Source organism: Chryseobacterium sp. SIMBA_038 (assembly GCF_046535115.1).
GTDB lineage: Bacteria > Bacteroidota > Bacteroidia > Flavobacteriales > Weeksellaceae > Chryseobacterium.
The window spans coordinates 57,672-288,357 of record NZ_JAWRXH010000001.1 but is presented as its reverse complement, the minus strand read 5'-3'; the positions used below and the strand labels follow the sequence as shown (position 1 = coordinate 288,357).

The 230,686-nt window shown below is 34.1% G+C and carries 205 protein-coding genes and 1 tRNA gene (2 of these 206 only partly in view); 111 read left to right on the top strand and 95 right to left on the bottom strand.

From position 1 onward, the window contains the following. The 3 genes from SB689_RS01280 to SB689_RS01270 all read left to right on the top strand — a co-directional run. A protein-coding gene (locus SB689_RS01280; protein ID WP_410690284.1) for an NUDIX hydrolase crosses the window boundary here: on the top strand, positions 1–326 show its 3' end. 469 nt of this gene lie to the left of the window's left edge; only the last 326 of its 795 coding nucleotides appear in the window; its start codon lies off the left edge, out of view; it ends in the stop codon at positions 324–326. A 112-nt stretch (positions 327–438) separates the two neighbouring features. Beyond that, entirely contained in the window at positions 439–1,617 is a 1,179-nt protein-coding gene (locus SB689_RS01275) for an acyl-CoA dehydrogenase family protein (protein WP_410690282.1), read from the top strand. A gap of 163 nt (positions 1,618–1,780) precedes the next feature. Then, entirely contained in the window at positions 1,781–3,724 is a 1,944-nt protein-coding gene (locus SB689_RS01270; RefSeq protein ID WP_410690281.1) for a T9SS type A sorting domain-containing protein, read from the top strand. A gap of 70 nt (positions 3,725–3,794) precedes the next feature. On the opposite strand, the gene SB689_RS01265 is transcribed toward SB689_RS01270, so the two are convergent. From SB689_RS01265 to SB689_RS01245, 5 genes are all read right to left on the bottom strand, one after another. Next, positions 3,795–6,488: a PD-(D/E)XK nuclease family protein gene (locus tag SB689_RS01265; RefSeq protein ID WP_410690280.1), complete on the bottom strand. Its 2,694-nt coding sequence runs from the start codon at positions 6,486–6,488 to the stop codon at positions 3,795–3,797. Beyond that, complete coding sequence (locus tag SB689_RS01260; RefSeq protein WP_410690279.1) at positions 6,485–7,021, bottom strand: DUF922 domain-containing protein; 537 nt, start codon at positions 7,019–7,021, stop codon at positions 6,485–6,487. The genes SB689_RS01265 and SB689_RS01260 overlap by 4 nt, the downstream gene beginning before the upstream one ends. A gap of 3 nt (positions 7,022–7,024) precedes the next feature. Further along, positions 7,025–7,432, bottom strand: coding sequence for a hypothetical protein (locus tag SB689_RS01255; RefSeq protein ID WP_410690278.1), 408 nt, complete (start codon positions 7,430–7,432; stop codon positions 7,025–7,027). A gap of 64 nt (positions 7,433–7,496) precedes the next feature. Next, on the bottom strand, positions 7,497–8,132 hold the full coding sequence (gene rsmG / locus SB689_RS01250) for a 16S rRNA (guanine(527)-N(7))-methyltransferase RsmG (RefSeq protein WP_410690277.1): 636 nt from the start codon (positions 8,130–8,132) through the stop codon (positions 7,497–7,499). Between the two features lie 74 nt (positions 8,133–8,206). After that, the gene (locus SB689_RS01245) at positions 8,207–9,544 is read right to left on the bottom strand and encodes a M28 family metallopeptidase (protein ID WP_410690275.1); all 1,338 of its coding nucleotides are present in this window, start codon (positions 9,542–9,544) and stop codon (positions 8,207–8,209) included. Between the two features lie 127 nt (positions 9,545–9,671). Here SB689_RS01245 and SB689_RS01240 point away from each other — a divergent pair, with 127 nt between their 5' ends. The 5 genes from SB689_RS01240 to SB689_RS01220 all read left to right on the top strand — a co-directional run bounded on the left by SB689_RS01240 (position 9,672) and on the right by SB689_RS01220 (position 15,286). Then, positions 9,672–10,865, top strand: a complete 1,194-nt coding sequence (locus tag SB689_RS01240) for a pyridoxal phosphate-dependent aminotransferase (protein ID WP_410690274.1) — start codon at positions 9,672–9,674, stop codon at positions 10,863–10,865. Positions 10,866–10,901: 36 nt separating this feature from the next. Continuing rightward, positions 10,902–13,841, top strand: coding sequence for an insulinase family protein (locus tag SB689_RS01235; RefSeq protein WP_410690272.1), 2,940 nt, complete (start codon positions 10,902–10,904; stop codon positions 13,839–13,841). Between the two features lie 149 nt (positions 13,842–13,990). Then, entirely contained in the window at positions 13,991–14,623 is a 633-nt protein-coding gene (locus SB689_RS01230) for a peroxiredoxin (RefSeq protein WP_410690271.1), read from the top strand. A gap of 106 nt (positions 14,624–14,729) precedes the next feature. Then, positions 14,730–15,038, top strand: a complete 309-nt coding sequence (locus SB689_RS01225) for a thioredoxin family protein (RefSeq protein ID WP_066758846.1) — start codon at positions 14,730–14,732, stop codon at positions 15,036–15,038. Next, entirely contained in the window at positions 15,038–15,286 is a 249-nt protein-coding gene (locus SB689_RS01220; protein ID WP_027375263.1) for a DUF6952 family protein, read from the top strand. The genes SB689_RS01225 and SB689_RS01220 overlap by 1 nt, the downstream gene beginning before the upstream one ends. A gap of 172 nt (positions 15,287–15,458) precedes the next feature. Here SB689_RS01220 and SB689_RS01215 read toward each other — a convergent pair whose 3' ends face one another. The 3 genes from SB689_RS01215 to SB689_RS01205 are packed head-to-tail and all read right to left on the bottom strand — an operon-like array spanning position 15,459 to position 17,708. Then, the gene (locus SB689_RS01215; protein WP_410690270.1) at positions 15,459–16,145 is read right to left on the bottom strand and encodes a Bax inhibitor-1 family protein; all 687 of its coding nucleotides are present in this window, start codon (positions 16,143–16,145) and stop codon (positions 15,459–15,461) included. A 37-nt stretch (positions 16,146–16,182) separates the two neighbouring features. Next, entirely contained in the window at positions 16,183–16,629 is a 447-nt protein-coding gene (locus SB689_RS01210) for a peptidylprolyl isomerase (protein WP_410690269.1), read from the bottom strand. A gap of 44 nt (positions 16,630–16,673) precedes the next feature. Continuing rightward, entirely contained in the window at positions 16,674–17,708 is a 1,035-nt protein-coding gene (locus SB689_RS01205) for an acyl-CoA reductase (RefSeq protein ID WP_410690267.1), read from the bottom strand. Between the two features lie 59 nt (positions 17,709–17,767). Between SB689_RS01205 and SB689_RS01200 the strand changes: the two genes are divergently transcribed. From SB689_RS01200 to SB689_RS01175, 6 genes are all read left to right on the top strand, one after another. Continuing rightward, complete coding sequence (locus SB689_RS01200; protein WP_054508722.1) at positions 17,768–18,118, top strand: 4Fe-4S binding protein; 351 nt, start codon at positions 17,768–17,770, stop codon at positions 18,116–18,118. 123 nt (positions 18,119–18,241) lie between these two features. Further along, positions 18,242–19,306, top strand: a complete 1,065-nt coding sequence (gene serC, locus SB689_RS01195) for a 3-phosphoserine/phosphohydroxythreonine transaminase (protein ID WP_410690266.1) — start codon at positions 18,242–18,244, stop codon at positions 19,304–19,306. Positions 19,307–19,363: 57 nt separating this feature from the next. Further along, complete coding sequence (locus SB689_RS01190; protein WP_410690265.1) at positions 19,364–20,329, top strand: D-2-hydroxyacid dehydrogenase; 966 nt, start codon at positions 19,364–19,366, stop codon at positions 20,327–20,329. Between the two features lie 3 nt (positions 20,330–20,332). Continuing rightward, positions 20,333–21,577, top strand: coding sequence for a DUF1015 domain-containing protein (locus tag SB689_RS01185; RefSeq protein WP_066758860.1), 1,245 nt, complete (start codon positions 20,333–20,335; stop codon positions 21,575–21,577). A 57-nt stretch (positions 21,578–21,634) separates the two neighbouring features. Continuing rightward, complete coding sequence (locus SB689_RS01180; protein WP_410690264.1) at positions 21,635–23,041, top strand: M28 family peptidase; 1,407 nt, start codon at positions 21,635–21,637, stop codon at positions 23,039–23,041. Between the two features lies 1 nt (position 23,042). After that, positions 23,043–24,401, top strand: coding sequence for a M20/M25/M40 family metallo-hydrolase (locus SB689_RS01175; RefSeq protein WP_410690263.1), 1,359 nt, complete (start codon positions 23,043–23,045; stop codon positions 24,399–24,401). A 40-nt stretch (positions 24,402–24,441) separates the two neighbouring features. Here the strand turns inward: SB689_RS01175 and SB689_RS01170 are convergent, their stop codons facing one another. Continuing rightward, positions 24,442–24,933, bottom strand: coding sequence for a hypothetical protein (locus tag SB689_RS01170; RefSeq protein WP_410690262.1), 492 nt, complete (start codon positions 24,931–24,933; stop codon positions 24,442–24,444). Between the two features lie 332 nt (positions 24,934–25,265). Here SB689_RS01170 and SB689_RS01165 point away from each other — a divergent pair, with 332 nt between their 5' ends. Further along, positions 25,266–26,003 (top strand): DUF6261 family protein, encoded by a 738-nt coding sequence (locus SB689_RS01165; RefSeq protein ID WP_410690261.1) that lies wholly within the window; start codon positions 25,266–25,268, stop codon positions 26,001–26,003. 314 nt (positions 26,004–26,317) lie between these two features. Here the strand turns inward: SB689_RS01165 and SB689_RS01160 are convergent, their stop codons facing one another. The 6 genes from SB689_RS01160 to SB689_RS01135 all read right to left on the bottom strand — a co-directional run bounded on the left by SB689_RS01160 (position 26,318) and on the right by SB689_RS01135 (position 32,771). Then, positions 26,318–27,094 (bottom strand): hypothetical protein, encoded by a 777-nt coding sequence (locus tag SB689_RS01160; RefSeq protein ID WP_410690260.1) that lies wholly within the window; start codon positions 27,092–27,094, stop codon positions 26,318–26,320. Between the two features lie 12 nt (positions 27,095–27,106). After that, positions 27,107–28,270 carry an aspartyl protease family protein gene (locus SB689_RS01155; protein ID WP_410690259.1) on the bottom strand — a complete coding sequence of 388 codons (1,164 nt, stop codon included), beginning with the start codon at positions 28,268–28,270 and terminating at the stop codon, positions 27,107–27,109. Between the two features lie 80 nt (positions 28,271–28,350). Then, complete coding sequence (locus SB689_RS01150) at positions 28,351–29,826, bottom strand: hypothetical protein (RefSeq protein ID WP_410690258.1); 1,476 nt, start codon at positions 29,824–29,826, stop codon at positions 28,351–28,353. A gap of 156 nt (positions 29,827–29,982) precedes the next feature. Then, a complete protein-coding gene (locus SB689_RS01145; RefSeq protein WP_410691276.1) occupies positions 29,983–31,020 on the bottom strand; it encodes a peptidylprolyl isomerase in 1,038 nt (345 codons plus the stop codon). Positions 31,021–31,097: 77 nt separating this feature from the next. Then, the gene (locus tag SB689_RS01140; RefSeq protein WP_410690257.1) at positions 31,098–31,607 is read right to left on the bottom strand and encodes an FKBP-type peptidyl-prolyl cis-trans isomerase; all 510 of its coding nucleotides are present in this window, start codon (positions 31,605–31,607) and stop codon (positions 31,098–31,100) included. A gap of 90 nt (positions 31,608–31,697) precedes the next feature. Next, positions 31,698–32,771 carry a branched-chain amino acid aminotransferase gene (locus SB689_RS01135; protein WP_066758892.1) on the bottom strand — a complete coding sequence of 358 codons (1,074 nt, stop codon included), beginning with the start codon at positions 32,769–32,771 and terminating at the stop codon, positions 31,698–31,700. A gap of 84 nt (positions 32,772–32,855) precedes the next feature. Between SB689_RS01135 and mnmD the strand changes: the two genes are divergently transcribed. After that, positions 32,856–33,530 (top strand): tRNA (5-methylaminomethyl-2-thiouridine)(34)-methyltransferase MnmD, encoded by a 675-nt coding sequence (gene mnmD, locus SB689_RS01130; protein ID WP_410690256.1) that lies wholly within the window; start codon positions 32,856–32,858, stop codon positions 33,528–33,530. Between the two features lie 137 nt (positions 33,531–33,667). Beyond that, the gene (locus tag SB689_RS01125; RefSeq protein WP_410690255.1) at positions 33,668–34,084 is read left to right on the top strand and encodes an NUDIX domain-containing protein; all 417 of its coding nucleotides are present in this window, start codon (positions 33,668–33,670) and stop codon (positions 34,082–34,084) included. A gap of 34 nt (positions 34,085–34,118) precedes the next feature. Here the strand turns inward: SB689_RS01125 and SB689_RS01120 are convergent, their stop codons facing one another. Next, positions 34,119–34,823 (bottom strand): DUF4294 domain-containing protein, encoded by a 705-nt coding sequence (locus SB689_RS01120; RefSeq protein ID WP_410690253.1) that lies wholly within the window; start codon positions 34,821–34,823, stop codon positions 34,119–34,121. A gap of 51 nt (positions 34,824–34,874) precedes the next feature. Between SB689_RS01120 and SB689_RS01115 the strand changes: the two genes are divergently transcribed. Both SB689_RS01115 and rpe read left to right on the top strand, forming a co-directional pair. Further along, on the top strand, positions 34,875–35,948 hold the full coding sequence (locus tag SB689_RS01115) for a M42 family peptidase (protein WP_066758898.1): 1,074 nt from the start codon (positions 34,875–34,877) through the stop codon (positions 35,946–35,948). An 84-nt stretch (positions 35,949–36,032) separates the two neighbouring features. Continuing rightward, on the top strand, positions 36,033–36,683 hold the full coding sequence (gene rpe / locus SB689_RS01110) for a ribulose-phosphate 3-epimerase (RefSeq protein WP_066758901.1): 651 nt from the start codon (positions 36,033–36,035) through the stop codon (positions 36,681–36,683). 229 nt (positions 36,684–36,912) lie between these two features. Here the strand turns inward: rpe and SB689_RS01105 are convergent, their stop codons facing one another. Next, positions 36,913–37,398 carry a DUF1772 domain-containing protein gene (locus tag SB689_RS01105; protein ID WP_410690252.1) on the bottom strand — a complete coding sequence of 162 codons (486 nt, stop codon included), beginning with the start codon at positions 37,396–37,398 and terminating at the stop codon, positions 36,913–36,915. Between the two features lie 193 nt (positions 37,399–37,591). Between SB689_RS01105 and SB689_RS01100 the strand changes: the two genes are divergently transcribed. Beyond that, positions 37,592–39,430 (top strand): alpha-L-fucosidase, encoded by a 1,839-nt coding sequence (locus SB689_RS01100; RefSeq protein ID WP_410690251.1) that lies wholly within the window; start codon positions 37,592–37,594, stop codon positions 39,428–39,430. A gap of 90 nt (positions 39,431–39,520) precedes the next feature. Here the strand turns inward: SB689_RS01100 and SB689_RS01095 are convergent, their stop codons facing one another. The 8 genes from SB689_RS01095 to SB689_RS01060 all read right to left on the bottom strand — a co-directional run bounded on the left by SB689_RS01095 (position 39,521) and on the right by SB689_RS01060 (position 47,583). After that, the gene (locus SB689_RS01095; protein ID WP_066758910.1) at positions 39,521–39,937 is read right to left on the bottom strand and encodes a nucleoside-diphosphate kinase; all 417 of its coding nucleotides are present in this window, start codon (positions 39,935–39,937) and stop codon (positions 39,521–39,523) included. A gap of 313 nt (positions 39,938–40,250) precedes the next feature. Then, positions 40,251–41,177, bottom strand: a complete 927-nt coding sequence (rsgA, locus tag SB689_RS01090) for a ribosome small subunit-dependent GTPase A (RefSeq protein WP_410690250.1) — start codon at positions 41,175–41,177, stop codon at positions 40,251–40,253. 125 nt (positions 41,178–41,302) lie between these two features. After that, positions 41,303–42,385 (bottom strand): chorismate mutase, encoded by a 1,083-nt coding sequence (locus SB689_RS01085; RefSeq protein WP_410690249.1) that lies wholly within the window; start codon positions 42,383–42,385, stop codon positions 41,303–41,305. A gap of 409 nt (positions 42,386–42,794) precedes the next feature. Next, complete coding sequence (locus tag SB689_RS01080) at positions 42,795–43,325, bottom strand: hypothetical protein (RefSeq protein ID WP_228394328.1); 531 nt, start codon at positions 43,323–43,325, stop codon at positions 42,795–42,797. A gap of 86 nt (positions 43,326–43,411) precedes the next feature. After that, positions 43,412–44,497, bottom strand: coding sequence for a DNA polymerase III subunit gamma/tau (dnaX, locus tag SB689_RS01075; RefSeq protein WP_072406777.1), 1,086 nt, complete (start codon positions 44,495–44,497; stop codon positions 43,412–43,414). A 97-nt stretch (positions 44,498–44,594) separates the two neighbouring features. Continuing rightward, positions 44,595–45,224, bottom strand: coding sequence for a TetR/AcrR family transcriptional regulator (locus tag SB689_RS01070; protein WP_072406779.1), 630 nt, complete (start codon positions 45,222–45,224; stop codon positions 44,595–44,597). A 15-nt stretch (positions 45,225–45,239) separates the two neighbouring features. Further along, the gene (locus SB689_RS01065; RefSeq protein WP_410690248.1) at positions 45,240–46,496 is read right to left on the bottom strand and encodes an aminotransferase class I/II-fold pyridoxal phosphate-dependent enzyme; all 1,257 of its coding nucleotides are present in this window, start codon (positions 46,494–46,496) and stop codon (positions 45,240–45,242) included. Positions 46,497–46,839: 343 nt separating this feature from the next. Continuing rightward, positions 46,840–47,583 (bottom strand): response regulator transcription factor, encoded by a 744-nt coding sequence (locus SB689_RS01060; protein ID WP_410690247.1) that lies wholly within the window; start codon positions 47,581–47,583, stop codon positions 46,840–46,842. Between the two features lie 94 nt (positions 47,584–47,677). Between SB689_RS01060 and SB689_RS01055 the strand changes: the two genes are divergently transcribed. Further along, positions 47,678–48,325, top strand: a complete 648-nt coding sequence (locus SB689_RS01055) for a DUF1349 domain-containing protein (protein WP_410690246.1) — start codon at positions 47,678–47,680, stop codon at positions 48,323–48,325. A 194-nt stretch (positions 48,326–48,519) separates the two neighbouring features. Here SB689_RS01055 and SB689_RS01050 read toward each other — a convergent pair whose 3' ends face one another. From SB689_RS01050 to SB689_RS01035, 4 genes are all read right to left on the bottom strand, one after another. Then, on the bottom strand, positions 48,520–50,382 hold the full coding sequence (locus SB689_RS01050) for a hypothetical protein (RefSeq protein ID WP_410690245.1): 1,863 nt from the start codon (positions 50,380–50,382) through the stop codon (positions 48,520–48,522). A 316-nt stretch (positions 50,383–50,698) separates the two neighbouring features. Next, on the bottom strand, positions 50,699–51,568 hold the full coding sequence (locus SB689_RS01045; protein ID WP_410690243.1) for a LysR substrate-binding domain-containing protein: 870 nt from the start codon (positions 51,566–51,568) through the stop codon (positions 50,699–50,701). Between the two features lie 63 nt (positions 51,569–51,631). After that, positions 51,632–51,841: a hypothetical protein gene (locus tag SB689_RS01040; protein WP_410690242.1), complete on the bottom strand. Its 210-nt coding sequence runs from the start codon at positions 51,839–51,841 to the stop codon at positions 51,632–51,634. 171 nt (positions 51,842–52,012) lie between these two features. Beyond that, positions 52,013–52,222, bottom strand: coding sequence for a hypothetical protein (locus SB689_RS01035; RefSeq protein ID WP_410690241.1), 210 nt, complete (start codon positions 52,220–52,222; stop codon positions 52,013–52,015). A 536-nt stretch (positions 52,223–52,758) separates the two neighbouring features. On the opposite strand from SB689_RS01035, the gene SB689_RS01030 reads away from it, so the two are divergent. Further along, positions 52,759–53,091, top strand: coding sequence for a hypothetical protein (locus SB689_RS01030; RefSeq protein ID WP_410690240.1), 333 nt, complete (start codon positions 52,759–52,761; stop codon positions 53,089–53,091). A 3-nt stretch (positions 53,092–53,094) separates the two neighbouring features. On the opposite strand, the gene SB689_RS01025 is transcribed toward SB689_RS01030, so the two are convergent. Then, complete coding sequence (locus tag SB689_RS01025; protein WP_410690239.1) at positions 53,095–54,672, bottom strand: Na+/H+ antiporter; 1,578 nt, start codon at positions 54,670–54,672, stop codon at positions 53,095–53,097. A 223-nt stretch (positions 54,673–54,895) separates the two neighbouring features. After that, complete coding sequence (locus SB689_RS01020) at positions 54,896–55,744, bottom strand: hypothetical protein (RefSeq protein WP_410690238.1); 849 nt, start codon at positions 55,742–55,744, stop codon at positions 54,896–54,898. Between the two features lie 287 nt (positions 55,745–56,031). Between SB689_RS01020 and SB689_RS01015 the strand changes: the two genes are divergently transcribed. The 3 genes from SB689_RS01015 to SB689_RS01005 all read left to right on the top strand — a co-directional run bounded on the left by SB689_RS01015 (position 56,032) and on the right by SB689_RS01005 (position 58,951). Continuing rightward, positions 56,032–57,003, top strand: a complete 972-nt coding sequence (locus tag SB689_RS01015; protein WP_410690237.1) for a helix-turn-helix domain-containing protein — start codon at positions 56,032–56,034, stop codon at positions 57,001–57,003. A 131-nt stretch (positions 57,004–57,134) separates the two neighbouring features. Then, complete coding sequence (locus SB689_RS01010; RefSeq protein ID WP_410690236.1) at positions 57,135–58,322, top strand: MFS transporter; 1,188 nt, start codon at positions 57,135–57,137, stop codon at positions 58,320–58,322. A gap of 212 nt (positions 58,323–58,534) precedes the next feature. Beyond that, positions 58,535–58,951: a hypothetical protein gene (locus SB689_RS01005; protein WP_410690235.1), complete on the top strand. Its 417-nt coding sequence runs from the start codon at positions 58,535–58,537 to the stop codon at positions 58,949–58,951. 66 nt (positions 58,952–59,017) lie between these two features. On the opposite strand, the gene SB689_RS01000 is transcribed toward SB689_RS01005, so the two are convergent. Beyond that, the gene (locus SB689_RS01000; RefSeq protein WP_410690234.1) at positions 59,018–60,742 is read right to left on the bottom strand and encodes a DUF4041 domain-containing protein; all 1,725 of its coding nucleotides are present in this window, start codon (positions 60,740–60,742) and stop codon (positions 59,018–59,020) included. 264 nt (positions 60,743–61,006) lie between these two features. On the opposite strand from SB689_RS01000, the gene SB689_RS00995 reads away from it, so the two are divergent. Beyond that, positions 61,007–61,753, top strand: a complete 747-nt coding sequence (locus SB689_RS00995; RefSeq protein ID WP_410690233.1) for a ThiF family adenylyltransferase — start codon at positions 61,007–61,009, stop codon at positions 61,751–61,753. Positions 61,754–61,777: 24 nt separating this feature from the next. Here SB689_RS00995 and SB689_RS00990 read toward each other — a convergent pair whose 3' ends face one another. Continuing rightward, positions 61,778–62,536: a response regulator transcription factor gene (locus tag SB689_RS00990; protein WP_410690232.1), complete on the bottom strand. Its 759-nt coding sequence runs from the start codon at positions 62,534–62,536 to the stop codon at positions 61,778–61,780. Between the two features lie 126 nt (positions 62,537–62,662). Between SB689_RS00990 and SB689_RS00985 the strand changes: the two genes are divergently transcribed. From SB689_RS00985 to SB689_RS00885, 21 genes are all read left to right on the top strand, one after another. After that, positions 62,663–63,295, top strand: a complete 633-nt coding sequence (locus SB689_RS00985; RefSeq protein WP_410690231.1) for a hypothetical protein — start codon at positions 62,663–62,665, stop codon at positions 63,293–63,295. Positions 63,296–63,400: 105 nt separating this feature from the next. Continuing rightward, entirely contained in the window at positions 63,401–64,876 is a 1,476-nt protein-coding gene (locus SB689_RS00980) for a hypothetical protein (RefSeq protein WP_410690230.1), read from the top strand. Positions 64,877–64,982: 106 nt separating this feature from the next. Then, entirely contained in the window at positions 64,983–65,282 is a 300-nt protein-coding gene (locus SB689_RS00975; RefSeq protein WP_410690229.1) for a hypothetical protein, read from the top strand. An 8-nt stretch (positions 65,283–65,290) separates the two neighbouring features. Continuing rightward, positions 65,291–65,599: a hypothetical protein gene (locus SB689_RS00970; RefSeq protein WP_410690228.1), complete on the top strand. Its 309-nt coding sequence runs from the start codon at positions 65,291–65,293 to the stop codon at positions 65,597–65,599. Positions 65,600–65,606: 7 nt separating this feature from the next. Further along, entirely contained in the window at positions 65,607–65,900 is a 294-nt protein-coding gene (locus tag SB689_RS00965) for a hypothetical protein (protein WP_410690227.1), read from the top strand. 13 nt (positions 65,901–65,913) lie between these two features. Beyond that, a complete protein-coding gene (locus tag SB689_RS00960; RefSeq protein ID WP_410690226.1) occupies positions 65,914–66,207 on the top strand; it encodes a hypothetical protein in 294 nt (97 codons plus the stop codon). A gap of 21 nt (positions 66,208–66,228) precedes the next feature. Continuing rightward, positions 66,229–66,525 carry a hypothetical protein gene (locus SB689_RS00955; protein WP_410690225.1) on the top strand — a complete coding sequence of 99 codons (297 nt, stop codon included), beginning with the start codon at positions 66,229–66,231 and terminating at the stop codon, positions 66,523–66,525. 16 nt (positions 66,526–66,541) lie between these two features. Continuing rightward, complete coding sequence (locus SB689_RS00950) at positions 66,542–66,841, top strand: hypothetical protein (protein WP_410690224.1); 300 nt, start codon at positions 66,542–66,544, stop codon at positions 66,839–66,841. A gap of 23 nt (positions 66,842–66,864) precedes the next feature. Next, on the top strand, positions 66,865–67,152 hold the full coding sequence (locus SB689_RS00945; protein WP_410690223.1) for a hypothetical protein: 288 nt from the start codon (positions 66,865–66,867) through the stop codon (positions 67,150–67,152). Between the two features lie 20 nt (positions 67,153–67,172). Continuing rightward, positions 67,173–67,484: a hypothetical protein gene (locus SB689_RS00940; RefSeq protein WP_410690222.1), complete on the top strand. Its 312-nt coding sequence runs from the start codon at positions 67,173–67,175 to the stop codon at positions 67,482–67,484. Positions 67,485–67,505: 21 nt separating this feature from the next. After that, positions 67,506–67,808, top strand: a complete 303-nt coding sequence (locus SB689_RS00935) for a hypothetical protein (protein WP_410690221.1) — start codon at positions 67,506–67,508, stop codon at positions 67,806–67,808. A 22-nt stretch (positions 67,809–67,830) separates the two neighbouring features. Then, positions 67,831–68,130 carry a hypothetical protein gene (locus tag SB689_RS00930; RefSeq protein ID WP_410690220.1) on the top strand — a complete coding sequence of 100 codons (300 nt, stop codon included), beginning with the start codon at positions 67,831–67,833 and terminating at the stop codon, positions 68,128–68,130. Positions 68,131–68,151: 21 nt separating this feature from the next. Next, on the top strand, positions 68,152–68,451 hold the full coding sequence (locus tag SB689_RS00925) for a hypothetical protein (protein WP_410690219.1): 300 nt from the start codon (positions 68,152–68,154) through the stop codon (positions 68,449–68,451). Between the two features lie 20 nt (positions 68,452–68,471). After that, positions 68,472–68,762, top strand: a complete 291-nt coding sequence (locus SB689_RS00920; protein WP_410690218.1) for a hypothetical protein — start codon at positions 68,472–68,474, stop codon at positions 68,760–68,762. Between the two features lie 66 nt (positions 68,763–68,828). Beyond that, entirely contained in the window at positions 68,829–69,134 is a 306-nt protein-coding gene (locus tag SB689_RS00915; protein ID WP_410690217.1) for a hypothetical protein, read from the top strand. Between the two features lie 8 nt (positions 69,135–69,142). After that, a complete protein-coding gene (locus SB689_RS00910; protein WP_410690216.1) occupies positions 69,143–69,529 on the top strand; it encodes a hypothetical protein in 387 nt (128 codons plus the stop codon). A gap of 4 nt (positions 69,530–69,533) precedes the next feature. Continuing rightward, positions 69,534–69,893, top strand: coding sequence for a thiol-disulfide oxidoreductase DCC family protein (locus tag SB689_RS00905; RefSeq protein ID WP_410690215.1), 360 nt, complete (start codon positions 69,534–69,536; stop codon positions 69,891–69,893). 30 nt (positions 69,894–69,923) lie between these two features. After that, complete coding sequence (locus SB689_RS00900; protein WP_410690214.1) at positions 69,924–70,565, top strand: hypothetical protein; 642 nt, start codon at positions 69,924–69,926, stop codon at positions 70,563–70,565. Beyond that, a complete protein-coding gene (locus tag SB689_RS00895; protein ID WP_410690213.1) occupies positions 70,540–71,472 on the top strand; it encodes an HTTM domain-containing protein in 933 nt (310 codons plus the stop codon). The genes SB689_RS00900 and SB689_RS00895 overlap by 26 nt, the downstream gene beginning before the upstream one ends. Positions 71,473–71,479: 7 nt before the next feature. Beyond that, positions 71,480–73,621, top strand: a complete 2,142-nt coding sequence (locus SB689_RS00890) for an outer membrane beta-barrel protein (RefSeq protein ID WP_410690212.1) — start codon at positions 71,480–71,482, stop codon at positions 73,619–73,621. A 231-nt stretch (positions 73,622–73,852) separates the two neighbouring features. Next, positions 73,853–76,249 carry a hypothetical protein gene (locus SB689_RS00885; RefSeq protein ID WP_410690211.1) on the top strand — a complete coding sequence of 799 codons (2,397 nt, stop codon included), beginning with the start codon at positions 73,853–73,855 and terminating at the stop codon, positions 76,247–76,249. Between the two features lie 85 nt (positions 76,250–76,334). On the opposite strand, the gene SB689_RS00880 is transcribed toward SB689_RS00885, so the two are convergent. The 3 genes from SB689_RS00880 to SB689_RS00870 all read right to left on the bottom strand — a co-directional run bounded on the left by SB689_RS00880 (position 76,335) and on the right by SB689_RS00870 (position 78,886). Further along, a complete protein-coding gene (locus SB689_RS00880) occupies positions 76,335–76,745 on the bottom strand; it encodes a hypothetical protein (RefSeq protein WP_410690210.1) in 411 nt (136 codons plus the stop codon). Between the two features lie 13 nt (positions 76,746–76,758). Continuing rightward, on the bottom strand, positions 76,759–77,469 hold the full coding sequence (locus SB689_RS00875; RefSeq protein WP_410690209.1) for a hypothetical protein: 711 nt from the start codon (positions 77,467–77,469) through the stop codon (positions 76,759–76,761). A gap of 610 nt (positions 77,470–78,079) precedes the next feature. Further along, positions 78,080–78,886, bottom strand: coding sequence for an oxidoreductase (locus SB689_RS00870; protein ID WP_410691275.1), 807 nt, complete (start codon positions 78,884–78,886; stop codon positions 78,080–78,082). Positions 78,887–79,049: 163 nt separating this feature from the next. Here SB689_RS00870 and SB689_RS00865 point away from each other — a divergent pair, with 163 nt between their 5' ends. The 3 genes from SB689_RS00865 to SB689_RS00855 all read left to right on the top strand — a co-directional run bounded on the left by SB689_RS00865 (position 79,050) and on the right by SB689_RS00855 (position 83,293). Beyond that, a complete protein-coding gene (locus SB689_RS00865; RefSeq protein WP_410690208.1) occupies positions 79,050–79,484 on the top strand; it encodes a winged helix-turn-helix transcriptional regulator in 435 nt (144 codons plus the stop codon). Positions 79,485–79,571: 87 nt separating this feature from the next. Further along, entirely contained in the window at positions 79,572–80,177 is a 606-nt protein-coding gene (locus SB689_RS00860; RefSeq protein ID WP_410690207.1) for a DNA-3-methyladenine glycosylase, read from the top strand. Positions 80,178–80,401: 224 nt separating this feature from the next. Beyond that, positions 80,402–83,293, top strand: a complete 2,892-nt coding sequence (locus SB689_RS00855; protein ID WP_410690206.1) for an AsmA-like C-terminal region-containing protein — start codon at positions 80,402–80,404, stop codon at positions 83,291–83,293. 251 nt (positions 83,294–83,544) lie between these two features. On the opposite strand, the gene SB689_RS00850 is transcribed toward SB689_RS00855, so the two are convergent. From SB689_RS00850 to SB689_RS00840, 3 genes are all read right to left on the bottom strand, one after another. Continuing rightward, positions 83,545–84,156 carry a hypothetical protein gene (locus SB689_RS00850; protein ID WP_410690205.1) on the bottom strand — a complete coding sequence of 204 codons (612 nt, stop codon included), beginning with the start codon at positions 84,154–84,156 and terminating at the stop codon, positions 83,545–83,547. Positions 84,157–84,334: 178 nt separating this feature from the next. After that, entirely contained in the window at positions 84,335–86,479 is a 2,145-nt protein-coding gene (locus tag SB689_RS00845) for a catalase (protein ID WP_410690204.1), read from the bottom strand. A 448-nt stretch (positions 86,480–86,927) separates the two neighbouring features. Beyond that, the gene (locus SB689_RS00840) at positions 86,928–87,506 is read right to left on the bottom strand and encodes a DUF892 family protein (protein WP_410690203.1); all 579 of its coding nucleotides are present in this window, start codon (positions 87,504–87,506) and stop codon (positions 86,928–86,930) included. Positions 87,507–87,691: 185 nt separating this feature from the next. Here SB689_RS00840 and SB689_RS00835 point away from each other — a divergent pair, with 185 nt between their 5' ends. From SB689_RS00835 to SB689_RS00780, 12 genes are all read left to right on the top strand, one after another. Then, entirely contained in the window at positions 87,692–89,191 is a 1,500-nt protein-coding gene (locus SB689_RS00835) for a serine hydrolase (protein ID WP_410690202.1), read from the top strand. A gap of 72 nt (positions 89,192–89,263) precedes the next feature. Continuing rightward, on the top strand, positions 89,264–90,388 hold the full coding sequence (locus SB689_RS00830) for a helix-turn-helix domain-containing protein (protein ID WP_410690201.1): 1,125 nt from the start codon (positions 89,264–89,266) through the stop codon (positions 90,386–90,388). Between the two features lie 159 nt (positions 90,389–90,547). Beyond that, the gene (locus SB689_RS00825) at positions 90,548–91,483 is read left to right on the top strand and encodes an alpha/beta fold hydrolase (protein WP_410690200.1); all 936 of its coding nucleotides are present in this window, start codon (positions 90,548–90,550) and stop codon (positions 91,481–91,483) included. 32 nt (positions 91,484–91,515) lie between these two features. Further along, positions 91,516–92,562, top strand: a complete 1,047-nt coding sequence (locus SB689_RS00820; RefSeq protein ID WP_410690199.1) for a serine hydrolase domain-containing protein — start codon at positions 91,516–91,518, stop codon at positions 92,560–92,562. 133 nt (positions 92,563–92,695) lie between these two features. Beyond that, positions 92,696–92,875, top strand: coding sequence for a hypothetical protein (locus SB689_RS00815; protein WP_410690198.1), 180 nt, complete (start codon positions 92,696–92,698; stop codon positions 92,873–92,875). 71 nt (positions 92,876–92,946) lie between these two features. Next, positions 92,947–93,183, top strand: a complete 237-nt coding sequence (locus SB689_RS00810) for a hypothetical protein (protein WP_410690197.1) — start codon at positions 92,947–92,949, stop codon at positions 93,181–93,183. Positions 93,184–93,430: 247 nt separating this feature from the next. After that, positions 93,431–94,906 carry a response regulator gene (locus tag SB689_RS00805; protein WP_410690196.1) on the top strand — a complete coding sequence of 492 codons (1,476 nt, stop codon included), beginning with the start codon at positions 93,431–93,433 and terminating at the stop codon, positions 94,904–94,906. Between the two features lie 5 nt (positions 94,907–94,911). Beyond that, complete coding sequence (locus SB689_RS00800; protein WP_410690195.1) at positions 94,912–98,520, top strand: response regulator; 3,609 nt, start codon at positions 94,912–94,914, stop codon at positions 98,518–98,520. Positions 98,521–98,535: 15 nt separating this feature from the next. After that, complete coding sequence (locus tag SB689_RS00795) at positions 98,536–98,901, top strand: response regulator (protein WP_410690194.1); 366 nt, start codon at positions 98,536–98,538, stop codon at positions 98,899–98,901. Then, positions 98,902–99,732: a CheR family methyltransferase gene (locus SB689_RS00790; RefSeq protein ID WP_410690193.1), complete on the top strand. Its 831-nt coding sequence runs from the start codon at positions 98,902–98,904 to the stop codon at positions 99,730–99,732. Positions 99,733–99,743: 11 nt separating this feature from the next. After that, on the top strand, positions 99,744–100,310 hold the full coding sequence (locus SB689_RS00785; RefSeq protein WP_410690192.1) for a chemotaxis protein CheB: 567 nt from the start codon (positions 99,744–99,746) through the stop codon (positions 100,308–100,310). Positions 100,311–100,349: 39 nt separating this feature from the next. After that, positions 100,350–100,712 (top strand): response regulator, encoded by a 363-nt coding sequence (locus SB689_RS00780; RefSeq protein ID WP_410690191.1) that lies wholly within the window; start codon positions 100,350–100,352, stop codon positions 100,710–100,712. A gap of 87 nt (positions 100,713–100,799) precedes the next feature. Here the strand turns inward: SB689_RS00780 and SB689_RS00775 are convergent, their stop codons facing one another. The 20 genes from SB689_RS00775 to egtD all read right to left on the bottom strand — a co-directional run bounded on the left by SB689_RS00775 (position 100,800) and on the right by egtD (position 125,159). Beyond that, entirely contained in the window at positions 100,800–101,093 is a 294-nt protein-coding gene (locus tag SB689_RS00775) for a hypothetical protein (RefSeq protein WP_410690190.1), read from the bottom strand. Between the two features lie 339 nt (positions 101,094–101,432). Beyond that, positions 101,433–102,854 (bottom strand): efflux transporter outer membrane subunit, encoded by a 1,422-nt coding sequence (locus SB689_RS00770; RefSeq protein WP_410690189.1) that lies wholly within the window; start codon positions 102,852–102,854, stop codon positions 101,433–101,435. Further along, entirely contained in the window at positions 102,841–105,996 is a 3,156-nt protein-coding gene (locus SB689_RS00765) for an efflux RND transporter permease subunit (RefSeq protein WP_410690188.1), read from the bottom strand. Before SB689_RS00765 ends, SB689_RS00770 begins: the two co-directional genes overlap by 14 nt. A 3-nt stretch (positions 105,997–105,999) precedes the next feature. Then, complete coding sequence (locus tag SB689_RS00760) at positions 106,000–107,151, bottom strand: efflux RND transporter periplasmic adaptor subunit (RefSeq protein WP_410690187.1); 1,152 nt, start codon at positions 107,149–107,151, stop codon at positions 106,000–106,002. A 312-nt stretch (positions 107,152–107,463) separates the two neighbouring features. Further along, positions 107,464–108,759 (bottom strand): cryptochrome/photolyase family protein, encoded by a 1,296-nt coding sequence (locus SB689_RS00755; RefSeq protein ID WP_410690186.1) that lies wholly within the window; start codon positions 108,757–108,759, stop codon positions 107,464–107,466. Beyond that, on the bottom strand, positions 108,746–109,438 hold the full coding sequence (locus SB689_RS00750; protein ID WP_410690185.1) for a lycopene cyclase domain-containing protein: 693 nt from the start codon (positions 109,436–109,438) through the stop codon (positions 108,746–108,748). The genes SB689_RS00755 and SB689_RS00750 overlap by 14 nt, the downstream gene beginning before the upstream one ends. Positions 109,439–109,594: 156 nt before the next feature. After that, positions 109,595–110,050, bottom strand: a complete 456-nt coding sequence (locus SB689_RS00745; protein ID WP_410690184.1) for a beta-carotene hydroxylase — start codon at positions 110,048–110,050, stop codon at positions 109,595–109,597. Between the two features lie 197 nt (positions 110,051–110,247). Beyond that, on the bottom strand, positions 110,248–110,712 hold the full coding sequence (locus SB689_RS00740) for an SRPBCC family protein (protein WP_410690183.1): 465 nt from the start codon (positions 110,710–110,712) through the stop codon (positions 110,248–110,250). 9 nt (positions 110,713–110,721) lie between these two features. Further along, positions 110,722–111,558 (bottom strand): phytoene/squalene synthase family protein, encoded by an 837-nt coding sequence (locus SB689_RS00735; protein WP_410690182.1) that lies wholly within the window; start codon positions 111,556–111,558, stop codon positions 110,722–110,724. Positions 111,559–111,560: 2 nt separating this feature from the next. Next, positions 111,561–113,033: a phytoene desaturase family protein gene (locus SB689_RS00730; protein ID WP_410690181.1), complete on the bottom strand. Its 1,473-nt coding sequence runs from the start codon at positions 113,031–113,033 to the stop codon at positions 111,561–111,563. Positions 113,034–113,035: 2 nt separating this feature from the next. Continuing rightward, positions 113,036–113,710, bottom strand: coding sequence for a MarR family winged helix-turn-helix transcriptional regulator (locus tag SB689_RS00725; protein ID WP_410690180.1), 675 nt, complete (start codon positions 113,708–113,710; stop codon positions 113,036–113,038). 630 nt (positions 113,711–114,340) lie between these two features. Beyond that, positions 114,341–114,994 (bottom strand): LuxR C-terminal-related transcriptional regulator, encoded by a 654-nt coding sequence (locus SB689_RS00720; protein WP_410690179.1) that lies wholly within the window; start codon positions 114,992–114,994, stop codon positions 114,341–114,343. After that, a complete protein-coding gene (locus SB689_RS00715) occupies positions 114,978–116,711 on the bottom strand; it encodes a sensor histidine kinase (protein WP_410690178.1) in 1,734 nt (577 codons plus the stop codon). Before SB689_RS00715 ends, SB689_RS00720 begins: the two co-directional genes overlap by 17 nt. Positions 116,712–116,923: 212 nt before the next feature. Further along, positions 116,924–117,241 (bottom strand): hypothetical protein, encoded by a 318-nt coding sequence (locus SB689_RS00710; RefSeq protein ID WP_157886084.1) that lies wholly within the window; start codon positions 117,239–117,241, stop codon positions 116,924–116,926. 84 nt (positions 117,242–117,325) lie between these two features. After that, complete coding sequence (locus tag SB689_RS00705; protein ID WP_410690177.1) at positions 117,326–118,465, bottom strand: 1-acyl-sn-glycerol-3-phosphate acyltransferase; 1,140 nt, start codon at positions 118,463–118,465, stop codon at positions 117,326–117,328. Positions 118,466–118,800: 335 nt separating this feature from the next. Beyond that, entirely contained in the window at positions 118,801–120,237 is a 1,437-nt protein-coding gene (locus tag SB689_RS00700; RefSeq protein ID WP_410690176.1) for a serine hydrolase, read from the bottom strand. Positions 120,238–120,493: 256 nt separating this feature from the next. Further along, positions 120,494–122,059, bottom strand: coding sequence for an ABC transporter permease/substrate-binding protein (locus tag SB689_RS00695; RefSeq protein WP_410690175.1), 1,566 nt, complete (start codon positions 122,057–122,059; stop codon positions 120,494–120,496). Next, complete coding sequence (locus SB689_RS00690; protein WP_410690174.1) at positions 122,056–122,973, bottom strand: ABC transporter ATP-binding protein; 918 nt, start codon at positions 122,971–122,973, stop codon at positions 122,056–122,058. Before SB689_RS00690 ends, SB689_RS00695 begins: the two co-directional genes overlap by 4 nt. A gap of 9 nt (positions 122,974–122,982) precedes the next feature. Continuing rightward, entirely contained in the window at positions 122,983–124,155 is a 1,173-nt protein-coding gene (gene egtB / locus SB689_RS00685; RefSeq protein ID WP_410690173.1) for an ergothioneine biosynthesis protein EgtB, read from the bottom strand. A gap of 20 nt (positions 124,156–124,175) precedes the next feature. Next, positions 124,176–125,159, bottom strand: a complete 984-nt coding sequence (egtD, locus tag SB689_RS00680) for an L-histidine N(alpha)-methyltransferase (RefSeq protein WP_410690172.1) — start codon at positions 125,157–125,159, stop codon at positions 124,176–124,178. Between the two features lie 931 nt (positions 125,160–126,090). Here egtD and SB689_RS00675 point away from each other — a divergent pair. The 8 genes from SB689_RS00675 to SB689_RS00640 all read left to right on the top strand — a co-directional run bounded on the left by SB689_RS00675 (position 126,091) and on the right by SB689_RS00640 (position 143,959). Next, complete coding sequence (locus SB689_RS00675) at positions 126,091–133,080, top strand: SDR family NAD(P)-dependent oxidoreductase (RefSeq protein WP_410690170.1); 6,990 nt, start codon at positions 126,091–126,093, stop codon at positions 133,078–133,080. A 20-nt stretch (positions 133,081–133,100) separates the two neighbouring features. After that, on the top strand, positions 133,101–137,336 hold the full coding sequence (locus SB689_RS00670; RefSeq protein WP_410690169.1) for a beta-ketoacyl synthase N-terminal-like domain-containing protein: 4,236 nt from the start codon (positions 133,101–133,103) through the stop codon (positions 137,334–137,336). After that, complete coding sequence (locus SB689_RS00665; protein WP_410690168.1) at positions 137,324–137,623, top strand: acyl carrier protein; 300 nt, start codon at positions 137,324–137,326, stop codon at positions 137,621–137,623. Before SB689_RS00670 ends, SB689_RS00665 begins: the two co-directional genes overlap by 13 nt. Continuing rightward, positions 137,614–138,405, top strand: coding sequence for an alpha/beta fold hydrolase (locus SB689_RS00660; protein WP_410690167.1), 792 nt, complete (start codon positions 137,614–137,616; stop codon positions 138,403–138,405). Before SB689_RS00665 ends, SB689_RS00660 begins: the two co-directional genes overlap by 10 nt. Continuing rightward, positions 138,398–140,794 (top strand): glycosyltransferase, encoded by a 2,397-nt coding sequence (locus SB689_RS00655; RefSeq protein WP_410690166.1) that lies wholly within the window; start codon positions 138,398–138,400, stop codon positions 140,792–140,794. Before SB689_RS00660 ends, SB689_RS00655 begins: the two co-directional genes overlap by 8 nt. A gap of 92 nt (positions 140,795–140,886) precedes the next feature. Next, positions 140,887–142,152, top strand: coding sequence for a condensation domain-containing protein (locus tag SB689_RS00650; RefSeq protein WP_410690164.1), 1,266 nt, complete (start codon positions 140,887–140,889; stop codon positions 142,150–142,152). Continuing rightward, the gene (locus tag SB689_RS00645; RefSeq protein ID WP_410690163.1) at positions 142,149–143,396 is read left to right on the top strand and encodes a condensation domain-containing protein; all 1,248 of its coding nucleotides are present in this window, start codon (positions 142,149–142,151) and stop codon (positions 143,394–143,396) included. Before SB689_RS00650 ends, SB689_RS00645 begins: the two co-directional genes overlap by 4 nt. Further along, complete coding sequence (locus SB689_RS00640; RefSeq protein ID WP_410690162.1) at positions 143,393–143,959, top strand: hypothetical protein; 567 nt, start codon at positions 143,393–143,395, stop codon at positions 143,957–143,959. Before SB689_RS00645 ends, SB689_RS00640 begins: the two co-directional genes overlap by 4 nt. Before the next feature lie 46 nt (positions 143,960–144,005). Here SB689_RS00640 and SB689_RS00635 read toward each other — a convergent pair whose 3' ends face one another. Next, on the bottom strand, positions 144,006–144,278 hold the full coding sequence (locus tag SB689_RS00635; RefSeq protein ID WP_410690161.1) for a bacteriocin-like protein: 273 nt from the start codon (positions 144,276–144,278) through the stop codon (positions 144,006–144,008). A gap of 500 nt (positions 144,279–144,778) precedes the next feature. On the opposite strand from SB689_RS00635, the gene SB689_RS00630 reads away from it, so the two are divergent. The 27 genes from SB689_RS00630 to SB689_RS00500 all read left to right on the top strand — a co-directional run bounded on the left by SB689_RS00630 (position 144,779) and on the right by SB689_RS00500 (position 170,529). Then, positions 144,779–145,252, top strand: a complete 474-nt coding sequence (locus SB689_RS00630) for a Dps family protein (protein ID WP_410690160.1) — start codon at positions 144,779–144,781, stop codon at positions 145,250–145,252. A 66-nt stretch (positions 145,253–145,318) separates the two neighbouring features. Further along, positions 145,319–146,014: a LytR/AlgR family response regulator transcription factor gene (locus tag SB689_RS00625; protein WP_410690159.1), complete on the top strand. Its 696-nt coding sequence runs from the start codon at positions 145,319–145,321 to the stop codon at positions 146,012–146,014. A gap of 96 nt (positions 146,015–146,110) precedes the next feature. Beyond that, the gene (locus SB689_RS00620; RefSeq protein WP_410690158.1) at positions 146,111–148,297 is read left to right on the top strand and encodes an ATP-binding protein; all 2,187 of its coding nucleotides are present in this window, start codon (positions 146,111–146,113) and stop codon (positions 148,295–148,297) included. A gap of 336 nt (positions 148,298–148,633) precedes the next feature. After that, positions 148,634–149,191, top strand: coding sequence for a hypothetical protein (locus SB689_RS00615; protein WP_410690157.1), 558 nt, complete (start codon positions 148,634–148,636; stop codon positions 149,189–149,191). A gap of 52 nt (positions 149,192–149,243) precedes the next feature. Then, positions 149,244–149,702, top strand: a complete 459-nt coding sequence (locus SB689_RS00610) for a lipocalin-like domain-containing protein (RefSeq protein WP_410690156.1) — start codon at positions 149,244–149,246, stop codon at positions 149,700–149,702. Positions 149,703–149,726: 24 nt separating this feature from the next. After that, positions 149,727–150,401, top strand: coding sequence for a YoaK family protein (locus SB689_RS00605; protein ID WP_410690155.1), 675 nt, complete (start codon positions 149,727–149,729; stop codon positions 150,399–150,401). A gap of 360 nt (positions 150,402–150,761) precedes the next feature. Beyond that, positions 150,762–151,808 carry a cupin domain-containing protein gene (locus SB689_RS00600; RefSeq protein ID WP_410690154.1) on the top strand — a complete coding sequence of 349 codons (1,047 nt, stop codon included), beginning with the start codon at positions 150,762–150,764 and terminating at the stop codon, positions 151,806–151,808. Positions 151,809–151,834: 26 nt separating this feature from the next. Then, complete coding sequence (locus SB689_RS00595; protein ID WP_410690153.1) at positions 151,835–152,545, top strand: YoaK family protein; 711 nt, start codon at positions 151,835–151,837, stop codon at positions 152,543–152,545. 4 nt (positions 152,546–152,549) lie between these two features. After that, entirely contained in the window at positions 152,550–153,011 is a 462-nt protein-coding gene (locus SB689_RS00590) for a redoxin domain-containing protein (protein WP_410690152.1), read from the top strand. Positions 153,012–153,013: 2 nt separating this feature from the next. Continuing rightward, positions 153,014–153,532, top strand: a complete 519-nt coding sequence (locus SB689_RS00585) for a DsbA family protein (protein WP_066759062.1) — start codon at positions 153,014–153,016, stop codon at positions 153,530–153,532. A gap of 261 nt (positions 153,533–153,793) precedes the next feature. Beyond that, the gene (locus tag SB689_RS00580; protein WP_410690151.1) at positions 153,794–154,615 is read left to right on the top strand and encodes an alpha/beta fold hydrolase; all 822 of its coding nucleotides are present in this window, start codon (positions 153,794–153,796) and stop codon (positions 154,613–154,615) included. A gap of 282 nt (positions 154,616–154,897) precedes the next feature. Next, positions 154,898–155,272 carry a hypothetical protein gene (locus tag SB689_RS00575; protein WP_410690150.1) on the top strand — a complete coding sequence of 125 codons (375 nt, stop codon included), beginning with the start codon at positions 154,898–154,900 and terminating at the stop codon, positions 155,270–155,272. Positions 155,273–155,283: 11 nt separating this feature from the next. Further along, positions 155,284–155,805, top strand: a complete 522-nt coding sequence (locus SB689_RS00570) for a hypothetical protein (protein WP_410690149.1) — start codon at positions 155,284–155,286, stop codon at positions 155,803–155,805. Between the two features lie 5 nt (positions 155,806–155,810). Beyond that, positions 155,811–156,314: a hypothetical protein gene (locus SB689_RS00565; RefSeq protein WP_410690148.1), complete on the top strand. Its 504-nt coding sequence runs from the start codon at positions 155,811–155,813 to the stop codon at positions 156,312–156,314. Positions 156,315–156,852: 538 nt separating this feature from the next. Beyond that, complete coding sequence (locus SB689_RS00560; RefSeq protein WP_410690147.1) at positions 156,853–159,507, top strand: sigma 54-interacting transcriptional regulator; 2,655 nt, start codon at positions 156,853–156,855, stop codon at positions 159,505–159,507. Positions 159,508–160,030: 523 nt separating this feature from the next. Beyond that, entirely contained in the window at positions 160,031–160,789 is a 759-nt protein-coding gene (locus SB689_RS00555) for an SDR family oxidoreductase (protein WP_410690146.1), read from the top strand. A gap of 33 nt (positions 160,790–160,822) precedes the next feature. Continuing rightward, positions 160,823–161,701, top strand: a complete 879-nt coding sequence (locus SB689_RS00550; protein ID WP_410690145.1) for a pirin family protein — start codon at positions 160,823–160,825, stop codon at positions 161,699–161,701. 63 nt (positions 161,702–161,764) lie between these two features. After that, a complete protein-coding gene (locus SB689_RS00545) occupies positions 161,765–162,109 on the top strand; it encodes a YciI family protein (protein ID WP_410690144.1) in 345 nt (114 codons plus the stop codon). 82 nt (positions 162,110–162,191) lie between these two features. Beyond that, positions 162,192–162,863 (top strand): succinate dehydrogenase cytochrome b subunit, encoded by a 672-nt coding sequence (locus SB689_RS00540; RefSeq protein WP_410690143.1) that lies wholly within the window; start codon positions 162,192–162,194, stop codon positions 162,861–162,863. Positions 162,864–162,916: 53 nt separating this feature from the next. Further along, complete coding sequence (locus tag SB689_RS00535) at positions 162,917–163,363, top strand: carboxymuconolactone decarboxylase family protein (RefSeq protein WP_410690142.1); 447 nt, start codon at positions 162,917–162,919, stop codon at positions 163,361–163,363. A 15-nt stretch (positions 163,364–163,378) separates the two neighbouring features. Beyond that, positions 163,379–164,386 (top strand): bestrophin family protein, encoded by a 1,008-nt coding sequence (locus SB689_RS00530; RefSeq protein ID WP_410690141.1) that lies wholly within the window; start codon positions 163,379–163,381, stop codon positions 164,384–164,386. An 89-nt stretch (positions 164,387–164,475) separates the two neighbouring features. Then, a complete protein-coding gene (locus SB689_RS00525) occupies positions 164,476–165,384 on the top strand; it encodes an alpha/beta hydrolase (RefSeq protein WP_410690140.1) in 909 nt (302 codons plus the stop codon). Positions 165,385–165,402: 18 nt separating this feature from the next. Further along, positions 165,403–166,332 (top strand): DUF5996 family protein, encoded by a 930-nt coding sequence (locus SB689_RS00520; protein ID WP_410690139.1) that lies wholly within the window; start codon positions 165,403–165,405, stop codon positions 166,330–166,332. Continuing rightward, a complete protein-coding gene (locus SB689_RS00515) occupies positions 166,319–167,647 on the top strand; it encodes an NAD(P)/FAD-dependent oxidoreductase (protein WP_410690138.1) in 1,329 nt (442 codons plus the stop codon). Before SB689_RS00520 ends, SB689_RS00515 begins: the two co-directional genes overlap by 14 nt. A 25-nt stretch (positions 167,648–167,672) precedes the next feature. Beyond that, positions 167,673–167,876 carry a hypothetical protein gene (locus SB689_RS00510; protein WP_410690137.1) on the top strand — a complete coding sequence of 68 codons (204 nt, stop codon included), beginning with the start codon at positions 167,673–167,675 and terminating at the stop codon, positions 167,874–167,876. An 85-nt stretch (positions 167,877–167,961) separates the two neighbouring features. After that, the gene (locus tag SB689_RS00505) at positions 167,962–168,432 is read left to right on the top strand and encodes a DoxX family protein (RefSeq protein ID WP_410690136.1); all 471 of its coding nucleotides are present in this window, start codon (positions 167,962–167,964) and stop codon (positions 168,430–168,432) included. A gap of 1,251 nt (positions 168,433–169,683) precedes the next feature. Next, positions 169,684–170,529 carry a transporter gene (locus SB689_RS00500; protein ID WP_410690135.1) on the top strand — a complete coding sequence of 282 codons (846 nt, stop codon included), beginning with the start codon at positions 169,684–169,686 and terminating at the stop codon, positions 170,527–170,529. Positions 170,530–170,780: 251 nt separating this feature from the next. Here SB689_RS00500 and SB689_RS00495 read toward each other — a convergent pair whose 3' ends face one another. Together SB689_RS00495 and SB689_RS00490 are read right to left on the bottom strand one after the other, a co-directional pair. After that, complete coding sequence (locus SB689_RS00495) at positions 170,781–171,923, bottom strand: DUF6575 domain-containing protein (RefSeq protein ID WP_410690134.1); 1,143 nt, start codon at positions 171,921–171,923, stop codon at positions 170,781–170,783. Continuing rightward, positions 171,916–172,314 carry a hypothetical protein gene (locus tag SB689_RS00490; RefSeq protein ID WP_410690133.1) on the bottom strand — a complete coding sequence of 133 codons (399 nt, stop codon included), beginning with the start codon at positions 172,312–172,314 and terminating at the stop codon, positions 171,916–171,918. Before SB689_RS00490 ends, SB689_RS00495 begins: the two co-directional genes overlap by 8 nt. Positions 172,315–172,521: 207 nt before the next feature. On the opposite strand from SB689_RS00490, the gene SB689_RS00485 reads away from it, so the two are divergent. After that, positions 172,522–172,674, top strand: a complete 153-nt coding sequence (locus tag SB689_RS00485; protein ID WP_410690132.1) for a hypothetical protein — start codon at positions 172,522–172,524, stop codon at positions 172,672–172,674. Between the two features lie 350 nt (positions 172,675–173,024). Here the strand turns inward: SB689_RS00485 and SB689_RS00480 are convergent, their stop codons facing one another. Then, a complete protein-coding gene (locus SB689_RS00480; RefSeq protein ID WP_410690131.1) occupies positions 173,025–173,150 on the bottom strand; it encodes a hypothetical protein in 126 nt (41 codons plus the stop codon). Positions 173,151–173,750: 600 nt separating this feature from the next. Between SB689_RS00480 and SB689_RS00475 the strand changes: the two genes are divergently transcribed. Further along, a complete protein-coding gene (locus tag SB689_RS00475; protein ID WP_410690130.1) occupies positions 173,751–174,662 on the top strand; it encodes a hypothetical protein in 912 nt (303 codons plus the stop codon). A 25-nt stretch (positions 174,663–174,687) separates the two neighbouring features. Here SB689_RS00475 and SB689_RS00470 read toward each other — a convergent pair whose 3' ends face one another. Continuing rightward, positions 174,688–175,191: a hypothetical protein gene (locus SB689_RS00470; protein ID WP_410690129.1), complete on the bottom strand. Its 504-nt coding sequence runs from the start codon at positions 175,189–175,191 to the stop codon at positions 174,688–174,690. Positions 175,192–175,255: 64 nt separating this feature from the next. After that, the gene (locus SB689_RS00465; protein WP_410690128.1) at positions 175,256–176,227 is read right to left on the bottom strand and encodes an IS1595 family transposase; all 972 of its coding nucleotides are present in this window, start codon (positions 176,225–176,227) and stop codon (positions 175,256–175,258) included. Positions 176,228–176,462: 235 nt separating this feature from the next. Between SB689_RS00465 and SB689_RS00460 the strand changes: the two genes are divergently transcribed. The 3 genes from SB689_RS00460 (at position 176,463) to SB689_RS00450 (ending at position 178,291) form a co-directional block, all read left to right on the top strand. Next, positions 176,463–176,828 (top strand): hypothetical protein, encoded by a 366-nt coding sequence (locus tag SB689_RS00460; RefSeq protein ID WP_410690127.1) that lies wholly within the window; start codon positions 176,463–176,465, stop codon positions 176,826–176,828. 84 nt (positions 176,829–176,912) lie between these two features. Next, positions 176,913–177,800, top strand: coding sequence for a helix-turn-helix domain-containing protein (locus SB689_RS00455; RefSeq protein ID WP_410690126.1), 888 nt, complete (start codon positions 176,913–176,915; stop codon positions 177,798–177,800). An 8-nt stretch (positions 177,801–177,808) separates the two neighbouring features. After that, entirely contained in the window at positions 177,809–178,291 is a 483-nt protein-coding gene (locus tag SB689_RS00450) for a nucleoside deaminase (RefSeq protein ID WP_410690125.1), read from the top strand. Positions 178,292–178,355: 64 nt separating this feature from the next. Here the strand turns inward: SB689_RS00450 and SB689_RS00445 are convergent, their stop codons facing one another. Next, on the bottom strand, positions 178,356–179,096 hold the full coding sequence (locus SB689_RS00445; RefSeq protein WP_410690124.1) for an SDR family NAD(P)-dependent oxidoreductase: 741 nt from the start codon (positions 179,094–179,096) through the stop codon (positions 178,356–178,358). A gap of 23 nt (positions 179,097–179,119) precedes the next feature. Further along, positions 179,120–180,103, bottom strand: coding sequence for a quinone oxidoreductase family protein (locus SB689_RS00440; protein ID WP_410690123.1), 984 nt, complete (start codon positions 180,101–180,103; stop codon positions 179,120–179,122). A 158-nt stretch (positions 180,104–180,261) separates the two neighbouring features. On the opposite strand from SB689_RS00440, the gene SB689_RS00435 reads away from it, so the two are divergent. Beyond that, positions 180,262–180,858: a Crp/Fnr family transcriptional regulator gene (locus tag SB689_RS00435; RefSeq protein ID WP_410690121.1), complete on the top strand. Its 597-nt coding sequence runs from the start codon at positions 180,262–180,264 to the stop codon at positions 180,856–180,858. 48 nt (positions 180,859–180,906) lie between these two features. On the opposite strand, the gene SB689_RS00430 is transcribed toward SB689_RS00435, so the two are convergent. The 9 genes from SB689_RS00430 to SB689_RS00390 form a co-directional block, all read right to left on the bottom strand. Further along, positions 180,907–181,563, bottom strand: a complete 657-nt coding sequence (locus tag SB689_RS00430; protein WP_410690120.1) for an NUDIX hydrolase — start codon at positions 181,561–181,563, stop codon at positions 180,907–180,909. A 68-nt stretch (positions 181,564–181,631) separates the two neighbouring features. Beyond that, entirely contained in the window at positions 181,632–182,303 is a 672-nt protein-coding gene (locus SB689_RS00425; RefSeq protein WP_410690119.1) for a DsbA family protein, read from the bottom strand. Positions 182,304–182,416: 113 nt separating this feature from the next. Then, entirely contained in the window at positions 182,417–183,301 is an 885-nt protein-coding gene (locus SB689_RS00420; RefSeq protein WP_410690118.1) for a helix-turn-helix domain-containing protein, read from the bottom strand. A gap of 155 nt (positions 183,302–183,456) precedes the next feature. Further along, positions 183,457–184,260, bottom strand: coding sequence for an NAD(P)H-dependent oxidoreductase (locus SB689_RS00415; protein WP_410690117.1), 804 nt, complete (start codon positions 184,258–184,260; stop codon positions 183,457–183,459). A 325-nt stretch (positions 184,261–184,585) separates the two neighbouring features. Beyond that, positions 184,586–184,670, bottom strand: a tRNA-Ser gene (locus SB689_RS00410). A 166-nt stretch (positions 184,671–184,836) separates the two neighbouring features. Continuing rightward, complete coding sequence (locus tag SB689_RS00405; RefSeq protein ID WP_054510986.1) at positions 184,837–185,031, bottom strand: cold-shock protein; 195 nt, start codon at positions 185,029–185,031, stop codon at positions 184,837–184,839. A gap of 32 nt (positions 185,032–185,063) precedes the next feature. After that, positions 185,064–185,492: a cold-shock protein gene (locus SB689_RS00400; protein WP_410690116.1), complete on the bottom strand. Its 429-nt coding sequence runs from the start codon at positions 185,490–185,492 to the stop codon at positions 185,064–185,066. Between the two features lie 16 nt (positions 185,493–185,508). Beyond that, positions 185,509–186,270, bottom strand: coding sequence for a DEAD/DEAH box helicase (locus tag SB689_RS00395; protein ID WP_410690115.1), 762 nt, complete (start codon positions 186,268–186,270; stop codon positions 185,509–185,511). Positions 186,271–186,777: 507 nt separating this feature from the next. Continuing rightward, positions 186,778–188,280 carry an acyl-CoA dehydrogenase family protein gene (locus tag SB689_RS00390; protein WP_410690114.1) on the bottom strand — a complete coding sequence of 501 codons (1,503 nt, stop codon included), beginning with the start codon at positions 188,278–188,280 and terminating at the stop codon, positions 186,778–186,780. Between the two features lie 536 nt (positions 188,281–188,816). On the opposite strand from SB689_RS00390, the gene SB689_RS00385 reads away from it, so the two are divergent. The 3 genes from SB689_RS00385 (at position 188,817) to SB689_RS00375 (ending at position 193,884) form a co-directional block, all read left to right on the top strand. Next, entirely contained in the window at positions 188,817–189,683 is an 867-nt protein-coding gene (locus SB689_RS00385; RefSeq protein WP_410690113.1) for a DUF1932 domain-containing protein, read from the top strand. Between the two features lie 142 nt (positions 189,684–189,825). After that, positions 189,826–192,636, top strand: a complete 2,811-nt coding sequence (locus SB689_RS00380) for a TonB-dependent receptor (protein ID WP_410690112.1) — start codon at positions 189,826–189,828, stop codon at positions 192,634–192,636. Between the two features lie 222 nt (positions 192,637–192,858). Further along, the gene (locus tag SB689_RS00375; protein WP_410690111.1) at positions 192,859–193,884 is read left to right on the top strand and encodes a phytase; all 1,026 of its coding nucleotides are present in this window, start codon (positions 192,859–192,861) and stop codon (positions 193,882–193,884) included. A gap of 62 nt (positions 193,885–193,946) precedes the next feature. Here the strand turns inward: SB689_RS00375 and SB689_RS00370 are convergent, their stop codons facing one another. Continuing rightward, positions 193,947–194,747: a Cof-type HAD-IIB family hydrolase gene (locus SB689_RS00370; RefSeq protein WP_410690110.1), complete on the bottom strand. Its 801-nt coding sequence runs from the start codon at positions 194,745–194,747 to the stop codon at positions 193,947–193,949. A 294-nt stretch (positions 194,748–195,041) separates the two neighbouring features. Next, positions 195,042–195,914, bottom strand: a complete 873-nt coding sequence (locus tag SB689_RS00365) for an AraC family transcriptional regulator (RefSeq protein ID WP_410690109.1) — start codon at positions 195,912–195,914, stop codon at positions 195,042–195,044. 143 nt (positions 195,915–196,057) lie between these two features. Between SB689_RS00365 and SB689_RS00360 the strand changes: the two genes are divergently transcribed. Next, positions 196,058–196,654, top strand: coding sequence for a hypothetical protein (locus SB689_RS00360; protein WP_410690108.1), 597 nt, complete (start codon positions 196,058–196,060; stop codon positions 196,652–196,654). 119 nt (positions 196,655–196,773) lie between these two features. Here the strand turns inward: SB689_RS00360 and SB689_RS00355 are convergent, their stop codons facing one another. The 17 genes from SB689_RS00355 to SB689_RS00275 form a co-directional block, all read right to left on the bottom strand. Further along, complete coding sequence (locus SB689_RS00355; protein ID WP_410690107.1) at positions 196,774–198,810, bottom strand: alpha-glucuronidase; 2,037 nt, start codon at positions 198,808–198,810, stop codon at positions 196,774–196,776. A 106-nt stretch (positions 198,811–198,916) separates the two neighbouring features. Continuing rightward, a complete protein-coding gene (locus tag SB689_RS00350) occupies positions 198,917–199,894 on the bottom strand; it encodes a glycoside hydrolase family 43 protein (protein ID WP_410690106.1) in 978 nt (325 codons plus the stop codon). Between the two features lie 109 nt (positions 199,895–200,003). Next, positions 200,004–201,119 carry an endo-1,4-beta-xylanase gene (locus tag SB689_RS00345; protein ID WP_410690105.1) on the bottom strand — a complete coding sequence of 372 codons (1,116 nt, stop codon included), beginning with the start codon at positions 201,117–201,119 and terminating at the stop codon, positions 200,004–200,006. A gap of 4 nt (positions 201,120–201,123) precedes the next feature. Further along, the gene (locus SB689_RS00340) at positions 201,124–202,572 is read right to left on the bottom strand and encodes an MFS transporter (RefSeq protein WP_410690104.1); all 1,449 of its coding nucleotides are present in this window, start codon (positions 202,570–202,572) and stop codon (positions 201,124–201,126) included. A gap of 113 nt (positions 202,573–202,685) precedes the next feature. Then, the gene (locus SB689_RS00335; RefSeq protein ID WP_410690103.1) at positions 202,686–204,590 is read right to left on the bottom strand and encodes a sialate O-acetylesterase; all 1,905 of its coding nucleotides are present in this window, start codon (positions 204,588–204,590) and stop codon (positions 202,686–202,688) included. Positions 204,591–204,651: 61 nt separating this feature from the next. Beyond that, entirely contained in the window at positions 204,652–206,361 is a 1,710-nt protein-coding gene (locus tag SB689_RS00330; RefSeq protein ID WP_410690101.1) for a DUF5597 domain-containing protein, read from the bottom strand. Between the two features lie 526 nt (positions 206,362–206,887). Further along, complete coding sequence (locus SB689_RS00325) at positions 206,888–207,940, bottom strand: aldose epimerase family protein (RefSeq protein WP_410690100.1); 1,053 nt, start codon at positions 207,938–207,940, stop codon at positions 206,888–206,890. Positions 207,941–207,988: 48 nt separating this feature from the next. Continuing rightward, a complete protein-coding gene (locus SB689_RS00320; RefSeq protein ID WP_410690099.1) occupies positions 207,989–210,502 on the bottom strand; it encodes a glycosyl hydrolase 115 family protein in 2,514 nt (837 codons plus the stop codon). A gap of 30 nt (positions 210,503–210,532) precedes the next feature. Continuing rightward, positions 210,533–212,221, bottom strand: a complete 1,689-nt coding sequence (locus SB689_RS00315) for a glycoside hydrolase family 43 protein (RefSeq protein WP_410690098.1) — start codon at positions 212,219–212,221, stop codon at positions 210,533–210,535. A 186-nt stretch (positions 212,222–212,407) separates the two neighbouring features. Then, positions 212,408–213,223 carry an SDR family oxidoreductase gene (locus tag SB689_RS00310; RefSeq protein ID WP_410690097.1) on the bottom strand — a complete coding sequence of 272 codons (816 nt, stop codon included), beginning with the start codon at positions 213,221–213,223 and terminating at the stop codon, positions 212,408–212,410. Positions 213,224–213,322: 99 nt separating this feature from the next. After that, on the bottom strand, positions 213,323–214,498 hold the full coding sequence (gene uxuA, locus SB689_RS00305) for a mannonate dehydratase (protein WP_410690096.1): 1,176 nt from the start codon (positions 214,496–214,498) through the stop codon (positions 213,323–213,325). Positions 214,499–214,778: 280 nt separating this feature from the next. Further along, positions 214,779–216,722 (bottom strand): RagB/SusD family nutrient uptake outer membrane protein, encoded by a 1,944-nt coding sequence (locus SB689_RS00300; RefSeq protein ID WP_410690095.1) that lies wholly within the window; start codon positions 216,720–216,722, stop codon positions 214,779–214,781. Positions 216,723–216,733: 11 nt separating this feature from the next. Further along, a complete protein-coding gene (locus SB689_RS00295; protein ID WP_410690094.1) occupies positions 216,734–219,613 on the bottom strand; it encodes a SusC/RagA family TonB-linked outer membrane protein in 2,880 nt (959 codons plus the stop codon). 339 nt (positions 219,614–219,952) lie between these two features. After that, a complete protein-coding gene (gene xylA / locus SB689_RS00290; RefSeq protein WP_410690093.1) occupies positions 219,953–221,281 on the bottom strand; it encodes a xylose isomerase in 1,329 nt (442 codons plus the stop codon). 110 nt (positions 221,282–221,391) lie between these two features. Then, positions 221,392–222,876, bottom strand: a complete 1,485-nt coding sequence (locus SB689_RS00285) for a xylulokinase (protein WP_410690092.1) — start codon at positions 222,874–222,876, stop codon at positions 221,392–221,394. Positions 222,877–222,892: 16 nt separating this feature from the next. Then, positions 222,893–223,618 (bottom strand): NUDIX hydrolase, encoded by a 726-nt coding sequence (locus SB689_RS00280; protein WP_072408487.1) that lies wholly within the window; start codon positions 223,616–223,618, stop codon positions 222,893–222,895. A 546-nt stretch (positions 223,619–224,164) separates the two neighbouring features. Next, a complete protein-coding gene (locus tag SB689_RS00275) occupies positions 224,165–225,355 on the bottom strand; it encodes a glycoside hydrolase family 88 protein (protein WP_410690091.1) in 1,191 nt (396 codons plus the stop codon). Between the two features lie 345 nt (positions 225,356–225,700). Between SB689_RS00275 and SB689_RS00270 the strand changes: the two genes are divergently transcribed. The 4 genes from SB689_RS00270 to SB689_RS00255 form a co-directional block, all read left to right on the top strand. After that, entirely contained in the window at positions 225,701–226,144 is a 444-nt protein-coding gene (locus tag SB689_RS00270) for a sugar dehydrogenase complex small subunit (protein WP_410690090.1), read from the top strand. Next, on the top strand, positions 226,141–228,231 hold the full coding sequence (locus SB689_RS00265) for a GMC oxidoreductase (protein WP_410690089.1): 2,091 nt from the start codon (positions 226,141–226,143) through the stop codon (positions 228,229–228,231). Before SB689_RS00270 ends, SB689_RS00265 begins: the two co-directional genes overlap by 4 nt. A 4-nt stretch (positions 228,232–228,235) precedes the next feature. Continuing rightward, the gene (locus tag SB689_RS00260; protein ID WP_410690088.1) at positions 228,236–229,723 is read left to right on the top strand and encodes a ferritin-like domain-containing protein; all 1,488 of its coding nucleotides are present in this window, start codon (positions 228,236–228,238) and stop codon (positions 229,721–229,723) included. 87 nt (positions 229,724–229,810) lie between these two features. After that, on the top strand, positions 229,811–230,686 hold the 5' portion of the coding sequence (locus SB689_RS00255) for a peroxidase, FMP-type (protein WP_410690087.1). 681 nt of this gene lie beyond the right edge of the window; only the first 876 of its 1,557 coding nucleotides appear in the window; the start codon lies at positions 229,811–229,813; its stop codon lies beyond the right edge, outside the window.

Sequence of the window (230,686 nt, the reverse complement as noted above, 5' to 3'; positions counted from 1 at the left end):
AAATGGCTTTCGATCATGACAGAGTTATAGAAACTGGTTTGGAATATTTAAGAATGAATATTAATACCGAGGTAGCTGCAAGTAACCTTCTTCCCGAAAAATTTACAATGAAAGATCTTCAATCTTTGTATGAAACCATTTTGGGTGAGACATTCAGGAGAAATAATTTTCAGCGAAAAATTTTAAGTTTAAATATTCTTGAAAGATTAGAGAAGCTTTATGACGGTTCTGCCAACAAAGCTCCTTACCTGTACAAATTCAAAGAAAGGATTTACAATCCTACTAATCAGTATCCTATCTCTAATGATGAAGATGAAAAATTGTAATATTCGGGTTCAGAAAATTATTAAATAAATCTGAGAATTTCATTAAAAACTACATTCAAAAAAAATTTCTCAGGAATAGCGAAAAGTCTTATTTTTAGAAAAATTAAATTACATGTCATATTATCCTCTTACAAGCATTCCCGACTATTACGGAATTGATGCTTTACTTACCGAAGAACATAAACTGATTCGTCAATCAATAAGAGACTGGGTTGAAAGTTTTGTAATGCCACAAATTGATAAGGCTGCACAAGATCATACAGACATCCCAGGTTTGATGAGAGAATTAGGGAAAATTGGAGCTTTAGGCCCATATATTCCGGTTGAGTATGGTGGTTCAGGCTTAGATCAGATCTCTTACGGTCTTATCATGCAGGAGTTGGAAAGAGGTGATTCTGCAGTTCGTTCTGCGGCGTCTGTACAGAGTTCTTTGGTGATGTTTCCTATTAACGAATTTGGTTCTGAAGAGCAGAAAAGAAAATATTTACCAAAATTAGCTTCTGGTGAAATGATCGGTTCTTTTGGATTAACAGAGCCTAACCACGGTTCAGATCCGGGGTCTATGGAAACTTATTTTAAAGATATGGGAGATCATTATCTTTTAAATGGAGCTAAAATGTGGATCACAAACTCTCCTTTATGCGACATCGCTGTTATTTGGGCTAAAAATGAAGAAGGAAAAGTTCAGGGACTGATCGTTGAAAGAGGAATGGAAGGTTTCACAACTCCTGAAACACATAATAAATGGAGTTTAAGAGCTTCAAAAACAGGAGAATTGGTATTTAATGATGTTAAGATTCCGAAAGAAAATCTACTTCCAGGAGTTACAGGCTTAAAAGGGCCTTTATCTTGTTTAAATTCAGCAAGATATGGTATTTCTTGGGGTGTAATTGGTGCTGCAATTGATTGCTATTGCACTGCTGTTCAATATTCTAAAGAAAGAAAACAATTCGGAAAGCCAATCGGATCTTATCAACTACAACAGAAAAAATTAGCAGAATTTTTAACTGAAATTACTAAGGCTCAGTTGCTTTGTCTACAGCTAGGAAATCTTAAAAACGATCATAAAGCAAGTCCGGCACAGATCTCAATGGCAAAAAGAAATAACGTGAAAATGGCTATTGACATTGCAAGAGAATCTCGTCAAATCCTTGGCGGAATGGGCATCATGGGCGAATTCCCAATGATGAGACACGCTGCCAATTTAGAATCTGTAATTACTTACGAAGGAACTCACGATGTTCATTTATTAATTACAGGAATGGATATTACAGGTATCAACGCTTTCTAAAAATTAAAAAAAATAGATAAATAAGAGTCTGGTCGATCGATCAGGCTCTTTTATTTTGGACATAATTCATAGAACTTGTATTCAATGAATAATTATTGATTATACAACATACTGCTTGTTTTATTTAAAAAAATTAATTTAACAGGAACTAAAAATATGAATTATGAAAAAAATTAGTATTTTATTTTTGGGGCTATCGGCTCCATTTTACTTTTCACAACAGGCAGGTGATGTTGTCAACTTTGAACAAAAGCTGGATTTAACGCCACAAGGAGCAGTTAATTTCATTGCAAACAGTTTTGGGGAAGAAAGTACACCGGATTTTGTTTCTTATCTTAATGGTTTTAATGTAGGTTTAAAAGCTTACAAAATAACCTATTATACTAAAAATGAAAATAATACACTAGTAAAAGCTACTGGACTTGTAATGTACCCTAATGTTAATTATAAGCTTTCCACGGTAGTTTCTGAACATGGTACAACAGATACAAGAGACAATGTACCTTCTAATTTAAGAGGTACATTGTACGGTGGTTTTGTAGTTGAGCTTTCTTACGCTCTCAACGGATATATTGTCATGGCGCCTGATTATGTAGGGATGGGGAGCGGTGACGGCGTTCATCCATACGTCCATTATCCTACCGAAGCTTCTGCTACGATTGATTTTGTAACGGCAGCCAACAAAGTTTTAACACAATTAAATATAAAACGTTACAACGAATATTTCTTAACCGGTTATTCTCAAGGCGCTCACGCAGCCATGTCGACTTTAAAAAAGTTAAATATTTCAAACCCAACCAACCTGAATTTCAAGTACGCTTACATGGGCGACGGACCTTATGATTTTTCTGGAGTTACTCTTCAAAAAGGAGTGATAGAAAAAGAAATTTATCCGTTTACTGCATTTTTGGCGAATGTTGTAAACACTTGTAATAATACAGGTTATAAAACATACACCAACAATATTTCAGAGGTTATTTCACAGGAATACCTTGCTAAATATAATGAAAATGTTATTCAGGAACATGGCGGACTTCTTTGGGGGCCATTCATTTGGAGAAAATTATTTACCCAAAACTTCATAAATGATGTCACTAATAACAACAATAATAAATTAAGACAATGTCTTAGAGTAAGTGATGTTTACGATTGGTATAACAAAACGCCGATGACTTTGGGACATTCTACGGTAGACCTTGCTATTCATCCCGAAAATACCTCAAAAACCATCGATGTACAGAGAGGTTACTATCCGTGGTGGGATTTGAATAAATACAAATTAGAACCTTTCTATTGGGGACCTTTAGGCCATGCAGGTGGAATTTTACCTTTTGTTTTGGCATCTAATGCAAAGTTTAATACATTAAGAAGTGGCGGACTTTTCAATGAATGGGCATTTTTAACTTCAAAAAATGCTGATAACCAGCCAAAAACAAGTTCACTACTTTCTTCTCAAATAAAACCAGATTTACACGGTATGAAATTGGTTGAAGTTACAGATTTCAATAAAGAAAAATCTGAACGTAAATCAATGGCTAATAACAATCTAAGCACCTTAAAAGATGGAGTTTATTTATTAAAAGTATCTGAAAACAACGAAAATAAATTAATCCCTTATATTAAGAATACACCAACGGAAGTTACTGAAGATGAGATCGTAAAGTCAAATAACAATAATATTTTAAGTTTAAAAATCAATCCGGAAGAATTATCGTTTGTTAATATTTTTGATGAGAATAAAAATTTAGTAAAAACAATATCTCAGGAGCAATATCTTAAAGATGGCGGAATTAATTTAAATGATATTGATAGTCAAAACTATACTTTTGAAATTGTAACTCAATTTTATAATCTTCAATTCAAAAAGCAAGTTGGAGATGTAACATTATCTGACAGTCCGGAAATTTTTACAAAAAACCGCCAAATCATTGTTAAAGCTAAAAATGATTTGAAAAATATCAGTATTTATAGTATTTCGGGAGCTTTAATTTTAAACCAAGAAATCAATCAGTCACAATTTGAATCAAGAAGCTTGGAATCAGGAATTTATGTTGTACAAATCACTCAAAACAATGGAAAGATAACTAATAAAAAAATAAAACTTTAGCATTTAACATTCTCAATAACAGATTTTTATAATTAAATGAATGCACTTCAGAAATGGAGTGCATTTTTATTTAATACGATTTAATATCTTCAATAAAGGTAAGATTTGGATCTAAAATTTCCAGAATTAAACTTTTGATGGATTTCATCGCATCATCTATATTCCCTTTTTCAAATTGCAATGAAACAACGCCTTTTCTCGCTTCAGCAAAGCTCCAGATTCCAGTTTCGATTGGCAATCCCCAGAACTCCGGAAGATTTTGTACCACATACTGGTAGATACACAGCTGTAAAGCCTGTTTTCTTTCACTGTTAAGAAAATATTCATCTACATTATTTTCATCGATTTTTACCGTAAGATTCTTAATTTTCGCTGTCTTATAATCAATGATTCTTAATGTTCCGTTTAGGCGATCGATTCTGTCAATAAATCCAAAGAATGAAATTCGGTCTTTAGTATTTTCATCTAAATAAAAATCTACATTTTCAAACCTTTTTTCGATGTCAAGAATTTCTAATTTATTTCCGTTTTTTACTAATTCTAAATCAACATTCAACACACTTTCAATAACCTTTTTAGCAATTGCCTTATGGATGAAATTCATCCCCTTTTCGTAGAACTCAGGCTGATGTTTAAGCTTTTCAATAGCGACATCAATATATTTATCAACTGCTTTAATTAATTCTTTTAAATCATTTTCCTTTAACACTTTACCCTTTAATACTTCATAAACTTCTTGAAGTGAATAATGAACTAAATTTCCGTAGTTTTTCACGGATAATTCTTCTTCAATTTCATCGGTTTCTGAAGTCTTCAAAATCTTCGAAAGATAAAAATCAATAGGATTATAAAGATAGCTTGTAAGGTGAGAAGCCGATACTTTTTCTTTCCATTTTTCAAGACGTTCCAAGACAATTTCTGTCTTTGGAATTTCGATAGGCTGAGTGGTAATTGGCTCGGAAGAATTCTCAATAATTAGGTGTTCAATATGATGAGAGCTTTCCATTTCAATTTGGGTGATAAATCTACTTTTTTCTCCTGTATTTACCCCTGAACTTAATGCATTAAACAATAAATGGACATTCTTAGAATCCTGTATCAATCGGTAAAAGTGATAGGCATAAATACTGTCATTTTCAAGGAAAGTATGAAGGTCAAAAAATCGTCTGATATCAAAAGGAATATAGGTGTTTTGAGAATTTCCCAACGGTAATTTTCCTTCGTTCACGGAAAGCATGATCACGTTTTCAAAATTCAAAAGACGGGTTTCCAAAAGCCCCATAATTTGTAACCCACGCAAAGGTTCGCCTTGAAAATCAATACTTTCTGTATTCACATGCTGATTGATCAAGATTTCCAATGTTTCCATTTTAATTTGGAAATCATATGGAGCAACCTGATTTTTTATAATTCTGAATGCGTTTTCAAAATGAGAAACGTTTTCATACTGAATATCATCTATTTCCAGCCATTTGATCTGCTTACAAAAGTCGATCAACATATCAAGATAGACATTTGTAGAACCTGCTTTTTGAAGCAAATTAAAATAAGATAGTTCGCTTAAAAGCTCATTCAACAGCTTTCTTGAAATATAAACGATATTCCTCTCCTCTATTTTAGATTTAAATTGAATGATAATCTGCTCATCTTCAACAGATTTCGGGAGTTCTTCAAGGATAGGAAAAATATCTCGGTAATAATAAGAAGATTTGTTCTTTTCCAATTGTTTCTGCAAATAAAACAGTTGCTTTATCGCATTAGAAAACGATAAATTCTTCAAAGGAAAACCCATGGTAATATTAAGGTTTTCAACGGCGTACATTACGTCTAAACTTGCAGGAAGCAAATTTTCATCCAATAGAACGACTGCCGTATTTGAAAAGGTTTTATTTTCAATTTCTTTGAAAATTTCAGGAAGAATCTTTGTTTGGGTAACATTTCCTGAAACTTCGTAAACTTTTATATTTTTGGGTTGATTAAAATCATCTTCAATCCATTGAAAAGCTCTGCTGTCATTGAATTCTTTCCATGTTTTATGGTTTCTCAAAAACTTTCCGGCTTCCTGTCTTTCATCATCAAAATAATAATGATCACCTTGGAAAAAACATTGTCCTTTATCCCATTGTAAAAGACTTCTCACCAATTTTTCTTCAACCGGAGTAAAGGCATTAAATCCACAAAAAACGAATTTGTTAGGTGTATTTTTAGCAAAATCAATGATCTTAGATTTTGCGGTTTCGTGAATCATTCCTGATGTTGCCCAGTTTTTCTTTTGTAGTTTTTGCTTTAAAACAGGAAGAAAAACATTCATGTTTCGCCAGAAATTAAGGAATTTTTTTCTTGGAACATCATCATCTTCTCCAAGATCCTGAGCCCATTCCTTGATTCTTTCTTCATCAAACATATATTGCAAAACTGCCTGATCACTTTCAGAAAATTTCAAAATATCATCCCAATCCTTCAGCAATGTCGGAAACCATTTCAAGAAATCCGCAAAATCATCGTTTGGAATAAGATTAAGACTTTTATAAACATCAAATGCAAAAAGCCAGACAGAAATTCCTTGGATTGGTTGTTTATCGGCAATTTGATCTATTAATTCTTCGATTGTAAAAAAGTTGGGAAGAAATCCCGAATAATTATTTTCCTCTAAAATCTGTCGAATAAAAACGATTGGACGCTTCCCCGGCAAAACAATGTTAAACGCAGAAAGGTCTGTATTTTGAGCTAATAATTCGTTGATTATTTTATTGAGGAATTTCAAGAGGCTTTATAACTTTTTAAATTTTCTAATTCTTCAGAGATTTTTTTGTCGTATTCAGTCTGTTTAGCTTCGTCCATCCCATGCTTTGTGTCTTTATCATACAAAACCTGAAAGTTTCTGTAATCATTTAAAAGCCTGTTGTAGATAGCTTGAAAATTTTTATTGAAATCGCCTGAAGTCTTTATTTTTTCCTGAACCTCTTTTCGAAGTTTTCGGGCAAATACTTCTGCAATGTCAAAATGTTTCTGCTCATGTCCTAAAACATAATCATTGATCTTTTTTACATCTTTCCACGATTTATCTTCGTTAAAAATGGTTTCAATCTTAATTTTTACAGGAGATTTTGGATTTGAAGATTTTACGACAGAATATACCCAGCCGCAGTTTGTATAGGCTACAACATTGGTTCCGCGTTGGTTATTTATATTACTTTTAAAATTGCTCCAATTCAGTTTTAATCCTTCCTGCCAAACTATTTTTTGAGCAAATAAGACATTGGTTATCAATAAACAAACTAAAAAAATCCATTTCATTATTTATTCTACTACAATTGTTTTGGTGATCCAGTTGCTGCCACCATTCCAGAATTTAAAAGTATAGGTCCCAATCTGTTGCGGACTAAAATTAATTTGGCTTGCCCCAACATGATTTCCCTGCACACATGGCCCGTTGCTGATATATTTGTAAGCTGTAATTGTTCTTGTTAAATTGCTGTTGTGAATATAATCATACCCGTAAAACCCTTCACACTGAGATGAATAGATTGAATACGTCTTAATACTTTGCACCGTGAAAACATCCATCGTATCATTAAGAATCTTCACACTGTCGATCTTTATTTTATCGACCGATTCGATGGTTTGATAATCGTCATCATCATTACACGAAGTAAAAAATAACCCTAAAACTATTGCCGAAAATCCAATATTTAAAAGTTTTTTCATAACATTTTACAATTTTTGATTATTATTAAATAAACAGCAAAAATTATTCCCTAATTATAATAAATTAAGAATTAAAATTACCTTTTGATACATAAACCACTCTTTTAGTATCAAAAAATTCTTCATCAAAATAGTTTTTAAGGTTGGAGATCTCACATCTAAGTCCGGCAAGCTCTTCTGCAAGGTCGCCGCCTTTTAAATATAAGATTCCATTGTGTTTTGCGTTGAATTGTTCTTTTTCAAATTTACCTTTCAACCATCTTAAAAATTCGGGCATTTGAGTAACCGCTCGGCTTACTACAAAATGGAATTTTTCTTTTACTTTTTCCGCTCTTCCGTGAATTGCAGTTACGTTTTTCAATCCAACTCCTTCTGCAACAGCATTTACTACACTTATTTTCTTTCCGATAGAATCAACTAAAGTAAACTGTACTTCAGGAAACATAATCGCTAAAGGAATCCCGGGAAAACCGCCTCCTGTTCCGATATCCAAAACTTTGGTTCCGGGAGCAAATTCCATCACTTTTACGATTCCTAAAGAATGTAAAATATGCTTTTCATATAGAGATTCCATATCTTTTCTGGAAATTACGTTGATTTTTTCGTTCCACTCGTTGTAAAGTGCTTCCAATTTTGTGAACTGTTCAATCTGAATTTCTGTAAGATCCGGAAAATATTTTAATAGTAACGATATAGACATGTGAATTATTATATTGCAAAAATATGTTTTATTTCACTTTTATTCAAATTAAATGAATTTTGATCCACCAAAAATCATTTCGCAATGCTCGGAATAACGGGTAAACTCAAATTTCCCGATTGATTAACAGCCTGTACCGCAAAAATATAATTATCCTTAGAAAGCGGAATTTTAATAGAAAGTTCAGTTGTAAATATCTTTTTCTGCCATGTCGGGCTATCCGTTTCTCTTACCAAAACATAATATCCCGCAACAGTCCCGAATTTCGGTTTTTCCCAATGCAAAACGGTAGAATTAGTAAGTTCTTTCACTTCTATTTCTACGCGCTCGGGTTTCGAAGTTGATTTGGCGAGATTAGCAAGTGCAGCAATATTTACGGCAACATTTTTCTTGAGGTAATTGTAATCTATAAATTCCGGAAGATCTCCGTATTTGATATTTTTTTCTGTTCTTACATCCTGATGTTGATGGTCATAATTTTCATAATATTCGGTAAGTCTTACTGAGGGAAATCCATAATTAACGAAGCTGGAATGATCTCCACCACGTAGAAATCTGTCGTTTCTATATATTAATTTCACCTCAATTTTATCTACGTATTTTTCTGCAATTTCTTTTATATAACGAGCCAATTGTCTGGAATCTCCATCATTTTCCAGTCCGATATTTCTTATGCTCATTGCTTTTTTATCTAAATCCATGTAAGGAATTCCCTCACTGAAAACTCTGAGAACGTGATCATTTATTTCACCAGTTTCTCCAGCTTTATTGTTGCCGATCATGTCATTATTTAAAACAGCTTCTATCTGCATATTTTCATTTTTGGCTTTTTCCGCCAATAATTTAGAACCTAACAGCGACTGTTCCTCACCGGAAAACGTAACAAAAATTACAGATGCGGGAAATGAAGATTTACTCAAAATTCTTGTAGCTTCTATAACTGCGCTTACTCCACTGCCATCGTCGTTTGCACCGGGAGCGAAAGAGCTTCTGTCCATTATATTGGTGACACGGGAATCCAGATGTGCGGAAATAAGAAAAATTCTTTTATCATTTGGATCGGTTCCTTTAAGATAAGCAATTGGATTTCCTAAACTAGTTACTTGGTCTACCCTCTTTCCATCAGCCTGAATGTCTTGCTGCTGCATATAAACCTCCATTCTTCCATTGGAGTTTTTTGAATAATCTTTAAATTTTTTCAGCACCCAATTTCTCGCCGCTCCTATTCCTTTACTTTTATCATCAGTTGAGCTTAAAGTGTGTCTGGTATGAAAACCAACCAACTTATTGATGTATGATTTTAAAGAATCAGAATTTACTTCAGAAACATACTTTTTCACTTCATCATCTTTTGGAGGAACCTGTGAATAAATAAAGAAAGGAGCAAATAATAAGAAAAGAGAATATTTCATAACAAATGTGATTTTACGAGAGTATTGTAAATATAAGAAATCTATACTTTGAATTACCATTTTTTTCAGCCAGACATTATTCACGTTAAGTTTTTATTATATATTTGTTACAATACAAAAATACTACATGAGCAAACTTTCAGATAGAGTAACAAGACTAGGCTTTTCTCAAACTTTTGTAATGTCTAACAAAGCAAGAGAAATGAAAGCTAACGGAATAGATGTCATCAGTTTAACATTGGGAGAACCTGATTTCGATGTTCCGGACAATATAAAACAAGCCGCTTTTGATGCAATTAATCAAAACTACAGTCACTACTCTCCCGTTCCGGGATTTTTAGAACTTCGTGAAGCAATTTCTAATAAATTAAAAAGAGATAATAATTTAGACTATAAACCAACACAAATCTGTGTTTCTAATGGTGCTAAACAAGCTATCATTAACGTTTTAGCAGCCATTATCAATGATGGTGATGAAGTTTTACTTCCTGCTCCTTATTGGGTAAGTTATGATGAAATGGTAAAAATGATGGGAGGAAACTCTGTCATGATTGCTACTTCATATGTTAATGATTTTAAAATTACTGCAGAGCAATTAGAAGAAGCAATTACAGAGAAAACTAAGGCTGTTTTATTCAGTTCGCCTTGTAATCCGTCAGGTGGATATTACACATATGACGAATTGAAATCTTTAGCTAAAGTTATTGCTAAATATCCTCAAATCACGGTGATTTCTGACGAGATCTACGAATATATCAATTACGAGACAAAAACGACTTCTATCGCTCAGTTTCCAGAAGTGTATGAGCAAACTGCGGTAATTAATGGTATGTCTAAAGCTTTCGCAATGACAGGTTGGAGAATCGGTTATTCTGCATGTCCGGAATGGCTGGCAAAAGCATGTGAAAAAATTCAGGGACAAATGACGAGCGGTGCGAATACCGTTGCTCAGAGAGCTTCAATTGTTGCTTTACAAACCGATCCTTCTGAATATAAATACATGATCGATGCTTTTAAAATAAGAAGAGACCTTGTGTTTGATCTGATGAAAGAAATTCCAGGTTTTAAAGTTCTTTTGCCTAAAGCTGCATTCTATTTCTTCCCGGATATTTCTCATTACATCGGTAAAACTTTAGATGGAACAGAAATTAAAGATGCTGATGATTTCGCGATGTTTATTTTAGAAAAAGCTCATGTTGGATGTGTTGGCGGAGTTTCATTCGGAAGCCCGGAATGTATACGATTTTCTTATGCAGCTTCGGAGGATGATTTAAGAGAAGCGATGAGAAGAATTAAAGAATTATTAAGCAAATTCAATTAATTAAATCAGATAAAAAACATAACCAATAATAGAAGAATGAATTTTTTCAAAAAAATAACCATTGCCACAAGTATTGCTGCGGCAAGTTTCACAGGATATGCTTTTGGGCAGGATTTCCAGTGGAAAGAAGCCAAATCCAATGGATATTCCTACAAATATGTAACGAATGATCCTACTTCGGCGAGATATTATACACTTAAAAATGGGCTAACGGTCATTTTAAGTCCAACAAATAAAGATCCGAGAATCCAGACTTATATTGCAACAAAAGCAGGAAGCAAAACAGATCCGGCAGATCATACAGGTCTTGCGCATTATCTGGAACATATGCTTTTTAAAGGAACAGATAAATTCGGTTCTAAAGATTGGGCAAAAGAAAAACCTCTTTTAGACAAAATTGATGCGCTTTACGAAAAGTATAATCAAACTAAAGATGAAGCCAAAAGAAAAGAAATTTATAAAGAAATCGACAAAACTTCCGGAGAAGCCGCAAAATTTGCCATCGCTAACGAGTATGACAAATTAATGGCAGATATGGGCGCAGATGGAACCAACGCTTTCACTTCTTTTGAGCAAACTGTTTATACAGAAGATATTCCTTCAAATGTTGTAGATAAATTTTTAACGGTTCAGGCAGAAAGATTCAGACAACCTGTTTTAAGACTTTTCCATACTGAATTGGAGGCTGTTTACGAAGAGAAAAACAGATCTCTTGATGATGATGGCGACAAAGTTTACGATAAAATGTTTGAAAGTCTTTTTCCAAACAACAATTATGGAAAACAGACAACAATTGGAACTATCGAACATTTGAAAAACCCGTCTCTTACAGCGATCAGAGAATATTTCAACAATTATTATGTTCCTAATAATATGGGAATTATTATGTCGGGAGATTTTAATCCTGATGAAATAATTGCAAAAATTGACAAGGCTTTTTCTTATATGAAATCTAAGCCAATCCCAACTTACAATATTGGTCAGGAAAAAGCAATTACGGCTCCGATCACAAAAGAAGTTTTAGGTCCAAATCCTGAAAGTTTGATGATGGGATTCAGATTTCCGGGTGCTACAACGAAAGATGCGAGATTATTAACTCTTGTTGGAAACATGCTTACCAACGGACAGGCAGGATTGATTGATCTTGATCTTGTTAAAAAGCAAAAATTATTGGGAGCTTATGCTTTTCCGTATGTTTTAAAAGATTATTCTGTTCTTTTGTTACAGGGAAAACCTACTGAGGGACAATCTTTGGATGAAGTTAAAAATTTATTGCTTCAGGAAATTGATAAATTAAGAAAAGGTGAATTTTCGGATGACCTTATCCAATCTATTGTCAATAATGAGAAGAAAAGCATCATTCAGAAAGATGAAAAATATTCGTCAAGAGCTGGTATTTTGATGGATGAATTTACGTCTGATATCGATCACAAAACTTCTCTTGAATATGTAGAAGAGATTTCAAAGCTTACCAAGAAAGATATTATGGATTTCGCTTCAAAATATCTTCAGGCTAACAACTATGTTGCTGTTTATAAAAGAAAAGGCGAAGATAAAAGTATCGTAAAAGTTGACAAACCTACCATTACTCCGATTTCTGTAAACAGAGAAGATCAGTCAGAGTTCCTGAAAAAAGTTGAGGAAATGCCGGAAAATGCAATTGCTCCGGTTTGGTTGAATTTTGATAAAGACATCACTAAAAACAAGCTTGGAAATGTAGATGTACTTTCTGTAAAAAATACAGATAATGCGCTTTTCAGATTATATTATCATTTCGATTCCGGAAAATGGAATAACAAAATTCTTCCTTTGGCAGCAGAATATTTACAGTATTTAGGTACAAAAGATAAATCTTCTGAGACAATCAGTAAAGAATTTTACAAATTAGCTTCAAGCTTTAATGTAAGCGCAGGAAATGAAGAAACCTATGTTTCTTTGGAAGGTTTAAATGAAAACTTCGATAAAACAATCGCTTTATTTGAAGATTTAATTAAAAATTCTCAGGCAGATCAAAAAGCATTGGATGCTTATAAAATAAGACTGAAAAAATCCAGAGACAATGCAAAACAGAACAAATCTACCATTATGGCTGGTTTGAGAAGTTACGCACAGTATGGCGCTCAGAATCCTTTCAATAATGTTTTAAGTGATGCTGAATTAGATGCTTTAAAAGCGGAAGATTTAATCAATGTTCTTCATGATTTATTCAATTTCAGGCATAGAGTATTGTATTACGGACCGAAAGCAGGGAATGAAGTTGTTGCTTCTTTAACTCCGGTTCACAAGCTTCCTGCTACATTGAAAGAATTGCCGAAGTCTAAGACTTTTACGCAGGTTCCAACAGATAAAAACAAAGTATTATTTGCTCATTATGATATGGTTCAGGCCGAGATCTTCTGGGTGAGAAATTCTGATCAGTACAATGCTTCTATAACGCCGACTGTAAGTTTATTCAACAACTATTTTGGAGGTGGAATGGGATCTATTGTTTTCCAGACAATCAGAGAATCTAAGGCTTTAGCATATTCTACCTATTCTTATTTCTCTCTTCCGAGCAAAAAAGAAGATAAGGATATCGTTATGGCTTACGTAGGAACGCAGGCTGATAAGTTCAATGATTCTACTCTAGCGATGAATGAACTTCTGACAACACTTCCAAAATCTGATCAATTATTCGAAACAGCGAAAAATGGATTGAAAAAATCTATTGCTTCCGAAAGAATAACTCAGGACGGAATTATCTTCTCTTATTTAAGATCCCAAAAGCTTGGAAATAACTTTGACATGAGAAAGAATGTCTACGATCAGGCTCCGAAATTAGCCTTTACAGACATTAACAGTTTCCACGATAAGGAAATGAAAGGCAAAAACTTCACTTACTGTTTAGTCGCATCGCAAGACAAAGTAAATGAAGCCGATATGAAGAAATTAGGCGAAGTAAAAAAACTTAACTTAAACGAAATATTCGGTTATTAAAATAAATGAAAAAGCTCTGGAAACAGGGCTTTTTTCTTTGTACTACATCAAAAACAATTATAGATTTTATTTATCGAAATCAACTTGTTCGATAGATGAAATACTCTTATCTTTGCCACAGAAAATTTAATTATAAAAACGAGAAAATTATGTCTTTAGTAGGAAAAAAATTCCCGAATGTAGCAATTGATGCAATGTCTGAAATGGGTGATGATCTTAGAATCAACATCTTCGAAGAAACAACTAAAAACCAACAGAAAGTAATTTTATTCTGGTATCCAAAAGATTTCACTTTCGTATGTCCAACTGAGCTTCACGCTTTTCAGGAGGCTTTAGGTGAATTCGAAAAAAGAAACACTAAGGTAATCGGTGCTTCTTGCGACACAAACGAAGTACACTTCGCTTGGTTGAACGTTTCAAAAGATAACGGAGGTATCGAAGGGGTAACTTACCCACTTTTAGCTGATACTCACAGACAATTGGCAAACATGCTGGGAATTGTAGATCAGGATTTCGAATATAACGATGAGGGAGAAGAAGTTTTCACAGGTTCTAACGTAACTTACAGAGCAACTTACCTAATCGACGAAACCGGAAAAGTATTCCATGAGTCTGTAAACGATATGCCTTTAGGAAGAAACGTAAAAGAATATTTAAGATTGATCGATGCTTACACGCACGTTCAGAAGCACGGTGAAGTTTGTCCTGCAAACTGGGAAGAAGGAAAAGATGCAATGAAAGCTGACAGAAATTCAACTGCTGAATATTTATCAAAGAATTAATTTAATGTGTTAATATGGCAATGAGATAGTTTGCTGATGATTCTTAGGAGCATTTTCAAATTATCTCATTCCTTTTTTAATTAAATTATTAATCAACAAATCAATTATGTACACAGAATTAACCGAAGATACGTTACAAAATATCGTAACAGACAATGAAAAAGTAGTTGTTCAATATGGAGCAACATGGTGCGGAAACTGCAGAATCATGAAGCCTAAATTCAAGAAATTAGCTTCTGAAAATGACAGTATTCCTTTCCTTTATGTAGATGCAGAAAAATTACCGGAAAGCAGAAAATTAGCTAAAGTTGACAATTTACCGACTTTCGCGATCTTCAAAAATGGTGAATTGGTAAATCAGGTTCAATCTAATCAAGCTGAAAGTTTAATTAACCTTTTTAATGAATTAGCATAATGAAGTTACCCGTAATAAGACAGTTTTACCAAAATCAAACTCCTGAAAATCTTGAAAAAACATTAGAAGTTTTAGAAAGCTTCAGTGAATTCAGAGGAACAAGCGAAGAAGACTTAAACGTTGCAGGTGAGTTAATTACAAACATCTGTGGAGCACTGGAAGTTCACGCCAACGTACAAAACGGAATGAGCGAAAAAGATGCTTTAAATTCTTTTGCTCAAAAGGTTTTAGGATCGATTGATAAATAAAACTTAAACACTAATACCACAAATATTTCACGAATCTACACAAATAAGCTTATAAAAATTTAGTGTTTATTTGTGATAAAATTAGTGTCATTTGTGTTTAAACCACCAAAAATAAAATCCCGATGAAAAGACATCAGGATTTTTTGGGTTTATAAAATTTCTTTACTTTATATTAGCTTCTTCTGCTCATCAAAATACTCAAGATATACCAGAACAACAACATGATAGAAGCAAAAAGCTGTAACGAAGCTCCAACATACTGATTGGTTGCGTAAGAATCTTTAAGCTTACTTGTCTGATATAAAATTGTTGCAGAAGCCAGAATTACCATTCCTACAGAGAACCAAAGTCCAAGGTTAAAACCGAAAAGCATTCCGCCAACGATCAATCCAAGAGAAATAAATCCACCGATAACAATAATATTTCTTAAAAAAGAAAAGTCTCTTTTAGAAGTAAAAGCTACCGCTGAAATTCCTGCAAACATAGCAACTGTTAATGTCGCTGCTTGGAAAATCACTTGCGCTCCGGAATACACCATCGCAATGTAAATTAACGGCAAGAAAATAACCGCTTCAAGCAAGATATAAAATCCAAGTCCCATATATTGCGTTGATTTACTTTGTGAAAGCGACCATTTTGCAGCTAAAACTGAAGCTAACCAAAACACACCGATAATCAATAGCCAAGCGAATCTTTGCGCGAACATTGCAACGATTAATTGCTCTGGAACCACTTTTAATAAAACGGTTTCAACTCCAATAAATCCAAGAATCGCCAAAGCAACATGCAAATACGTTTTCTTGTAAAAACTGGCCTTTTCTACGTCTGTAGAATTCGCCACTAAAACATCTGTCATCATAGTTTATATTTTTTATTTAAATATAATTAAAAATAAATTATTTTTTGAATGGCTTAACTCCAAGAATCTTACCATTATTTTCAAAAACTGCCGTAATCACTTCTTTTGGTTCAGCAGACTTATCATCAGCGTATTTATATTGAATCATCGGATAACTATTACCGTCTATCAAAGGCTTATAACCTGTTTTAATGATCGTAAGCTTTTTGCTGGTATTGATATCTGCCGACAGTTTTGTAAACACTTTATCGGTAACCACTTGCTTTGCCTTGTCGGAAAGTAAAGCTTCCATTCCTTTTCTGTCAGATGATTTCAGGGCAGTGATAAATTGCAGAAATTTCCCGTTGTATAGATCAATCTGTTTTTTGTTCAGATCTAAAGGAGTTTCTGTCTTTCTATTGTTTTCTACCTTTAAATCAACAACTTCCTGCGAAAAGAAAAGCTGTACAGATAAGATTGAAAGTATTAAAAATATTTTTTTCATTTTAGTAATTTCGGATATAAATTTGCAATTGAAGATACGTAAAATTAAATTAATTCTAAAAATTTCATCGTATCCACATTATCCGCATAAGTATCCAAACCTGGATTTTGCGCTTCTCCAAAACATACAGAATCCAGACCAAGTTCTTCTTTAGCAACAATACATTGAATATCTTCTTCATTTTCAGCAATAAAACTTTTAACTTCATCCAAAGAAGAATATCTGCTGAAATTAATCACAGAAAGCGAACTGAATAATTTATCATCTTCTTTCATCATCACAAAATTATTATCCCAGAATTTATCAAGATTTAAAAGATAAACTGCTCTGTTATATTCATAATTATTCGCATATTTATTATGATTGATAATATCCTGATAGCCTACAAAGCTTTCAAATAATCTGTCAAGCACAAAATCCTGCGGAATTAAAATTCTCGTTACATTTCTGCAACCCAATCCAAAATATTGGAAAATATCATTCGCTAAAAGTTTTAATTCTTCAACAGTTTCGTCACCTTTTAAAATAGCAACTGAAGTTCTGTTTTTACGAATAATATTCAGATGATTTTTAAAATAATATTCTAAATATCTTGCTGTATTATTACTTCCTGTTGCAATCACTGCGTCATAGCTTTCCAACCTTTCAACAAACTCATATTCAACATTATCACTAGAAAATTCTTTCCATTTTTTTAATAAAAACGGAACCATATATCTGTCTTTTGAAGATAATTTAATCACTGGAATATGATTGCTCAACACCACAGAAATCACATCATGCAATCCAACTAAAGGAATATTTCCTGCAAGGATCAATCCTACTCTTTTTGTGATTTTAGAGATAGAATATTGCTTAATCCAATCCTTAATATTTTCTTCCGTCAGCAGATCCGACCATTGTTTTAAAGCAAATTTCTGATTATCAATGGTAAACCACGGGTTTTCCATTTCAGACTTTCTTAACAATAATTCAAAATCAGAATCATTCTCGTTATATTCAGCAATATCTTTTGCTAAAAACTCTTTTATATAATCACTTAGGTTAATAAGTCCTAAAACTTGATTTTCGATATTCATAATTACTGTAAAATTGGGGAATATTTTGTAATTTTGTGCAAATTTAAAAAAAATTAGCGATGGCTATTAAAATAACTGATGAATGCATTAATTGCGGTGCCTGCGAACCAGAGTGTCCCAACAATGCAATATATGAAGGAGCAGTAGACTGGAAAGCTTCCGAGGGTACTGAGCTTAAAGGTACTGTCACATTGCCATCAGGACTTACAGTGGATGCAGATGCACCGCAAGAGCCTGTAAATGATGATGTTTATTTTATTGTAACAGATAAGTGTACAGAATGTAAGGGATTCCATGAAGAACCACAGTGTGCAGCGGTTTGCCCGGTAGATTGCTGTGTTCCTGATGAAGATCATGTAGAATCTGAAGAAGCATTGCTTAACAAGAAAGCATTTTTACACGGTGAATAAAAAACGCCGTCTCAGCCAGTATGAGACGGTTTTTTTAACCAAATATTTCAAAGGATCTAAGTAAAATATTAAAAATGAAACGGTAAGCCCGAAAGTTCTTACCAAAACCAAAAAAATAAAAATATGAGCAAAAAGCACAACTTCAGCGCAGGACCATGTATTTTACCACAAGAGGTATTCGAAAAATCGGCAGAAGCGATTTTAGATTTTAACGGTATTGGTCTTTCTCTTCTTGAGATCTCTCATAGAAGCAAAGATTTCGTTGCAGTAATGGACGAAGCGCGTGCGATTGTAAAAAGATTAATGAATCTTGGGGATGATTATGAAGTTTTATATTTAGGAGGCGGTGCTAGTCTGCAGTTTGCAATGGTTCCTTACAACTTGCTAAAAGTTGGCGGAAAAGCTGCTTATTTAGATACGGGAACTTGGGCTGCAGGAGCAATCAAGGAAGCAAAAAAATTAGGTAATGTGGATGTTGTAGGTTCTTCAAAAGAAGAAAACTATTCTTTCATTCCTAAAGATTATACGATAGGTTCAGAATACGATTATTTCCACTGTACTTCAAACAATACGATTTATGGAACTCAAATGAAATCTTTCCCTGAAGTTGATACTTTGATGGTTTGTGATATGAGTTCTGATATTTTCTCTAGACAATTGGATTTCTCTAAATTTGATCTAATCTATGCCGGAGCTCAAAAAAATATGGGACCTGCAGGAGTTACTTTGATCGTAATTAAAAAGGAAATTCTTGGAAAAACAGGAAGAGAAAATATGTTATCGATTTTAGATTATTCTCAGCATATTTCAAAAGAATCTATGTACAATACTCCACCGGTTTTCCCTGTGTATGCATCTTTATTGACTTTGCAACATCTAGAAAACAACGGAGGAATTGCTGCTGCTGAAGCAAGAAATGAAGCAAAAGCAAAACTTTTATATGACGAAATTGATAGTAATCCGTTATTTGAGACGTTTTGTGTAAAAGAAGACCGTTCTTTGATGAATGTTTCGTTCAAATTGATCGATGACAGCAAAAAAGAAGAATTTGACGCCGCTTGGAAAGCTGCAGGAATCAGCGGACTAAATGGTCACAGAAGTTTAGGTGGTTACAGAGCTAGTTTGTACAATGCTTTACCTATTGAAAGCGTGCAAGTTTTGGTAGATGTAATGAAATCTATAAAATAACTATATTAGGCGACTGAAAAAATTGAAATATTAAAGATTTCAGAAAAATATAAAACCATGAAAGTTTTAGCAAACGACGGAATTTCCGAAGCAGGACGAAAAGCATTGCAAGATGCAGGAATCGAAGTACTTGACAACCGAGTTGCTCAGGATCACGTTATTAATTTCATTAATGAAAATAACGTGGATGTACTTTTGGTAAGAAGCGCAACGAAAGTAAGACAAGATATTATTGATGCCTGCCCGACTCTTAGAATTGTAGGAAGAGGCGGAATCGGTATGGATAATATTGATGTTGACTATGCTAAAACGAAAGGCTTAAAAGTGATCAATACTCCAAATGCATCGTCAAAATCGGTTGCTGAATTGGTTTTTGGACACTTCTTTGCTCTGGCAAGATTCCTTCACGAATCAAACAGACTGATGCCTTTGGAAGGTGAAACGCATTTTAATGCGATGAAAAAATCTTTCAGCAATGCTTATGAACTTTCAGGTAAAACTTTAGGTGTTATAGGTTTTGGAGGTATAGGTCAGGAAGTTGTGAAGATGGGAATTGCTTTAGGAATGAAAATTAAAGTCTTAACAAGAAAGCCTAAAACAAAGGTTCTTACTTTAGACTTTTTTGACGGACAGACTATAAATTTTGAAATCACTTCAACTAATGATTCAGATGAATTCCTTAAAGACGTTGATTTCATTAGCATTAACACTCCAAAAACAAACGAATATATCATAGATACCGCTCAGTTTGAAAAAATGAAAGACGGTGTTTATATTGTCAACACTGCAAGAGGCGGCGTTATTAATGAAGTTACTTTAATTGATTTTATTGAGTCAGGAAAAGTGGCTGGAGCAGCTTTAGACGTTTTTGAAAACGAACCGACTCCGGAACTTCCATTATTAATGAATCCTGCTTTATCCCTTTCTCCACATGTAGGTGGAAATACGGTTGATGCTCAGGAAAAAATCGGATTAGAACTTGCAGAACAAATTATTAAGCTACAAAAAGAAACTATACTATAAAATATGCCTATTTTTAAACCTTTTCGCGGAATAAGACCTCACAAAGACTTTGAGAGTACTTTCCCTACGCATCCTCTTGATAATTTTACTCAGGAAGAGATCGCGGAGAAAGCTCAAGTTGAAAATACTTACATCAATATGATTAAGCCATATGTTGTAAGTAAATCCAAAGATATTGACCGAAATTTAAGGAAGATCCGTTCTACTTTTGAAGAATTAGTGGAAGAGAAAAAACTCGTTCAGGACAGTTCGGCGTATTATCTTTATGAGCAGATCTATCCGAGTAAACAGATTTTCAGAGGTTTGCTGGGTTTGGCAAGTATCGAAGATTTCTGGAGCGGAAAGATCAAAAGGCACGAAAGTACCATTCCTCAGAAAAAGGAAAAACTGGCTCATTATCTTGAAAAAGTAAACTTGCAGGCAGAACCTGTATTGTTGACCTACCCTTCCAATTCAAAGATTGAATTATTAATGAATCATGAGGAAAAGAATGTTCCGATCTTCAATCATGTTGATACAAAAGGGATTAGACATAAAATCTGGAGAATTGATAACCGATTGAAATTACAACAGTTTAAAGAAGTTATTGATCAGATTGATGCATTTTATATTGCGGACGGGCACCACAGAATTGGTTCTACAGCATTGAATGCAAAGTATCATAAAGACAAAAACAAAAGGCACAACGGTACTGAGGCTTATAACTTTGTGTACAGTTTTATAGTTTCCAACCAGTCTATTAAAATTCATGATTATAATAGAATTGTAACTGATCTCAATAATTTAGAAACTGCGGATTTTTTAAAGCAATTAGAAAAATATTTTCTGATTCATGAGAAAGAAGGTACGGCATATTATCCTTCTCAAAAATTCCACATTTCTATGTATTTGGATGGTAAATTCTACTCTCTTCACGTAAAGCATGAGCTTCGTTCTCAGGAGATGTCTCTGGATAATCTGGATCACCATCTTATTGATAAATACATATTTAAGGATATTTTAAAAATTGACGATCCGGACAGTTCAGATAAAATTTCTTATGTAAAAGGAACTTCAAATCTTGAAGGAATCAATCTTTTAAAAGAAAAAATAGACAGCGGAGAAGGAAGAGTCGGATTCGGAATTTTCCCTGTGAGTTTTAATGATATGATCAAAATTTCTGATCTGAAATTAAGCATGCCTCCAAAATGTACATTCATTGAACCTAAATTGGTTACAGCCTTGCTAATGTACGACATGAAACAATAAAATATTCTTATTTTTTTCCTACTTTTATGCACGGAAAAGAAAAGGTAAATAAAAAAAATGAAAAAAATATTCATTATCATACTTCCACTCTTTTTGAGTGGATTTTTATTTTCTCAGAAAAAACCTCAAAAAAAGCCGGTAAAAAAAGGAATCGTCACCAAGATGAACTATCATGATGAGTTTAAGAAAATCTCAGACGAAATCATGACTAATGGTACTGCTTACGAAAACCTTGGTGAATTAACCAAAGGCGTTGGATCTCGTTTCAGTGCAACTCCGGGCTATATGAAAGCTGTGGAATGGGCTGAAAAGAAGTTTAAAGATGCCGGTGTCGAAATGATCTGGAGACAGGAAGTAAAAGTTCCTGTTTGGATACGCGGAAAGGAATCTTTACAAATTAAAGCCAGCAATGGAGATTGGAAAAACATCAAAATGCTATCTTTCGGAAATTCCGAAGGAACAGGCGGAAAAGATCTTACAGCTGAAATTGTTTTAATTAATACCACTTCTGAGCTTAATGCTCTATCAATCGGACAATTAAAAGACAAAATAGTTTTCGTCAATCTTCCGATGGATCCGAAAATCATTAATACAAGTGATTCTTATTTAATTACAGCAAAATCGAAATTAATATCTGCTTCTGTTATTGCAAAAACTGGAGCGAAAGCTTTAATTATAAGATCATTAACAACGGCAACAGACGATACACCGCATGCAAAAATGGTGTATTATGAACCGGAGGACAAAGTTAAAATTCCCGCATTATCAATCGGAGTAAGATCTGCAGATGAACTTGAAAAATTATTAAAAAAACAAAAAGTTACAGCTAAATTAAACATGTCTGCCGAATCAAAAGGTGACACAACCAATCCGAATATCATTGCTGAAATTCAAGGTAAAAAAGATTCTAAAGTTATCGTTTTGGGAGCTCAGTTAGACTCTTGGGATTTCGCCGAAGGTGCTCATGATGATGGAACAGGAGTCGTTCAGTGTATTGAAGTTTTAAGAACTTTAAAAGCACTTGGCATCGAAAATAATCATACCATCAGAGTTGTTTTGTACGCGAATAGTGAAAATGGCGGACAAGGTCGTGACATGTATGCAGCTTACGTTAAAAAGAGAGATGAAAAGCATATTTTTGCTTTAGGAACAGATGCAGGAGGTTATTCTCCGAGAGGTTTTTCATTAGATATGTCTCCTCAGAGAAGAAGGTTAATATTTGACTGGAAAAGCTACTTTCTTCCATACGGCATTTATGATTTTGATCAAACCGATGCCATTCAGGATATTTCTCCTTTGAAAAAACTGGATATTCCTTTGGCTGAAATGGTTGTGGACACTCAAAGATATTTCGATTATCATCATTCGGTTGAAGATACTTATGATAAAGTAAGCAAAAGAGAACTTCTTTTAGGCGCAGTTGCCATGACGCAAATGATTTTTATGATCGATAAAAATTGGTAAAATGAAAAAGATATTAGGAACATCATTATTAGTTCTAAGCTTGACGGTTTTTGGTCAGGTTAAAGAAGATTCAATACAATTCAGTAAAATTTCAGCAGAGATTTTAAATAACGGAAAAGGTTACACAGAATTAAAAGATTTAACTAAAAATATTGGCCACCGTTTAAGCGGTTCCGAAGCTTACGAAAAGTCCGTAAAATGGGCTGAACAGAAACTTAAAGATGCCGGAGCTGATAAAGTCTGGCTTCAGGAAGTAATGATTCCGGTTTGGGAAAGAGGAAAAGAATCTTTACAAATCAAAACCTCCAGCGGATCATGGAAAGGCTTAAAAATGCTTTCTTTAGGAAATTCTGAAGGTACAGGCGGAAAAGATATTTCGGGAGAAATTATCATGGTTAAATCCATGGAAGAATATGAAAAACTTCCTGCCGAAAAAGTAAAAGATAAAATAATTTTCTTCAACTACCCTTTCAGCCAGTCTTTTGTTGAGACTTTCAGAGGATATGGTGATGCCGCAAAATATAGAACAACAGCCGCTTCTTTAACTGCTAAAAAAGGTGGAAAATTCGCGATTATCCGTTCGCTTTCTTCTGCTTTTGATGATTTTCCCCACACGGGAGCTATGCGTTACGAGGATAAAGTCAATAAAATTCCGGCGGTTGCAATTGGAAATACAACGGCAGACGAACTGGAAAATCTATTAAAATCTCAAAAAATCACTGCAAAACTTAATTCTAATTGCGGGATGAAAGGCGAGAAACTCTCCCACTCTGTTATCGGTGAAATCACAGGGAAGAAAGATAAAAGTGTCATCGTTGTTGGCGGACACTTAGATTCTTGGGACGTTGGTGAAGGTGCCCATGACGACGGAGCCGGAATTGTACAGAGTATTGAGGTTTTAAGAACTTTCAAAAAATTAGGAATCAAAAATAATCATACGATACGGGTTGTCTGTTTTGCCAACGAAGAAAACGGTGTAAAAGGCGGAATTCAGTACGGAAAAACAGCAAAAGAAAACAATGAAAAACATCTTTTTGCATTAGAATCTGATGCCGGAGGTTTTACTCCAAGAGGAATCGCCCTTGAAATGGATGATACCAAAAGAAATCAGATCAAAGGCTGGTCAGCTTTATTCTTCCCTTACGGAGTGTATAATTTTGAAGGAAAATACTCAGGGACGGACATCTATCCGCTTCATGATATGGGAGTTCCAACGGCGGAGCTGGTTCCTGATTCTCAAAGGTATTTTGATATTCATCACACCGAAGAAGATACTTTCGAAAAGGTTAACCGACGAGAGTTGCTTTTAGGAGCCGTCGCCATGACGCAGATTATTTATATGATTGATAAGAACTGGTAAAATATAGGAAAACCGCTGATTGGGTCAGCGGTTTTTGTTTTTAATCTCTAATAAATTTTCTATTCTTAAAATTGTACATAAAAGTTTTCCATTGATGGATCAATCCTTCTGATTCCCAATTAGCATCAAACCTCTTCCCATTTTTAGCATATATTGGCATTGATATTTTTGCATGTAACATGGGCAGATTATTCTTTACCATTTCAAAAAAAGCTTTATCTAAATTTGACTTTCTATAATATTGAATTTCAATAACTGTGCGTCCCTTTTTCACTTTAAAAACATAAAAATTAATATCATGAAGATCTGAATGTTCTTTTTCTAAAAATTCAAGAGCATGTTTAAAATTTACAGGAATTTTTTCATCATTAATTATTTTTTTCTCTTTTCTATTACAATCTTTAATATCAACAATATCAGATAAAATAAATGAATAATTAGGAGAAATTTTATTCCAACAATAATCATTAATTAAATTTATTAATGATGATATAGTATCTCTAATATCTAGTTCAAATTTCTTCAGACTCACTTAATTTGTTTTTTACAAAGCTAAAAATAAGTGTCAACATTACACCATAATGCAAATAAATTTAAGTTCAGTCCCTCCCATCGTGGGAATATTCAAACTCAAATAGTTTTAGGTCGTCCCACGATGGGACGACTTAACCATAAATAGATTCTCCTCGTCCCAATGTGGGAAAGTTTAAACTTATATTGATTCAGATTTTCCCATTTCAGGACGAACCTAAATTCAATTCGTATATTAAATTTTTAACTTTTACTTATTAAAGATGATAAATAGAGGGTTTTGGCATAAAAATCGCTGCATCAAGTTCTTAAGACACAAATAAAATTATACACATGATGAAAAAATTATCTCCGGTGGATCTTCAACGGCTCCATCATGCCGAATTCGGGCAGTTTATCGTACGCTTTCTTGAAGACTTCAACAGTTCTTCTCTCGATGCCAATACCGATACTGATTTTAAGAAGATGTTTGATGCTATTCAGACACAAATCCCGATCTACAACAGTTCTTTAGATCAGATAAGAGGAAGTGAAGAAACAACAAAAATTGCAGCCGCAGACGCTGTTCGTGATGCAGATCTTCAAGCATTGAGAGACGCCGTAAGGCCTTACAGAAACGCAAAAACGCAGACCGAAAAAGATGCTTACGTTACAATAAAATTATTATTGAATCAATATAAAAACGTACAGCATGCTTCTTACGAGGAAGAAACCAACAGACTTACGACACTGGTTGGAAAGCTCCTTTCTTCGGAATACAGTTCTGCTGTTTCTTCATTGGGGATTGTAAAATTCACCAATCATTTATCGGATTCCAATGCTACATTTAATACGATCTTTTCTTCCCGGTTTTCAGGAAATTTTCAGAAGCAGAACTTTGATGTTAAAGCTTTAAGAAAAGTTTTAACTCACGATTATAAGCAGATGGCCAACTATATTGTGACATTGGCGAATGTAAAGGAAGATCCGTTCTACACCGACCTGCTGGCAATCCTGAACAACGGAAGAAACTATTTCTCAAAAACAGTTCTTGCCAGAAGAACCGCAAACAAAACAGAAACACAACTTTAAAAATTTATTAATGATGAAAGATTTATTTGAAATGATATTCAGAACACGGGAAGATTCCACCAAAGTACAGGTTTTAAGCATTTTCTTATTGATTGGCTTCGGCCTTTTTTGCCTGTTCATTTTTACGGCAAAAATCCATTTAACCAGCTTACTGGTATATATAACTGCTTTTCTCGCTTACGTAGGTTTTTCCCTGCTATTTATAAGCTCTTTGCTAAGAAATATGAAAAGAAAATAGACACATATTGGACAACAATCTCTACATAAAAAAACCGTCTTTTTAAAAAGGACGGTTTTTTTATGCATTATAATTCCTATTGATAGCTTTCAGCATATTTTCTATTGAAGCCAAATAATCTCTTCGCTCTGATATTTTTCAGGATTGAAAAATTCTTTTCATTTGTTCTTGTAGCAAATCTTATTTTACCTCTGATATCAGAATAATAATCAAAACCATATAGAAAGAATCCTTTCGGAATATCGTATTTAAAAACATGTACTTTCAGAGAATTTTCTTCGGTCCAATCTAGCCAACTTTTCCCTTCACCAGGGTAATAAATTGTTATTTCTTCGAAGTAATTATCTGAAGAATATATATTGAAATAAGTTTGGATAGTTAATCTTTTACTCTTATGAATTTCTCTTATTTCAATTGTATCACAAGCTCTTTCAATAAAATCAGTAGTCTTACCAATTTTTTCTAGAAATAATTTAAAATATTCACAAGAAATTGATCTCACCCTTAACTTCTTAATTATGTAAACTGAAATGTCTACTAATTTATTTATATTTAATGTATTATCTGAATGACCATAGATTGCCATATTCAATACAACTGATAAATCTCTGATATTTATCTTATAATCATTAGGGTTTAGAAAAAAATCAAAAATTCCATTTTTAAAGATATCAGAATTGATTGCGTATTCAACATTTTTATATTCTTGTGATGTTAATTTTTCATGTTTTAATTCTTCAATAATTGCAAGAATATGATTTTTAAATATTTTTTCTTTTAAGAATGATGATGTTTCTTCTTTAATCCAATGGAAACTATATATTAGTTCTATTGCTTTAATAATATTTCTCATAATAAAAACATTTTATTTCAAATACTCATTTTTATCAAGTTTAAAATCAAGGATTTTCCCATCTCTTTTTACCTTGACTTCAATGGTTTTATAATCCTTTTCTACTCTATTGATCATATAGTTACAGGCAGATTCTTTATTTAAATGATCGAGATCAATGGTATTGATACTCAAAATAGAATCACCGATCTGAACGGGCGAACCACTATCTTTAAATACAAAAACCACAACAGGTTTTGCATCTATAAAACGATATCCGAAACCGAAAGATTCCAGTTTTGGAGGATTGTTTTTGATGCGTTTCATGTAGATTTTGTTGTTTTTCCAGTCCATGATGAAAATAAAGTCTTTAAAGAATTCATTTCCGATCAGGCTTGTACTTCCGGTCATCACCAATTCATTCTGAAAAGTTTGGTTTCCTAACGTCATTTCCTCCGTTCTGAAAATATATCCCGGAACCGGTTTCCCTGCTCCAAAAGCTCCGACGGAATTTGTTCCGTACGTTTCAACTGCTTGTTTTACCTTTTTTGAATTATAATTGCTGTCCGATATCTTCAACCTGCCCGTAAATCCTGTATCGAAAGTCAGTTCAATTTTTTTATCTAAAATTTTCGCCAGAACGGTTGGAGTTTTCTGCGTCTTTGCATCAAATGGAATCACCATTTCATAATCTTTCAGATCAAAATTCGCCAGATCTTTTGTCGTTTCAATTGAACTTTCTGAATAATTGATTCTCCAAAACAGTTTTGCCATTTGGTTCGCTCCCAAAATTCCATCAATTTTGAAACAACCTAATTCTGAACCATTTAAGTCCATAACAACAACTCCGATGTTTTTGAAAATCACATTGTCAACCGTCATTTCCGGTAACTGCGTGAAAATCTGTTCCTGTTTGTTTTTCTGTGAATCTTTTACTTTGCTTGAGTGCTTTTTCTCAAGATTCAGTTCGCTGTAGATGGCGTTGGAAATCACAGTCGGCGCACCAGAATCAAACAGAAAATTGTAGATTTTTCCATTGATATTGACCTTTACAAAAGGGAGATCGCTTGTATACGTTAGATTGATCTTCTCAACTGGATTTTTTAATTGTACCTCTCCGTCTTCGAAGAATCTTTTGCCCTGCGCGGAAATGAGGATTGTGAAGAATATTAAAAATAGTTGGAGGATCTTTTGCATTGGGATTATTTTGGGCTAAAGTAGGGAAATTTCTGATTTGAATGGAAATATAAAAAACTTCTTGTAAAGACAGCTAGTTTTTATTTGACATTTGAAGCAGATTGCTTTTTGCCTGCATCTATTAAGATTATATTTCTATTATTGTCTAACTTTAATTCTTTTAAAATCTTATTAATTTTTACAAATTCTTTCTCATCAAAATACAATATTACTTTAATAGAGTCTTTTGTATTATTAGCCTTTTCATAGACTTCAACTTGATTTTCAAGATTTTGCTTTAATTTAGAATTGGAAGCCAATTTAAATTCTATTAAAGTCTTATTTCCTGCACCTTTTGAAATAGCATAATCAACAGGTCCTCTTCCATTATTTGCTTCTCTATTTATATCAAAATCAGATGCAAACCAAGTTAATCTATAAATAATTTGTAAATCTTCTTCTCTTTTTATCGGATACCCATCAACATAAAAAAGTCTATAACCATCATTGTCTTCTATTACATGTTTTAAAAATTCAATTCTCTGTAATGATTCTTCGTAAGAAGATTTTGGAGATATTTTATAGAAATCTGTTGTATCAAAAAGCTTTTCTACAAAAGAAGTTATTTGATTAATAAATATACTTTCAACTTGTTCTACTTTTTGTTTAGAAACATTTTTTGCACCTTCTTTATTCTCTTCTTTTAGCTTTATATACCACTTAATCAAATCAGGATATTTTCGAATTGCTGCTTGAACAGCTTCATTCATTTCTTTTATTGTATTTTTCTTATTTTCGGGGTGCTTAGGGAGTTGTTTCCTAAAATAATTCATTATTTCAACTCTAAGCTGATCGTTTGGTATACCTGAGCAAATACGTGAGAAGTTTCCTCGTAAATCATTACTATTAATCCAATTATCATCTTTAGTCAATAAATCGCGTGGTGTTAATATGACATAATCATTGAAAATATAAGGTAGTGAAAACTCTTTAGGCATCCAGCGCTCAAGCTCGTAGTCAAAATAAACTTTTTCAACATGTACTTTTTTTATTAAAGTTTTATCTAAAGAATTTAAAGCAAATTTTTCAGTATAGCTAAGTAAATAGTCTTTAATCAGATTAGTTGTAAAATCACTAATATTATCTCTACCTACCCCAATTTCAAATAAACCTGCTTTTTCTAAATGTGAGGTTTGTGTTACTCTTTCAATTCCCAAATCATCAAATACAACATGCATTGATGAAGACATTGAGGTTCCAAATTTTTTACCCAAGCCACTTCCATTATTTCCTAATTTACTATACCCTAACCAATTCTGTTTAACTTCAGGAAATAAATACCAAGCTTTAGTTGCTGCTAAATTGATTTGTCCTTCTTCAGACTTATTCTTCAAGAACACTAAATAATTTATAATTGTTCTGTGTAATTCTTGATATTCAGTTTTTTTACTTCCAAACAATAAGAAAGGATCTATAAATAATGGCAAATCATTAATAAGCGATACATTAAAAGCTCCATAATCTTCTAAAACAGTTTTATCCACTCCAAAGAAATCACTAAAATAAATTTTTATCATATCTATATATTTGTTATTAAATTAATTAATTTTTAAGCAATTTTACAAATATAAATAGATAAATTATTACGGATAACCGTAAAAACCCTGAATTTCATATAAAATCAACAAAAAAAGCCATCCTTTCGGACGGCTTTCAATATCATAAAAATTCAATTACTGAACTTTCACAAGCTCAACATCGAAAACTAACCATGCGTTTGGCGGGATCACTCCTCCTGCACCTCTTTCTCCGTAACCCAATGCTGGTGGGATCAATAAAGTAGCAGTTTCACCTTCTTTTAATAATAAGATACCTTCGTCCCATCCTTTAATCACTCTACCCATTCCGATAGGAATTTCGATAGGCTCGTTTCTCTTGAATGAAGAGTCGAACTCAGTTCCATCTACCAATTTTCCAGCGTAGTGTACAGAAATATTGTCACCTGCTTTTGGAGCTTTTCCGGTAGTTGTTTTTGTGATCTTGTAGTATAATCCTGATTCAGTTTTTTGCATTCCTGCCTGTAAATCCTCAACCATTTTCAACTGATTCGCTTTGAATTCCTCTTCTTTTTTCTTTCTGTCAGCTTCTTCTTTTGCGATATAAGCTTTATTATTTTCAGCGATCTTAGCTTTTCCTTCTGTGAAAGTTTTTGCTGCGTCGTAGTTTTTGTACTCATCTCCTTTGCTGAAAATAGATACTTTTTCAAGTACAATATCAGTTTTAGGCTTATCCTGAGCTCCTTTGTCTACATTAGCGATAGCATCAATAACATCGTTACCTTTTACTACTGCTCCGAAGATCGTATGTTTTCCGTCTAACCAAGGTGTAGCTACTTCAGTGATGAAAAACTGAGAACCGTTTGTGTTTGGTCCAGAGTTCGCCATTGATAAAATACCTTTTCCTGTGTGGTGAAGATCGTTTCTTTCGTCTTCGAATTTATATCCAGGATCTCCAGCTCCAGTTCCTTTAGGATCTCCCCCTTGGATCATGAAATCTTTGATTACTCTGTGGAAAATAGTTCCGTCATAGAAAGGAACTCCTTTAGCCTTAGCTTTGTTATCAATTTTACCTTCTGCAAGACCAACAAAGTTAGCCACAGTTACAGGCGATTTTTTGTCTTCAAACTTTACAATAAGGTTCCCTTTCGTTGTTTGAAGATTAGCATAAAGTCCGTCTTTAAGCCCTTCGTAAGTTTCTTTGTCTACGTTCATTTTTTTATAAATTGGTGTACAACTCATCAGCGAAACACTAGCCGCTGCCAGAATTATATTCTTGTTAAACAATTTCATTATAATGCTTTTAATTTTATGATTAATGGGATATCATTATCTATTTTTTTCTCGTCTCCATAGGTTCCATATGCCAGTGCAGACGGCACCAAAAGCGTAACTTCTTCCCCATCATGTATAAAACGCAGTGCATTTTCTACAGCTTTTAATTCATCAAAGTGTCCGAATTTGGCATCTCTTCTTGCAACAGGTTCGTCATAGATCTTTGTATCATCAAAATCATACAGATCATAAGAATAAGAAATAAGGGAATTATCCTGTCTTCTTTCTCTTTGATCAAAACCTTCGGCAGTTACCCAATAATTAAGCTGTGTAGGATAGAATTTTACAGACTGCATCCCAATCCACTGTTTAATCTGGTTTCTTTCTATTGAATTAAGATTTTTCATTCTGTCTTTAGAGACATCAAGATCTTTTTTACTCAAAACCCCGCCCACGGGAGGATGAACCTGTGTATTTCTGTTACAGCTCAGTAAGCCTAATATCGATATGAAGAGAATTTTTTTCATAAACTTTTGCGAAAATACGCATTTCACAGGATATAAAAAACAAAAAAAGCCAAGAATCTCTTGGCTTTTATATAATTTTTCTGTGTTGAATTAAACTGTTTCAAGAACATTTTTCTCAACCACTACTCTCCATCCGAAAGTATCTTCTGCAACGTTCGTCTGAATATTAACTAAATCATTTTTAAGTGTAGCTGCAAAACTTTCATCATCAGAAAGTACAGGTAACTGTAATTTATCACCGTTATACCCTAAAGCTTGGAAAACTGTAGTTACAACCGCAGTTCCAACGCCCCAAACTTCTTTCAATGTTCCGTTCTTCTGAGCTTCTACAACAGCTTTTACAGGAATTGGTTCAACCTTTACTTCAATTCCTCTTTTCTTAGCTAACTGAATAAAACTGTCTCTTGTAACACCATCTAAAATTTTCTCAGAAGTTGGAGGAGTATAAATTGTATCGTTAATTCTAACGAAAACATTCATTGTTCCACTTTCTTCGAAATATTCGTGTGTAGCATCATCAGTCCAGATAATCTGCTCATATCCTTCATCCATTGCCAATTGAGTCGGGTAAAAAGATGCCGCATAGTTTCCTGCTGCTTTAGCAGAACCTACACCACCGCTTGCCGCTCTTGAATAATGGTCTGAAATTTTAACAGAAACCGGCTCTGTATAATAGCTCTTTGCAGGTGTTGCAACGATAGCGAACATATATTTATTAGAAACTCTAGCTTTCAATGCTTCTTCCGTAGCGAAGATCAATGGTCTGATATACAGTGACATTCCCTCTCCAGAAGGAATCCAACCTCTATCCAAATCTACCAATGCCTTTAAACCATCTAGAAACATTTCTTCCGTAACTTCCGGCATTGCAAGACGCGTAGCCGACTTGTTGATACGCTCAAAATTCTTTTCAGGCCTGAAAAGGAAAACCTGCCCGTCTTTGTCTTTATAGGCTTTCATACCCTCAAAACAAGCCTGTCCGTAGTTTACCCCCATCATCGCTGGTGTAAACATTAAAGGACCATAAGGAACTAATTTTACATCCCCCCATTTTCCGTCCTCATACTCACATATTATCATATGATCTATAAAAGTATTTCCGAAAGAAAAATTGTTTGGGTCGAATGTAGAAATTCTGGAGTTTTCAGTTTTTTGAATTATCATTTCTAAAATTTTTTATGATGTTCTACAAATTTAACATAATTTTCTAAATATAAAAATTTTACATTAAATTTGACAAAAAAAAGCTTGAAACGAGAAATTAAGACCACAAATGACGGTAGTAAAACTTTGTTTATCAATGATTTAAATGAAAACTACCACTCACACCACGGAGCACTGCAGGAAGCAGAACACGTGTTTATTAAAAATGGATTAAATTTAATAAATGATTGCGAAATTAATATTTTAGAACTCGGTTTTGGAACAGGTTTGAATGTTTTGGTTACAATTAATGAATATTTAAAAACTGACAAAAATCATATCATCAACTATTTTACCCTTGAAAAGTATCCCATAAATGAATCAGAAATTGAAGATTTAGCCTACTTTGAACATTTTGATAACCCAGAATTCAAAGAAATTTATCAAAAAATTCATCAAGCAGAATGGGGGAAATCGGTTGAAATTATTAATGGATTTAATTTAAAAAAGATTCAATGCGACTTCTTTGACCTGAAAGACATTGAGTTACCTAAAATTAACCTTGTTTATTTCGACTGTTTTGGCGCCAGAGTTCAGCCCGATCTGTGGGAAAAGCCATTATTTGAATTAGTTTCGGATAAAATGAGTATTAACGGCTTATTAACAACCTACTCTTCTAAAGGAAGCGTAAGAAGGATTCTTCAGGAGCTTAATTTTAAAGTTGAGAAGAAACAGGGCCCACCGGGAAAAAGGGAAATGATTAATGCTATTAAATTATAGAGATTAGAGATTAGAAGTTAGAGATTAGTATTTAAATATGGATTAGAGAACTTATTTTGTTTATTAATACTAATTTCTAGTTTCTAACTTCTAACATCTCTATAAAATTCCTAAATTAGCTATACAAATTATTATATATGATAGATAAGATCAACGTCAGAGTTTATGCCTGTGCTGTAAAAGACAAAAAAGTTCTGACACTATTTGAGGAATATGCAGGAGAACCTTTAATGAAATTTCCGGGAGGCGGATTAGAATACGGAGAAGGGCTTATTGAATGTTTACACCGCGAGTTTGATGAAGAGCTTAATGTAAAAATAGAAATCGTAGAACATTTCTACACACAGGAAAATTTTCTAGTTTCGCGTTTCAGAGAGAACGAACAACTTCTTACCATATATTATATAGTAAATATTACCAACGAAGAGGATTTCATCATCCTTGATCCTTGTATTGAAAAAACAGAATGGATCTCTATCGACAGACCGGATAATCCGTTTCCTTTGCCTGTAGATAAAGTAGTGTTCGATAAATTAAAAGAAAAATACCTGTAAAATTTACAGGTATTTTTTTTATTGTTATATTTTGTTATTTCGGGGATTTAAAAGTACTTGCACCAGGATAAGGCTGCAGATAACCAGAATTCCAATTGGATTGCAGAAGAGATTCTAAAAATTCGTCTGTTCTATTTTTACGTGGATTATATCGGTCTTTCAAATCAATATCTGCCATTTTTCCTTTTAAATTCCACCAGAAAGCATTAAACCCTCCTCTTAATTCCTTAATAATTTCAAATACGCTTTTGTCGGTTGCTCTATTCATTAATTTTGCAAAAACCTGACCTTCCGTGGTTGTTAAATCTCTTAATTGCTTTTCATATTGATCAGCCAGCATACTTTGTCTGTCTCTTACATATTTTCTTTTTGCCTTACTGTCCAGATCTGTCATTTCCTTTTGAATATCTCTGTACTGCTGAAGAGCAGTCACAAATAAAGGATAAACTCTGTATAATTTCTTATTAAGGAAATAATAATAATTTTTATCTAGCTGATTATTGAATTTCGGTTTATTCACTAAAACCAGCTCATCCATGGCCACCACAGTTTCTCCGTTGATCTCATAGATTCTGGCTTTTTGGTTTTCATCGTAGTAATATTTGTTGCCAAATTCATCTACTTTCAATAGCTCTTGTGGATATTGGCTTAAAGGCTTTGCAATCACAGAATCCCTTTGTCCGAAAACAGAGATCCCAAAAAAGAAAAGAAAAAGATAAACAATCTTAGTAAAATTCATTATTTTTACACGTATTAGAACAAAAATTAAACGCAAAAATCATTCCTTTTTATGAAATTTGAGAAGAAATCTTTGAAATTTTTAGAAAAATACTTAAATACTTCATCGCCAACAGGATACGAACATAAGGGACAGGAAGTCTGGATGGACTATATCCGACCTTATGTTGACAAAATCGAAGTAGATCATTACGGAACTTGCTATGGGATAATTAATCCCGACGCTCCATTTAAAGTAGTAATTGAAGCGCACGCCGATGAGATCTCATGGTATGTAAATTACATTACAGATGAAGGATTAATCTATGTAATCCGAAATGGAGGCTCAGATCAGACCATTGCACCATCAAAAGTCGTTCACATTCACGGAGAAAACGGAATTGTAAAAGGAGTTTTCGGATGGCCGGCGATTCATACAAGAACCAATCAAAATGAACCAATTCCAAAGATCGAAAATATTTTTATCGACTGTGGAGCAACCACCAAAAAAGAGGTTGAAGAAATGGGAATTTACGTTGGCTGTATGATCACTTACCCAGACGAATTCTTCGAAATGAACGATCGATACTTCGTTTGCAGAGCTTTAGATAACAGAATCGGTGGTTTTATGATCGCGGAAGTGGCAAGACTTTTAAAAGAAAACAAAAAAACGATTCCTTTTGGATTGTATATCACCAATTCCGTTCAGGAAGAAGTTGGATTGTATGGAGCTGATATGATTGCAGATACGATCAAGCCTAATATCGCCATCGTTACAGATGTTACCCACGACACAACGACTCCAATGATCGAAAAGAAAAAAGAAGGCGATCAAAAATGCGGTGATGGGCCTGTAGTTTTCTTTGCTCCAAGCGTACATCACGTGATCAGAGAGTTGATTATTGATACTGCAAAAACGAAGAAAATTCCTTTCCAGAGAGCCGCCGCAAGCAGAGCTACCGGTACTGATACTGATGCTTTTGCGCACTCCAACGGCGGGGTTCCGAGTGCATTAATTTCGTTACCTTTGCGTTACATGCACACGACCGTGGAAATGGTTTCTAAAGAAGACGTAGGAAATGTAATTAAACTGATCTACGAAACGCTTCTAAAGATAACACCGGAAATGAAGTTGAAATATCATTAATTAAAGAAACTAGAAATTAGATTTTAGAAGTTAGTTTTAATCTAACCTCTAATTTCTAACTTCTAAAATCTAAATATAAGTAAAATGAAAACGAAGCTTATTGCTCCTTCCCTTTTATCTGCAGACTTTGGGAATCTGCAAAGAGACATTGAAATGTTAAACAATTCTCAGGCCGACTGGCTACACATTGATGTGATGGACGGAAGGTTTGTACCCAACATTTCATTTGGTTTTCCTGTGATGAAAACTGTTCAACAACATGCCAAGAAATTTGTAGATGTACATTTGATGATCTTAGAACCTGAAAAGTATGTTGAAGAATTCATTAATCACGGTGCTGATCTTATTTCTGTTCATTATGAAGCTTGTACGCATCTTCACAGAACGATTCATCATATTCAGAGTTTGGGAGCGAAAGCTGGGGTTGTTTTGAACCCTTCTACTCCGGTTTTAATGTTGGAAGATATTATCGCTGATGTAGATCTTGTTTTATTAATGAGCGTAAATCCCGGATTTGGCGGACAGAAATTCATTGAAAACACTTACAAGAAAATTGCTGAAACGAAAGATTTAATTTTAAGCAATAACTCAACCGCTCTTATTGAAATTGATGGAGGTGTAAATCTAGACAACGCTTCAAAACTTTTCGAAGCCGGAGCAGATGTCTTAGTTGCCGGAAATGCAGTTTTCTCATCAGAAAGCCCTGAAAGAACCATTGAGCTTTTAAAAATTTAATTATTTTAGCTTTTAAATAAGGAAAAAGGCAGCTTTTGGGCTGCCTTTCTTACTCTGTAATCTGAGCTTATGATGGTTATTAGTTTTCGTTTTTAAAGCTTAGTGTTTAAACTTCCTGTTGTAATTCTGATGTAAAGATCTATATTAATTTCATTAAAAACATCCGTAAAAACACTGAATTTTCGTTAAGTATTTATACTTAATAGAGATTTTAACGAAAGAAAAATTCTTATTCAACTTTATTCCAAACACAGGCGCAAACGACTAAAAGTATGCTGATTACAGAAAAAACAGTTCTTACATTGTTTAAAAAGTTCCATCTGTTTTCAAAATTATCACGCATTTGCCTGATTCCTTCTTTTGTAGAATTTACAATATCAAACTTGTCTAATTGATCATTAAGCGGAACATTTCCAACTATTGTCACTCCAAATACACCGATCAAATAAGCCAATGTAGCCAAAAGAAGCAAAATAAAAACAGGATTTTGCGCGCGATATAAAAAGGTGGAAATCGGAAGTAAAACCGCAGTTCCCATAAAACTCACAAAGAATACAGGATTCAGGATCTCACGGTTGATCGACTGCATTGCTTTTAAATATTCTGTGTCTGATAATTTCCCCAATCCCAATACGACAGAACAGGAATAAGCATAAAAAAGTCCGGCTATCAATGCTGTGAGGACGGCTGTGACAATTAAAAGTATTGTTGTCATTTTCATATATTTAATTTGATGATTTAGTTTTTTGCTGAAACATAAAAATAATACATTAAAAACAATTTTAAGTTTAATAATTTTTAATATTTAATTACAGATTCACAATACTTTCTTATTTCGCGCAATTAATCAGTGATTATAAAGGAATTTTTATCAACTTTTCTTATTTTAGTCCACAAAACAGAGAAAGATGAAAAGTAAAATTACCAGAACATTTTTATTGGGATTAATTTTATCAACCAGCAGTCTTAATGCACAAGATAAAACGCCTGATAATAAAAAAATGAAATGGTTTCAAGATGCCAAACTGGGAATTTTTATTCATTGGGGAATTTATTCCGTTGACGGAATTGCAGAATCATGGTCTTTTTTCAATAATTACATTAATCATGAAAATTATATGAAACAGCTCGACGGATTTTCTGCTTCACAATATAAACCTGATGAATGGGTGAAATTAATTAAAGATTCCGGGGCAAAATATGCTGTCATCACCACAAAACACCACGACGGGGTTTCTCTTTGGGATTCTAAAGCTGAAAAAGCAACCACAATTCCTAAAAACTCTTTGGCTAAAAAAGATGTTTTGGTACCTTTTGTTTCTGAGCTTAAAAAGTCAGGCCTAAAAACAGGACTCTACTACTCTCTTCCCGATTGGAGCCATCCTTATTACGACAATAATACCAGGACAAAAAAACGATACGATATTAAAAATGATCCCAAACGTTGGGCAAATTTTATCAATTATTACCAAAGTCAACTGAATGATCTTTCCAGTCAATTTAAGCCGGATTTATTATGGTTTGATGGTGATTGGGAGCATTCATCGGAAGAATGGCAGGCACCGAAAACATTAGAAAATTTAAGAAAATACAATCCGAATATTATCATTAATTCAAGATTAAATACACACGGAGATTACGAAACTCCCGAGCAGGGAATTCCTGTTATTAATCCTCAAAGTGATTATTGGGAATTGTGCTACACGATGAATGATGCGTGGGGTTATCAGCCTTTTGATAAGAATTATAAAACGCCCAACATGATCGTGAGAACATTGGCAGACGTAATCAGTATGGGCGGAAATTTATTACTTGATATTGGTCCAAAGGCTGACGGAACAATTCCAAGTGAACAAGTTGAAATTTTGAAAAATCTGGCAAGATGGACTTCAAAATATCCTGATGCCATCTACGGAACCAGACACGGAATCCCCTTCGAGAATTATAAAGGAAAATCTGCCATGTCAAAAGACGGGAAAAAATTATTCCTTTATCTGGAAGAAGCGAAAAGTTTCACAAAGGTTTACGGATTATTATCAACGCCAACATCCGTGAAAGTTGTGGGAACGAATCAAAAAGTCAATTTTACAAAAGAAGTAAATCAAACAATAACATTGGATCTTTCGAATGTACAGTTTGACCAAGATGTTACGGTTGTAGAACTTGATTTTCCGGAAATTTTAATTCAAAAAGATATTCAAAAAGATAATCCTTCCATTACTCAAATTTTAGAAACTAAAAATACTAAATTGGCTGCGTATCAAATTGCAGAACAGCTTCATGACGGAAATAATATTTTTAATAAATCAGGATTAACAATTGACGGATTGGATATGAAGTTTCCAAAATCATCAAAAACAAATACTGAAACCATTAATTGGATCAGTAAACATGCAGAAGCTTTATTTGAAACTGAAAAAGGTCTGCCAAACGGACATTATTCTGGCAATAGTGTTCTCTCGAAAGACAAACAGACGATTTTTCTTTTTGTTGAAGGAACTCCAACCGGGCCAATTGCTTTGAAAGGGATAAAAAATGGTATTGCAAGAATCAGGATTGTTGGTGATGGCTCTTTGGTGAATTATAGATCTTACAATAAATTATATTGGAGTGACAAGCCAGGAATCGTTTATATTGACATTCCAAAAGAAAGACTTGACAAAAATATGACAGTAATTGCCGTTTTACTGGACAAACCGATCGAATTATACCGAGAAAAGGTAGGCGCTGTTGAAAATAATCTGTAAAACCTGCCAACAATATGACAGTATGGCGTAAAAAAACAAAAATCCAGAAAAAATTTCTGGATTTTTTATTTTAAATAAGAAAATTCTTATTTAGAAAATCTCTCTTCCAGAAAAATGGAATTGAGCTTCAATAAGAGCGTTCTCGTTAGAATCTGAACCGTGAACAGCATTCTCTCCGATGCTTCTTGCAAACATCTTTCTGATCGTACCTTCCGCAGCTTCAGCCGGGTTTGTAGCTCCGATCAAAGTTCTGAAATCTTCAACAGCGTTATCTTTTTCAAGAACAGCAGCAACGATTGGTCCAGAACTCATGAAATCTACCAATTCTCCGTAGAAAGGTCTTTCAGCGTGAACTTCGTAGAATTTTTTTGCATCAGCAACAGTAAGTTGAGTTAATTTCAAAGCTTTGATTTTAAAACCACCTTCTGCAATTTTACCTAATATAGCACCGATATGTCCGTCTGCAACAGCATCAGGCTTAATCATAGTGAATGTAATGTTAGACATAAATGTATATTTTTTTAATGCCGCGAAATTACGAAAAATATTTTTGATTTTAATTTTAATTTTTTTTAACATAAAAATAACTTTTATTAAGAAATGATGAACAAAAGTTGGCACAGTAATTGTTTATTTTATTCCGATTCTCATGTTTAATTTGAGTTTTCATGGTTATTAGTTTTTACCCAGCCTCGGCTGGGTTTTTTATTGCCTAATATTCCCCAAAAAGATCATCCAACTCAAACATTATTACATAGTTAAACTCCTGTTTAATTATTTTTAAACAGGATATATTATATTTTGTTATTATTAAGTAAATTTATTTTTGAAACAATTCTTCCGCTTCTTCCATCAACTTGATGTAAGTCGAATATCTGGTTTCTTGAATTTCGCCCGTTTCCAATGCGTCAAGAACGGCACATTTTGGCTCATTGATATGCATGCAATTGTGAAATTTGCATTCTTTTCTCTTTCTAAAAATCTCAGGGAAATAATGCTGTACTTCTTCTTTTTCAATATCAATCATTGCAAACTCGCGGACTCCGGGAGTATCAATCACATTTCCACCAAAATTCCAGAAATGCATCTGGGCAAAAGTGGTTGTGTGCTTTCCTTTAAGGTGGGTGTCTGATATTTCAGAAGTTTTGATATTCAAACCTGGCTGTAAAGCATTCACCAAGGTTGATTTTCCACATCCGGAATGGCCGAAGAAAACAGAAGTTCTGTCTTTTAGAAGTTCCTGCAAATCGTTCAAATTTAATTGAGAATAAGAGGATATTTCCAAAGTATTGTATCCGATGTCCTGATAAACAAACTCGATATCTTTTACCAATTCGATTTCAGGTTCATTTAAAACATCCATTTTATTGAACAAAAGTAAAGGCTCGATATTGTATGCTTCACAGCATGCCAAAAATCGGTCTAGGAAACCAAGAGATGTTTCAGGATGTTTTAAGGTAAAAATAAAGCAAGCTACATCGATATTGGAGGCAATAATGTGTGCTTCTTTTGAAAGGTTAACGGATTTTCTGATCAGATAATTTCGTCGTTGTTCTATTTTTGTGATCCAAGCAACATCATCCTGTTCCAACTGAAATTCCACAAAATCTCCTACAGCAAGCGGATTGGTAAGTCTTGTTTTAATTAATTTGAATTTGCCACGAATTCTGGCCTCGAAAATTTTACCAGTTTCCATTTCTAAAACCTGATACCAACTTCCTGTAGATTTAATGATTTTTCCTTTCATATATATTACTGGTTGCAAATATAAGGAATTAGGAAATAGGGCTTAGGGTTTAGGTTTCAGATATTAGAAAAATTTTACGCGATCCTACTAATTCCTGAAACCTAAACCCTAAGCCCTAGATAAAATTACTTTCTGTCAATCATAATGCTGTTCTGCACCTCAATAGATTCTTCGTGAATCGCTTTAAAAACTTTCTCGATAAAATCCTGAGACATACCTGTTTCCCTAGCTTTTTGAGTAGCGTATTCTGTAATCACTTTCCAACGTTCCGGTTGGAAGATAGCGATATCATTCTCCTTTTTAAGCTTACCAATTTTTTCTGAAATTTTCATTCTTTGAGAAAGAAGCTCAATCAATTGGAAATCCAGATCAGAAATCAATGTTCTGTGTCTTCCCATTTCACCGTCAAAACCTGCCAATCCGGAGTTTCTGATTTTTAAATTTCCGATTAATTCAGCTAAAACTTCCGGCGTGATCTGTTGAGATGCATCACTCCAAGCTTCATCAGGATTGCAGTGAGATTCTATGATTGCACCCTGGTAACCAACGTTCATTGCTTCCTGCGTAATATCTGCCAAACCAGTTCTGTTACCACAGATGTGAGAAGGGTCGATCAACATTGGAATATTCGGAAACTGACTTTTGAAGTCTAATGCAATCTGCCAGTTCGGATTGTTTCTGTATTTTGTTTTTTGGTACGTAGAAAAACCTCTGTGTATTGCTCCAAGGTTTTCAATTCCTTGTCCTAAAAGCCTTTCTAAAGCTCCGATCCACAAAGCTAAATCTGGGTTTACAGGGTTTTTAACCAAAACCGTTTTATTCGTTCCTCTCAAAGCCATTGCAATTTCCTGAACGGTAAACGGGTTCACGGTAGAACGCGCTCCGATCCAAAGAATATCAACATCAGCTTCCAATGCAGCGAAAACGTGGTGAGCATTGGCAACTTCTGTAGCAGTTTTGAAACCGTATTCTTCTTTTACTTTCTTTAGCCAGTTTAGCCCGATCACTCCTACTCCTTCAAATCCGTTCGGTTTTGTACGGGGCTTCCAAATTCCTGCACGGAAAATAGGAACCTGCGCACCTGTTTCTTTAATTCTCTTCGCTGTTTCCAACATTTGAGCTTCACTTTCCGCGCTACATGGCCCTGCAATCATCATTGGTTGAGGGAATTCGTTGATCCAGTCGTTTTTTAAGTCACTTAAATTCATATCGTTAATTTATATATTTTTATTTTACTGTTTACATCAATAGGAAAATGATTATAAAATTTAATTTATAATTTCTTTCAAAAAATGCCGTTAAAAAAATTAAGTGGGATTAGGAATTGTGATAGAAAATCAATCTATTCCTTGTATTTTTTTGAGAAAGAAATTTAGTTAGCAATACCAATAAAATCGATAATACGTCCCAAAATTTCTAAGATAGCTAAAAGATAAACCAAAATAACTGCTAAAGAAATCAGCAGTTGCAAAACCAAAAAGGTTTTTAGAATTAGGTTTATGTAAAATTGTTTGTTCCACTTTTAAGTTGTGAATCTTCTATTTTCAGCTATTAAATTTATAATTTGTGTTTGTCAAAAAGTTATTTAAAACAAAATTATTTGACAAATATATAAAATTATGACAAATCAAACTTCATTAAATCATCAAGATCTTTCAGCAAAGGATTTTTCTCAATAAACTTTTCAAATATCTTCTTAGTCGTAACAACCTCAATTTTAAGGCTTTCAAAGTCTCTTTTGTATTCAATTTCAATAGAATAATTATGTACTTTTCTTTTGAAATGATTAAAAAATTCTCCGCTTATTTTATCAAATTCCACTTTTGCAGAGTCTGAAGGATAAGAAACCTGAATATTATGTTCGTCTATTTTAACTAATTTAAAAGCTTTAATAGCATTAAAAACAAATGTATTCTTAGATTGCAATTGTTTCAATAGCAAATTCCATTCCATTTGTAAATCGGTTTCTGTAAAATGGTTTTGTGGAAGGTCTTCAGTTTTTGTTGCAAGTGTACTATCTTCCTTTTTTTCAACCTTCTCTTCTTTATTCATAAAAGAATTGATACTGAAACCGGAAGAAGATCCCTGTTTAGATAAAGGCTTGGAAGTTTTTTTAATAACAATTTCCTGTGGTTCATTAGAAATCACAGGTTTTTCAACCTTTTCTTCTTTTTTTACCTCTATTTTTTGCGGAATTGCTACTTCAATCTTTTCATGAAGGAAGGGCGCTAGTATTAAGAACTTTTTTTTTTAGCAAGGTCAGCATTAGCCGTCAGTGAGGATAATTGCATTAACGCAATTTCTACCGTAAGTCTTGGATTCTTTGAGTTCTTATAATTGATATCGGCATGATTACAAATCTCAATACCATCTATTAACTGTTGAGCGTTCCATTTTTGGCCTTGCTCTACAAATTTGGTTTTTGTTTTCTCTCCTACTTCAATTAAATCAATTGTAGAAGCGTTTTGAGCCATCATTAAATCTCTGAAATGATTTCCTAATCCTGCAATGAAAATATGAGAATCGAAACCTTTTTTTACAATTTCATTAAAAGCAAAAAGTACTTCGGGAATTTTATTTTCTTTGGCAAGATCAACAATATTTAGATATTGATCGTAATCTAAAATATTAAGCACTTCGGCAGCTTTTGCCAGCGTAATATTTTTCTGAGAAAATGTAGATAGTCTGTCGAATATAGAAAGCGCATCTCTTAAAGCCCCATCGGCTTTTTGAGCGATTAAATATAAAGCATCATCTTCATATTGAATATTTTCTTTCTGAGCAATATTTCTAAGGTGCGACTGAATATCTTCAATCACAATTCTTTTGAAATCGTAGATCTGACAACGTGATAAAATCGTTGGGATGATTTTATGCTTTTCTGTGGTTGCCAAAATAAATATTGCATGTGCAGGAGGTTCTTCCAGCGTTTTAAGAAAAGCATTGAAGGCAGCAGAAGACAGCATGTGTACCTCATCGATGATATATACCTTGTATTTACCAACCTGAGGAGCAAAGCGCACCTGATCTATCAACTCTCTGATATCATCAACAGAGTTGTTGGAAGCAGCATCTAGTTCATAAATGTTGTATGCGAAACCATCTTCTGAAACGGAACCGTCTTTTTCGTTGATCTTTCTGGCCAAAATTCTGGCACAAGTCGTTTTACCAACGCCTCGGGGTCCACAAAACAGTAAAGCCTGTGCTAACTGATTTTCTTCAATTGCATGTTCTAAAGTATCCGTAATATGAGATTGCCCAACAACCGTGTCAAACTCTTGTGGGCGATATTTTCTTGCAGATACGATGAAATTTTCCATTGGTCAAAAATAAGAAATATTGTTCTAATTTGAAAATTTAAATTTTCAAAATTTCATGTAAATCTTACTTTTCTACAAATGGAAAACTTCAAACATCTTATTTTTTATCTTCGTAAGCAAAGTCGATCAACTCAACAATAGCTTTTTCAATTTCTGCTCTACCTTCGTCAGTTTTCATATCGATACCACAAAACTTGTTTGCATTGTATCCTGTATAAAGATTTAAGTAATATGCTCCAGAAATAATTAACGCCATAATTGCCCTGTATCTAGTAGCATTTTCTCCAAAGTGAGGGTCTGTAATATGCTGGAATAACATATCTCCCACTTCTTCACGCTGCTCTACTAATTTCCTAAGAATCGGTTTACTTTCTGAAAGCTCCCAAAGAATGATCTTCTGAAGTTCTTTGTTCTTTTTCAAGTTATCAAACTGGTTAAGCAAAGCCATTTTTGACAATTCTTTACCTCCGTCTGAGATATCAACTTCTACATTTTGATTGAATTTCGTCCAATAATCCTGAGATTTGATATACTCATCGATCAACTTATCAGTGCTTCCAAAATATTCATAGATAAGTTTTTTGTCGAAACCTGCAACGGCAGCGATCTTACTTACTTTTAAACCTGAGTAACCTTTTACTCTTAAAATTTTACCAACTGCGGCAAGTAATTTCTGTTTAGTTTTTTCTTTGTCCCTGATGGGACCTTGCACAACTTTTCTGGGCATAATACTAGTATTATTTTATTTTTTTGCAATATGCAATTTTTTGTTTATATCTTCAAACGCATTCAACGTTTTATCAAGATGTTCTCTTTCATGCCTCGCCATTACACTCATTCTGATACGCGCATCTTTTCTAGGAACGGCAGGATATAAAATCGGGTTTGTATAAATCCCTCTTTCAATAAGTAGTCTTCCGACGTCTCCTGTTACATAAGGATCTCCAATTTTTACCGGAACGATCGCAGAGCGCGTAACTCCTGTATCTAATCCTAAATCATCCAACCCTTTTTTGAAATAATTAATATTATCCCAAAGCTTCTGTCTCCAGATAGGCTCTTCATCAATTAATTCAATAGCCTTAATAATTCCTGCAGAAGAAGGCGGTGCCGTTGCAGAAAAAATCTGTTGTTTAGACTGGAATCTTAAAATTGCTGCTATTTTCTTATCTGCAATTACATATCCTCCCAAATTACCGAAAGTCTTACTAAACGTTCCTGTAATAATGTCTACTTTATCCAATAGATCGGCTTCTTCAAGCGTTCCTCTTCCCGTTTCTCCTAAAATTCCTACCCCATGTACATCGTCCACCATTAAAAAAGCATTATACTTTTTTACTAACGCATAAATCTCTTTTACATGCGACGTATCCCCATCTTGTGAATACACTCCATCTATAACTACGAGTTTTGTGCGATAAAGGTTTTCTGAAGTCTTCAAAATGTGTTCCAAAGCTTCTAAATTGTTGTGAGGAAACGTTTTTTTATTTGTGTAAGCACAACCTTCATGCACACTTGCATGTACTGCCATGTCTAAAATAGCGATATCCTCTTTCTGCATTAAGCACTGCAATGTAGCGCTATTAGCCGTATATCCTGTAGTAAAAACTACTGCTTCCTCCTCCTTTCTTCCAAAAAAGGAAGAGATCTTTTTTTCAAGATCATTATGGTAATCGAAATATCCTCCGATAAGCGGTGTAGCACCTGTTCCAGTTCCATATTTCTCAATTCCGTCAATTGCTGCCTGCTTTACTTTCGGATGTTGTGTAAATCCTAAATAATCACTGGAAACAAAACTTACATATTCTCTATCATTATTGGCAATATTTACATGAACTAAAGAGTTAGTTCCTGTTGTATTTTTTAATCTGTAATTCATGTGTCCGTTGGACTTCATGAACTCTAAAAATTCATAAAAAATCTCTGCTCTTTGAGATATATTATAGTCCGGAATATTCTCAAAATCCTTAAATGTGGCTGTTGTAAAGTTAATGTTCATCCTTAATTTTGTTAGCTGTTTAAAGAACAAATATATGATTATTTAACATGGCTGACTTTGAATTTTCAATTAAAATTTATTATGCATATAATATTTCAATCATATGGTTTGAAAATCAACATATTTCACACTTATTAGACCATTTTAATATTTATTAACATATCTAAAAACCTTTTCATTTAAATAAAATTAATGAAAAAAATAACACAAAACCTCATCAAAAACAAAAAAAAATGGCCACTTTCGCAACCATCTCACTTAAATATGAAATATTTAACTATTTACTAGATAACTCCACATTTATTCAACGAAAAAGTCAATTAATAAAAATTTTATTTTAGACTTAATAAAAACTGTCATTAAATGCTTTGATTGAGTTTTTTACATTCAGTTTTTCAAGGATATTTTGGCGGTGACGGCTGACGGTATTTACGCTTATAAAAAGAAATTCTGCAATTTCTTTACTTGTGAAACCTTCGCCTACGAATTTCAAGACTTCCAATTCTCTTTGAGATAAGATATTTTTATAGTTTAATTTATCCTCAACCACCACTTCCCCCTTCGTAGAATTTATAATTAAAAAATCAGAAGGCAAAATAATTGACTGATCCAAAGCAATGCTGTACAGACAAAGTGCAAACCTCAGCTTATTATTGTAAGGCGAATAGGTGTAAAACATACGATGCTGCACAAATCTGTATTCGTCATTTTTATCTTTTATGCGAATTCTGGATACGACATTGTAATTAACGCGGTCTTCAGGTTTAAGCGAATCCATTAATTTAAAAAAGCGTAATTCATGGATGTATTTCTTCAACTTATCATCAGGATGAATTTTTTTTAAGATCTCTTCTTCCCAAATTGAATCTATAATGGCTGGATTTTCCTTAAAATTCAAACCTAATTCCAACGCAGATTTTGAAGTGTAGACGTAGCTTTTATTGGCCTGCATATCACTCAACACCGAAATAACATTTTCAATTTGAGAATACATTGATGCCTGTTGTTTATATATCTCAATATCCAACAGACAATTGCTTCCATTTTTGTTAAGCAGTGTTTTGTTAAGCGTGTCTAAGATCTCCATAAATGGTTATTTATAAGTATTGATGATACTAAGGTAAAATTTTACTTTTGCTAAATTAATACTTTACACTCAGTTATACCGATAAAGAAAGAGAATGAAGAGAATAATTTTAAGTTTCTGTGTGCTTCTGTTGGCTCAGAAAAGTTTTGCTCAGACATTGGAAAAAATGACATGGTTCAACGAACCTGAAAAATGGGAAATTAAAAACAATGCTTTATCAATGTTCATCACTCCTCAAAGTGATTATTGGAGAATTTCACATTATGGATTCACCGTGGATGATGCGCCATTTTATTATACAACTTACGGCGGAGAATTTGAAGCGAAAGTAAAAATTACAGGAAACTATAAGGCAAGATTTGATCAAATGGGATTGATGCTTAGAATTGATAAAGACCATTACATCAAAGCCGGCGTTGAATTTGTGGATGGTAAGTACAACCTCAGTACCGTTGTTACTCATATAACAAGTGACTGGAGCGTGATCACATTAGACAAAACACCTCCCGCAGTCTGGATAAAAGCAGTAAGAAGGCTTGATGCGGTAGAAATTTTTTATTCTTTTGATGATAAAAATTATATCATGATGCGTAATGCTCATTTACAGGATAACACCCCTGTCATGGTTGGTTTAATGGCTGCGTGTCCGGATGGAAATGGATTCAATGCAACTTTTGAAAATTTCAAAGTGAAACATCTTGCAGATGAAAGACGCTTACAATGGCTTGAAAACCATAAATAACGATTGAATTACACTTCAATATACAGTCAATTTTTATTAACCTCTCATTTTTTTGGGAGGTTTTTATTTTTTAAAATTTTAAATAGAAAAAACCGGATAATTGTATCCGGTTTGTATTTGTGTGTTTTAGAATCTGATTGTGTGTTTATCAAGAAACTATTTTGAGGGAAAATAATTTCTTAAAAGCAAAATTATTAGTCAATTCTGGTAAGTGATATTCTGTAAGCTCTGGTAACGTTTCCATTATTTGTAACGTTAATTGTTCCTGCGGAAGGCATTGTAATAGTATAATTAAAGGCATTTGCATTACCTCCATCAGCACACACTGCAACGCTTGACCATGTAACAGCAACTGTGTTTCTTACTGCTTGCGTAAATGTTGGGTGAACTCCACTACTACTTACTAAACCATCCTGTCCATTAAGAGCAAAAAAACTATTTAAACTAACATTATGAACAAGAAAATCAACTGTTGCAATATCGTTACAACCGTTAATTATTAAAACCGTTACTCTATACGCACCTTCCGGCAAGCCAGTAATCAAAGATGCTGAACCACCAGCTGCTACAGTTATTGAATTTGATCTAAACCCTCCATAGGTACTTGATGGCGAACCTTTTACTAAAACACCATTAGGATCAACATAAACGGGTGATATCAAAGTAGCACCTGCAGCTTGGTTAACTGTTCTTACTCTTGTGGTACCGTTTACATCTAAAGTATTTGTTGGCGCGGTATTGTTACCAATCCCAACACTTCCTCCAACAGCACTGATAGTAGCATTTGCTCCAGAAGTGCCAAGGGCTCCACCCAAAAATGCATTCCCGCCTTCGGTTAATATTAAACGACGCACACTGTTGGTACGATCGATAATACTGAATTGAGAAGTAGGTGAAGTTCCTTCAGGATCAAGCCCCCACAAGGAAGTAGCATTACTAAGTCTAACTTCCGCTCCTTCTACATGAAGTTTGGAGGCTGGTGTTGTAGTTCCAACTCCCATATTCCCGTTGGATAGCATAGTAGCTACAGTTGTTAATGTCTGCCCATCACCGTAAGTTCCCACAGAGTTTGATCCTACATTAAACTGCAAACCAGATTCTGCTCCAGAAACGTTAATAGAAGGAATACTTGGAGTAACATTAAACCAAATATTATCCCAACTTCCACTACCCGTAGAGCTTTTCATACCAAAAGTAGTTCCTACGATATCCAGTTTTGCAGCGGGTGCTGTATTGCCAATTCCCACTCTTCCGGTATTGGCGTCTGTAAGATACATAAGCTCATTAGGAGTAATACCAACACTAAAAGATAGATAACGAGGACCTACTGCAGTACCTGTAGAAGTATCCCCAAAATTAATACGAGAAATAGGTCCCGGAAAAATAGATGATGAAGACTTCATATTAATTCCAAAATTATCTGTACGGTTACCGTAACCAAAACCGTCTTGGCCGACATTAATATCTAAAGCATCTTTACTTAAAGCTGTTGTCACTGCAGCATTAAGAAACTGTCCTCCTTCTACATGTAACTTTCTTGTAGGAGCAGCAGTTCCAATGCCTACTCTATCATTCGCGGCATCTATAGAAAAGGTAGCTCCATCTACTGAAAATGCATTTGTTGCACTTGCTGTAAATGCCAAAGTATTGGCAGCCTGAGTTACAATTCTATTCCCATCTAATGCACCGTTAGAGTTATAAATGTTAAGATTAGAAAATATCGCATTACTTGGATTATGCATTTTTACCCATGCCGTACCGTTATAATAATAGTAACCTACAGCATCTATATTGGCAGCAGCTCCTGTTTGCAATCCTGTAGCTGCATCATTTACATAGATTAAAGTAGAAGTAGGAACACCTGTCATAACCTGAGCTCTCTGCCTGTCCACTCTAGGCACAAGCATACCATCTACATTGGTTGCAGGGCCTGTGGCATTTTTAGCGAGAATATCAATAGTAGCAGTTGGTGAAGGTGTATTAATCCCAACCTGAGCGTTAATCTGAATAGCAAAAACTGAAATAGTCATTACAATAGTTAATACTGTTTTTTTCATATGTTACAAGTTTTTTTTGTTTTGGTTTTGTGAAAATACAAATTTTAATTTATAAATTCAACAATAATATTAAAAATTGAATACTATTATTAATCAAATAATCATTTGTTAAGTAAATATTAATAACAATATGATATTTTTAATATATAATGAAGATTTGATTAATTTTTAAAATCTGATCAAGTGTAGATTTGATCTACTTCCTATAAATATTTCACAAAACTATCCAAAAGGTAGTATTAAATATTCATTATATCAATAATTAGTGAATATTTAAACTGACTTTACTCAGGTTAATTTAAAGAGAAAGAATATTTTACTGAGTAACGAGAAAAGTATAAAAAACAGTCATCGCTTTCTTTTCATAAGCATCCTTTAAGGAAATTAGCATTGCAGTACGAATCATATTTTTCCCTTTGATTGGAACAGTAATCAGGTCGTCTTTTTCTGTAACTGTAGTTTGTGCGAGAATGGTAAACCAATTTCCGCTTTTCGTTAACTCAAGCAAAGTTGGAATATCATTAATTTCAATTAAAATATTTGGTGATAAATTGTTGCTTTCAAAGGCTTCTGTTACAAATTTTGTTGTGCTGTAACCTTTTGTTGGTAATGCCAATGGTAAATCTGTAATTTCTTTTAAAGTGATACTCTCTTTATTCTTAAAATCAGATTTTTTTGAAGCTACCAAAGTCATTGGAGAAGTAAAAAGCGGAGTGTAATTGAATATTTTCTCCTTATTCCCTTCAGCAAAAGTAAGGGCAAAATCGAGTTCTAGATGGGTTAATTTTTCAATTAATTCTGAAGTAGTTCCAAAAACGATATTTACCTTCACTCCCGGATATTGCACTGAGAACCTAATGAGTGCTTCGATTAATGTGGAACGCATTCCATAAGTAACTCCGATTGTAAGCTCCCCGGTTTTAAGATCTTTCAAATCTCTTAAAGCCAAAAAACCTTCCTGTGATTTTAGAAGGCTTTTTTCTGCGTATTCTGAGAAAACAGCTCCAGCTTCCGTTAATGTAATTCGTTTCCCTATCCTATTAAATAATGGAATGCCCAATTCATCTTCAAGCTGTTTGATCTGTTGTGAAAGCGTGCTCTGACTTATAAATAAATGATTAGCTGCTTCCGTAAAATTAAGCAGTTCCTTAGCTTTAAGAAAATAACGAATTTGTCTGAGTTCCATAGTTGTAAATCGGTTTTAACAATGAATATTGTCGAAATAACACGTTTTACAAATTTAGAAAATTTAGCAACGATTAAAGCTTTTAAAAATATCTATTTCGGAAGCTTTTCCATCTTTAAATGTAATGGCAAAAATAGTTCTTCTGCCAAACCATGTTTTTTCTAATTCATAAGTCCAGGTTTCATTATTAAAATAATTAAATCCATCTCCTAGTTCTTGCTTGATTTGATTGCGGGATTTACCAACCAAATGGTTGAAATTTTCTTTTTTCATCTTGTGTGTTATAATAATTTTATTGAAAATATTTAAAGTGCAAAACTATCATCAATAATTAATAAAATATCTACTACACCTCTACTCCCTCTTTCGTAAATCAATAAAATATAAGGTAAAAAGAAAATATTTAGTATTGAAAAAATGATTGTTGTGCTTTTTTTGAAAAATTTAGCTTTTACCAAAAACTTTTGACAGTTTTATTTCAGAAACATTTTCATTTTTAAAGGTCAATGAGAGAATAATTTTCCTGAAGAACAAGGCTTTTCCGACTTCATAAGTCCAGATTTCATTATTAAAATAATTAAACCCATGTCCTAGTTCTTGGATAATTTCATTGCGCGATTTACCCAACAAGTGGTTAAAATTTTCTTTTTTCATTTTGTGTGTTTTATTTTTATTATCAAAATAAGTACCAAAATGTTAAAATCTGTATTTATCAGTTGTTACAAGTAATTAATTTAGAGTTAATTAAAATAATATTCTAAAAGATATTTCCACTTTTACCCATATATTTTTAAGTTTTAGTGGCTCCACAGTGATGATTTAATATTAAAAAATATTATTTATCGAATAATAACATCTACATACCACAAAAATGACAACAATAATTAAAGTTTCAGGAAAAATAATACATAAATAAGAGGTTTTATTACAAATTTTCAATATTTTTGAAACAATGTAAGTATTTTGGTTAGGTTTTTGAAGTGAAATATTTTATATAAAATTAAGCTAGTCACTTATTTTTTTAATCATTTAAATATTAATATCATGAAACCTTCGAACTTTACTTCATCACGAAAAAAGATTATTCTGATATTGAAAAAATCATTTTCAATTCCCGTCTGTTGATCTTTTACAGATCCACTAAACGTGTTTTAAAAATATTACAGACTCACTAAAACTCTCACCACATCATGATTTTTGAAAATGAACAACATTCTGTTTTACAGGATACACATAATCTTTCGTTTGTAGCAAACGTTATTAATTTCCATGGAGATAAATCTTTCATTCTAAACTCTTTACATAAAATAAAAAATAATACGATCTGTAAAATCAAACGAAAATTAATCAATAAATATATTAAAGATTACACGCTTCATCTCAATCAATATATTGAAAATGAAGATCTTAATTCAAAGCCGGAAAACTATGAGCTTTCACCAGCTTATGTGAGACAGTCTTATAATAAGGTTGTAAAAGAAAATGAATATTTACAGAGGCTTTTAACGATTATCAATGATTAAAATTTAATGAATCAGAAGTATTCTGGCTTCTTCCAGATCGATTTTCATGAGATATTTTTTGATAACATCTTCATTTACATCGTCATTATGTTTCTGGTCTAGAAGCCATGCTCTCTGTGTGCTTAAAACATCAAGATAAACATCTTTTACCTCTGAAGTTAGTTTTACTTCAGTCTCAACATCCGCTTTTCCTTTCAAATTTTCATGAATTTGTTTTAAAAAAGCACTTCTTCCCAATATTTCGGAGTGATTATTCGTGATATGATCTGCGGTATGTTTTGCAATTTGTCTTTTGATTAAATCTTCTGCTTCTTCATCAGGCAAATAATCATTGAAAGTGGGAAGTTTAATTTTTTTGATCAGATAAGGAAGCGTAAGTCCCTGTACCAAAAGCGTGGTTAAAATAACAATGAAAGTGATAAATAAGATTAAATTTCTCTGCGGAAAAGCAGGTCCACCAGCATATAAATGGGTTGGTATTGACAATGCTGCAGCGAGAGAAACCACTCCGCGCATTCCCGTCCAGCCCAGTACAATTGGAGCTTTCAGTCCCGGACTTCTTGTATCTGCAACGGGAATATAATTTCTGGCAACTAATGTGATCAAGACTGCACCGTAAGCCGATAAAATCCTTACAACAACCAATACTCCTGTTACCATTAATCCATAAATGATAGCATCAGAAAGTCCGACTCCTTCAAGACCTGAAGTAATTTCCGGTAAGGCTAAACCTATTATAAGAAATACCAATCCATTCAAAACAAATGCAAGACTTTCCCAAACATTGAGACCTCGCAAACGAGATGAAGTACTTAAAAAACGATGCCTGTTATTCGATAAAAGTAATCCACCACTTACAACAGCCAAAACTCCCGAGCTGTGAACTTCTTCTGCCGCGATATACATTACATAAGGAGCAACAATGGTTAAAATGGTATCCATATTGGCGTCGGTGGGAAGATATTTATGGCCTTTCATGAAGATAAAGCCGATTAATAATCCGATTCCAATACCTCCGACGAGCATCCAAGAGAAACTTAAAGCTGCATCAGACCAAATAAATTGCCCTGTTGCAACCGCGATCATCGCAAAACGGAAAATTATTAATGAAGAAGCATCATTCAGTAAACTTTCTCCTTCCAAAATGGATGACATTCTTTTTGGGACATTTACAAATTTTAAGATTGCACTTGCACTTACTGCATCTGGTGGAGAAACGATTCCTCCTAATAAGAATCCAAGTGCTAAAGAAAATCCGGGTATAAAATAATTCGCAAAAAATGCTACAGAAATAGCCGTAAGAAAAACCACTACAAAAGCAAAACTGCTTATGATGCGTCTCCATTTCCATAACTCTTTCCATGAAATCGCCCAAGCTGCTTCATATAATAGAGGCGGAAGAAATATTATAAAAATAAGTTCCGGATCAATATGAATCATCGGAATGCCGGGAATAAAACTAATGCCAAGCCCAGCAATTACAAGCAATACAGGATAAGCAACCTTTATTTTATTGGCTAACATAATGAGCAATACAATTGCCACAATAAGGGATAAATAGAATGGAAAATCTTCTATCATTTGTGTATGTTTTTTTATTAATGCAATGATAATGAATTATCACTTTTAATCAAAAAATAGCTCAAACATATTTAGATTTAAAAAGAATTAAAACTTTTCACAAATTTTAAAAATCTATAGTAAAACTTTATAGCAAAAAAAGAGAGGACAAACGCCTCTCAATTTATATAATTTTTCTTGTGTGTTTATAGAATCGAAACCTGTTTAAAATCAATCAAATTAATTAATATAATCTTTGTACTGATAAAAACAGTTCTCTTGTATTGTCAGCTGTACTGGAATCTGATGTTGTATTATTACTTGTTCCTGTTGTAGATTTATTATCCACTCTGAAAGCATAATACACTCTGTACCATCTTGGCTCCGGCTCCTGAATCGTGATGTCAAAAGTTACCGTTTCATTATGAGTTTGTGTAAGATAAACTCCGTCGTCAAATTGTCTGTAAGCTCCCGGTGACAGCTTTATATTTCCATTGTCCGAATCACCTGTGTGGGTAGACATTTCCGAAACCCAGATTTTCATATCAGAAGTTCCGACATTGTAAAGACGTGGATTAAAAGTAGTTGCAGCTCCGGTTCCTGAAGAATTACCGTCAAACTGAGCATCAAGCCTTAAAACACCTCCCAACACAGGAAGGTCTGTAAGATAAGTACTTGCCAGAATATTTATTCCTGAGGTATTTGCGGGAATACTTCCGTGATAATAAACCAGTTCGCCAATCAGAATATCATTATCGTTTCCTCCGAAAGCAAACTTCCAGGTTTCACCGTTGAACATGTAATATCCTGGTTTATCAACCTTTGCTGTTTTTACAGAAGGCGTTCCCACTGCCTGCGTTACATAAACCAATGCTCCGGTCTGATCTGCAAGATAAACCAAATCCTTAGCTTTAAGCTGATCTCCTGTCATTCGGGGAGCGATTACTCCATCTGCCGAAGTTGCCACGTCAGGTTTTCCTATAACGTCTAATGTCGCTTTAGGAGACTCTGTATTGATACCTATTTGAGCGTAAGTTTCCGTTGAAAAAAAACTCAATGCTAAACCTAAAAGAGATAATTTTAATTTCTTCATGTTTTATAATATATTATTTGTGTCTAATTTATAATGAGTACAATTTCAGAGATATCATTTTATTTTATTAACTCTTTTTTATCTTTGTACTAATAAAATTTCTGATTAAGAACTGGTGCAAAGTTATTGGCGTCGATAAATCAAATTTTAAACACATCAATGAAACCCTGAAAATAGCTTACATTATTTATTTCATTTAAAATCAATGATTTAATACAATTAATTCCTAGATTTGACTGATGAAAAAGATAATTATGACTATTATGAAGTAATATTTTAAACAACAAATGATAATTACCGATCCTATAAAACTTCAAAAAATAGAGAAACACAAAAAAGATCTCGTGCATTATTATGTCATCTTAATGTCGGCTGTGCTTTTTGTGTATGCTCTTATTTTTACGTTTCTTATTCCGGATAAAACGATCTCATGGTATCTTTATGGCGGGGCATTTTTTCTGTCATATTCTTATTTTATGATTCGTAAAAATTATTCTATCAATATTCTGGTTCATACGTATATTATTCTTGCGTCTTTATATAATTTCTACATCATGCTTGCCTTTTGGAATAATTCTGTGGCAAGTTTCGTCTGGTTGATGCCTATTCCATTGGCTGCCTATGTGTTTTTTAACCGGAAATATGTGATTATTTACAGTGTATTTATCTTAATTAATATCATTTTAGGCTATTTGATTTCTAAAAATTTTGATTTTAATTTTCAAGAGCATACCAAAGAAGATGTGAAACTGACGGATACTTTTTTGGTGATCTCCAATGTTGCAGTATTCGCGCTGATTATTTATTTTAAAGACAAGATCAGACGAGAAGAAATTTATCATGAGATTGAACAAAAACAACAGTCTGAACCGAGAATAACCGTATCTGTAGAAAAAGATACTGCGTTTGGAGATGAGCTATTTGAGAAAATAGAAAATATGATGACAGAAAAACTGTCTTATAAAGATATTAATTTTAATATCTCAAAACTGTCTACAGAGCTGGAGGTTAACAGCACTTATATCTCAAAAGCGATAAGACAACACGGCTTTCCAAATTTTAATAATTATTTGAATATTCACCGCATCAATTGTGTGAAAAAACTATTGAACGAAAACGATCTTGAAAAAGTAACCTTGATGTACATTTACACGGAGGCCGGATTTTCGAATCAGTCAACATTTAATCGTGTTTTTAAGCAAATTGAAAAAATTACACCTTCGGAATACATCAATACTTTGCAGACGATCAATATTTAATTCTAAATCGGTTTCAGCGATGAATATTATCGAAATAAAGCGTTTTAGAAATTAAAAAAATATCAGGAAATTTACAGATTATAAAACTCATCAAGAATATAGTTCTAGAATGGTTTTAATTCTAAAAAATCATGATCACACCTGAAAAAGCATACAAAAGCAGTAAACGTTTCCGATATATAAAACTTTGTATCTTTCTTTCAGGGCTTTCTGTATTTGCACAGCTTTATCTTTTTCAGCCTTTGTTACCGATGGTTGCAGAGCATTTTCACACGACTGTTGGCGATAGTTCCCTACTCGTTTCGTCCGCTACAATAGGAATGGCTTTGGGTTTATTCTTTTTTACCTTTAAAGCAGACAGTTATTCAAGGAAAAAACTGATGATCTTTTCATTGCTTTCCTCCGCTGTACTGACAATTATTTCAAGTTGGGTTCAAAGTTTACCTTTATTAATCGCAATTGGTGTTTTAAAAGGTTTTGTGATTTCAGGAGTTTCTTCGGTTGCGCTCGCCTATCTGACGGAAGAAGTTGAGCTTTCTGTAGTTGCCTTGGCCATCAGCATGTATCTCAGCGGAAATACCATCGGCGGGATGAGCGGGAGAATTTCAGCGACAATAATCGCCGGAGAATTGGGATGGAGAAATGCCGTTTTGATCATCGGAATTGAAAGTTTGATATTAGGTTTACTCTTTTGGAAATTTTTCCCCGATTCAAAGTTTTTTAATTCTCAAAAAACAGATTATTCTCTGAAATTGAAGCAAATGATGAAGTTTCTTACGGACTCTTATATGCTTCGTCTATACTTAATTGCAGCACTTCTGATGGGAAGTTTTGTGAGCGTTTATAATTATCTTACGTTTCGATTGGAATCTGCACCATTTTCATTAAATCATTTTTGGATTGCTTTTATATTTCTGATGTATACTTTCGGGGTTTTCGGGACGATGATCACAAGCAGGATATCAAAGAAAACAGACCGGAAAAATATTCTGAAAGGCTCTATTCTATTTATGCTTGGCGGAATTTTATTTTTACTTTCTGAAAATATTTATATTGTGATTTTCGGACTTGGATTATTTACGCTTTCGTTTTTTGCGGCGCATACTATGGCAAGTCAGATGACGGCTTTGCGTGCAAAGGAAGGAAAATCTTCTGCAACGTCTATTTACTGGCTTTTTTATTATTTTGGCTCAAGCATTTTGGGAAGTGGTACGGGCTATATCCTCCATGCAACTTCCTGGAAATTCTTTATTTTCTTCCTTATTTTCTCTATTATCATTGCTTTTTCACTCACTATTGATAAAATTTCCCGTCAATAAAGAATATTACATACCACACATATACCACATTATTTGAGTTTAAAAATGACCTCACGTTAATGTAATCAACATATAATTAATTATTTAAGAAAAATATTAATTATTAATTATTAAAAAGATTAAATAAATTTACCGTGTAAGGCATAATATTTGTAAACATAACTGTACCAACACGCACATTCAATATACTTTTAACCTTAACACAAAATATTATGAACGTTGTAGATCTTAAAATTAAAAATTTAGTGGAATACAGAAATCAGATATTTACAATAACTGAGATATTCCAGGATAATGAAAAAGATTATTTTGTAAAAATAGAGAATGATATTCACAGTTTTTCTGTTTCAGCAGAATCTATTACACCTATTCAGATTACTGAAGAATGGTTAGAGAAATTCGGTTTTTCAAGAACATACAGCTCAGAGCAGCGTATCAGATATGAAAGACCGGAAACGTTCATTAAATATGATATCGACCTGAATCCAAGAAAGATCGTAGAAGGTTTAAAAATCTACGGAAATTCTATTAAATGTAAATATATCCATGAGTTCCAGAACATTTTTTCGTGTTTATTCGGAAAAGAACCTGCTCCTGTGAACTATGGCCTATTGAAGACCGAATCTTAGTTTAATATATTATCACAAAAAAATCCACAGCTTTTTAGTTGTGGATTTTTTATGTTTAAGCGAATTTTATTCTTCAACCAAAACTTCTTCATAGCTTACAGGATCAACTTCTTCCTGATACTGTTCCCATTCTGATTCAAGTTGCTTGTTGGTTTGCATTTCTTCTTCCAATTTCAGAGTTTCTCTGTATTGTTTTGCTTCGGCAGCCATTGTCCATTTACAGCCGATTCCGATAGTCTCGATGTAATTCTTAATATCATTGATTCCTAATTTAAAAAACTCTTTTCTAGGATTGATTTTATTAAGTTGACTTTTCATAAACTTCTTATGAAGCTGTCTTTCCAACGTTGGAGCATCATCAGAATAAATCATGGCATGCACATCAAACTCAAACGGAACACTTGCGTCTCCAAGCTCTCTTACTCGATCCAACGGTTCCAAACGTCTTGTCATTCCTATTTTATAAATATCTTCGCCAAATGATCCGATATTTGAAATAATATACACATTCCCCGATCTTGTCTGTTGAGCCATTGAAATTGCTCTCTGGTTTTTCTCTTCAGCCTGCTCAAGCTTATTCTGTAACTCTTCTAACTTTTGTTGGAAAAGCAATTTTTCCTCTTCATTTGCTCTGGAAACCTGAGATTCAGCCTTTTCGATCAGTCTTTTTAAGGTTTGCTCTTCTTTTTCAGCATCTTTTATTGCCTTTTCAAATTCTTTACGAGCTTTTTCTTCTTCTCTTATCTGCTCACGGATCTGCCTTTGTTCTTCCTGCTCCTGCCATCTTAGCTCTTGCGCTACGACAGCCCATTTCAACTCTTCAAGTCTCGCTTCATGATAAACATTGGATATTCTTGCTTTTCTGAATGCTTCTCCATTAAAATTAACCAATTGAAAAGCATCATTTATTTTTTGTTTAAGAATTCCATAATTATCTTTTTTTACGGTAGATAAGATACTTTCTACTTTTCCGTTGTAAGCATCAATTACAAAATCGATGGCGATATTTTTTCTATATTCATCAACATATTCACAAAGACCTGCCTGCCTGTTTGTGATCATTAATTTATTGTTCAAACGAAGTTTTTTAAGATTTTCTCCGGCTTCTTTATGACCGAAATCGTCTGCAAGTTCATCTAATAAAGTATACGTTGGAATGATATATTCATTTCCGTATCCTTTAATTACATTTTTCATGGCTTTAATTCGATCTGCAATAAGATCCGCTTCTCTCAGACTTCGGTAAGCGTCACCTCCTATTGATTCTGCTTTATTTTCTGCATTTTCGATGATTCTTTGAGTTTCTCTTACTGCATTTTCATACAATAATTCCACTTCTCTGGTTCTTTTTTCTGTGTATTCTCTTGTAATTCTACGAGATTCTCTAGATTGTTGCTGAGCTGTATCTAATTCTAACTGTGCTTTTTCTTTTAATTTTATACTGTCTTTTTCAGCTTTCTTTAAAAGATATTCACATTCCACCTGAATATTAAGGATATCCTGATATTTGCTTAAAGCATCGTTATTATTTTTAAGCTGAATATTTTTTTCTTCGACAGATTTTTTATCGATTTGAAGGTTAGATAATTCCGCTCGCAATCTCTGAATTTTGTCATTTAATGATTTTTTATCTGTTTGATGATTGGTTATTTCATTTTTTAACTGATTAATTTCCAAGTTCAAACGAGCAATCTGAGCATCTTTTTTAGTTATTTCTTTCTTAAGATTACCTGATTTAATGAAAGCAAACATCATTAAACAAAAGAAAATAATGATTAGTACAATTCCCATGGTTAGATTATAAATTAGTTTTTAATTATTAGTCATCGCAATAATACTAATAATAATTTGACATTTTTTACGGTTAGCCATAAATTAGAAGCAATGTTCGATTAAAAACCGAACATTTTTTAACGAAATATATTCCCGACAAAACTTAATGAACTTTTTTGTTTTGAATCTTTAAAAATTGTCTGATAATAAGGAAAACTACTACTTTGTGTAGCAGGAAAATACTTTAAATGAAATACTTTTGAAGAAATAAAAAATCATATTATGGAAGAGAGATATTCCAGAAACCGACTTTACATAAATTCGGAGGAACAGGAAATCATTAAAGCCACTCCCATCCTTTTTGCAGGTAGCGGAATCGGAAGCAATATCGCAGAATGCGCCCTGCGAATCGGCTTTGAAAACATTACAGTTGTAGATGGAGATGTTATTGAAGTAACCAATCTGAACAGACAAAATTACACAGAGAAGGAAGTTTCAGAATATAAATCTAAAGCGCTGTATGACCGCCTGAAATCTATCAATCCAAATGCTAATATTAAACATATTCAGGAATTTATAACGTTTGACAATATTGAAGAAATTGTAAATGGACATACAATTGCTGTGAATGCACTCGATTTCACAAGTAATATTCCACTTTTCTTTGATGATTTATGTAAAAAAAGCGGAATTCCGGTTCTTCACCCTTATAATTTGGGCTGGGCAGGTTTAGTTACCGTTATTTCTCCTACAGGCCCTACTTTAAGCAGCATTAGCCATAACGACAGCTTTAACGAACTGAAAATGGTAGAATACGTTGTCGGGTACCTTAGATTCTGGGAAAAACGTAATGAATGGCTGGAAAAGATTATTGAAGATTACAAACAGGAAGAAGGTAACCTTCCTCCACCTCAACTTGCTGTAGGATCTTGGATCGTAGCAGGAATATGTACGAATATCATGTTTAATATCGCAACACAAAAAGAATACAAAAGATTCCCTGAATTTTATCTAAGTTCAGTAATGTAAGACAATTTTCATTGTCTTACATTTTTATAATAATTTGTTATTTTTGGCATAAGCCAGAGCTTCCGTGATGTTATTCACCCCAATTTTCTCGAAAAGCTTTCTTCTGTGAAATTTCACAGTATCCGCAGATACAAATATCTTTCCTGCAATCTCGTTTATTGTAAGCCCGCTGGCATATAAACTTAATATTTCAAGCTCTCTTTGTGAGAGTTTTTTCTTTTCCTCTTTTATCCATCTGTTTTCCGAGAGATCATATTTCCAGATGTCATCAGAGCCTTCTTTATTGATCAAAATATTCCCTGACGAATTGGTAGGAGAAAGTGAAACAATACACATCGCCTTCCAAATTTTCCCATTTCTTGTAAGAAACATCGGCGTAAGTTTATGATTGATTAATATGACATTTTTCTTATCATTTATAATATGAAAATCATAAGAAATTGTATACAGTTTTCTTTCGTTAATAGGTAGTTTTTCGTAAAACTCAAATCCTACATCATTTATTTTAAGTAAAAGCTGTTGATCATCGCTTATTACATTTCTAAAATAGAAAGCATATCCGAGATCTCTTACTTCTTCAGGAGATAATCCACATAAGAATAAAGGATTATCTGAAACATACTCAAATGATTGCTTCTGATAATCAATTATATATAAACTTTGATAAGTTATTCTTGCAAAAGCTTTCACAATTTCTAAGTAATCACCCGTCTGCATAAGATCGATATCTGCATTGCCTTCGATCTCGTTTTTTTCTGTAAAAAACTTTTTTATTTCATCCATAATCCCAGTAAAAAAATTCCACTACCCCAAAGTGTAGTTTTTTATGACTTTTTAACAAATCTACACAAAAGTGTAGCGATTTCCAAAGCGAACAACGATAATTTTAGAAAAAAATTAATCAAAACCATGCACAAATCACAATTTAATCCGATTTACAATAATGAACTTTACAATCTTGCAAAATTTGTTGTTGAAGAAAATTTTAATCACCATAATGCAGATTCTAATGAGGATCTGAGAAACGAAATTACAGCAGTTTATAAAGAGGAAGCTTCTCTTAATGACTCTAAAATTTTCTTCTCAAAAGATTTCAGTAATTCTATTACTGGATCTATAAGAGTTGTACGTTGGAACAAGAAAGACATATTGCCTATCGAGAAATTGTTCAGCATCCACCCTTACCAAGTTATAGAAAATCAAAATATAGATATCTGGCACATCGGAAGGTTTGCAGTAAAAAAAGACAGATCCGGATTTAAAACTTTTAAAGCTTTAATGACCTCAGCAATTAATGAAGTTTGTAAGAATGAAAACTCTGTTGCTTTGGCTGAATGTGATGCAAAACTTTTAAAAACATTAATTCTTTTGGGAATAGAATGTACAACACTTTCCGAGTCTATAGAATATCTGGGATCTGAAACGATTCCTGTACTTATCTCTTATGCAGGATTAAAGTCTTTTCTAGATAAAAATAAAAATTTACTACACGAAGGTTTAACAACTGTACAAAAAGGAGCTATACTGAAGAAAACGGCGTAAAAACTACACCTTTGTGTAGTATCAAACTAAACTATAGTGTAGTGTTTTTATCTCTCGGACTCAGTAATATTGTAATGTAAAACAAGAACAAATAACCAACCAAAAATGAAAACTTCAAAATTATTAATATTTAACAAAAAGAGATTCTTATATATACTTGCTGCTGCTTCACTGGCATCATGCTCAGATAAAAACAATAGCTACGGAATTTTAAACAGCGATAAAAGTATCAATTCTAAAAGTGCTTTTGATTTCATTAAGAAAAATGCTATTTTAAATTTCCATGTGAGTGCGGCGGGAGTTCAGGAGCAGGATTCAAAATTCATCAATGATGAGGATATTCGCGAGAACATTGAGCTTTCTTATGACAGATCTAAAGAAATGATCAACTCTAATGTAATATCAGATTATAGTTTTGTAAATTTTGTTCTTCCTTATAAAGTTAATTTCTCAAATGACTTCAACTGGAGAAAAAACGTTCTTAAAAATTACGAGCTTCCAAAAAACTATAGTTTAACTACTGAGAAATCTGTGATCGAATCTTCGAATTATTTAAACAATAAAATTAAAGGTTTGAATCTTCCTTACTCTGATCCATTTCCACAGGAAGATTATTGGTCGTTCAATGATTTATTAAAAGAAAAGAAAGGTTCTGACATTGCTTTGGTCAATTTATCAACTTTCATCAACAAAGCCAACGGAATACCTGTAACTATAGACTATGCACCGGTTTGGGGAAATGTAGACGGCGGAAAAGCCTGGAACGCATTGGTTCTTAATGATAAAAAATCATTTGCCTTTGCAGGAGGTTCTGATAATATCGGTTCATACAATCCTACAAGAATTATTCAAAGTATAAAGGATACGCTTAACAATACTTACACCGCAACAAAAGTTTACAGAAGAGGTTTTGTACCTGATACAGCTTCAGTTTATTTAAAATATTACAAAACATTGAGCAAACTGGGATTCACTTCAACGTATTCTGATATTGATGTTACGGATCTTTATGCTAAAACTATCAAATATAATGTAAATGGCTTCTATAATGATAAAACCGAGCTTGCCTTGCTTTCTGTTTTCAGTTACAACAAATGGCTTCCGATAGCAGCTATCAGCCCGAAACGTAAGCAAATGGTTTTCGATAAAGTGGGTGTAGGCGCATTATATCTCGTACACACACCGGATAATTCGGGTAAAAAATCTCTGTTCTATGTAGATAAAACCGGAAAACTTCTATTCTTTGATAAAGCTAAAACCTCAGCGATCAATATTACACAGACCGAATCTACAGCTACAAGAATGAAAAATATGGCTGCAAATAACAGAAATGCTTCTAATATGGCTGCATTGGCGCAAAATACAATCAATTCTAAGCTGGAAAACGGAAAATCATATACTTTGTATAAGTTAACCGACAGCAGTTGGGAAAAACAGGAAACTAAGCCTGTTGCCAATAATACATTGTCATTTTCTAGTAAATATCAGGACGGAATTTATCTTGCAGCTCCTGAAAAAGAAGAAAAAATCAACTCCAAAAGACCGTTTATTCTGGTTGGTGGAAAGATAGTCTTCATCTAAAAAAACTACAACTTTTAAAGCAAAACTTCATATTTCTCTTCACATAAATTAGAGAGACAGGGAAAACTTTATCCAAAAACTAATAACCATTTTAAACAATTTATACATGAAAAACTACAAAAAACTTCTCTTGGCAGGTTTTGCGGTTGTACCCCTCGCACTATCTTCTTGGACTTCCGAAGAATTGGGAAATGAGCTTAAAAGCATTGAAAATAATCAAGCTACTACTGTTTCTGATATTGAGATAATAGGCACAGGTTTAGTAAAAACGGATAAAGTAATAAGAGGTCCGAAAGGAGCAACGGTAAAAAATGTCAAAGACGATCTTAACACTAAAGTTGTATCCGCAGACACCCCAACTCCAACCAATCCTTCTTTTGAGGATATCGTAAAAACTTACAAATAATAGAGATTATGAAAAACAACAAAAAACTTTTATTGGCAGGATTTGCAATTGTTCCTTTAGCTCTTTCTTCATGGACTTCTGACGGATCAAAAAATGATCTTGCAAATACTACACATCAGGAAAATAGCAATACATATATTACAGAAGATATGGGTACTGTAATTGTTGGGAAGCTTACAAGAGTTAACACAGACAAACCTGGTCCTTCAATGAGCAGACTAGATATAGAAACTGTAAAAACCAAAATTGTATTTTCAGATGATACACTAACTCCTTCCAACCCTTCTTTTGAGGATATCGTAAAAACTTACAAATAGTAGTCCCATGAAAAACCACAGAAAACTATTATTGGCAGGATTTGCAATTGTTCCTTTAGCCCTTTCTTCATGGACTTCTGAGGAACCTAAAATGAACTATCAAAATACAGATGATCACAGTCAATTATCTTCTATTGAACGAATTGGAACTTTTGATACGCAAGAAGATAATGTTGTACAAAGTAAAAAAAATGCTGTTAAGTTAAATAACTCAGACATTACCATTGACAAAGCTATTGCAACAACAAGAACACTGGAACCTCAGACATCATTTGAAGATATTTTAAAGGATTATCAATAAAAAAGTATTAATCATGAAAAACAACAGAAAACTATTACTGGCAGGTGTTGCGATTGTTCCTTTGGCACTTTCTTCCTGGACTTCTGAAGATCCTGTTTCAAAAATTAGAACTATTGAAAATCAAAATTCAATTTCTTCTATTGACAAGATTGGAGCAACAGATGTTGTTGTAGATGTTTCAGAGAAAAACAAAAAAAATGTTATCGCTTTTATAGATAAAACCGACGCTCCGAGTAAAGTTGTTACAACAACAAAAACACTGGAACCAACCACATCTATAGAAAGTATTGTAAAAGCTTATCAATAATTTAAAACCAAACTAATAACCATGAAAAACTACAAAAAACTTCTCTTGGCAGGTTTTGCAGTTGTGCCCCTCACATTATCTTCTTGGACTTCTGAAGAGCCAAACACTCAATACCAAAACATTGAGAATCAGAATTCAAAGTCTTCTAACGAAATAATTGGTACTACAGATGTTCAGAACGTAATTATTGTTAAAACTAAAACCAGTAAACTCGACAGAACCGATTACGGTCTTAATCCTGACAAAATTGTAACAACAGATAGAACGTTGGATCCTACCATAACATCATTTGATGAGATCGTCAAAGTTTATCAATAAAACTAAATAATTAACCATGAAAAACTACAGAAAACTACTTTTGGCAGCATCTGCAATTGCTCCTTTGGCACTTTCATCATGGACATCGGAAGATCCGGATGCCAATTACAGAAATATTGAAAGCCAAAATGTGAAATCTTCTATCGGAGATATTGGTACCGCAACTGTTTCTAAAAATTTTGTTTTTAGTAAAAAAGTAACAGCTCAACATGATGATGCAATAGTAGGGCCAAGAGATATTGGTGCAAGCTCAAAATTGGCAACCGATCTGGAACCTTCTCTGTCATTTGATGATGTTCTAAAAAATTATAAATAAAAACCTTAAAATAAATATTAACCATGAAAAACTACAAAAAGCTGCTACTCGCGGGTCTTGCAATAGTTCCGCTGGCACTTTCCTCCTGGACCTCAGGAGATCCACCCGATGCCAACTATCAGAAAATCGGGAATTATGATACCAAAACTTCAATCGGAACAATTGGTCAGGCAGATGTATCAGGAGAAATACTGATTACAGACAAACAAAGAGTTACAGAAAGACAATCGCTCCTCAGAACAGGACAAAATCTCATCAAAACTCTGGAACCCGTTCCTACGATTCAGGAAATTGTAAAAAATTATCAATAAAACCTTAAAACAAATAACTTATGCAAAACTACAAAAAGCTATTATTAGCAGGGCTGGCAATTGTTCCATTGGCATTATCTTCTTGGACATCATCGGAAGATCCCACTGCAAAAATGCAAAACATTAAGGATTATCCTTATTCAATGCTTACTTCTAAACAAGAGGAAATGGGAGCCGGATTTTTACAAAGTATTTTCACTGTAAAATCTAAGAAAACAGTAATTAATGTTTCAAACATGGAAACTGTAGAGATCGCTGAATCTAAAGTGAAAAGCACAACGATCGAAAATCCTACTCTTTCAATCGAAAGTATCTTAAACGATTACAAATAATATTTAAAAACAATAAAAATCATGCAAAACTACAGAAAACTATTATTCGCGGGACTGGCGATCGTTCCTCTAGCACTTTCTTCGTGGACTTCTACAGGAAACGATACGAAATACGGAAACGGAGATGCAGGCAAATTGGCAGATTCTTCAATCGAAATCATCGGAGATACAGCTGTAAGCAGCTCTGTGACAGTAAAAACTAAAAAGAAAGTTCTTTCCGTATCTACTATCGAAGAAGTGAGCGTAGCTGAGAAAAAGGCAATCAGCGTATCGTCTATCGACACTACACTTTCTTTCAATGAGATTGTAAACAATTACAAATAACATTTAAAAACAATAAAATATTATGCAAAACTACAAAAAACTATTATTCGCAGGATTAGCGATCGTTCCAATGGCTCTTTCTTCTTGGACTTCTACAGGAAATGACATTAAATACGGAAATGGTGATCAAAACCAAGTTGCTTCTATCGATTTGATCGGTGATACTGCAGCAAGCAGCGTGGTAACTTCTAAAACTAAAAAGCACGTTTTTTCGGTATCAAGTATTGAACAAACAAACGTTGCTGAAACTAAAGTAGCTATCGTTACAACACCAACAAACCCTACTCTTTCTTTTGAAGACATGGTAAAAAATTATAAATAACCATATAAACAATAAAATATTATGCAAAACTACAGAAAATTATTATTCGCAGGATTGGCGATTGTTCCTTTAGCTCTTTCTTCTTGGACTTCTACAGGAAATGATACGAAATACGGAAACGGAGACGCTAGCAAATTAGCAGATTCTTCTATTGAGATCATCGGTGACACCGCTGTAAGCAGCTCTGTAACAGTAAGTACTAAGAAAAAAGTTTTTGCTAAAGAAACAATAGATACTAAAGATGTTGTAAGCGAAAAAGCAATCAGTACTTCTCTTGGAAAGACTATTTCTTTCGATGACGTTATCCAAAATTACAAATAACCATTAAACAATAAATTATTATGCAAAACTACAGAAAACTATTATTCGCAGGATTAGCAATCGTTCCTATGGCTCTTTCTTCTTGGACTTCTACAGGAAATGATACGAAATACGGAAACGGAGATCAGAACCAAGTATCTACTATCAATCTTATTGGTGATACTGCAGCAAGCAGCGTGGTGACTTCTAAAACTAAAAAACATGTTTTTGAAAAATCAAGCATCCAGGAAACGAATGTTGTTGAAACTAAAGTAGCAACATCTCTTGACCCAATCCTTACGTTTGACAAAGCTATCGAAAATTATAAATAATATTATTCAACTCACACATTCAGTTGAAGTTCTCAACTGAATGTGTTTTAAAAAACTTTTAAAACCATGAAAAAATCTATCTTAATCTTACCAATCGCTTTATTAACTACAATCTCTTTATTGTCATTCAACAAATCAGATGATGAAGTACAAACTGTAAAATACGATACAATCGGCAAAACTGCATCAATGGATGACGAATTGGGAGCTTTCATCAAAAGCACAGTGATCACCAACAAAAGCTTCAAGAAAGAATGTTCTGTAGATGTATGCGTAAAGAGAGATGCGGTAAGCATTTTCGAAACTAAAATTGTTTCTGCTATGGAAGAACCAACTTTAGATATCAACAGACTTATTACAAACTATAAATAACTATAGCCATGAAAAGCCTTTATTTTTACCCACTATCAATTATTTGCGGAATCCTTTTCTTTTCCTATTCATTTACAATAGAAAGAGGTAGACATACTTACCGAAACCATTGGAATATTCCGGCTGAAAAAAATCTAAAGATTAAAAATTCTTCAAAAGAAAAATTAGAGGTCGTTTTATATAATCCTTCGCTTACAGATGATCTAACATATATTACAGATAACAACGAGATCAAGAGGCTACCGAAGAATGATTCTATTAAAACGAAGATCAATTTTGCGAATGAATTTTATGTTGTCAATAATTCTGACAAGGAAAGTGTTTTCAAAATAAAAATATTGAACAATAGTGGAAGAATAAAGGCTTTTTTAAAAAAACCAAGTTCCAAAAATTAGCATTATGAAATCACTAGTAGTTTATTATGACGGTTGGTGCCCACGATGTACCAAATTTATGAAAACCGTAAAAAAAATAGATTGGCTGCAGGCAATTGATTTTCATTCTCTCCGGGACAGAGGATCAATGAAAGGGATTGATTTTGCACTGGCCGAAAAACAAATGGCCTCTTATAGCAATTCCTGGGCATACGGTTATGAGTCTATCTTCAGAATATTATCAAGATTACCATTATTATGGCTCTTCTTCCCTGTTCTTTGGCTCATGCAGGTTACGAAAATTGGTCAGGCATTATACATACAGCTTGCTGTAAACAGAAAAATAATACCGATCCACTGTGACGATAATGTCTGTAATATTTAATTATTAATTTTTTGATACAACTAATTTACCATGAAAAACTCAAAACTCTTTTTCATATTCAGTATGGTACACATTGCATTGATACTTATTGTATGTACATCCAGTACCATCGACTCTTATGAAAAATCTACATCTTTTGTGAAAAACTCTTTCACAGACGGATTAAAAGACACTAAAGAAAACATCAGAGAATTCAATTCTCTACCGATCATTCAGGAATACCAGGCTTTTGCAGGAATCAATGCAGGCTATGGATTCTTCGCACCGAACGTTGCAAGTTCTTACATTTTAAAAGTATCAGTTTATGATAAAAATAAAAAACTGGTGAAAGAATCTTATTTCCCGCCATTCAAATCTAAGGAGGGATTAAACAGATACCATACTTTACTAGGATATTTTCAGGACAGATTAACGATCCTTGAAAATAAAATGCAGAAGAAAACATCTACAGATTTTAATGAATCTGATAAATACGGTGAATTCTTAGACATCTTCATCAAAAGTATCGGAAGATATTATTACAAAGATTATGATTCTAACAAATACAACATCTCTTGTACATTATATCTGCACCATCACCCGCTTTTACAAGAAATCACAACAGCTAACAAAACTAAACCAGTACTAATTAAATTACTTGACATCGATGCTAAACCTCTTAAGAAAAACTAGATCACTTCCTGTACAATTTTATCAATTCTTCAATGAATACAGACAGGACGACAAATTGTTCTTTGCATTTTTTAGAATCTCAATGGGATTATTCTTCTTAGTGCACCTTTTGTCAACGCTTACAGATTTTAACTTATTATTTACCAATCAGGGCTTAATTCCCCTGGAAATAATAGAGTTCCTAGGTTCAGACCATATGCCGTCTTTCAATTTTATAATGAAACTTTTCGGCACGATGAATGTTCAGGAAAGCACGGTAGTAATGTCTTATATTATACTTTATATCGTTGCCTGCGTATCTCTGACAGTAGGATTTATGAGCAGAGTATCGGCAGTTATTATTTTAGTTCTTCATTTAATTGTATTTCAGTCTTCAAGTACTTTTATGTACGGAATAGATTTCTTTAAATCGATTGCAATGTTTTATTGCATCCTTTTTCCACTGGGAAGTTTCTATTCTGTTGATTCTAAAATATTTAAAACTAAAGAATTCAACCCTACACCATTCAGGAATTTGTTGAGAATACACTTATGCATTGTTTATTTTACTTCAGGATTAGACAAAGCTTTCGGAATCAATTGGTGGAACGGAGAATCTATCTGGAAAGCACTACATCTGCCAGGATTTCAGTCATATATCTTAGATAATAATTATGACCTATTTGTTCACTTTCCTATCATTCCAACAATCATCGGAATCTCAACCATCGCTGTAGAATTGTTTTACCCATACTTTATGTGGAAAGCAAGCACAAGAAAATACTTTATATGGATGGTAGTATCTCTACACGTAGGAATAATCATCGCAATGAATTTATATTTCTTCGGAGCTTTAATGATCCTTCTCAACCTAAGCGCATTCCTAAACCTTGAGGAATCTACAAAAAAGGTTCCAGTAATAGCATAACAACATTATGAATCATTTTCAAAATAAAACAAGCAGAGCATTAATATTACTATCTTCAACGATAGTAATATTAACCTCCGCTCAACAAAAAGACACGGTAAAAAATGAAAAGAAAATTGAGGAAGTTAAAATCACTCGTTCTGCAGTAAAATTCAAGAACGGAAAAATAATTATTTCAGCAGAAAATACACCGGTAAATGATTCTAAAAACACTTGGGAATTTATAAAAAATTCAGGATATGCAGATGCTTCAGAAGACGGAATGATCAAGATCAAACAAAAATATACAACAGTGTATATTAATGACAGAAAAATTCGTCTTTCCAGCATGGAACTTAAAAGCTACCTTGAATCTATTCCAAGCAAGCTTATCAAAAACATAGAAGTAATCGGCACTCCCGACTCTTCTTATCCGGCAGATGAACAATCAATCATCAAAATAAATTTAATCAGCAGCAGTATTGAAGGTTTAAAACTGGGAATCGGATCAAGCCTAGGTTTCACTAAAAAAATGAACATGGCGGAGAATATCAACGTCAATTTCAAATCAAAAAAATTCGAATTTAACACGCTGATAAGCAGTACTCACACCAACGTTTTAAACACCGTAAACTCACAAAGAGAATACAAAAACAATATCTGGGATATCAACCAGACCTCGGATGTTCAGAGACATTCAAACATCTACTCTTTTTTAGTCAATTATTTTGCTAATAAGAAAAACAAATTCAGTCTATACGCGGAATACAACCCTGCAAACACGACAAGCAAGTTGAATGCAGACAACGGACTTCCAACAAGCGACAGGCTCATCAAAAAAGACTCGATTTTTAAATATAACTCAAATTATGAAGACAGTGGGAGAAGTACGAATCTTCAGGCAAATTATCAGTTTCAAAATGATTCCGCAACCCAAAAACTTAACGTACAATTTGAATATTTAAATACAAATAAAAGAACCAATAACCGTTTCAAAAACCTTTATTATGTACACCCGGAATATGTAGACGGAAACCAGATCGATGATTCTTCTTCAAGAAATATCAACATGATTATTGCCAATGCCAATTATACCCTTCAAACTAAAAAATTAGGTACATGGTCTGTAGGTGGAAGATTATCATACAGTGACATCAATAATCCGATCAACATCACAGTAAATGATATGCTGTCTCAGGAAGCTACACAAAATTACAGTGAAGAACAATATGCCTTATTTTTAGAAGGAAATAAAGAATTCGGAGAAAAAACATATGTAAGGGTTGGGATGAGATATGAAGGAAATGTAACCAATTTCTTTGATAATGATTTAAAATCAAGTTCATTTAAAATTGATGGTTTTTACCCTAATATTTTAGTTCAGCACAATTTTTCGGAGAATTTCCAGACAGAAATGAGCTACAAAAAAACATTGATAAGACCTGATTATTTCTTATTGAACCAATTAAGAAGAAAAAACAGTGACGACAGTACACTTTACACTTCAGGAAATATCAATTTAAGACCTCAGATCGAGCATGAAGTAGATTTTACGATGTATTATAAAAACCAAATGTTATCTGTCGGGATGAATTATTCTCCGAACTACATCAGTACACTGATCGTAAAAAGAGGAGATTATCTTGTTCAGGAATACAATAACTTTAAAATGATGACTTTGTATGCAAGTCTTGCTTTAAATAAAGTATTCAAAGAAAAATATATCGTTAAAAATTACATGAACGTAAATTATTTACCCATCATGGAGTTTGAAGGATTTGAAAAAGGAAAAACCAATTTAGCTTTTAATAACAGAACCGTTTTAGGAGTTATATTTAAGAAAGGATATGCCGCAGAAGCTTCCTATTCGTTTTCCACAGATTTTTATGACGGATTCTTCAAACACGGAAGTACAAATAATTTAAGTTTAACGATTCAGAAGAAAATTCCTCATCTTAACTTAACGACTTATGTGATGTTCACGGATATTTTAAAAGGCCAGAAAAATTATGATCAAGCAATGTACGATGTAACTTACATAAACCAAACTTATAATGATTCACGAGGTATCAGACTCGGTTTATATTGGACTTTTGGAAATCAAAAATTAAAAGAGATCAAAAAAGAAGGATCATTAACGGATGACTTAAAATCCAGAAACAGAAAGTAAATTAGTTGTCTATAAAGAAGGGGCTCGGGTTTTTATAATCTGAGTCTCTTTATTTTTATTAAAAATTGAATCAGAATGCTACAGAATTAACAGCACGGCCAAAATAAAGTGACAAATTTCTTGTTTTCCCGTCTCAAATAGTTAAAATCTCCTTAAATTTTAAAATTACAAGGTAAATATCAATTTTGGTAAGTAATTTAGCATTGCATTAAAGAATGCGCTAATATCTCTATGAAAAATATATTCTTTTTATTGCTTATTTCCGGTATGCAACCTGTACTGTCACAAACCAAACTGGAAAAAGCAATTACCAATCTTGAGAATAATTACGAACAGGAAAAGGTATACTTACTTACCGACAAATCACAATATGCAGCGGGTGATCAAATTTGGTTTAAAAGCTTCGTATTTGATGGTTACAACCGAACAGCATTATCTACCACTCTATTTGTTGAGCTGTACGATTCTGATAAAAAATTAATAGACTGGAAAACCATTCTTCTAACCAACGGTGAAGGCAGCGGAGATTTTAAACTGAAAGCGGATCTTCCGGAGCAGGTTTATTTCGTGAGAGCTTATACGCCTTATATGACCAATTTTAGTGAAGATTTTCAGGTTGTTAAAACTCTGCCAATTTATAATCCCAATTCTGCTGAATCATTAGAGATCTCTAAAAATTCTAATTGGTCTGCTAAAGCCTTTCCAGAAGGTGGAAATTTCATTAATGGAATCCCTACAAAATTTGCCGTAAGATTATCTAGCGATACTTCTTTACCCGAAAGCTGGACAGGAAAAATAATCGATTCACAAAATCCAAATGTAGCGATCACAACTTTTACATCGTTTGATAAAAATGTTGCTTCTTTTAAAATAACTCCAACTTTAGGCAAAAAATATCAAGCCATCATTCAGGATAATACAGGAAAAAAACAGACAATTGATCTACCGGAAGTTGCAAGCAGCGGTCTTAATTTAGAAGTTGTAAGCTCTAAAGATGGTGTTAAATACAGTTTAAAAGGAGTCAATTTAAAACAACAGCTCCAAAATTATAAAATTGTTGGAACCATCAATAATCATCTTGCTTATAAGGCAAATATCAATCAGCTAACTACCGAAGCTTCAAGTCTTATTCCTACTAAAATTAGTAATGGAGCTAATGTTGTTTTACAGTTAGCCATTTTTGATGAACAGGATAATTTAGTTGCAAAAAGACTTTGTTTTATCAAACCCAATAATTTAAAGGTTGAGAAAGCAGAAATTATCGGTAAAAATTTAAAGGAAACACCAAGATCTTTCAATAGTATTGATCTTTCTCCAGAGTCGTATTTTAAAAATTATACGGTTGTGGTAAGTGATGATGACGGAAGCAACAACACGGAAGATGAAAATATTTTGAGCAGTCTTTGGCTAACAGGAGATTTTACTACTAAAATAGACTCACCGGCACAATATTTTTCTAAAAATGCCAATAGTGAAGCTTTGGATGCTTTGCTTATTTCTGAAACTTGGAAAAGATTTGATTGGAATTCCGTCCTTAGCGGAGTTACACCCACCATTAAAACCAGTTCTCAAAAATTTCTTTCTTATAAAGTAAAACCAATTAAGGATAATTCTATAGTGAGAGATGCCGCTGTAACTTTAGCATTAAGATTAGGGGAAGGCCAACCGACTGTGAGTCTATTTAAAACCGATCAAAATGGATATGTTTATTTAGACAACCTTAACTTCAATGAACCTTTGGGTATTTCATTATTTGTAAATCAGGAAAAAGATAAAGAATCAAGTACTGATAATTTATTCGTCACAGTGGAGCCTTTAGTAAATCCCACACAATTTAAAGGCAATTTCCCTAGTACAAAATATAAGCTGGTAAAAGCTACTGAGAATAAAAAGCTTTCTACAACGATCTCCAGAGCCATCAATACTCAGAAAAACAATAGAAAAACAGAGAATGTTGATGTACAAATTGAAGAAGTAAAATTAGTAGGAAAAAAACAAGATCCAAAAGAAGAATTAAACAAGCAACTTTCTACCGGAATGTTTAATTCTATGAATTCTACTATATTTGATTTTGTAAATGAAAACCAAAATGCTGCTTTATCAACCAATATATTAGATTGGTTGCAAGGAAGAGCTGCCGGATTAACATTTCAAAGAAATGGCTCAGGTGAGAATGTTCCTTACATTCGAGGCAGTCAAGCTAAGTTATATTTAGATGAAATGCCTTCTGACGCTAGTATGATTGCAAGTATTCCTATCAGCAATATTGCGATGGTGAAAGTCATAAAAGAATCAGGATTAATAGGTAATGCGGTACTAATCTATACCATGAGGGGGGATTTGAAATCTAAAAATACCGAAAAAGAAACCAAAAAAAATAACTTAGCTATAGTAAAAGGTTATGATAAGCCGTCTGAATTTCCTATTGAAATGTTAGACGATTCTACAGCCAAAGTCGAAAATGATACTCGAGAAACCCTATATTGGAATCCGAATTTATTTGATAGCGACTACGTTCCTCCAAGAATTAAATTCTATAATAACGACAGTGCAAAACAGTATAAAGTGCTTATCATAAGCTTCGATGAAGACGACAATATTCTTTTTGATAACCAAATTTTAAAATAATTTATTGCTTTAAATAAAAAAATCTGTCTCAGTTGTGAGACAGATTTTTTTATTTTGTATTGAATATTTTTAAACCAAAAATTTATTATTCATACTTCCAAACGCCCGAAATTTCTAATAAAGTCAATCCCGGCTGTTTTTCACCATAGCTGAAAACACAGATGTATTTTGAATGACAAGAAGAACAATCTGTCCCAAAATAAAGCGTTGGCAGATCATGTACCGTCAACTCTCCAAAATGTTGCATTCTGCTTGAAGTTTCGGAGACAATTTTGTTATTTAATAATTCACTTTTAGATAAAACTTTGTCTTCGCTGTAAATTTGAAGAATCGGAAACCCGGATTCGTAAGGTTTTATTTCGATTGAATTTTCGGAACCGCAACTGCAACACGTAAATTTTGTTACAGCGGATGGAATAATTTCATCATTGCTAAAAAAGCTCTTTGCGACAAGAGCTTTTTCAAGAATATTTATTTTTTTTGATATTGAATACATTTCAATTTATTTATTACTGAATAACCGTCCCTGCTAAGTTATTGTATTTTCCACTCGGACTTTTTTTGATGGTAACTTTTATATAACCTTCCTGCGCCAGTTTATTCCATGTTTTCTGATAACCGGTTGCAGGATCTATTGAAATTTTCCACATCGTTTGTTTCCCTTTTCCCACCTGGCCGAACCAAGGAATAATATCTGCCGTTTGAGATTTGAAAGGTAATAAATTATTCAAAACATCAATCTCATAATAGAAATCATATTTATTTTCTTCTTGATTCAAAGCTCTTTGACTAAAAGTATACACATATCCGTTTACGATCGGACTTGTAAAACTTCCTCCCAAATTAGGAATTCCGGTTCCAGTGTAGCTACCGATTGCTCCGCTGTATCTGTCGAATTTTTGACCCATTGTAAGAGGAACTTCATCCACGATATTGTATCCGCCGTTTGCAGGAGGCCATCCCCCATTTAAGTTATTAGTTTTAAATAAAGTTTCTAGTTCACTCCATTTACCTAGCTTGTACAGATCAAATGCTTGGTTCCTTATGGGCTGACTTACCGTTCCGCCAGTGTCATACGTTAATGCAAATTCATCCGCATTTTTGTAGAATACATGGGTAACACCTCCCGTTTCATCAACAACTTCGTCTCTATCAGAACTACAAGAAACTGACAACAATGTGACCGATAAAAACAGGACATACTTAAAAAGATTTTTCATAATGGTATATTAATTTTATTTGAATTTTAAAAATAAAAACAGCCTCCAAATCATCGACTTCAAGGCTGTCTAACTAATGACCTTAACTAATTGAATTCTATGATATTCTAAATTATATTTTGTGAAAAGTGAAAAGTTTTTGATCGGTAAATTATTAAAGTACAATTCCCTACTCAAACAATATTTCTTGAAATATGACATAATAAATTCATGATTAATTGTTTTGCTTTTGTTTAAATAATTAGAGTTTTTTCTGTTTTAATATGCTCCAAATCAAACACTTTATTATATTAATTAATCATATTTAATTGGAAAAAATTGAAAAATTTTCAAACAATAGGTTTGACACAATCAGCACAATATAAATACTCTCGTTTAAGTGATAAATTTAAGTCAAAAAAATTAAATATTAATGAATATTTTAAAAATAATTTATTAATTACATTTTAAATTCAGTAATAAAGCATAATAACAATATAATTCTCACATAATTTCTTATTTGTTAAGATTTTAATAATGAAATTAAAGTGAATTTTATTCCCTAAAAAAAGCCTCCAAATACAAGATTTAAAGGCTTTTACATTAAAATATAAAGAAAAATTATATGAAATTACTTCCCATGCGCAGCTACCGAAACCTCTTTCCACTCTTCAAATCCGGCAAGACGTTCCTCATAAATCTTTTTCACACTTGGATAAGCCATTTTCCCGAGCAATAATCTCAATGGAGGATTTTCTGCGTCTACCAATTTTACGATAGCATCGGCAGTAGCTTCAGGATCTCCGAAAATATCAGGAGTCGCACTTGCCATAAACGCTTCTTTGATCGGATTATAAACATCAATAGATTCTGTCTGAGCAGCCGAAGCACCCGACCAATCTGTAGCAAAACCGTTGGGTTCTACCAGAGAAATTTTAATCCCAAATCCTGAAACTTCTGTTGCTAATGTTTCGCTAAAACCTTCTACAGCAAATTTTGAAGCATTGTACAAACCTAAAATCGGCAATGTTATCAACCCTAAATAACTTGAAACCTGAATAATATGACCCGATTTCTGCGCTCTCATGATCGGAAGAATAGCCTGCGTCATCCATAAAGTTCCAAAAAAGTTTGTCTCCATCTGACCTCTCGCCTGCTCTTCTGTTGTTTCTTCAACCGCTCCGAAAAGCCCATAACCCGCATTATTAATTAAAACATCAATTCTTCCGAAATGTTCGTTTGCTTTTTTTACAGTTTCAAAGGCTGCGTTACGATCTGTTACGTCTAATTGCAACGGAAATATATTTTCTCCGTATTGATCTACCAAATCTTTAAGATCATTTGTATTTCTCGCTGTTGCGACAACTTTATCACCTCTTTTTAAAAATTTTTCAGCCCAGATTTTTCCAAATCCTCTTGATGCACCTGTTATTAAAATACTTTTGCCATTTTTTTAATTTAATTGTTAATCCTTTTAATTCTATTGTTGTTATGATTTGCATTAATGCTTTCAAAAGCATAATTTTGTAGTTGCAAATTGCAAGTGCAAATATAAATACAATTACTTTCAATTTGCAAGTAATTTTTAATTGATTTCATAAATGAAAGATATATCACAACGCTCAACATGCCCTGTCAGCTTTTCACTTGATTTTTTTGGTGACAAATGGACTTTGCTTATTGTAAGAGATATGATCTTAAAAGGATATACAACTTTTGGAGATTTTCAGCAATCCGATGAAGGTATCGCTACGAATATATTGACCGACCGGTTAAAAATGCTGGAGAAATACGGTTTTGTAATAAAATATCCGCTCGCCGGAAAAGCCCGTACAGGATATTGCCTTACAGAAAAAGGAATAAGTCTAATTCCCGTTGTTATTGAATTGGCGATCTGGGGATCAGATTTTGAATGTACAGAAGACACTTTAAATGTTGCTCCGAAAATTGAAAAAGGCAAAGACGCTTACATTCAACAATTAAAAAAAGAACTGACAGCAACTTTAGAAGCAAAAAAACTGTTGATTGCAAAATAGTTTTAATTAGAAACAAACCATTTTCAAAATTCAAATAAAACAATTTTTAATTATCTTTATTTCTCTTAAAATAATAACCAAATTAATTTGAAATTACCTTTTTCTTATTACCAAAATCCAGATGTACTTTTTCTGGCAAAAGACCTTTTGGGCAAAGTACTTTTCACCGACATTGATGGTAAAATTACAGCAGGGATAATTGTAGAAACAGAAGCGTATTTTGGGATTCACGATAAAGCTTCCCACGCGTACGCTGGAAAACGAACTGACAGAACCGAAATAATGTATGCTCAAGGTGGGATTTCTTATGTTTATTTATGCTACGGCATTCATCACCTTTTCAACGTTGTAACTTCCGTTGAAAATGAGCCTCATGCTGTACTGATAAGAGCCGTTGAGCCGTTACTTGGTCAGGAAATAATGGAACTCAGAAGAAATATGCCTTCCACAAAAGCGATAATTTCATCCGGTCCGGGTTCTGCGGCAAAAGCTTTGGGAATTGACCGTTCTTTCAACAAAAAAGAACTTACCAGAGAAGAGATCTGGATTGAAGATCATAACATTAGGTATAATTCCGATGACATTGTTGCAACTCCACGTGTTGGCGTCGCGTACGCTCAGGAAGATGCTTTTTTGCCATGGCGATTTTTCGTTAAAGGCAATAAATATGTGAGCAAGCCTAATAAGATATAATAAGAAATCTATTCTTCAAGATGCTGAATTTAATTATTAAATAGATCAATTATGACTCCATAAATATCAAAAATTTCTACAATATTTTTAAAATTTTAACCTTTTAAATACATTAGATATCATTTTAGAATTTTCCATGAAAAATGGCTTGATTTTAGATAAGCATTAACTTATTATCGCTACTTATATCTAAAAAACATTGATAAAATCAAAATTATCGATTTATGGAAAAGTTTAAAAAAATAATTTTGAAAATTCTAAAATGGACGGGAATTTCAATAGCCTCAATTCTATTTTTGATGTTTATTATTCCTATTCTGTTTCCCGGAACTATTTCTGAGCAGGTAAAAATATTTGCCAATCAACATCTTGCCGGAAAACTAGATTATAAAAAAACACATCTTACATTTTTCAGACACTTTCCTTCGCTTACAGTTTCTGTGGATGACCTTATTTTACAGGGTTCAAAACCTTTTCAGAACGATACTTTATTGGCCGCAAAAGAAGTTGCTGTAGGAATTAATTTAAAAAATCTGATCTTTAATCGTGAAGTTAAGATCGATGAAATATACGTAACAGATGCTTACGCCAATGTTTTTGTAAACACAAAAGGTGAAGCAAATTACAACGTTTACATTTCAAAACCTTCATCGGCACCGAAAGACACCACAGAAGCTGGTACCTCTATAAAACTGGATCTTATAAAAATTAAAAATAGCCATGTAAAATATATTGATCATGCTGCCAGAATTTTAGTTGATGCTAAAGGATTGAATTACACAGGAAAAGGTGGATTAAGTGAAGACATTTTTGACCTCGAAACCAATCTTGATATTGACAAAGTAGATTTCAGTCTTAACAGAATCTATTACGCAAAACAAAAGAAATTACATGCAGATCTTATTACAAGAATCAATACCAATGCCTTAACTTTTGTTTTAAGAAAGAACGAATTAAGGGTGAATGATTTACCATTAAAATTCATTGGTTCCGCAAGTATTCTGAAAGACGGATACGATCTCGACATTAAAGCTGCTTCCGAAAAAACAACCATTCGTGAAATGATCTCTGTTTTACCACCGCAATATCTGGATTGGGCAAAAGACACCAAAATTGAAGGAAATAGTGATCTATATTTTAATGTAAAAGGAAGATTTAGCGAGCCAAAAAACCTTAAACCAAGAGTCAAAGTTCGACTTTTAGTTAAAAACGGATTTATCTCTAACGGAAAAGCGCCTGTTCCAATGAATAATCTGAATATGGATTTGAATATTGATCTTCCATCATTAGATACTGATCAATTGGGAATAGATCTTAAAAAATTAAGTTTCGACCTTGGTCCGAATAATAAATTTCTTGCCTATGTAAGAACAAAAGGTCTCAAAGAAATGAATGTAAATGCCAACATCAGAGGTGCTGTAAACCTTCAGACACTGCAACAGGCATTAGGATTAAAGGATATTGAAGTACGCGGTTTGATGGATACCAACATCAAAGCCAACGGAATTTTTAGTATGGATAAAAAACTGTTTCCAAAAACCAATGGATATATCAATCTTAAAGATGGTTTTGTGAAGACTAAGTATTACCCTAACCCTATTCAAAATATCAATTTGGTGGCTAATATTATCAATACTGATGGAACTTTCAAGAGTCTTCGAGTAAAATTGGATCCTTTTAAGTTTGATTTTGAGGGAAATCCGGTTTTCATTAATGCTGACCTGCAAAATTTTGAAGATTTGCTGTATAAAGTGAAAGCAAAAGGAGTTTTAAATGTCGGCAGAATTTACAAAGTTTTTGCTAAAAAAGGCTTAGACATCAGCGGATTGATCATGGCCGATCTTTCATTGAACGGTCGACAAAGTTACGCAACAACTGGTCAATACAGCAAACTCGACAACAAAGGAACTTTAATTCTTAAAAATATAAAAGCCACAACAGAATATCTTCCGAAATCATTCTACATAAAAGAAGGAAATTTTCAGTTTGAGAATGAAAAAATGTGGTTCAGAAAGTTTTTTGCAACTTATGGAAAATCAGATTTTGCTTTAAATGGCTATCTTTTAAACACCATTAATTATTTCATTGAAAGAAAAGGAACCCTTCACGGAAAATTTGTAATGAATTCCAATTATATTTTGGTTGATGAATTTATGGCCTTGAAAAGTGGTGACAATACCGACAAATCAATCGAAGTAGAATATGCAAAAGTAGAAAACCCGAAAAGCAGTGGTGTTGTGATCGTTCCGAAAAACCTTGATGTTTCTCTCGAAGCAAATGCTAAAAAAGTTGAATTTAAAGGATTAGGTTTAAATCATCTTAAAGGATTAGCTTCTGTAACCAAAGGTCAGGTTTATCTTAAAAATACCTCTTTCGACATTATCGGAAGCCGTATGAATATTGATGCGCGTTATCAGGATGAATCTCCGTTGACTGCCAATTATGATGTGGCGCTTAAAGTTCAGGATTTTGATGTTCAGAGAGCATACAAAGAAATCGATATGGTTCGTGAAATGGCTACCGCAGCAAAGGACGTAAAAGGAATTGTATCGTTGGATTATAAATTAAAAGGCGATTTTGATAAAAATATGAGCCCAATTTATCCGTCATTAGAAGGTGGTGGAATTGTAAACCTTCGTGATGTTGAAGTTAAAAACCTAAAAATGCTTTCAGCTGTTGGCGATAATATTGGCTCCAAAGGTTTTGACAATCCTGATATGAAAGGGGTAAACATTGAAACTCATATTAAAAATAATTTGATTCATGTTGATAAATTCACGTTTAAAGTTTCTGTTTTAAGACCTTCAATCAGTGGAACTACAAGCTTCAACGGATTATTGGATCTCCAAATCAGAGTTGGACTTCCACCTGGTGGATGGATTGGTTTTCCGATTGTTGTAACAGGAACTCATGAAAAACCGAAAATCAAGATTTTTAGCAAAAAAGGTCAGGGAATTATAGCGGCTTTGTATAATAAAAAATCAAACAAGCTGATTCGCGCAGAAAAACGTGCAGAGAAAAAAACGAAACGTCAGCACCGTAAAGATCAGGAAGCTCAAGAGCAAAAAGCTAAAAAAGCAGAAAAACAGATCACTAAAGATCTAAAGAAAAAATAAAAAAAGACTGTCTGAAAATGACAGTCTTTTTTGGTAAATGCTGTAAAATTTTGTTGGAAATTCGCAAAGACACAAAGATTTTAATCTTCATACTGTTTTTAAGGCGCAAGAAAATCAAAGATTTTCAATAATCATTCAGAATAAAAAGCTGTAAATTTTATCGAAGATAAAATCCTTGCGCCTTAAAACACAATCATGTAAATACCTTGCGCCTTTGCGATTCTCCAACAAAATAAAAGTTTAAACAAAATTTAAAAATCCAAAAACTGATCAGAAAGTCTTTTCCATTGAATTTTTGAAACACCAAACATTCCGCCAACGGCGATTGAGAAGTTTCTTATTTTATCTAAAAAATTGGCGTTCCAATTCGGGCTTTCATTTCTGCCATAAACAGCTGCTTTAATATAATTTTCACTTCTTGAGATCATGAAACTTGAAGTAGCTTCATTGGAATAAAAATGAGCAATATGATTACTTTTTTTTCCTGGAATTATCGAAGGTCTGCAAATAATCAATAAATTTTCAAGTTCATTTTTATTGATATAATTTTCACTTATTTCTATAATCTCGACCCAATCGTAACCTTTTGCTTCAAAACCTCCCGGTCCGGGAATATCAATTCTGATAAAATTTCCAACTTTTGGAAGTCTCTCCACATAATTCCCTAGAGAATCATGAAGTCTGAAATCGGCAAAGCCTTCTCCACAATAGTTTTTCCATTGATTAACAGACAAAAATCTTTCTTTTAAAATAGCATATTGTGCAATTGTTTTTTCCGGATTATCATATTGTTTTATGCTTTCAGTATCATGAAAACCACCTTTTTTCTGCAACGGAATTCCGGGAATCTGTTTAGGTTTCATAATTAATATTTAATGATTAAAACTGTTAGAAAGTCGGTCAAGGATTATTTAACCTAAAAAAACAAAACCATCTTTCACGAATGTCCTTCGACAAAAGTTATTCAATGGCTTTGTTTGTATTTATTGATGAATTTAAAAGTTAAAAATAGCTTTCAAAATCACTCTTTACTTAAAAATATTAAGCAGGATTATTTCTCTCTTTTTCAAACTCCCAAACTCTGTGATTGGCGACAGCTTTAATAAAAGCAGCATCGGAATCTTTACCATCAGAAGTAATAATTGCCGGATCATCATGCTTTTTATCGTTTACATGACTGGCTTTAAAGATGTCATCCGTTTCATTTCCGAAATAGATTGCTTTACAATGTTTGTAGGCTTCATTTACAAATAGAAGCGTTCCGGGCTTGTTATCTTCATTCATTAAATTGTCTGAAGACTGTTTTCCGCTACAGAGATAAAGTGCATCAAAACAAACACTTGCCGTACTTGTCAGAGAATGTTTAGGTTCGAAAACCGTTCCATCATCAGCTTTAACAGGTGCTAAACTTCCGGCAATAACCTGTACCACAGCACCTTTCGCTTCTAATTTAGACTGCAAAGATTTTACATCGACAGCTTTTACTCCGTTTTCCATGATAAAACCAATAATTCTGCTTTCAATTTTATCTTTAACCGTATTGGCCATGCTTAATGCTTCTGAACTTTTTGTTGAAGGTTCTTTTTCAGGACTTTGTAATGTTGAAGGATCAGCATCTGCGGGAATACTTCCGTTTGGTTGCTTTAATTCAACTACTTTTACGCCTACTTTTTTAGCAACTGTTGCTGCCAAATCTTTATTAATGAAAGCCAACTGACCTACTACTCTTTCTCGAATTGCTGGAATTGTCACTTTTGAAAGTTCAAAAATAAGCGCGTTCTGTAAATGCTGTCTTTCCGGAGTTGACTGACTGTTAAAAAACAATTTAGCCTGAGAATAATGGTCTACAAAACTTTCGCTTCTTGCGCGGATTTTTTTACCGTCAATTCTTTCATTATGAGAAGAAAATCCGCCATCTTTCATCATCGCCTGAAAAGGACATCCGCCACCAATAGAATTGGGTTCATAGCTTACTTTTCCTTTTACAATCTGCTGACGCATGTGCCCGTCACGTTGGTTATTATGAACATCATTTAAAGAACGGTTGATCGGGATCTCATGGAAATTTGGAGATCCTAAACGGGATAATTGAGTGTCTGTATAAGAAAATAATCTTCCCTGCAACAACGGATCATTCGTAAAATCTATTCCGGGAACCAAATGTCCGGGGTGGAATGCAATCTGCTCTGTTTCAGCGAAAAAGTTGTCGGGATTTCTATTTAATGTTAAAGTTCCGACCATTTGAACAGGAACTTCTTCTTCCGGAATTAATTTGGTAGGATCGAGCAAATCGAAATCAAATTTATGCTCATCTTCTTCAGGAATAATCTGCACTCCGAAATCCCATTCCGGAAAAGCCCCATTTTCAATGGCTTCCCAAAGATCTCTTCTGTGAAAATCTGAATCTTTACCTGAAATTTTAGTCGCTTCATCCCAAGCTACAGAATGCACTCCCAATTTTGGTTTAAAATGGAATTTTACAAAATGAACAACTCCTTCATCATTAATAAATTTAAAGGTATGAACTCCAAACCCTTCCATCATTCTAAAACTTCTCGGAATCGCTCTGTCGCTCATCGCCCACATAATCATGTGCATACTTTCGGGCATTAATGAAATAAAATCCCAAAAAGTATCGTGCGCGGAAGCAGCTTGCGGAATGGCATTATCCGGTTCAGGTTTTACGGCATGTACCAAATCAGGAAATTTCATTGCATCCTGAATGAAAAAGACAGGAATATTGTTTCCTACTAAATCATAATTGCCTTCTTCTGTGTAAAATTTAATAGCAAAACCTCTTACATCACGAGCCAGATCGGTACTTCCCGCGCTGCCTGCAACTGTAGAAAAACGCACAAAAACAGGCGTTTCTTTGCCTTCTTCAGATAAAAATTTTGCTTTGGTGAATTCTTTCAGGCTTTTATTTAGCTTAAAAGTTCCATGAGCTCCTGATCCACGGGCATGAACGATTCTTTCCGGAATTCTTTCATGATCAAAATGAGTGATTTTCTCACGAAGAATAAAATCTTCCAATAAACTTGGACCTCTTTCTTCCGCTTTTAAAGAATCCTGATTGTTGTTGATTTTTAAGCCCTGATTGGTCGTCAGTTTCTGATCAGCATTGTCTGTAGTGTGATTTTGAAGCTGATCTACCTTTTCGTTAGGCGGCGTTTTTGGGTCTTTCATAGTATATATTTTAGTAGTTAAGTGTGTATAATTGGTGTGTGATTTTACTATTTAAAAAAGATCATAATCATTTGAAATAGTTGTCAAATATTGATTTCATAACGAATTGAGTATTTACACGAATTTATTAATCAAACATTTTAAATAATGATGTATAATCTACTCAAAGCTACACTTTTAATCATTCATTATTTGATAATATGGTACGTTAATTTCTTATTTTTCTAAACTCGTTTGAAATAAAATCTATGATTTATATATCATAAAGAAATCTGATAAAAACAATTCCTTTAAAATCAGCAAAATAAAGCTGAAAAACTCACCAAACGAAATGATTGTGATGATGAAATCTCATTAATTCGGTAATATTCAAAAACAAAAAACCTCGTTGGTACTGTTACTAACAAGGTTTCTCTATCTAAATTCTCCTCATAAAGAGGAATTTTTTCTATTTTTTAATCGCCTTACTGTTTAAAGTAACATCAGCGACTTTTGATAATAATTTATCGCATATTTTCTCTTCATTTAACGTTGCCAGAAGATTTTTCAAGCAAGTTTTCTCTTTAAGAACCTTAGCATAAGCTGCGAGTGTCCCGTAAGTTGCGATCTCGTAATGTTCTACTTTTTGTGCCGCAGCGATGATTCCTGCATCTCTTACAGCTCCGGGCTCGGTTTCTTCCATGATGCCTTTGCCTTCGTCTAATAGCCCTTGCATTGCATCGCATTTTTTAGCCTGAGCTTTTTTACCCAATGAAGCAAAACATTCTTCGAGTCTTTTTACGTGTATATGAGTTTCGGCAAGATGCAGCTCAATCGCTGATTGTAACTTTTTATCAGTTGCATTTTTATGCATTTTTGGAAGAGCTTTCGTAAGCGCTTTTTCTGCCCAATAAATATCTTTTAAAGAATCTTCAAATAAGTCTTTTAATTCTTTAGCTGCATTTTTCTTAGCAGGAATTTTCGCTTGAGTTTTTGAAGGTGCCGTTTTTTTAACCGTCGCTTTCTTAACTGGTGTTTTAGTTTTCATAATTGATATAATTTAGTGATTAATTGTAGAATTTGTCTTGTAGCTCTAACAATTATGAGACCAAAGGTGAAAAAAATTACGATTGAATTAACATCTTATTAATTTATCATCAATTTTTTAAATGTAATAAAATCATTTTCAGAATTGTCTTATTACTAAGCTAAAATTAATAACAATAAAACAAAATGAGAAAAATATTTTTTCTAATCTTACTGACTTCATTTTTCACTACTACTCTTTCGGGACAGGAATTTAATAATCTATTTTCTACACTTTCTAAAAATAATTTATTTAACGGTAGCGTTATCATTTCCAAATCAGGAGAAACCGTTTTTTCCAATTCGTACGGGTTTTCAAATATTGAAAAGAAAGAGAAAATTAATAGTGAATCTCAGTTTACTATTGCTTCTATAACAAAAACATTTACCGCAACAGCAATCCTTCAACTTAAACAGAAAGGAAAACTCAATATTGATGATTCGGTTCAGAAATATCTTCCGGATTTTCCTTATCCAAATATCACTGTTAAACAATTACTTAATAACACTTCGGGATTGGCTCAATATTATAATTTGTTTGACACTGTCATAAAAGAACAACCAGAAAAATTAATTTCTAATCAGGATATTATACCAACATTTATTCGTTTCAAAACACCGCTTTCATTTGTTCCGGGAAGCAAATGGGAATACAACAACGTTAATTTTTGTCTTGCTGCCATGATCATCGAGAAAATATCCGGAATGAGTTATGCCAATTATTTGGAGAAAAATATTTTCAATCCTGCAAAAATGAAAGATTCATTTGTTCCGATTAACAGGAAAATCAAGAAAGAAAATCAGGTAGAATTATACACGTATCCTAACTTCTATTCCACTCAACTTGTGAATATCACTACTCAAAAAAATCCTTTTTTAATTGATGAAAAAAGTAACTTTTACGGAAACGGAGGCATCGTAAGCACAGCCGCAGACTTACAAAAATATCAAAAGGCATTGTTTAGCTATAAAATTTTAGCCAAGAAAGAATTAGACGAAGCTCTTACAGCAACGATCTTGAATGATGGAAAAAAAGTAAACTATCAAATAGACGGAAAAGAAGTAAGCTACGGTTTAGGCTGGGCAATGTACACCGATGAAAGTAACGGGAAAATTGTTTTTCATGATGGCTTTATTACCGGACTTACCAGTATCTTATTACACAACATCACTAAAAATGAAACCGTAATATTGTTATCCAGCATCGGAAACAGCCCTGTTTTTCCTATATCCAATGCTATTTTACACATAATTGGTAATAAACCTTATACAATTCCTGCACAAAATCTATCAAGGATCTATGGAGACCTGCTTGAAAGCGAAAATAAAGAAAAAGCAGATCAGCTGATTCAAGAATATCTAAAAAAACCAAGCAGCTATGAAGCCAGTGAAAATGATTTTAATCGATTAGGCTATCAATTTCTAAGGCTTAAAAAAAATGAAAATTCTTTGCAGACCTTCTATTCAGCATCATTGATTTTCCCAAAAAGCGCGAATATATTTGATAGTTATGGAGAAGCATTACTTCAATCAAATAAAAAAGAAGAAGCTCTGAAAATGTATCAAAAATCACTTGAATTAAATCCAGAAAACACCAATGCCAAAGAGATGATCAAGAAGATTGACGGACTTTTGATTAAAAAATAAGATATTTTAAAAATTTGTTCTTTATCAGTCTGTTTTCTTCACAACATATATCCTATTTTTGCAAAAAAACCAATGGACAAATTGAATTTTCTGGAAGTTATTGCAGCGATTTCCGTTTTTATATCGCTGTTACTTGCCGTATTTTTATTAACGGTAAAAACAGAAAGGAAACTAGAAAACAGATTATTTGCAGCATTCCTTATCATTAATGCAATTGATATGAGCGGAATTTTTATGCATTACTTTACTGATAGTTACAACCTGAAAACGTTCAAAATATCTGCTTACTTATTAGTAATGCCTCTTTTCTTTTTGTACGTTAATGCTGTCTGTTATTCAGATTTTAGATTAAAAAGAAAGCATTTACTGCATCTTATCCCTTTCATTGTTGTCAATTTACTTTTAGTTCCAAGACTTTATCTTGCAGAAGGTTCTCCAAAAGAATATTTTTTCAAGCATATGTGGGACTCTCCTGAAATGTTTTTTTATCAAGCTATTGCAGAACTACAGTATTTCTTTTATATCATTGGCGTATTCATGATACTCAAAAAATACAAGAAAATTTATCTTGAGAATTACACGAATCCCAACACTTTGTTATACAAATGGCTGTTTCAGCTTACAATGATTTTACTATTCATCCATGTATTTATTATTTTTAAAAATACAATACGATATACAGCATACAACGACCTGTTTATCTGGATACATATTGTGGCGGGAACTTCCTTTTTATTGGCTGCCTGCTGGTTTATATTAAAGGCATTAAATTATCCTGAGCTTTTTCGAAGAATTGATTCTACCTTACAACCGACAGAAGATTTTACTGAAACTCTCGAAACTGAAAATAAAATCGACGAAACAAAAAGTTTTCAGATTGAGCAACTTAAAAATTTCATGACTGAAAAGGAGCCTTTTTTAGAACCTTCACTAACGATTCAGGAATTGGCAGATCAGGTGAAAATTCCGGTTCGTGATTTGTCTGTTTTAATTAACCATCACATCAATCAGCATTTTTTCGATTTTGTGAATGAATATCGCGTGAAAAAAGCAATGACTATTCTAAAAGACCCTTCAAAAAAAGAATATACCGTGCTGGAAATTTTATATGAAGTGGGTTTTAATTCTAAATCTTCGTTTCATACCTCATTCAAAAAATACACGAACCAAACGCCGACAGCTTTCAGAAACAACTGATATTTAACTAATTGTAAATACTCAAACTTCGGTTTGTAGAAAGTCGGACTCATTTCAACTGGAAAAATGAGTCCGACTTTTTTTATATGGACTTATCTCAAAACTTTCTACAGCATATTTGTATCAGAAAATTCAAAGTCAAATTAATACTTAGAAACTATGAAAAAAATAAGCCTTTTTATCCTAATTCTATTATCTATATTTTGTTTCGCACAATCAAATCCCGTAAAAATTGATACCCTTTTAACCACCGAAATTGGCGGAATAAAACAAGTCATAGAAATTAAAACTGATAATGCCAACAAACCCATCCTTTTATTTTTATCGGGCGGTCCGGGAAGCTCAATGATGAAAAATGCAGACTCTTATACCAATATTTTAAAAAATAAATTCACCATAGTTCAATGGGATCAGAGAGATGCAGGAAAAACTTTAGCCTTAAATCCTTCGCCTGTGCAGCCGTCAGTTGAGCTAATGGGAAAGGATACTTATGAGGTGATCAATTTTCTATTAAAGAGATTGAATCAGAAAAAACTTTACTTATTAGGCAGCTCTTGGGGAAATGCTTTGGGTTTTTACATTGTTAGAGATCATCCGGAATTATTACATGCTTATTTTGCTGTAAATCCTGTGATCAGCCAATTAGCGAGCGAAAAAGAATTGCTTAAAACATTACAAATTCATTTTAAAGATAACCCTGTTGCCATGGAAGAATTGGAAAAAGTACATTTTCCTTTTACCAATGATGAAGAAATGTTTTATTTAAGAAAATGGCTTTTTTACAAAGATGGTAAAGAATATGTAACGACTGATGATTTCAAAAAAGGATTTCTTCAATGGTCAAAAACATGGTCACCTGCATGGAACGAAGTCATGAAAATTGACCTTCCAAAAACGTTAAAGAAAGTCGACTGTCAAATTTATTTTTTCGTCGGAAAAAATGATATTCAAACCTTGACGAGCATTACAAAACAATATTTTGAAAAAGTGAAAGCGCCTAAAAAAGATTTATTTTTATTTGAAAATTCAGGTCATCAAATTCATAAAGATGAAGCAGAAAAATTTCAAAATACAATCATTCAAACATTAGATTAAATACAATTCCCATTAAACTATAAATTATGACAATGAAATATTTAACCCTTATTTTATTTCTTGCCCTACTTGGTTGTAAAAATGTTCAGCCAGTCAATAAACAAAATGTTGAAAGTGCGATTACAAAAAATGCCAATCAGTTATTAAAAGATAAAAGATTTCATTCTGTTTCTATTGCAGTGTTTAAAGATGGAAAATCTACAATAAAACATTTTGGAGAATTAACTATTGGAAAAGGAAACAAACCAAACGATTCTACACTTTATGAATTAGCATCTGTAACTAAAACGTTTACAGGCTATATAGCCGCTAAAGCCGTACTTGATAAAAAAATAAATTTAGATGATGATATTAGAATCTATCTTGATGAAGCTTATCCAAATTTGGAATTTAAAGGTGAACCTATAAGAATCAAACATCTTATCACCCATACAAGCGGATTTCCTAATATGCCTCTAAAAAGCGAAAATAAAAAGGCTTTTTTCGAAGGATTAAAACTCATCAAAATTGAAACGAAACCTGGAGAACTTTATTCCTATTCAAACACAGCTCCAGAGTTGACAGCATATATTCTTGAAAAAGTATACCAAAAATCTTTTGAGGAATTGGTCATTGAATTTATTTTGAAACCAAATAAAATGAAACAAACTAAATTTACACTCAATGAAAATGATAGAAAAAGATTGGTAAAAGGATATAACGATAAAAACGAGTTAATGCCCAACTTCAACAGAACTTTATGGGGTGGAATTTCAGGATTGCACTCTACAACTACAGATTTAGTAAAATATATGAAATTGCAACTTGACCAATCAAATCTTATTGTAAACGAATCTCATAAAAAATTATATAAAGAAGGTTCTGATTTTTGGGAAGGCTATCATTGGTACATCATAAAAAACGATAATAAATTAGTGTATAGGCATCACGGAGGTATATATGGGATGCAAAACTGGTTTGTGATTTATCCCAAACAAAATATAGGAATATCCATATTGACAAACACCAGCTTTAATGAAACAGGAAAAATCTTAGAAAAAGTAGTTGATAACTTGTATGACGACATAAAAATAAACTAAAATAGACAGTAGTTTTTAATTTTACAATCATCCTTTGCCATAGAGAATTTAGTGACACATAATAGCGGATCACTCCTTAATCTGAATCTATTTATTATTACCAACTTAAAGTGGTGAAAATACCGCAAAAGATATGCAGGATACATTAGATGAAATATTTGAAAAAATAGAAAAAACAACTGATAATCTGCATAAATTATTAATTAATTCCAATCCAAAAAATATCCTGCAATACTATGATTCACTTCATAATATTACAGGATATTTCTTTGTTACCTGTTTAAAAAATTCAACATTACAGAATTCAACATAGAAATATTTTCATTAAAACAAGGTAATTAGTTGATAACGGGCTAATTTTTGATAAATAACTAAAAAAACTATATGAAATACAACGAAGCAGTACAACACAAAAAAGAATCTTTAAAAAATGCAGACGAGTCTGTATTAAAAGATTATCACATCATAATCACTCCATCCAAAACAGATGAAAGCCAAAAGCACATTGAAGCTTTTACAAAAAATCCTGAAAAATTTGACGATGAAAGCTGTAAAAAATTCTGTTCCAACGATGATTATGAAGTCGTAAGTTTCAGAAAAGAGGAAGAAAAAGAAAATTAAGACATCACATTTTAATTATTCTAAAACTAAATGATATTCTCATTTATTATCTAATTTTTAGGAATATAAAACATAATTAAATTATTCTTCAAATAATCATTAATGAAAATTTTTCTAAAAATTAGATTTAAATTTTCAAACATGTGGTATGTAAGCATAAATGGTTAAAAAAATAAATGTTTTTCGGATTTTTGTGAGTATTTTTGATGCAAGAGTAAACATAATTAATTATTGATTTTTCATTCCTATGATCTTAATTGTTGATGATAACCAAAACAATCTTTATTCATTAAAAAAATTATTAGAATCTAAAGATTTTCAGGTTGATATAGCCAGTTCCGGTGAAGAAGCATTGGGAAAAGCATTAAAAAATGATTACGCTTTGATTATCCTGGACGTGCAAATGCCCGACATGGATGGTTTCGAAGTTGCGGAAACATTAGCTGATTACAGCAAAACCAAAGAAATTCCTATCATATTCTTATCTGCCGTAAATACTGAAAAAAAATTCATTACCCGTGGATACGCTTCAGGCGGAAAAGATTATGTAACAAAACCTATAGATCCCGAAATTCTTTTATTGAAAGTAAAAACTTTCTACAATCTTCAGGAGCAGAATCTTGCGATGAAAAAAGCACAGCAAGGCCTGGAATTGGAAGTAAAAGGAAGAAGAGAATCTCAGGTCATTATGAAATCTCAGATCGATCATTTTCACCTGATGCTGGAATCTTTACCACAAATCGCTTTTACATTAAATGAAGACGGAATTGTAGATTTTGTCAACAGAAAATGGCATGAATATTCGGATTCTGAACACGAATTTCCCGAAACTCATTTCGACGATCACAATATCAAAGAAGAATTTGAGCGTTGCAAAAAGAAAGGTAAAGCTCTTGAATTGGAAGTCAGAATAAAAAACATAGAATCTGGAAACTATCGTTATCATTTACTGCGAGTTACACCCGTTCATGAAGAAAATACTATAAAGAATTGGGTCGGAACATTTACTGATATTGAGGATCAGAAAAAAGTTGAAAAAGAAAAAGACGAATTCCTAAGTATCGCCAGTCATGAGCTAAAAACGCCTCTGACAAGCATTAAAGCCTATGTTCAACTCTTAGATCGTAAGTTAAAATTAGATAAAGAAGGTGCAGAAGCTGGATTCATGGTTAAAGTTCAGGATCAAATAGAAAAGCTTAACACATTAATTACCGACTTGTTAGATGTTTCAAAAATTGAAAATGGGAAACTGAAAATCAACAGAAAATCTACCAATATTGGAAACGTCATCCAAAATGCAATTGACACGATATTGCAGACACACGAAGATCGTCAGGTAAAAATCGACTGGCACGGAATGAAACCCGATATCTTAATTCCTTTGGATGAAATCCGCATCGAACAGGTTTTGATCAATTTCCTAACCAACGCCATCAAATATTCTCCACAAAATAATCAGGTGATTGTTACGACTTTCGTTGACGAAGAAGAACAGGAAGTTAAAGTAAATATCACCGATTTCGGGATCGGAATTCCGGATTTTAAACAAGATGCCGTATTTCATAAATTTTACCGTGTAGAAGAATCTTCGCTACAGTTTCAGGGAATGGGAATCGGCCTGTTCATCTGTTCCGAGATCATCAAACAGCACCACGGAAACATCGGAGTATCAAGTAAAGTGGACGAAGGCTCTACATTTTATTTCACATTACCTTTAAATTAATTTTCATGCCGAAAAAAATCATAAGAAATCTTCAGTTTGGAGTTGGTTTATCTTTATTGATCTTAATTGCAAGTTCAATTGCCTCTTACATCAGCATTCAAAGACAGATGGAACATAGGGAAAGCTTATCCCAAAGCCGTCGTTCAATTACGGCTGTAAAAGACGTTCTAGTTGCTCTTCTTGATGCAGAAACGGGAAACAGAGGATATCAGTTAACGGGAAAAGAAAATTTCTTAGAACCTTACAAACGTAGTTTAGCAGATTATCCAAAAGCTTTCGAACGTGCAAAAGCATTAGATATTAAAGATAAAAATCAGCTTGAACGTTTGAAAATTTTACAGCAAAACGTCAACAGCAACATCAACAATCTAAAGCATTTTGTAGAAAACAGACGAAAAGGCATCGTAATGACCCAGCAGCAGGTTTTGATGAGCAAAACTTATATGGATAAGTGTCGCCAGATCGTTAAAGATTTTGTGCAATATGAAGAAAATCAGCTTGCTATAAAAAATAAAGATCTTAACCGTTCTTCAGATACAACGGTATTATTTATCCTGTTTTCTGCAATAGCAGCCGTTGTTGTTACTACATTTTTCTACATAAAATTACGTGCAGACCTTATCCGCAGAGACAAGCTTGAAAAGCAGTTGAAAGCTAAAGATCTGGAAATCAGCAGACGTGTAAGTGCCATTCAGCAAGTAGCGAACAGGGTTGCCAATGGTGATTACAGCCAAAAAGCTTCTGATACTTCCCAAGATGACCTTGGAGATTTGGTTGGATCTCTTAACAATATGACGGATTCTCTTAAAAAATCTTTCGACGAAATCAATAAAAGTGATTGGCGCCAGAAAGGTCTTGCTATTTTAAATGAATCTTTAGTAGGAAATAAATCCGTAAACGAAGTTTCAAAAAAATCTTTACATCAATTAATTGAATACGGAAATTGCATCAATGGTTCGTTATATCTTTTTGACGAGGGAGTATTAAAATTAAATACAGCTTTCGGATTGGAAGACAATATGAAAAAGACCTTTGAATTGGGAGAAGGAATGGTTGGACAAGCCTTTGTTAATGAAAAAACACAGGTTTATAATAATCTTCACGAAGAAGATTTTACAGTAACTTTTGCCAGCAGTAAAATTACAATCTACGGAATAATATTGTTGCCAATCTCAGCGGACGGGCATACAATCGGAGTTTTAGAATTAGGCTCAACATCTAATTTTGAAGACGAACGCGTAGATTATTTCTCAGAATGCAGCCGAAACATCGGAATTGCTTTAAGCGCTGCAAAAAGCCGTGAAAAAGAACAGCAATTATTGGAAGAAACTCAGGCTCAATCAGAAGAATTACAGGTTCAACATTCTGAATTGGAGAATCTTAACACAGAGTTAGAAGCTCAGACTCAAAAACTACAGGCTTCGGAAGAAGAATTGAAAGTTCAGCAGGAAGAACTGATGCAGGCAAATGCCGAATTGGAAGAACGTTCAAGATTATTGGAAGATAAAAATCACCTGATCGCCGAACGCAACAATGAAATTCAGAAAAAAGTAGAAGAACTCGCTTTAAGCACAAAATATAAGTCAGAATTTTTGGCGAATATGTCGCACGAACTTCGTACACCTTTGAATTCAATCCTGCTTCTCTCTCGTTTAATGGCTGAAAATCCTGATGAAAACCTAAATGAAGATCAAGTAGAATCAGCGAAAGTAATCCAAAGTTCAGGAAGCAGTTTATTAACCTTGATTGATGAAATTTTAGATCTTGCTAAAATCGAATCAGGTAAAATGACGTTGGAATATGAGGAAGTAATCATCGATGATATTCTAAAAGATTTAAAAAGTTTATTCAAACCAATTCTCCGTGAAAAAGGAATTGAATTTAATATCGAAATAGAAAATGATGTAGAAAAAGCTATTGAAACAGACCGTTTGCGTGTCGATCAAGTGATGAGAAATTTACTTTCAAATGCTACAAAATTTACAACAGAAGGAAGTATCAATTTAAATATCAAAAAAGATCCGAAGAACAACGATTTCATCATTTTCAGTGTAAAAGATACCGGAATCGGAATTGCAGAAGATAAACAGAAAATCATTTTTGAAGCCTTTCAGCAAGCAGACGGATCTACAAGAAGAAAATTTGGAGGAACAGGTTTAGGTCTGTCAATAAGCCGTGAAATCGCGAGATTATTAGGCGGTGAATTAATGCTTACAAGCAAAGTAAATGAAGGAAGTGAGTTTAGCTTAATCATTCCGATTAAAGCAATTTCTGAACCCATTCACCCTGAAACAGATCAACATTTAATGGAAACCATCCGTGAAGATGTTGAAGAAATTCAAAATATTCTGGAGGATGGCGAAGTTCAATATACACTTCCTGTCAATACCTTGGAAATTCCAGAAAACGTAGCTGATGACCGCGAAACCATTACTGAGGGCGACAAAGTTATTTTAATCGTTGAAGATGATATTAATTTTGCCAAAGCATTATTGAAATATGCCCGCTTGCAGGATTATAAAGGTATCGTTTCCGTAAGAGGAGATCATGCCTTATCTACTGCTATTCAGTATCATCCGGCGGCAATTTTGCTGGACGTTCAGTTGCCAGTAAAAGATGGATGGCAGGTTATGGACGAATTAAAATCAAATCCTCAGACGAAGCACATCCCGGTTCATATGATGTCTGTTTTGCATGTAAAAAAGGAAAGCCTGATGAAAGGAGCTATTGATTTCATTAATAAACCTGTGGCTTTGGACCAAATGACCGAAGTTTTCAGAAAGATTGAAGAAGCCCTAAAAAAATCTCCACAAAAGGTTTTAATCGTTGAAGAAAATGCGAAACATGCAAGTGCACTTTCCTACTATTTAAGCAACTTTAATATCTCATTATCAGTTGAAAACAACGTTGAAGATTGTGTTAAAGCTTTAACGGAAGGTAATTCAGACTGTGTTATTTTAGATATCGGAGCAGCGAAAGGAAATCAATACCAAATCATAGAATCAATCAAAAGCTATGAAGGGTTGGAAAATCTGCCGATCATTATTTTTACCGGACATAATTTAACCCAATCAGAAGAGCTTAAAATCAAGCAGTACGCTGATTCTATCGTTGTAAAAACGGCACATTCTTACCAAAGAATTCTAGATGAAGTCGGTTTGTTTTTGCATTTGGTTGAGGAAAAAAGCAATTCAGAAACCATTAAAAATAAAGTCTTAGGCTCATTAACGGAAGTTCTGAAAGGCAAAAAGATACTGATCACCGATGATGACGTTCGAAATATCTTTTCTCTAACAAAATCGTTGGAAAAATATAAAGTAGACGTAGTTTTAGCGATGGATGGCAAGCAGGCCTTAGAAAAGATGAAGGAAAATCCTGATATCGATGTTGTTTTGATGGATATGATGATGCCGGAAATGGATGGATATGAAACGATTAAAGAAATAAGAAAAATACCAGCACATATGCGTCTTCCGATTATTGCGATCACTGCAAAATCGATGATCGGTGACCGTGAAAAATGTATCGCTGCAGGTGCTTCAGATTATATCTCGAAACCTGTGGATATTGACCAATTGTTATCGTTGCTGCGTGTTTGGTTATATGAAAGTTAAACAGAATAAATTCTGATGAATAAGAAAATTTTAATTGTGGACGATGATCCACGTAATATATTTGCACTGAAACTGACCTTAAAGTCAAGAGGTTATCAGATTGAAAGCTCTACGATGGCTCAAGAAGCTATTCAGATCTTACAAAAAGATGACGGAATCAATGTGGTATTGATGGATATGATGATGCCCGAAATGGACGGATATGAAGCCATCAAAATCATTCGTAATACTCCATCAATCAGCAAAATAGATATTATTTCCGTGACTGCACAGGCGATGCCGGAAGACCGCCAGAAATGTCTGGATGCCGGCGCTCAGGATTATGTATCAAAACCGATTGATGTTGATCAACTGATAACTGCCATTGAAAAATTATCGTAAATGCTGGAACCAAGTATCGTAAAAGACGAAGAAGTAGAACATTTAATTAAAGATGTTTACGGCATGTACGGATACGATTTTTCCGAATATAGCAGAGCGTCTTTCAAGCGCAGAGTAAATCGCATCTGTCTTATTGAAAGATTTACAAGTTTTGCAGAATTGAGATATACTCTCATGAATGATCCGGAATATCTGAAGCGTTTTGTAGAAGAAATTACAGTGAATGTAACGGAAATGTTCCGTGATCCTGTATTTTTTAAAACATTAAGGGAAAAAATACTTCCCCAGTTAGGAACTTATCCGCTGATCAGAATCTGGGTTGCAGGTTGTTCCACGGGTGAAGAAGCGTATTCGATGGCGATTTTACTTAAAGAAGCGAATCTTTATCATAAATCATTGATCTACGGAACAGATCTTAATCCGTCAGTCTTGGAAACAGCCAGATCAGGCGTTTTCCCGTTACAACAAATGAAATTATATTCTGAAAATTACATGTTATCAGGCGGTAAAAAAGACTTTTCAGAGTATTATACAGCCAATTACGACAGCGTAAGATTTGATAAAAGTTTACAGGAAAAACTGATTTTATCTACTCATAATTTAGTTTCAGACAGTTCTTTTAACAGCTTTCAGTTGATTATCTGCCGAAATGTGTTGATCTATTTTGACCGAGGTTTACAGGAACGTGTTTTCCGTCTTTTTGATAACAGTTTGGAAAATTTGGGTTATTTGGCTTTAGGATCGAAAGAGACGCTGAGATTTTCTAATTTAGACAAATCTTATCATCAGGTTGAAGATCAAAAAATCTGGAAAAAACTGGATCATAATTAAATACATTGATTATGAAAAGCACAAATACAGAATTAATCGTTATCGGAGGATCTGCAGGCAGTTTGCAGGTCATTCTGGAAATGATAAAAAAATTAAATATTGAATTACAATTCTCAATCGTGCTCGTAGTTCACCGAAAGGCGCATTCTACAAGTATACTTCCTGTTTTGTTACAGCAGTTTTCATCAATGGAAGTCGTTGAAATTGAGGATAAAACAGAAATTAAAAACAATACATTATATATCGTTCCCGCAGATTATCATTTGTTGTTTGAAAATAAAAAAATGATGTCACTGGACAGTTCAGAAAAGATGAATTATTCGCGACCGTCCATTGATGTAACGTTTAAATCTGCTGCGGAAATTTACGGCGAAAATGTGATCGGAATTTTGCTGTCAGGAGCCAATGCAGACGGTGTTGAAGGTTTAGGATACATCAAAAAAAATGGTGGAAAAGTCTGGGTTCAGGATCCTGAAACGGCTGAAGTAAATTATATGCCGAAACATGCGGTTGATGAAGTTGATTATGATTTGATTATTACTCCAGAAAATCTGGCGAATTATATCAATCAATTATAAAAATTAAAAGAAAAAATTTAGGATTTAAATATAACTAATATGAGTAAAAAGAAAATTTTGATTTTCGATGATGATACCACTATTTTAGAGGTAATTACCATCATCTTTGAGGAGAATGGATATGAAGTCGAAATTTCAGAAACCTCTCATGATATTGTAGAAAAAGTAACAAAATTTCAGCCGGATGTTATTCTGATGGATAATTGGATTCCGAGAATCGGCGGTGTTGAAGCTACAAAACTTTTGAAAAGTCATGAAGAATTCAAGCATATTCCTGTCATTTATGTAACGGCGAACAATGATATCGTGGCTTTGGCCAAGGAAGCTCAGGCTGATGATTATGTTGGAAAACCATTTAATCTGGATGATCTGGAAGGAAAAGTGGCTAAATATTTAGATTAAAAAATCCTCTTCAAAACCACTCAATACAATAATAAAGTCCCTACTTATGAAGTGAGGGACTTTATTATTTTTTAGAGTTTTGCTATTTTAAGCTTCAGTTTTTGAGTCTGAACCTTTTAAATATTCTATTTCTTTCTTCAGATCGGTAATATTATAATTCATATGATTAAGGTTCAAAATAAGAGCCGTTAAAAACATTTTTATTCTTGGATTACTTATAATTTTATCTGAAAATGTAGGAACAATTATTCTCGTTTTTGAAACAATATTTTTAGCTAAAATATATTCGTTAAAGAGGTTTATTTCTAAATTAAAATTCTTTTTAATACTTAAAACTAGATATTCATAAACAAGATACTTATTTTCTGTGTGGTCGATCATCTTGTGAGTTTTTATACCATAGTATAAGTAATATCTATGCCATACTTGCTTTTATTATTTTTTTGTGAAAAGTATTTAATTATAGAATTTGTTTAAACTTTTTATTTTAACCACAAAAGCAACAAAAGATTAGCACCTTAGTATTTTAAAGTAACCAATGAACTACAAATAAGACCACATTAGCTTTAAAAATCTTTGATTTTTTATTCTTTTGAGAGCTTTTGTTTTCAAAACAGCTAAATTATAGATCATTCAATCATGGCTTTTGTATCTTTTGTGGTTAAAATAAAAAGTTTAAACAAATTTCATATTAAAATCTCTTTACTAAAAGGCATCTTCTTACTTCCAGCCACCGCCTAAAGCTGCGTAAAGATTCACTACAGCCTGAAGTTGCTGTAATTTATCTGTAACCGCACTTTGTCTCGCCGTTAAAAGACTCTGCTCCGAAGTAAGAACATCCGTATAATTGGTTGCACTTGTGTATTTTAATAATTCTTTTGTAAAATGAACTGCCTTTTCAAGATTTGCAATTTGCTCTTTGCGGGAAGAAGATTTTTCATCCACCATTTGGTATTGATACAGCGCATTAGAGACCTCCTGCCCTGCCGTAAGCAATACTTTGCTGTAATTATATTCTGCAGCCTCGTAATTGGCCTCTGCTACTTTTAGCTTTTGTTTATTAAGACCATTATTAAAAATCGGCTGCGTTAAACCTCCCACAATATTAGCAAGAAAAGCCCCCGCACTGAAAAAAGATTTCAACTGTGTCGCGTACAATCCTGCTTGTCCTGTAATTGTTAAGGCTGGGTAAAATGAAGTTTTAGCAACATTCACCTGCTCAAAATAAGATTGAAGCTGTAATTCGGCTTCTTTTACATCCGGTCTGTTGGAAAGCAATTCCAAAGGCAATCCAGCTGATAATTCACTGTAAGTCTGTTCATTAAAAAAGGAATCCCGTTTTATCGTTCCCGGCGTTCTTCCCAATAATAATGACAATGTATTTTCTGCCTGACGAATGTTGTTTTTTATATCCGGAACTGTAGATTTTACCGCAAAATAATTCGCGGCACTTTGTACTACTGCTGCACCTGTAACGACATCGCTGTTTTTCAAAACTTTCATTGTTTCGGTATCTTTTGAATAGACTTCTAAGGACTGATTAACAATATTCAACTGCTCATCATAAGCAAGCAACTGATAGTAAGTAACCGCAATATTAGCAACAAGCTGCGTCTGAACCGCCTGTCTGTAGGCATCACTCGCAAGATAACTTGCGTACATTGATCGTTTGGTACTTTTCAGCTTGCCCCAAATATCTGCCTGCCATGACGAAAGTGCATACAACTGATACACCTGCGAATTAGTTGCCTGATTATTAGCCGGATGATACGCTCCAGCCGAAGCATTCCCTGAAAGTGACGGTAAAAATGCCTGTTTACTTTGAACAAAATTGGCTTCTGCGGCTTTGAGATTGGCGGTTGCAGTTTTTAGATCTAAATTATTTTCAATCCCCTCAGAAATAAGCTGTTGCAATAAAGGATCTTTAAAAATTTCTTTCCAGGAAAGGACAGCCATACTTGTTTTGTCCGCTCCCTTAACCGAATCTCCATATAAATTGTCCGGAGCCGACTGTTTATTGGCATACGGTTTCGTGACATCACAACTGTAAAGCACTGCAGAACAAGCTGTAATATATAAAATTGATTTATATTTCTTTTTCAAATGTGTCATGCTTTTCACTGTAAGATTATTTTTTATCATCAACAATCAGTTCGTCGTTTTCGTCATATTTATTAGACTTGATTTTCTCCTGTAATCCTTGGAAAATCACATACAATCCGGGGATTACAAAGATTCCGAGCAAGGTTCCGAATAGCATTCCGCCAATCGAACCGATACCAATAGATCTGTTCCCGTTTGCTCCAACTCCTGTTGAAAACATTAAAGGCATCAAACCAAAAATAAAAGCCAACGACGTCATTAAAATTGGTCGGATTCTGATTTTTGCGCCTTCCAATGCGCTTTCTAATAATCCCATTCCTTCATGTCTTTTTTCAAGGGAAAATTCTACCATCAGAATGGCATTTTTAGCCAAAAGTCCAATCAGCATAATCATACAGATCTGAACGTAAATATTATTATCAATTCCAAATAATTTAGCAAAGACAAATATTCCGCTTAATCCAACCGGTAATGAAAGAATTACGGCTAAAGGAAGAATATAACTTTCATATAAAGCACTTAACAAAAAATATACAAAACAAAGACTCAATAAAAATATGATACTCGCCTGAGAACCCGAACTTTGCTCTTCTTTACTCATTCCGCTGTATTCAAAACTGTAACCCGGCGGTAAAACCTGTGCTGCTACTTCGTTGATAGCTTCCATAGATTGCCCCGTACTGTATCCGTTATTTGGTGAACCGTTGATGGAAATTGCATTATACATGTTGAATCGGGATATAGATGAAGGGCCAAATACTTTTTTCATCGTAACATATTCTGAAATAGGACTCATTGTTCCGCTTGCGGTGCGAATTTTAATATTATTCATCTGTTCAATCGTTCCTCTATAAGGATTATCAGCCTGAAGAATAATCTGATACTGCTGTCCGAATTCTGTAAAATTGCTCACATACGAACTTCCATAATATACATTCATCAGATTTAAAATTTCTGACGGTTGTATTCCGTTATCTTCACATTTAGCGATATTAATATCTACTTCATATTGTGGGAAATTAGGATTAAATGAGGTTGCAGCATATTGAATTTCAGGTCTTTTGGTAAGAGCAGCCAGGAAATTTTGTGAGACAGCATAGAAATCGCTGATACTGTGCCCGCCTCTGTCTTCGATCTGAAAAGTAAAACCTCCACTCGTTCCAAAACCACTGATTGTAGGCTGTTGCATGAAATTAATAGAAGCTCCACGGATATTTTTTGTTTTCTCCGTAAGTTGCTGAATAATATCTTTATCGGTAATTCCGGGACGTTCGCTCCATGGAATGAGTCGTAAAATCAACATTCCGTAAGAACTTCCGCTTCCTCCCAATTGATTCTGACCTAGTGTTGTCATCGTAGCCTTTACCTGAGGAATCGTATGAGCAATACTATCGATCTGTTTATTAATGAGCTGTACTCTCTCTTTTGTAGACGCAGCGGGCAGCGTTACATTCACGAAAACAGTTCCCATATCTTCTGCAGGAACAAAACTGGATGCCACACTTTTTATCGTAAAATAAAAGAGACCTCCAAAAGCAATGACAATAATTGCCGTGAGCCATTTCCTTTTCATTAAAAAACTGACAGCATCTGTATATTTATGAATTACTTTTTCATAGTTTGAATTAAATCCATTTTTAATTTTCTGGAAAAATCCTTTTTTAGCTCCTTCCTCTTCATGTTTTGGAGCCCGTAAAAACATGGCTGCCAAGGCCGGACTTAATGTTAATGCATTCACTGCCGAAATCATAATCGCAATCGCTAATGTAATCCCAAATTGCTGATAAAATACTCCTGCAGAGCCTCCCAAAAAAGTAACAGGAAGAAATACGGAAGCCATAACAAGGGTGATAGAGACGATTGCAGGTGCAATTTCTCCCATCGCATCAATGGCAGCTTTACGTGGAGACGTATAGCCGTTTTCCAGCTTACTGTGAACTGCTTCTACAACAACTACGGCATCATCCACCACAATACCAATCGCCAATACCAAAGCAAATAACGTCAATAAATTAAGGCTATATCCAAATAAATACAGAAAGAAAAATGTCCCAATAATAGACACCGGAACCGAAACTCCATGAATAATCGTAGACCGAACGTCCTGTAAAAAGATTAATATTACTAAAAATACCAATAAAAAACATTCGACAAGAGTATGAAGTACCTTGGAAATACTTTCATTTAAAAAATTATTGATATTTACCAACTCCAACATTTTAATGCCGGATGGAAAATTTTTCGAAGCATCTGCCATTACTTTTTGAGCGCCCAAAATTACTTCCTGCGCATTAGAACCTGGGGTCTGACTGATAGAAATAGCGACTCCGGGTTTACCATTAATAGAAGTTGCACTTGTGTAAGTCTGAGTTCCAAGATCGATTCGGGCAATATCTTTTAGGTATAAATATTGTCCGTTTCCAATGGATTTAACAATCACTTTTTGAAACTGATCCAACGAAACCAACGTCCCGGAATACGTAAGATCATACTGAAAAGCCTGTCCCATATTATCACCGATCTTGCCGGGAGCCGCATTGAAACTCTGAGCATTTAATGCAGTAGTAACATCTGAAGGAACCAAACCATAAGCTGCCATTTTATCAGGCTGTAACCAAATACGCATCGCATAGGTCATCGCTCCCCCAAAAACATTGGCTCCACCGACTCCTTTTGCTCTTTGTAACTGTGGAACAATATTTATTGCAGCATAGTTTTGTAAAAATTTCTGATCATATTGCGCCCGATCACTGAATAATCCAACAATCAAAACGTTACTGCTCTGTTGTTTTCTTACCGTTACACCAGCCTGTGTTACGGCTTGCGGAAGTTTAGACAATACGGTACTTATTCTGTTCTGAACATCTACTGCAGCCTGATTTGGGTCTACACCTACCGAAAAATAGACACTTATACTTGCAGAACCTGTATTACTTGCCGAGGAAGTCATGTAACTCATGCCCTCTACTCCGTTTATTTGCTGTTCTAATGGATAAACTACACTGTTAATCAACGTCGTTGTATTCGCTCCGGGATACGAAGCCGAAACCTGAATTGTTGGTGGGGCAATATTCGGATACTGTGCTACAGGTAAACTACTAATTCCCAAAATACCCAATACCATAATGATTACAGAAATTACTGTACTCAATACCGGTCTTCTTATAAATAATTTTAGCATGACCTATGGGTTTTTAGTTTTCATCGCACGATAAATAGCTGCCGAATTAGCAGGTGTTGGCTTTATGACTGTACTGTCATTGATATTTAATCCATTCAGAACTAATTTATCTCCAGCTTGAATTCCGTCTTTTATGACCACAAAATTACCATCATCTGTCGGCGAGGTTGTTACTGCTGTACTCATGACCATATTTCCTTTCGTTAGCTTATATACAAATGATTTATCCTGCATTTGGTAAATAGCTATTTGGGGAACCAATAACGTGTTATCCATATTTACAGGTATTCTGATCGTTGCACTTGCCCCATTTTGAATAAGACCTAATTTGTTACTAAATATTGCCTTGAAAACAGCCGTTCCTGTACTGCTGTCAATACCTCCACTGGCGGTTTCCAATCTTCCTTTTTCAGGGAAAACGGTTCCGTCTGCCATTACTAATGTTACAAGAGGCATGTTTTTTAATTTTTCAGTGGTTGTACTACCCTTCATTGTTCCAAGAAATTCCAATAATTGCTTTTCATTCAAAGAAAAATAAGCAAATACATTGGTTGTATTGGATAAAGTCGTCAATGGTTCAGTTGCTGTACTGCTTACTAAAGCACCGATTTTAAACGGAATCAAACCAATTGTTCCGCTTTGTGGACTTTTTATATAAGTATATCCTTGATTAGTCATTGCATTGGCAAGAGTTGCCTTCGCCTGTGACAAAGCCGCCTGTTCTGATTGTAAGGCATATTGTGCTGAACTTAATTGGTATTTGCTAACAATTTCCTGTTCTACCAAAGGTCTTGCTTTTTCAACATTCATACGGGCTGTATTTACGTTGGCTTCGGCGATTTTTATGGCACCTTTGGCGGTAACAATATCCTGTTCGTACTGAGGATTTTTAATTCGAAATAATAATTGTCCTTTAGTTACGGTTGCACCTTCTGCCACATAAATATCCTGAAGATAGCCAGAAACCATAGGCTTTATTTCAACAACATTTTCGCCCTGTATGGATGCAGGATAATCGTTGTAAACTGTAACCTGTCTGGGAGCAAGTGTTAAAACCTGATAACTTTGGATAGAAGTATCCTTTGTCTTTGTTTTCTTTTCGCCACATGATAATAATATCACCGAAATCAAAAGAACAAATTTATTTTTTGTCATAATAGCGTGTTTGTATAAAATAAAATCAAGCAAAAATGCAGAATTGTTTAAAGTAACCTTAGAAACTAACAGTTGAAACTTTCATTTTATCATTATAAAAATAAGGTTTTAATAGATAATTTTCAAGAAAAATAAATAACCTTAACGTATTTTCACATAATTATTAAATGTAAATCAAAAATCATTAATATTTAAAAGAAAAAAGGCTCCATAATAAAGCCTTTTGTTTATTGTATTCTTAAAATTATTAACATTACCTTATTTTACTTCTACGTAAAACTTAGATAGAAAATAACGAACTTTTTCTTGAAATTATTCGACAATCAAACCCTCTTTATAGGTTTTTAAAGCTCTTTCTCTAGCTTGTTTGTGATCCACAATCGGTCTGTTCAACAAAGCATCCTGAGGAAGCCATTTTTTGATATATTTGAGATCTTTATCAAATTTCTTAGTCTGTTCTTCAGGATTGAAGATTCTAAAATAAGGTGCAGCATCGCAACCACAACCCGCCGCCCACTGCCAATTTCCATTGTTGGCTGAAAGGTCATAATCTAATAATTTTTCGGCAAAATAAGCTTCGCCCCATCTCCAATCGATCAATAAATGTTTAGTAAGAAAACTCGCGACAACCATTCTCACCCGATTGTGCATAAAACCGGTCTGATTCAACTGTCGCATTCCTGCATCTACAATTGGATATCCTGTATTTCCTTCGCACCAGGCTTTGAATTCATCTTCATTATTTCTCCATTGGATATTTTCATACTTCTTTTTAAAACATTGAGTCACAACATGCGGAAAATGGAACAAGATCTGCATGAAAAATTCTCTCCAGATCAATTCGCTCAGCCAAACTTCATTATGTTTTTGGGCAAATTTCACACATTTTCGTACTGAAATAGTTCCGAATCTTAATGCAATTCCCAAATGAGTTGTATGATCTAAAGCCGGAAAATCACGATTTTTATCGTAAGTATCTATAATTTTTGAATCTAAAGATGGTTTTGAAAATTCAAATTCAGTTTTTTCAAAGCCTATTTCTTTAAGACTTAGAATATTTTCGGGAGTTTTTACAGGAAGAAAGTTTTTAAAATCAATTTTAAAATTTTCAATCTCAATTTTATTAATATTTTCTTTCCATTTTTTGGAATACGGGGTAAAAATAGTGTACGGAGTTTGGTCACTTTTAAGAATATCGTTTTCTTCAAAAATAACCTGATCTTTATGTGAAGAAAATTTTATTTCTTTTTTAGTTAAAAATTCAGCTATTTTTTTGTCTCTTTTGATGGCTTGAGGTTCGTAATCACGGTTACAGAAAACGGTATCAATATCAAATTCTTCAGTCAGTTTTTCGAAAATATCAGAAGGTTTTCCATAAAATGTTTTTAAACCACTTCCATGTTCTTTTAATTTCTGATTGATTTCAGTTAAAGCCTGATGAATATAGTCTACCCTTTTGTCCTTCTTGTCACTGAGTTGATCTAAAATCTCACGGTCAAAAATAAAAATCGGAAGTACTTTCACACCCGATTGCAAAGCTTCGTATAAGCCATAATTATCTTCCAGTCTCAGATCACGTCTGAACCAGAATATATTAATTTTGTTCATTTTTTTTGAATTTTTGAAATAAAAACAGGTTCCATAATATCATTTCATAGCCATACACCGTGTCTTCTAACGGAATGGTCAACATTCTTATTCCCATGAAATTTTGGGGGTTATAATTCACGATTGGAGATTCTAAACCTGTTCCTGTCAGGATTCCATTTACGGCTAAAAAACCGGGCATTAAAATCAAATAAATGAAAGATGCTTTGCCGATCCACCTTGCTTTCAACACGAAATATAGCACAAACATACTCACAGCCGTTGTAAGAAACGTCATGAATGTATAGATCTTATCGTGAAAATAAATCGCAATGATTAATGCTAAAACGATACTGATAATCACAAATATTTTTTCCGGAATCGGTTTCCAATTGAGGTTGAAAAATTTATCTAAACAGAAATACGTAAATACACATGAAAAAGGAATGCAAATAAAGAATAATATCTCTTCAATTGGCAGGTTTAAAATCCTGATTCCCAAAAGATAATGATCGTTAAACCACCACACGCCTATTTTCGTAAACCACGCATCCCAAACTATAAAAACCAAAGCCACCAAAAAGGAAGCAGAGAAAAAAGCTCCGAAATGCCTGTTGAATTTTATCTTATGATGAAACGAAAAAATAAAACAGATAAATACTGTAAAAAAATTGATTAACAGATAGGTATAGTTATGCATTTTTATTACTTATTTGTTGTTTTTCTGTTTATTATCTTTTTTAACGCAAAGCCCGCAAAGTTTTTTTTGACAACTAAATGTTTTTAAGGTTCGCAAAGGCGTTCTACTCAGCTAAGGTCACGAAGTTTTTTGAATAATATCAAATTGTAGATTTCATCATTTATTTTTATTAAAATACATTTTGAAATATTTAATCGGAACCCATAAAAATCCAAAGCACTCTCCTCTTTCTTTTCCTGTATGCTTGTGGTGCTGTTTATGAGCGCGTCTGATCGACAATAAATAAGGATTTTTGGTATCTCTTAAAAACCTGATTCTTTGATGTATGAAAATATCATGAACAAAAAAATACGCCATCCCATACAACGCAATTCCTACGGCGATATAAAAGTAGATGTTGTAATTATTAACTGTTCCATAATACATCAAAGCGATGGTTGGAAGAGCAAAAATCAGGAAAAAGTAATCGTTTTTTTCAACATGTCCTTCGTTGCTGTGGTCATGATGATCTCTGTGAAGCGACCATAAAAAACCGTGCATGATGTATTTATGAATCAGCCACGTCATGCCTTCCATGATGAAAAATGTACTTATGACAATTAGAAAATTCATTTTTTTTATTTATTTAATTTTTTATTTTAACCACAAAAGGGACAAAAGCTTTTTGACACTTTAGAAGACTTTAGTTTATAAAAAGTCCACATAAGAAGAAAATCAAAGATTTTTATGAAACTTAAGTGTTCTTATTTTGCAGTTTACTGATTAACTTAATAAATCTTAAGTGTTATCATCTTTTGTAGCTTTTGTGGTTAGATTTTACTATTAAACATTTTGTCTAAAACTTTATTCCGATAGCTGAAAATATGTTCTAACTTATCTTTTACAAAAAGGTTGTGAGCAATTTCACCTAAAAATCCCATTGGAAGCTCGTAATCAACGGTATCTTTCATTAAAACACCTTTATCATTAGGAATAAATTCATGAAAATGATTCCATAATTTATACGGTCCTTTTTGCTGAAAATCGGTGAAACTTTTCTGAAAATTGACCTGTTTGATCTCTGTTGTCCAGTTCATTTTAATGCCTAACAAAGGCGAAACATGGTAATCAATGATCATTCCTTCATAAATTTCATCATCATCTGTTTTAGTCAAAACAACAAATTTCATGTCTTCCGGAGTTATCTTAGACAGATTATTGGCCGAGGAGAAAAATTTCCAAGCGGTTGCTAAATCACAATTCAATTCCTGTTCTTTATAAAGTCTGTGTACCATTTTAATTTTTTATAAAAATGAAGTTTTATACTGTAAATAACTGCTCATCATTAAAGAAATCTTTTTACTGTTTGAGATTCTTATCCTTTGATTAATGATTTTATGAGCCGAGGTTCTTTTGATCTTTCTGAAAAGTGAAATATAATAACGGTAAGCCAAATACACTCCAAATCTTGATGAATTGGGAAGTTTTTTAATTCCAATTAACGCTTCATTAAATTCTTTTTCGATGTCTTTTTCAATATCTGCTTTAATTTTATTATCAAACAAAGAAATATCTACATCCGGAAAATAACTTCGCCCCAAGATCTGATAATCATCTTTCATATCTCTTAAAAAATTCACCTTCTGAAAGGCTGATCCCAACTTCATTGCAAAAGGTTTAAGTCTTTCAAATTCAGCAACATTTCCTTCCACAAATATCTGAAGACACATCAAGCCCACCACTTCTGCAGAACCTAAAATATATTGTTTATAAAGATCTGAATTATAATCTACTTTCTGAAGATCCATCTGCATACTATCCAAAAACTGATTGATTAATTTCTGATCAATATCAAAACGATGAACCGTGTCCTGAAACGACTGTAAAATAGGATTTAATGAAATTCCATCCTGCAAAGCCTGAGCGGTTTCTTCCCTGAATTTGGCAAGCAGTTTTTCTTTATCATATCCATGAAAACTGTCTACAATTTCATCGGCCAAACGCACATATCCATATACTGCATAAATCGGGTTTCTGATTTTCGGAGACAACGCCAAAATCCCCAAAGAAAAGCTTGTGCTGTACTGTTTGGTTGTTTCTTTACTTACCCGATAAGAAAGTTCATCAAATAATTTTTTCATAATTAATTAGTTTTGGTGGCTTCGATAGATGCAATTTTCCCTGAAATAATCGACGGCGGAACTCCTGGGCCAGGAACAGTAAGCTGTCCGGTATAAAAAAGATTTTTCACTTTTTTGTTCCTGAGTGACGGTTTCAAAACTGCAGTTTGTGATAAGGTATTGGCAAGCCCGTATGCATTGCCTTCATAGGCATTATAATCTTCTTTAAAATCTTTAATACAATAACTTTTTTTATAATCGATTTTTGGTAATAAATTCGAAATTCCTGTATGTTTTTCAAGTCTTACAATCATTTCGAGAAAATATTTTTCCCTTTCCATTTCAGAATCTTCTATTCCCGTCGCAACAGGCATCAGGAGAAATACATTTTCGCAATGTTCCGGTGCTACATTCGGATCTGTTTTTGAAGGACAACAAGCATAAAATAATGGTTTTGTAGGCCATTTTTTATTTTCATAAATTTCTGTGGTGTGAAGGTCTAAGTCATTTTCAAAAAACAGTGTATGATGTTTCAGATTTGGAATTTTTTCTTTAAAACCTAAATAATAAATCAAACAGGAAGGCGCAAAAGTGAGCTTTTCCCAATAGGTTTCTTTATAATTTCTGAATTCTTCAGGCAACAATTTGCTTTCTGTATGATGGTAATCTGAGGAAGCGATAATTATATCAAAATCGATTTCTTTTCCATTGACTAACAGAGAAGTAGCTTTACTATTTTTAACAATAATTTGTTCTACATTTGAATTAAAATGAAATTTAACTCCTTGACTTTCTGCAATATTTTTCATCGCGTCTATCACTTTTGAAAAACCACCCATCGGATACCAGGTTCCCAATTTATATCCTCCATAATTCATTAAACTGTATAAAGCCGGAATATCTTTCGGTGCTGCTCCAAGAAAAATAACCGGAAACTCCATCAACGTGATCAACTTCGGATCGTTGAAATATTTTCTTAAAAATTTTTTAAAATTGGTTAAAAGATCAAGCTTCAATGCACTTTTTACAATTTTTGGAGAAACAAATTCAAACCATGAATGACAGGGTTTATTTACGAATTCTTTCATTCCCACTTCATATTTGTATCGGGCATCTTCCATGAATTCATCCAGCTTTTTCCCGGAACCCTTTTCTATTTTTTCAAACAAATCCCGCATTTCACTGTAGCTGTGAGGGATATTCATGTTGCTGTCTGAAAATACCATTTCAAATTGAGGATCAAGCGGTACAAGCTGAAAAAAATCAGATGTTTTTTTACCGAAATCTTCAAAAAAAGATTCAATAATATCCGGCATCCAATACCAACTCGGGCCCATGTCGAAGGTATAACCATTATCTGTGACAAATTTTCTGGCTCTGCCACCTGCTTCACTATTCTTCTCAAAGACATGAACTTCATGACCTTCTTTTGCAGAATAGGCGGCAGCCGACAATCCCGAAAACCCTGAACCAATGATGGCTATTTTCTTTCTCATTCTTAATTTTTTTCAAATGAATATTCCTGATAAACAGTGCTGATCAAATCTTTACTGTCTATATTTCGATTAAAAATGGGATAGTGAAACTTATCTAATTTGTTCAGAATACGAATGAGATCCATTTTTTCAGAATAATTTAGATTGCCTGATACAATATGTGTTGCGCTTCGGATATTTTTCATTTGGTTTTCCAGCGCTTCAATTCCCTGATCTGTAATTTTTATGAGTTTCGTTCTTTTGTCATCGTTTGAATCTGCCTGATGTACCCAACCTTGCTTGATCAATCGGGTAATAATCAGCATTCCTACAGGTTTGTCCTGAATATTTTTTTTGATGAGTTCCATTTTGGTCATTTCACCAAAGGCTTTTAAATTGATCAGATAAATAAAATCTTCCTGCGTGGCAAAATCAGAACCCGAAATAGCTGATTTAGAATAGGTTTTTGCATATCTGTTAAGATGAACCAACAAAGTACTGATCGCACTTTCCGGACTTCTTCCACTTTCTTTTCCTTCCCAATAAGGAGCTTCTGCTTCATCGTTATTAGTCATAGATTCTTTGTTATAGACCCAAGATTTGAATCCATCAACATCAGAAGAATACTGAGAATTTTTGTTTTCAGACTCAAACTGCTCCAGTAATCCTACAACGTCTTTGACAAGAGAGAAATTCATAATAATAAAATTAGAATACAAATATACTAAAATACGTTTATAATAATTTATTTATAAACTAAATTTAATTATACTTTTTTATTATTTAAAATTAATTGTTCATCATTTCTTTTGAATTGAAACAAAAAAAACCTGCTAATCTTATGATTAACAGGTTTTTTCCAAAGTTTACTCCACGAAAAAAGGAGACTCTCGCCTCCTTTTTTTACTGTATACTAACCTTAGATGACCATCTCACTTCTTTATATAATCTTTGTGTTTTTTTAATAAATCAGTTTTCAAGAAGGCGGTTAAAGGTTATCATATACCCTATTTAATTTCATCACTTGCTCGATAATTTAATCTCATCACTTGTGCTCGAATATAATTCAAGTTTATTATTTGTGTCGAAATTTATTTGTGTTTAAAAAATTTACTTTTTTGAAAGTTTGAATTAAAATTAAAAAGCCAGTAAACCTTTTCAATTAATAATCCTTGTTTTCGTTTAGTATTTTTCTCTGGTACAAAGTAACAACAATGGAGAATAAAGTTATCTATAAAACACATCGATATATATCGATAAGCCTATAGATATTTATCGATAAAAATGATTTTAGAAGTAAAGAAAGTGAAGAATGGAGGGTTGAAATCCTATATTTTGTGATGGGTTTTGATGATATCAATAAGCTCAACAAGATTTTCTATTTTCAGTTTATCAAATATATTTTTCTTGATCGTACTTACTGTATTCTGCTTTATATCAAGGTTATTGGCGATTTCGAGGTTACCAAATCCATCCGCATACATTTCAGCGATTTGTAATTCTCTTTTCGTTAGATGATGAAGAGGATTCATTGAATTCGGATCATTGGCAAATTTCACCAACAAATTCTGAGAAACGGCAGAAATATATTCACCTTTATTTACAATGCTAATGATAGCTTTTTGAACGTCTTCTTCTTCGCTTAATTTGCTGAGAAAGCCATTGGCTCCTGCATTGATGAATTTAAGGGCATGGAGCTCTTCTTCAAGACCGGAAAAGATTAAGATTTTAATATCCGGTTTTGCATTTTTGATATCAGGTAAAATATGAATGCTGTTTCCATCCGGAAAATGGGCATCAATAATAGCAATTTCTATTTCTTTTGAAGTCACTTCTTCCACTACTTTCTGTAAAGAGGAAGTATGATGAATGGTAGCATTTGGAAAAATTTCATTGATTGTAAGTGCCATCCCGTGTCGCACGATGCTGTGATCGTCTGCTAAAAGGAACGTAATTTCTTTATTTTCAATTGGTATTTCCATTGTTATCTATATTTAAATTGATCCTGAATGTCACTTTTGCCCCCTCACCTAACTTGCTTGCGATAGATATTTCGCCATTAAAAAGTTCTATAATTTCCTTGCATAAATTCAATCCAAGCCCTGCACCAAGGTTATCAATTTCGTTAGAAACCATTCCTTGATAATAAGGTTCAAAAATATTTTTAAGATCAGATTCTGAAATTCCTGCGCCCGTATCTCCTACTGTCGTCAGCAGTGAAATTCTATTTTTATCAATAGTTTCGGTTGACATGGTAAGATCTATTTGTCCGTTTTCCGTAAACTTGTTGGCATTTCCTAAGATATTCATAAATACCTGATTGATTTTTATATTATCTGAATATACAACCAAATCCTCAGGTATGCTATCATTTACGACAAATTCATTATTTCTGGTTTCTATATAAGGTTTGATGGCCGTTACGATAGAATTGATCTCATCTTTAAGATTAAAAACATTCTTCACCAATTTCTGATCTGCATTCTGATTTTTTGTATACTCTAAAATCTGATTAGACTGGATCAACAACGTACTGTTAGTGAATTTTATCGATTTAAGATACTCTTTTATCGTCTCATCTTTTGTTGTTCTGTTGATTTTATCAATGAAAATATTGATTATTTTTAATGGAGATCTTAATTCATGACTCAACATTCCTAAGATTCTGTTTTTGAAGTTAAGGTTGTTTTTAATTTCCTTGTTTGCAGCGTTTAATTTCCATTCGTAGATAAATGCGACTCTTGTAAAATACATGATCAAAATCGAAACAATGAACATCAGGATCATTAATCCAAGCACCAGATAGGTTCGGATCTCATTATTAATCAATTTCTGTTTATTGTATTCTTTTTCTAAATCTGATTTGAATTCTTTGATCGCATTTCCATAGACATCTATCAATCCGTTGCTGTAAATCAGTAATTTATTAAAACTACCATAAAACTGTCTGCTATCATGCTGATCTCTAACTGTAGACAATTGAATCTTCTTAATTTCAGTTGTATAATGTTTTTCCATAGATTTTATGGCATCCTTCATTTCTGATTTTAAGCTAGACAGATCCGCAGCTTTTTTATTCTTTAAAGTAATAACCGTGCTTTCTTTTTGCACATCCACTTTACCCGCGATTGCATCCCGTAAACGTCCTACAAAACCTTTTTTCTTTATCGTATCAGAATAAGTATGCGTCTCAATATCAATATCATCAAAGTTATTTTTGACTTTAAATTTTTCAATAGTATACTGTTTATCTTCAATCTTCGGCGGCGGATTTTGGGCATATTGGTATACAGAATCTATCAATGTTTTTAGTTTCGTAATTTTCAGCGTGTCTTTTTTCTGTAAATTAAATTTGCTTTTCAGTTTTGGAGCAATATTTTCATTTTCATTGATCTTACTGAAATTATTTTTAAGCTTTGTAAGAGATTCAAAGTATAATTTTAAGTCTTTATCATCCTCACTGATCATATATCTCTGAAGATGATTCTGAGCGTTCATGAAATCTTTTCTTGAATTATCGGTTATCCCCTCCAATTCACGACTTTCCTTCAATTGATTTTCGATAAATTTCAGTTTTTTCTCATTGATAAATTCATTGTAAAAAAATACAGCGATAATGACCTGTATTAATAAAATACACAGAATCAATGAGTAATGAACAATCTTCCTCAACTTAAAATTTAAGAATTTATATTTCATATCTATTTATCAGCTAAATTAATTTCCCCGATTACTTAAGTTTGCTTGATATTGATTTTAACCTGAATAATAATTTCTCCAAAAACATAGTAATTGGTGTACATCATTCAATTCGCAAAGTTAAAGTAATTTTTGTCTTTTTATAATAGTAAATATCAGACAAATGCAGGGAATTTCATAATAATTTATATCAAAATAGTTATATAATCAGTTTATTGATGTCGATTTCCTTTTTGATGATAGGTAATATTTTTATTCTGACTGTTTTTAGAAATATTTACTGCATTTTCCTCATAGTGATTAATTGAGGAATGATTTTCCTGTTCAGATTCTAACTTATTAAAACGCAGACGTTTCCCATTTTTATAAAATTGATTATCAATTGTTCTGTAAGTTTGATTTTCTTGATAGGTATTCCCATCCGGTGCAGTGAACATTTTTAATCTTTCACGTCTTTTTCTTTTAAGATTAATAAGAACCAACGTTCCTGTTGCGATTAATCCCAATGCTATTTTTACTTTATTATTCATATTAATTATTTGCTTTGAAATAAACAAATAGCCTGCCATTAAAAATGAATATTAGACGTCAATACCTTATGGATACCACATTTTTTACATCGAAAGGTTATTCTGATGGTTAATTTTATTGATCACCGGATTGGCGTACATGGCCAGAAAACTCTTTTTCATATCTGCATCAGAAATATCGATACGCATTTCCATTCTTCTCTCAAACAGCATTTTTTCATTTCCTGAATAATTTTCTGAGTATTGATCGGTTTCATGAAGTAAATCATACGCAATAAAATTCGTTGGCCAAAGCTTATAATTCTGAATAATAGAACCATCTATAATCTGTGAAATAGCCTGCAACTGTTTATTTTTGTTGTCTATTTTCGCTACAATATCATCAAATTCAGTCTCAAGAACATCACCGGCGTGTATGTGAATGCGTTTTTTCTGTCCCAATACTCCACTCAGCATTGTTTTAAAATCTTCACCAGGATCTTTAATGTATTCCTCGTTTCTTGATTTTGCCATAAGATGTGGCATTTTAAGAACATCGGTAGGATCATATTCATATGAAATAGACAACGGAACAATTTTCAGTGTTTTGAAGAAATCAGTTAATGACTGATCTCCTGCCATCGCAAGCATTTTTAATACGCCTTGTTGAGTGGCATCGTTCCCATCTTTAGTACGGCCTTCACGCTGTGCGATCCAGACAGAACGGTTTTCTTTGGTTAATAAATCGTAAATATATTCGGACATGATCTTTGAACTGCTCAATTGCTCACGAAGAGGAAGTCCTCTCTGAACCAAAAAGTTACGGTTCAGTTTTGCCAATACATGCAGAAATGTTTTCTGAACAAGATTATCTCCGATTGCAGAAGAAGTCATGATCAATCCACGATCCAACAGCACTAAATTAAGCAGACAAGTATCTAAAACAATATCTCTGTGATTGGATATGAATAAATAGGATACATTTTTATCTAAATGATCAAATCCTGACGTCGTTAATCCTTCAGAACTCTGTTTAAGAATCTGACGAACGGTCTGCGATATATATTGATGCTGAAAATCACTTATGGAATGAATATCTTTAAACTGTTCAATCCAAAATTTCTCATCTTTATCAGGGAAAGTAAAATTCATTAACGCCTTCATCATCGGATGCCTGGCAATACTTAGCAGCGCATCATTTACTTCATGGTCATAAAAAGGCCTTATATCATCAAACTTCTTCATATCATTATTTAAAAAATTACGTTTTGCAAAAGAACAAAAAATTATTGACTACGTCTGATGATGTATATCATAATTGTAATTTTATAAATTGATCGCTGAAAAAAGTTATTAAATACTTGTTTTTTATAGAAAATCTGTTTATTTTTTTTATTTTAACCACAAAAGATACAAAAGCAAGGATTAAAGGATTCTAAATTTAGTTGTTTTGAAAACAGAAGCCCTCAAAAGAATAAAAATCAAAGATTTTTAAAACTAATGTGTTCTTATTTACGGTTTATTGGTAAACTTAAAATACTAATGTGTTTAATCTTTTGTGCCTTTTGTGGTTAAAATAATTATTCGCTCAACTGTTTCAAGATCGTTTTCCCGTTTTCGTTATCGGGATTTAGCTTTACTGATTTTTCATACATTTTACGGGCTTCAGCTTTATTTCCCATTTTTAATAATACTTCTCCGTAGCTGTCATAGGCGTTTGAGCTGTTTGGATATAAATAAACGTACAATTTGAAAATCTCGTAGGCATCATTAAGTTGATTAGGTCGCGACATCAATCGGTAAGCCCAATCATTCAGTTCAGCTTCTCCGGGATTGAAGTCAGGATTATTTTTCTTTTCTGAATTTACTACATCAATCGCTTTATTGAAACCCTGTTTTTTAAGATTTGTTCTGAGATAGGTTATAGGATCAGATTTAACAATATCAGGATTATAAACTCCGGCAAGTTCTTCCAGAAAATCTTCGGGAGTACTTCCCATCAAGTTCGTGAAGACAATTACAGCCAAATTATCATCAGGATAAACCAAAAACGCTGATCTTCCACCACCCGACATGCCCAAAGCTTTATGCTTGGCTCGGAATTTTGTTATTCCCCATCCCAATGCCCAAGATGTTGGCATTCCGTCATTCATTTTGATAGGTGACCACATTTTCGTTAAGGTTCCTTTATTTTTAAACAGTTCTTGTTTTTGTAAGGAAATGATCCACTTTGCCATGTCTTCGGCAGTTGTGTTAAGGCCGGATCCCGTTCTGCTGTAATCAGGAAATACATGGTATTCATTGAAAAGTTTTTCTTTATCTAATTTTTTTCCATCCATGAAGCTTCTATTTGAATAAGTAGGTGCAAAATCATGAATAACATCTCTTGAATCTCCAAATACTGTATTTTTCATCCCAACAGTTTGAAATTGTTTAGTTTTAAAAAACAGATCAAAAGGCTGTCCGCTTACTTTTTCAATTATTTTTCCTAATAAATAATAGTTGGTTTGATTATATCTGAATTGTTCTCCGGTCTTAAAATCCATTGGAAGCACCTTAAGCTCTTCCCAAATTTGCTTTTCCGGCTTCAACGCAGCTCCGGTAAGAGGATCAAACAATCTTACAATATCAGGAAAGCCTGAAATATGCGTCATCATCTGCTCAACCGTCACCGACTGCCATTTTTCAGGAAGATCACTTAAATATTTTGATATTGGAGCAGACAATTCTATTTTCCCCTCTTCTACCAATTGCATTACAGCAACACCCGTAAAAACTTTAGTACATGAATTAATTGGAAAAATAGTTGCATCAATAACAGGAATATTATTCTGAATACTGGCCATTCCGTATGATTTTTTCAAAATAATTTTCCCGTTTTGAACCACAGCAATCTGCAATCCCGGAATTCTTCGCTCACTCATTTCTCTTTTAATGATAGCATCAATATCTGATTCTTTTTGAGCCGATAAATAGGAAGAAAACACAGATAAGATCAATAGAAAACAAAATTTCATAGTTAGTTTTAGTTATAAGACAACTTTGAAAATGATTCTATTACATTCATTATAAATATAACTTTTTATTTTAACCACAAAAGAAACAAAAGCTATTTGCATACCTAATTTTTGTATTATTAGAAGACAAAGTTTCTCAAAAGAATAAAAATCAAAGATTTTTAAAACTAATGTGCTCTTGTTTTGCGGTTTATTGATAAACTTAAAATACTAATGTGTTAATCTTTTGTCCCTTTTGTGGTTAAAAGAAAAATAATTATTTCGAATTTATATAATTTTTTAAATCCGATATACTTTTAATATTCAATTCTTTAGATTGTTTTCTGCGCATTATTAATGCATAAGAATTATTGAATCCAAGGGGTTTCAGCCATTGAATTCCGTATTGTTTTTGAAATTCTGAGTTGACATAATTATATGTTTCATCAGGACTTTGACTTACCTTTTTTATCGTTTGTTCGGTTGGTTTTAATAATACCAAAAGTCCGGTTCCTGTATATTCAGGGTAAAAATCGATGGCGTCGTTCATCAAAGCATCAAAACAGATTTTAGTTCCTCCCAATCCTGTTTTTGTTTCTACTTTATAATTGGTATTGCCTTCAATCAGCATTTTATACATTTCTGTGAGAATATATTGTTCTCCGAAAATCTTTGACCCGATTCGTACCGTTCCCGAATTTCCGTTTCTTGGAATTTTATATAAATTGTTTTTAACCAAAAAATCTTTAGCAATTTTTTCTGGAGTTTGATGTAAATAATCTGATTTATAATTTAAATCTGTCATAATCGAATCATTAAATTTACCTGACAATAAATTCAATGTTTTCTCTAATTCAGGGAATTTTTCTAATGTTTTGGTTTTAATAATCGGCGCAGCAAAATAAGGTGGAAATATTTTTTTATCATCATTCAAAACATACAAATCAAAAGCTTTGATTCTTCCATCTGTAGAATATCCGCTGATAAGATCCAATTCCTTTTCATAGGCTGCTTTGTACATGATCGCATCGCTTACTACGACAGGATTTACATTCAATCTATACACAGAACGAAGACCGAGATCGCCGTCTTGTCTTCCCATAAATTCGGGAGTAAAACCGGCTTTTAGTTTATTTTCTGAAACAGAAGTCAGAAGATAAATTGCTCCGACAATAATCAAAATTGCAGGAACAATATATTTTAATTTTTGAAATAATCGATACCCCGATTTTTGTAAAACAGCAATCGCCTGATCCAACAAAACAGCCAATAACGCTGCCGGAATCGCACCTGCCAAAATCATATTGGTATTGTTTAATGAAATTCCTCCAAAAATAAATTCACCTAATCCGCCTGCGGCAACAAATGAAGCCAAAGTCGCAACTCCGACATTAATGACGGCTGCTGTTCTTATTCCCGCAATGATAACGGGCATCGCCAGAGGAATTTCAACTTTAAAAAGAAGCTGGGTTTTATTCATTCCCATTGCTTTTGCGGCTTCAATAACGGTCGGATTTACTTCTGTAATTCCTGTATATGTATTTCGAATGATCGGTAAAAGAGCGTAAATCAATAAGGCTGCAATGGCCGGTGTAGCGCCAATTCCAAAAGCAGGAATCATAAAACCTAATAAGGCAATACTCGGAATCGTCTGCAAAATCCCCGCAACACCAAGAACAGAACTGGAAAGTTTTCTTTTTCGGGCGATCAATATTCCTAAAGGCACACCGACTACAATCGCTAAAAGTAATGATAGAAAAGTCAGCCCAAGATGTTGTGTAATCTGGGTTAATAATTTTTCGTGCTGTTCAATGATAAACTGCCAAAGACTTTGCTGCGTCATACGATCTGTAATTTTCTATATTCATTAAATGCTTTGATCAACATTTCGTACTGCGTTGTATTTTTATGATTCGAGCTTAATTTTTGTAAAGCATTCCAGACACTTGTATTTTCATTAAAATTAAATTCATCAAATAATTTTTCTGAACTAAAATCATCAACATCTTTTAAAGTCGCAACCTTATATTCAAGCAAAAGCCTGTTTTCAGCAAAAAAATCTGCGACAAACTCATTTTTAGGCTGATAAAGCATTTCTTTCGGTGTTCCGATCTGAATAATCTTTCCTTTATCCATTAAACATATCCGATCTCCCAATTCAAAAGCTTCCTGCACATCGTGTGTGACTAAAATAATGGTTTTATTTTTAAGCTCTTCCAACGATTTAAATTCTGAATGAATATCCGCTTTCGTGATATTATCCAATGCTCCGAAAGGTTCATCCATCAACAAAATCGGTGAGTTGGCGATCAACGCTCGGGCAATTCCTACTCTTTGCTGCTGACCACCGCTTAATTCGCTCGGAAAACGGGAAAGAATGTCTTCGGAAAGATGAAGTTTATTCAACAATTCTTCAGTTCTGTTTTCTGTCTTTTTTTTGTCCCATTTTAATAATTCGGGAACTACAGCGATATTTTGTTTAATCGTATAATGAGGAAATAATCCGGAATGCTGCATCACAAAACCGATACCCATCCTCAACTCTTCTACTTTTTGATCACGGATATTTTTGCCATCAATCAAAATATTCCCGGAATCTGATTCTATGAGACGATTGATCATTTTCAGGGTTGTCGTTTTGCCACAACCGCTGGTTCCGAGAAGCACCAAAACTTCCCTATCATTTACATGAAAAGAAATATTATCAACTGCCGGTTTTCCGTTAAAATTCTTTGAAACTGATTCTACTGTAATCATTGGCAAAAATTATTGGGCAAGTCTGATTCCCGTGAACTGCCATTGTAAACTGGTCTGGAAAAAATTACGGTATGTATTTCGGCTGTGTCCCAAAGGCGTCGCTTCGGAAGCACCACGTAAAACCATTTGATTGACCATAAATTTTCCGTTGTATTCGCCAACTGCACCTGCTTCTTTTTTAAAATCAGGATAAGGTAAGTAAGCAGAATTTGTCCATTCCCAACGACTACCCCAATTGAAATGATTGGAAGCTATTTCCCATTCTGCTTCGGTTGGCAAACGCATTCCTTTCCAAGATGCAAAAGCTGAGGCTTCAAAGAAATTGATGTGACAAACTGCTTCATTAAGGTCTAATTCCCGCAAACCATTTAAAATATAATGCATCCATTTATCATCAATAAAATGCCAATATAATGGGGATTTTGCATGATTTTGTTTCACCCAATCCCAACCTTCGGCGTGCCAGTGTTTAAAATCGGAATATCCTCCTGCTTCTATAAATTGTAAATATTCTTGATTAGTAACTAGCTGATTACTAATTTCAAAATCATTCAGAAAAACTTTGTGTCTTCCTAATTCATTATCAAAACAGAAACCTTTTCCTTGAAAGCCAATTTCATAAATTCCTTCTGAAAAACTGAGCATTTCTACATGTTCTGAATGTTCTTTTTTAGCAATATTCTCTTTTTTATAAGGTGGAAAAAGTGGATTGTGACCTAAAATATACTTAATATCAGTTATTAATAATTCCTGATGTTGCTGTTCGTGATTAAGTCCAAGCTCCAACAAAGGCTCAACAGCTTCCGTCATAAATGCACTTTGAAGAAAAGCTTCCATATGCTCATCAACATATTTTCGATACTTATAAATATCAGAAACAGACGGACGGCTCAAATTTCCACGATCGGTACGAATCACCCTCGCTCCTATCGTTTCATAATAACTATTAAAAACAAAATTATACTGAGCATCGAAAACTTTATAATCCGGAAAATTGGGTTGAAGTATAAAAGTTTCGAAAAACCAAGTCGTGTGACCAAGATGCCATTTGGGTGGACTAACGTCTACAATAGGCTGTACGACGTAATCTTCGATTTCCAAAGGCGCGCATATTTCCTCAGAATGCTTGCGAATATCTGTATATTTTTTTAATAAATCTGTTGTGATGGTATTTGGTGTCATGTTTTTTAGCTTTTAGTTCGTTATTTTACTTGCCAGACGGTATCTACAAACCATTTTTTGGAATCTTTAATTTCTCCGATCATTTTAAAACCGGATTTTTCACTCAATTCCTGTATTTTTTCGGGTGAAAATTTTTGTGAAATTTCCATATCGATGAGTTCGTTTTCTTTAAATGAAATTAAGTCATTTCCAATGGTTACATTTTGATCTTTTAAGCTTACCAAATAGCTTTTACAGGCTCCACTTACCGGATCGTAAGTTTGATAATGCTGAAATTCTTTCAAATCAAAATCTGCATCAAGCTCAGTATTAATACGAGTCAAAAGATTAAGATTAAATGCGGCGGTGATGCCTTCTTTATCGTTATAAGCGTTTAAAATAGTGTGAGGATTTTTCTTTAAATCAAAACCTATTAAAACGACATCATTTGAAGCTAAATTTTGGTTTAAATCTTTACAGAAATTTTCAGCTTCTTCAAGACTCATATTTCCGATATTGCTTCCTAAAAATAAAATAACCTTTCTTCGGGAAGATAAAGAAGCTGCTTTTTGAAGCATTTCAAAATACTCTCCTTCCAATGGAAGGATATTTAAAGTCGGAATTTCCTGGCTCAATTTTTCATTTAATATCGAAAGAATATTTCCTGAAATATCAATCGGCATATAGCTAAAATCGGTTCCTTTTTCTACGAGATATTTAAGTAAAAAAGTAGATTTCATGGCGTCACCTGCTCCCAATTCAATTAAATCAAAAGGCTCGTTGTCAGGAGTAATTAAATTCGCGAGATCTGCCGTTTTATTTTTGAATATATCCAACTCAGATTTTGTGAGATAATATTCCGGCATTGCCATAATTTTCTGAAAAAGATGATCTCCTTTTTTATTGTAAAAATATTTTGAAGATAACTTTTTAGGGTTGCCTTGTAAGCCTTCTAAGACATCAGACCGAAAACCATCTATATGATCATTTTCTACCTGAGAATCTGTATGTAACCTTAAGTTCATATTTTATATTTTGTGTGGTTTTTAGGTAACTACAACTATCTTGCCGTCAACATCACTCTTAATAAAATTTACACTCCTCTACAATATTACCAGATTAAATATAAGCCTAATTTATTAAAAAACAGTGGTTGTTTTAGATCAAATCATACAATATTGCATAGAATTTTCAGTCAATTATTTACCTTAAAAAACTTTTTAATCATTTTATTAATTGAATTTTAATTAATAAATAACTATTCTGCATTGATCTTTTACTTTAAAATTTGAAATTATAACCTTTTGACTTATAAAAGATAACAATTCCATATAGATTTTTGCAATTTATTAACTCTTACTTATTGGTAGATTATATTTATGTAACATAAAAAAACAAATCTCCATTAAATGAAATATTTTATTATTTTATTTATATATTTGTTCAACATTACACAATTATAAACGATTATAATTATGTAATTATACCGATTGTATCCGCTTTTTTTTGAGAATAAAAATATAAATAACTGATTTTAACAGTATTTAGATAATTTCAAGTTCTTATTTAAGAATTAATATTAAATTATCTATTTTATTAAAAATAAAACAGGAGTTGAACTTTTTATTCTGTCGTAAAAGACAAACGCTTTTTATACTCAAAGTATACGCGTCTTGTCATGAAGCATATTGTTAACATTCAATAAACATCAACGAAATGAAAAACTTTGGATTAATTTCTTTTATAAGACCTGAAAACAACCTCGTATGCAACAACCTCTTGGTTGATAGCAATTTTAACATTCTCCGTATTAAAATATCACTGTTAAATTAACATAATATTTAAAAATATAATAATCAGACACTTTACTTTAGCACAGCAAAAACTGTTTTTAAAGACCTGAATTTTTAACGTTTTACTATGTAAAATCTGCTACCATTTCAATATATCAACACAATGAAAAACTTAACCATTTTTGGACTAACGCCTTTTGAAAAACCGGATGCCAACCTAATGCTTGCAATGCATCAGGCAGGTGCATTTCCCATCCTAAGTTTAGGGCACGAATTAACGACCGCACAGCAAGCACTAAATCAGCTTGAACAGGCAGATATACCTTCTTATGGTATTTGCTTTTCTAATGATAAACTTACCTCAATTCAACTATCAGAGAAGGTGAAATTTGCAATTCTTCCGTTTGGATCTACGTTCAATTCCAACTCAGAAGTATCAATTATTTATCAGGTAACCAGCTTACAGGAAGCCAGACAAGCCGAACAATCAGGAGCAAAAGGAATTATCATAAAAGGAAATGAAGCGGGCGGGCTTGTCGGCTACGAATCAACTTTTATCTTGTTTCAACGCATCATTAAAGAAATCAAAAACATTCCTGTTTGGGTACAAGGAGGAATCGGACTTCATACTGCAGCAGCGGTAAAAGCGTTGGGAGCAACCGGAATTGTACTGGATAGTCAACTTGCTTTATTCCCGGAAAGTTCCGTTCCAAAAGACATCAAAGATCTCTGTTCAAAACTCAATGGAACAGAAACTAAAATCATCGCCAATCATCGCGTATTGGTGAGACCTAACTCTCCTGCATTACCTGAAAATACAACCGCTGAAGATCTAAAAAAATACTTTACAGATCTTGATATCACTAAGAGTTATATCCCAATGGGTCAGGACATTTCATTGGCAACAGACTTGTATGAAGATTTCAAAAATCTAAAGAAAATGGTTTTTGGATTTAAAGAAGCAATGTACGGCCATTTGAGACAAGCAAAAGCCCTTCAGATTATTGCTCAAGATAATATTTTGGCTAAAGATTTAGGTTTAAAATATCCGATTGCTCAAGGACCAATGACCCGTGTGAGTGATGTTCCGGCATTTGCCAATGCTGTTGCAGAAGCAGGTGCTTTACCTTTTGTTGCTTTATCTTTATTAAAAGGTCAACAGGCAAAAGCCTTGGTAATGGATACTAAAAAATTAGCAGGCGAAAAAACATGGGGTGTGGGAATTTTAGGATTTGCCCCTCAGGAATTAAGAGAAGAACAAACATCTTATATATTAGAAGCTAAACCTCCCGTTGTATTGATTGCTGGAGGAAGGCCAGCCCAAGCAAAAGTATTTGAAAAAGCAGGAATAAAAACATTTTTACATGTTCCTTCTCCCGCTTTATTAGATATTTTCCTGAAAGAAGGTGCCACTAACTTCATCTTCGAAGGTCGTGAATGCGGCGGCCATGTGGGTCCACTTTCAAGTACCGTTCTTTGGGAAAAACAAATAGAACGTATTTTAAAAGAAGAACATCCTGAAAACATCAGCGTATTTTTTGCAGGAGGGATTCATAATGATTTTTCTACAGCTTTCGTTTCCATCATGGCGGCTCCATTAGCAGCAAGAGGTGTAAAAGTTGGCGTATTAATAGGAACGGCTTATCTATATACTCAAGAAGCAGTTACTTGTGGAGCCATTCAGGAAGAATTCCAGGTACAGGCTTTACAGGCAGAAGAAACCGTTTTATTAGAAACTGCTCCTGGGCACGAAACCAGATGTTTAGACACTACATTTGCTCAACATTTTAATAATGAAAAAGCAAAACTGATCGCAGCCGGAACAGATAAAAAAGAGGTTTGGGAAAAGCTCGAAAAATTAAATGTAGGTCGATTAAGAATTGCAGCAAAAGGTGTAGAACGTCAAGGCGATCATTTGGTTACCATTCCTAAAGAAGAGCAACTGGATTTAGGCATGTACATGATCGGACAGGTTGCTACCATGCATGAAAAAGTTATCACTCTTGATGAACTTCATCAAAATGTAAGCATAGATAATCATCAATATATTCAAAACGCCGCATTACCGGAAGAGCCGACATCCAACGAAAAAGCATTGGATATTGCCATTGTTGGTATGGAATGTATTTTCCCTGATGCAAAAAATTTAGAAGAATATTGGCGTAATATTATTTTAGGAAAAGACAGCGTAACAGAAGTTCCGGACGAAAGATGGAATAAAGAACTATATTATCACCCGGACTCCAATGAATCAGATGTATCACACTCAAAATGGGGCGGATTTATTCCTAAAATTGATTTCGATCCTTTAGAATTTGGAATTCCACCACAGTCTCTTGCTTCCATTGAACCTACTCAATTGTTAACCTTATTGGTTGCCAAACGTGCAATGGAAAATGCAGGCTACGGTGACAAACATACAAACAGAGAAAATATTTCTGTAATTATTGGTGCCGAAGGTGGAAATGACCTTGCCAACAGCTACAGTTTCAGAGGATTTTATAAACAGGTTTTCGGAGAGCTTCATCAAGAAGTTAAAGAAGCATTTCCGCATACCACAGAAGATTCTTTCCCTGGTATTTTAGCAAATGTTATCGCAGGAAGAATTACCAACCGTTTAGATTTAGGCGGAAGAAATTATACCGTAGATGCCGCGTGTGCTTCTTCTTTGGCAGCTCTTGAATTGGCATGTCAGGAATTGATCTTAAATAAATCAGACATGGTTCTTGCGGGCGGAGCAGATTTACATAACGGAATCAATGATTATCTCATGTTCTCCAGCACTCATGCCCTTTCCAGAAAAGGAAGATGTGCAACCTTCGACAGTGATGCAGACGGAATTGCCCTTGGTGAAGGCGTTGCCATCATAGTTTTAAAACGATATGATGATGCGGTACGCGATGGTGACCGTATTTACTCTGTCATTAAAGGAGTTGGAGGATCTAGTGATGGTAAAGCTTTAGGTCTTACTGCTCCGAGAAAAATCGGTCAGGTAAGAGCTTTGGAGCGCGCATACGCCCAAGCTGGTATTAGTCCTTCTTCTGTTGGATTGGTTGAAGCTCATGGTACAGGAACTGTTGTTGGAGATAAAACCGAATTAAGTGCTCTTACTAATTTATTCAGCCGTTCAGGTGCATTGCCGGGACAGACGCATTTAGGTTCAGTTAAAACTCAGATCGGACATACAAAATGTGCTGCCGGATTAGCAGGATTAATTAAAGCTTCTTTAGCAGTTTATCACGGAGTAAAACCTCCTACCCTTCATTTACAACAACCTAATGCTTATTATAATGTTCAAACCAGTCCGTTTGCTTTCTACTCGGAAAGTGGATTATGGAGTGAGAAAAACCGTTATGCAGGAATCAGTGCTTTTGGATTTGGGGGAACTAATTTCCACGCTGTCATTGCCAATCATCCTAAACAAGACGATTCTGCGGTATTGCAATCTTGGCCTTCGGAATTATTTGTATTCCGTGGAGATACGTATGATGAGGCTAAGATTCAATTAAATCAAATTAAATCTTTACTTGAAGTAAACGATACTATTTCATTAAAGAATATTGCTTACAGTTTAGCCGTTAGCTCAGAAAAACAAGTTCAGTTAAGCATTGTTGCAGACACCACCGAACATTTGATGATGAATATCGAACTGGCACTTTCCGGAATTGAAAGCAAAGACACTTTCACTGTTAGTAAAAAAGACGGTAAAGTAGCATTTTTATTCCCTGGACAAGGCAGCCAGAGAATCAACATGGCTCGTGATCTGTTCGTTGCTTTTCCTGAAATGCGAAAACTAATCAATTCATATCCTGAATTGGAAAAAGTAGTTTTCCCTTCAACCACTTTTAACGAAGCAACATTAAAACAGCAAAAAGAAACCATTAAAGATACCCGATTAGCACAACCTCTTGTGGGAATTGTTGATCTTGCCTTAGCAAAACTTCTACAATCTATTGGGATTGTTCCGGATATGTTGGCGGGTCACAGTTATGGCGAATTGCCTGCTTTATGTTTTGCAGGCGTTTTTGAAGAAGAAAAATTAGTTGATTTAAGTATCAAGAGAGCGCAATCCATTTTAGACTCAGTAGAAGGCGGTGATCACGGAACAATGATCGCAGTAAGCTCAACAAGAGAAAATCTACAGCCTATTTTAGATACCGTTGAAGGTTGCTATCCTGTCAATTACAATGCACCAACGCAATGTGTGGTAGCAGGAAGTACAGAAGCGATCAACAAATTAATGGAAATCCTTAAACAGGAACGTATTTCTGCTAAAAAACTGGAAGTTGCATGTGCCTTCCACAGTCCGTTATTGGCTAAATCTAAAAATTTATACCAAACCGTTTTACAAGATATTTCTTTCGAAGAAATGCAGATTCCGGTTTGGTCGAATACAACAGCCACAACCTATCCGACCTCAGTTTCAGAAATAAAAGAAAGGTTAACCAACCATTTGGTACAGCCTGTAAGATTTGTAGAAGAGCTTCAAGCAATGTACGAAGACGGCGCAAGAATCTTTATCGAAGTTGGCCCTGGTAAAGTGTTAGCAGGATTAACCAAATCTTGTTTGGATAAAGAACATTTAACGCTATCGGTAGAAGACAGTAATGGGAATAAATTGACTTATCTACTTTCTATGTTGGCTCAATATTTAGGGACGGGTCGTCATTTTAATATTGCTAAACTTTTCGAAGGTCGTAATGTTCAGTTAATTCAAATCGATCAACCTGAATTATACAAGAAAAGTCCTGCCATCTGGCGTGTAAACGGACAAGCTGCACATCCAACAAACGGATCATTGCCTGCCAATGGTGCATTACCAATCATAACTCCAATTCAAATGAACAACTTTACAAATAACCAAGCTCCTGTGATTGAATCTCAATCTAATACTGAACGTATGTTGCAGGAATATTTAAACAGCATGCAACTTATGATACAGGCGCAACGCGATGTAATGCTTACGTTCTTGGGACAAAATCCTCAAGTAAGCCCTGCTCCTGTTTATGTTTCACAAGTTCCGGCTCATTCAAACAGCCATGCGCCAATCATTTCTGCTCCTTTAAATGACGGTGTTGAAAAAACGATTATCATCCCGGTAAAACAAGCTCCAACAAAGGATATCAAAACATTATTGCTTCAGGTTGTAAGTGATAAAACAGGCTATCCTCACGAAATGTTGGGGATGGAAATGGACTTGGAAGCTGATTTAAGTATTGATTCCATTAAAAGAGTTGAAATCATCGGTACTCTGAAAGCTGAGTTAGGTTCTTTCTCCTCAAATAATGCCAATGAAGATACTATTATGGAACAATTAGCCGGAATTAAAACATTAAGTGGTTTAGTTTCTTGGTTAACAGAATATTCAGGCGCATCAAATACAACAGAAAAAGTTGGAGTTATCGAAACTCAGGCTTCAACTTCTCAAGCACAAGCTGGATTTTCTCTTGAAGACCTTCAAACGGCTATTTTAAATATCGTAAGTGATAAAACGGGTTATCCGAAAGAAATGTTAGGGTTAGACCTTGATTTAGAAGCAGATTTAAGCATCGATTCCATCAAACGTATGGAAATTATCGGTGATCTTAAAACAAAAATCGGTTTCGGTGGCGATATGGAACAGGCAGATGATTTAATGGAAAAGTTAGCTGCGATCAAAACATTGAACGGACTGGCTTCATGGATCAACGAAATGAGCGGAAACAGCACGCCAGAACCTGAGCAAAGCTCTTTGTCGCGTCTTCGTTTCGACTTGACTCCCACTAACGTTTCGTTAATTGAAAATAATGAAATATTACAGGGAAAACGTTTTGCCATCACTCAAAATGAAAGCAATCAGACATTAGCTATCAAAAAAGAGCTTGAAAAACATGGCGCGATTGCAGAACTGGTAGATACAGACAAAGATCTGTCGGATTTTGACGGATTAATTATCCTTGATCTGTTTTCATCTTCTGTAAAGCACAATATCATCGATCACGTTGATTTAATCAAAAAAATGGATCTTGATAAAGCAAAATGGATCTATTTGATTTCCGATACTCCGGCTCATGTTCAGGAACTGACGGACACTACTCTTTTGCGTCATTATAAAGGACATCCGGGACTTTTCAAAAGTCTGGCTCGTGAATTTGAACAGACGAATTGCAGACTGATCAGCTTAACTTCTCCTCAACAAATCGATCAGATCGCAGAAATTGCTTTAAAAGAAATTTTATCAACCGATAAACCTTCTGAAGTAATTTATAAAAATGATCAGAGACATAAAGTGGATATTATTCCATCGCCGTTATCAACTGGTCTGAGTGAAGCACAAATTCAACTCGATAAAGATTCTGTTGTTTTGGTTCTTGGAGGTGCACAGGGAATTACGTCCGAACTCGCAAAACATATGTCACAGGCCTATCCTTGTACGTATATTTTGGTGGGAAGATCCGAAGACCCTAGAAATCAGGCAACAAATAGAGAATTAGAAGTCATGAAAACCAAGGAAGAAATAAGAGCCTATCTTATCAAATCCGGAACATTCACTTCGCCTTCTGAAATCGAAAAAGAAACGATAAAAGTTTTCAAAAATAACCAGATTCTGCGCACCATCCGTGATATGGAGCAATTGGGAAATACAATTGTTTACCAGTCATTAGACCTTTGCGATGAAAATGGTTTGTCTGAATTAATTAATTCTATTTACGAAAAATACAATCGTTTAGACGGCGTTATTCACGGTGCCGGATTATTGGAAGATAAATTATTCAAACAAAAAACAACAAGTTCTTTCGGACGTGTTTTCGATACTAAAGTGAAACCGCTTCGTGTATTGGCAGAACAGCTTCGTACGGATTGTCAGTTTGTGGTGCTATTTTCAAGCATCGCTTCAGTGTACGGAAATAAAGGTCAAACCGACTACGCAGCCGCAAACTCAGTTTTAGACGATTATGCGAATGCTTTAAATAAAAAATTAAAAGGAAAAGTAATCTCCATCAACTGGGGGCCTTGGAAAGGAGCCGGAATGGTTTCAGCAACCCTGGAAACAGAATATGAAAGAAGAGGAATTTCTTTAATTCCATTGGAACAAGGCAAGGAAATTTTCCTGAACGAAATAAAATACGGAACTGAAAGTCAGGTATTAATCATGTCTGGAACTAACTGGTAATCTCTGTTTTAATTGAATATATGAAAAAAACAGATGTTGCAGTAATTGGTCTGTCCTGCGTCTTTCCGGGGGCGCAGGACGCCGATACTTTTTGGCAAAATATTGTCAATAAAGTAGATTCTACCCAGCTGGCTCCAGCCGACCGAATCGATCCTGTTCATTTCAGTGACAGTACGAATCCGGTTGACCGTTTTTATTGTCAGCGTGGTGGATTTATCTCTGATTATGAATTCGATCCAACAGCTTTCGGAATTTTACCATTGGCTGTTGAAGGAACTGAACCCGATCATTTATTAACGCTGGATTTGGTTCAAAAAGCCTTAGACGATGCCGGAATTTTCAAGAAAAATATTTCGCTCGAAAAAACAGGAATCATCATCGGGAAAGGAAATTACACAGGGCCGGGCGCTACCCGTGCTATCGAAATTGTAAGAACTGGGGAACAAATTTCTTCCTTATTAAAAGAATTGTTACCCGAAGTTTCTTCTGCCGATATCGAAAAAGTGAAACACGCTTTTCAGGAAAGAAAAGGTCGTTTCGCAGCCGATACTGCCATGGGATTAATCCCAAATTTAGTAGCTTCATTGGTAGCCAACCGATTCAATTTGGGAGGCGCCGCTTTTACCGTTGACGCAGCCTGCGCAAGTGCTTTATTAGCCGTTGATCATGCTGTTCAGGAACTTCAACGAGGTCGTTCTGATATTATGATTGCAGGAGGCGTTCACACCGGACAAAACGCTGCTTTTTGGAGTATTTTTGCTCAATTGGGTGCCATGTCCCGTCAACAACAAATCAAGCCTTTCAGCAGTGATGCAGATGGGTTATTGATTGGTGAAGGCTGTGGTTTTGTCGTTTTAAAAAGATTGGAAGATGCCGTTCGTGATCAGGATAAAATTTATGCGGTCATTAAAGGCGTCGGAATCAGCAGTGACGGAAACGGAACCAGTGTGATGAGCCCTGCGGTAAAAGGTCAATTGAAGGCTCTACAACAGGCTTGGGCTAATGCAGATTTAGATGAAAATCAAATCGGTTATTTAGAAGCTCACGGAACAGGAACGCCACTTGGTGACAAGACCGAATTGCAGACTTTAGCTCAGTTTTTCGGAAAAGAAGAAGGGGGTAAAATTGCCGGAATCGGTTCTGTAAAATCGAATATCGGTCACGCAATGCCTGCTGCTGGAATTGCCGGTTTAATTAAAACTTGTCTGGCTTTGCATCACGATACATTGCCACCGACATTGTATTGCGAAAATCCGACTTCGGAAATGCAGAAAACAAGATTCGAACCTGTTCAGGAAGCAAAAAACTGGTCGAAAACAGGCTTACCAAAAGTAGCGGCGGTGAATGCTTTCGGATTCGGAGGAATCAATGCACATGTGGTATTGGAAGGCTATGATATGCCTAAAAAAGATAAAGTTTTAATCTTGGCCAGACCCACGCATAAAGAATTATTAACCGCTTTACAAAATAATGAAACAACGATAGGAGAAGGAAATTTCCGAGTCGCGATTTTCGAACCAACTCCTGCGAGAATTGAAAAAGCGACTAAAATTGTTGCTAAAAATAATCCGTGGCGCAACAAACAGGATATTTGGTACACCAATACTCCTCTATTGCAAAACGGAGAAAAAGTAGCTTTTGTTTTTCCCGGATTAGATGGATTAGCGAAAGGTGAAGTAGAAAGTGTAAGCCGTTATTTCAACATCAACGCACCGATTGAAACGGAAGGCGAAGGATTGTTAAATGACGCTTTAAATATCTTCAATAACTGCAGTATTCTCGATAATTCATTAAAGAAACTGGGAATTATTCCCGATATGAATGCAGGACACAGTTTGGGAGAATGGCTCGCGGGCTACTCTTCTGAATTGGCAGAAGTAAATTCTGTAAAAGCTCTCATTGATGTTTTAAATCCTGAAACTTTTGAGTTAAAAGATTCTAAATTTATCGCCATCGGAGCCGGAATTGAAATCATTAAACCTATTATTGAAGAAATTCAGAATGTTTATATTTCTAATGACAATTGCCCAAATCAGGTGATTCTTTGTGGAAGTAATTCGGCTTTGGAGGAATTGGTTCCAGTTTTAAAATCAAAACAGATCTTTCATCAGATACTGCCCTTCCAATCAGGATTTCACTCGCCTTTTATCGCTGATAAATTAGATGTGATTTTGGCAGGAATGGAAAAAGCACAGTTTCAGCAGACGAAAATTCCGTTATGGTCGGCAACGACTTTGGAACCCTATCCGGCTGATCAGGACGCGATCAGAAAACTGAGTGCAGAACATCTTGTAGAACCCGTTCGTTTCCGTGAGCTGACGGACAAATTATACGAAGAAGGCGCAAGATTTTTCATTCAGATCGGAACAGGCGGTTTAATTGGATTTATTGATGATACATTGAAAGGAAAAGCTTTCAGTACCATTGCTTCCAGTGTTGCGACGCGTTCTGCATTGGCTCAATTTCAGAGAGTCGTTGCGGCGTTATTCGTGGAAGGAAAAACAGTCGCTTTGGACTTTTTAGATATTCAAAATCAAGCCAAAAAATCATCCGGAAAAGGCATTAAACTGGAATTAGGTTCACCCATTATCCGTGATTTTGCAGAGATTAAAAATTTAGCCAAATCAATCGATACGCCGAAGCAAAAAGCTACTGCGACCGTTGCAAAAACAGGACATCCGTTGGTTCAGGCATTTCAGGATAATATTTCGGACATGATCAAAATGCAGGAAGAAGTTTTGACTTTATTTCAGGATCGTCCGAAAGTTTCAATTCCGAATGTTGTGTTGCCAAAAGCTCAGGCTCCGATAAGCAAGAATTTTGAGAAAACATTATACGTAACGTTGGAAACTCACCCTTACCTCATCGACCACAGCTTATTGAGACAGCCAAAAGACTGGACAGAAGTTGCCGATATGGAACCTGTGATTCCGATGACGATGATTTTCGAACAGCTAGCGGAAATCGCACAGGCAGAAATTGAAGGAAGCCAGATTCATAAAATCATGAATGTAAGCGTTTTTCAATGGATGAATGTAGCAAAACCTTTCGAAAAAACAGTAAAAGGAGAATGGAAATCGACCAATCATGCGTATTTGGATATTGAAAATTTTGCAAATGCTGAAGTTTTATTAACCTCAACAGCAAGACCAAATCCTACCTTCAATCTTTCCATCGGAGAAATATTACCCATCGAACGAACTCCCGAAGAAGTGTATGAAATGCACATGTTTCACGGTGAAAAATATCAGGGAATTACAGAAGTTTCAAAGGTCGGAACGAAAGGAATTATCGGAAAAATCAAAGGAAACGGCGGAAAAGGTTCGTTGTTGGATAATGCAGGACAGTTATTTGGACTTTGGCTGCAATTAACCTTAACAAAAGACAGAATTGCTTTCCCTGTAAAAATCAAAGACATTGAATTTTTTGGAGATTTACAGGATCAGGACGGTATTTTCGAATGTACCTGCAGTCTGACTGAAATGAATGACGAATTTGCGATCGGTGATATTCTTTTAACCCAAAACGGAAAAGTCTGGTGCAAAATTTCAGGCTGGCAAAACCGCCGTCTGGAAATCGATGCCGCGCTTTGGAATGTTTCGATGTCGCCTTTACACAACCGTCTCTCGGAGGAAATTGCGCCTGAAGTATTTTTCTTCCATCAGGCGTATACCAGAGTGGCATCGTGGGATTTTATTCTGAAAAGATATTTCAATCAGACCGAAAAACAGCATCACCAAACCTTACTTCCCAACAAGAGAAAAAATTATATGGTAAGCCGTGTTGCAGTGAAAGATGCAGTGAGAAATCTTCTTAAAAAGGAAAAAAATCACCCTTGCTTCCCCATTACTTTTGAAGTTGGGAAAGATGAGGTTGGAAAACCGTTCTTAATTGGAGATTCCACGAAGGATATTCACATTTCTTTAGCACATAAAGGAAAAGATGCCGTCGGAATTGCAAAAAGCGGAAAACCTGTCGGAATCGATATGGAAATCATGGAAGAAAGAAGTTCAGGATTCTATGATTTGGTCTTTACCGATAACGAATTAGTATTATTAAAAGGAAAAGATCAGGCAGAATGGACAACCAAATTCTGGGTAGCCAAAGAAGCCTACGGAAAATTCGTAGGAACAGGACTAAAAGGAAATCCGAAAAATTTCGAAGTTGAGAAAATAACAGAAGATTCTTTATGGATCAATCAAACAGAAATCAAAACAATTAAACATAAAAATTATATCATAGGATGGACACTATAAACACTACAGCAAAATTAAATCACGAAGAATTATTCACTCTTTTAAAAGGTTTCATCACAGAAGTTATCGGTGAAGAATTTGTAGAGGAAATGGACATTACGCCTGAAAGTTCTTTTACGAAAGATCTGGAAATGGACAGCATCGAAATCGTTTCATTTTCAGAAAAAATCAAAGAGCATTTTGGCGACCAGATCGACTTTACAGGATGGCTGTCTTCAATGGATTTGGACGAGTTGATTAACCTTGATTTAAGTATGATTATCAATTACATCTACGAATGCCAATAATCTCTGTTAACGATAAAAAGGTTCATATTCAGGAACTCAACAAAGGTGCTGAACAAACTGTGGTACTGATCCACGGGATGTTCAGCAACCTGTCTACTTATTATTTTAATATTGCTCCGATTCTGGCAAAACACTTCCATGTTGTGATGTTTGATTTGAAAAGTCACGGCATGAGCGAACGTTTTACAGACGGTTACGATCTGGAAAATATGTCTTCCGATGTTCTGGCTTTAATGGATGCTTTACATATTGAAAAAGCACATCTTGTCGGTTACAGTTTTGGGGGATTAATTTCTTTAAAAACCGCTTTAAAAGCTCCCAATCGCATTGAGCAGCTGGTTGTTATCGAAGCTCCAGACCCTCAGGACGAAAAAGCAAGAAATATTATTGATGAATACAGCAAAGAGTTTCTGGAACATTATGTAGCCAATTTTACCGACACCACGAAAGTACAAATGGGCAAAAGACAGATGGAAAAAAATCATCGTATGTATGAATTTCTGTTTAATCAGACCAGCATTAAAGCGGATATGATTAAAGAAAAACATTTCCTGAGCGAAGTTGATTTTTCGGAATTAAAACCTTCGACAATGCTGATGTATGGTGAAGATTCCAACTGCAGACCGACAGGAGAATGGCTGAATACTCAAATCGGAAATTCTGAATTACAATTAATTCATGGAGATCACAACATCCCGATTCAGGAACCTGTTTTAATTGCGGAAACCATCGCCCATTTTTTATCAAAATCATTAAAAACCTTATCACAAAACCATGGCTAAATTTGTATTTATAGTTCCACCCTTAACTGGTCATGTCAATCCCACACTAAGCATCGGTGCCACTCTTCTGGAAAGAGGACACCAGGTTGCATGGATAAGTCTCGACCAACAATTACAACATAAACTTCCGGAAGGCGGAGAATTATTATTGATTCAGTACGACCAGACGGACGAAGAAAAAAGAGAAAGCGAAAACTATCTCGATATTATTTCTAAAAAAGTCGTTTACGGAATCGACAGCATCAAATTTCTGTACGAAGATGTGCTGATTCCTTTAAACAGACATTGCTATAACGGGATTATTCCTTTGTTAAAAGCTTATCAACCCAATTTGGTGATTGGCGACCATCAATTATTTGCGGCTTCCATTGCTGCGAAAAAATTAGGTTTGCCTTATGCTACAACAGTTACCGCTCCGGCTGCGATTAAAATCATGAGTGAACTACCGAAAGTTCATGAGTGGGAAGAAAAACAAATCATCGCTTTACAGCAGGAATTGGGTGTTGAAGAGAACCGCGCATTAGATTGTTCGGATTTATTGACGTTAGTTTTAACATCACAATATTTCTTTGGCGAAATGGATTTGGAATCGAATTTCCAATTTACAGGTCCGGTTCTTACGGAACGTCGTGTTTCCAGTGAATTTGATTGGGAGAAATTCAACAACACTCCAAGAAAAAAGATTTTAGTAAGCATCGGAACAACTTTCGATCACGAACATAAAAAAGCATTTTTCCAAAAGGTTGTTGATGCTTTTAAAGATGAAAACTTAACGGTTGTTGTAGTTTCAGACCCTCAGCTTTTTGAAGAATGGCCGGAGAATTTCATGGTGTACCAGCAAGTTCCTCAGTTGGATTTGTTACCTCATTTGGATGGCGTTGTTTCTCATGGCGGTCACAATACGGTTTCCGAAACGTTATCAAATGGTTTGCCGTTGGTGGTGATTCCGATTGCGTATGACCAGTCGCATGTTGCAGGACGTGTTGTGCGTACCGGAGCGGGTGAACGTCTGAATTTCAACCGGTTTAAAGCTCATCATTTAAACGAAGCCGTACAGAATATTTTAACCAATCCTGAATATAAAAAAGCAGCCGAAATTGTCCGCGAATCTTTCATCGAAGCTGGAGGAAGCGCAACAGCAGCCAATTTATTAGAAAATGCCATTTCAAATTCAATTATGGAAAAACCGAAGTCTAAATTTTTATTTGTTGTTCCCCCATTTTTTGGACATATCAGTCCAACTTTGAGTGTTGGAGCGAGTTTAATTGCCCGTGGTCATGAAGTAAAATGGTTCGGAATTACGCCTTTAGACAACAAACATATTCCGGAAGGCGGAAGTTATTTTTATCCTGAACAGGATTTAATTCCGTATCAGGATGAAATTGCAAAAATTTTAAAAAGACAGGATGATGGTCCTGCCTGTTCAGGTCCAGAAGTGATGAAACTGGCTTTGGAAGAAACCTACGTTCCTTTCGCTAAAATGATGATGCCTGGTTTGGAAACATTGACCAAAGAATGGCAGCCTGATGTTATTGTGAACGATTGTATCACTTTCGGAGGAGCGCTTTTTGCTCATAAAAATAATATTCCGTGTGTGACAACAACACCTGTTCCACCCGATGTGATGGGCGATACCGAAAACAGTGCTCCGAAAATTTTCGAATGGCAGCAGAATTTAATCAAACAGCTTCAACAAGAAGTCGGAATTGAAGATGACGGAATTTTCATTCATTCTCATCATTTGAATTTAATTTTTACTTCTCAAAAATTTGCGGATTTTGAAGAAGTTCCAACGCACATGAAATTCGTAGGGCCTGTAAAAGGTCGTCCAAATCCTGCACCTTTTGACTGGGATAAATTAAATGCTTCGACAACTCCGAAAATATTTGTTTCGTTGGGAACATTATTGGTAGATATCCGAAAAGCATTTTTCGAAAAAGTAATTGCTGCGTTTGCAGATCAGCCTGTAACGGTAATCGCTGCTACTCCACCGGAAATTTTTGAGGAATGGCCATCGAACTTTATTGTGAGTAGCTTTGTTCCACAATCAGCATTGATGCCGCACATGGATGCTGTGATTTGTCATGGCGGTTTCAATACCGTGAATGATACGTTTACCAACGGATTACCGATGCTGATTACACCAATTGCTTACGACCATTTTCATATTGCAAAACTGATTGAAAAAGCAGGTTGCGGAATTAGCATTCGATATAAAAGATTACGTGTAGATGCCCTTCGTCAGACTGTTTTTGAACTATTGGAAAACCCAACGTACAGAAATGCAGCCAAAGAAGTTCAATCGAGTTTAATTAATGCAGGGGGAAATGATCGTGCGGTTGAATTGCTGGAAAATTTTGTTGAACAATCCACTTTAGTTCCTGTGTAAGCCTATGAAATCGCTCTTAACTAATTTAGAAACAAAGACTAATAATGATAAGCGATTCCATATGACCATTAAAAAACAATAAACAATTACATATGAAAAGAAGATTGTTATTTGGTGAGAGAATGTTGCTTGGCGACGGAACAGAACCTTTCAACACCGTAATTCCTTTTAGATTAAAGGGAACATTTGTATTGAAAGATATTCAGCATGCTTTGGAAAAAATTCAGGAAAAACATCCTTGGTTAAAGGCTGTCATTCATCATGATGAAAAAAATACTCCGTGGTTTGAAGTTTCAGAAAAAGTAAAAATTCCAATTCGAATTTTAGCTAAAAAAGAAGAAAACGACTGGTTGGAAGAATCAAAAAAAGAGTGGTATAAACTATTCAATTACAAAGAACAACCGCTTATGCGATTTGTCTGGATCAAAGGCGAAGAAACCTCAGATATGATGTTTGTGTTCCACCATTGTTTATGTGATGGAGGCTCTGCAATGGCTGTTCTGGACGAATTTTTAAAATTACTGGACAATCCGAATTACGATATTGGTATTGAACATCCCATTTTGGGAATTCACGATGTTGTTCCAAGCAAAATCCTGAACAGCAGCGGACAAAAATTTAAAGCAAAAATGATTGGAAGACTGGCGGCAACAGCCATCAAAGTCATTCCTGTCAATAAAAAAACAACTGACCGACAAAGCGATTATTTACTCAACTGGAGATTCGATAAAGAGACAAGTCAGGAATTGATTTCTTACTGTAAATCTCAGAAAGTGACAGTCAATACTTTTCTGTGTGCTACGGTTTTAAAGGCATTTGAAAAAATCAGGAAAGAAAAAGCATTTAATAAAGTTTCTTGTCCCGTGGATATCCGTCGTTTTGCCAATCAGATAAAGACCGATCATATTTTCGCTTTTGGATTGATGATTGTGGTTTCTTTAAACAAGAAATTTGGTTTTGAAGAAAATTTAAAACTGATGCAGGAATCTGTAGAGAAAAAAACATCAAAGCTCAATCCATACATCACGATGATGGTGATGGAATCTGCTCATGATGCGCTGACGAATTTCACCAAATTATTGAAGAACGGAAAATCTTCCAACGACTGTATGTTTTCTAACTTGGGACGAATCCCGATTGCTCATGAATACAAAGAGTTTACCCTGGAAAATATTTTCAGTCCGTCCGTCATCGGGCCTTTGGGAAATACGACGACGATGGTAACTTCTACTTTCCGTGGAGAAATGGATTTTGCTTTCATGGGAAGCGAAGGTTATTTGCCTTATGCTGAGGCATTGTCGATTCGTGATGAGGTAATTAAAACCATAAAACAACTACAATCTTTAGCCATATCATGATGAAACGCAAATTAATGTTGGTAGAAAGAATCATGTATGTTGATTCTGAAACACCTTTAAATGTTGTTTACACCGCAAGAATCAACGGTGAAATTCTGGAAGAGAATTTCAAAATTGCTTTAGATAAAATTCAGCAGAAACATCCTTTGTTGAGGGTTTCAATTGATCATAAAAGTGCAAAATATCCTTTTTTTGTTGAAGAAAAAGAGATTTCGCCGATTCCGCTTCGCATTGTTGAAAGAAAAACCGATCAGGATTGGCTTTCAGAATCTGAAAATGAATGGTACAGAATTTTTGAGGATAAGAAAAAACCAATGGCTCAGCTCGTTTGGGTGAAAGGAGAAAAGACATCCGAACTTCTTTGGGTAATGCCTCATTGCCTGTGTGACGGAACAACGGGCGTTACTTTGATACGTGAACTTTTAGCTTTGCTGGACGACCCTAACGCTGATTTAAATTCTTACGAAGGCTTTGATTCTGTTAATGATTTTCTGCCTACTGATTTTAATTTAAAAAAGAAGAAACGAAAAGCCAGATTTTATTTAATGATGGCAAAACTGTTCTTTTTAATTCAATTAAAAAGCAAAAACAGGAATCAAGGAAAAAATTACGCACTTCACCGAAAATTGGACGTCATTGTTTCAAAACAAATAGTTGAAAGATGTAAAGCGAATGAAATTTCTGTTCATTCTTTGCTGTGTTCGGCTTTTATGCAGGCTTTTCAAGAGGTTCAGGGTAAAAATGCGAAAGGAAAAGTGATCAGTCCGGTGGATGTTCGTCATTTTATTCCGGAAATTAAACAGGATCATATTTTTGCGTTTGCTCCGACTGTTGAACTGTCAATGAAAAAAGGAAATCAGGATTTATTTGAAAACTCCAGACACATTAAAAAAGAACTTCTTCAAAAAATTGAAAAAATGGAAGCAAGAGAACTTTTGTGGATGGGCGAAAATATGCATCCTGTCGTTGATCGCATGATTTCAATGTTAAAATCAAGCAAAGGTGGTCATGATATTACTTTATCCAACATGGGAAGAATTGATATTCCGAATGCGTATAAAAATTTTAAGGTTGAAACCATTTTCAGTCCGACTGTTGCTTTTCCGTGGTTGAATTCAAACACTTTGGTTACAACGACTTATAATCAGGAAATGGATTTTACCTTCATGTCTAATGAAAATTTTCTCCCAAAAGAAGAAGCAATAAAAATAAAAGATAAAGCTATTGAACTGTTGACTTCATGAAATTTAAAATAAAAAAGGCTCCACCAAAACCTATCAAAAAAACCACGCTGAATCGTTTTCTCAGGAAGCGGATGATTATTTATGTCCTCCCGAATGTGTTTTTTAATTTCATTATTGCTTATGCGAGTTTTAATGAATTGGGTTACACTCATTTTTTTGCAGGAAGTCAATGTCTGGCTCGATTAACGTTGCCGATGGCGATATTTTTACCTGTAGTTCTTACAATTGACATTATAAAAAGAGTAACCGATGCCGCCGGTCAAAATGCTATTGAATTTGCCGTTGATGATCAACTTAATTTAAAAAAAATGATGACCAAACTGAGTATTTTGCACGGGATTATAACAGGATTATTGGTTTTTTCAAGTTTACTATTTGCACAATTGGCCCTATCCAAATATTATAAACTTGATGCCACTGCGATGGCCATTGTTGTTGGGATTTTGGCGGGTTTACTCTCAATTCTTTTCACCTATCTTCCCATTATAAAACTAAAAAGACATTTGTATAAACCTATGAATATTATTACTTCTGATATGACTGAAAAAAATTTTAACCCATAAAAAAACCGCTCTAAAAAGAGCGGTATACCTTATAATACAGACTATCTTAACAAGTAGATCCGCAAGCAAGAAGTTGAATGTGAATTACGCCGTTAACCGCACACTGTACTTGACACAATGTACCGCTTACAACACCACCTAAACCACCTACTGCACCACCAACACTTCCAACAACACCACCTACTACTCCGCCAACGCCACCAATTGCACCGCCAACTGCTCCACCTAGACCTCCAACTAAGCCTCCGATGTTATCAAGTAGTCCGTTACCAGAAATTGTTTTCAATTCGTTTCTGTTTAATTTTTTTAAGTTTTTCATGAATTAAATATTTATTTGATTAATACTTCACGAATATATGAATAATTATAATACACTCAAATAATTTTGAAAAAAATAATTAAATATTTTTATTATTTAATATTCGATTAACATAATTGATTATTGATACATATTCAATTCCTAGCATAATCATTTCATTTAATGAATATTAACTAAATTTTAAGATTAATAAAATACTTTTCCACAATATCACTTTATTCACATAATCGTTTCTAAAAATTAAACTATAAACATCATTTTTCATCTTATTCCTAGTATTAAAGCCTTATTTGTAAGAATAAATTTCCTTTTTCCGCATAGATTTCACAAATTCTCAGTTTAAATATATTTTTTAGAGTCATAATTCGAAGAATTTTACCTTTCATTCACCGACTGTTTTTGCCTGTTCACCGAAAATGAAACAATTTCAGAAAGATTGTTCCAGACCTTTACATCATAAAACAAGCACTATTGCTTAAAAAACTTTAAACCTTATTATTATGAAAGCAAAAATTGGTATCACAGAAAAAAACACTGAAGCAGTTGCAGAACAATTATCCAAACTATTAGCTGATGAATTTGTATTGTATACCAAAACAAGAAATGCACACTGGAACGTTACGGGTGATAATTTTCATGCGATGCATATCTTCTTTGAAAATCAGTACAAACAATTGGATGAGTTGATTGATAGCGTTGCCGAACGCATGCGTAAAATCGGACATTACGCTCCTGCAACAATGAAAATCTATCTGGAACTTACCCATCTTACAGAATACAGCAACAGAACAAATGACGGTTTAGGCTTCATGAAAGATCTATTGAGCGATCACGAAAGTATCATTGAATTTCTTAGAGGAAACATCACTCCTTTTGCAGAGGAATACAAAGATTTCGGAACCAGTGATTTTATTACAGGCCTGATGGAAACTCATGAAGAAATGGCTTGGATGATCCGTTCTTACTTCAGATAAAATTAAAAGCCAAAGGAAAAAATAAAAAGGAATAAGTATATTTGTGTAAACTATAAACTTACTATCATGAAAGCTTTGATCGTTGATGACAATGATATAGCAAGAACGACTTTGGCTCATCTCGCAAAACAGATTCCGGATCTTACCATCGTAAACGAATACTCTAATGCTATTGAAGCTTACCATTATTTACAGACCAATCCGGTAGATCTGATATTTTTGGATATCGAAATGCCTGAAATGACGGGAATTGAATTAACGAAAACTCTTTCAGGCAAGGATACCATCATCATTTTTACGTCTTCAAATAAAGAATATGCCTTGGAGGCTTTTGAATTGAATATTGCCGATTATATCCTAAAACCAATCACTCCCGCAAGGTTTTTGCAGGCAATGAGTAAAGCACAGGCAATTTTTGAGAGTAAAAAAGAGAATATTCAGGTGAATAAAGATGAGTTTTTATTCGTCAGAGATTCAAATATTACAAGAAGATTGAAGCTGGATGATATTTTTTATGCCGAAGCAATGGGCGATTACGTAAAATTTTATACCAAAGAAAAAATGTTTGCCATACACGGAACCATGAAGTCTGCGGAAGAACGCTTACCAAAAGACCATTTTATAAGAGTTCATCGCTCCTATATTATTGCAGTCGGAAAAATTGATACCCTTCAGGATGGCGGAATTATGATCAACGGTAAATTTATTCCCGTGGCCGATGCTTACCGAAAAGCACTCAACACAAGAATGAATGTTTTTTAAAACCATTATTTACCTTTTTGATTCTGAATTCTAAATTTGATTGAACAAGCCATCAATCGTTATTACTATTTAATTATGATCAATACATTTTCTATAATGGAAAACAAACGATTTAGCTATTTTATAATTCTTACATTTATTGCAGGAACTATATTATTGATAGCTGTTCAGATCAATTCAGCTAAAAATACGAAAGCACTTATCCAAAATAATAACACGCTTCTCAACGAACTGCGTTCCAGCAATCATTTAAGAGAAATAGACCGTGATATTTTAGGTGTGGAAAGCAGAATACGAGCTTCTATCGCCACCAATGACACTACACATTTGGAAGGTATCAATCAGAAAATCAATCAAATTGAAAACTTTCTAGATTCTTTATCTAAAGACAATACAGATGCCGAAGAAGAACGTTTGATACACAGGCTCAGCGTTCTTGCGATGGAGAAAAAAACAACCAAGGAAAAATTATTACATCGATATCTTTCTTTGGGAAATATGAATGATAATACATCGATTGCGAATCCACGTGCACGAATAATTTCCAACGAAATCACAACGATCACAGCAAAAATTTACGAAAGCCGCCGATTACATATGGTGGAACTTAGTAAACGAAGCGAAGAAATGGGAAGAAAGGCCAGACTTTACGATATTTCTTTATTGATTTTATTGATATTGAGTGGCGCTGTTGTCGGTTACCACATCCTTCGTCAGTTCAAAAGACAACGATTATTGATAGAAGATTTGGATATTGCAGAAAAGAAAGCTTCCGTCGCCGCGCAGACTAAGGAAAATTTCCTCGCCAATATGAGCCACGAAATACGGACTCCGCTAAGTGGAATTTTAGGTTTTACCAATTTACTTCAAAAAAGACCTTTGGATGCGACTTCTACAGAATTTGTATCATCAATTCAGCGGTCGGGAGAGAATTTAATGGCGATCATTAATGACATTCTTGATTTATCTAAAATTGAAGCAGGAATGATGCGCATCACACCCGGAACCTTCAGTATTAATGGATTAGTAAATTCTGTAGAAACATTTTTCCTTGAGCGCGCAAAAGAAAAAGAACTGACGATTTTCAGCAAAGTGGATACAACAATTCCGGATACGCTGACGGGCGATGCAACACGACTTACCCAAATTTTGGTCAATCTCATTGGGAATGCGATAAAATTTACCCATCATGGAAAAGTAGATATTGAAGTTTATAAAAAATCTCAAACTGAAACAGAAATTGTTCTTGGATTTAAGATCTCCGATACCGGAATAGGAATCGATAAAGAAAAATTGAGCGAAGTTTTTGAAAGATTTAACCAAGGAGAAGAATCTACCACAAGAAATTATGGTGGGACAGGTTTAGGATTGTCTATTGTTAAAAAATTAATCCTGTTACAAGACGGTGACATCGATGTAGAAAGCGAACAGGGAAAAGGGACGACTTTCAGTTTTTACATTCCTTACGGTATTTCGGAAGAACAGCTTAACACAATAACTTCTGCAAATACTGATTATTTTAAAGATAAATCAAATGCGCCTTTGCGTGTTTTGGTGGTTGATGATAATACCATCAATCAAAGTCTGATGAAACATCTTTTATTACAATGGAATATTGATTTTGATGTTGTTTCTAATGGTTTAGAAGCCGTTCAACAACTCATAAATCAAACCTATGATTTGGTTTTGATGGATATTCAAATGCCCCAGATGGACGGTTATGCCGCAACCCAACAGATCCGTGAAGTTCTGAAATTAGACGTTCCAATTATCGCAATGACCGCACACGCACTCGCTGGCGAAAGAGAAAAATGCCTGAGCCGAGGGATGAATGAATACATTTCTAAACCTATAAAAGAGGAAGAACTTTTTAAATTAATATCAAATTTCGGCTTAGAAGAAATTCCACAAACGGAAATAAAAATTGAAGAAATAATTCCCAGTTTTCAATACATAAATTTGACCTACATGCAGTCCATAAGCGGTGGCGATAAAACGTTTGAGAAAACAGTTACCCAACAGTTTATCGAAAATATTCCGCAACATTTGCAACAGCTTACGACAGCTTATCAGAACAATGAATTTACAACAGTAAAACTCAGAGCGCACGATCTTAAATCCAGCACAGCTATTATGGGAATTCTCCCTTTATTAGAAGAAAAACTGAATATTTTGGAAATGGCTACAGAACAAAATACAACATTGCAACAGGCTTTGGAAGAGGTTAAGAAGATCATCAATTTAGCACTTGAAGAAGCGAAAATTTTTGTGAAATCATTATAAAAATCAAATCTTAAAGTTTTCGAGTTAATTTTTTCAACCCATACAAAATCATTAGAATTTTCTGATGATTTTTTTGTTTTTGTTTGATTGGATTTTATCCAATCCTCTGTTAAATCGTCCCTTCGGGACTCTTTGTTCCTTTAAAATAAATTACATCAAATTTTATTCTCAACAAAGATTGAAGTAATCATGTTAATTTCATTGAGTTTTATATCCCTATTCAACGACATTTTCTGCCTATTCATCGAATGCCGACTGATTTTGAAACGACTTGATGGTAGATTTACATCATTAAATAATACAAACAATAATATTAACAATTAAAATTCAAACATCATGGAAATTCTACAAACAACAGAAAACGCATTATCTCACTCAACTGTAACTGCAGTTATCAATGCACCCATCGAAAAAGTTAACATTGCAGATTGGTTGCTAAACCTTCCGGACGCAGAATATCAGCGTTGTTCAACTCAGCACATCGGAGCTGCGATTTCATCAACTTACGATGGCGAACCAGTATCATTGAATGTTGAAACAATTGGAGACGCTTTAATGGTACAACATTACGTTGCCGTTGAGCACCGCCCTGATTACTGCCGTATGTTATCCATCTCGGATTCTATTACAAAAGGCGGTCGTACAAAAGTTCAGGTTTTATGGGAATTGAAAGTCACAAAAATTGACGACAACACTTGTCTTTACACCAACGAAATTCACGCAACCGCAACGCCGGAAATGTTTGAATATCTGAAAGAACACAACGTAAACCTTGCAGATGCCGCAGCTTCCAGACAAGCCGCTTCCGACGCTCACAATCACGAAGAAACGCCAAACTTCGCGAAAAGTATCGAAAATAAAGCGTTGACAGGAAAATATAATCAACCTTTCTAATAAAAAAAGATAATGAGCGTATTGAGGTACGCTCATTTTATTTATAAAGATTATGGAAGATACTTTGTTTAAAAAAATAGTAGGAACATGGACTTTAGTAGAATTAATTGAAGTCCCTGTAAACGGCGGAGAAATTACCCATCCCATGGGTGAAAATCCAAAAGGATTGATTATTTATAGTTCTGATGGTTATATGTCGGCACAAATTATGAATGCTCAACGAAAAGATTTTCATCAGGAACATTGGACAAACGCAACACCAGAGGAATATACACAGGAAGGTTCAACTTACCTTGCCTATTCCGGTCCATTTAAAACTGATGATGAAAAACAGATCGTAAGTCATACGATGTATGTGTCACTTTTTCCAAACTGGACAGGACAGACACAAAATCGCATCGTACTTTTTAAAGACGGATTTCTACACCTTGAAAGTGAGAAACCATTTACAAGCAATTCCCGATTAGTGATCCATAAACTGACATGGAAAAGAGTTGGAAATTGCATTTAATTAAAAAAATAACAATATAAACCAATGAAAAGAGATGCCATTTTTTATTCATCCATTATCATGGCTTTCAGTGCAGGATTTGTAGATACAAGTACCTTTACTGTTGCGGATGGTTTGTTTTCGGCGCATATTACCGGGAATTTTGTTGTTTTTGCTTATAAATTGTCTAATCATCCTGCTATGAGTGATTTTATAAATCTTGTAAGCTTTCCTGTTTTTATCTTAGCAGTAATTTTGACCAGAAAAGTTGACAGCTGGTACAAAAATGAAAGAGGAATATTTGCTTGGATCGGCATATATCTCATCATAGCCGGTATTCTTGCTTTTTTTCTGAAACAAAATCATATAACGACAGGTTTTGTGTATCATTTTATGCTCATGTTAATTGTATTTTCTATGGGAATACAGAATACTGTGAATAGATTATATGCAAATTCAGCATTTGGACCAACGACTGTTATGACAGGTAATGTGACCAAAGCAATACTGGATTTTTTCTCTTATATTTCTACGCAACATACTTTTGAAAAACTGATAGAACTAAAAAAATCACTTGTTCTTTTAACGAACTTTTTGATAGGCTGCATTTTAGGAGCTTTGATTTCATCTAGGTTTGGTTTGGTTTCTATGTTGATTCCGGGAATTTTAATAACTGTTTATTATACCGTTTTTTCAAGAAAAATTTCTTTATCTTTTTGATAATTAAAACTTATATAAATTAATAAACATAAGTCACCGAGAAATCTTGGTGATTTTTTTATTTAAAATGATCTTCAATTTTATTTTTTTTCATTTTGAAGGATTATCAACTAGAAATTTAGATTACAATTCAGATTTCTGCGAAATGACAAACTATATGTATTTAGAATCATGCTTAAACCAATCCTACATTCAATTCTTTCATTTTAAAACATAAATAACTTCATTATCTATTCCTTTTAAATTCTCACCGACTCATTTTGCCTTTTCACCGAATGACACTTAAAAATATGATGATTCCTTGGTAGCTTTACAATAGAAATAAAGACAAACACTCATTAATCAATAAAAACTACTATTATGAAAAACGAATCATTAAGTTTCAGATACGAACTAGAAAAAAAAGAACCCCGCACCAATGATGGCGGAACAACAAGAGGAGCTTCTGTTACAGATTTCCCTGCTTCTATAGGCATTGCCGGAGTTTCTATGAGACTACAGCCGGGAAGCATGAGAGAATTGCACTGGCACGCCAACGCTGCAGAATGGGCTTACGTGATTTCAGGAACTGTTCGTACAACGATCATTCATCCTGACGGTCACAGTTATGTTGATAATTTTGAACCGGGTGATGTTTGGTATTTTCCAAAAGGTTACGGACACTCAATACAGGCAACGGGAACAGAAGAATGTCATTTTATTTTAATTTTTGACAATGGTAATTTTTCTGAAGACCATACATTCAGTGTTACAGATTTTGTTTCATGCATGCCACCGGAAATTGTTGCTCAAAACTTAGGATTAACTCTTGAAGAAGTTGCAGCATTACCTCAAAAAGAAGCTTATTTCGCGGCAGGAATTGTTCCGGATGAATTATCATTTAATGCAACTGCCCGTCCGGAAGAATCAGATATAGAATTAACCAGTTTTCACCGTTATCCTTTACACGCACAACAACCCAGAATCGTTCCAGGAGGAGGCTTACAAAGATTGGTTACCAGCAAAGAATTTCCTATCAGCAGTACCATGTCGGGTTCAATTATAGAATTACAGCCGGGCGCTTTAAGAGAAATGCACTGGCATCCTAACGCTGACGAATGGCAATATTATATTTCCGGTCAGGCACAGATGTCGGTTTTCTTAGCGGAAAGTACGGTGGTGACTGAGGAATTTAATGCAGGAGATGTTGGTTACGTTCCAATGGGAGCCGGACACTATATTAAAAATACAGGAGATACGGTTTGTAAAATTTTGATTGGATTTAATAGTGGAACCTATCAGTCCATTGATCTAAGCGAATGGTTGGCAGGAAACCCGAAAGATGTAGTGATAACTAATTTTGGATTGAAAGAAGGTGAAATAGAAAAATTCCCGACAGAGAAGGTTTTTATTCAGCCTAAAAAATAAGGACTTTCTATTTAAATCTATCATAAATGGATAAGTCTATAATTTCAGAAAGCGCTTCTCTTTCAGATAATCAGATCAGGATACAGGAGAGATTGGCCATATTTCTTGCTTTGATTGCAGGATACATCGATGCAACAGGTCTTATCAAATGGAAAACATACGTGTCTTTTATGAGTGGAAACACCACACAGTTAGGCGCCGCACTTTCTACCGACAAATATGGAGTTATCATCACATCGGTTACAGTTATTGCCAGTTTTCTATTGGGAATTTATACAGGAACCTGTTTATCACTATATAAAAGAATTAAGAACCAAATATTAACATTTTACATAGTTTCCGGAATTTTGATTTTCTATACAATAATTGCTTATTTTTATAATATTAATACCATATCCTCTATTTCAATTATCGGTTTTTCAATGGGAATTATGAATACAATCGTAACTTCTGTCGGGAACCAAAAAGTAAATACAGATTTTGTGACCGGAACATTAAACAGCCTGGCAAGAAACACCGCAATGTTGAGTATGACCAATGACAGAACGGAAAAAAAGCAATATAAAGCCAACGCAATTCATCTTTTACTGTTATGGATTGGCTTTTTATCAGGTGCGTTTGCGGCTCCTTTCCTACTCTCTTTTTTAGGGAATTGGTCTTTGGGTTTTCCTGCACTCTTATTACTGATTTGCGGATTATGGATTTCAATTTTTAATATTAAACTTAAAAAAAACTAATAACATGTTACAAAAAAATGATATTGCCCCGGATTTTACATTATTTGCAACACCGGATCAAAAAATCACCCTGTCAGAGTTTAAAGGACAGAATGTGATTCTTGCATTTTATCCAGCCGACTGGAGCCCTGTTTGCAGTGACCAAATGGCTTTATATAACGAAACTTTAAAATATTTCAAAAAATATGACGCTGAGATCTTTGGTATTTCGGTGGACAGCAAATGGTGTCATTTAGCATTTTCGCAATCCAGAAATTTACATTTTCCATTGTTGGCAGATTTTGAATCTAAAGGCGAAACAGCCAGAAAATATGGAGTTTATAATGAAGAAGAAGGAGAATGCAACCGAGCTCTTTTTGTCATCAATAAAGAAGGCATCATCGAATGGAGTTACCTCTCACCAATGGCAATAAACCCTGGTGCAGATGGAATTTTAGAAGCATTAGAATCACTTAAAACACAATAATTATGTCATTAAAACCAGCTGTCAGCAATACTGACCACACACAAGGCAATCAAGATGCCGATTTAGTTATCGTTGAATATGGAGATTATCAATGTCCATACTGTGGAGCAGCTTATCCTGTTTTAAAAGAATTGATGAGTCAGTTCGGAAATCAGATCAAGTTTGTTTTTAGAAACTTCCCGTTATCCGAAATGCATCAATATGCAAGACCGGCGGCACTCGCAGCAGAAGCGGCCAATTTACAAGGAAAATTTTGGGAAATGCATGATGCGATCTATGAAAATCAGAGATATTTGAATGAAAATTTATTGTTAGAATTGGCACAAAAATTACATTTAAATATTGATCAGTTCAAAACAGATCTTGAAAAACCGGAATTGGCCGAAAAGGTTGATGCAGATTTCGAAAGCGGAATCATCAGCGGAGTGAATGGAACTCCTTCATTTTTTGTCAATGGAAAAAAATTCGATGGTGGTGCGGAAGATTTGTTTCAGTTGTTGAACGAAAATACGGCTTCTTAAAAAACATCGAATCTCACGCAGCCCGACTTGAGTGGAAATCCTTTTTTGCGCCAGCAAAAAAGATTGGGAACGGAAGGCGGAAATAGCTGCCAAAATAAAAAATATATTACAAAATCAAGTTTTTAATTTTTTTTTATCAAAATCGAACGATATTAAACTAGATTAACAGAGATTGAATTTCACTGTACTACATTTGCTAAAGAATTAAGACAAGAAAATAATTTTAATATAAATCAATAATAACAATTAAATACAATAACAATGAGCACACTAAAATTAAAAGACGGAACAGAAATTTTTTACAAAGATCAAGGAAAAGGACAAACATTAATGTTTCACCACGGATGGCCTTTATCATCCGATGATTGGGATGCACAGGTAATTTTCTTTTTACAGAAAGGATACAGAGTAATCACTCATGACAGAAGAGGTCACGGACGTTCTAGCCAGGATATTTATGACCATACTATTGAACAATATGCTGCTGATGCTGCAGAATTGGTAGAATTTCTTGACCTGAAAGACGTTGTTCACATCGGACACTCTACAGGTGGTGGTGAAGTAATTCGTTATGTTAACAAATATGCGAATGGAAGAGCTAAAAAAGCGGTTTTAATCAGCGCAGTTCCACCAATTATGGTTCAAAGCGACAGCAATCCTGATGGTGTTCCGATGTCTGTTTTTGACGGAATCAGAGACCAAACTCTTAACAACAGACAACAATTTTACATTGACCTTACTTTCCCTTTCTACGGGTATAACAGAGAAGGTGCTGACGTAAAAGAAGGCGTTCAGAGAAACTGGTGGAGACAAGGAATGATGGGTGGAATCGTTGCTCATTACGACGGAATTAAAGCGTTTTCTGAAACGGATTTCAGAGAAGATTTACAAGCGGTTGATATTCCTGTTTTGGTTCTTCACGGAGAAGATGACCAGATCGTACCTTACCAAAATGCAGCCCTGAAATCAATAAAATTATTGAAAAACGGAACATTAATTACTTATCCTGGTTTCCCTCACGGAATGCCGACTACTCATGCTGATGTCATTAATAAAGATCTTTTAGAATTTATACAGTCATAATTTCTTCTTATAAATGAATAGAAAGCCTTTGAATAGCAATATTCAAGGGCTTTTTTGTTTTAATTTTTAAAAATATTAGAGAAAATATTCGATATAGGATAATTGTTGGAATTCATGTTTAATCCTAAAATTAATCACTAAAACAAGACTTGTATTTTTTATTTTTAACTGAATCGCCCATCTTTTCAAGTTATTATGTTAAAATTTTTCATTAAAAGTAACTATATAGTGAAATATTTTATATATTCGTCAAACTAAAATTAATTCTAAAAATTAATAACTATGAAAAAAACTCTTCTTTCGGCATTCTATGCCGGCATTTTGTGTGTAGTATTCTCATGTTCAACTGAACGAGCAACTCTAGCTTCTACCGAAGAAATGAAGTCTACAGAAATGACATCTTTCGACAAAGCTCTTAAGGAAATAATGAAACCTGAAAACAGATCAACACCTGAAGAAAAGGCTCGCCTAGGCGCACAATTGAATGACAGATCACTGGATATTTTATTTAATGCCTCTTTACAATTGGTAGGAAAAAGCAACAGCAACCCTAGCCAAGCCAGCAGAGTGGAAAAAGAAAAAGTAATCGTACAAGCAACTAATCTTTATTTTTCTAAGCTGAACACTTTAAAAGCTAACCAAAAAGCGGAAAACTAAAATCCAAGATCATGAAAAAAATATTCTTATCACTCTTTGCAATGAGTGCAATTGGTCTGCAGGCTCAAAACAAGATGAACATATTTAATTATACCTCATATAATTTATCAAATTTCTTGGTAGGATCGGATCAGACAAACAATTGTATTCCTAATATCAGCGGAACCAATTATCCGATTATGGTTCCTCCAGGTGGCGCAGTAACTTATAATGGGTATTACAACAGTCATCTTCAAAGTCCGCCAATTAATACCTGGACGGTACAAATTAACCCAACCACTACTCTTCCGCCACAGGTTGCAACATCTTCATTACTTATTGCTTTAGGCCCGGTAACCAAATGGCAGATGAATAAATTCTATGTAGAGGATCCCAGCGGTGCCCCACTGTATTACAGCGGTGCATCTATAGGAATGATTGGTTGTAATACACCTATAATTTCTACTTTATCACCTACACCAACACAGCCATTTCCATTTAATGCATTTTGGTTTGACGTAGGAAACGACACATACTTTATAATACAACCTTAAAAATTATGAAAAAAATACTAATACTCTTAACAGTTTTTATATTCTCGTTATCTTTTTCACAAGGGAAATTATATCTTCAGAATTACTCCAATTATGACCTTGTAATGCGTGTTATAGCTGGTAATACAAACAATTGCTTACCAGAAGTGGTTGCAAGTATGAATTTTCCAGCGAATACGCAAGATGTGATCGACAACTTTAATGATTCGGCTCCCTATACAAATAATTGGTCTGTGAGATTGTCTCCCACGGGAAATCCGCTCTCCCAATCAGTTCCTTCGGGATTACTTACTACAGTATCAAATCTTACCCGTTGGAAATTTCTTTGGTTTCATACAACATATCCGGGCACAACCAATTCAACGCCTGATGTCGATTTCAATATGGCCGATCCATCTGCATTTGCTGCTTGTCCGCTATCGGGCTCAGATTTTGTTGACGGAAGTTTAACTGATGCATTTTGGTTTTATATTCCTTCGGAAAATGCAACTTATTTAATCGTTCAGTAATGTTTTCAAACTTCTGAAGTAAGAAAATTTATATCATTAAATATATAATCCCTAAGATTTTGTCTTAGGGATTATTTTTATCGTTGATCTGAAAATACTATTTGAATTTGTATGAAAAATATTCTTAAATGGGGTATATTTAATTTAAACCAATTACAATTATATCTTCTAACAAGTATTAATATTTAGTTGTTAATTAAGTAATTATACTATAAATATCTTATTTTTTATTGATTTGAATGAATAGCCTAAAACAGCATATTAATATTAAAATTCATCTCTTAAATTATTAAATAATTTTACAGGCAGTAACGTCGTTTCGTAAACTCATTTTAACCAAAAATAAATCTGAAAGCTTTAATTTTTAAACTTGAATATCCAGAAAAGGTCACAAAATAAGGTCTAAAAAATTTTAGACTCTTCACAATTATTTATTCTTCCAAATATTATTTAAATTTACATTAAAGGAATAATTTAAATAGATACTTTTTTATTTCTTGGCAACTGTTAATAACCTTTATTTCGTCGATTTATCTAAATGAAAAAAGTAAAGAATCTAGATTCGAATATTGAACAATTTGATCTTATTGCTGAAGAAATCAACAATGATTTTTTTAAAAATGAAAGACAGATCCTCCTTGAATTAGGTAAAGACCTTACCAAAGTAAGAGAAAAGAATGACCTCATCATGCTTTTTTCTAAACGGGTAAAAAGTTTATTTTATTTCACTCATACTATTGTTACGCTTATTGATGAAAAAGATAATACGTACTGGCCATTTCTTTTGAATACGGATGCTTCGCCCATCAGAGAGCATTCTTTTTATGATAATTTAGTAGCATCCCGTTTTAAATTACACGAACCTTTTATTGATTGTATAATCGCTAATGACGGTCCAAAATCTTTTATTCTGAAGGATGTGATGGATTTGCCTGAAAGTCCGGTTTTTTTACGAATAAATTATGAAGGTGGTATAAAGGAAGTTCTTATGACTACGTTATGGAATGCGGATAAGCCTATTGGTTTTTTACATATTTATTCTGATAAATCTGAAAGTTTTACGCAACAATTTAGGGAAATTATAAAGGGAATCACTCCACAACTATCTGTAGCAGTTTCTAATATTATAAAAAATGAAGAGCTTGAAAAAAAGGAAATTGAAAAATCATTCCTGTTAGACTTTGGTTATGAAATAGCAACTGTAAGAAGTAAAAATGAGCTTGAACAGATCGTTAAGGCAGCTCTAAAAAAAATAAACAACATTAATGGTTTTGTAGTACGGAAAATAAATGATGACGGTACAACAATGAGCACTTACATCCATGATGATAGTATCATTCCACCCGATGATCCTATATTGATTGGTGTCGGCAGTGAAACCTTCCCTATCAATGACGGTCTGCAAAGTCGGGTACTCGACAGCTATATTCCTCTATTATTTAGTGTAGACATTGAAATAGAAAGAGGTGTCACATCAGCTTATTTGCATTTTTGGAAACGCATTGGTTATAAAATGATGGCAGGTATCGCATTGCGAAACGGCGAGACAAATCTGGGTATTTTATGGCTGGGCATCGACGAAATCAATATTTCTCTACTACAGGGTATATGCGCCCAAATATCCACTGCCATGGCAAATATCATGGCAAATGATGCATTGGAAAAAAGAAATCACGAACAATCCGTACTTCTTCAATTTAGTAATGAAATTGCAGGTGCCAGAACTAAAACTGATTTACAGGATGCTATCATTAATGTTTTACGAGATGCTTTGGATACCAAACTGGCAATGATACATACTTTTGATGATGACGGAATTGGCTTGACTCCTTACATGTCAGACACCAGCCTTTTTAAAGATGCAATGCCAAGTCATGACGAACGTATTTCTATAAAACTGACTGTAGAAGAACCTTATACAGCAAAAGTAGTCAACAGCACTGAACCTGTGGTTTTTAATGTGGAAGAAGAATTACAAACCACCAATTCTTTATTTGCACAATTATGGAAGAAAGTAGGTTTCAAGAATACTTATGCAGCTTTACTGAAAGTTGGGAATACAAAAATAGGTACGTTATGGTTACTGGCAGATTCTTTAAATATAGCTATCGTAAAAGGTATCTGTTCACAAGTTTCTGTCGCAATCGCAAATATTCAGGCTAATGAAAAATTATTTCTATACAAACAACAGCTTGAGCAGGAAAACACCTATCTGAAAGAACAGATCACCAATATTTACAATTTCTCTGAAATCATAGGTAATGGTCCTCAAATGCAGAAAGTGTATCAACTCATGTCACTGGTTGCCGATTCAAATTCTACCGTTTTGATATTAGGTGAGACAGGGACAGGTAAAGAACTTATCGCACGTGCTTTACACAATGCTTCATCCAGAAAAGAAAAACTTATGATAAAGGTAAACTGTGCTGCAATGCCTGCAAATCTTATAGAAAGCGAACTCTTCGGGCATGAAAAAGGAGCTTTTACCGGAGCTACAGAAAGACGAATCGGGAAATTTGAACTGGCCAATAACAGTACCTTATTTTTAGATGAAATTGGTGAAATGCCACTCGAAGCACAGGTCAAGTTATTGCGTGTCTTGCAGGAACGAGAGTTAGAACGTATTGGTGGTAAAGAAACTATAAAAGTAAATGTGCGCATTATCACAGCTACAAATCGTGATTTGGAAGAAGAGGTAAATGCGGGACGTTTTCGTTCAGATCTTTTTTATAGATTGAATGTTTTCCCAATTACCCTCCCATCACTTAGAGAAAGAATGGAAGATCTGGAAGCACTTGCCAACTTTTTCGTAGCCAAATACAACAAAAATACAGGGAAAAATATCACACGAATTTCTCCCAAAGCGATGCAGCAGCTACAAAGTTATTTATGGCCAGGAAATATACGTGAACTCGAACATCTTATTGAACGAAGTGTATTGATGACTACAGGAAATCTATTGCGCGAAGTTTATCTTCCTAAAAAATCAGAAACAGCTTCAGCTGCAAACGAGAATATATCCGGTCAATCTCTTGAAGAAATGGAACGTAGTTTTATTATCAACGCTCTCAAGCGATGCAAAGGAAAAATATCTGGTGTTGGCGGTGCTGCCGAGGTATTAGAAATTCCCGGTAATACCCTCCATTCTAAAATGAAAAAACTTAATATCGGTAAAGCTGATTATTTTAGCTGATCATTAAACTTTAAAAATAAACTTGTCTAAACTTTTTATTTTAACCACAAAAGAAGCAAAAGATTAAACATATTATTTTATTTAAGTTCATAATTAACAGTAAATAAGAACACATAAGTTTTTAAAAATCTTCTTGTATTGAGCGGAGTCGAAATATTATTCTTTTGAGGGCTTTTGCTTTAAAAATGGCTCAATTTTAAATGGCTCAATCATTACTTTTGTCTCTTTTGTGGTTAAAATCAAAAGTTTAAACAGACTTAATATATAATCCCATTGTTCTAAAAAGCAGTGGGATTTTTATTGTTTAAAAAGGAATTATGCAATAGCAATCAATATTTAAAATTCAATGATGTTTCACTAAATAAAATGAATGCTAAAATGAATTCACTAAATACAGTGAAATTTAATTTCAATAAATCAACATAAAGTTTTAATAATCAAGCAAATACATCAATGGCAAGCCAATTGACTTATAGATAGTAAGAAACACTATCGTTTCATTATAACATTAAAACTTTACAATATGAAAATTTTAGTAATTGGAGGATCAGGATTGATTGGTACAAAAACAGTAAATAATCTTCGTCAACTTGGACACAATGTCATTTCAGCTTCACCTTCAACAGGTATTAACACAATTACCGGCGAAGGGCTTGCCGAAGCGGTATCAGGATGTGATGTTGTTATAGATTTAGCAAACTCTCCATCATTCGCAGATAATGACGTGATGGAATTTTTTGAAACTTCAGGCCGTAACTTATTGGCTGCCGAAATCAATGCAAGTATTAAGCATCATATCGCTTTATCTGTAGTAGGTACAGATCGTTTACAAAAAAGTGGGTATTTCAGAGCTAAACAAGTTCAGGAAGATTTAATAAAAAAATCAGGAGTTCCTTATACCATCATCCACTCTACTCAGTTCATGGAATTTCTTGGTGGTATCGTTGCCTCAGCACATGCAGAAGGAAGTGTTAAATTATCTACCGCAAAAATTCAGCCCATTGCAGCCGAAGACGTTGCTGCTATCGTTGCAGAAATTGCTCTTGCTGAACCAATCAACACTATTGTAGAAATTGGTGGTCCGGAAAGATTCAGCTTATCTGGTCTTGTACAAAACTACCTTTCTAAAACCAAAGATTCACTTGAAGTAATAGAAGATAATGAGGCATTGTATTTCGGTTCTCCACTCGAAGATCTTACTCTTGTCCCTAAAGATGATGCAAGACTGGGAACATTAACTTTTGAAGAATGGTTTCCTAACCGTCCTCAGCCTAAAGCATAACTGTCATCCAAACAATATTTAAAATTAATCATCATGAAAAAACTACAATTATCAGAGGTCATTACGCCTCCTGTTCAGGGCAATGATGAATTTTTTGCAAGAAAAGTTAGAGCAAAAGATTTTAATGGTTTAATGGATCCTATCATTGGTTTTGACCATTTTGAGCTCACTAAAGATATATTTGGACCTCATCCACACGCAGGAATGGCAGCTTTAAGCTATGTGTTTGAAGATTCTGCACCCTACCAAAGTATAGATTCTCTTGGTAACAATATTACGGTAACACCCGGAAGTCTTCTCTGGACTTGGGCAGGTAGCGGTGTTGTTCATTCAGAATATCCTGTACCGGATGGTGCTTCTGTAGAAGGATTGCAATTATTTGTAAATATTCCCGGCAGCAAAAAACATCTTAAACCACAAAGTGTATTCATAGATCAATCTCAAATGCCTGAAATTAAAAAAGACGGTGTATTGGTAAGAGTTGTTTGCGGAGAAACAGAAAATGTTATAAATCCCATAACAACGCCAGAGCCACTTACTTTACTTCACATTTTTATTGAAGCTGAGAAAGAATTTTCCCACACAATTCCGGTTGGATGGTCGGGTACGGTCTTCGCTATTGAAGGACATTTTGACCTGATCACTAATGAGCAAACCACAGAACTGGAAGAAGGCAGTGCCCTTGCTATGGGACAGTCAGACCACGATGAGACCATTACTTTTAAGGGAATAGCTAACAGTCAGCTACTTTTTATTTCCGGAAAACCGCTTTATGAGGAAGTTTTCACAAAAGGTGCGATGGCTATGGAAAGTAATGAATCCTTAAATGCTGCACTAGAAGATTATAATTCAGGTAAAATGGGCTTTATTAAGATGGAAGGTGACAATCGTATTGTAGTAGCTCCCATTTAAAAACAATCAAACAATTTTTTGAGAACAATTTCAATTTTTTATAAACAATTAAAAACAATTATTATGCAAGATTTTTTATTAGTAATCCGTAGGGATATTACAAGCGCAAGCCCAACTCCAACAGCTGATCAAATGAAAGAAGCGATGGAACCTTACCAAGAATGGGTAGCAGGAATCGCTGGTCAGGACAAATTGGTTGGTACCCCAAAACGTTGGGATGCTGATGGAAGGGTTATTACAAGTACAGAGGTTACAAATGGACCTTTTGGAACAGGTACAGATTCTATAGGAGGATTATTCCTTATCAAATCTGAAAATTATGAGGAAGCCGTTGCTTTGGCACAAGGTTGCCCGATCATTAAATATGGAGCAACAGTTGAGGTTCGTATGGCTATTCCGGTAGCTTAATTTAATAAACAGGCTTTCTGTTTTTATGAGAGAAAGCCTGTTTTTATTACAAAAAAACTTTTTAATTATAAACTCAATTATTATGAAATGGTCTACCAGTTTTTTCACAAGTTCTATTGGCAGAAAAATTACAATGTCACTTACAGGACTTTTTCTTATCAGTTTTCTGTTGGTTCATATGACCATAAACGCATTAATTTTCGTCAATGACGGTGGGAAAACATTTACCATAGGTGCACATTTTATGGCCACAAATCCAGTCATTAGAACAATAGAAATTTTGCTGATTGTGGGTTTTCTAGTTCATATTATTCAGGGATTATTAATATGGAAAAAGAACCGAAATGCGAGACCTATACAATATGCTTATAAAACTGAAACACCAAATGTAACCTGGTACAGCCGTAGTATGACTCTTTTGGGAACTCTACTGCTATTATTTTTAGTGATACATACTTCAAATTTTTGGATTCCCAACAGAATCAATCAGTTCCAAACAGGAGAAGAATTACCATTGTACGAAATGATGATCGAAAAGTTTCAAAACCCTTTGGAAGTAATCATTTATACTTTTGGATGCTTTACCTTATTCTGGCACTTGTATCATGGATTTAAAAGTGCCCTTGTATCACTAGGCATTTATCATTCAGGATGGAACCCTCTCCTATCACTTTTATGTAATATTTTTTCTGTTACGGTTCCCTTGGTTTTGATGATGATGCCGATCTCAATTTATGTAGGATGGCTTAAATAAAACGCTACAATTTTATTCAAATTTAAAAACAAAAAACTATAAATATTCAAATTATGAAAACAAGACTTTTAATCGGAAAAGTATATCCAAAAGGTTTTCAGGCTCTCAACGCACTTGATCAAACCATCAAAGATTCGGATATAGACAAATGGCATCAAGAATTAATCAAAATACGGGCTTCCCATTTAAATGGCTGTGCATTTTGCTTAGATAAACATACACAAGATGCATTGAAACTGGGTATTGAGCCAAGAAAAATTGCCTTGGTGAACGTATGGAAAGAAGCTTTAAGCCATTTTACAAAAGAGGAACAATTAATTTTAGAAATCACTGAACAGATTACAAATATCGGTAAATCCGGACTTTCAAATAAGTTATTTGAAAAAAGTATTACCATGTTCGGGGAATCGCTTACGGCTCAAATCATCATGGCTGCAACGGTAATTAATGCATGGAACCGCATTGGTGTCGGTCTAAAAATGGAGCCTGAATTTGAATAATTTAGAAAATAAATTATGTACATCGGAAAATCATATAAACTCTTAGAATTCGTAGTCTGGACTAGAAAAAGCATCTATTTACTACTGATTATTAATATTATTCCGGTAGTTCTTTACGAAATAGTCGGGCTTAAATGGATTGCAATTTCATGGACGATCGTTAGTCTTTTAGGAACAGCTGCTGCATTTATTGTAGGTTTCAAAAATACGCAAACGTATAACCGAACACTAGAAGCACAACAGATTTGGATCTCGATTTTAAATGCCAGCAGATCTTGGGGCGGAACTTGTAAAGATTTTATAGAAGATAAAGAGATACTCAATATTTTAATATACAGACATTTGGCTTGGTTGACGGCTTTACGTTACGAAATGCGGGAATTCCAGATTTGGGAGTCATCAAATAAACGTCATAATAAAGAATATCAGAGGTTCTATACCATTCCGGAACGAGAAATACCGTTGGAGAAGGAATTATCAAAATATCTGAATGATGAAGAACTTCAATACATTATGTCCGTTCAAAGCAAGCCTGCGCAGATCATGTCTTTACAGGGAGATACGATTTCAAAATTGTATAAAACTCAGCAAATCGCCATTTTACAATTCGTTGATATGGAACGTAGTATGAAAGAATTTTTTGTATTGCAGGGGAAAAGTGAACAGATTAAAAACTTTCCTTACCCAAGACAATATGCAATCATCAACTCGTTACTCGTTAACTTTTTCTGCATTTTGCTTCCTTTTGGAATGCTTAAAGAATTCGACAAACTAAACGAAAATATTGACGGAATAATGAAAGGCAATATGGTATGGCTGCTCATCCCCTTCAGTATCCTGATTGCATGGATTTATAAAGCTTTAGGGCAAGTTGGCGAAAGCACCGAAAATCCTTTTGAAGGCAATGCTAATGATGTTCCCATTTCTCATATTTCCCGTATTATAGAGATTGATTTGCGTGAAATGATAGGCGAAAAAAATCTTCCGCCTATGTTGAAACCTCAGCATGATATTATTTCATAGACTCATTTCTAAATTATTATAGCCTAAAATGATGAGCTTTTAAAGAAATTTCTCAGATTCTTTATACAATCAGCCAAAAAACAAAAATTATGACAATACAGAATGAAAATTCAGACGGAAATTATTTTCCTCTTAGCTACGCTTTTGGAGAATTCCAAACTCAGGAAGAATTAGATCCAGAATATGATGTTGAAAAAGCAGTTCTTGAATTTCCTAAATATATAGACCTCTATCAATCTGAAAGTTTAAAAACGCGCAACGAAATTTCGGTTTATGAAAACGTTCAATATGGGCAAACATTAATGGAAAGATTAAATGTCTATGCTGCTGAACAACCGGACGCCCCCGTTTTGATATTTGTACACGGCGGTTATTGGAAATTAGGTGTTGGTGAAGATTATGATTTTGTCGCTTCCGGTTTACACAAAGCAGGATTTACAGTTGTTGTCATTTCTTATGGACTTGCACCAAAAATCAGCATTCCGGAAATGGTTCGCCAGATTAGAGATTCTATTGCATGGACTTCTAAGAACATTCTTGATTTTAATGGAAACCCCAATCGTATTTTTATTGCCGGACATTCGGCTGGTGCACATCTCGCCACGATGGCAGCTTTTACAGATTGGCAGGAATATGGGCTTGGGAAAAATACAGTTAAAGGAATTCTAGCCATCAGCGGATTGTATGATCTGGAACCGGTATCGCAGACTTTTGTTCAGCCAACAGTAAGAATTACAGCAGAGCAAATTTTATATTTAAGTCCGATTCGTCTTATTCGTCCGAGCAATATTCCCATAATAGTTTCTTGGGGAGGTTTAGAAACCAAAGCTTTTGTAAAGCAATCTTCCAATTTTATTGATGCATGGCTAAAAGTTGGTAATAACGGTCAAAAACTGATTGTTGAGAAAGCACACCACTTTAATATTCTCGAAGAATTTTCAGAAAACGGTCTCTTTACCAAAGCAATTACAGAATTAGCTGCAAAAAATTCAGATTAATACATTAAAAACTTACTTATGAAAAACATTTGGCCCGAGCTGTCTTACAAAGATGGAAAAGCAACATACGAAACACTGCAATTGTACACACAGGTTTTAGGAAAAATTAAACTGGCAATACTTCCCTGGGCAAATCATTCAAGGAATACCACTTTGCACATTACCACTTTTGGTCTTAGTACGCAAACAATTCCTTATCAAGATTTTAATTTTCAAATAGATCTGGATTTTGTTGCGCACCAATTGAGAATCTCTACAAGCAAAGGAGAAACTATGCAATTTGCACTTTACAATCTTTCTGTATCAGACTTTTACAAACAAGTTTTTGATTTGCTTCATGAATTAAATATTGATGTAAATATCATGACAACTCCATCGGAAATTGAAAACCCGATTCCGTTTGAAAAAGATGAAATTCATGCTACCTATAATCCTATTCATGCGAACAACCTACATCACGCGCTTCTTTGTATACAATCGGTTTTGATGATCTTTAGAAAAGATTTTACCGGAAAAGCAAGTCCAATTCACTTTTTTTGGGGCGGATTTGATTTGTCAATGGCATTTTTTTCAGGAGAAAAAGCACCTCATCATCCAGGAAAAATACCGGGACTTCCGGATTGGGTTCTTCAGGATGCTTTCAGTCACGAATTAATGGATTTCGGATTTTGGAGCGGTACAGAAACAGTACAGGAACCTTCATTTTACTGTTATATTTATCCTGAACCTGAGCTTTTTCATGCTGGAGAAATTTTACCTGAACAAGCTTATTACAATAAAGAAATCGGACAGTTTTTACTACCATATTCAGCGGTACAAGAATCTGATCATCCTAATGAATTACTGCTTGATTTTTTGAAAAGTGCATATAAATTAGGTTCAAATCTGGCTAATTGGAGTGATGATCTATATACAGCCGATAAAAATTACAAAAATGAATACAACTAAAAAAAATATCGTAGTAATTGGTGGTGGTTTTGCAGGATTAAATTTTGCAAGAAAACTTTTCAACAACAAATTCTATACTATTACTATTGTTGATAAAAACAATTACAATTATTTTACTCCACTTTTATATCAGGTTGCCACAGGATTTCTGGAAGCTGGAAATATAAGCTATCCTTTTCGAAAGTTATTTCGAGGTAAAAATATAAATTTCAGAATGTCGGGTGTTGATTTTATTGATACCAAAAATAATGACTTATATCTGAATGATGGCGGTACATTACCTTATGATTATCTGGTTTTTGCAGCAGGATCTAAAACAAATTTCTTTGGAAATGAATCTATTCAGAAAAAATCTCATTCGTTAAAAGGTATCGATGATGCTTTATATATGCGAAATGAATTAATAAAAACTCTGGAAAAAGCTTCCATTGAAAAAGATCCTCAAGAAAGACAAAAACTTTTAACAATTGTCATCGCCGGAGGTGGACCTACAGGTGTTGAAGTTGCCGGAATGCTCGCCGAAATGAAACATTATATTATTGGTAAAGAATATCCTGATTTAGATATTAAAACTGCAGAAATATATGTTGTTGACGGAGCCGGAAATTTACTTGAACCTATGAGTGACAAAACCCATGTCGCAGCCTGTAAAGAACTGGATCGATTGGGCATTAAAGTAAAACTAAATACGCTTGTAGAAAATTATATCGATGATCAAGTTGTGTTGTCAAATGGAGAAATTATAGAAGCAAAAACCCTTATTTGGGCTGCCGGAGTTACAGCAAATACATTCAGAGGTATTCCCTCAGAAAGTCTTGGCAGAGGAAAAAGAATGCTTACAAATGAATATAATTTGGTGAAAGGATTCAAAAATATTTACGCGATTGGTGATATTTGCCTGCAAACCAACGACAGCAATTATCCAAATGGACATCCACAACTTGCCCAACCGGCAATACAACAGGGAAAAATGTTGGCAAGAAATCTCTTGGCTTTGGCAAAAGCAAAACCAATGAAGGAATTTATATATTTTGACCGAGGTGATATGGCCATCATAGGAAGAAAATTTGCTGTAGTCGATCTTTTCAAGCATAAGCTTCATATTGGTGGTTTAGCAGGTTTACTGGCTTGGCTTTTTATTCATGTAATGTCGCTTGTGAATTATAACAATATCATTAAAACTTTATACAATTGGCTGATTGCGTACTTAACCCGAGATCAGGCATTGCGAATGATTTTCAGATCCGGAAACCGAGAAAGTGAAATTGAAGAAAATCAAATTGTTGCGAAAATTTATGAATCAGCGAAAAATTAATAAATCTATCTTAAAACTTAATATTATGAAAACATTTTTTTCAAAAATAAATGATATTTTTTCTTGGAACAACCATACTCCAGAATTAAAACATACAGAAGACACCACTGAAGGCGATGAAGGAATTGATGATTTTTCTATGGAAGAACCACCAGTAATTTCAGAGAACAATGAAGAAATTGATAATTTTAAACAAAAGGAGGATTCAGATATAATTGAAGAAAATTAGAGGAATTTTACTGATAATAAATTAAAATATTTAAAAGAGTTTGAATTGTTTCTTTTAGGTAAAATTTTAATATAAACCATTACAAATGAATATTTTATTTGATATAATTCAAACTGAGAATAATTACGTGTATCTTATTCTTAGACTTGCTGCAGGGATAATCATTTTTCCTTACGGAATGCAAAAATTGCTTGGTTGGTTTGATGATCTGGGCGGAGGTATTGGTATTAAAGAAACCCTTTTGCAGATGAAGGCAAAAAAAATCCCCGTTTTTATTACCTGGATGATTATAATCGGACAGTCTTTGGGTAGCATTGCTTTAATAATTGGTTGTTTTGGCAGAATTGCAGCAATGGGTAATTTTATTATTTTTTCGGGTGCATTATTCATGCATCTTCCAGATGGCTGGACACTGAACTGGCTCAAAAAAAAGAAAGGCGAAGGTATCGAATATTTTGTGTTACTGTTAGCGATTCTATTAATTATTGTCCTTAAAGGAAGCGGCACTTTTTCTGTGGATTACTGGTTGATTTCTTCTAAATTTATAACCAGATGAATAGATAAATCTTATTAGTTAAGATGTTAAGATTATTAAATGCTTTTATGTGAAACAAAATGTGCTACTCTTTTTACTACAATTGTCATGTATATTTTTAAAAACTTTGAGTATATTAAATCAAAAAAAAGATGTAATTTAATTAATCACATCTTTTTTTAAATTTTCGAGTGTTTTGAAAAGTTTCCTTTACCTACTCTGCGGAGAGAGAGGAACTTGTATCTTTTTAAGAAAAGTACTCTCCATCGGCTTTATGCTGTTCTATTATTTTATAGGTCACAGAATAGGTCACTTTTTATAAGCTATTAAGAGCGTTTGTTTTAACTAAAGCTAATTTAAACTTTTTTCAAAAATAAATTCAATATCTATTTCTTTTTTTGTGATTAAGTTTAAAACTCCTAAAATAGATATCTTATTTCAAAATAGATATAAACTTCTGCTACGTTCCAATTGTCATCACTCCCTTCTATACAATTTATACACAATGAAAATTCTTCAAAGCTATTCTTTTAATAGCCTGAAGCATAATTCCTTTACTCTCTTCGTATTAATATTAGGATATTTCCCATTTATTCTTTTATTTCGGTAAATATTGTCTCCAAAATAACAATTCCTTTTTGATTTCCATTTTATTTTTATTTCAAATGGAGAATATTCACTGATATTTTCAATATCAATTCCGATATTTCCATCTCCTGTTGGTTTCGATAATGTTCATAATCGTTGTGCTTAAGATTGTACAATTTAAATTGTTCTCAATCTCTTTACCGTCCTTTCACTGAAGCCCTGCATCGCTGAATATTTTTCAAAAGAAAAACCGGAAAAAAGAAAGCAGATAATCTTAGCCGACAATGAGGAAAACCAAAAGGAAACGGAATAATTGGAGGGTACCTTTAGGGAGGAAACCGTTTATGCCGTAGTCTTTTGGTAGCCTAAGCAGTAGTTGTCGGCAACACCTTAGCTGCCTTTTACAAGTTGATATTGAAATAATACAAACACCTTCGAACATAATATTTATACAAACTAATTGTATTTAAGATTTAATAAATATCTTTTTTAAGTGACAAATAAATGTGTGAAAAAACACCTTCTTTTAAATATCTTATAAAAAGTACCACAAAACTATTTTTCAGTCAAATTGGTCTTATTATTGAATTATCTTGAGTACATCAATCACAAAAAATATCCTTTTATGAAAAGACATCTTGTTGCCGTAGGAGGATGCTTTGCGGGTATTAATTTATCAAAACCATGAATAACTTTCAAAGCCTTTTTAAATTAGCTTTCGTTGGTATGTTTGTGCCCCTTCTTTGCGCTGGGCAAAAAGAAACCAATCAAAAATACTCTCTTCTTAATCCTGTTCCGCGCGCTCTTATGAGAGAAATGGAAACTGACCGCCCTGATGTGACTGAATCTCCTTATACGGTAGATGCAGGACATTTCCAGTATGAAACGGACTTAGTAAGACTAATCAAGGAAAAATCTGATGTACAGGAGATTAGTACAGTACTCATCAATCAGGCCAATCTCAAAATCGGAATTACGGGTAGTACAGCGATACAAATTGGTTTTCAATCCTATGGCTGGCAAAAGGAAACAGAGATTGGGTCAGGTGATATAGAAAAGAGTAATGGAATTGGTGATGTAACGTTGAGAATTAAACAGAACCTAATAGGAAATAACCGCGGAAACTTTGCAATGGCTATATTACCCTATGTCAAATTTCCTTCTTCGAAATATGATAAAGAAAGTCGCTTTGAAGGGGGCTTGATTGTACCCATGTCTTACAAATTGCCTGGTGAGTGGAAACTTGGATTTCAAGTGGAAGTTGATAGGCTGAAAGATCTGGATCAACCGGCAATGCATACTGAGTTTTTACAGACGCTAACTATCAGTCATCCATTATTTAAAGGGATTGACGGGATAGCAGAAACGTATTACACTTACAATTTTAAGGCCCACCAATTCTCTAATTATATCAATGCAGCTATTCAAATAGAAGTGGCAAATGATTTTAAATTGGATGCCGGGATTAATTATGGGATACAAGCTACCGCAACAAAACATTATTTCATTGGTGCATCTTATCGTCATTGAAGTGAATAACAGTAAAATTTGTTTAAGGCTTGGAGTAACTGATAGAATGATTTAGCCTTTAATTGGAATAAAATATTAAAAAATTTATTAAAATTGAAATTTTATTAACATGTTAACGAGTCAAACATTTTAAAAAACTTTGATAATGATATACTAGTTAATACCAAATAATTAAACAATACTAGAAAACAAAAACAGCATCAATCAATATTGATGCTGTTTTTGTTTTCTAGTATATTATGTTTTTGTAATTACTCTATTATTGATATCGTTTTGACAATATATTTTGTTTTTTCTTTTTCTGATACTTTGAATTCTTCAATAATTTCTTCACATACTAATTTATATTGAATTGTTTCTATTGTTAAACCTTTTAATTGTTCTTCATTAGATGCTTCTCCAAAAATATCTTTTCCTTCATCTGTCCTTAACTTCCATGTTCGTCGTACAATATCAACTTGAACGAAAAAGCCAACAAATTCTTTTACTTCTTCTGTTAATTCTTCAGTTTTCTGCAATATTTCTAATATTTCGTCAGCCTTATTCTTATCTATAATTTTGTATTTAATTGATTCTCTATTAGGTGCATACCATTTATGTTTTAATTTTAGATTATCAGAACTAATCTTTTTTAAAATTTTAGTAAAGCTACTTACAGCATGACCTTTTACAGTTCTTAGTTTTTTTATTAAATCTTCTTCTGTTTCATATTCAGAAAATATTTCGTCGATTTTTTCTAAACCATATTCAATCATACAATTGCCAAATATATCCTTCTGTGATTCTGAATACAAGTGGAGATTAAATGATGCAGCAGAAGATAAAAAAGCACGAACTTTATAATTTTCAGGAATTATAAATTGTTTCTTATTATTAACATTATGTTCAGTCAAAGCTTTTTTATAGCTATTTTCAAGTAATACTGAATATAATTTAACTATATCACCCAAATCATCAGTATCAATTCCAAAATCGTCCCTACTGTCAGATAATGCTAAATGTATTACGGCATTGTCTTTATTTACAACCTCCTCAATAATTATTGTATCATCTTGAAAAGGTGTATTTAAGAAAAAGCCTTCACTTGGTAACCACTCTTCTTTTAAACCTTGAATTTGAAAAGAATCAATGATTAGTTCATCTTCATCGTTGATGCTAAGAAAGAAATAAGAATTAATTTCTGGATTAACATAGACTTCATATAAATCAATTTTTCCACTAATAAATTGAGCAATTCTCTTTTCAGAAATTGGAATAGTTAAATACCTATAAATATCATTTTCAGGTTCAACCAATAAGCACAAATAATGAGTTTTTATTTCATCTACTGAAATAAATAACTCAGGTATATCATAATATACCAAAATTTGAGATATGTTAAAAACCCTATTCATTATTTTTTGCAAAATTAGTACTTCTCCACCAAGAATGATGACTTGGCTTAAAAGTTTGTTTAATTAATCCGTCACCTTTTTCTAAATTGAGTTCATAAATTTTTTTATGTTTATGACGTGGAAATTTTATGATATCTTCACAATCTTTTATGTTAGAATAAACAGATACAGCACAACAAGTACATTCATCAACTTTAAATAATTTAGTTGGAAACTCTAATCTTTGAGAAATCAATTCTTCTATTGGGTTTTCGATATTCGAAACCAATCTATAATATTTTTCCCCATTTGGCTCTTGTGCATCTTTTGGTGGACATTGCTCTGGAAGATTTTCAAACCATTCAATCATAAAAAATGAATTACATAAAGTATCAAATTTATAAAATAACATTAATGTTCATTTATGGAATACCATAATAAATATATTTAGATTTGTTTATTGATATTCTAAACATTGTATTGGATAAAAATATAAATTAATGTGAAATAAACAAAAACTATTTACTGTCAATTAAAAATTATTGATATAATTTTTCACATCTGCATATCTAATAGTTAATTTTTCATAGAGCTGTATACATATATCAAATTAAATAATATGAAATCTTTAACAGAATTTATCAACGAGCAATTAGAAAATTCAATAGAAAAACCTATACAGGAAGAACAACAAATTGCTGAAACTACTCAAACAAATATTCAAGAAGCTGAACAACCAAATCCTGAACAAACTCCTTCAGAAGAAAAATAAATTAGTCTATAAGTGATTTCATTTTTTAAATAGGGCAAATATTGTTTGCTCTATTTATACTGTGTGGTAACAAGAATAAGCTTTTTGAGGTTATATAACAAAGTTATATAAAAGTTGTTGTTATCTATAACAACAAAAATGTGTGTTAAGTCCTATAAATAAAGGGTTTTTGTAACGTCTTACTTTCGAAAATTGAAATAATAGCGTTACAATATGTAACATTTGCTATACATTGTTCAACAATTATTGTACATTTGTACGTACATTTATACAATAATTGTATCTCTTCTGAGACAACAATTTTGTAAAATAAAAAACTCCCTGCTTGAACAGGGAGCTTTAAAAGTTGATTATTTTATTTCTATATAGAAAACAAATAGTCCTCCTTTCGGATGGTAAATAGTTTTACCGTTCTTTTTAATCGATCTGGTAAAAACTTTTTTATAAGTTTTTCCATTTTTTTCAAAAGTTTCCATTGTTACGGATTTTTTGAATTAAACCAATTACCGAACAACTCAGGCTGCAACCTGAGTTGTTCTGCTTAAAATCTCAGCGTTATCGCCTATGGAATAATGTCCACATTTGTATCGTCCTTTAGCAAAGATAAGAAATTTAAAAACCAGAATACAACAGTTGTTAACATATTGTTAGTTACTTATAATATTATATGGTTAAAAAACCGTTTTTATTACCATAAATTTTATCTCTGTATTAATTAATTAGAAGATTAATAGATTTAGTAGTTATAGGATAAAGTTGATATTTTCATAAACCCTCTATTTTAGAGGGTTTTACGTTTTTTAGCCTAGATAATTTTTATTATATTTGTATTATTAAAAATAAAAACCATTCCTAAAAAAGGAATGTAAAATAAATCGTGCTTTTTGCATTATTGTCAACCTTAAATTACCACAATGAAGTTTTCGGACTTCATCTTTAAAAGACAAATAATGTATATGAGGTACGCCTGTTTTGGCGTGGCTTGTATCATTGTTTTTTGGGGTGTGGTAATCCTAAGGTTGACATGATACAATGTCCACGCTTTATTTTTATGTTAAACCTTAAATTACCACACAATGAAATTTGAATTATCTACATTCAAAAAAGTAGCATCATGTTCTATATTGATGTTAACAAATCTCTCTTTATCAGGACAAACAAAGTTTTCTTTTGATGACCAAACACTAAAAAAGTTTTATTATCAGAAATTATTTCCAGTTGAATATAAGCAAATAACTGATGGTTCTGTAACAAGAAATGCTTACATGATTTCTGATGATAATCAAATCCCTATTTCCTCAGATGAATTAAAAGGTTCATTTATTATCATTTCAGACAAAATGGGTATTAATGATAAAGACGTTCCAGGACATTTTCTTAAAAATGAATTATGTGAAGAGGTTATAAAATATTATGAAATTAATAAAACCAATGTACTATTGATAGAAAATGAAAATACTAAGAAACTTTACATGATGTATTCAGATTTTCTTAAAAGTATGAATGAAGAAAAAGAAAAGATTAAAAAAGATGATGCAGAACTAAAAATGATAGATGGATTTATGCAATCCATGGGATATAAAACCTCTCAAATAGATGGAGCAATATATGTTAAAACTAAATATTATCGAATTTTATGTAACCTATCAACAGTTGATGTTTTACAAAAAGATAAAGACTACTTGAAAAAAGTTGATTCTTGGTTTGAACAGCGAGAAGCTATAAGAAAACAAATTATAGCAACCATTCCTAAATTTGATCATTATGCAAGATTATATAGAGTACAAAGAAATAGAATGTCTAAGGCGGATATTTTGTCATGGACAACTTTAACAAAATCTGCTAATCTTTTAAATAAAAAAGAAGTTGATTTAACAGATAAATTATGGGGATTATTAGAATTGCAGAATTCAACAGAAAATTACCACAAATATTCATCTGAATTTATAGATTATCTAAGTGCTTCTACAGGAGTTTTAGGAATATAGGTAAGATAATCCGGCAATGCCGGATTTATTTTTTTTCAAAAAACTCATCAAAAGACATGAAGTATTTCAATAATGGTATTTGATTAATTTCATTCAAATATTTAATAAGACCGAAAATTAAAAATAAATCATTTTCACCCAATATAATTTTTGAATAATCTTTATTCATTGAATGGAGTGTAAATTTAAAATTAAATTTAGACTTTTTACAAATCATTAGAATGTAAAAATCATTATTTTCTAATTTTACATCATATTGTATAATTAATGATTTTGTTACTATAGTTTTTTCAACTATATCAAAACAATTTATTTTACAATTCTTATAAATATCTGATTCTTTAAGATAGTTATTAAGAATTAAATTAAACGCATCTAATAGTTTTTTTTCATTTATATAATTAAAGTACATTTGCTTAAAATATGAGCTAAATTTACCCAAAAATTTTAACAGACGAAATTTATACGTAAGAAATCTAAATTTTAACAATACTCTTGTTAACTTACAAAACAATAAAAAATTAGACATAGTAGTTAATTTTGATTGTTTAATACAACTACAAGAACTAAAATAAATATTCGTCAATCAAAAGTTAAGCTATCAGTTCCTCATACGTAAGTCGTCCCTCAAATGCACAATATAAAGCAAAGTTAAATCTATTACCTTCATCAAAATCTTTGGTATTATATCTAAAGGAAAATTCATCACAGTAAAGTTGTAAATGTTTTGGACTAACCGAATGATAGATGCCAAGAATTCCTCGTTTTAGTAAACTCCAAAATCCTTCAATGCTATTAGTATGATAATTGTCTTTGACATATTGACCTTTAGTATGAGGTATACTTTTATGTTCGTAATGTTTGTGTACTTGTGAATAACCTTTCCAACCATCACTAACCACAATAGAACCTCTTTTGACCATGTTTTTAATAATCGTTGTAAGAGTTTTCCCTTTTGTGTTGGGAACGATTTCTGTAGATACTTTTCCATTACTAAGTAAGCCAAATACAACAGCTTTTGTTTTAGTACTTCTTCCCTGAGTATTTTCTACTCTTTTTTGCCATGATTTTTTATGATTTTTTCCTCCTACGAATGTTTCGTCCACCTGTGTAACTCCATCAAATTTATTTATTTTTTCAGAACTTAAAGAATGTCTTATTCTTGAAAGCATGAACCATGCAGTTTTTTGAGTTACACCAATATCTCTTGCAAGTTGATGACTACTAATACCTTTTTTGTGTGATGTAAAAATATAGATTGCGTAAAACCATTTTCTAAGTGAGATTGCAGAGTTTTCAAACATAGTTCCAATTTTCACATTGAAATTTCTTCTACAATCTTTACATTTATAAATACCATTGAATTCACCGTCCTTTTTTAATTTGTAATGATCTTCTCGTTCACTGCCACAATTAATACATATTGGGTCACCATTCCAAAGCAATTCTTCAAGATATTCTCTGCATTTTTGTTCTGTATTCAATGACTCCATCATGTTGGTTATAGAAGAATTATCTGAAGAAATTCCAAGATGAAAAATTTTTGTTATGCCGATATATCTCATATTTATTAGTTATATATAAAATTAATAAAAAAGATCGAGGCTGAACAATGCTGATGAACAAATTTTCATGATTTTTATCTTGTTTTTAGTTTGATTGTCAATTGATTACAAGTTGTTGTTTATTGATTTCAGATACAAAAAAACAGCATCAAAAGATTGATGCTGTCTAAGTTTTGAAATGTTGTTTAATTAATTTGGTATTAACTAGTATATTATTATCTTAAATTTTTATACAATGAAAAAAACAGCAATTATTATTCTTTCTGACCCAAAAGCTGGTTCAGAAGAAGCTTTGGGAAGAGTTTTTAACGCTTTAGCATCGGCTTATGAATTCAAGCACGCGGGTGAAGATGTGAAAATCATTTTTCAGGGAACGGGAATCAGATGGCCGGAACAATTGGAAAAAACAGACCACCCTGTTCACGGGCTTTACAATGAGGTGAAAGATTATGTTCACGGTCTTTCCAAAGGATGCGTAGCGGTATTTGGAACGGAAGTTTCAGGGTATGAGCTGTTGAACGAAAACGAAGTTCCGGGAACTCCAGGCTTACCAAGTTTCCTTAACCTGAGAAATGAGGGTTACGATATTTTGATTTTCTAATCTAATCTTGTTTTGAAACTGCCCCCTTGAAAAATTTTCAGAGGGCAGTTTTGATTTAAAAATAATAATTAAATTGCAGTAATAATGTTATCACAATCTGTCTATACGCTCGTTAATGAACAAAACGGGAATCTGGCTTTCAAACTTTTTGAGTTTGATAACAACAGCTATTTTGACCATATCCAGCGGAATAACTATTTTACATTAATCCTGATAACTTCGGGAGATGGCGTTGCGACGGTTGACCTTTGTGATTATTCTTTCAAAGAAAATACTTTGTTTGCGTTTTATCCTTATCAGCCTTTTATGTTGCAGTCTGCGAAACCGATTATGGGAATTTCGATTCAGTTTCATCACGATTTTTTCTGTATTTACAGGCATCATAAGGAAATTGCAGCCAATGGAATCTTGTTTAATAATGTCTATCAACAACCTTTTATTGGATTAAATGAATTCAGTAAAAGTTCGATTTTAAATTTGATTAATGGACTCGCCAATGAACTTAAAAATGATGCTTTCAGAAAGGATGAGGTTTTGATTTCTTACTTAAAAATTTTATTGGTTACTGCGACAAGAATAAAATTAGAACAACAAACCATTCAAAATTCTGAATCGGTGAATATTAAGCAACAGTTTGTTATTCAAAATCTTAAAAATGCGATTGAAGATAACTTCCGAACCAAACATTCAGCGAGTGATTATGCGGATTTATTGAATCAGACACCTTCTTCGCTTGCAAGGATTACAAAGAATCACTTTAATAAAACGCTTTCCGATTTGATTACGGAACGAATCATTATTGAAGCCAAAAGAGAACTGTATCTTACAGACAAAACGATTAAGGAAATTGCCTACGAATTGGGTTATGAAGATGAATATTATTTTAGTCGGCTTTTTAAGAATAAAACGGATATTTCACCTCAGATTTACAGAAATACGATTGGTTTTAACAGAGGTGCAGAATCTAATTAAAAATAAAAATGGATAATTACAATCAATATATGCTTGAATGCATCGAACTAGCAAAACAAGCTTTGGAAAAGGGAAATCCGCCAGTTGGTTCTATTCTGGTTTTTGAAGATAAAATTATTGGCAGAGGAATCGAATCTGGAAAATCAAGCGGTGATATTACGCAACACGCCGAAATTTTAGCGGTGAAAGATGCTTTAGCAAATGGTTACAGAAATGTTTTAGAAAAGTCTGTGATGTTTTCTACGCACGAACCTTGCATTATGTGTTCCTATCTTATCAGACATCATCAAGTTGCGAAATTGGTCTTCGGAGTTTCTGTTCCTTTTGTTGGCGGACAATCTTCTGAATTTAAAATTCTGGAAACTGAAAATGTTCCGAAATGGGGAAATAAACCTAAAATTGAGTCGGGAATTTTACAACATGAATGTGAGATATTGAATGAACAATTTGCTGAATATCTTTCTAAGCAAAAATTATTTAATAAAAAATAAAAGCCTCTCAGATTTGAAAGGCTTTCGTTTTAATATCAATTTTAATAATGAAATTAATCTTAGATTATGTTGTTTGTCCTCCATCAACATTTAGAGTAACACCTGTGATATAGCGCGCCTCATCACTTGCTAAAAAAGAGACAGCCATTCCAATATCTTTCGGTTCTCCGTAATGCCCCAATGCAACGGATTGTAGCATATGTGAGCTGAAGGGTCCATCAGAAGGATTCATATCTGTATCAATAAGTCCTGGCTGAATAATATTTACGGTAATATTTTTGCTTCCCAAATCTCTTGCCCAACTTCTTGTATAAGCTGCCAAAGCTGCTTTAGTTGCGGCATAATCACCAATTCCTGGATAGGGAGAACGTGTCGCTCCGGTAGAACCGATTGAAATAATTCGACTCCCATTTTTCATAAATGGCAATACATATCGCACTGTATTTACGACACCGTGAACATTGACATCCCATTGCTGCTGTAACGCAGATAAATCGTTATCTTTATTGTCAATCTCTCCTGTTACAAATAATCCTGCACTATTCACTAAAATATCAATTCCCCATTCTGAAGCTTTTTGGATAGCAGTATTTATTTCTTCTAAATTTGCGGTATCTGCTTTTATTGCCATACTTTTTACACCCAAGGCTTCTATCTCTGCAACCAGATCTTCTGCTTTCTGTTTTGAATTTACATACGTGAAAATAATATTTGCTCCCTCTAAAGCAAGTTGTCTTACAATTCCTGCTCCGATTCCACGACTTCCACCTGTTACAAATGCTGTTTTGTTTTTTAATTTTGACATAACTGTAATGATTTTTTTTATGATTAAATATGAAATATGATTGAACCTTTTGTACTACTTGACTCAAGATCCTGATGAGCTTTTGACACATCTGATAAAGAATAAATTGTAGGATTAATCTCTCCTAATATTCCGTTTCGCAAAGCATCAAACATTTCTGTCGCAGCGAATTGAACGCTTGCTTTATCAGGAAAATAACTTCCTAAATTCGGACGGATGAAATTAATTTTTCTGTCATTTAAAACTTTATTATCAATATCAGGAACTCCGGAAGAGTTTCCGAACAACAAATATGTCCCCCCAGTTTTAAGAACATTAAGAGAATCATTGAAAGTTGCTTTTCCAACACCATCAAAAACAGCATCAACTCCTTTTCCTTCTGTGAAATTATTTACAGATTCAGTTAAATCTTCATTATCCAAAGCAACAACAAGGTCAATTCCGTGGCTAAGAGCATAAGATTTCTTAATGCTGTTTCCTACTGTTCCAATCACTATCGCACCTAAAGCTTTCGCCCATCTGCTCACCAATGAACCAACACCTCCCGCCGTTGCGTGAACTAAAATTGTATCTCCCTTTTTCACAGAATACGCTTGTTTAATAAGCATTCTTGCAGTAAGACCTTTCGCCATAATTGCTGCTGCCTGATCAAAAGAAACATCATCCGGAACTTTTATCAATTCGGAAGCATTTATCAATCTACGCTCCGCATAAGCTCCAAGAGCGAAAAAATATCCTACCCTATCTCCTACAACAAGATCTTTTACATTTTCTCCAACAGATTCTACAGTACCTGCCGCTTCTACCCCAATGGTCACCGGAAAATTATTGACTGGAAAAGTACCGTTTCGGAACATTACATCTACAAAATTTAAAGCAATTGCTTTTTGGTTAAGTATCACTTGATTTGCGTTTGGTGTTCCAATTGTTTCTAAGCCATATTCCAGAACTGCAGGCGAACCTTGTCTGCTTATTCGTATAACTGCAGTTTCATTACTTTTCTCCATTTTTTTAGATTTTGGTTAAACATTTTGATGTGACAAAGTTGCGACAGTTCAAAAACATACACATTGACAAATGCAGTAACTTATTCTTGACATTTATCAAGAGGTTTGATAAATATTCTGTATTTTCACATAATTATTAATGTTAAATACCTTTTCCATTGGCTTCCGTACCATTTGAACCTCTTTTTATTTACATTGAATTTAAATCAGCACTTACACTGAGTGGTGAAGAGAAAATTCTTATACAAAACACATTTAAGTCAAAACATTTACGCAAAAAGCAATATCTTTTAGAGGAAGGAGATGTTTGTAAGTATATGTCTTTCATTGTAAAAGGTTCAGGACGGATGTATTCTGTAAATGAAAAAGGACAGGAACACACTATTCGGTTTGCCATTGAAAATTGGTGGCTGGGAGATTATGAAAGTTATAACTTCAATACAACATCTCTTTACAATATCGAAGTTCTTGAAGATTCTGAAGTTCTGATGATTGAGCAAAACAAATTGCAGGAACTTAGAGTTGCGATACCTGCAATTGACGTAATGGTAAAAGAAATTGACAAAAAAGGGATCGCTGCCACTCAAAAACGTATCCATTCTTCCATTAGTCTGAGCGCAGAAGAACGTTATGACAATTTGATAAAATCTTATCCTGAATTTTTAAACCGTTTTCCACAAACTATGATTGCTTCTTACTTAGGAATTTCACCGGAAACTTTAAGCCGTATCAGAAAGAATATTTTAAGGAAATAATCACAAAAAAGTTCGCTCCTAATAAAGGTTAATGTTATTTTTTGATGTTTAAAATCTATCTTTTTTGGATGATAGATTATTATTTATAACAAATAATAACTCAATAATTATTTTAGCTGTTGCTCCCCAAACTTTATGACCATTCACTTCATAATAAGGAGTCGTCACCAAATCTCCGGGAATACTGATTTCACTGCAGCCGACAATACTCGGGTCTAAAAAATAATCCAGCTTTAATTCAAAAATTTGCTGAACTTCACGAGAATCCGGAATAAAATCCGGTTGATACGGAAGATATCCAACCACAGGTAAAACATTGAAATCACTTGGACCAATATAAATTTCGGTAAGTGTTCCTAAAATTTTAACCTCATCAGGATTTATTCCGATTTCTTCCTTCGCTTCACGAAGTGCCGTTTGGATAAGATTTTCATCTGAAATTTCAAATCTTCCTCCCGGAAAACCAATCTCATTGGAATGAAAGCCATCGTAAGAATTTCTCAGAATCAAAGGAAAATAAATTTTATTATCAATTGGATATAAAAGAACCAGTACAGCACTTTTTCGTGTTTTCTCAGTAGGCTTTAAAGTCAGATATTTTGCAGAAAGAGCTTCCATTATGTGATGTGCTTTTTCTCCCGGAAGTTCTTTTTTAAGATTTTTTCGAATCTTTTCAATTGATGATGAAAAGTTTTGCTTTTTCATAATTGCAGTTTACTGATTAAAAAAGTCCGCTAAATCCACTGTTAGTAGATAATAATCGGCTCGTCATCTCAGAATCCACAGGAAACATCCGAACAGGATTCTCCGTTAGCAGATTCAGGGATGAACATTGTTGTCAAACTTTCCTCAACAATTTCTTTTAAACTTTCAAAAGGCTGAAAACCGTGGGTAAGAACTTTAACTACTCCATTTTCCAAAGTCAGTAAAGTTGGAAATCCTTTTACACCTAACTGTTTACTGAATTGGAATCCTTGTGCTGTTTTCAATTTCATCTCTTCCGAATGGAAACTTTCTAAAAAAGCATTCTTTTCAAGGCCTATTTCTTCTGCTAAATCTGCCAAAACCACATCATTGGTAATGTCTCGTCCTTCCACATAAAATGCTTTCTGCATTAAATTTAAAAATTCAAAATCTTTCGTCGGTAAAATTCTTTGAACTACAGCTAATGCCCTACTGGAAGGCTCTGTATCATAATGAAAGCTGTCAGAGACAAATTTCATCGAATGGTCAAAATATTGACCGCTGCGAAGGTTTACATTTCTCCAGTGATATTCAAGGAAATCTTTATATTCTTTGGTCACTTTTTGTTTGCTTCCCGGCGCAAAACCACCTGAAATAATCTGTAAATCTATATTCGGATAGCTTTCCTTTAGTTTCTTCATCACCGGACTGAAACCATAACACCACGAACACATCGGGTCTGTAAAATAATACAATTTCATAATTTTAAATTTTAATTGTTTTAAATTTCTAAGACAAAGTTCGTTTTGTTTTGAATGAATTGATTTCGTAAAAAGTTCAAAAACTATCGTGAAAAGTTTAGTGTTATTTTGTGCTAAAGTTGCTGCTGCAACTGTTTCGGTGTGTTTCTATATTTCTGTTTGAAAGATGCTATAAAATGGGCAGGAGTTTCAAAACCTACTTCATAAGCAATTTCTGTGACGTTCTTCTCTGAGTTTTTTAATAATTCGTAAGACTCCTCCAATCGGCGTTGCATAATCCATTTTCCGGGATTTGTTTTGAAGGTCTGCACAAATTTTCGTTTAAACGTCGACAGACTGCAGTTGGCAAGAAAAGCATATTCCTCCAAGGAAATATTTTCTTTGTAATTGTTCTGCATCAGTACCACCAAATCAGGATTTTGATGAGTATCAAGACTGCGCAATCTTTTTTCGAAATGATAACCATTGGGAGCCGAAATCAGAACCTGAAATAATTCTCTGATTTTAAATGGTAATAGAACCTGTAACCGTTCTTTATCCTGATTTAATTCAAAATAAGATTTAAATTGAGTAATAATAGAATTCATTAATTCATCTTCCTCGAGCAAAGCGATATCTCCGTTGAGACAATCTTCAATTTGTATCTGAGAAGTATTTTTACAGTCGAAAATGGTATCGATTTGGGACTGAAGCCAAGTATCTGAGAAAAAGATAATTATTGATTCATAACCATTTTCTTCATTTCCAATTTTTTCGGAAACCAGATAAGAACCTTTTTTCATAAAAAAACCTGAACCTGCAGGAACAATTCTCTTCATTCCCCAACCTAAAATCTCTTTTTTACCGTGCAAAAGTATGTTGATCATATTCATATGAACGCACATATTGGCTCTGATAATTTCCTGATGAGTCTGATAATGCATCACCTGAATATCATCGTTCCACGATAAAACCTTGGGATTTTCTTTGATAATTTTACTACAATTGAGATTGTTCATCGTTCAATAATTTTCTTGCTGTGACCTATAAAATTGATGAATTTGAATCTGATAAAAAATGGACAATTTTGTTTTTGTGATGGACAAAATTTTATACTTTGCTATAAGCATAAAAAGAGATGCTTTTTCAAACATCTCCTTTTTACTAATTTACCCTAAGCAACATTTATATCTTCATTCTCAGCATTAAAACGATCCAAAAACTCCAAATATAACGGTATGCTTCTTTCTATCCATTCTTCCGACGGCTCAAATGTCATTCCATAATACGCAAAATAAGGTTGGTAATCTGCTTTTATCCAATCGAACATTGCTTCAAAAGGATTGGTAAGATCTTCAAGATTAAATTTTAATGGTGTTCCGCGTTGTAGATGTTCTTCTTTTAAACCTAATGAAATAGCCAAAGCCACTTTCTTTCCTCCAAATTTAAAACCACTTGAGCTTCCGTATGCCCAACCGTGAGTAAGAACTTCGTCCAGCCACTTTTTTAACAATGCGGGAGCGTAATACCAATAGTATGGGAATTGGAAAATAATATGATCGTGCTCTTCGATCAGTTTTTGTTCTGCAGCAATATCAAATTTTTGATCAGGATACACTTTGTGTAATTGGTGTATGTGGAACTTCTCTGGATATTTTTCTAGTTCTGTAAGCTCCTTACCTACTAATTTTTCCATTCTATCATTATGATCTTTAAATATTGGAATTATCATTCGATTCTCTTGATCTTTTCCTAGCAGTTTATTCTTAAGCATTTCACAGCTCACTGCTTCATTTTCTCTTATGAGTTGGTGATAAGTATTATAAACCTTTTGCTCGAATGTTTTAAGATAAAAATTAACAGATTTAGATTCTTCTGAAGATCCTTTTACACTTTGGGCTTGGATATTCCATTTCGAAGGTAATACGATGTGCTTTGTACTTATCTCTGAGATTTTATCATCAATCGTAATTCTCATATAGATAGGTACCTTTCCCTGAGAGTTAATATTTGATTTTTTGAGATAAAAAAATCAAATTGAATATTTTATTCATGATGTGCCGGTTTTTATGATTTCTAAATTAATCTAATTAAAAACCTGTCACAAGATGTTCAATTTTTGAACAAGTCCAAACAGGCTATTTTCAAACTTTTCAGTGACCTGTTTTCACCTTTTTTAATAGGTCACTGAATAGGTCACTTTCAGATTGTGATGATTTAGCTCTTTTTGGAACCTGCATAAACAAAAAATGCTGTAAAACATATATTTTACAGCATTTTATACTATTTTGATTCAATAGTTGCGGAGAGAGAGGGATTCGAACCCCCGGACCTGTTACAGTCAATAGTTTTCAAGACTATCGCAATCGACCACTCTGCCATCTCTCCTTTAAACTCCGATTATATCGTTGTTTTTGGTGGTGCAAATATATAATGTTTTTTGATTCTGACAAAATATTTTCAAGATAAAATTAAAAAAATAATAATTTTCACCTGAAAACAAAAATAAAGCCCCAAAAAGGGGCTTTACCTGAATCGATATATTAATTGAAAATTAAGCTAAAGTTACATTTACTGCATTTAGTCCTTTTTCACCTTTTTGTACATCAAAAACCACTTTGTCATTCTCACGAATTGTTCTTGTCTTTAATCCTGAAGAGTGTACAAAAATGTCTTGTCCTCCGTCTGCTGGAGAGATAAATCCGAAACCTTTTGTTTCGTTAAAAAATTTTACTGTGCCTTGTTGCATTGTATTTGTATTAAAAATTGTTGTTTTATTATTTATTTTACAAGTTCGATATTGATAGCCGAAAATCCTTTTGGAGATCTTTCTTTTTCAAACGAAACTTTATTTCCTTTTTTTACTTGATGTATACAGTTGTTACTGTGGAAAAATACATTCTCTTTACTATTGTCTTCGGTAATAAATCCGTAACCTTTTTCACTGAAAAACGTAACGATACCTGTTTTTCTTAACTCCTCTACAGGAATAGGAGCTGCTCCTAACTGAATATCTTCAGGGTTAATCTCCATTCTTTCTTCTGGAGGTGTGGTAGTAAGTCTACCATATGAATCAACATAAGTAAGCATATCGTCAAGACCTTTTCCTTTGTTATTATTTGTCTTACGATCTTCGCGTCTTAACGCTTTTTCTTTTTGTTTTTGAATTTTTTTCTTGAAATTTTCCTTTTTAGAGAAAGAATCTGCCATAAATTTTTTTAATATTTTAATTACTGTACTGAAATGTCTGTTTACCTTGCTTACTTACCGGCAATGTAAAACCTGTCTGCTTTTGGATGTTTTTAAGATCCATACGTTCATTTTCTTCAAATGAACTTGTTTTCCCTTTCACTCCTGCTTTTGCTGATACTATGATCTCAACAGGATTGTTTAGAATAGTACTTGCAAAGCTTCGGATATTATCCGACATGGTTGCTGAAAATAATAAGGTTTGTCTTTTCTGAGAAATCAGTTTAACTACTTTTTTCACATCATTTACAAAACCCATTTCAAGCATTGTGTCTGTATCATCCAAGATCAATATCTCGATTTTGGAAAGATCAATATGTCTCTGACTCGTTAACTCCAATAATCTTCCCGGTGTTGCAACAAGAACATCTACTGTCTTTCTCAAAGCTGCTAGCTGTCCTCCCAATGAAACGCCTTCATAAATAGAAAGCTGAGATAATGGAAGATATTTGCTGTGCAATTTAAGATTTTCTTCGATTTCCGTTACCAACTCACGAGTCGGTGTTAATATTAAAGTTCGGATTTCTTTATGTTCCGGAGCTCTTTTTTTTAATAATTGAAGAACAGGCATTGCAAAAGCTGCAGTTTTCCCTGTTCCTGACGGTGAACAGCCCATGATATCTTTACCTGCCAAAATATGTGGAATAGCACTACTTTGTATCTCTGTAGGTTGTGAATATCCCGTTTCTGTAACGGCACGAATTATTGGATTTATTAAATTTAAATTTTTAAAATTCATTCATGGGGTTTTGCCGGATCTCCCGACGTTATATAAAATCAAATACGTTTTAAGGAATTTAAAATTATCATCTTTTTTGAGAATAATTGGAAGAGAAAAATCAACTTTCTTTTATTCATCCATTTTTTTGCGTTCATCAATACTATTGAATTCTGCAATAACTTTCTATGTCCTTTTCATCGGGCACTTCTACAAATTCTCAATTTTTAAAATTGATTAATCTGTTTGTAATAATTTTTAAAAAGGATAAAGCTTTAAGGAATGGTTTCCTAATTGTTTTCGGTAGTTTGAATTCAGTTGGCAAGTTATAAAACCTGCGGCTGAAAGAGCAAAAACTGAAAGAAGAAAATGGTTAATTCTAATCTGTAACAGAAAGCAAAGGCAAAGGCCTAATTATTAATTATTGTACAAATATACAATAAATAAACTGAATAACTGCTATTTTAATTAATTGATTATCAAAAATATATTAAACCTTAATACTTATCTTCCAGTTATCCGACTTATTTATGAAAACTTCATCCAATCACTTTTATCGTTATTATGTTCTACAATATTTAAGTTCTGGTGCTGATTCATCGAGCTAAGAAGTGTTACAATATCCTGTCTCACAACCTCTACAGCACTATCTGTAAGTTCCTGACTGAATCCTGAGTTATTTAATTCCAACAAATCATTCACAGTAACTACTCTCGCCAGAACTTTTCCAAGATCGATCATTTTACGCTGAGAAAGCGCTGTATTGATATTGAAATCCAGTTCTTTAGCGTATAATTTAACTGAATTATTCGTCAATTCATTAATAGCAAGATATTCGGCAAAATTTTCAACCTTTTTCTTTTTCATATCTTTTAAAATTCCTTCCGAAATTTGAGTGTAAAGCATCTCATTAGAGCCTTCAAAGATCTGAAAAGGTCGGCTATCCATAATTCCGCGTCCTCCGATGTGAGTCGTTCTGTATCCTTTTCCGCCCGAAAGCTGAACAAGAACTTGAGCAGACTCCTGCATCATATCGGTAACCAAAGCTTTCATACTGTTCGCATGAGCACCGCTTCCCGAAACATCATGATCAATTCCGCTTACTTTACAACTTTTCGCACACATTGCAGAACAAAGCGTGAAAAACGCCTGCATTCTTGTCAATTGATATTGAACCTGATCTAAAGCATAAAGATTAGAAGCACCCACTACCCTTTCCTGACAGTGTTTTGTAGCTTCATCCAACATTCTTTTCAGGAACCCCATTCCCATTCCCGGAAATTGTAGTCGACTACGGTGAAGCGTGTCGAGCATCATTTTCAGGCCTGTTGTTTCGGGAGTTAATTTATTGTATTCCGGAACTCGAATGTCAATTTTATTCAATCCATAAGGAATCATATACAATCCCGGATTGTCGTAATATTCTAAAACTTCAATATTTTGTTCTCTATAATGCGTATTAGCAATGAAAAAATCTACATCTCTGGACAATTTTCCTTCAGCATTTGCATTTCTTGAGGTGATTAACCAATAATTTGCCAATCCAGTCAACCCCTGCCAGTGTTTTGTTCCTTTTATATGGTATTCATTATCTATTAATGTATTCTGGGTTTTCATATTTAAGGCATCACTTCCGTATTCCGGCTCGGTGATCATTAAACCTCCCATTGCACCATGATCAAGGAAATTTTTAAAGATATCGGCTTTTACAAGATCGTTTCCGTATTTGGCTACAGGTTCCAGGAAAAGGGCAATATTAATCCCAAATGTTAATGATAATGAAAGCGATTCATAAGAAGCAGCGGATAAAATACCCAAACACTCTTTCACCTTTACTCCTCTCCCTCCAAATTCTTTCGGAATGGCTACAGATAATGGTTTCAGATTCATTATTTCTTTCCAAACATGTGGTGGAAGACCTCTTGAAAGGCTTAGCTTATCAATATTTTCTTTTTGAAAAAGATTGTGAAGAGAAGTTGAAAAACCGTTGAGAAACTCCGAATAAGGTGTTTCAGATGCGGATCCATTCATAATAGATTTGAAATTTAGCGCTGCATGCCATCTATACAACAATATAATAAAGCGAAGCGAATGGCAACAACAACTTAATAATCAAATATCAGCAGCTTCACGTAACGTAAATATTTTTCTAAGGTACAACTAAATAAATTGCTTACCTTACATACTGTGTGAAATTTTCATTAAAAAAATTAGAAAAGGGAGAATAAAAAAATTCCCCAAAAACAGGGGAACGGAAAATAAATTATAATAAGGTATAAATTTGAATATATAAAAATGATGTGGTGTTGCTTATTAAAATATTATTTCGATGTTAAAGGTAGACCAATAAAATTAAGCTCAACTATAGATTATTAAAAAGAAAAAGTTATTAGAAGGTCTAAAACATTGATATTTTCATAGATTTTAACAGGATCGTTTTAAATTTAGATATCAAACTCATCCATCGGTTTAAACAATCAATCCCATCGAAACAAAACGTTTTACAGATTAAAAAAAAATAAAGAAATTTGTGTTATCAATAGTTTTGAAACAAATAAAAATCAACAATGATGCAGATTCAGCCGGTAATTGCCCTACTTTCCCCCGGAGATATGGGAACTCAAATAGCAAAAGCGCTTATAAAAAATAATTTTAAAGTAATTACTGCCGGAGAAGGAAGATCTCAAAAAACGTTACAAAACATTCAGGATGCAGGGATCGAAGATGCTGGTTCACTTCAAAATACAATCGAACAAGCTGATGTAATTCTTTCCCTTACAAGTCCGGAAGGAAGTATAAAACTTGCTGAAAACATTGTTTTATGTTTAAAAAATATTTCAAACCGTCCGCTTTATGTTGATTTAAACTCTAACACACCTGCAATGGCTTTGTCCGTTGAAGAGTTACTTTCATCAATGAACATCCAATTTGTTAACGGTGCTGTCATGGGAGCTTCCAAAGATATTCCTGAAACTGGAGTTTTGGTTATAAGCGGAACTCATAGACAGCTTTTCATAGATCTTTTTGAAAAAGTTTTCAAAATAAAAGATGCCGGTGAAAAAACAGAAGCTGCATCAGCTTACAAATTATTATTTTCTATGGTGAATAAAGGAATTAATGCCTTATTTTTTGAAACGATGACCGCTGCCGCCCATTTCGGAATCCTTGATGAACTGAATGAAAGTCTTCAGGAATTTCTTCCCGGAACGTATCAGGATCTTATAAAAACTACCCCAACTTATCCACAGCATATTTTCAGGAGAATTGATGAAATGAAAGGTCTGACCGAAATGCTAAAAAGTGAAAATTTACCCAACATTATTGCCTCAGGAACCGCCGAAACATTCGAAAGAGTGTATCAATCAAACATTTTTGAAAATGAAAAACCAAAAGGTATTATCGAAACTTTACAGAATTTCAAAAAATTAGTATAAACTTAATGGACAAATTATAAGTTAACCTATGATGAACATTACCTTTCCGTTCATAATTTATTAAAACAATCGTAACCTTCACTTCAAAGCATTTTCTTTCGAAGCCTTTAATTTTGCTCGAATTTAAATCTAAGAAAAGAAAGTGAAGAAAATTTTTACATCCGTTTTGTTTTGTGCATCAATTTATTTTTATGCTCAATCAGGTACCGTTTCAGGAAATATCAATGATGATTCTAAAATTGCATTGCCAGGAGCGAAAATTTCTCTGTCACCGGGAAATATCTATACCACTTCCGATGAACACGGAAACTTTGTTTTTCTAAATGTTCCCGCAGGAAATTATTCTATGAAAATAGATTATTTAGGTTATGGAATTCATGAATATACCGTTTCTGTAGAATCCGATAAAAATACCCAGCAAAATATAGTTTTTGCAAGAAAAGAAACGACAATTGAAGAAGTTGTGGTTGCAGGAGCAACGCTTAAAAATCAGGCAAGAGCTTTAAATAAACAAAAGAATAACTCAAATATCACTAACGTTATTTCATCCGATCAGATCGGGCGTTTCCCGGATGCCAATATTGGTGATGCTTTGAAGCGTGTTCCGGGAATTACGATTCAAAATGATCAGGGTGAAGCGAGAAATTTAATTATTCGAGGTCTTGCTCCAAACTTGAATTCCGTAACGTTGAATGGCGACAGAATTCCGTCTGCTGAAGGTGATAACCGTAATGTTCAGATGGATTTGATTCCTTCCGATATGATCGCCACGATTGAGGTGAATAAAACGTTGACACCCGATATGGATGCAGATGCCATCGGAGGTTCCGTTAATTTGATCACTAGAGCTTCCCCAAATGGACAGAGAATTTCAGCAACATTGGCGGGAGGTTACAGTCCGATTCGTGAAAAAGGAAATTATACAGCCGGATTGGTCTATGGAGACCGATTTTTAAACAAAAAACTAGGAGCTGTATTCAGTTTTTCATATAATAATAACAATTTTGGTTCAGATAATATCGAGCCGACATGGGCAATTGCTGATGATGCTGCAAAAACTGCTTACATCAGCAAAATGGGAGTTCGTTATTACAACGAGCATCGTATCAGACACAGTTTTGATTTGAATTTGGATTATGAATTTAATTCTAAAAACAAAATCTACGCTTCTGCAATGTATAATTTCAGAAATGATAAGGAAAATCGCTATGCTTTAGGTTATAAAATAAAACCAATTTACAGCGATGATGAAAGTGAAATTACAGGTTGGAAAGGCAGTATTACAAGACAAAATAAAGGTGGAGATTTCAACAATAACAACACCCGTCTTGAAAGACAAAAAGTCCAAAATTATGCCTTGAGAGGAGAACATCTTTTGGGAACTAAGATCGATTTGGACTGGTCAATGAACTACGCGACGGCAAGCGAAAAGAAGCCTCACGAACGTTATATCGAATTTGAAAATGACGGTCTTACCTTTTCTTCAAATTTCAGCGATCCGAGAAGACCGATGATCACGCCACTTACTGCCGACAATCTTGGAAATTATGAGTTAAGTGATCTTTCTGACTCAAATAGCTTCACTCAGGAAAAGGAATTTGGCGGAAAAGTTAATGTACGTTTTCCGTTTTCTGTAATTGAAGATCAAAAAGGTAGAATTCGTGTAGGTGCGCGTTTGCGTTTGAAGGAAAAAGAACGAGAAAATGATTATTTTGCTTTCGAACCGATCAATGATATGGGAAGTTTGCTGTCTGTTCCGACAACTTATTTTGACGGACACAATTTTCAACCGGGAAATTATGTTCCGGGAACTTTCGCGGCAGCTCCGTATTTGGGTGGATTGGATTTATTTAATCCAAATTTATTTAATTCAGAATCAAAACCTGAAGAATTTCTTTCCGGAAATTACAGGGCAAAAGAAAATATTTACGCAGGGTATATCCGTTGGGATCAGGATTTCAGCGATAAATTTTCAATGATCGTTGGTGCCCGTATCGAAAGCACAAAAATCGATTATACAGGAAATTACGTGCTGGATGAAGAAGATTTGGTAGGAAAAATCACCAATACCAATACTTATACGAATGTCCTTCCGAATTTATCATTTAAATATGTTCCGGTTCAGAATTTGGTGCTTCGTGCAGCGTTTACAACCGCTTTGGCGCGTCCGAATTATTACGCATTGGTTCCTTATTTAAATGTAATTTCAGGTGATGAAGCCATTTCTGCAGGAAATCCGAATTTGAAGGCAACGTACGCTTACAATTTCGATTTTATGGTTGAAAAATATTTTAAATCAGTCGGAATCCTTTCCGGAGGTGTATTTTATAAAAATTTAAAGGATTTTATTTACACTTATTCAAGAAGAAATTATTCTGCGACAGATTTTAACAACGACTTTGCAGGACAAAACAACCCGATTCCGGCAGGCGAAAATAACTGGAGTTTTACCCAACAGAGAAATGGAGATAATGTAAATCTTTTCGGTTTTGAAGTTGCTTTGCAAAGACAATTGGATTTCATTCCGGGAGCATTTTGGAAAGGTTTGGGAGTATATGTAAATTACACCTACACACATTCAAAAGCTAAAGGAATCACGAATGAAGACGGCGTTGAAAGAACCGATGTCGGACTTCCGGGAACTGCTCCGCATATGTTCAACGGATCGCTTTCTTGGGAAAACAAGCGCTTTTCGGCAAGAGTTTCTATGAATTATGCTTCTCATTATATTGATGAATTGGGCGGAAATGCTTTTGAAGACCGCTATTATGACAATCAATTATTCCTTGATGCGAATGCTTCTTTCAAAATTACGAGCCAGTTGAGAATTTTTGCTGAAGCTAATAATTTGACGAATCAACCGTTGAGATATTATCAGGGAATTCAGGACAGAACCGCACAGGTTGAATATTACAGACCGAAATTTAATATGGGAGTGAAGTTTGATTTTTAATTAAGCTTTAAAGAAAAATATTAACCACAAAAGTTTTTTAACACTTAAGTTTATTTAAGTTAATAAAATTATGCATAGAAGAACACTTAAGTTTTTTGAAAATCATAGATTTTCATCTTATGTGATATTTTGTATTTTCAAAGTAATGAGCTTTTTAAAACTTAAGTGTTCTAAAGTGTTTAATAAAAACTTTTGTGGTTGAAAATAAATTATATCAATTCAATGAAAAAAATAAATTACATCATAGCTCTTTCCATTTTACCGTTTGTGGTAAATTGTGTCGGGCAACATCAATTAGGAAAAAAATTACAACCGACTGCGATTACAGAAACGGTTTTGTATGACACCGACGATCCCGCAATCTGGATCAATCCTCAGGATGCTTCAAAAAGTATCATCATCGGAACAGATAAAGATACGAATGGCGGTCTGTACGCTTTCGATTTAAATGGAAAAATTATCAATAAAGTTTTAGGTTTAAAACGTCCGAACAATGTCGATCTGGAATATGGATTTAATCTAAACGGAAAAAAAATCGATTTTGCTGCCGTAACTGAAAGAGAAACCAACAAGGTAAAATTATACTCACTTCCCGATTTAAAAGAAGTTGGAGAATTCACCGTTTTTGATGGCGAAACAGAGCGCGGACCGATGGGAATTTCAATTTATAAAAACCCGCAAACAGAAGAAATTTTCGTGATTGCAGGAAGAAAATCCGGACCGAGCGACGGCTATCTTTGGCAATATAAATTATCTGAAAAAGATGGAAAAATCACAGGTGAAGTTGTCAGAAAATTCGGAAAATACAGTGGTTTAAAAGAAATTGAAAGCATCGCTGTGGATGATGAAATGGGCTACATTTATTATTCCGATGAAATGTTTGGTGTTCATCAATATTACGCTGATCCGGCAAAAGGAAATGAAGAACTTTCGGTTTTCGGAAAAGGCGATTTCAAATCTGATGTAGAAGGCATTTCCATCTACCCTACTTCTGTAAACACCGGATATATCTTGGTTTCCAATCAGCAGAAGGATACTTTTAATGTATATTTAAGAGAAAATCCATCGAAAGGGAAAATCTCTGAAATACCTGTTTCGACAAGCGAAAGTGACGGTTCGGAAGTTACCAATGTAAATCTTGGATCAAAATTTCCAAAAGGAATGTTTGTTGCGATGAGCAACGGCAGAGTTTTCCATATTTACGATTGGCGAATCGTTGAAGAAAGGATTAAAGCTAATATGAAATAACAAAAAAACAGGATGCAGAGACATCCTGTTTTTTATTTATATTTAAAAATTACTTAAAAATTTTAATTATTATTCAAATAACTTTTAATTGCCTTTAAAACTCCAAAATTATCATTAGAACACGCTTCAAAACTTGCCACTTCTTTCACGGAAGGATGCGCATTTTTCATTGCATAGGAATAATGTGCTTTTTTAAGCATCTCAATATCATTCATATAATCTCCAAAAACCATGGTTTGTTCGGGAGTAATATTCAATACTTTCTGAAGTTGCTCTAAAGCATTTCCTTTGTTGATATTTTTATTCATAATATCCAGCCAATATTGACCTGATACCACGACTTCAAGATTATACTTTTCAAATTGCTTTAAATAAGGATATAAATGCTCTTCTGAACCTTCAGGATGATAAACGGCGATTTTAAAAATACTGTCATCCAAAGCCTGCGTTAAATCCTCAACCCTTTGATTTCCTGTGTAAAATTGTGAAATATAATCTATAAAACCTTGATTATCTGTTTCGTAATATGCTCTTTTCTTCCCAGACAGCACAGCTGTTGCACCAGGAATAGTACGGATCGTACTGATTATTTCAGCAACATATTCCGAACCTAATTTATCTGCAAATAATTCTTCATTTTTGTAGACCATATAGCCTCCGTTTTCTGCAATAAAGGCCATCTCGTTCTCGATATCTCCAAAATATTTGGTGATTCCCAACATCTGTCTTCCACTCGCAGGAACGAATAAAATATTTCTTTTTTTCAGTTCTTCATAAATTTCAGGAAATTCCGGACTTACTTCGTGTGAAGAGTTCAGGAACGTTCCGTCCATATCGGTTACAATTAATTTAATATCTTTCATAATGCTAATCTATCGGCAGATTTCAGGTATAAAACTACTGAATTCATTTTTAAAATTTTAATTTCTAAGCGCTTTTATTCTTTTTTTATGATAAAATTTCGAGTTACATAGTTGGTTAATCGCAAAGGCGCAAAGAGTATTTAAAATACTATTTTTAAGGCGCAAGGATTTTATCTGCGATAAAATTTGCAATGTCTATACTAAACGTTTGCTGAAAATCTTCGATTTTCTTGCGCCTTAAATTTTACATCAATTTTTTCATTCTTTGCGCCTTTGCGATTCTCCAACCAAAATTTATTCCATAAAAAAATTAAACTCTTTTCTATATTGTGACGGGCTTTTTTGAATATATTCCTTAAATGTTTTATTAAAATAACTGAAATTATTAAAACCCGATTCAAAACAAACTTCAGTAATGCTCATCGGCTTTTCCGCCAACAATTTTAATGAATGAGTAATCCTGTATTCATTAACAAACTGAGTAAAAGTTTTATTAGTGATCTTTTTAAAATAACGGCAGAAAGACGGGACTCTCATATTCGCCAGTTCAGAAATTTCTTCCAAAGTAATTTGTTCCTTAAAATGATCTTTCACGTAATTGAAAATAAGGTTGATCCTTTCATTGTCTTCAACTTGTGTTTGAAGATAATATTTTCCTGCATTTAAAATTCTGTAATCCTGTGTGGAAGCTAATGCATCTAATATTTCTATAAACTTTACAAGCCTTTCCAAAGAAGAAGATTTGTGCATTTCCACGATCTTTTTTCCGATGGTTTTTTTGATATTTTCAGAAAAAACAATGCCGGCTTTTGACCTTTCGAGTAATTGAGTAATCCTGTGCATTTCAGGCAGTTCCCAAATCGTTTCACCTAAAAAATCAGGTTTAAACTGAATCACCATTTCGTAATCATTATTCGTATTTTCATTGGTCATTCCACAGTGCGGCAAATTGCTTCCCATCAACACAAGATCACCATCCGAAAAGTAGGAAATATTACTCCCGATCTGCCTTTTTCCGGAACCTCCGCAAACAAAAATTAACTCAACCTCAGGATGATAATGCCATACGTGAGATTTGATATTTTCGTTCTGAAAAAACTTCAAACTTGTGAAACTGCTTCCAATATTGGGTTTCACCGCTTCAAAGGCTGGATGTGAATGTTTCATTTTAACAAATTAATTCATGCACAAAATTAACAATTAATTTTTAATTAAATAATTTTAAGGTTAATATAGCATATAAATATGAAAATTGTATTGTAGATTAAGCCAATTGCCTGTTATACATTTGCACTATAAAACTTATCATTATGAATAAATTATTAAAATCTGCTTTTCTCGTAGGGTCTCTATTTATCTCAGCTAGCTTGATGAGTAAAGACAGGGATTTTTCTCTTTCAATTAAAACAACAGAAGCAAAAACTATCAGTTTTGATGTTCTGAATGGAAAAAACATATCCTTAGTTATCTATAATGATGCTTACGGAGAATTATTTTCTGAAAAATTGGAGAGTGAAAATAACGTAACAAAATCTTATGATCTGAAAGATCTGGAATCCGGAACTTATTATCTGGTTGCAGAATCTGATCAGAAAATTGAAAAATATAAAATAAACATCAGTTATAACAACACGGTGGAGATTGAAAAGACTCCATTTTCAGAAATTAATAAACCTGAATACACAATTTCAGGAAATATGGCACAACTTCATCTTTCGGGTTTGAAAAACAGTGCAACTATTTCTGTATCTGATTTTTCAGGAAATGTTTATTACAATGTAACAAAAAATGCAGCTAACGGAGAACTTAATATGACCTTTGATCTTGATCCTAAAACTTCTGACAGATACATCATCAGTGTTGAGGAAAAGGGGAATGTTTTTAACAAAATAGTTACTCTTAACTAAAATTAAGAGGATTCCTTTATTTTTCGTATTTATATTGGAATTAAAATTTTACGTACAATTCAATTTATTGAGGCAACTTTTCTTTTTTAAATCACGAAGAAAGAGTTGCCTCAATTTTTTTAATTATGATGTTTAAGATCTAGTTTTATCTTTTTCAAATCATCCAATTCATGAACCGGTCTTTCAATATCGTACGGAATCGGCATTTTTGAAAATGTCTGAAAATATAGCAGACAAGCATCTTTCCACCAAACAGCATCTTTCGACTGAATTTTTAGTTTTGACTGAACCTGTTTAAATCGTTCAGCATCAACAAAAGGTTCCATTTTATCCCAAATTTTCTGATATTCTCGAACATTTTTCACGCCTGAATCATATTTAAAACATAACTCTTCCCACAACGTTTTTCCGTCTTTCATTCGATAACTCCACGGAACATGATGAAACCAAAGAAGAAGATTTTCAGGACAGGTTTCTATATTTTCGAACGTATTATTTAATGGTGAAAAATATTGTGAAACGGCGTTGCTACCTGATTTTGTTCTGTCGAATCCTACTCCATTTTCATCAGCTTTGTGATAATAAACCGGCATCCAATCTGGTCTTCCCCCCGGAATATTTCCCCACGGTTCAGGTCCGTAATGATGATCGAACGCAAAAATATGGTGCAAACCGAGCGGCATCATATAATCTACCGCAGTTTCTCTTGACGAAAGCATCATTTCTTTGACAGGATTTACAAATTTTTGATCATCTGTGAAAGTCATTGTAAGCCATTCATCCGCGATTTGTTCTGAACTTAATTCATGATTCCATGCTAATCTTCCGAACGCATACCAATTGGCCTGAGCGAAGATATTTCCTGTCCAATTCGTATCTTCCCCGATGTTAGCAACACCTGCAATGGCCGTTATTTTATTATTCCTTAAACTTCCGTCTGTAATTTTGGCTACGGTTGAGCCTTTTCCATCAGCATAGGTATCGCTTTCCAACGTTTCTTTAAACAAAGGTGCCAGAAAAACCAAGTGATTTGAAAATCCTAAATATTCCTGAGTGATTTGAAATTCAACCATTTCTGAAGTCTTTTTCAACGCTCCAAATAAAGGATTAAATGGTTCACGAGGTTGAAAATCAATCGGCCCGTTTTTGATTTGAACAATGACATTATCTCTGAATTTTCCGTCTAAAGGTAGGAACTCCAAATAGGCCTGTTTTGCCCGATCTTCTTTACTCGGACTGTACACAAAAGCGCGCCACATCACGATTCCTCCAAAAGGTTTCAACACATCCGCCATCATATTGGCGCCATCCGCATGGGTTCTTCCATAATCCTGTGGCCCGGGTTGCCCTTCCGAATTGGCTTTCACCAAAAAACCTCCAAAATCTGGAATTAATTTATAGATTTCTGATGTTTTATCTTTCCACCAATTTTGAACATTTTTATTTAAAGGATCTGAATTTTCCAGTCCACCCAATACCTTTGGAGAAGAAAAGTTAACCGATAAATATACTTTAATTCCATAAGGTCTGAATAGGTCTGCCAGAACTTTTACCTTTTGAAGATAATCTGTTCTGAGCATATTTGGAGAAGCATTGACATTATTTAAAACAACAGAATTAATCCCAATTGAAGCATTTGCTCTTGCATATTCTTCGTATCTAGGCGAAATTTTATTCGGTAAATCTTCCCATTTCCAAAGCGACTTTCCCGCGTAACCACGTTCCACACTTCCATCCAGATTATCCCAATGATTCAGATTTCTTACATCATAAGAAGGTTTTTCTGTTATGTTTAAATTATTGATATTGGATTTTGTCTGTTGAAGTCGGAGAATATGATACACCCCGTACAATAAACCACTTTCTTTACCCGCAGAAATAATGATTTTATCTGAATTTGATTTAATGATATAACCGTCTTTCAAATGTTTCAAGGATTTTTCCGTACGAAGTTCTATTGTTTGACCTTGCCAATACATTGTTAATTCCTTTTTAGCAATTTCAAGTGTTGGATTTTTACCTTTTGAAATAATTTTATCCGATGAAATTCCGTTTTTAACATTTGGAAAGCGAAGCCATAATTGACTGCCGTCTTCTGCGAAAAGAATTAATGGAAATAATAAAAACATTAGGATGTGAGCTCGGAAATTTCGCATTGATGAATGTTTGAAATTGTTTAAATTATTATTTGGGTATCAAATTTAAGTTTTGGCTAAAGCCATTTGAATGTCTTGATTTGTTTAAACGGGCTAAAGCCCGTTTCTATTGATAATTATTATCTAAGCCTTCAATTGTTTTGAAAGTTCCGTCTTCGTTATATTCTAGTTCGACAACTTTCATGCTTCGAAGCCATGTTCTTCCGCCACTTGGAACAGAGTCGTGGAAAAACAAATACCATTTTCCTTTAAACTCAACAATGCTGTGATGGGTTGTCCAACCAACAACCGGAGTCAGAATTACTCCTTGGTACGTAAACGGACCATAAAGATTATCTCCAATTGCATAACATAAAAGATGAGTGTCTCCCGTGGAATAGGAAAAGTAATATTTGTCATTGTATTTATGCATCCAAGACGCTTCAAAAAAGCGATTTTCATCGCCGTGAAGTAACGGATTTCCATTTTTGTCAAGAATTAAAACATCTTTTGGTTCTTCACCAAATTCTAACATATTATCACTTAATAAAGCTATTTTTGAGGGAATTGCAGATTCGTTTTCATTCGGAATTACTGCAGATTCTAATGCTTTGTTATTTCTGTAGCGTTGTAGTTGTCCGCCCCAGATTCCACCGAAATACATATAGTGTTTCCCGCCTTCTTCAAAAATACACGGATCAATGCTGTAACTTCCCATCATCGGATGTTTTTCAGGAATGAAAGGTCCGTAAGGTGTATCACTCACCGCTACTCCGATTCGAAAAATATCATTTTTATCTTTTAATGGAAAATACATATAATATTTCCCGTTTTTAAAAGCTACATCACAATCCCACAACTGTCGACCTGACCAGGGAATATCTTTCACTGAAAGGGCAACGCCATGATCTGTGATTTCTCCATTTTCGACATCATCTAAAGAAAAAACATGATAATCGCTCATATCGAAATGATCGCCGTTGTCGTTTTCTTCAATTCCGCTTTCTCGGTCGTGGGATGGATAAATGTAGAGTTTTCCTTCAAAAACATGAACGGATGGGTCTGCCATGAAGTCTTTTGGGAATAGGTATTTTGATTTGTTCATTATTTAATTTGTTTTTAAACGCAAAGAGCGCAAAGATTTTTTTATTAATATTGAGAATATTTTAAGTTCGCAAAGACGTTTCACTTAGCTAAGAGCGCAAATTTTAATTCTATTTAATTTCCGTTGATAGTTTTATTATTTTTTCGACAATAGGTTTTGCTTTGTATTGACGGTCGAATAATAATGGGTAATCTGTTCTGCCTTTTATGGGGAAATCATTTTTCCAGGATTGAGCATCTGTCAAGCCCCATAATGTTACTCTTCTAATGTCTTTTTTGTGTTTTAGAAATAATTGGAAGAAATCCAGATATCGGTTTTCCCATTTTGTCTGTACATTGACAGGAAGACCTTTTTTGTAGGGATTCATTTTTTCATCATACTCTACTTTATCGGCAATATTTGCGGAAGTTCCCCAAGGTGAAGGGAGCGCACTGATGTCTAACTCGGTAATATTGACTTTTACTCCACTTTCGGAATAGGCAATAATTGCTTTTTCATATTCATCAATCGTAGGAGAATCCAATCCAATATGAGCTTGCATTCCTACTCCATCGATTCGAATTCCTTTTGATTTTAAATTTTTCACCAATTGAGTGACTGTTTTTACTTTTTCAGGATGCCATTCATTATAATCATTGTAATATAATTCTGCCTGTGGATCAGCTTCCTGAGCATATTTAAAAGCCAACGGAATAAATTCTTCACCTAAAATTTCGTAAAACTTAGATTTTCGGTAAGAACCATCTTCCATTATGGCTTCATTCACCACATCCCAGCCTTTTACTTTTCCTTTATATCGGGAAACGATGGTTGTAATGTGGTTTTTCATTCTCTGTTTTAAAACTTCAGGAGAAACATTTTTACCTTTTTTATCTACAAAAAACCAATCCGGAACCTGAGAATGCCAAATCAGAGTATGCCCGATAATGAACATATTGTTTTTCTCTCCAAATTCAACAAATTTATCTGCATCATTGAAGAAGAATTGTCCTTCTTGAGGTTGTAGATACATACTTTTCATGCAGTTTTCAGCCACAATAGAACTGAATTGATTTCTGATGATTTCTACTGATTTTTGATCCGTTCCGTGAATCTGTTCCAAATTCATTGCCGTTCCGATATAGAATTTGTCCTGGAATGCTTTTTTTAAAGAGTTGTCTGACTTTTGGGCGTTGAAATTTGAAACTGCCAAAGCCATTATGCTAAATAAAATAATACGTTTCATATTTTTAATTTTTATTTCGTCTTTCAGCCAAATCGTGTTCAATCTGAACCTCCATTTTTTTGTTGATCTTATAAAAGAAAAGTAATCCACATGCAAGGAAAAAAGGAATAGCGGGGAATATACTCACCAACATTTTAGCACCTGTTGCAACTGTTTCAGGTTGAATGATATTTTGATTTCCTTTCGTTGAAATATAACCGTATTTCCCTATAATTAAAGCGACTAATGAGCTTCCGATGCTTAATCCAACTTTTAATCCAACCATCATCGCAGAAAAAATAATGGCGGTTGCTCTTCTTTTATTTTTCCATTCCGAATAATCGGCTACATCGGCAATCATTGCCCATAAAATAGGCGTACTGATTCCGTAGAAGAAGCCGTGTACGATTTGTGATAAAAACATCATTCCAACTGCTTTTGGCGGAAATAAAATAAATATCAAAACAAATAATGTTGAGATAAACAGAGATGCCATAAACACATCTCTTTTCCCGTATTTATCGGCAAATCTTTTGGAAAATGTAATTCCCACGATCATCATAATGATTCCGCCTGCGTTGAATAGACCAAATCCTGCTGATTTTGCATTTTCACCAAAAAAGTTCATTCCAATAGAATCAAAAAATGAAGTAATCGGAGAAATAAAATTCTTCAAACTCGCTTCATCCACATAATTATTAAAGTAATAGACATACGAACCTCCTTTCATCGCTAATGTAATGAATATCAAAGCCGTAACCGTTAGCATAATTATCCACGGTTTATTTTTAGATAAATCTTTTAAATCGTCTTTTAAGTTTGATTTCTGATCAGCATTCGGAACTACTCTTTCTTTTGTCGTGAAAAATGTAATCAATAACATCACACTTCCGATAATGGCCAACCATGTCATCACAACCTCAATTCCTGCTGCTTTATCGCCATTTCCAATTGATAAAATAATCGGCAACATAAAAACCTGAACAAAAAACTGTGAAAACATCACCGCTACAAAACGATAAGAAGAAATACTGTTTCTTTCGCTCATATCGCCTGTAATAACGCCACTTAACGCCGAATAAGGCAAATTATTTGAAGCATACAAAAGCAATAATATGGAATACGTAACCGCAGCATAAATGATTTTTCCTTTATACGAGAAATCCGGTGTACTGAAAGCCAACATTGCCGCCACGCCAAGCGGAACAGCCGTAAACAAGATCCACGGACGGAATTTCCCCCATTTTGTCTGTGTTCGGTCTGCCAACGCACCAATCAGCGGATTGAAACCAAAGCCCGCAACCAATCCTACAATCAATGTAATAACAGAAGCATCTTCAGGTTTTAAGCCATAAATATCAGTATAAAAATACGCCAGATAAGTTACCAAGGTCTGAAACACAAGGTTGGCAGCCAGATCACCTAAGCTGTATCCTATTTTTTCGGCGACTGATATTTTTTGTGAATTGTTCATATAAATTTAGATTTTAGACAATAGAAGTTAGATATTAGACTAAAAAATAGTCCGTTAAAATCTAAAGTCTATTTTGTTTATATATTTTATTGATTCGATTTTATTTCTGCTAATTATTCTGTTGTGAAAGGAGATGCGGGTAAACTGTTTTTATTTTTCAGATTTCCTTCCGGATTGTCTGACCAGGCATATCTAACGGCAATTGGATCTTTTATTTCATCATTCCAAACGATGATTTTGTTACCTTTTACTTTTGCTTGTGCCCATTTGAAAATTCCGTCTTTTCCTTTAATAGCAAAACCTTTTAATTCTGAAACATTAGAAAAGTCATCTGTTGTTTTTTTGAATGAAAGAATGATTTTATTTCCATCAATTTTCATGGATTCATAAACAGGACCGTCTGAGATGATATTGCTGTTGAAAAGTGTTTTCTGAGCTTGTAATGATAATCTTTTTCCGACCTCTTTTTTGTTTAAAGGATGGATGTCATTCCATTCGCCGATATCGATGGTAACGGCAAGTCCGGTCTTTGGAATGGTTTGAGAAACTTTTCTTTGCTGTTCCCTTAATTCTGCCCAATTACTTTCTGTAGGTTCAGATTTTGATTCCATAAAATTGGCTAATTGAACAATGAAAAAAGGTAAATTTTTCTGATTCCATTTGTTTCGCCAATCTAAAATCATGGTTGATAATAAATCCTGATATTCCTGAGGTTTTGCCGTATTGCTCTCGCCCTGATACCACAAAACTGCCTTTATTGGATATTGAATTAAAGGGTTCAACATCGCATTGTATAATCCCGTTGGTTTCCATCTGATGAAGGTTTGTCTCGGAGCCGATCGGTTCATGATGGCTCCAATTTTATATTTCCACTCTCCTTTTAAATCAATTTTTTCTGAGCCGATTTGTAAAAAGTAATCTTTTTCTTTTATAAATTCTCCTTTCCCGCTTCCGTTGGTAACTCGAACTGCAATGATGTTTTTACCTTCTTTTAAAACTCCAGCCGGAATATCATACCAGCGTGGAGGATATTCGTAGGTAACATTTCCTACTTTTTTGCCATTAATATAAGTTACATCAGCATCTTTGATTCTTCCTAAATTCAGAAATGCTGTGTTTTTTTCAGCTCCTTTTGGAAGAAATATTTCTTTTCTGAACCAAATACTTCCATCAAATGATTTTTCCATATCTTCCCAAGATCCTGGGACATTCATTTTTTTCCAATCGAAATCATTCAATTCAGATTTTTCCCAATGATTGACAATTCCGGTATCAAGTTGATCTAATTCTGCATACCAATTATTACTCAAGCTTTTTTCAGAAAATTCGGTTTGAGAAATTAGTTCATCATTTTTCCATTTTTGAGCTTCTGCAAGATATTCGGGATATTTTTTAAGTGAAGCTTCATCCATCCAAGCCTGAATCGGAGAACCGCCCAAACTTGAATTAATAATTCCCACTGGGATTTTATTATACTGATACATCTCTTTTGCGAAAAAATAGGCAACCGCAGAAAAATTCTGAATGGTTTGAGGATTGGTTTCTTCCCAAATCCCGCCGTCTAAATCATTCTGAGCGATTTTAAAATCATACTTTTGAGGAACCGTAAAAAAGCGAATATTGCTGTTATTGGCATTCTGTAATTCCTGCGGATATAACGTTTTTACTCTTCGCATCGGAAGTTCCATATTTGACTGACCGGAACACAGATACACATCACCGATTAAAATATTTTTCAATATAATTTCATTGATCGTCATGGTAAAAGGACCACCGAATTTCATTTCAGGAAGCATGATTTTCCAGTTTCCTGAATTGTCGGTAATGGTATTGTATTTTTTATTTTGAAAATTGACTTCAACTTTTTCTCCAATATCAGCTGTTCCCCAGATCTTTAGTTTTTGGTCGCGCTGTAAAACCATTCCGTCTGAAACTAAGGTGGGAAGTTTTATTTTAGCATCAACGAAACAAATGCTGATGAAGAATAATATGATGTTGAAAAGTTTAATCTTATTCATTGTTTTTTCTTTTTAATAGGATTTTATCCTATTCTTTGTTAAATCGTCCCGTTGGGACTCTTTATTGATATTCATACAATTTCACATGAAGAATTTGGAAATCATCGACTCCGATACGGACATGTCTCCCTTGGTGTGTTTGATCACCGTTTAATCTTCTTATTGGACCCAATTTTCCGTTTTCATCAATGCTGATTTCGTCTACAGGGCCAATTCCTACTCTTTTTCCGCCACCCCAAATATTTTGAGTCTGATTTTTTCCGCCTTGAGCCGCAAAACCATCTTCACCCAAATCTTTAGTTTGAATTTCTTTTTTCTCGTTTTCCTTTTCAAATTCCACGACAATTCCACTTCCTGCAATGATGTATTCATCTTTTGCCAATCTTAAAATTAGCCCTCCACCTTCCGGCCAGTTGCTTCCATCTTTTGCTCGGGCATCCCACGGAAGACTAAAGAAATGTTTTGCTGTAATTTTTAAGTCATCATAATTGATGATACGTTCTGTATTTTTTTGATCAAACAACAATCCTTTTGACTGTCCTTGCCCTTGATATTTCGTCAGAATCGGCATCAATTGTTTTAGTTTTGAATAGGCTTCAGAAAGTCTTTTGCTTCCTGATTCAGAATTATTTTCGATCGAAAACGGACTGTATCCAACCGCATCATGTTCACCAAAAGCATAGAAAGCCTGCACCCCATTATTTTGAGTCATTTTGATCTCAGGAACAAACAACGGATTGTTGTGAAGCCTGTATTTTGCAGACCAGCTCGTAAAATCTCCATCATATAAATCTGGTGAAAGCATATCTATACTCGGTGCTCCGGCATGCCAAATATCAATTAAATGAGCCAACGGGCCACCTGCAGGATATTCACCAGGAAGCCTATTTCTGCTATTCATTGCCGCGTTGACATACAACGGAATATTATGAATGGAACGAGCCATTTTTGCTAAATTTTCTACATATTGGGCGTAAGAATAAGCGGTAAACAGTTCATCTGTGTACACATCATTTCCGAAGATTTCCTGCCAGTTTCCTTTGGTTTTAAAACCTTGTTTACCCCATTTTTCAAGCAGTGAAGAATGAAGTTCTTTTTTATTTTTAGTTAAAAATTTTATCAGATTTTCAGAAACCTGCGAATTAAATATTTTATCAGCTTCTTTAGAATAATCGCGAGCACCGTCTAACATTCCTATTTCGTTTTCAACCTGAACCATAATTACCGTTCCCTGCGTTTTATCAACTACAGAAATATGTTTCATTAATTCACCAAAAACGTTGTTATCAGCTTTCAAAACATTTTCAGAAAAAGAACTCGCAATTTCCATTGGTTTTCCTGCTTTTGAATAGGCTCTCGGGTATTTTTTGTAGTCTTTTTTAAACCAAAGCGGAGCATAACAGCTCATCGAATTTTTATAAGAACCAAACCATAAAAAGACAACTTTAAGATTATTCTTTCTTGCCTGATCGATTGTTTTATCAATTAAACTAAAATCAAATTTTCCTTCTTCCGGCTCAATCAAATCCCAGTAAGCAGGGACTAAAACCGTGTTCAGTTCCATTTGTTGAAGCTTTGGAAAATCCCTTTCAATATCCTGAAAAGATGACGCAGAAGAGTTTCCCAACTCGCCACCTAAAATCAAAAATGGTTTTTTATCCACGACAAGCTGTGTCGCCGTTCCTTTTTTCTGCAAACGAGGAATTTCCTGCGCCTGTGTGAAAAACGAAAGAAAAATTCCGGAAAGGATAAATGCTTTATTTATATTCATAATAGGCATATTTGATCTTAATAACGTTTTTATCAAATTCATCAAAAAATTAAATAATACTTAAAAATATTTTCTAGAATTCATTTTAATTAAATAAATATTTCAAGTTTTTTAAAAATAAAAGAAAGTATCTATATATAAAACTGTTTTTATCTCGTAAATATTTTTGCGATCAAATTTTAAAAATAAATCATCAAAAAAAAACATAAATAACATCTGACTTATCATTAAAAATAAGATTAGACCAAACAATGAAAAACCCTAATTCTGCATTAGAAAATACATTCACAAATATTTTAAACTTATGCTTCAAAATTTAATAGAATAGCTTATCATATTTTTAACAATAACCGTCATAAATTTGGAGCTTAAAGCAGATTAATTTGTGAAATAAAATTTTAACATTAATTTAACATTTACTTCATGTCATTTTAATCGATTTCAAGCAAAATTTTCATTAATCGTTCTGTTAAAAATCCCTGAAAACCGATACTGCAAGTCCGAAATTCAGAGGTTTCATATTATATTATTTTACTGAAAATTGATAAACAGTTTTTGTTGAATATATTTCTCCCGGTTTAAGCTCAACAGAGGGAAAAGAATTCCTGTTTGGAGAGTCCGGAAAATGCTGTGTTTCCAGACAAATTCCTGTTCGTGGGTTGTTTTTTCCGCCCGTTTTTGTTTCAAATTTTCCATCCAAAAAATTACCTGAATAAACCTGAATTCCCGGCTGATCCGTCAATATATCCAGCTTTCTGCCTGTTTCGGGATGATAAAGCGAGCCTGCCGATCTCATTCCATTTCCGTTCAAAACCCAGCAATGATCGTAGCCATTTGCCCGTTGCAACTGCTCATTATTATCATTAATATCTTTTCCGATTGTTTTAAAATTTTTGAAGTCAAAAGGAGTTTCTACAACATTTTTTAAATCATTTTCCGGAATAGACGATTTGTTAATGGGAATGAATTGATCGGCATCAAGCTGAAGCTCATGATCCAAAATTTCTCGTGAAAAATCACCCGAAAGATTGAAATAAGAATGATGAGTCAAATTAATAATCGTAGACAGATCAGTCATTGCTTCATAAGAAATTTCCAGTGCATTTTGATCTGTTAAAGTGTAAAAAACAGTCGTCATAAGTTCTCCCGGATACCCTTCTTCGCCGTCTTTACTGGTGTATGAAAGTTTGAGTGTTTGAGAATTTGGAACTATTTCTATATTCCAAATTTTCGAGAAAAATCCTTCATCTCCGCCATGAAGATGATTTTCGCCATTATTTTTATTTAGATTAAAAATTTTTCCATTTAAACTAAATTTTCCGTGCGCAATTCTGTTGGCAAATCTTCCGATAATTGCTCCGAAAAAGTAAGAATTTTCATTAAAATAATCTTCAGGATTTACAAAACCTAAAACTACATCTTCATAATTTCCTTTTCTGTCAGGAGCTGTAAGTGAAAGGACGATTCCACCGTAATTGATGATCTCGACTTTCATTCCATTTTTATTGGTCAAAGTGTATTTCTTTATTTGGTCGCCATTTTTTGTTATTCCAAAATCTGAAACTTTAATATTTTCCATTTTTTGAGTGATTCTTGGTAATTTTTTATTTGAATATTGCATTTTATTTTAATTGCTACTTTCAGGAGGTCCCAAATATGAAGGTTTCAATCCACCCGTATTAATCAGGATTTTTTCTAAAACAATTCCAGCTTCTAAGACCTTAAAACGCAAAGTATGTCTACCCGATTTCGTTATATTATGTTTCGTAGCAGATTTTATAATATGCTCTGACTGCCATTGTCCCAATTCGCCACGATAATGTTCATTAAAATTGACAATCTGTGGTTTTTCTCCATTAAACGAAATTTCATATCGAAGTCCTTTGTTATTATTAAAATTGAGTGTTGGAGCGAGTAATAATTGAACCTCAAAAGTTCCTGTTGAAGAGAAATCAACATCATATTCCAGATAGATATTTTCATTTTCTTTTGGATTAATATTTTGAGGAAAAGTGGTAATTCCGGACAACGTTTTTCCAAAATCGGGAATGATTTTCCACTGAATTCTATCTGAATTATTCTGACGTGAAAAATTTTCAGCTTCAATGGAAATATATCCGTCTTTTTCCTTAAACACTTTATTTTTTTCGTTTTTGGAAACATACACTACTTCAGGCATCGTATTTTTATCCGGCTGTTGCCAATTTGTGTAACCAATTCTTGTTTGATCCATCATGTGTTGCCATTTTCCACCAGAAATTTTATTGTTGTATTTATCCTGTAAAATAGAATCATATTCAAAGTTTTTCTTCACTTTATCTGCAAAATCGTTAGCTTTTATATCTTTTTTAGAGGCTAATTGATGATTTTTTGCCACATTAAAATAAAGTTCATACAAATTACTACAGGCATCGATCGGATAAAGAACCAATTGAAAATAAGCGTCTTTATATTCATCAGGAATCTCGTTGTACAGCCTGTTTGCATCAAGAGATAATTTTTGATAATCATTCACAACCGTTTCAAATTCATTGTAATTTTCGAGGCTGTAGGTTTCAGAATTTAAGGTTTCGGGAGTTACACGACGATTATACTTTGCGTATAAATTAATCATTCTTGCGATTTCTTTAGAATATTTTTCGCCAAACTGTTCTGAACTCCATTTTTCAGTGTATTCTAAAAGATTGTCAGCATTGAATTGCTTTGGATTCCAAGCCATATCCATAAAGAAATTGATGGGAAATTCCATTGGCTTTAAATCTCCTACATTTACCACCCAGAGCTTATTTACTTTATGTTCATATGTTAAATTCATCTGCTCCCAAACTCTTTGGATTGGACTGATATTGATCCATTTCGAATTTCTCGGTCCACCCACATAGTCAAAATGATAATACATCCCGTAACCGCCTTTGTGTAAAGGTTTAGATAGGTTCGGGAGCTTTCGGACATTCCCCCAATTGTCATCACAGAATAATAAAATAACATCATCCGGAACGCGCATTCCTTCATCATAATAATCCTGAACTTCTTTGTATAAAGCCCAAACCTGAGGTGTTTTTTCTGCTTTTTTTCCTGTAACTTTTTCTATTATTTTTCGTTGATCCTTTACAATATTTTCCAAAAGCGAAATATTGGTTTTATCTCCCATTGCTTCATCTCCGTCACCACGCATTCCAACAGTGACAAGCTTTTCCCAGTTTTTGCTTCGTTCGATTCCTGATTTCCAGAATTGTTGAAGAACGTCTGAATTTTTAGTGTAATCCCAAATATTCGGTAAATTATTCTTTTTGATGTATCGATGCCAATCCGTTTGTGCCAAAGCCATTGGTTCGTGGTGTGAAGTTCCCATGATAATTCCCATTTCATCAGCCAATACTCCATTTTCGGGATCATCGTCATAGAAAGCTTTTCCCCACATTGCAGGCCAAATGTAATTTCCTTTTAAGCGAAGAATTAATTCAAAAACTTTTTCGTAAAATTGAGAATTAATTCCTCCAAAAGTTGCTCTCGCCCAGCTTCCCAATGACGGTTCTTCATCATTTAGGAAAATTCCGCGATATTCTACGACAGGCTCGTCATCTGTGTAAATTCCTTTTTTAAAATAGAGATTTTCCTTTTGCTTAACGGGAACGTCCGCCCAATAATACCACGGAGAAACACCGATTTGCTTTGAAAATTCATAAATTCCGTAAATAGTTCCGCGTTTGTCACTTCCTACGATAACGATCATTTCTGAAACGCCGTTGAAATCTTTTATATTCTGAATGATAAATTTTTCACGTTTACCTTTTAGTTCATTTTCATTAATTTTTTTCTTTTTGATCAATTCATCAATTACCGAATTTGTACCAACAGTTCCAATAATAATCAATGAAGATTGAGAAGCTGAAATTTGATTTAAAAGATTGGGAAAATCACCCGTTACCTTCTGAAAATCACTCTGAAGATTATGTATTGCTCTTAAAATTCCTTTATCAATTCCTTTGTTTGAATAGAATGAAATTTTTGTCGATTTATCTTTCAACAGAATAGTTTCTGAACTTTTTTCTGTGGTGATAAATGGCTGTGTAGATTTTATTTTAATTCCAAAGAATAAAATGAAAACTAACATTGTAATTGACTTAAATAAAGAATTCATACTATTAAATTTGTGAATTAATAAAAAAAATTAAGGCTGAATATCATTCGATAAAGTTGAATACAAACCAATCAAACTGCCTGTAAAACCACCTGCAACATCCGTTGATAATATGTCACCCGAAACTTTTCCGCCTAGATTAATGAAATTATTTCCGTCCAAAGAATAATTAAATTGATAATCACCACTTTGAGCAACAACCTGAAGCTTTATACTTTTCGAAACTGAAATTTTTTCACTTTTAATAAGAGTGGAATTTCCTTTTTCTGTCCTTTCCAATACTAAATAGAAGTCTTTATCTTTTTTTGTCAATCCAAAAACATAATTGAAATTTTCACTTTGATAGCAAGTAATTCCGGCTAAATCTTTTCCTGATTTTGGTTTAAAATCTAAATTCACCGTTGCTTCAAAAGAAGCGTGTTGCTGCCTATGAAATAATGCAGAAACAGGAGCTTTAGCTTTAATATTAGTTGTGAAAGGATTAACTTTCACTCCATTTTTAGTCACATTTACAAAATTTTCTCTTGAACCTCGCATGGCAATCCATCGATTATCCAATTTATTATTTAAATGATCTAAAAAAGTGAAATTTCCGTTCGGGAAAAATCCGTTTTGACCTGTTTGGTTTTTAACTCCGTTTGGCATTTTTACTTTGGGTTTCATTGGAACCAAACCGTTTTGGAAAACAGGATATGTTCCACTCCAATCTACGGGAAGAATAAAGGTTTCGCGACCCGTATTTACAAGATTTTTTTCATTAGGACGGACGGCAAGAAATACACCGTAATACTTTCCATCAGGAGTTTCTACTAAGTCTGCGTGACCTGCCCAATCTACTTTATCTTTTCTGTCTTTGGGAAAATATCTCTGAGTCAAAATAGGATTATTTTCAGCAGGAATAAACGGACCTTTTGGGCTGTCGCTCATAAAAATGACTTCGCTGTGATTTCCGCCCGTTCCGCCTTCCGCACACATCAGAAAATATTTTCCATTCTTTTTGTAAAGATGTGGCCCTTCGATCCAGATTGGTTTTTGAGTGATATCTACTCCACCATTGACGATAATTTTATCGCTTCCGGCAATAACCTGGTCTTTTTCCAAATCATAGTCCCAAATTTTGATCACGCGGTGACCACTGTATTGTTCTGCTCCCTTTGGTGGCGCATCATTATGAACGATGTACGCTTTCCCGTCATCATCAAAGAAAATGGAAGGATCGATTCCGTCAAAATTCAGTTTTTGAACTTCGCTCCAGCCTTTTTTTGGATCTTTTGTTTTTACCATCATATTTCCGATTCCGTTCGCAATCTGAGTGGTAACCATGTAAAAAGTGTCGTTGTATTGATTATACTTGATATCGGGAGCATAAATTCCTTCAGAAAATCCGGCGTTTTCAACTTTTAATTGAGAAGGTCGATCTAACACATGACCAATTTGTGTCCAATTCACCAAATCATTAGAATGAAAAATCGGAACACCCGGAAACATTGAAAATGAAGAATTTACCAAGTAATAATCATTCCCTTTTCTAGTGATACTTGGATCCGGATAGCAACCCTGAAGAATCGGAGAATAGAATTCATCTTCTTTAAGAGGATTTTCTGTGTAAATTTTATCATTTCCTTTGTAAATAAAATCTGAGAAAATTTGTGCAGAACTTCTTTCAAATAAAAATAAAACAGCAGCTGCAAAAAGAGATTTTGTAAGATGAGTTTTCATAGTATTTTGTGAATATGGTGAAGGAAAATTTAGTTTAGATTTAAAAATCACTTATTTCTTATAACCTTTCATTTTTACGTAGAAATAAGTGATCTAGATTTAATTCAAACTGAAAAAAACAAGGTCAAGTCAAACTAATAATGGATGACCTTATTTACGAATTATATAAAACTGATTGTGATTAATTTACACTCCGCTGAATGCACTGAAACCACCATCAACAGGCAATAAAGCACCTGTAATAAAACTTGCAGCATCCGAACATAGGAACTGTACAGCTCCGTTCAATTCTTCAGCATCTCCGAAACGTCCCATTGGAGTTTTTGCAATAACTTTTTTGCTTCGATCCGTTAAAGATCCATCCGGATTTAATAAAATTGCGCGGTTTTGATCTCCAATAAAAAATCCTGGTGCAATCGCATTTACACGAATTTTATCACCAAATTTCAACGCTACATCCGAAGCCAGCCATTGCGTAAAATTGGTAATTGCCGATTTTGCAGCAGAATATCCCGCCACCCTCGTAATCGCAGAATATGCTGCCATTGAAGAAATATTAACAATACTTCCGCTTCCCTGTTCTGCCATTACTTTTCCGAAAACATAACTTGGATAGACGGTTCCGTTGATGTTGAGATTGGTTACCTCATCCCATCCATCCAAATTTTGATCGAAAAATGACTGATCGGGAGAAAGTGTAGCCGTAGGAATATTTCCGCCCGCAATGTTGAGCAGGATATCTATTTTACCGTATTTTTCAATGATCTTTTTTGATGCTGATTCAAGGCTTTCGATATTCATGACATTGGCCTCAACGGCAAAAGCTTCACCGCTTGATTGGGTTAATTCTTTAACCCGAGCGTCTAACGTTTCCTGATTTCTTCCCAGAGCCACAACTTTTGCACCAGCTTTAATGAAACTTTTGGCAAGAGTTCCACCTAAAACTCCGGAAGCTCCTGTGATAATGGCGACTTTGTCTTTTATGCTGAATATTTCGTTCATTGCTTTGTAGTTGATAGTTAATGGTTGATGGTTTTTTGATCTTATAAATTTGATAGGATTGCATCCTAATCCTTTGTTAAGTCGTCCCTTTGGGACTCCTTAGTTTGATTTTATTTCGGTTTTTACGGCCGCCATTACGCCTTCGATTTGTCCGAGAGCGAGCATTCTTCCCAAAAATGAGTAGCCGGGATTATAACCTTTATCAATATCATCGGTTAATAATCTACCGTGATCGATACGCATGGGTAAGGTTGGATTTTCTTTTTCAAATATTCGAATGACTTCGATGATTTTTCCTCTGCCTTCTAAATGATGAGCTTCAATAAAATCTCCGTTTTCGAAAACATTGGTGCTTCTGAGGTGAACGAATTTTGTACGGGAAGCATATTTTTGAGCTAATTTTGGAACATCATTTTGTAATCCGGCACTTAGAGAACCTGTGCAGAACGTCAATCCGTTATGGGGATTGTCGACGGCATTTAAAAACCAATCAATGTCTTCTTCGCAAGTCACGATTCTTGGTAAACCTAGTAATGAAAATGGCGGATCATCGGGATGTACACACATTTGAATGTTCCATTTTTCGCAGACAGGCATTATTTTTTCTAGGAAATATTTCATGTTTTGACGAAGCTGATCTTTATCAATTCCATCATATAAAGCCAATAAACTTTTAAAAATAGCTACGGGATTTTGATCTCCTTCTTTGATATTTCCATTGACGAAGCCTTGCGTTTTAACAATAATTGAATCAATTAAATCGTTTTTTTCTTCTTCTGTGATTGTCTTTTTTAATTCTTCAACTTTAGCAAGAACTTCGAGAGTATAATCTTTTTCGGCTCCTTTTCTTTCTAAAATGTAAATTTCAAAGTAAGCGAATTTGGCTTTGTCGAAATATAAAGATGACGAACCGTCTTCCCATTGATGATAAAGATCGGTACGCGCCCAATCCAGGACAGGCATAAAGTTGTAACAGACTGTTGTAACACCTGCTTTTCCAAGATTTTCGAGACTTTTGATGTAATTTTCGATCAATTGATCTCTATTTTCTCCTCCATATTTGATGGATTCACTTACGGGAAGGCTTTCTACAACTGACCAGCGAAGTCCGAAACTTTCGATATAGTTTTTATATTCATTAATGGCTTCAAAAGACCAAATTTCTCCATTTGAAACGTCATGAAGCGCCGAAACAATGCCCTGAACGCCGATCTGACGAAGCATATCTAATTTAATCTTATCTTTTTTACCAAACCAACGCCATGTTTTTTCCATAATTTTTGATTTTCAATTTTATCTAAATCTTTTTTTGAATATCTGCTTTAATAAAATGTTCTTTTTTAACGCAAAGTCCGCAAAGTTTTTTTTCAAATAATTCTGCAGATTTTAAGTTCGCAAAGGCGTTCTACTCAGCAAAGTTTACAAAGATTTTTCAATGATAATCCTTTGTAAATATTCATTATTTTTAAGCATCTTATTCATTAAACAAAGCAGGCGGGCCGAATCGCCTACTTTGTTGCTGATATGAATGTAAAAATTTTATTTTAAAATCTATCTAATATCCCGGATTTTGATAAGCCGCCAATTCTGAAGAACTCATATCCATGGCATCCATCTGTCCTTGGGGAATTGGTCTTAAATACAGGTAATTCGGTATGTTTCTGGTGTACGTCTGAGCGGTATGATTTCCAACTGCGGTTCCTCCGATGCTATATGTTTTTGCAATATCACTCCATCTTTGAGTTCTAACCAAATCGAACCATCTGTAACCTTCGCCATAATATTCCCTTGATCTTTCAGCTAAAATATAGTCTATAGTAATGGTTGAGGGCGTTGCAGCGATCATTGCACCACTGTTATCTTCCACTTTTGCTACATTTCCGTTGTTGTCCCAACGCCATTTTCCGGCTCTTGCTCTGATTACATTAAGCAAATCTCTCGGGCTCATTGATCCTGAAGCTCCTTTTACCGCTGCTTCTGCTGCTATGAAATAGAATTCTGAGAATTTTGCAACAGGAAACGGACGTGTAATTCCTCCATTTGGCTGTCCAAGTCCTGTTCCGTTATCGGTTCTGTAGGTTCCTATTTTCCAAAGATTTGGGTAAGCGTATCTGCTGATTCCGCTTGGAGCGATCACATAATCTGCTCTTCCCGGAAGAACGCCTGCGCCTACGTTGCTTTTGTAGACTGAATTAGAATAATCAATCGTCTGCGCCGGATCGTCATTTAAGAACGTAAGAATCGCACTTCCCGGCTGTACCGGCAATCCGTTGGCGTTGTATAATGTTGGCGTTGAAATTCCGGCTTTGTTCCAGTTTCCACGGAAAGTTGTTACGAAAGTACCGTCATATCTTGAATCCTGCGTTTTATTGGCAAATGTATTTTTCACCACTTCAATGGTTGGAGCCATTGTTTTCCAAGGTCTTCCGTAAGCCTGAGCAGCTTCTCTCTGTACGGTTCTTACAGGAGAACCTGTCCATAATGGGCTTTGAGAACTTTCAAGGAACGTGTAATCCCAAGTCGTCATCCAAACGGCAAAATTTCCTGGAGAAGCGCCTGTGTTGTATGAATGGCTTGATCCATCATAATATTCGCTTGATTCTGTGTGATCTGCATAAAGAAGCATTTCTTTATTTCTGTCATTCTGAGCTAAATTCACATCATAATAGGTCGCCTGTAAACCATATGCTCCCGGTGCATTGATACCTTGCAAAGCAATATCATAAGCCTGTTGGAAATACCATTGTGCATTCTGTCCGTTGGGATCTACTCTATCTGTCTGAGGATAGGTTGGAATTCCGTTTGGATTCTGAAGCCACCATCCATAAGTAAGATAAGCTTTAGCCAAAAACAATCTTGCAACAGTTTTTGTAACTCCGCCTGTAACACGAGCTCCGACAGGTAAATCCTGAACAGCTTTTATTAAATCAGGAAATATTACTTTAGTGTAAACCTCAGAAACTGTGTTTCTTTTGGAACCTCTGAAAGTACTGATATTGAAAGCTAATTCTCCCGAACCTAAGTCTAAAGGAACTCCTCCGAATGTCTGAGCCAACATAAAATAATCAAACGCTCTGAAGAATCTTGCTTCTGCAATAATCGCGTCTGAAACTCCGACTCCTGAGCCTTTTTGGATTACTCCGTTGGCGGTATTGATATTTCTGAAAGCATTATTCCACAAAACATCGGCACGGCTTGAAGAGGGTGTTAAATTTCCCGCTCCAGACATGTCCATATCCTTGAAATTATTGTCTCCGGCGTGACCGTAAGTGTATTCGTCGGTTCCTGTTTCGCAGGCATTTAACCAATATCCGTTTCCGTAAATGTATCGTAAATGAGCGTACATTGAGGTAACTCCTCCTAAAACTCCGGATTCTGTCTCAAAGTATTGCGGTGTATAAATATTTCTCGGTTCTTCTTCCAATATATCTGAACAGCTTGAAAGTACTACGGTGCATAGCAAAATTTTTGCGGCTGTATTTATTCTGAACTTTTTCATTTGATTAATTTTTAGAATGTTAAGTTTAAACCAATCATATAGTTCCTAAGAGACGGTGTATTGGTTCCGATGGTTAAGAATCTTGATGGAATCTCGTTGCTGACCGCCTGATTTTCGTTCCCGTAGGAATTCGTTTCCGGATCCATTCCTGAAGCCTTATGATAAGGAGAGAAAAATACAAATGGATTGGTTATTGTTGTATACAGTCTCATTTTGCTTATTCCCGCTTTTTTGAACACTCCCTGCGTAAAATTATATCCTAAAGTAATTGTTCTGATCTTAAGATATGAAGCATCAAAATAAGCTAAAGTACTTCCATATCTCGGATTATTATTGCTTTGATAATGTCCCGGTCTTGGGTAATAGGCATCGGTATTTTCGGGAGTCCAGTAATCGACATCTACGTTGTTTCTTCTTCCGCTTAACATATTCAGATAACTTGTATTTCCGTACAATGTGCTGATCAAAATACCTCCGCTTTTGAAAGCTCCAACAATGCTCAGATCAAAGTTTTTGTATGCCAGTCTTGTATTAAATCCACCCTGAAAATCAGGATCCGTATTTAAAATCTGTCTGTCTTCAGCGTTGATCGCTCTCACAGGCGATCCATCAGGATTATAAGCTCCTGTATATAAAACTTTAATGGAACCAATTGCTTCTCCCGGAATATTGGTAGGTTCCAAAATATTCATATAAGGATCACCTGCCTGCCACAATCCGGTATACTGATAATCATAAATTGAATTGATCGAACTTCCCACAAACCACCAGTTAGCAACATCTCTCGTAGCTCCAGAAGACAATGAGGTAATTTTATTTTTGTTTGAATAGAAATTAACCCCGAAATCCCATGAAAAACCATTTGGATTGCTGATAATCGCTCCATTTAATGATATTTCAATTCCTTTATTGCTTGTAGATCCTACATTTCCGGTGTAGCTTCCTACTCCTGAAGTTGCCGGTAATTTAACATCTAACAATAAATTTTTCGTATTCGTCGTATAATATTCTACCGTACCTGTTAATCTATTGTCGAACAATCCAAAATCCAACCCATAATTAAGCGTTTCCGAAAACTCCCAACCCAATTTTGAATTTGGCAGCGTAGAAACATAAGTTCCGATTGCATTGGTATTTCCAAAGTTATATGGTTCTGTTGTCAAACGTCCAAAAGTAGAATAAGGAGCCACAGCCTGATTGGAAGTTTCTCCATATCCGAAACGCAGCTTTAAATTATTAATAACTTTTGAATCTTTTAAGAAATTCTCTTTGGCAACATTCCAACCCGCTGAAAAAGCGTTATAGATATTCCATTGATATCCCGGCGCCAATACTGAAGAAGCATCTCCTCTGATGGAAGCCGTAAACATATATTTTCCGTCATATTCGTACATTACACGCCCCATCCAGGATTTAAGACCTCTTTTGTAATACCCTTGATTATCTGGATTAATGGTAATTTCACCCTGAGCATGACCAAGATTGTAAAACTGAAACTGATCCGTCGGGATGTCTCTTGCCGTGATATATGAACTGTTAAATGTTCTCTGCTCCTGAGACTGTAAAGCAACGACATTCACTTTATGCTTGCTTGCAAAAGTTCTGTCGTACGTTAAGATATTTTCGTTTACCCAATGCGTCAGTAAAGAATTTCCAATTGAAGCTGTTGATAAATTATTAGGCTCTGAGCTGAAAACTCCTTCTCCGGTGTAGCTTCCTGTGTTTGTAGTTTTAAAGTTTAAACCAACATTTGTTCTTAATGTTAAACCTTTCACCCAAGGAATTTTAAATTCACCGAAGAAATTATTGTAAGAACTGAAAGAAATTGCTTTATCAATCCACGCATCTCCTAAATTTTCGATTCCGTCTCTTGTGTACACATATTGAGTATCTGCAGACATCACAATACGCTCTTTTTGACTTCCATCTGCTCTGTAAGGATTCGCAACAGGAGTTGAGCTCAATGTATTGTAAAGCCCAAGATTACTGCCTTTATTCACTGTATAAGCATTGTTCGTCGTTATCCCAACCCTGAAATATTTACCCAAATCCTGATCCAGACTTCCTCTTAGATTAAATCTTTCAAAATTTTGTCCGGGAAGAACAGATTGTTCGTTGTAATAGCTCATTCCAAAGTTATACGAGCTTTTTTCCGTACCTCCGGAAATACCTATATCGTGATTGGTAACAATTCCGTTTTTATACATTAAATCCTGCCAATCGGTATTGGTATCTCTGGATTCATCGGCTCCATATTGAGTGAAAAGTCCTGCATCATCACGAAGTTTCATGAATTTCTGCGCATCCATCATCGGATATTTAGAAAAAACAGATGTAATTCCTGTGTATGTATTGTAAGTAAAGGTTGCTCTTTGGTTTTTTCTGCCTGTTTTAGTTGTAATTAAAATTACTCCATTCGCTCCTCGAGATCCGTAGATTGCCGTTGCAGAAGCATCTTTCAGAATGTCCATACTCTGAATATCGTTCGGACTGATATCTGCTAATGATCCCGGAAAAGGAATTCCGTCCAATACAATTAGCGGATCATTATCTGCCGTCAGAGAACGCGTTCCTCTGATTCTGATCTGCATTGGAGCTCCGGGTTTACTTGACGTCTGCGCAATATCAACTCCGGCTATTCTTCCCTGCAATGCCTGACTGACATTCGCAGAAGGCACTTCTCTCATCACATCACCTTTCACAGAAGCTACAGACCCCGTTACGGATTCTTTTCTCTGTTTTCCATATCCTATTATAACAACCTCATCTATCTTCTTCTCTTTTTCAACAGTATCTTTTTTAACCTGGGAATACACTAAGCCAGAAGGCAATAAAGCCATTGCAAAAAACAATGCAGCCTTATTTGTTTTGGCAAAATAAAATCGGTTCATAATTATTATTTTTAAAAATTAGGGTTGAATAAAAGGGCTGTTAATAGACTTTTTTAAACTTTTTATTTTAACCACAAAAGACAAAAAATATTAACTTACTGCATTTTAATTTTATCGATAAACTGCAAATAAGAGCACATAAGATTAAAAAATCTTCGATTTTCATTCTTTGATTAACCGTTGTTTTCTAATAATTTAAAACAGTTAGTTATCCAAATAGCTTTTGTGACTTTTGACTCCGTCGAATCTTCGATTTGTGGTTAAATTTTAATAGTTTAAATAGGCTCACTTATTATAATTTGTAAAGATCCTTAGTGTTTAGCAGCCTTTTTACTGATATTAGATATACATGTTCACGATCGCTTCAAACAATTCCTGTTTTCCGCTTTTTGGCTGAGGCTCACCTGTCTCGTGGGCAATTCTCTGAAGATCTTCCAATGTAAGGTTTCCGGTTTCGAACGCTTTTCCGTTTCCATTGTCGAAAGAAGAATAACGGTCTGTTCTTAATTTTTTATAATCTGAATTTTCAAGAATATCGGCAGCAGCCAAAAGTCCTTTTGCAAAAACATCCATTCCTGAAATATGAGAGATAAATAAATCTTCCGGATCTGTAGAATTTCTTCTGATTTTTGCATCAAAATTAACTCCGCCATTTCCTAAACCTCCCGCCGGAAGAAGTACCAACCAAGCCTGAACCATATCGTAATAATCGATCGGGAACTGGTCTGTATCCCAACCATTTTGGTAATCTCCTCTGTTCGCATCAATACTTCCTAAAAGTCCTGCATCAACAGCAGCCTGAAGTTCATGCTCGAAAGTATGACCTGCCAATGTTGCGTGGTTCACTTCGATATTTAATTTAAAATCTTTATCTAAACCGTAATGTCTTAAAAATCCGATCACCGTTTCAGAATCGTAGTCGTACTGGTGTTTTGTAGGCTCCATTGGTTTTGGTTCGATCAGGAAAGTCCCTTTGAAACCTTGCTGACGGGCATAATCACGAGACATTGTAAGGAAACGTGCCAAATGATCTTTTTCACGCTTCATATCTGTGTTTAAAAGGCTCATATAACCCTCTCTTCCGCCCCAGAAAACGTAATTTTCTCCGCCAAGAGCTATCGTTGCATCAATAGAATTTTTCACTTGAGTTCCGGCACATGCAACTACATCAAAATTGGGGTTGGTAGAAGCTCCGTTCATGTATCTTTCATGCGTAAAAACGTTGGCTGTTCCCCATAAAAGCTTGATTCCCGTTTCCTGTTGCTTTTGTTTTGCATATTCAACAATAGTTTGAAGATTTTTTTCATAATCTTTCCAATTGTTGGCAGGATCTACCAAATCAATATCGTGGAAACAGTAGTATTGGAAGCCTATTTTAGACATAAATTCAAAACCTGCATCCATCTTTTGCATTGCTCTGGAAACCGCATCACTTCCGGCATCCCAAGGGTGGTGAATTGTTGGCCCTCCAAATGGATCGCTTCCGTTTGCACATAGCGTGTGCCACCAAGCCATTGCAAAACGCGTCCAGTCTTTCATAGGTTTTCCCATGATGATTTTTTCTGCGTCATAATAGCGAAATGCCATTGGATTTCTGCTTTCTTTACCTTCAAATTTGATTTTGTCTATTCCCGGAAAATATTCCTTTGTACCTGTTAAAGTGCTCATATATATTTGTTTTAAGTTTTAATTAAATTTTAAAATTTGGCGTAAGAATTCCCTGCTCACTGATCTGGAAAAGTCAGTAAGTACAATGGAAAACTCCGTTGTAAGGTGGATTATACTATTTCGTTAAGATGTCTCGTCCATCTTGAGTAGGCTTCTAAATATTGATCTCTTTTTTCGTGTTCAGGCTCGATGACGGCAATTTTTTCAAGAGAAGAAAAGGCTTCTTTAGAATCAGCATAGAAACCAATTCCCATTCCTGCAGCTCTTGCGGCTCCTACCGCTCCGTCCGTATCGTAAAGTTCAATCACCGCATTGCTCACACTGGAAAGTGTCTGACGGAAAATCGAACTTAAAAACATATTGGCATTTCCTGCGCGAATCACCTGAATATCCATGCCGATATTTCTCATGATATCCATTCCGTATTCATAAGAAAATACGATTCCTTCCTGCGCCGCGCGAAGAATATCTCCTTTTGAGTGGATATTAAAATTAATTCCGTGCATCGAACAACTTGTATCTTTATTTTCTAATACTCTTTCTGCTCCGTTTCCGAAAGGAATGATGCTTAAACCTTTAGAACCGATGGGTGAAAGTGAAGCCAAATCGTTCATATCTCCATAAGAAGATAGTGAGGTCGCAAAATTGTGTTTTAACCAAGAATTTAGAATTCCTGTTCCATTGATGCATAATAAAACGCCTAATCTGGTTTGTTCAGGAGTATAATTGACGTGTGCAAACGTATTTACTCTTGATAATTTATCATATTCAAGCTGATCTAAAACCCCATAAACAACGCCTGAAGTTCCTGCTGTAGAAGCAATTTCCCCCGGATTGAAAACATTTAATGACAATGCATTATTCGGTTGATCTCCCGCTCTGTAAGAAATCGGCGTTCCTTCTTTTAAGCCTAATTCCTGAGCAGCTGTGGCTGAAACAGTCGCCTGAATCCCAAAAGTTGGGATAATTTCAGGAAAAAAGCTTTTCGGAATTCCGTAATAATTGATGACATCTTCCGAAATACAATTGTTTTTAAAATCCCAGAAAATCCCTTCTGACAAACCTTCAATCGTCATTCCGATTTCACCTGAAAGTCTCATGGCGATGTAATCTCCCGGAAGCATTATCTTATCTATTTTTTCGAAAATTTCAGGTTCGTTTTCTTTAACCCAGGCTAATTTTGACGCTGTAAAATTTCCCGGAGAATTCAATAAATGCGATAAACATTTCTCTTCTCCAATTTCCTTGAAAGCCTTTTCTCCATACGGAACAGCGCGGCTGTCGCACCAGATAATTGAAGGTCTTAAAAGGTTTTGATCTTTATCTACCAAAATCAAACCGTGCATCTGCCAGGTAATACCAATTCCTTTAATATCTTCTGCATTGATACCGGATTCATGCATGACAGCTTCGTGAGCCAGCTTTAAATTCAGCCACCAATCAGTAGGGTTTTGCTCTGCCCAACCGGGATTTACAGCAGTGATTTTCATCTCTTTTTTAGGAGAAAAATCTGATGCAATAATTTTTCCGCTGGATGCCTCAATGAGGCAAACTTTTACAGAAGAACTGCCAATGTCATATCCTAGTAAATACATAATTTCAAAAAAGGTATTATTTTATTAGTCTGGTATTGTTTTTCTTATAAATTTTAGCATCAAATCTGTAATATCTTGCAGCACGATGCGAAACATTGGTTTCTATCTCTTCCAACGGAATAATGTAACTGAACGATGAAATCTTCTTGTGAAAATTTTTAATGTCAATTCGTTTTTCACTTAAAGCGCTGTATAATTGATACAGCTGTCTTATCGTGAATCTTTTCGGTAGCAATTCGAAAATAATTGAGAAATCGGATTCTATCCATTTTCTGATCTCAATTAAAGATTCACTGATGATTTTATTATGATCAAATGGCAACGACGGAACTTCATCAATCGGATGCCAATCTACCGTATCGTATTTCGTACTGTTAATCTTGTGGTCGATCTTACAAAGAGAAAGATAAGCCACTGTAATGATCCTGTCTATGTGATGTTTATACTCAGTATCCATCCATTTTATATCATCCTGATTACTAGCCCTTAACGGATCTGCAAAACATTTAAACTGTTTAAGAACCATTTTCTTAATACCAGTTAATTCATGAAGCACGCGTTGAGCTGCATCATCTACATCTTCGTCGCTAAGTATTAAACTACCCGGCAACTTTCTTTGTCTTTCTGCAGGCACATCGTCCATACGACGCTGTACCAATAAAATGTTCAGTCGATTTTCCAGGTCGAAACCAAAAACAACACAGTCGACAGAAACATAAGTATGAATAAAATTCGGAATCATTTCTATGTTAACATTTACGTAACATGACAAATATAAAAATTCAATCGAGATAAAAAAATAAAATTATCACTACCTACTGCTTATCAACATATTACATATCTATTTTTTATGATAACAATACCATAAAAAATATGATAAGGTTATCGTAAATAGGATGATATATTTTTACAAATAGATTCAGAAATAGACATTTAGATTAAAATAAATTGGGAATAAAATAAATTGATATTATCATTAAAAATATGATAAGAAAATCAAGAAATTATTTTATTTTTTTTGAAAATATTTTCATAATAATCCACTTTTTGCTATAAAAATGACAGTAAATGATGGAAAAATTTCACCATTTTTATTATCAAAGCTTAGAATTTTATCAAAACGAGAAAATAATAGAATGAAGAATATAAGTTTAACAGTGAATAGATACTTTTAATAATAGATGATTTTTTAACGCTAAGGTCGCAAAGTTTTTTTTTAATAATTGAGAATATTTTTCGTTCGCAACGGCGTTTCACTCAGCGAAGTTGATATTTATTTATAAAATTCTTACAAATACCAATCTTTATATCTTTTCAGCGCTTCCAGAAAATAATAATCTGCATAGATTAACGGAACATCAATCTCCGAGTTCAATGGCAAACCTCCAGTGCTGTGCATTAATAGAAAACCTCCGTTTTCGCCTAATTTTGCCTGATATTTTTCGTTTGATAAATTTGTCAGTATTTTTCGGGCAACGTCTATATAATTCTTTTTGTCTTCACCTTTAGTATATTGTCCTAATTCTAATAAAGCAGAAGAAATAATTGCCGCCGCAGAAGTGTCACGAGGAACGTTTGGAATTTTAGTATCATTAAAATCCCAGTATGGAATTTTATCTTCCGGTAAAGTGGGATTATTGAGAATAAATTTCGCAATATTTTGAGCTTGGTTTAAATATTTTTCATCTTTTGTGAATCTATACATCATCGTATACCCATACAAAGCCCAACCCTGCCCTCTTGCCCAAGCCGAAGAATCGGAATATCCTTGAAATGTTTTTTTGCTTAAAACTTTCCCTGTATTCACATCATAATCAATTACATGATACGAACTGTAATCAGTACGAAAATGGTTTTTCATCGTTGTATTAGCATGGGCAATCGCAATTTCTTCCGTCTTTTTGTTCCCTCCGTTTTGTGAAGCCCAAACTAACATTTCAAGGTTCATCATATTATCAATGATAACAGGACCTTTGAAATCTGCCATTTTATCCCAAGACAAAATTGCCTGCATTCCCGGACGAAATCTTGTGGAAAGTGACTCTGCCGAAGTGAGAATAACATCTTTATATACAGGATTTTTTGTAATTCTATATGCATTTCCGAAACTGCAAAACATCATAAAACCTAGGTCATGATCTCGGGTAAAGGTCTTGTTTGATTCTATCAGATTTAAAGTTCTTTCTGCTTCTTTTTTGATTTCAGGATCTTTGGTTTGTTCATAAATCATCCACAACGAGCCCGGATAAAACCCGGAACACCACCAACTGATATCTTTTGTAATCACATTTCCGTCAGAAGCTTTGTATGATTGTGGCATTTTATCGTTCGGAATGTCTTTCATTAAATATTTATACTGCTTTCCAGCAAATTGAAATTCGTCCTGAATTAATTTTGACATCTCCTTTTTACTGCTTTGCGCTGTAACTGCAACACTCAATATTGTGAAAAATGTAATTGCTATTTTATGTAAAGTCATTTTTTATGGAATTATGGACAATTTAATTAATTTTTATAAAATCATAATTGAAAATAAATCTTATTTAGTCTAAAAATAAAATTTATTATGTTAACATATTTAATCTCTACCAAGTGATAAATTATGTAATTTTAATACAGAAAAAATTCAATTCAAGCCTTATCTAGACTGATTTTAAATAACATTGAGAAGATACAAATTAAGTAGAAATACTGAAATTAAAACAAATTCAACTCTTTAATTTTGAATAAACAAAAACTGATAATTATGGCAAATGAGCAATGCTTCAAAACATAAAATGATAACTGTCATTTAAAAAACTTTAACCATCAAAATTTAAACGAAATGATTATTAACAAAATCCTCAACGTCGATGATTACTACTACGACGTGTTTATGGCGATTTCAGGAACTCTTACCGGATTTTCTGCGAACGAGCTGCAATCTACCGGTTTGGCGGAGACCTATTACAAGCATATTTTAGGTCAAATCGAAACCGCAACATTCCTAGAATTTCTGAACGTTTCAAAATCTATCCTTGAAAATTCTTTCAGTCAGGATCAATTAAGAAATGCCATTCAATCCGAAATTATGGCAGATCCGGGAATGCAGGATATGTCAAACAATATCATCACAATGTGGTATTTGGGAACTTGGGAAGGCGCTTATGTGAATGAATTATCATACAAAGAAAGTTTGGTTTGGAACGTTATGCACGCACATCCACCGGGAGCAAAACAACCGGGTTTCAAATCTTGGGCGGTTCAACCTGTAAACAGCAACTCATGAGCAATATAGAATTCAAAAAAGATGTGATCATCGTTGGAACGGGGATTGCAGGATCATTGATCGCCAAACTTTTAACCGATCATGTTTTTGATACAGAAAAAGGCAAAATGGTTTACCGTGCAGAAGTTGATCATCCTGAAAACGTAAGAGAATTATCAATTTTAATGTATGAAGCTGGACTGGAAGCCGGATTAGAACTGGACTCATCGTCATCATTGACAACCTACAACGAGTACATTCGTAAATTTTATATGGAGGAAGCCAAAGTTCCGAATTCTCCTTACCCAAATTTAAAGCAAGCTCCATCGCCAGACGTTTTGGATATGGAAAAAATCGTTCCTCCGTTTCCGGATAAAAAAGGATATTTGGTTCAGTTTGGTCCGATGCCGTTTGCGAGTGATGCCATCAGAATCGGTGGAGGAACAACGCTTCACTGGCTGGGAACTACGCCAAGAATGCTCCCGAATGATTTCAGATTAACTGAAAAATACGGTATTGAAATCAATAAACCTGATTCTAAGGTTAAAACACCTATCAACTGGCCAATTGATTATGATGCTTTAAAACCTTACTATGAAATGGCCGAATTTGAAATCGGTGTTTCAGGAAATGTTGCAGCACAGGAATATCCTATTTCAGAAAGCATGGAAGACTATTACGGTAAAGACTATGTTTTTCCGATGGATGAAATTCCTCAAAGTTATATGGATCAAAAGATCATCAATGGTCTTGCAGGAACGAGTGTTCAATTAAATTTTGAAGAGTTTCCGTTAACAATGGTTCCGTCTCCTCAGGGAAGAAATTCTACTCCAAATCCTGCTTATGGAAAAGCAAAAATCATTAAAGCCAATTCTACAGATTCGGGATATAAATTATCATTAAATAATATTGAAAACGAAGAATACAAAGCGCTAGGTTCTGTCTGGAATCCTTACATGGGAGAGCGTTGTGAAGGAAATGCATCATGCGTTCCAATCTGTCCGGTTCAGGCAAAATACAATGCGTTGAAAACGTTGAAGAAAGCATTGTATAAATTCAATAAAAATGAAAATCTTCAAAAACATAAATTCATCAGCGTTCAGGCGCAGAGTGTTGTGTATAAATTAAGTGTTGATCAGGCAGATCAGGAGAAAATTTCAAAAATTCATTTAAGAAGATATATTTCTAAAGAGAAAACCGATTTTGTGGAAGAAGTTGTTGACACGTCAGATTCAATTGTGATTCTTGCAGCCAATGCTTTTGAAAATCCTAAAATTTTACTGAATTCAAAATATACAGTAATCGAAAACGGACAAAAAGTTGAAAAAACCGTTGCCAACCGAAGCGACCAAGTAGGAAGAAACTTAATGGATCACATGGTTATGCTGACTTGGGGATTATTTCCAGAGCCGATTTATTCTTATAGAGGTCCCGGTTCTACCACAAACATTTCGTCTTTCCGTGACGGGAATTTCAGAAGTGAATTTTCGGCGTGGATTTCTCCATTAGACAATTGGGGATGGAGCTGGCCGGCATTTTCTCCGGGATCGGATATTTCAGAATTTTTGGGACAAGGTCTTTTTGGAGCTGAATTAAAAGAAGCTTTGGCTTACAGACTTTCAAGACAGGTTTTATTCCATTTTGAGATCGAACAATTACCGAATCCGAATAACAGAGTGACCATCAATGATCAATATCTGGATGCTTTGGGAATTCCCCGCCCTGTCATTAATTATGAACTGACGGAATACGAAATGAAAGCAATGGAACAGGCAAAATTAGCTTCAGATCAAATGTTTAAAAGGTTGAATATCGAAGATTTCACCAAATATACCGAAGCAGACAAAAACACTTTCATCTACAACAACGTAAGATATTCTTACAACGGAGCGGGTCACATCGTAGGAACTCACAGAATGGGCGACAATGCGGATGATTCTGTAACCAACAGTTATTGTAAATCTTGGGATCACCCGAATTTATACATCGTTGGCGCAGGAAATATGACGACTTTGGGAACTTCGAACCCTACTTTAACCTTATCAGCATTCACTATTCGTTCGGTAGAATCTATTTTGAGTGATTTAGAAAACAAATTAAAAAACTGAAACCATGAGACAAAGACTTATCAATAAAGCAGAACCAGAACAGATTTTATTAAAAGGTGCTTTATCTGGCAAAAACACCCTTGTTGAAGAAGCAATTTCTTTACATTCTTTATTATTCGATACAAAAATCAGCAAAGAAGATTGGCTAGAAGGATTGAAATATCACAGTAAAACTTTAACCAATTTATTATTGAATAATCAGATCAAAGAATTTAATGATTATTTAAGTTCACAGTTCGGATCAGTGTTGCAGGAGATCAGTGTCGATAAATTAGATGCAAAAATGGCTTCTTCATCTAAAAAAAGTAGTTTAGAAAACATGAATTACCGTTCTGTTTTACAAGACCTTTTGCAGACGGCGATCCTTATTGAGCATTCAACAATTCCGCCTTATCTTACGGCTTTGTATTCTATAAAAGATGGGACAAATTTATTAGCTTCACAAATAATCAGAAGTGTTGCCGTGGAAGAAATGCTTCACATGATCATGGTTTGTAATGTGATGAATGCTGTGAATATTCAACCTTCCGTCAACAGACCTCAAAACTACCCTACTTATCCGATGAAATTACCGATGAACGTTGATTTCTTCGTAGGATTGGAAACGTTTTCCACGAACAGTATTGCCACATTTATCGCGATTGAAAGTCCAAGCAGTCCTTTGGTTAAAGCTCCGGTATATGATCATATTGAAGAAAATCAGTCATTGCTTAAAAGTGCTTCAGTAGAAGAAAATAACTTCTGGACTCTTGAAAATATGAAAGGTTTCATCATGGAAAATGTTCACACGATTGGTGAATATTATGATGTTTTGTTCTTTTATATCGTTGTTTTCCAAATCATTGCTTATTACAAAGCCAACGGAAAATTACCTCAAACATTTGAAGAATTAAATACAGGAGGAATCTTCACAGGAAATCCGGCAAAACAGATCCGTCCTGAACAATATTACGGAAGCGGCGGAAAATTACACGCTGTAGAAGCTTTATCAGGCGTAATTGCTGTTTTCCAAGAAATTAAAGGTCAGGGTGAAGGCGCTGACGACACCATTTTTGATGTTGATCCTTCTCAGTTTGAAGAAGGAATGGAATTAGCGCATTATTTCAGATTTAAAGAAATTTTCCATGAACATTATTATTTGGATGGAAACTATAAACCTTTTATGGATGAAAACGGAATGATGCCTGTCACTACTCCACCTGTCGGAAAAGCACTGCCTGTAGACTGGAACGCTGCTTATCCGATGAAACCAAATCCTAAAATGGCAGATTATCAGTCGAATCCGCAATTGTATGCGCAGGGAAAAGTATTTAACCAAACATATAAAAACTTATTGGATGCGATACAGGCTGCCGTAGAAGGTGACGCAAAAGAATTAGAAAAATCAATCATGTATATGTATGCTTTAAAAGAGCAGGCGATCGGATTGATGAGCCAACCGTTGGATTCTCAATACAATGCAGGGCCAACTTTTGAATATCCAACAACTTAAATTTATTTAAATTTTTAACCACAAAAAAGATAAAGGATTAAGTTTTAAAACAACTTCATTAATTAATAACCATAAAAACAATATATCATGTTAAAAAGAGAAAAGGAAAGTCTTGAAAAAGGAAGTGAATTTTTAAGAGCACCCCAACCAAGTCAGGATCAGCAAGGTTATCTTGCCAACTTAATGAAAGGATACTCGAAACTTTTGATCGACGATCCGGTAACACCTTTTAGAGAAGAAAATTTACAGGACATTGCAAATAATGTAAAGTATGGTGTTTTAGAAGCATTAAATGGAACATGGGTAAGTTATAATGCCAATTACAATAAAAATATCGACCGTCCATCATTAGGAAGTGGAATTCACACGACGATTATGCCTTCTCCAGGAACCAATCAAAATACAATTCCAGGAAAATTCAGTTTTGATACTGAAGAATATATCGAAAAATTAACATTCGAAATCGTTCCCGGTGGTGTTCGTAACCGTGGTGGTGCAACGGAATTATTTTGTGGTGCCGTAAAATACGATCAAACCATTAAAAGTGTAAATAAAGTAGACGGAAATCCAAATTTACAATACGCCGGAATTCACGAAGAAAACGGAATGTATCTTTGGTTAAGCGACGTTTATAATTACGCCGCAACTGAAGAAACCATCAAAAGAGACCGTGGAATTCATGCCTTTTCTAATGAAGATTTTGAAAAATACGGATATAAAGGAGAATACAGAAACGAACCTTTGGTTGAAGTAAAAGACGAAAATGGTAACTCTTCATACATTCTTTTGAGCCAATTAAAAGAAGGACAGCAATATTATCAAATCATTCCGGCACAGGAAATAAAGCCAATGGATGGAATTAAAGGACCTTATTTTATTCCTGATTATTCGATCTCAAGAAGTGGAGTTATTCCTCACGGAAGCACGATTACGGTATTGGGAGATATTACCCCAGAAAGTAAG

Excerpts from the sequence above, each read along its gene's own strand:
- SB689_RS00770 (WP_410690189.1), bottom strand. The coding sequence starts at position 102,854 with ATGATAAAAAATAATCTTACAGTGAAAAGCATGACACATTTGAAAAAG.
- SB689_RS00260 (WP_410690088.1), top strand. The coding sequence starts at position 228,236 with ATGAGACAAAGACTTATCAATAAAGCAGAACCAGAACAGATTTTATTA.
- SB689_RS01235 (WP_410690272.1), top strand. The coding sequence starts at position 10,902 with ATGAATTTTTTCAAAAAAATAACCATTGCCACAAGTATTGCTGCGGCA.
- uxuA (WP_410690096.1), bottom strand. The coding sequence starts at position 214,498 with ATGGAAAAAACATGGCGTTGGTTTGGTAAAAAAGATAAGATTAAATTA.
- SB689_RS00720 (WP_410690179.1), bottom strand. The coding sequence starts at position 114,994 with ATGGAAATACCAATTGAAAATAAAGAAATTACGTTCCTTTTAGCAGAC.
- SB689_RS00590 (WP_410690152.1), top strand. The coding sequence starts at position 152,550 with ATGTTACAAAAAAATGATATTGCCCCGGATTTTACATTATTTGCAACA.
- SB689_RS00655 (WP_410690166.1), top strand. The coding sequence starts at position 138,398 with ATGGCTAAATTTGTATTTATAGTTCCACCCTTAACTGGTCATGTCAAT.
- SB689_RS00900 (WP_410690214.1), top strand. The coding sequence starts at position 69,924 with ATGAAAAACTCAAAACTCTTTTTCATATTCAGTATGGTACACATTGCA.
- SB689_RS01140 (WP_410690257.1), bottom strand. The coding sequence starts at position 31,607 with ATGAAAAAAATTCTCTTCATATCGATATTAGGCTTACTGAGCTGTAAC.
- SB689_RS00955 (WP_410690225.1), top strand. The coding sequence starts at position 66,229 with ATGAAAAACTACAAAAAACTTCTCTTGGCAGGTTTTGCAGTTGTGCCC.
- SB689_RS00740 (WP_410690183.1), bottom strand. The coding sequence starts at position 110,712 with ATGGTACACAGACTTTATAAAGAACAGGAATTGAATTGTGATTTAGCA.
- SB689_RS00830 (WP_410690201.1), top strand. The coding sequence starts at position 89,264 with ATGGACAAATTGAATTTTCTGGAAGTTATTGCAGCGATTTCCGTTTTT.
- SB689_RS00935 (WP_410690221.1), top strand. The coding sequence starts at position 67,506 with ATGCAAAACTACAGAAAACTATTATTCGCGGGACTGGCGATCGTTCCT.
- SB689_RS00395 (WP_410690115.1), bottom strand. The coding sequence starts at position 186,270 with ATGAATTTTAAAAATTTAAATTTAATAAATCCAATAATTCGTGCCGTT.
- SB689_RS00595 (WP_410690153.1), top strand. The coding sequence starts at position 151,835 with ATGGATAAGTCTATAATTTCAGAAAGCGCTTCTCTTTCAGATAATCAG.
- SB689_RS00605 (WP_410690155.1), top strand. The coding sequence starts at position 149,727 with ATGAAAAGAGATGCCATTTTTTATTCATCCATTATCATGGCTTTCAGT.
- SB689_RS00450 (WP_410690125.1), top strand. The coding sequence starts at position 177,809 with ATGGATAATTACAATCAATATATGCTTGAATGCATCGAACTAGCAAAA.
- SB689_RS00645 (WP_410690163.1), top strand. The coding sequence starts at position 142,149 with ATGATGAAACGCAAATTAATGTTGGTAGAAAGAATCATGTATGTTGAT.
- SB689_RS00785 (WP_410690192.1), top strand. The coding sequence starts at position 99,744 with ATGAAAAGCACAAATACAGAATTAATCGTTATCGGAGGATCTGCAGGC.
- SB689_RS00585 (WP_066759062.1), top strand. The coding sequence starts at position 153,014 with ATGTCATTAAAACCAGCTGTCAGCAATACTGACCACACACAAGGCAAT.
- SB689_RS01035 (WP_410690241.1), bottom strand. The coding sequence starts at position 52,222 with ATGAAAAAAGAAAATTTTAACCACTTGTTGGGTAAATCGCGCAATGAA.
- SB689_RS00355 (WP_410690107.1), bottom strand. The coding sequence starts at position 198,810 with ATGCGAAATTTCCGAGCTCACATCCTAATGTTTTTATTATTTCCATTA.
- SB689_RS01185 (WP_066758860.1), top strand. The coding sequence starts at position 20,333 with ATGCCTATTTTTAAACCTTTTCGCGGAATAAGACCTCACAAAGACTTT.
- SB689_RS00550 (WP_410690145.1), top strand. The coding sequence starts at position 160,823 with ATGAAAAAACTACAATTATCAGAGGTCATTACGCCTCCTGTTCAGGGC.
- SB689_RS00810 (WP_410690197.1), top strand. The coding sequence starts at position 92,947 with ATGAAATACAACGAAGCAGTACAACACAAAAAAGAATCTTTAAAAAAT.
- SB689_RS00535 (WP_410690142.1), top strand. The coding sequence starts at position 162,917 with ATGAAAACAAGACTTTTAATCGGAAAAGTATATCCAAAAGGTTTTCAG.
- SB689_RS00310 (WP_410690097.1), bottom strand. The coding sequence starts at position 213,223 with ATGAACGAAATATTCAGCATAAAAGACAAAGTCGCCATTATCACAGGA.
- SB689_RS00330 (WP_410690101.1), bottom strand. The coding sequence starts at position 206,361 with ATGAATATAAATAAAGCATTTATCCTTTCCGGAATTTTTCTTTCGTTT.
- SB689_RS00480 (WP_410690131.1), bottom strand. The coding sequence starts at position 173,150 with ATGGAAACTTTTGAAAAAAATGGAAAAACTTATAAAAAAGTTTTTACC.
- SB689_RS00985 (WP_410690231.1), top strand. The coding sequence starts at position 62,663 with ATGCACAAATCACAATTTAATCCGATTTACAATAATGAACTTTACAAT.
- SB689_RS01055 (WP_410690246.1), top strand. The coding sequence starts at position 47,678 with ATGAAGAGAATAATTTTAAGTTTCTGTGTGCTTCTGTTGGCTCAGAAA.
- SB689_RS01245 (WP_410690275.1), bottom strand. The coding sequence starts at position 9,544 with ATGAAATATTCTCTTTTCTTATTATTTGCTCCTTTCTTTATTTATTCA.
- SB689_RS01125 (WP_410690255.1), top strand. The coding sequence starts at position 33,668 with ATGATAGATAAGATCAACGTCAGAGTTTATGCCTGTGCTGTAAAAGAC.
- SB689_RS00910 (WP_410690216.1), top strand. The coding sequence starts at position 69,143 with ATGAAAAGCCTTTATTTTTACCCACTATCAATTATTTGCGGAATCCTT.
- SB689_RS01065 (WP_410690248.1), bottom strand. The coding sequence starts at position 46,496 with ATGAACATTAACTTTACAACAGCCACATTTAAGGATTTTGAGAATATT.
- SB689_RS00890 (WP_410690212.1), top strand. The coding sequence starts at position 71,480 with ATGAATCATTTTCAAAATAAAACAAGCAGAGCATTAATATTACTATCT.
- SB689_RS00980 (WP_410690230.1), top strand. The coding sequence starts at position 63,401 with ATGAAAACTTCAAAATTATTAATATTTAACAAAAAGAGATTCTTATAT.
- egtB (WP_410690173.1), bottom strand. The coding sequence starts at position 124,155 with ATGACACCAAATACCATCACAACAGATTTATTAAAAAAATATACAGAT.
- SB689_RS00905 (WP_410690215.1), top strand. The coding sequence starts at position 69,534 with ATGAAATCACTAGTAGTTTATTATGACGGTTGGTGCCCACGATGTACC.
- SB689_RS01010 (WP_410690236.1), top strand. The coding sequence starts at position 57,135 with ATGATCACACCTGAAAAAGCATACAAAAGCAGTAAACGTTTCCGATAT.
- SB689_RS00690 (WP_410690174.1), bottom strand. The coding sequence starts at position 122,973 with ATGATTACAGTAGAATCAGTTTCAAAGAATTTTAACGGAAAACCGGCA.
- SB689_RS01015 (WP_410690237.1), top strand. The coding sequence starts at position 56,032 with ATGATAATTACCGATCCTATAAAACTTCAAAAAATAGAGAAACACAAA.
- SB689_RS01145 (WP_410691276.1), bottom strand. The coding sequence starts at position 31,020 with ATGAACGTAGACAAAGAAACTTACGAAGGGCTTAAAGACGGACTTTAT.
- SB689_RS00455 (WP_410690126.1), top strand. The coding sequence starts at position 176,913 with ATGTTATCACAATCTGTCTATACGCTCGTTAATGAACAAAACGGGAAT.
- SB689_RS00840 (WP_410690203.1), bottom strand. The coding sequence starts at position 87,506 with ATGAAAACTAAAACACCAGTTAAGAAAGCGACGGTTAAAAAAACGGCA.
- SB689_RS00670 (WP_410690169.1), top strand. The coding sequence starts at position 133,101 with ATGAAAAAAACAGATGTTGCAGTAATTGGTCTGTCCTGCGTCTTTCCG.
- SB689_RS00570 (WP_410690149.1), top strand. The coding sequence starts at position 155,284 with ATGAAAAAAATATTCTTATCACTCTTTGCAATGAGTGCAATTGGTCTG.
- SB689_RS00775 (WP_410690190.1), bottom strand. The coding sequence starts at position 101,093 with ATGATCGACCACACAGAAAATAAGTATCTTGTTTATGAATATCTAGTT.
- SB689_RS01255 (WP_410690278.1), bottom strand. The coding sequence starts at position 7,432 with ATGAAAAAACTTTTAAATATTGGATTTTCGGCAATAGTTTTAGGGTTA.
- SB689_RS00780 (WP_410690191.1), top strand. The coding sequence starts at position 100,350 with ATGAGTAAAAAGAAAATTTTGATTTTCGATGATGATACCACTATTTTA.
- SB689_RS00360 (WP_410690108.1), top strand. The coding sequence starts at position 196,058 with ATGAATAAATTATTAAAATCTGCTTTTCTCGTAGGGTCTCTATTTATC.
- SB689_RS00320 (WP_410690099.1), bottom strand. The coding sequence starts at position 210,502 with ATGAATTCTTTATTTAAGTCAATTACAATGTTAGTTTTCATTTTATTC.
- SB689_RS00815 (WP_410690198.1), top strand. The coding sequence starts at position 92,696 with ATGCAGGATACATTAGATGAAATATTTGAAAAAATAGAAAAAACAACT.
- SB689_RS01190 (WP_410690265.1), top strand. The coding sequence starts at position 19,364 with ATGAAAGTTTTAGCAAACGACGGAATTTCCGAAGCAGGACGAAAAGCA.
- egtD (WP_410690172.1), bottom strand. The coding sequence starts at position 125,159 with ATGAACTTAAGGTTACATACAGATTCTCAGGTAGAAAATGATCATATA.
- SB689_RS00470 (WP_410690129.1), bottom strand. The coding sequence starts at position 175,191 with ATGTCTAATTTTTTATTGTTTTGTAAGTTAACAAGAGTATTGTTAAAA.
- SB689_RS01100 (WP_410690251.1), top strand. The coding sequence starts at position 37,592 with ATGAAAAGTAAAATTACCAGAACATTTTTATTGGGATTAATTTTATCA.
- SB689_RS01050 (WP_410690245.1), bottom strand. The coding sequence starts at position 50,382 with ATGAAAAAAACAGTATTAACTATTGTAATGACTATTTCAGTTTTTGCT.
- SB689_RS00765 (WP_410690188.1), bottom strand. The coding sequence starts at position 105,996 with ATGCTAAAATTATTTATAAGAAGACCGGTATTGAGTACAGTAATTTCT.
- rsmG (WP_410690277.1), bottom strand. The coding sequence starts at position 8,132 with ATGTCTATATCGTTACTATTAAAATATTTTCCGGATCTTACAGAAATT.
- SB689_RS00265 (WP_410690089.1), top strand. The coding sequence starts at position 226,141 with ATGAGCAATATAGAATTCAAAAAAGATGTGATCATCGTTGGAACGGGG.
- SB689_RS01215 (WP_410690270.1), bottom strand. The coding sequence starts at position 16,145 with ATGATGACAGATGTTTTAGTGGCGAATTCTACAGACGTAGAAAAGGCC.
- SB689_RS01095 (WP_066758910.1), bottom strand. The coding sequence starts at position 39,937 with ATGTCTAACATTACATTCACTATGATTAAGCCTGATGCTGTTGCAGAC.
- SB689_RS00475 (WP_410690130.1), top strand. The coding sequence starts at position 173,751 with ATGAAATTTGAATTATCTACATTCAAAAAAGTAGCATCATGTTCTATA.
- SB689_RS00270 (WP_410690090.1), top strand. The coding sequence starts at position 225,701 with ATGATTATTAACAAAATCCTCAACGTCGATGATTACTACTACGACGTG.
- SB689_RS00850 (WP_410690205.1), bottom strand. The coding sequence starts at position 84,156 with ATGAAACCTAAACAGATTCCCGGAATTCCGTTGCAGAAAAAAGGTGGT.
- SB689_RS00465 (WP_410690128.1), bottom strand. The coding sequence starts at position 176,227 with ATGAGATATATCGGCATAACAAAAATTTTTCATCTTGGAATTTCTTCA.
- SB689_RS01150 (WP_410690258.1), bottom strand. The coding sequence starts at position 29,826 with ATGATAAAAATTTATTTTAGTGATTTCTTTGGAGTGGATAAAACTGTT.
- SB689_RS00725 (WP_410690180.1), bottom strand. The coding sequence starts at position 113,710 with ATGAATTTCTCTCTTGTCAAAGACGTTGTAGGATTACTGGAGCAGTTT.
- SB689_RS01000 (WP_410690234.1), bottom strand. The coding sequence starts at position 60,742 with ATGGGAATTGTACTAATCATTATTTTCTTTTGTTTAATGATGTTTGCT.
- xylA (WP_410690093.1), bottom strand. The coding sequence starts at position 221,281 with ATGAGCACTTTAACAGGTACAAAGGAATATTTTCCGGGAATAGACAAA.
- SB689_RS00505 (WP_410690136.1), top strand. The coding sequence starts at position 167,962 with ATGAATATTTTATTTGATATAATTCAAACTGAGAATAATTACGTGTAT.
- rsgA (WP_410690250.1), bottom strand. The coding sequence starts at position 41,177 with ATGAAAGGAAAAATCATTAAATCTACAGGAAGTTGGTATCAGGTTTTA.
- SB689_RS01225 (WP_066758846.1), top strand. The coding sequence starts at position 14,730 with ATGTACACAGAATTAACCGAAGATACGTTACAAAATATCGTAACAGAC.
- SB689_RS00350 (WP_410690106.1), bottom strand. The coding sequence starts at position 199,894 with ATGAACAAATCAAAATACCTATTCCCAAAAGACTTCATGGCAGACCCA.
- SB689_RS00640 (WP_410690162.1), top strand. The coding sequence starts at position 143,393 with ATGAAATTTAAAATAAAAAAGGCTCCACCAAAACCTATCAAAAAAACC.
- SB689_RS00515 (WP_410690138.1), top strand. The coding sequence starts at position 166,319 with ATGAATACAACTAAAAAAAATATCGTAGTAATTGGTGGTGGTTTTGCA.
- SB689_RS00865 (WP_410690208.1), top strand. The coding sequence starts at position 79,050 with ATGAAAGATATATCACAACGCTCAACATGCCCTGTCAGCTTTTCACTT.
- SB689_RS00495 (WP_410690134.1), bottom strand. The coding sequence starts at position 171,923 with ATGAATAGGGTTTTTAACATATCTCAAATTTTGGTATATTATGATATA.
- SB689_RS01210 (WP_410690269.1), bottom strand. The coding sequence starts at position 16,629 with ATGAAAAAAATATTTTTAATACTTTCAATCTTATCTGTACAGCTTTTC.
- SB689_RS00600 (WP_410690154.1), top strand. The coding sequence starts at position 150,762 with ATGAAAAACGAATCATTAAGTTTCAGATACGAACTAGAAAAAAAAGAA.
- SB689_RS00275 (WP_410690091.1), bottom strand. The coding sequence starts at position 225,355 with ATGACTTTACATAAAATAGCAATTACATTTTTCACAATATTGAGTGTT.
- SB689_RS00580 (WP_410690151.1), top strand. The coding sequence starts at position 153,794 with ATGAGCACACTAAAATTAAAAGACGGAACAGAAATTTTTTACAAAGAT.
- SB689_RS00945 (WP_410690223.1), top strand. The coding sequence starts at position 66,865 with ATGAAAAACTACAAAAAGCTGCTACTCGCGGGTCTTGCAATAGTTCCG.
- SB689_RS00975 (WP_410690229.1), top strand. The coding sequence starts at position 64,983 with ATGAAAAACTACAAAAAACTTCTCTTGGCAGGTTTTGCGGTTGTACCC.
- dnaX (WP_072406777.1), bottom strand. The coding sequence starts at position 44,497 with ATGGAAAATTTCATCGTATCTGCAAGAAAATATCGCCCACAAGAGTTT.
- SB689_RS00750 (WP_410690185.1), bottom strand. The coding sequence starts at position 109,438 with ATGCATAACTATACCTATCTGTTAATCAATTTTTTTACAGTATTTATC.
- SB689_RS00440 (WP_410690123.1), bottom strand. The coding sequence starts at position 180,103 with ATGGAGAAAAGTAATGAAACTGCAGTTATACGAATAAGCAGACAAGGT.
- SB689_RS00415 (WP_410690117.1), bottom strand. The coding sequence starts at position 184,260 with ATGAGAATTACGATTGATGATAAAATCTCAGAGATAAGTACAAAGCAC.
- SB689_RS00285 (WP_410690092.1), bottom strand. The coding sequence starts at position 222,876 with ATGTATTTACTAGGATATGACATTGGCAGTTCTTCTGTAAAAGTTTGC.
- SB689_RS00950 (WP_410690224.1), top strand. The coding sequence starts at position 66,542 with ATGAAAAACTACAGAAAACTACTTTTGGCAGCATCTGCAATTGCTCCT.
- SB689_RS00300 (WP_410690095.1), bottom strand. The coding sequence starts at position 216,722 with ATGAAAAAGTTCAGAATAAATACAGCCGCAAAAATTTTGCTATGCACC.
- SB689_RS00925 (WP_410690219.1), top strand. The coding sequence starts at position 68,152 with ATGCAAAACTACAGAAAATTATTATTCGCAGGATTGGCGATTGTTCCT.
- SB689_RS00660 (WP_410690167.1), top strand. The coding sequence starts at position 137,614 with ATGCCAATAATCTCTGTTAACGATAAAAAGGTTCATATTCAGGAACTC.
- SB689_RS00500 (WP_410690135.1), top strand. The coding sequence starts at position 169,684 with ATGAATAACTTTCAAAGCCTTTTTAAATTAGCTTTCGTTGGTATGTTT.
- SB689_RS00700 (WP_410690176.1), bottom strand. The coding sequence starts at position 120,237 with ATGAAATTTTGTTTTCTATTGATCTTATCTGTGTTTTCTTCCTATTTA.
- SB689_RS00855 (WP_410690206.1), top strand. The coding sequence starts at position 80,402 with ATGGAAAAGTTTAAAAAAATAATTTTGAAAATTCTAAAATGGACGGGA.
- SB689_RS01060 (WP_410690247.1), bottom strand. The coding sequence starts at position 47,583 with ATGGAGATCTTAGACACGCTTAACAAAACACTGCTTAACAAAAATGGA.
- SB689_RS00315 (WP_410690098.1), bottom strand. The coding sequence starts at position 212,221 with ATGAAAACTCATCTTACAAAATCTCTTTTTGCAGCTGCTGTTTTATTT.
- SB689_RS00920 (WP_410690218.1), top strand. The coding sequence starts at position 68,472 with ATGCAAAACTACAGAAAACTATTATTCGCAGGATTAGCAATCGTTCCT.
- SB689_RS01175 (WP_410690263.1), top strand. The coding sequence starts at position 23,043 with ATGAAAAAGATATTAGGAACATCATTATTAGTTCTAAGCTTGACGGTT.
- SB689_RS00445 (WP_410690124.1), bottom strand. The coding sequence starts at position 179,096 with ATGTCAAAATTAAAAAACAAAACAGCATTTGTAACAGGTGGAAGTCGT.
- SB689_RS01260 (WP_410690279.1), bottom strand. The coding sequence starts at position 7,021 with ATGAAATGGATTTTTTTAGTTTGTTTATTGATAACCAATGTCTTATTT.
- SB689_RS01230 (WP_410690271.1), top strand. The coding sequence starts at position 13,991 with ATGTCTTTAGTAGGAAAAAAATTCCCGAATGTAGCAATTGATGCAATG.
- SB689_RS00620 (WP_410690158.1), top strand. The coding sequence starts at position 146,111 with ATGGAAAACAAACGATTTAGCTATTTTATAATTCTTACATTTATTGCA.
- SB689_RS00295 (WP_410690094.1), bottom strand. The coding sequence starts at position 219,613 with ATGAACCGATTTTATTTTGCCAAAACAAATAAGGCTGCATTGTTTTTT.
- SB689_RS00420 (WP_410690118.1), bottom strand. The coding sequence starts at position 183,301 with ATGAACAATCTCAATTGTAGTAAAATTATCAAAGAAAATCCCAAGGTT.
- SB689_RS00530 (WP_410690141.1), top strand. The coding sequence starts at position 163,379 with ATGTACATCGGAAAATCATATAAACTCTTAGAATTCGTAGTCTGGACT.
- SB689_RS00425 (WP_410690119.1), bottom strand. The coding sequence starts at position 182,303 with ATGAAATTGTATTATTTTACAGACCCGATGTGTTCGTGGTGTTATGGT.
- SB689_RS00930 (WP_410690220.1), top strand. The coding sequence starts at position 67,831 with ATGCAAAACTACAAAAAACTATTATTCGCAGGATTAGCGATCGTTCCA.
- SB689_RS00390 (WP_410690114.1), bottom strand. The coding sequence starts at position 188,280 with ATGAATGGATCCGCATCTGAAACACCTTATTCGGAGTTTCTCAACGGT.
- SB689_RS00375 (WP_410690111.1), top strand. The coding sequence starts at position 192,859 with ATGAAAAAAATAAATTACATCATAGCTCTTTCCATTTTACCGTTTGTG.
- SB689_RS00990 (WP_410690232.1), bottom strand. The coding sequence starts at position 62,536 with ATGGATGAAATAAAAAAGTTTTTTACAGAAAAAAACGAGATCGAAGGC.
- SB689_RS01005 (WP_410690235.1), top strand. The coding sequence starts at position 58,535 with ATGAACGTTGTAGATCTTAAAATTAAAAATTTAGTGGAATACAGAAAT.
- SB689_RS01115 (WP_066758898.1), top strand. The coding sequence starts at position 34,875 with ATGAAATTTGAGAAGAAATCTTTGAAATTTTTAGAAAAATACTTAAAT.
- SB689_RS00715 (WP_410690178.1), bottom strand. The coding sequence starts at position 116,711 with ATGAAATATAAATTCTTAAATTTTAAGTTGAGGAAGATTGTTCATTAC.
- SB689_RS00970 (WP_410690228.1), top strand. The coding sequence starts at position 65,291 with ATGAAAAACAACAAAAAACTTTTATTGGCAGGATTTGCAATTGTTCCT.
- SB689_RS01105 (WP_410690252.1), bottom strand. The coding sequence starts at position 37,398 with ATGACAACAATACTTTTAATTGTCACAGCCGTCCTCACAGCATTGATA.
- SB689_RS00400 (WP_410690116.1), bottom strand. The coding sequence starts at position 185,492 with ATGGCAGATTCTTTCTCTAAAAAGGAAAATTTCAAGAAAAAAATTCAA.
- SB689_RS00610 (WP_410690156.1), top strand. The coding sequence starts at position 149,244 with ATGGAAGATACTTTGTTTAAAAAAATAGTAGGAACATGGACTTTAGTA.
- SB689_RS00800 (WP_410690195.1), top strand. The coding sequence starts at position 94,912 with ATGCCGAAAAAAATCATAAGAAATCTTCAGTTTGGAGTTGGTTTATCT.
- SB689_RS01135 (WP_066758892.1), bottom strand. The coding sequence starts at position 32,771 with ATGATAATTCAAAAAACTGAAAACTCCAGAATTTCTACATTCGACCCA.
- SB689_RS00960 (WP_410690226.1), top strand. The coding sequence starts at position 65,914 with ATGAAAAACAACAGAAAACTATTACTGGCAGGTGTTGCGATTGTTCCT.
- SB689_RS01045 (WP_410690243.1), bottom strand. The coding sequence starts at position 51,568 with ATGGAACTCAGACAAATTCGTTATTTTCTTAAAGCTAAGGAACTGCTT.
- SB689_RS01160 (WP_410690260.1), bottom strand. The coding sequence starts at position 27,094 with ATGAGAAATATTATTAAAGCAATAGAACTAATATATAGTTTCCATTGG.
- SB689_RS00335 (WP_410690103.1), bottom strand. The coding sequence starts at position 204,590 with ATGAATAAGATTAAACTTTTCAACATCATATTATTCTTCATCAGCATT.
- SB689_RS00485 (WP_410690132.1), top strand. The coding sequence starts at position 172,522 with ATGAAATCTTTAACAGAATTTATCAACGAGCAATTAGAAAATTCAATA.
- SB689_RS00490 (WP_410690133.1), bottom strand. The coding sequence starts at position 172,314 with ATGTTATTTTATAAATTTGATACTTTATGTAATTCATTTTTTATGATT.
- SB689_RS00510 (WP_410690137.1), top strand. The coding sequence starts at position 167,673 with ATGAAAACATTTTTTTCAAAAATAAATGATATTTTTTCTTGGAACAAC.
- serC (WP_410690266.1), top strand. The coding sequence starts at position 18,242 with ATGAGCAAAAAGCACAACTTCAGCGCAGGACCATGTATTTTACCACAA.
- SB689_RS00825 (WP_410690200.1), top strand. The coding sequence starts at position 90,548 with ATGAAAAAAATAAGCCTTTTTATCCTAATTCTATTATCTATATTTTGT.
- SB689_RS01240 (WP_410690274.1), top strand. The coding sequence starts at position 9,672 with ATGAGCAAACTTTCAGATAGAGTAACAAGACTAGGCTTTTCTCAAACT.
- SB689_RS00615 (WP_410690157.1), top strand. The coding sequence starts at position 148,634 with ATGGAAATTCTACAAACAACAGAAAACGCATTATCTCACTCAACTGTA.
- SB689_RS00895 (WP_410690213.1), top strand. The coding sequence starts at position 70,540 with ATGCTAAACCTCTTAAGAAAAACTAGATCACTTCCTGTACAATTTTAT.
- SB689_RS00370 (WP_410690110.1), bottom strand. The coding sequence starts at position 194,747 with ATGAAAGATATTAAATTAATTGTAACCGATATGGACGGAACGTTCCTG.
- SB689_RS00705 (WP_410690177.1), bottom strand. The coding sequence starts at position 118,465 with ATGAAGAAGTTTGATGATATAAGGCCTTTTTATGACCATGAAGTAAAT.
- SB689_RS00755 (WP_410690186.1), bottom strand. The coding sequence starts at position 108,759 with ATGAACAAAATTAATATATTCTGGTTCAGACGTGATCTGAGACTGGAA.
- SB689_RS00795 (WP_410690194.1), top strand. The coding sequence starts at position 98,536 with ATGAATAAGAAAATTTTAATTGTGGACGATGATCCACGTAATATATTT.
- SB689_RS00915 (WP_410690217.1), top strand. The coding sequence starts at position 68,829 with ATGAAAAAATCTATCTTAATCTTACCAATCGCTTTATTAACTACAATC.
- SB689_RS00940 (WP_410690222.1), top strand. The coding sequence starts at position 67,173 with ATGCAAAACTACAAAAAGCTATTATTAGCAGGGCTGGCAATTGTTCCA.
- SB689_RS00430 (WP_410690120.1), bottom strand. The coding sequence starts at position 181,563 with ATGAAAAAGCAAAACTTTTCATCATCAATTGAAAAGATTCGAAAAAAT.
- SB689_RS01180 (WP_410690264.1), top strand. The coding sequence starts at position 21,635 with ATGAAAAAAATATTCATTATCATACTTCCACTCTTTTTGAGTGGATTT.
- SB689_RS00525 (WP_410690140.1), top strand. The coding sequence starts at position 164,476 with ATGACAATACAGAATGAAAATTCAGACGGAAATTATTTTCCTCTTAGC.
- SB689_RS00625 (WP_410690159.1), top strand. The coding sequence starts at position 145,319 with ATGAAAGCTTTGATCGTTGATGACAATGATATAGCAAGAACGACTTTG.
- SB689_RS01205 (WP_410690267.1), bottom strand. The coding sequence starts at position 17,708 with ATGAATATCGAAAATCAAGTTTTAGGACTTATTAACCTAAGTGATTAT.
- rpe (WP_066758901.1), top strand. The coding sequence starts at position 36,033 with ATGAAAACGAAGCTTATTGCTCCTTCCCTTTTATCTGCAGACTTTGGG.
- SB689_RS00520 (WP_410690139.1), top strand. The coding sequence starts at position 165,403 with ATGAAAAACATTTGGCCCGAGCTGTCTTACAAAGATGGAAAAGCAACA.
- SB689_RS00835 (WP_410690202.1), top strand. The coding sequence starts at position 87,692 with ATGAGAAAAATATTTTTTCTAATCTTACTGACTTCATTTTTCACTACT.
- SB689_RS00745 (WP_410690184.1), bottom strand. The coding sequence starts at position 110,050 with ATGAATTTTCTAATTGTCATAAGTACATTTTTCATCATGGAAGGCATG.
- SB689_RS00560 (WP_410690147.1), top strand. The coding sequence starts at position 156,853 with ATGAAAAAAGTAAAGAATCTAGATTCGAATATTGAACAATTTGATCTT.
- SB689_RS00325 (WP_410690100.1), bottom strand. The coding sequence starts at position 207,940 with ATGGAAAATATTAAAGTTTCAGATTTTGGAATAACAAAAAATGGCGAC.
- SB689_RS00630 (WP_410690160.1), top strand. The coding sequence starts at position 144,779 with ATGAAAGCAAAAATTGGTATCACAGAAAAAAACACTGAAGCAGTTGCA.
- SB689_RS01155 (WP_410690259.1), bottom strand. The coding sequence starts at position 28,270 with ATGCAAAAGATCCTCCAACTATTTTTAATATTCTTCACAATCCTCATT.
- SB689_RS00735 (WP_410690182.1), bottom strand. The coding sequence starts at position 111,558 with ATGAAAAAATTATTTGATGAACTTTCTTATCGGGTAAGTAAAGAAACA.
- SB689_RS00995 (WP_410690233.1), top strand. The coding sequence starts at position 61,007 with ATGGAAGAGAGATATTCCAGAAACCGACTTTACATAAATTCGGAGGAA.
- SB689_RS00555 (WP_410690146.1), top strand. The coding sequence starts at position 160,031 with ATGAAAATTTTAGTAATTGGAGGATCAGGATTGATTGGTACAAAAACA.
- SB689_RS00790 (WP_410690193.1), top strand. The coding sequence starts at position 98,902 with ATGCTGGAACCAAGTATCGTAAAAGACGAAGAAGTAGAACATTTAATT.
- SB689_RS01070 (WP_072406779.1), bottom strand. The coding sequence starts at position 45,224 with ATGCCCAGAAAAGTTGTGCAAGGTCCCATCAGGGACAAAGAAAAAACT.
- SB689_RS01025 (WP_410690239.1), bottom strand. The coding sequence starts at position 54,672 with ATGATAGAAGATTTTCCATTCTATTTATCCCTTATTGTGGCAATTGTA.
- SB689_RS00340 (WP_410690104.1), bottom strand. The coding sequence starts at position 202,572 with ATGAACAATTCACAAAAAATATCAGTCGCCGAAAAAATAGGATACAGC.
- SB689_RS01220 (WP_027375263.1), top strand. The coding sequence starts at position 15,038 with ATGAAGTTACCCGTAATAAGACAGTTTTACCAAAATCAAACTCCTGAA.
- SB689_RS01020 (WP_410690238.1), bottom strand. The coding sequence starts at position 55,744 with ATGAAGAAATTAAAATTATCTCTTTTAGGTTTAGCATTGAGTTTTTTT.
- SB689_RS00405 (WP_054510986.1), bottom strand. The coding sequence starts at position 185,031 with ATGCAACAAGGCACAGTAAAATTTTTTAACGAAACAAAAGGTTTCGGA.
- SB689_RS00345 (WP_410690105.1), bottom strand. The coding sequence starts at position 201,119 with ATGAAACGTATTATTTTATTTAGCATAATGGCTTTGGCAGTTTCAAAT.
- SB689_RS00760 (WP_410690187.1), bottom strand. The coding sequence starts at position 107,151 with ATGACAAAAAATAAATTTGTTCTTTTGATTTCGGTGATATTATTATCA.
- SB689_RS01270 (WP_410690281.1), top strand. The coding sequence starts at position 1,781 with ATGAAAAAAATTAGTATTTTATTTTTGGGGCTATCGGCTCCATTTTAC.
- SB689_RS00545 (WP_410690144.1), top strand. The coding sequence starts at position 161,765 with ATGCAAGATTTTTTATTAGTAATCCGTAGGGATATTACAAGCGCAAGC.
- SB689_RS00665 (WP_410690168.1), top strand. The coding sequence starts at position 137,324 with ATGGACACTATAAACACTACAGCAAAATTAAATCACGAAGAATTATTC.
- SB689_RS00820 (WP_410690199.1), top strand. The coding sequence starts at position 91,516 with ATGAAATATTTAACCCTTATTTTATTTCTTGCCCTACTTGGTTGTAAA.
- SB689_RS01120 (WP_410690253.1), bottom strand. The coding sequence starts at position 34,823 with ATGAATTTTACTAAGATTGTTTATCTTTTTCTTTTCTTTTTTGGGATC.
- SB689_RS01085 (WP_410690249.1), bottom strand. The coding sequence starts at position 42,385 with ATGAATTTAAGTGACTTAAAAAACGACTGGATCAACGAATTCCCTCAA.
- SB689_RS01200 (WP_054508722.1), top strand. The coding sequence starts at position 17,768 with ATGGCTATTAAAATAACTGATGAATGCATTAATTGCGGTGCCTGCGAA.
- SB689_RS00365 (WP_410690109.1), bottom strand. The coding sequence starts at position 195,914 with ATGAAACATTCACATCCAGCCTTTGAAGCGGTGAAACCCAATATTGGA.
- SB689_RS00675 (WP_410690170.1), top strand. The coding sequence starts at position 126,091 with ATGAAAAACTTAACCATTTTTGGACTAACGCCTTTTGAAAAACCGGAT.
- SB689_RS00965 (WP_410690227.1), top strand. The coding sequence starts at position 65,607 with ATGAAAAACCACAGAAAACTATTATTGGCAGGATTTGCAATTGTTCCT.
- SB689_RS00575 (WP_410690150.1), top strand. The coding sequence starts at position 154,898 with ATGAAAAAAACTCTTCTTTCGGCATTCTATGCCGGCATTTTGTGTGTA.
- SB689_RS01030 (WP_410690240.1), top strand. The coding sequence starts at position 52,759 with ATGATTTTTGAAAATGAACAACATTCTGTTTTACAGGATACACATAAT.
- SB689_RS00385 (WP_410690113.1), top strand. The coding sequence starts at position 188,817 with ATGATGCAGATTCAGCCGGTAATTGCCCTACTTTCCCCCGGAGATATG.
- SB689_RS00635 (WP_410690161.1), bottom strand. The coding sequence starts at position 144,278 with ATGAAAAACTTAAAAAAATTAAACAGAAACGAATTGAAAACAATTTCT.
- SB689_RS00875 (WP_410690209.1), bottom strand. The coding sequence starts at position 77,469 with ATGAAAAATCTTTTTAAGTATGTCCTGTTTTTATCGGTCACATTGTTG.
- SB689_RS00805 (WP_410690196.1), top strand. The coding sequence starts at position 93,431 with ATGATCTTAATTGTTGATGATAACCAAAACAATCTTTATTCATTAAAA.
- SB689_RS00460 (WP_410690127.1), top strand. The coding sequence starts at position 176,463 with ATGAAAAAAACAGCAATTATTATTCTTTCTGACCCAAAAGCTGGTTCA.
- SB689_RS00710 (WP_157886084.1), bottom strand. The coding sequence starts at position 117,241 with ATGAATAATAAAGTAAAAATAGCATTGGGATTAATCGCAACAGGAACG.
- SB689_RS00280 (WP_072408487.1), bottom strand. The coding sequence starts at position 223,618 with ATGATTCCGAATTTTATTCATACTTATGTTTCTGTCGACTGTGTTGTT.
- SB689_RS00540 (WP_410690143.1), top strand. The coding sequence starts at position 162,192 with ATGAAATGGTCTACCAGTTTTTTCACAAGTTCTATTGGCAGAAAAATT.
- SB689_RS00730 (WP_410690181.1), bottom strand. The coding sequence starts at position 113,033 with ATGAGAAAGAAAATAGCCATCATTGGTTCAGGGTTTTCGGGATTGTCG.
- SB689_RS00565 (WP_410690148.1), top strand. The coding sequence starts at position 155,811 with ATGAAAAAAATACTAATACTCTTAACAGTTTTTATATTCTCGTTATCT.
- SB689_RS00650 (WP_410690164.1), top strand. The coding sequence starts at position 140,887 with ATGAAAAGAAGATTGTTATTTGGTGAGAGAATGTTGCTTGGCGACGGA.
- SB689_RS00880 (WP_410690210.1), bottom strand. The coding sequence starts at position 76,745 with ATGTATTCAATATCAAAAAAAATAAATATTCTTGAAAAAGCTCTTGTC.
- SB689_RS01275 (WP_410690282.1), top strand. The coding sequence starts at position 439 with ATGTCATATTATCCTCTTACAAGCATTCCCGACTATTACGGAATTGAT.
- SB689_RS00845 (WP_410690204.1), bottom strand. The coding sequence starts at position 86,479 with ATGAAAGACCCAAAAACGCCGCCTAACGAAAAGGTAGATCAGCTTCAA.
- SB689_RS00695 (WP_410690175.1), bottom strand. The coding sequence starts at position 122,059 with ATGACGCAGCAAAGTCTTTGGCAGTTTATCATTGAACAGCACGAAAAA.
- SB689_RS01165 (WP_410690261.1), top strand. The coding sequence starts at position 25,266 with ATGATGAAAAAATTATCTCCGGTGGATCTTCAACGGCTCCATCATGCC.
- SB689_RS00885 (WP_410690211.1), top strand. The coding sequence starts at position 73,853 with ATGAAAAATATATTCTTTTTATTGCTTATTTCCGGTATGCAACCTGTA.
- SB689_RS01040 (WP_410690242.1), bottom strand. The coding sequence starts at position 51,841 with ATGAAAAAAGAAAATTTCAACCATTTGGTTGGTAAATCCCGCAATCAA.